This window comes from Bradyrhizobium diazoefficiens (assembly GCF_016616885.1).
GTDB classification, from domain to species: Bacteria; Pseudomonadota; Alphaproteobacteria; order Rhizobiales; family Xanthobacteraceae; genus Bradyrhizobium; species Bradyrhizobium diazoefficiens_F.
This window is the reverse complement of record NZ_CP067102.1, coordinates 5612752-5843437: the sequence shown is the minus strand read 5'-3', so window position 1 is coordinate 5843437 and position 230686 is coordinate 5612752. Positions and strand designations below refer to the sequence as shown.

General features: G+C 63.7%; 193 protein-coding genes and 6 pseudogenes (2 of these 199 running past the window's edge). 100 read left to right on the top strand and 99 right to left on the bottom strand.

All coding sequences use genetic code 11. From position 1 onward, the window contains the following. From JJC00_RS27235 to JJC00_RS27225, 3 genes are all read left to right on the top strand, one after another. Positions 1 to 108, top strand: the final stretch of a protein-coding gene (locus tag JJC00_RS27235) for a CoA transferase (RefSeq protein ID WP_200468932.1). 1293 nt of this gene lie to the left of the window's left edge; the window shows 108 of its 1401 coding nt (coding positions 1294-1401); its start codon lies off the left edge, out of view; its stop codon occupies positions 106 to 108. Positions 109 to 253: 145 nt separating this feature from the next. Further along, entirely contained in the window at positions 254 to 1498 is a 1245-nt protein-coding gene (locus JJC00_RS27230) for an efflux RND transporter periplasmic adaptor subunit (RefSeq protein ID WP_200468931.1), read from the top strand. A 29-nt stretch (positions 1499 to 1527) separates the two neighbouring features. Next, positions 1528 to 4644 carry an efflux RND transporter permease subunit gene (locus JJC00_RS27225; protein WP_200468930.1) on the top strand — a complete coding sequence of 1039 codons (3117 nt, stop codon included), beginning with the start codon at positions 1528 to 1530 and terminating at the stop codon, positions 4642 to 4644. A 15-nt stretch (positions 4645 to 4659) separates the two neighbouring features. Here JJC00_RS27225 and JJC00_RS27220 read toward each other — a convergent pair whose 3' ends face one another. From JJC00_RS27220 to JJC00_RS27210, 3 genes are read right to left on the bottom strand one after another with little or no spacing between them, the layout of a single operon-like run. Then, positions 4660 to 5571: an amidohydrolase family protein gene (locus JJC00_RS27220; protein WP_200468929.1), complete on the bottom strand. Its 912-nt coding sequence runs from the start codon at positions 5569 to 5571 to the stop codon at positions 4660 to 4662. A 40-nt stretch (positions 5572 to 5611) separates the two neighbouring features. Beyond that, complete coding sequence (locus tag JJC00_RS27215) at positions 5612 to 6169, bottom strand: hypothetical protein (RefSeq protein WP_200468928.1); 558 nt, start codon at positions 6167 to 6169, stop codon at positions 5612 to 5614. A 24-nt stretch (positions 6170 to 6193) separates the two neighbouring features. Continuing rightward, the gene (locus JJC00_RS27210) at positions 6194 to 7624 is read right to left on the bottom strand and encodes a TolC family outer membrane protein (protein ID WP_433996464.1); all 1431 of its coding nucleotides are present in this window, start codon (positions 7622 to 7624) and stop codon (positions 6194 to 6196) included. Between the two features lie 218 nt (positions 7625 to 7842). Here JJC00_RS27210 and JJC00_RS27205 point away from each other — a divergent pair, with 218 nt between their 5' ends. Further along, positions 7843 to 9702 (top strand): acetyl-CoA hydrolase/transferase C-terminal domain-containing protein, encoded by a 1860-nt coding sequence (locus tag JJC00_RS27205; protein ID WP_200474257.1) that lies wholly within the window; start codon positions 7843 to 7845, stop codon positions 9700 to 9702. Positions 9703 to 9706: 4 nt separating this feature from the next. Here JJC00_RS27205 and JJC00_RS27200 read toward each other — a convergent pair whose 3' ends face one another. Together JJC00_RS27200 and JJC00_RS27195 are read right to left on the bottom strand one after the other, a co-directional pair. Then, positions 9707 to 10486 (bottom strand): enoyl-CoA hydratase, encoded by a 780-nt coding sequence (locus JJC00_RS27200; RefSeq protein ID WP_200468926.1) that lies wholly within the window; start codon positions 10484 to 10486, stop codon positions 9707 to 9709. Between the two features lie 138 nt (positions 10487 to 10624). Continuing rightward, positions 10625 to 11284 (bottom strand): hypothetical protein, encoded by a 660-nt coding sequence (locus tag JJC00_RS27195; protein ID WP_200468925.1) that lies wholly within the window; start codon positions 11282 to 11284, stop codon positions 10625 to 10627. A gap of 299 nt (positions 11285 to 11583) precedes the next feature. Between JJC00_RS27195 and JJC00_RS27190 the strand changes: the two genes are divergently transcribed. Both JJC00_RS27190 and JJC00_RS27185 read left to right on the top strand, forming a co-directional pair. After that, positions 11584 to 12129 (top strand): sigma-70 family RNA polymerase sigma factor, encoded by a 546-nt coding sequence (locus tag JJC00_RS27190; protein ID WP_200468924.1) that lies wholly within the window; start codon positions 11584 to 11586, stop codon positions 12127 to 12129. Between the two features lie 2 nt (positions 12130 to 12131). Continuing rightward, positions 12132 to 12770: an NrsF family protein gene (locus JJC00_RS27185; RefSeq protein ID WP_200468923.1), complete on the top strand. Its 639-nt coding sequence runs from the start codon at positions 12132 to 12134 to the stop codon at positions 12768 to 12770. On the opposite strand, the gene JJC00_RS27180 is transcribed toward JJC00_RS27185, so the two are convergent. Together JJC00_RS27180 and JJC00_RS27175 are read right to left on the bottom strand one after the other, a co-directional pair. Further along, on the bottom strand, positions 12767 to 13867 hold the full coding sequence (locus tag JJC00_RS27180) for a DUF2336 domain-containing protein (RefSeq protein WP_200468922.1): 1101 nt from the start codon (positions 13865 to 13867) through the stop codon (positions 12767 to 12769). The two genes, JJC00_RS27185 and JJC00_RS27180, sit on opposite strands and share 4 nt — an antisense overlap. 63 nt (positions 13868 to 13930) lie before the next feature. Beyond that, positions 13931 to 15088 carry a GGDEF domain-containing protein gene (locus tag JJC00_RS27175; RefSeq protein WP_200468921.1) on the bottom strand — a complete coding sequence of 386 codons (1158 nt, stop codon included), beginning with the start codon at positions 15086 to 15088 and terminating at the stop codon, positions 13931 to 13933. Positions 15089 to 15518: 430 nt separating this feature from the next. Here JJC00_RS27175 and JJC00_RS27170 point away from each other — a divergent pair, with 430 nt between their 5' ends. The 4 genes from JJC00_RS27170 (at position 15519) to JJC00_RS27155 (ending at position 19580) form a co-directional block, all read left to right on the top strand. Next, positions 15519 to 16088: a sigma-70 family RNA polymerase sigma factor gene (locus tag JJC00_RS27170; RefSeq protein WP_045006487.1), complete on the top strand. Its 570-nt coding sequence runs from the start codon at positions 15519 to 15521 to the stop codon at positions 16086 to 16088. Next, the gene (locus JJC00_RS27165) at positions 16085 to 16777 is read left to right on the top strand and encodes a hypothetical protein (protein ID WP_200468920.1); all 693 of its coding nucleotides are present in this window, start codon (positions 16085 to 16087) and stop codon (positions 16775 to 16777) included. The genes JJC00_RS27170 and JJC00_RS27165 overlap by 4 nt, the downstream gene beginning before the upstream one ends. A 16-nt stretch (positions 16778 to 16793) precedes the next feature. Continuing rightward, complete coding sequence (locus JJC00_RS27160; RefSeq protein ID WP_200468919.1) at positions 16794 to 18482, top strand: S8 family serine peptidase; 1689 nt, start codon at positions 16794 to 16796, stop codon at positions 18480 to 18482. A 480-nt stretch (positions 18483 to 18962) separates the two neighbouring features. Continuing rightward, complete coding sequence (locus JJC00_RS27155) at positions 18963 to 19580, top strand: TIGR03809 family protein (RefSeq protein ID WP_200468918.1); 618 nt, start codon at positions 18963 to 18965, stop codon at positions 19578 to 19580. Between the two features lie 106 nt (positions 19581 to 19686). On the opposite strand, the gene JJC00_RS27150 is transcribed toward JJC00_RS27155, so the two are convergent. From JJC00_RS27150 to JJC00_RS27135, 4 genes are all read right to left on the bottom strand, one after another. After that, entirely contained in the window at positions 19687 to 20010 is a 324-nt protein-coding gene (locus JJC00_RS27150) for a GIY-YIG nuclease family protein (protein ID WP_200474256.1), read from the bottom strand. Positions 20011 to 20207: 197 nt separating this feature from the next. Continuing rightward, complete coding sequence (locus JJC00_RS27145) at positions 20208 to 21578, bottom strand: TIGR03808 family TAT-translocated repetitive protein (protein ID WP_200468917.1); 1371 nt, start codon at positions 21576 to 21578, stop codon at positions 20208 to 20210. A 106-nt stretch (positions 21579 to 21684) separates the two neighbouring features. After that, positions 21685 to 22338 (bottom strand): pyroglutamyl-peptidase I, encoded by a 654-nt coding sequence (locus JJC00_RS27140; RefSeq protein ID WP_200468916.1) that lies wholly within the window; start codon positions 22336 to 22338, stop codon positions 21685 to 21687. Positions 22339 to 22420: 82 nt separating this feature from the next. After that, entirely contained in the window at positions 22421 to 23026 is a 606-nt protein-coding gene (locus tag JJC00_RS27135) for a CGNR zinc finger domain-containing protein (protein ID WP_200468915.1), read from the bottom strand. Between the two features lie 88 nt (positions 23027 to 23114). On the opposite strand from JJC00_RS27135, the gene JJC00_RS27130 reads away from it, so the two are divergent. Beyond that, positions 23115 to 24017 carry a haloalkane dehalogenase gene (locus JJC00_RS27130; protein ID WP_200468914.1) on the top strand — a complete coding sequence of 301 codons (903 nt, stop codon included), beginning with the start codon at positions 23115 to 23117 and terminating at the stop codon, positions 24015 to 24017. 65 nt (positions 24018 to 24082) lie between these two features. Here JJC00_RS27130 and meaB read toward each other — a convergent pair whose 3' ends face one another. The 13 genes from meaB to JJC00_RS27065 form a co-directional block, all read right to left on the bottom strand. Beyond that, positions 24083 to 25069, bottom strand: coding sequence for a methylmalonyl Co-A mutase-associated GTPase MeaB (meaB, locus tag JJC00_RS27125; RefSeq protein WP_200468913.1), 987 nt, complete (start codon positions 25067 to 25069; stop codon positions 24083 to 24085). Positions 25070 to 25090: 21 nt separating this feature from the next. Then, the gene (locus JJC00_RS27120) at positions 25091 to 25435 is read right to left on the bottom strand and encodes a HepT-like ribonuclease domain-containing protein (RefSeq protein ID WP_200468912.1); all 345 of its coding nucleotides are present in this window, start codon (positions 25433 to 25435) and stop codon (positions 25091 to 25093) included. Continuing rightward, on the bottom strand, positions 25436 to 25750 hold the full coding sequence (locus JJC00_RS27115; RefSeq protein WP_200468911.1) for a nucleotidyltransferase family protein: 315 nt from the start codon (positions 25748 to 25750) through the stop codon (positions 25436 to 25438). It abuts the gene before it with no gap. Between the two features lie 85 nt (positions 25751 to 25835). After that, entirely contained in the window at positions 25836 to 26822 is a 987-nt protein-coding gene (locus JJC00_RS27110; protein ID WP_200468910.1) for a tripartite tricarboxylate transporter substrate binding protein, read from the bottom strand. 117 nt (positions 26823 to 26939) lie between these two features. Further along, positions 26940 to 27743 (bottom strand): RsiV family protein, encoded by an 804-nt coding sequence (locus JJC00_RS27105; RefSeq protein ID WP_433996463.1) that lies wholly within the window; start codon positions 27741 to 27743, stop codon positions 26940 to 26942. A 173-nt stretch (positions 27744 to 27916) separates the two neighbouring features. Further along, positions 27917 to 30073: a methylmalonyl-CoA mutase gene (gene scpA, locus JJC00_RS27100; protein WP_200468908.1), complete on the bottom strand. Its 2157-nt coding sequence runs from the start codon at positions 30071 to 30073 to the stop codon at positions 27917 to 27919. Positions 30074 to 30096: 23 nt separating this feature from the next. Then, positions 30097 to 30561 carry a GFA family protein gene (locus tag JJC00_RS27095; RefSeq protein ID WP_200468907.1) on the bottom strand — a complete coding sequence of 155 codons (465 nt, stop codon included), beginning with the start codon at positions 30559 to 30561 and terminating at the stop codon, positions 30097 to 30099. Continuing rightward, on the bottom strand, positions 30558 to 32429 hold the full coding sequence (locus JJC00_RS27090; protein ID WP_200468906.1) for a methylmalonyl-CoA mutase family protein: 1872 nt from the start codon (positions 32427 to 32429) through the stop codon (positions 30558 to 30560). The genes JJC00_RS27095 and JJC00_RS27090 overlap by 4 nt, the downstream gene beginning before the upstream one ends. 81 nt (positions 32430 to 32510) lie before the next feature. After that, positions 32511 to 33002, bottom strand: coding sequence for a 2-amino-4-hydroxy-6-hydroxymethyldihydropteridine diphosphokinase (gene folK, locus JJC00_RS27085; protein ID WP_200468905.1), 492 nt, complete (start codon positions 33000 to 33002; stop codon positions 32511 to 32513). Position 33003: 1 nt separating this feature from the next. Then, positions 33004 to 33372: a dihydroneopterin aldolase gene (folB, locus tag JJC00_RS27080; RefSeq protein ID WP_027533885.1), complete on the bottom strand. Its 369-nt coding sequence runs from the start codon at positions 33370 to 33372 to the stop codon at positions 33004 to 33006. After that, a complete protein-coding gene (gene folP / locus JJC00_RS27075; RefSeq protein ID WP_200468904.1) occupies positions 33369 to 34229 on the bottom strand; it encodes a dihydropteroate synthase in 861 nt (286 codons plus the stop codon). The genes folB and folP overlap by 4 nt, the downstream gene beginning before the upstream one ends. 269 nt (positions 34230 to 34498) lie before the next feature. Next, positions 34499 to 34906 carry a DUF4332 domain-containing protein gene (locus tag JJC00_RS27070; protein WP_200474255.1) on the bottom strand — a complete coding sequence of 136 codons (408 nt, stop codon included), beginning with the start codon at positions 34904 to 34906 and terminating at the stop codon, positions 34499 to 34501. A 24-nt stretch (positions 34907 to 34930) separates the two neighbouring features. Next, on the bottom strand, positions 34931 to 35296 hold the full coding sequence (locus tag JJC00_RS27065; RefSeq protein WP_200468903.1) for a DUF2267 domain-containing protein: 366 nt from the start codon (positions 35294 to 35296) through the stop codon (positions 34931 to 34933). Positions 35297 to 35640: 344 nt separating this feature from the next. On the opposite strand from JJC00_RS27065, the gene JJC00_RS27060 reads away from it, so the two are divergent. From JJC00_RS27060 to JJC00_RS27050, 3 genes are all read left to right on the top strand, one after another. Then, positions 35641 to 37263 carry a helicase HerA-like domain-containing protein gene (locus JJC00_RS27060; RefSeq protein WP_200468902.1) on the top strand — a complete coding sequence of 541 codons (1623 nt, stop codon included), beginning with the start codon at positions 35641 to 35643 and terminating at the stop codon, positions 37261 to 37263. Between the two features lie 144 nt (positions 37264 to 37407). After that, the gene (locus JJC00_RS27055; protein ID WP_200468901.1) at positions 37408 to 38736 is read left to right on the top strand and encodes a glycosyltransferase family 87 protein; all 1329 of its coding nucleotides are present in this window, start codon (positions 37408 to 37410) and stop codon (positions 38734 to 38736) included. A gap of 25 nt (positions 38737 to 38761) precedes the next feature. Then, a complete protein-coding gene (locus JJC00_RS27050; RefSeq protein ID WP_200468900.1) occupies positions 38762 to 40156 on the top strand; it encodes a M20/M25/M40 family metallo-hydrolase in 1395 nt (464 codons plus the stop codon). A 525-nt stretch (positions 40157 to 40681) separates the two neighbouring features. Here JJC00_RS27050 and JJC00_RS27045 read toward each other — a convergent pair. The 3 genes from JJC00_RS27045 to JJC00_RS27035 form a co-directional block, all read right to left on the bottom strand. Further along, positions 40682 to 41848: an IS110 family transposase gene (locus JJC00_RS27045; RefSeq protein ID WP_200467696.1), complete on the bottom strand. Its 1167-nt coding sequence runs from the start codon at positions 41846 to 41848 to the stop codon at positions 40682 to 40684. Positions 41849 to 42083: 235 nt separating this feature from the next. Then, positions 42084 to 42863 carry a class II aldolase/adducin family protein gene (locus JJC00_RS27040; RefSeq protein WP_200468899.1) on the bottom strand — a complete coding sequence of 260 codons (780 nt, stop codon included), beginning with the start codon at positions 42861 to 42863 and terminating at the stop codon, positions 42084 to 42086. A gap of 159 nt (positions 42864 to 43022) precedes the next feature. Beyond that, positions 43023 to 44672, bottom strand: coding sequence for a glycosyltransferase family 39 protein (locus JJC00_RS27035; protein WP_200468898.1), 1650 nt, complete (start codon positions 44670 to 44672; stop codon positions 43023 to 43025). Between the two features lie 315 nt (positions 44673 to 44987). Between JJC00_RS27035 and JJC00_RS27030 the strand changes: the two genes are divergently transcribed. Beyond that, positions 44988 to 45857 carry a DUF308 domain-containing protein gene (locus JJC00_RS27030; RefSeq protein WP_200468897.1) on the top strand — a complete coding sequence of 290 codons (870 nt, stop codon included), beginning with the start codon at positions 44988 to 44990 and terminating at the stop codon, positions 45855 to 45857. Positions 45858 to 46020: 163 nt separating this feature from the next. Further along, the gene (locus tag JJC00_RS27025) at positions 46021 to 46434 is read left to right on the top strand and encodes a MucR family transcriptional regulator (protein ID WP_200468896.1); all 414 of its coding nucleotides are present in this window, start codon (positions 46021 to 46023) and stop codon (positions 46432 to 46434) included. Between the two features lie 75 nt (positions 46435 to 46509). Here the strand turns inward: JJC00_RS27025 and JJC00_RS27020 are convergent, their stop codons facing one another. After that, positions 46510 to 46938 carry a SufE family protein gene (locus JJC00_RS27020; protein WP_200468895.1) on the bottom strand — a complete coding sequence of 143 codons (429 nt, stop codon included), beginning with the start codon at positions 46936 to 46938 and terminating at the stop codon, positions 46510 to 46512. A 67-nt stretch (positions 46939 to 47005) separates the two neighbouring features. Next, a complete protein-coding gene (locus JJC00_RS27015; protein WP_200468894.1) occupies positions 47006 to 47443 on the bottom strand; it encodes a DUF5330 domain-containing protein in 438 nt (145 codons plus the stop codon). 409 nt (positions 47444 to 47852) lie between these two features. Between JJC00_RS27015 and JJC00_RS27010 the strand changes: the two genes are divergently transcribed. The 3 genes from JJC00_RS27010 to JJC00_RS27000 all read left to right on the top strand — a co-directional run bounded on the left by JJC00_RS27010 (position 47853) and on the right by JJC00_RS27000 (position 50832). Continuing rightward, positions 47853 to 49694, top strand: coding sequence for a PAS domain-containing sensor histidine kinase (locus JJC00_RS27010; RefSeq protein WP_200468893.1), 1842 nt, complete (start codon positions 47853 to 47855; stop codon positions 49692 to 49694). Continuing rightward, on the top strand, positions 49687 to 50409 hold the full coding sequence (locus tag JJC00_RS27005) for a peptidoglycan-binding domain-containing protein (RefSeq protein ID WP_200468892.1): 723 nt from the start codon (positions 49687 to 49689) through the stop codon (positions 50407 to 50409). Before JJC00_RS27010 ends, JJC00_RS27005 begins: the two co-directional genes overlap by 8 nt. A gap of 78 nt (positions 50410 to 50487) precedes the next feature. After that, the gene (locus JJC00_RS27000) at positions 50488 to 50832 is read left to right on the top strand and encodes a DUF1491 family protein (protein WP_200474254.1); all 345 of its coding nucleotides are present in this window, start codon (positions 50488 to 50490) and stop codon (positions 50830 to 50832) included. Here JJC00_RS27000 and JJC00_RS26995 read toward each other — a convergent pair. After that, positions 50829 to 51806, bottom strand: a complete 978-nt coding sequence (locus JJC00_RS26995; protein WP_200468891.1) for a DUF2336 domain-containing protein — start codon at positions 51804 to 51806, stop codon at positions 50829 to 50831. The genes JJC00_RS27000 and JJC00_RS26995 overlap by 4 nt on opposite strands. A gap of 253 nt (positions 51807 to 52059) precedes the next feature. On the opposite strand from JJC00_RS26995, the gene JJC00_RS26990 reads away from it, so the two are divergent. The 4 genes from JJC00_RS26990 (at position 52060) to JJC00_RS26975 (ending at position 57176) form a co-directional block, all read left to right on the top strand. Next, positions 52060 to 52248, top strand: a complete 189-nt coding sequence (locus JJC00_RS26990; RefSeq protein ID WP_200468890.1) for a hypothetical protein — start codon at positions 52060 to 52062, stop codon at positions 52246 to 52248. A 15-nt stretch (positions 52249 to 52263) separates the two neighbouring features. Next, the gene (locus JJC00_RS26985) at positions 52264 to 53025 is read left to right on the top strand and encodes a hypothetical protein (RefSeq protein WP_200468889.1); all 762 of its coding nucleotides are present in this window, start codon (positions 52264 to 52266) and stop codon (positions 53023 to 53025) included. 264 nt (positions 53026 to 53289) lie between these two features. Beyond that, complete coding sequence (locus JJC00_RS26980; RefSeq protein WP_200474253.1) at positions 53290 to 56709, top strand: CHAT domain-containing tetratricopeptide repeat protein; 3420 nt, start codon at positions 53290 to 53292, stop codon at positions 56707 to 56709. A gap of 20 nt (positions 56710 to 56729) precedes the next feature. Beyond that, entirely contained in the window at positions 56730 to 57176 is a 447-nt protein-coding gene (locus JJC00_RS26975; RefSeq protein WP_246773943.1) for a hypothetical protein, read from the top strand. Between the two features lie 7 nt (positions 57177 to 57183). On the opposite strand, the gene JJC00_RS38330 is transcribed toward JJC00_RS26975, so the two are convergent. Then, positions 57184 to 57624 (bottom strand): hypothetical protein, encoded by a 441-nt coding sequence (locus JJC00_RS38330; RefSeq protein ID WP_246773942.1) that lies wholly within the window; start codon positions 57622 to 57624, stop codon positions 57184 to 57186. Between JJC00_RS38330 and JJC00_RS26970 the strand changes: the two genes are divergently transcribed. Continuing rightward, positions 57580 to 58137 (top strand): hypothetical protein, encoded by a 558-nt coding sequence (locus tag JJC00_RS26970; RefSeq protein WP_246773941.1) that lies wholly within the window; start codon positions 57580 to 57582, stop codon positions 58135 to 58137. The two genes, JJC00_RS38330 and JJC00_RS26970, sit on opposite strands and share 45 nt — an antisense overlap. A 10-nt stretch (positions 58138 to 58147) precedes the next feature. Here JJC00_RS26970 and JJC00_RS26965 read toward each other — a convergent pair whose 3' ends face one another. Continuing rightward, on the bottom strand, positions 58148 to 59023 hold the full coding sequence (locus JJC00_RS26965) for a LysR family transcriptional regulator (RefSeq protein ID WP_200468887.1): 876 nt from the start codon (positions 59021 to 59023) through the stop codon (positions 58148 to 58150). Positions 59024 to 59117: 94 nt separating this feature from the next. Here JJC00_RS26965 and JJC00_RS26960 point away from each other — a divergent pair, with 94 nt between their 5' ends. Next, a complete protein-coding gene (locus JJC00_RS26960; RefSeq protein WP_200468886.1) occupies positions 59118 to 59945 on the top strand; it encodes an MBL fold metallo-hydrolase in 828 nt (275 codons plus the stop codon). Positions 59946 to 59980: 35 nt separating this feature from the next. On the opposite strand, the gene JJC00_RS26955 is transcribed toward JJC00_RS26960, so the two are convergent. Both JJC00_RS26955 and JJC00_RS26950 read right to left on the bottom strand, forming a co-directional pair. After that, positions 59981 to 60673 (bottom strand): L-2-amino-thiazoline-4-carboxylic acid hydrolase, encoded by a 693-nt coding sequence (locus JJC00_RS26955; RefSeq protein WP_200468885.1) that lies wholly within the window; start codon positions 60671 to 60673, stop codon positions 59981 to 59983. Between the two features lie 45 nt (positions 60674 to 60718). Beyond that, the gene (locus tag JJC00_RS26950) at positions 60719 to 61219 is read right to left on the bottom strand and encodes a RidA family protein (protein WP_246773940.1); all 501 of its coding nucleotides are present in this window, start codon (positions 61217 to 61219) and stop codon (positions 60719 to 60721) included. Between the two features lie 20 nt (positions 61220 to 61239). Here JJC00_RS26950 and JJC00_RS26945 point away from each other — a divergent pair, with 20 nt between their 5' ends. Together JJC00_RS26945 and JJC00_RS26940 are read left to right on the top strand one after the other, a co-directional pair. After that, positions 61240 to 61863, top strand: a complete 624-nt coding sequence (locus tag JJC00_RS26945) for a LysR family transcriptional regulator (protein ID WP_200468884.1) — start codon at positions 61240 to 61242, stop codon at positions 61861 to 61863. A 246-nt stretch (positions 61864 to 62109) separates the two neighbouring features. After that, the gene (locus tag JJC00_RS26940; RefSeq protein ID WP_200468883.1) at positions 62110 to 62364 is read left to right on the top strand and encodes a DUF3551 domain-containing protein; all 255 of its coding nucleotides are present in this window, start codon (positions 62110 to 62112) and stop codon (positions 62362 to 62364) included. Positions 62365 to 62578: 214 nt separating this feature from the next. Here the strand turns inward: JJC00_RS26940 and JJC00_RS26935 are convergent, their stop codons facing one another. Then, a complete protein-coding gene (locus JJC00_RS26935) occupies positions 62579 to 66466 on the bottom strand; it encodes a LuxR C-terminal-related transcriptional regulator (RefSeq protein ID WP_200468882.1) in 3888 nt (1295 codons plus the stop codon). 151 nt (positions 66467 to 66617) lie between these two features. On the opposite strand from JJC00_RS26935, the gene JJC00_RS26930 reads away from it, so the two are divergent. From JJC00_RS26930 to JJC00_RS26905, 6 genes are all read left to right on the top strand, one after another. Further along, positions 66618 to 66953 carry a nuclear transport factor 2 family protein gene (locus JJC00_RS26930; protein WP_200468881.1) on the top strand — a complete coding sequence of 112 codons (336 nt, stop codon included), beginning with the start codon at positions 66618 to 66620 and terminating at the stop codon, positions 66951 to 66953. A 206-nt stretch (positions 66954 to 67159) separates the two neighbouring features. Continuing rightward, positions 67160 to 67612 (top strand): ester cyclase, encoded by a 453-nt coding sequence (locus JJC00_RS26925; protein ID WP_200468880.1) that lies wholly within the window; start codon positions 67160 to 67162, stop codon positions 67610 to 67612. Between the two features lie 138 nt (positions 67613 to 67750). Next, positions 67751 to 68842 (top strand): bifunctional DNA-binding transcriptional regulator/O6-methylguanine-DNA methyltransferase Ada, encoded by a 1092-nt coding sequence (gene ada / locus JJC00_RS26920; RefSeq protein WP_200468879.1) that lies wholly within the window; start codon positions 67751 to 67753, stop codon positions 68840 to 68842. A 954-nt stretch (positions 68843 to 69796) separates the two neighbouring features. Continuing rightward, a complete protein-coding gene (locus JJC00_RS26915) occupies positions 69797 to 71515 on the top strand; it encodes a pyrroloquinoline quinone-dependent dehydrogenase (RefSeq protein WP_200468878.1) in 1719 nt (572 codons plus the stop codon). A 92-nt stretch (positions 71516 to 71607) separates the two neighbouring features. Then, positions 71608 to 71955: a c-type cytochrome gene (locus JJC00_RS26910; protein WP_246773939.1), complete on the top strand. Its 348-nt coding sequence runs from the start codon at positions 71608 to 71610 to the stop codon at positions 71953 to 71955. A 34-nt stretch (positions 71956 to 71989) separates the two neighbouring features. Further along, the gene (locus JJC00_RS26905; protein ID WP_200468876.1) at positions 71990 to 72757 is read left to right on the top strand and encodes a substrate-binding periplasmic protein; all 768 of its coding nucleotides are present in this window, start codon (positions 71990 to 71992) and stop codon (positions 72755 to 72757) included. Between the two features lie 700 nt (positions 72758 to 73457). Here the strand turns inward: JJC00_RS26905 and JJC00_RS26900 are convergent. Continuing rightward, the gene (locus tag JJC00_RS26900; protein WP_200468875.1) at positions 73458 to 73787 is read right to left on the bottom strand and encodes a hypothetical protein; all 330 of its coding nucleotides are present in this window, start codon (positions 73785 to 73787) and stop codon (positions 73458 to 73460) included. A gap of 141 nt (positions 73788 to 73928) precedes the next feature. Between JJC00_RS26900 and JJC00_RS26895 the strand changes: the two genes are divergently transcribed. The 6 genes and pseudogenes from JJC00_RS26895 (at position 73929) to JJC00_RS38790 (ending at position 78217) form a co-directional block, all read left to right on the top strand. Beyond that, positions 73929 to 74192: a hypothetical protein gene (locus JJC00_RS26895; protein ID WP_200468874.1), complete on the top strand. Its 264-nt coding sequence runs from the start codon at positions 73929 to 73931 to the stop codon at positions 74190 to 74192. Between the two features lie 121 nt (positions 74193 to 74313). Next, positions 74314 to 75444 carry an ABC transporter substrate-binding protein gene (locus tag JJC00_RS26890; protein ID WP_246773938.1) on the top strand — a complete coding sequence of 377 codons (1131 nt, stop codon included), beginning with the start codon at positions 74314 to 74316 and terminating at the stop codon, positions 75442 to 75444. 25 nt (positions 75445 to 75469) lie between these two features. Further along, positions 75470 to 76486 carry an ABC transporter permease gene (locus tag JJC00_RS26885; RefSeq protein ID WP_246773937.1) on the top strand — a complete coding sequence of 339 codons (1017 nt, stop codon included), beginning with the start codon at positions 75470 to 75472 and terminating at the stop codon, positions 76484 to 76486. Further along, complete coding sequence (locus JJC00_RS26880; RefSeq protein ID WP_200468873.1) at positions 76480 to 77268, top strand: ABC transporter ATP-binding protein; 789 nt, start codon at positions 76480 to 76482, stop codon at positions 77266 to 77268. Before JJC00_RS26885 ends, JJC00_RS26880 begins: the two co-directional genes overlap by 7 nt. A gap of 204 nt (positions 77269 to 77472) precedes the next feature. Then, positions 77473 to 77700, top strand: a pseudogene (locus tag JJC00_RS38795) (phage integrase N-terminal SAM-like domain-containing protein); the annotation flags it as partial. 124 nt (positions 77701 to 77824) lie between these two features. Continuing rightward, a complete protein-coding gene (locus JJC00_RS38790; RefSeq protein WP_349643516.1) occupies positions 77825 to 78217 on the top strand; it encodes a tyrosine-type recombinase/integrase in 393 nt (130 codons plus the stop codon). 200 nt (positions 78218 to 78417) lie between these two features. On the opposite strand, the gene JJC00_RS26870 is transcribed toward JJC00_RS38790, so the two are convergent. Continuing rightward, positions 78418 to 79461 carry an acyltransferase family protein gene (locus tag JJC00_RS26870; protein ID WP_200468872.1) on the bottom strand — a complete coding sequence of 348 codons (1044 nt, stop codon included), beginning with the start codon at positions 79459 to 79461 and terminating at the stop codon, positions 78418 to 78420. A gap of 418 nt (positions 79462 to 79879) precedes the next feature. Here JJC00_RS26870 and JJC00_RS26865 point away from each other — a divergent pair, with 418 nt between their 5' ends. Further along, complete coding sequence (locus JJC00_RS26865) at positions 79880 to 80347, top strand: phage integrase N-terminal SAM-like domain-containing protein (protein ID WP_246773936.1); 468 nt, start codon at positions 79880 to 79882, stop codon at positions 80345 to 80347. Positions 80348 to 80562: 215 nt separating this feature from the next. Beyond that, positions 80563 to 81615: a phosphatase PAP2 family protein gene (locus JJC00_RS26860; protein ID WP_200468871.1), complete on the top strand. Its 1053-nt coding sequence runs from the start codon at positions 80563 to 80565 to the stop codon at positions 81613 to 81615. A gap of 407 nt (positions 81616 to 82022) precedes the next feature. Here the strand turns inward: JJC00_RS26860 and JJC00_RS39025 are convergent. The 4 genes and pseudogenes from JJC00_RS39025 to JJC00_RS26840 form a co-directional block, all read right to left on the bottom strand. Then, positions 82023 to 82172: pseudogene (locus tag JJC00_RS39025) on the bottom strand (IS91 family transposase); the annotation flags it as partial. A gap of 510 nt (positions 82173 to 82682) precedes the next feature. Next, a complete protein-coding gene (locus JJC00_RS26850) occupies positions 82683 to 83267 on the bottom strand; it encodes a DUF1254 domain-containing protein (protein ID WP_200468869.1) in 585 nt (194 codons plus the stop codon). Beyond that, positions 83264 to 83842: a DUF1214 domain-containing protein gene (locus tag JJC00_RS26845; RefSeq protein ID WP_200468868.1), complete on the bottom strand. Its 579-nt coding sequence runs from the start codon at positions 83840 to 83842 to the stop codon at positions 83264 to 83266. The genes JJC00_RS26850 and JJC00_RS26845 overlap by 4 nt, the downstream gene beginning before the upstream one ends. Before the next feature lie 9 nt (positions 83843 to 83851). Then, entirely contained in the window at positions 83852 to 86146 is a 2295-nt protein-coding gene (locus tag JJC00_RS26840) for a transglycosylase domain-containing protein (protein WP_200468867.1), read from the bottom strand. Positions 86147 to 86438: 292 nt separating this feature from the next. Here JJC00_RS26840 and JJC00_RS26835 point away from each other — a divergent pair, with 292 nt between their 5' ends. Then, positions 86439 to 86954 carry a YcgN family cysteine cluster protein gene (locus JJC00_RS26835; protein WP_200468866.1) on the top strand — a complete coding sequence of 172 codons (516 nt, stop codon included), beginning with the start codon at positions 86439 to 86441 and terminating at the stop codon, positions 86952 to 86954. A gap of 159 nt (positions 86955 to 87113) precedes the next feature. Next, a pseudogene (locus tag JJC00_RS26830) lies at positions 87114 to 88691 on the top strand (MDR family MFS transporter); the annotation flags it as partial. Positions 88692 to 88697: 6 nt separating this feature from the next. On the opposite strand, the gene JJC00_RS26825 reads toward JJC00_RS26830, so the two are convergent. From JJC00_RS26825 to JJC00_RS26790, 8 genes are all read right to left on the bottom strand, one after another. Then, positions 88698 to 90341: an alpha/beta hydrolase gene (locus tag JJC00_RS26825; protein WP_200474248.1), complete on the bottom strand. Its 1644-nt coding sequence runs from the start codon at positions 90339 to 90341 to the stop codon at positions 88698 to 88700. Between the two features lie 78 nt (positions 90342 to 90419). Next, complete coding sequence (locus JJC00_RS26820) at positions 90420 to 92906, bottom strand: GAF domain-containing protein (RefSeq protein WP_200468865.1); 2487 nt, start codon at positions 92904 to 92906, stop codon at positions 90420 to 90422. Positions 92907 to 93002: 96 nt separating this feature from the next. Continuing rightward, positions 93003 to 94637, bottom strand: a complete 1635-nt coding sequence (locus JJC00_RS26815) for a thiamine pyrophosphate-requiring protein (RefSeq protein WP_200468864.1) — start codon at positions 94635 to 94637, stop codon at positions 93003 to 93005. A 511-nt stretch (positions 94638 to 95148) separates the two neighbouring features. After that, positions 95149 to 95580: a hypothetical protein gene (locus tag JJC00_RS26810; RefSeq protein WP_349643515.1), complete on the bottom strand. Its 432-nt coding sequence runs from the start codon at positions 95578 to 95580 to the stop codon at positions 95149 to 95151. Between the two features lie 1062 nt (positions 95581 to 96642). Beyond that, a complete protein-coding gene (locus tag JJC00_RS26805; protein WP_200474247.1) occupies positions 96643 to 96807 on the bottom strand; it encodes a Flp family type IVb pilin in 165 nt (54 codons plus the stop codon). 186 nt (positions 96808 to 96993) lie between these two features. Then, positions 96994 to 97368: a hypothetical protein gene (locus tag JJC00_RS38320; RefSeq protein ID WP_246773935.1), complete on the bottom strand. Its 375-nt coding sequence runs from the start codon at positions 97366 to 97368 to the stop codon at positions 96994 to 96996. Then, positions 97365 to 97601, bottom strand: coding sequence for a hypothetical protein (locus tag JJC00_RS26795; RefSeq protein ID WP_200468862.1), 237 nt, complete (start codon positions 97599 to 97601; stop codon positions 97365 to 97367). Before JJC00_RS26795 ends, JJC00_RS38320 begins: the two co-directional genes overlap by 4 nt. A 58-nt stretch (positions 97602 to 97659) precedes the next feature. Next, positions 97660 to 98658: a Ku protein gene (locus tag JJC00_RS26790; RefSeq protein WP_200468861.1), complete on the bottom strand. Its 999-nt coding sequence runs from the start codon at positions 98656 to 98658 to the stop codon at positions 97660 to 97662. A 235-nt stretch (positions 98659 to 98893) separates the two neighbouring features. Here JJC00_RS26790 and JJC00_RS26785 point away from each other — a divergent pair, with 235 nt between their 5' ends. The 11 genes from JJC00_RS26785 (at position 98894) to JJC00_RS26735 (ending at position 110331) form a co-directional block, all read left to right on the top strand. Next, the gene (locus JJC00_RS26785; protein ID WP_200468860.1) at positions 98894 to 99046 is read left to right on the top strand and encodes a hypothetical protein; all 153 of its coding nucleotides are present in this window, start codon (positions 98894 to 98896) and stop codon (positions 99044 to 99046) included. Between the two features lie 227 nt (positions 99047 to 99273). After that, positions 99274 to 99948 carry a response regulator transcription factor gene (locus tag JJC00_RS26780; RefSeq protein ID WP_011085905.1) on the top strand — a complete coding sequence of 225 codons (675 nt, stop codon included), beginning with the start codon at positions 99274 to 99276 and terminating at the stop codon, positions 99946 to 99948. A 94-nt stretch (positions 99949 to 100042) separates the two neighbouring features. Beyond that, positions 100043 to 101419, top strand: a complete 1377-nt coding sequence (locus JJC00_RS26775) for a sensor histidine kinase (RefSeq protein WP_200468859.1) — start codon at positions 100043 to 100045, stop codon at positions 101417 to 101419. 148 nt (positions 101420 to 101567) lie between these two features. Then, complete coding sequence (locus JJC00_RS26770; RefSeq protein WP_200468858.1) at positions 101568 to 102971, top strand: hypothetical protein; 1404 nt, start codon at positions 101568 to 101570, stop codon at positions 102969 to 102971. Positions 102972 to 103071: 100 nt separating this feature from the next. After that, a complete protein-coding gene (locus tag JJC00_RS26765) occupies positions 103072 to 103341 on the top strand; it encodes a hypothetical protein (RefSeq protein WP_200468857.1) in 270 nt (89 codons plus the stop codon). Between the two features lie 131 nt (positions 103342 to 103472). Beyond that, positions 103473 to 104588, top strand: coding sequence for a c-type cytochrome biogenesis protein CcmI (gene ccmI, locus JJC00_RS26760; protein ID WP_200468856.1), 1116 nt, complete (start codon positions 103473 to 103475; stop codon positions 104586 to 104588). Between the two features lie 37 nt (positions 104589 to 104625). Continuing rightward, positions 104626 to 105117 carry a cytochrome c maturation protein CcmE gene (ccmE, locus tag JJC00_RS26755; RefSeq protein ID WP_200468855.1) on the top strand — a complete coding sequence of 164 codons (492 nt, stop codon included), beginning with the start codon at positions 104626 to 104628 and terminating at the stop codon, positions 105115 to 105117. Then, positions 105114 to 107096, top strand: coding sequence for a heme lyase CcmF/NrfE family subunit (locus tag JJC00_RS26750; protein ID WP_200468854.1), 1983 nt, complete (start codon positions 105114 to 105116; stop codon positions 107094 to 107096). The genes ccmE and JJC00_RS26750 overlap by 4 nt, the downstream gene beginning before the upstream one ends. A 4-nt stretch (positions 107097 to 107100) precedes the next feature. Then, complete coding sequence (locus JJC00_RS26745) at positions 107101 to 107583, top strand: cytochrome c-type biogenesis protein (RefSeq protein ID WP_200468853.1); 483 nt, start codon at positions 107101 to 107103, stop codon at positions 107581 to 107583. A gap of 203 nt (positions 107584 to 107786) precedes the next feature. Further along, positions 107787 to 109367, top strand: a complete 1581-nt coding sequence (locus tag JJC00_RS26740) for a Do family serine endopeptidase (RefSeq protein ID WP_200468852.1) — start codon at positions 107787 to 107789, stop codon at positions 109365 to 109367. A gap of 283 nt (positions 109368 to 109650) precedes the next feature. Next, positions 109651 to 110331, top strand: coding sequence for a response regulator transcription factor (locus JJC00_RS26735; RefSeq protein WP_200468851.1), 681 nt, complete (start codon positions 109651 to 109653; stop codon positions 110329 to 110331). Between the two features lie 30 nt (positions 110332 to 110361). Here the strand turns inward: JJC00_RS26735 and JJC00_RS26730 are convergent, their stop codons facing one another. From JJC00_RS26730 to gspD, 7 genes are all read right to left on the bottom strand, one after another. Beyond that, positions 110362 to 111783, bottom strand: coding sequence for an HlyD family type I secretion periplasmic adaptor subunit (locus JJC00_RS26730; protein ID WP_200468850.1), 1422 nt, complete (start codon positions 111781 to 111783; stop codon positions 110362 to 110364). After that, complete coding sequence (locus tag JJC00_RS26725) at positions 111770 to 113896, bottom strand: type I secretion system permease/ATPase (RefSeq protein ID WP_246774292.1); 2127 nt, start codon at positions 113894 to 113896, stop codon at positions 111770 to 111772. The genes JJC00_RS26730 and JJC00_RS26725 overlap by 14 nt, the downstream gene beginning before the upstream one ends. A gap of 304 nt (positions 113897 to 114200) precedes the next feature. Next, a complete protein-coding gene (locus JJC00_RS26720) occupies positions 114201 to 117362 on the bottom strand; it encodes an AIDA repeat-containing protein (protein WP_200468848.1) in 3162 nt (1053 codons plus the stop codon). A 457-nt stretch (positions 117363 to 117819) separates the two neighbouring features. Further along, positions 117820 to 119199 carry an AIDA repeat-containing protein gene (locus JJC00_RS26715; RefSeq protein WP_200468847.1) on the bottom strand — a complete coding sequence of 460 codons (1380 nt, stop codon included), beginning with the start codon at positions 119197 to 119199 and terminating at the stop codon, positions 117820 to 117822. A gap of 249 nt (positions 119200 to 119448) precedes the next feature. Continuing rightward, on the bottom strand, positions 119449 to 120096 hold the full coding sequence (locus JJC00_RS26710) for a transglutaminase-like cysteine peptidase (protein WP_200468846.1): 648 nt from the start codon (positions 120094 to 120096) through the stop codon (positions 119449 to 119451). A 202-nt stretch (positions 120097 to 120298) separates the two neighbouring features. After that, complete coding sequence (locus tag JJC00_RS26705) at positions 120299 to 120796, bottom strand: tetratricopeptide repeat protein (RefSeq protein ID WP_200468845.1); 498 nt, start codon at positions 120794 to 120796, stop codon at positions 120299 to 120301. Positions 120797 to 120827: 31 nt separating this feature from the next. Next, on the bottom strand, positions 120828 to 123179 hold the full coding sequence (gene gspD, locus JJC00_RS26700) for a type II secretion system secretin GspD (RefSeq protein ID WP_200468844.1): 2352 nt from the start codon (positions 123177 to 123179) through the stop codon (positions 120828 to 120830). Positions 123180 to 123499: 320 nt separating this feature from the next. Here gspD and JJC00_RS26695 point away from each other — a divergent pair, with 320 nt between their 5' ends. From JJC00_RS26695 to gspM, 9 genes are read left to right on the top strand one after another with little or no spacing between them, the layout of a single operon-like run. Beyond that, complete coding sequence (locus JJC00_RS26695) at positions 123500 to 125185, top strand: GspE/PulE family protein (RefSeq protein ID WP_200468843.1); 1686 nt, start codon at positions 123500 to 123502, stop codon at positions 125183 to 125185. A 4-nt stretch (positions 125186 to 125189) separates the two neighbouring features. Further along, a complete protein-coding gene (locus JJC00_RS26690) occupies positions 125190 to 126407 on the top strand; it encodes a type II secretion system F family protein (RefSeq protein WP_200468842.1) in 1218 nt (405 codons plus the stop codon). 17 nt (positions 126408 to 126424) lie between these two features. Then, positions 126425 to 126895: a type II secretion system major pseudopilin GspG gene (gene gspG / locus JJC00_RS26685; RefSeq protein WP_071915602.1), complete on the top strand. Its 471-nt coding sequence runs from the start codon at positions 126425 to 126427 to the stop codon at positions 126893 to 126895. A 31-nt stretch (positions 126896 to 126926) separates the two neighbouring features. Further along, on the top strand, positions 126927 to 127346 hold the full coding sequence (locus tag JJC00_RS26680; RefSeq protein ID WP_246773932.1) for a type II secretion system protein GspH: 420 nt from the start codon (positions 126927 to 126929) through the stop codon (positions 127344 to 127346). Between the two features lie 25 nt (positions 127347 to 127371). Next, positions 127372 to 127728 carry a general secretion pathway protein GspI gene (locus JJC00_RS26675; RefSeq protein ID WP_246774291.1) on the top strand — a complete coding sequence of 119 codons (357 nt, stop codon included), beginning with the start codon at positions 127372 to 127374 and terminating at the stop codon, positions 127726 to 127728. After that, entirely contained in the window at positions 127728 to 128411 is a 684-nt protein-coding gene (locus JJC00_RS26670) for a PulJ/GspJ family protein (RefSeq protein ID WP_200468839.1), read from the top strand. Before JJC00_RS26675 ends, JJC00_RS26670 begins: the two co-directional genes overlap by 1 nt. Beyond that, positions 128408 to 129355 carry a general secretion pathway protein GspK gene (locus tag JJC00_RS26665; RefSeq protein ID WP_200468838.1) on the top strand — a complete coding sequence of 316 codons (948 nt, stop codon included), beginning with the start codon at positions 128408 to 128410 and terminating at the stop codon, positions 129353 to 129355. The genes JJC00_RS26670 and JJC00_RS26665 overlap by 4 nt, the downstream gene beginning before the upstream one ends. Then, entirely contained in the window at positions 129352 to 130422 is a 1071-nt protein-coding gene (locus tag JJC00_RS26660) for a PilN domain-containing protein (protein ID WP_200468837.1), read from the top strand. The genes JJC00_RS26665 and JJC00_RS26660 overlap by 4 nt, the downstream gene beginning before the upstream one ends. After that, complete coding sequence (gene gspM, locus JJC00_RS26655; RefSeq protein ID WP_200468836.1) at positions 130419 to 130976, top strand: type II secretion system protein GspM; 558 nt, start codon at positions 130419 to 130421, stop codon at positions 130974 to 130976. The genes JJC00_RS26660 and gspM overlap by 4 nt, the downstream gene beginning before the upstream one ends. Before the next feature lie 56 nt (positions 130977 to 131032). Here gspM and JJC00_RS26650 read toward each other — a convergent pair whose 3' ends face one another. Both JJC00_RS26650 and JJC00_RS26645 read right to left on the bottom strand, forming a co-directional pair. Beyond that, on the bottom strand, positions 131033 to 132295 hold the full coding sequence (locus JJC00_RS26650) for an O-antigen ligase family protein (RefSeq protein ID WP_200468835.1): 1263 nt from the start codon (positions 132293 to 132295) through the stop codon (positions 131033 to 131035). A 30-nt stretch (positions 132296 to 132325) separates the two neighbouring features. Next, entirely contained in the window at positions 132326 to 134824 is a 2499-nt protein-coding gene (locus JJC00_RS26645) for a tetratricopeptide repeat protein (RefSeq protein ID WP_200468834.1), read from the bottom strand. A gap of 329 nt (positions 134825 to 135153) precedes the next feature. Here JJC00_RS26645 and JJC00_RS26640 point away from each other — a divergent pair, with 329 nt between their 5' ends. Then, entirely contained in the window at positions 135154 to 136419 is a 1266-nt protein-coding gene (locus JJC00_RS26640; RefSeq protein WP_200468833.1) for an oligosaccharide flippase family protein, read from the top strand. Positions 136420 to 136572: 153 nt separating this feature from the next. Here JJC00_RS26640 and JJC00_RS26635 read toward each other — a convergent pair whose 3' ends face one another. The 4 genes from JJC00_RS26635 to asnB all read right to left on the bottom strand — a co-directional run bounded on the left by JJC00_RS26635 (position 136573) and on the right by asnB (position 142717). Beyond that, the gene (locus JJC00_RS26635) at positions 136573 to 137811 is read right to left on the bottom strand and encodes an acyltransferase family protein (protein WP_200468832.1); all 1239 of its coding nucleotides are present in this window, start codon (positions 137809 to 137811) and stop codon (positions 136573 to 136575) included. A gap of 25 nt (positions 137812 to 137836) precedes the next feature. After that, complete coding sequence (locus tag JJC00_RS26630; RefSeq protein ID WP_246773931.1) at positions 137837 to 139387, bottom strand: glycosyltransferase WbuB; 1551 nt, start codon at positions 139385 to 139387, stop codon at positions 137837 to 137839. Positions 139388 to 139755: 368 nt separating this feature from the next. Next, the gene (locus tag JJC00_RS26625; RefSeq protein ID WP_200468831.1) at positions 139756 to 140922 is read right to left on the bottom strand and encodes a glycosyltransferase; all 1167 of its coding nucleotides are present in this window, start codon (positions 140920 to 140922) and stop codon (positions 139756 to 139758) included. Between the two features lie 10 nt (positions 140923 to 140932). Continuing rightward, entirely contained in the window at positions 140933 to 142717 is a 1785-nt protein-coding gene (asnB, locus tag JJC00_RS26620) for an asparagine synthase (glutamine-hydrolyzing) (RefSeq protein WP_200468830.1), read from the bottom strand. A 513-nt stretch (positions 142718 to 143230) separates the two neighbouring features. Between asnB and JJC00_RS26615 the strand changes: the two genes are divergently transcribed. Together JJC00_RS26615 and JJC00_RS26610 are read left to right on the top strand one after the other, a co-directional pair. After that, a complete protein-coding gene (locus JJC00_RS26615; RefSeq protein WP_200468829.1) occupies positions 143231 to 144208 on the top strand; it encodes a hypothetical protein in 978 nt (325 codons plus the stop codon). Then, positions 144208 to 145641: an MBOAT family O-acyltransferase gene (locus JJC00_RS26610; protein WP_200468828.1), complete on the top strand. Its 1434-nt coding sequence runs from the start codon at positions 144208 to 144210 to the stop codon at positions 145639 to 145641. Before JJC00_RS26615 ends, JJC00_RS26610 begins: the two co-directional genes overlap by 1 nt. 100 nt (positions 145642 to 145741) lie before the next feature. Here JJC00_RS26610 and JJC00_RS26605 read toward each other — a convergent pair whose 3' ends face one another. The 4 genes from JJC00_RS26605 to JJC00_RS26590 all read right to left on the bottom strand — a co-directional run bounded on the left by JJC00_RS26605 (position 145742) and on the right by JJC00_RS26590 (position 151799). Then, positions 145742 to 147511: a carbamoyltransferase family protein gene (locus tag JJC00_RS26605; protein ID WP_200468827.1), complete on the bottom strand. Its 1770-nt coding sequence runs from the start codon at positions 147509 to 147511 to the stop codon at positions 145742 to 145744. Positions 147512 to 147671: 160 nt separating this feature from the next. Further along, on the bottom strand, positions 147672 to 149858 hold the full coding sequence (locus tag JJC00_RS26600) for a glycosyl hydrolase family 28-related protein (protein ID WP_200468826.1): 2187 nt from the start codon (positions 149856 to 149858) through the stop codon (positions 147672 to 147674). Between the two features lie 45 nt (positions 149859 to 149903). Continuing rightward, positions 149904 to 150818, bottom strand: coding sequence for a glycosyltransferase family 2 protein (locus JJC00_RS26595; protein ID WP_200468825.1), 915 nt, complete (start codon positions 150816 to 150818; stop codon positions 149904 to 149906). A 51-nt stretch (positions 150819 to 150869) separates the two neighbouring features. Continuing rightward, positions 150870 to 151799: a peptidylprolyl isomerase gene (locus tag JJC00_RS26590; protein WP_200468824.1), complete on the bottom strand. Its 930-nt coding sequence runs from the start codon at positions 151797 to 151799 to the stop codon at positions 150870 to 150872. A gap of 494 nt (positions 151800 to 152293) precedes the next feature. Between JJC00_RS26590 and JJC00_RS26585 the strand changes: the two genes are divergently transcribed. From JJC00_RS26585 to JJC00_RS26550, 9 genes are all read left to right on the top strand, one after another. Further along, a complete protein-coding gene (locus JJC00_RS26585; RefSeq protein ID WP_200468823.1) occupies positions 152294 to 153796 on the top strand; it encodes a substrate-binding domain-containing protein in 1503 nt (500 codons plus the stop codon). A gap of 464 nt (positions 153797 to 154260) precedes the next feature. Continuing rightward, positions 154261 to 155268 (top strand): substrate-binding domain-containing protein, encoded by a 1008-nt coding sequence (locus JJC00_RS38315; RefSeq protein WP_246773930.1) that lies wholly within the window; start codon positions 154261 to 154263, stop codon positions 155266 to 155268. Between the two features lie 85 nt (positions 155269 to 155353). Next, positions 155354 to 155704, top strand: coding sequence for a hypothetical protein (locus JJC00_RS38310; protein WP_349643514.1), 351 nt, complete (start codon positions 155354 to 155356; stop codon positions 155702 to 155704). 357 nt (positions 155705 to 156061) lie between these two features. Then, positions 156062 to 156769, top strand: coding sequence for a hypothetical protein (locus tag JJC00_RS26575; RefSeq protein ID WP_200468822.1), 708 nt, complete (start codon positions 156062 to 156064; stop codon positions 156767 to 156769). Between the two features lie 298 nt (positions 156770 to 157067). Further along, positions 157068 to 170504, top strand: a complete 13437-nt coding sequence (locus tag JJC00_RS26570; protein WP_200468821.1) for a filamentous haemagglutinin family protein — start codon at positions 157068 to 157070, stop codon at positions 170502 to 170504. Between the two features lie 277 nt (positions 170505 to 170781). Continuing rightward, positions 170782 to 170994, top strand: coding sequence for a hypothetical protein (locus JJC00_RS26565; RefSeq protein ID WP_071915580.1), 213 nt, complete (start codon positions 170782 to 170784; stop codon positions 170992 to 170994). A 358-nt stretch (positions 170995 to 171352) separates the two neighbouring features. Beyond that, positions 171353 to 172531, top strand: coding sequence for a polysaccharide biosynthesis/export family protein (locus JJC00_RS26560; RefSeq protein ID WP_246773928.1), 1179 nt, complete (start codon positions 171353 to 171355; stop codon positions 172529 to 172531). A gap of 191 nt (positions 172532 to 172722) precedes the next feature. Then, positions 172723 to 173109, top strand: coding sequence for a hypothetical protein (locus JJC00_RS38305; RefSeq protein ID WP_246773927.1), 387 nt, complete (start codon positions 172723 to 172725; stop codon positions 173107 to 173109). Positions 173110 to 173147: 38 nt separating this feature from the next. Then, positions 173148 to 173963: a lytic transglycosylase domain-containing protein gene (locus JJC00_RS26550; RefSeq protein WP_200468820.1), complete on the top strand. Its 816-nt coding sequence runs from the start codon at positions 173148 to 173150 to the stop codon at positions 173961 to 173963. A gap of 150 nt (positions 173964 to 174113) precedes the next feature. Here JJC00_RS26550 and JJC00_RS26545 read toward each other — a convergent pair whose 3' ends face one another. Then, the gene (locus tag JJC00_RS26545) at positions 174114 to 174347 is read right to left on the bottom strand and encodes a FecR/PupR family sigma factor regulator (RefSeq protein ID WP_200468819.1); all 234 of its coding nucleotides are present in this window, start codon (positions 174345 to 174347) and stop codon (positions 174114 to 174116) included. Continuing rightward, on the bottom strand, positions 174328 to 175116 hold the full coding sequence (locus JJC00_RS26540) for an RNA polymerase sigma factor (RefSeq protein WP_200468818.1): 789 nt from the start codon (positions 175114 to 175116) through the stop codon (positions 174328 to 174330). Before JJC00_RS26540 ends, JJC00_RS26545 begins: the two co-directional genes overlap by 20 nt. Here JJC00_RS26540 and JJC00_RS26535 point away from each other — a divergent pair. From JJC00_RS26535 to JJC00_RS26495, 9 genes are all read left to right on the top strand, one after another. Continuing rightward, positions 175086 to 177089, top strand: a complete 2004-nt coding sequence (locus JJC00_RS26535; protein WP_246773926.1) for a ShlB/FhaC/HecB family hemolysin secretion/activation protein — start codon at positions 175086 to 175088, stop codon at positions 177087 to 177089. The genes JJC00_RS26540 and JJC00_RS26535 overlap by 31 nt on opposite strands. Further along, positions 177090 to 179030 (top strand): DUF2341 domain-containing protein, encoded by a 1941-nt coding sequence (locus JJC00_RS26530; RefSeq protein ID WP_200468817.1) that lies wholly within the window; start codon positions 177090 to 177092, stop codon positions 179028 to 179030. A gap of 4 nt (positions 179031 to 179034) precedes the next feature. After that, positions 179035 to 179439 (top strand): ExbD/TolR family protein, encoded by a 405-nt coding sequence (locus tag JJC00_RS26525; RefSeq protein WP_027534659.1) that lies wholly within the window; start codon positions 179035 to 179037, stop codon positions 179437 to 179439. A gap of 9 nt (positions 179440 to 179448) precedes the next feature. Beyond that, positions 179449 to 180165 carry an energy transducer TonB family protein gene (locus JJC00_RS26520; protein WP_200468816.1) on the top strand — a complete coding sequence of 239 codons (717 nt, stop codon included), beginning with the start codon at positions 179449 to 179451 and terminating at the stop codon, positions 180163 to 180165. Positions 180166 to 180217: 52 nt separating this feature from the next. Beyond that, positions 180218 to 182017 (top strand): putative porin, encoded by a 1800-nt coding sequence (locus JJC00_RS26515; protein ID WP_200468815.1) that lies wholly within the window; start codon positions 180218 to 180220, stop codon positions 182015 to 182017. A gap of 2 nt (positions 182018 to 182019) precedes the next feature. Then, entirely contained in the window at positions 182020 to 182613 is a 594-nt protein-coding gene (locus tag JJC00_RS26510; protein ID WP_200468814.1) for a hypothetical protein, read from the top strand. After that, complete coding sequence (locus JJC00_RS26505) at positions 182610 to 183638, top strand: peptidylprolyl isomerase (protein ID WP_200468813.1); 1029 nt, start codon at positions 182610 to 182612, stop codon at positions 183636 to 183638. Before JJC00_RS26510 ends, JJC00_RS26505 begins: the two co-directional genes overlap by 4 nt. A gap of 208 nt (positions 183639 to 183846) precedes the next feature. Continuing rightward, positions 183847 to 185298: an undecaprenyl-phosphate glucose phosphotransferase gene (locus tag JJC00_RS26500; RefSeq protein ID WP_200468812.1), complete on the top strand. Its 1452-nt coding sequence runs from the start codon at positions 183847 to 183849 to the stop codon at positions 185296 to 185298. A 265-nt stretch (positions 185299 to 185563) separates the two neighbouring features. Then, entirely contained in the window at positions 185564 to 185926 is a 363-nt protein-coding gene (locus JJC00_RS26495; RefSeq protein ID WP_200468811.1) for a helix-turn-helix domain-containing protein, read from the top strand. 42 nt (positions 185927 to 185968) lie between these two features. Here the strand turns inward: JJC00_RS26495 and fcl are convergent, their stop codons facing one another. The 4 genes from fcl to JJC00_RS26475 all read right to left on the bottom strand — a co-directional run bounded on the left by fcl (position 185969) and on the right by JJC00_RS26475 (position 191324). Continuing rightward, positions 185969 to 186946, bottom strand: coding sequence for a GDP-L-fucose synthase (gene fcl / locus JJC00_RS26490; protein ID WP_283816643.1), 978 nt, complete (start codon positions 186944 to 186946; stop codon positions 185969 to 185971). Continuing rightward, positions 186927 to 187997, bottom strand: coding sequence for a GDP-mannose 4,6-dehydratase (gene gmd / locus JJC00_RS26485; protein ID WP_200468810.1), 1071 nt, complete (start codon positions 187995 to 187997; stop codon positions 186927 to 186929). The genes fcl and gmd overlap by 20 nt, the downstream gene beginning before the upstream one ends. A 69-nt stretch (positions 187998 to 188066) precedes the next feature. Continuing rightward, positions 188067 to 190385: an AAA family ATPase gene (locus JJC00_RS26480; RefSeq protein WP_200468809.1), complete on the bottom strand. Its 2319-nt coding sequence runs from the start codon at positions 190383 to 190385 to the stop codon at positions 188067 to 188069. A 438-nt stretch (positions 190386 to 190823) separates the two neighbouring features. Further along, on the bottom strand, positions 190824 to 191324 hold the full coding sequence (locus tag JJC00_RS26475) for a hypothetical protein (RefSeq protein ID WP_200468808.1): 501 nt from the start codon (positions 191322 to 191324) through the stop codon (positions 190824 to 190826). On the opposite strand from JJC00_RS26475, the gene JJC00_RS26470 reads away from it, so the two are divergent. Both JJC00_RS26470 and JJC00_RS26465 read left to right on the top strand, forming a co-directional pair. After that, entirely contained in the window at positions 191278 to 192738 is a 1461-nt protein-coding gene (locus tag JJC00_RS26470; RefSeq protein ID WP_200468807.1) for a sensor histidine kinase, read from the top strand. The genes JJC00_RS26475 and JJC00_RS26470 overlap by 47 nt on opposite strands. Beyond that, positions 192735 to 195713 (top strand): bifunctional [glutamine synthetase] adenylyltransferase/[glutamine synthetase]-adenylyl-L-tyrosine phosphorylase, encoded by a 2979-nt coding sequence (locus JJC00_RS26465; protein ID WP_200468806.1) that lies wholly within the window; start codon positions 192735 to 192737, stop codon positions 195711 to 195713. Before JJC00_RS26470 ends, JJC00_RS26465 begins: the two co-directional genes overlap by 4 nt. Here JJC00_RS26465 and JJC00_RS26460 read toward each other — a convergent pair. From JJC00_RS26460 to JJC00_RS26440, 5 genes are read right to left on the bottom strand one after another with little or no spacing between them, the layout of a single operon-like run. Next, entirely contained in the window at positions 195679 to 195915 is a 237-nt protein-coding gene (locus JJC00_RS26460) for a formate dehydrogenase subunit delta (protein WP_200468805.1), read from the bottom strand. The two genes, JJC00_RS26465 and JJC00_RS26460, sit on opposite strands and share 35 nt — an antisense overlap. Further along, positions 195902 to 196732, bottom strand: coding sequence for a formate dehydrogenase accessory sulfurtransferase FdhD (gene fdhD, locus JJC00_RS26455; protein WP_200468804.1), 831 nt, complete (start codon positions 196730 to 196732; stop codon positions 195902 to 195904). The genes JJC00_RS26460 and fdhD overlap by 14 nt, the downstream gene beginning before the upstream one ends. A gap of 4 nt (positions 196733 to 196736) precedes the next feature. Beyond that, positions 196737 to 199622, bottom strand: coding sequence for a formate dehydrogenase subunit alpha (gene fdhF / locus JJC00_RS26450; protein WP_200468803.1), 2886 nt, complete (start codon positions 199620 to 199622; stop codon positions 196737 to 196739). A 10-nt stretch (positions 199623 to 199632) separates the two neighbouring features. Next, the gene (locus tag JJC00_RS26445; protein WP_200468802.1) at positions 199633 to 201189 is read right to left on the bottom strand and encodes a formate dehydrogenase beta subunit; all 1557 of its coding nucleotides are present in this window, start codon (positions 201187 to 201189) and stop codon (positions 199633 to 199635) included. After that, positions 201186 to 201686 carry a formate dehydrogenase subunit gamma gene (locus JJC00_RS26440; protein WP_200468801.1) on the bottom strand — a complete coding sequence of 167 codons (501 nt, stop codon included), beginning with the start codon at positions 201684 to 201686 and terminating at the stop codon, positions 201186 to 201188. Before JJC00_RS26440 ends, JJC00_RS26445 begins: the two co-directional genes overlap by 4 nt. Before the next feature lie 224 nt (positions 201687 to 201910). Between JJC00_RS26440 and JJC00_RS26435 the strand changes: the two genes are divergently transcribed. Then, positions 201911 to 202804 carry a LysR family transcriptional regulator gene (locus JJC00_RS26435; protein ID WP_200468800.1) on the top strand — a complete coding sequence of 298 codons (894 nt, stop codon included), beginning with the start codon at positions 201911 to 201913 and terminating at the stop codon, positions 202802 to 202804. A 14-nt stretch (positions 202805 to 202818) separates the two neighbouring features. Here the strand turns inward: JJC00_RS26435 and JJC00_RS26430 are convergent. The 10 genes and pseudogenes from JJC00_RS26430 to JJC00_RS26385 form a co-directional block, all read right to left on the bottom strand. Further along, a pseudogene (locus JJC00_RS26430) lies at positions 202819 to 205131 on the bottom strand (PAS domain-containing sensor histidine kinase); the annotation flags it as partial. A gap of 203 nt (positions 205132 to 205334) precedes the next feature. Next, positions 205335 to 206708 carry a cation diffusion facilitator family transporter gene (locus JJC00_RS26425; RefSeq protein ID WP_200468799.1) on the bottom strand — a complete coding sequence of 458 codons (1374 nt, stop codon included), beginning with the start codon at positions 206706 to 206708 and terminating at the stop codon, positions 205335 to 205337. A 191-nt stretch (positions 206709 to 206899) separates the two neighbouring features. Continuing rightward, positions 206900 to 207868 carry a quinone oxidoreductase family protein gene (locus JJC00_RS26420; RefSeq protein WP_200468798.1) on the bottom strand — a complete coding sequence of 323 codons (969 nt, stop codon included), beginning with the start codon at positions 207866 to 207868 and terminating at the stop codon, positions 206900 to 206902. Between the two features lie 25 nt (positions 207869 to 207893). Continuing rightward, positions 207894 to 208889: an NAD(P)H-dependent flavin oxidoreductase gene (locus tag JJC00_RS26415; RefSeq protein ID WP_200468797.1), complete on the bottom strand. Its 996-nt coding sequence runs from the start codon at positions 208887 to 208889 to the stop codon at positions 207894 to 207896. A gap of 313 nt (positions 208890 to 209202) precedes the next feature. Then, a complete protein-coding gene (locus JJC00_RS26410) occupies positions 209203 to 210474 on the bottom strand; it encodes an IS110 family transposase (protein ID WP_200473943.1) in 1272 nt (423 codons plus the stop codon). A gap of 285 nt (positions 210475 to 210759) precedes the next feature. Beyond that, on the bottom strand, positions 210760 to 211416 hold the full coding sequence (locus JJC00_RS26405) for a hypothetical protein (RefSeq protein WP_200468796.1): 657 nt from the start codon (positions 211414 to 211416) through the stop codon (positions 210760 to 210762). 57 nt (positions 211417 to 211473) lie between these two features. Further along, the gene (locus JJC00_RS26400; RefSeq protein WP_092188913.1) at positions 211474 to 211677 is read right to left on the bottom strand and encodes a hypothetical protein; all 204 of its coding nucleotides are present in this window, start codon (positions 211675 to 211677) and stop codon (positions 211474 to 211476) included. A 169-nt stretch (positions 211678 to 211846) separates the two neighbouring features. Continuing rightward, positions 211847 to 212563, bottom strand: coding sequence for a hypothetical protein (locus tag JJC00_RS26395; RefSeq protein ID WP_200468795.1), 717 nt, complete (start codon positions 212561 to 212563; stop codon positions 211847 to 211849). A gap of 56 nt (positions 212564 to 212619) precedes the next feature. Then, positions 212620 to 214026 (bottom strand): hypothetical protein, encoded by a 1407-nt coding sequence (locus JJC00_RS26390; protein WP_200468794.1) that lies wholly within the window; start codon positions 214024 to 214026, stop codon positions 212620 to 212622. A gap of 196 nt (positions 214027 to 214222) precedes the next feature. Further along, a pseudogene (locus JJC00_RS26385) lies at positions 214223 to 214522 on the bottom strand (fumarylacetoacetate hydrolase family protein); the annotation flags it as partial. Between the two features lie 153 nt (positions 214523 to 214675). Between JJC00_RS26385 and JJC00_RS26380 the strand changes: the two are divergent. Genes JJC00_RS26380 through JJC00_RS26370 form a run of 3 tightly spaced genes read left to right on the top strand, consistent with a single transcriptional unit; the run spans position 214676 to position 216443 of the window. Further along, a complete protein-coding gene (locus tag JJC00_RS26380) occupies positions 214676 to 215227 on the top strand; it encodes a hypothetical protein (RefSeq protein ID WP_200468793.1) in 552 nt (183 codons plus the stop codon). Positions 215228 to 215243: 16 nt separating this feature from the next. Further along, on the top strand, positions 215244 to 215690 hold the full coding sequence (locus JJC00_RS26375; RefSeq protein ID WP_200468792.1) for a hypothetical protein: 447 nt from the start codon (positions 215244 to 215246) through the stop codon (positions 215688 to 215690). A gap of 3 nt (positions 215691 to 215693) precedes the next feature. After that, positions 215694 to 216443 carry a hypothetical protein gene (locus tag JJC00_RS26370; RefSeq protein WP_200468791.1) on the top strand — a complete coding sequence of 250 codons (750 nt, stop codon included), beginning with the start codon at positions 215694 to 215696 and terminating at the stop codon, positions 216441 to 216443. A 45-nt stretch (positions 216444 to 216488) separates the two neighbouring features. Here JJC00_RS26370 and JJC00_RS26365 read toward each other — a convergent pair whose 3' ends face one another. From JJC00_RS26365 to JJC00_RS26340, 6 genes are all read right to left on the bottom strand, one after another. Then, positions 216489 to 217274 (bottom strand): fumarylacetoacetate hydrolase family protein, encoded by a 786-nt coding sequence (locus JJC00_RS26365; protein ID WP_200468790.1) that lies wholly within the window; start codon positions 217272 to 217274, stop codon positions 216489 to 216491. After that, positions 217274 to 218293 (bottom strand): 2-dehydropantoate 2-reductase, encoded by a 1020-nt coding sequence (locus JJC00_RS26360; protein WP_200468789.1) that lies wholly within the window; start codon positions 218291 to 218293, stop codon positions 217274 to 217276. The genes JJC00_RS26365 and JJC00_RS26360 overlap by 1 nt, the downstream gene beginning before the upstream one ends. Positions 218294 to 218392: 99 nt before the next feature. Next, positions 218393 to 218821 carry a CBS domain-containing protein gene (locus JJC00_RS26355; RefSeq protein WP_200468788.1) on the bottom strand — a complete coding sequence of 143 codons (429 nt, stop codon included), beginning with the start codon at positions 218819 to 218821 and terminating at the stop codon, positions 218393 to 218395. A gap of 188 nt (positions 218822 to 219009) precedes the next feature. Next, positions 219010 to 220332, bottom strand: coding sequence for an oxalate/formate MFS antiporter (gene oxlT / locus JJC00_RS26350; RefSeq protein WP_200468787.1), 1323 nt, complete (start codon positions 220330 to 220332; stop codon positions 219010 to 219012). Between the two features lie 260 nt (positions 220333 to 220592). Continuing rightward, a complete protein-coding gene (oxlT, locus tag JJC00_RS26345) occupies positions 220593 to 221882 on the bottom strand; it encodes an oxalate/formate MFS antiporter (RefSeq protein ID WP_200468786.1) in 1290 nt (429 codons plus the stop codon). Positions 221883 to 222131: 249 nt separating this feature from the next. Further along, positions 222132 to 222269, bottom strand: coding sequence for a hypothetical protein (locus JJC00_RS26340; RefSeq protein ID WP_164938782.1), 138 nt, complete (start codon positions 222267 to 222269; stop codon positions 222132 to 222134). A 298-nt stretch (positions 222270 to 222567) separates the two neighbouring features. On the opposite strand from JJC00_RS26340, the gene JJC00_RS26335 reads away from it, so the two are divergent. The 3 genes from JJC00_RS26335 (at position 222568) to JJC00_RS26325 (ending at position 224514) form a co-directional block, all read left to right on the top strand. Further along, positions 222568 to 223899 carry an Hsp70 family protein gene (locus tag JJC00_RS26335; RefSeq protein WP_200468785.1) on the top strand — a complete coding sequence of 444 codons (1332 nt, stop codon included), beginning with the start codon at positions 222568 to 222570 and terminating at the stop codon, positions 223897 to 223899. Between the two features lie 193 nt (positions 223900 to 224092). After that, a complete protein-coding gene (locus tag JJC00_RS26330) occupies positions 224093 to 224356 on the top strand; it encodes a DUF3551 domain-containing protein (protein ID WP_200468784.1) in 264 nt (87 codons plus the stop codon). After that, positions 224302 to 224514, top strand: a complete 213-nt coding sequence (locus JJC00_RS26325) for a hypothetical protein (RefSeq protein ID WP_200474374.1) — start codon at positions 224302 to 224304, stop codon at positions 224512 to 224514. Before JJC00_RS26330 ends, JJC00_RS26325 begins: the two co-directional genes overlap by 55 nt. Position 224515: 1 nt before the next feature. On the opposite strand, the gene JJC00_RS26320 is transcribed toward JJC00_RS26325, so the two are convergent. Both JJC00_RS26320 and JJC00_RS26315 read right to left on the bottom strand, forming a co-directional pair. Beyond that, entirely contained in the window at positions 224516 to 224959 is a 444-nt protein-coding gene (locus JJC00_RS26320) for an SRPBCC family protein (RefSeq protein WP_200468783.1), read from the bottom strand. Between the two features lie 156 nt (positions 224960 to 225115). Beyond that, on the bottom strand, positions 225116 to 225553 hold the full coding sequence (locus JJC00_RS26315) for a DUF2147 domain-containing protein (protein ID WP_200468782.1): 438 nt from the start codon (positions 225551 to 225553) through the stop codon (positions 225116 to 225118). Positions 225554 to 225691: 138 nt separating this feature from the next. On the opposite strand from JJC00_RS26315, the gene JJC00_RS26310 reads away from it, so the two are divergent. From JJC00_RS26310 to JJC00_RS38295, 4 genes and pseudogenes are all read left to right on the top strand, one after another. Continuing rightward, positions 225692 to 226258, top strand: a complete 567-nt coding sequence (locus JJC00_RS26310) for a DUF2975 domain-containing protein (RefSeq protein WP_200468781.1) — start codon at positions 225692 to 225694, stop codon at positions 226256 to 226258. Between the two features lie 5 nt (positions 226259 to 226263). Next, positions 226264 to 226509: a helix-turn-helix domain-containing protein gene (locus tag JJC00_RS26305; protein ID WP_200468780.1), complete on the top strand. Its 246-nt coding sequence runs from the start codon at positions 226264 to 226266 to the stop codon at positions 226507 to 226509. Positions 226510 to 226791: 282 nt separating this feature from the next. Further along, positions 226792 to 226923 (top strand): annotated as a pseudogene (locus JJC00_RS38785) (alpha/beta hydrolase family protein); the annotation flags it as partial. Positions 226924 to 227095: 172 nt separating this feature from the next. Next, entirely contained in the window at positions 227096 to 227626 is a 531-nt protein-coding gene (locus JJC00_RS38295; protein ID WP_246773924.1) for an alpha/beta hydrolase family protein, read from the top strand. Positions 227627 to 227630: 4 nt separating this feature from the next. Here the strand turns inward: JJC00_RS38295 and JJC00_RS26295 are convergent, their stop codons facing one another. Together JJC00_RS26295 and JJC00_RS26290 are read right to left on the bottom strand one after the other, a co-directional pair. Beyond that, positions 227631 to 227900, bottom strand: coding sequence for a hypothetical protein (locus JJC00_RS26295; RefSeq protein WP_200474373.1), 270 nt, complete (start codon positions 227898 to 227900; stop codon positions 227631 to 227633). A 212-nt stretch (positions 227901 to 228112) separates the two neighbouring features. Further along, complete coding sequence (locus JJC00_RS26290; RefSeq protein WP_200468779.1) at positions 228113 to 228295, bottom strand: hypothetical protein; 183 nt, start codon at positions 228293 to 228295, stop codon at positions 228113 to 228115. Positions 228296 to 228568: 273 nt separating this feature from the next. Between JJC00_RS26290 and JJC00_RS26285 the strand changes: the two genes are divergently transcribed. From JJC00_RS26285 to JJC00_RS26275, 3 genes are all read left to right on the top strand, one after another. Next, positions 228569 to 228778 carry a cold-shock protein gene (locus tag JJC00_RS26285; RefSeq protein WP_200468778.1) on the top strand — a complete coding sequence of 70 codons (210 nt, stop codon included), beginning with the start codon at positions 228569 to 228571 and terminating at the stop codon, positions 228776 to 228778. A 98-nt stretch (positions 228779 to 228876) separates the two neighbouring features. After that, positions 228877 to 229119: a transcriptional regulator gene (locus JJC00_RS26280; RefSeq protein ID WP_200468777.1), complete on the top strand. Its 243-nt coding sequence runs from the start codon at positions 228877 to 228879 to the stop codon at positions 229117 to 229119. A gap of 55 nt (positions 229120 to 229174) precedes the next feature. Further along, entirely contained in the window at positions 229175 to 229399 is a 225-nt protein-coding gene (locus tag JJC00_RS26275) for a hypothetical protein (RefSeq protein ID WP_200468776.1), read from the top strand. A gap of 95 nt (positions 229400 to 229494) precedes the next feature. On the opposite strand, the gene JJC00_RS26270 is transcribed toward JJC00_RS26275, so the two are convergent. Together JJC00_RS26270 and frc are read right to left on the bottom strand one after the other, a co-directional pair. Further along, positions 229495 to 229677: a hypothetical protein gene (locus JJC00_RS26270; protein WP_200468775.1), complete on the bottom strand. Its 183-nt coding sequence runs from the start codon at positions 229675 to 229677 to the stop codon at positions 229495 to 229497. Positions 229678 to 230097: 420 nt separating this feature from the next. Next, positions 230098 to 230686 carry the final stretch of a formyl-CoA transferase gene (gene frc, locus JJC00_RS26265; RefSeq protein WP_200468774.1) on the bottom strand. Its footprint extends 689 nt past the window's final position, so the window shows 589 of its 1278 coding nt (coding positions 690-1278); its start codon lies off the right edge, out of view — the gene reads right to left on this strand; it ends in the stop codon at positions 230098 to 230100.

Here is a 230686-nt window from a genome sequence, read left to right as displayed (position 1 = left end):
TTGTCGGCGGTGCGCCATTCGGCGGTGCTGTCGAAGACGCCGGCGCAATGGAGCCGTCCGGCGATGCCGCTCGGCAGCCATCCGCCGCAATGGCCAGCGCGAAGCTGACGTGAAGCTGACGCGTCGTAAAATTTTAACGCAAACCGAAAGACAGCCAGCGTTTTTTAGGTTGTTTGAAATCCTAATTCGGCACTATTAGCGCTATCGATGAGGCAGTCGTCTGCCGAGATCGTCGCGGACATGACCGGGCCCCATGGTAGTTGAAAATACCAAGCGATTGCAGGTGCTTACAAAACAGCGGGTGATCACATCCGTAGTTTTACTGGCGCTTGCCGGTGCTGGCGCCTACGGCTTCCTGTTTGCGGGCGCCAAAGAGAAGAACCACTCCGAAGTCTCCAGCCAGTCGCGCAGGAATGCGCAGAATTTTACGCCGACGCCGTCGGAATGGGCGACGCTGACGATCGAGCCGGTCAATGCCAAGAGCTTCCGCGCTGAGTACGTCACCGAAGGCAAGGTCGCGATCGATGAGGACCGCTCGACGCCGGTGTTCTCGCCTTATGCAGGCCGCGTGACCAAGCTGCTTGCCAAGCCGGGCGAGAGCGTGACCCAAGGTCAACCGCTGTTCACGATCGAGGCCGCCGACACTGTGCAGGCCCAGAACGATTACATTGCGGCGATGACGTCGCAGAACAAGGCAAAGTCGGCGCTCGAGCTTGCCGACATCCAGTATCGGCGCGCCAAGGATCTCTACGAAGGTCGCGCCATTCCGCTCAAGGACTATCAGCAGGCGGAAGCAACCCAGGTCCAGGCGCAGAACGACATGCGCTCCTCGGTGACGGCGCTGGAGGCTGCAAACAACAAGCTGCGTATCCTCGGTTTCACCGACGAGACGGTCAAGGCGTTCCAGAGCAAGAGCACCATCAATCCGGAGATCACGATCTATGCGCCGCTCTCGGGCACGGTCGTGCAGCGCAAGATCGGCCCCGGTCAGTACGTCAATTCCGGCGCCAGCGATCCGGTCTTCGTGATCGGCGATCTCTCAACGGTCTGGCTCACCGCCTTCGTGCGCGAAAGCGACGCCGCTCAAGTCTGCGTCGGGCAGGACATCAGCGTCAACGTGATGGCGCTGCCGGGCCGTCCGTTGACCGCCAAGATCAACTACGTCGCCGCCGCGATCGATCCCAATACCCGCCGCCTGCTGGTCCGCGCCACCATCGACAACAAGGACGGCCTGCTCAAGCCGGAAATGTTTGCCAACGTCACGATCTATTCGGCCGGCGACCGCGCGGCACCTGCGGTGCCGAAGCAGGCGCTGATCTACGAAGGCAACCAGGTCCGCATCTGGGTCGCGCGCGAGGACAAGTCGGTCGAGCTGCGCCAGATCAAGATCGGCCTCATCAATGGCAACCTCGCCGAGGTCACCAGCAACCTGAAACCCGGCGAGAAGATCGTCGTCAAGGGCAGCCTGTTCATCGACCGCGCGGCGTCCGGTAGCTGATCGACGACCCCGAGAAACGCGAAGACTGAATGGATCGCCTCGTCGCCCTAGCTGTCAACCGGCGCTTCCTGATGGTCGGCTTGTTCGTCGCCGTGCTCATCGGCGGCCTGATCGCGTTCAACCAGCTCAACATCGAGGCCTATCCCGATCCGACCCCGCCGATGGTCGACATCGTCACGCAGAGCCCGGGCCTGTCGGCGGAAGAGATCGAGCGCTACATCACGATTCCGATCGAGACCCAGGTCGCGGGCCTGAAGAACCTCACGACCATCCGCACCATCTCGCTCTACGGCCTCTCCGATGTCAAACTGCAGTTCTCCTTCGCCTACACCTATGACGAGGCGTTGCAGCAGGTCCTGAACCGCCTGGCGCAGCTCGCACCGCTGCCGGGCAACGTGCAGCCGCAGATCTCGCCGCTGAGCCCGATCGGCGAAATCTTCCGCTATCGGCTGGTCGGCCCGCCGAACTACAGCGTGCTCGACCTCAAGACCATCCAGGACTGGATCCTCCAGCGCCGCTTCCGCGCCGTGCCCGGCGTGATCGACGTCACTGGGTGGGGCGGCAAGAGCAAGACCTACGAGCTCCAGGTCGACAACAACAAGCTGGTCGCCAACGGCTTGACGCTGCCGCAGCTGCTCCAGGCGGTCAGCAATTCCAACGTCAATGTCGGCGGCAACACCGTCAATATCGGCCAGCAATCGGCCGTGGTCCGCGGCGTCGGCCTGATCCGCTCCATCGACGATCTCGCCAACACCATGATCGCCCAGACCAACGGCAATCCGGTGCTGGTGAAGGACGTCGCCACCGTCACGGTTGGCCAGAAGCCGCGTCTCGGCATCGCCGGCATCGACGATTCCGACGATATCGTGCAGGGCATCGTCCTGATGCGCCGCGGCGAGCAGAGCTCGCCAACCATCAAGCGCGTCCACCAGCTCGTTCAAACCATCAACGAGTCCAGCATCCTGCCGCCCGGCGTCCGCATCGAGCGCATCTACGATCGCGGCGACCTGATCGAGCTCACCACTCACACCGTGCTGCACAACATGGTGGTCGGTATCCTCCTGATCGTGCTGTTGCAGTGGATCTTCCTCGGCGATCTCCGCAGCGCGCTGATCGTCGGCGCCACGATTCCGTTCGCGCTGTTCTTCGCCGTGATCATCCTCGTGCTGCGCGGGGAATCGGCCAACCTGCTGTCGGTCGGCGCCATCGATTTCGGCCTGATCGTGGACGCCACCGTCATCATGGTGGAGGCGATCTTCCGCCGCCTGACTCAGACCACGCCGCCGACGGAATCCGAACAGATGTCTCAAGAGACGCTGTTCGGCATGAAGAGCCACGCCATTCTCAGCGCCGCGGCCGACGTCTCGCGCTCGATCTTCTTTGCCGCCGCGATCATCATCGCGGCCTTCCTGCCGTTGTTCACGCTGTCCGGCGTCGAGGGCAACATTTTCGGACCGATGGCGCGCACCTATGCCTACGCGCTCGCCGGCGGCCTGCTGGCGACCTTCACCGTGACGCCTGCGCTGTCCGCGATCATCCTGCCGGCGCATGTCGAGGAAACCGAGACCAGGGTGATGCAGATCCTGCACCGGATCTACATGCCGGTTCTGAATTGGGCCGTCGCCAACCGCAACATCATGCTCGGCGCCTCGGTCGGCCTCGTGCTGATGACGGTGGGGCTCGGCCGGCTTCTCGGCCTCGAATTTCTGCCCAAGCTCGAAGAGGGCAATCTCTGGATCCGTGCCACGTTGCCGCCGACCATCTCGCTTCAGGAGGGCAACTCCTACGTCAACGAGATGCGCAAGCTGATCCGCGCCCGGCCCGAGGTCGAGTCCGTGGTGTCGCAGCACGGCCGTCCCGACGACGGTACCGACGCCGCCGGTTTCTTCAATGCCGAGTTCTTCGCGCCGCTGAAGCCTGCAAGCCAGTGGCCCGGCACGCATGACAAGGAGGAGTTGACCGCGGAGCTGCTCAAGCAGCTCGACGACCGCTTCCCCGGCGTCGAGTTCAACTTCTCGCAATACCTCCAGGACAACGTCTCCGAAGCCGTCTCCGGCGTGAAGGGCGAGAACTCGATCAAGCTGTTCGGCAGCGATCTCCAGGCGCTCACCGACACCGCCAACAAGATCAAGTCGGTGCTCGCGACCGTGCAGGGCGTCACCGACCTCGCGGTCTTCACCTCGCTCGGGCAGCCGACCGTGCAGATCGACATCGACCGCGCCAAGGCCGCGCGCTACGGGCTCGCCCCCGGCGACATCAACGCTACCATCAAGGTCGCGATCGGCGGCGACACCGCGGGCGATATCTATGAGCCGGGCTCCGACCGCCACTTCCCGATCATTGTTCGCCTTGCACCGGAGTACCGCCGGAGCGCCGAGGTGATCCAGAACATAAGGATCGGCGCGCCCGGACCGAACGGCTCCGTGACACAAATCCCTTTGAGCGAGGTCGCCAATATCAGCCTCGTCTCTGGCGCCGCCTATATCTATCGCGAGCAGCAGGAACGGTATTTGCCGATCAAGTTCTCGGTGCGTGAGCGCGATCTCGGCAGCGCGATCCGCGAGGCGCAGCAGAAGATCGCCGACCAGGTTCAGCTGCCACCCGGCTCGCACATGGAATGGGTCGGCGAGTTCGGCAATCTCCAGGATGCGATCCGGCGACTGTCGATCGTGGTGCCGATCTCGCTGGCGTTGATCGGCATCCTGCTCTGGTTCAATTTCGGCTCGATGACTGACACGCTGCTCGCCATGAGCGTGATCCCGATGGCGATCTTCGGCGGCGTGCTCGGCCTGCTGATCACCGGCACCGCCTTCAGCGTCTCAGCAGCGATCGGCTTCATCGCCCTGTTTGGCATCGCCGTGATGGACGGCATCATCATCCTCTCGCAGTTCAACCAGCTGATTGATGAAGGCATGGACCGCGTGAGCGCGGTGATACGTACCGGTGAGTTGCAGCTCCGGCCCGTGTTGATGACCTGCGTGGTCGCCGGTGTCGGCCTGCTGCCGGCGGCGCTGTCGGCGGGTATCGGCTCGCAGGTGCAGAAGCCGCTCGCGGTCGTCGTCGTCACCGGCATGATGCTGGCGCCGATCGTGATCCTGGTGACGCTGCCGGTGCTGATCTCCTTCTTCTCCCGCCGCGCGCGCTGATATCAGCCCGACAAATCAGAATCCGTAGAGTCGCGCCGGGTTGTCGACCAGGATTGTCTTGCGCACCTCCGCATCCGGCGCCCACAGCGGAAGCTGGTTGAGCAGCCGGCCATCGTCGATCGCGTGGAACGGTGCGATGTCGATCGCCTTGCGACCCGGGACCTGCGCCGAATCCGGGTGCGGCCAGTCGGTGCCCCAGATGATCCGATCCGGGTTTGCGGCGATCAATGCGCGCGCGTAAGGCACCATGTCCTGATAATCGGGCGCGAGGTTCGACGAGCGATAGGCGCCCGAAATCTTCACGTAAGCCTTGCCCGATTTGACGAGTGCGACGAGGTCCGCAAATCCGGGCTGCTCCAGTCCGAGCGGGGCCTCGAGCCCACCAAAATGGTCGAACACCGCGGACACCGGTGAGGCCAGCACGAGATCCCTAATGGCCGAGACCATCGCCAGCGTGGTGTAGAGCTGTACGTGCCAGCCGCGCGCCGTCATGCGCTCGATGGCGGCGGTGAAGCGGGCGCGGCCGACATTGGCATCATTGACGCCGTCGGTCGCCAGATTGATGCGGATGCCGCGGAAGCCGTCCGCATGCATCGCGTCGAGCTGAGTTTCCGTGGTCTTGTCGTCGATCACGGCCACTCCGCGCGCGGTGGCGCCGCGGGCCTTCATGCCGAACAGGCTGGAGGAATTGTCGGTGCCGTAGACGCTCGGCGTGACGATCACGACGCGCTCGATATGCAGCGCCTTGTGCAGTGCCGCCATTTCCTCCGGGCTCGCCGATCCCGGCGTATAGACGCGACCCGCGAAGAACGGGAAGTTCTCGACATCGCCGTGGATATGGGTGTGGCAGTCGCAGGCATGCGCCGGCACGTCGAAATTGATCGGCGTCGCGGGTTGCGCTGCGCGCGCGCAAATTTCGTCGGTCATGGCTGCTCCGGCTGCAAGGAAGGCGCCGGACGATATCACATCAGCCGGGCAGTCGAGCCACGTCGGTGCATAGCTGCTCGACCAGCTCCGCAACCGGACGTGCGCCGTCGACGCGGACGATCGGGCAGGGCAGGCCAGCAACCCAGGCTTCATGCTTGGCGAGGTTGCGGCCCTCGCGGTCGCCGGCTTCGTAGTGCGAAGCCCATTCGACGAACAACGCCGTCTCGTCATGATGCCAGCCGCCGGGCACGACAGCATCGGCACCGAAATGCGTGGCCTCGCGGGCCCGCAGCCGCTGCAAGCGAAGCTCGCGCGGCGTGGTCACGAAGATGACGAGATCGAACAACGGGACAAGTTCGTCGCCCCAACCTTCGACGGATCCGCTCAGCACCCAGTCGTGGCGGGGCAGGAACATCTCGCGCATGAGACGCAGCCGATCTGCCGCGGGGCGCGCTGTCTGGTATGGTGGCGCCGTCGGCAGCCAGAAATAATCGTCACTGTCGTGATGCGGCAGCGCCAGCCGGCCCGCAAGCGCGCGCCCGAGCGCCGTCACGCCGGAGCCCGAAGCTCCCATCAGATGGATGCGGCGGCTCTTCATCGGTGTCGACCGGAAGGTTTGAAATTACTGCCCCGACGGCGTGCGCAGGCCGTGCCAGGCGTCGCGCACCTGGTGGTAGTGCACCTCGGGCAGATAGTCGGGCGTGTTCAGGCTCAGCGTCTTGACGTCGAGATGGCCGACGGCGCTGAGCAGGGTGTAGGAGGCGATCACGCGGTCGCGCAGCGCGCCGATCAGGCGGGCCCTGGCCTGGATCAGATCGGCCTGCGAGTTCAGCACATCGACGGTGGTGCGCTGTCCGCCGGCGGCCTCGCGCTGTACGCCCTGGAGCGCGACGGTCGCGGCCTTCACCTCGGACTCCGAGGCCGAGACCGCGATCTTGGCGCCTTCATTGGCGACCCAGGCGCTGACTGCCGCGGTGCGCGCCTGGTTGCGTACCTGGTCGAGCACGAGGCGGCTCTGCGCCGTGACTTCCTTGGCCTGCCGGGTCTGCGATGCGGCCTGGCCGCCGTCATAGATCGGCGCGGTGACGTTGGCGACGATCGAGGCCTGGTCGGTAGCAAAGGTGCCGAGCGTCGGGTCGCTGTCGCGGCTGCGGCTGACGCTGCCCTGGAGGCTGGCGCTCGGCAGCAGCGCGCCCTCGGCGACGCGGATATTGGTCGAGGCGACGTCGACGTCGAAGCCCGCGGCCATCACCGCCGGATGCTCGCGGATCGCCATCGCGATCGAATCCTCGCGGCTCTTCGGCAGATAGCGATCGACCACCTCGGCGGGGCGAAGCGCGGAGGGCGCATTGCCGATCACCTGGGAATAGGTCGCCTGGCTCACCGCGAGGGCGACTTCGGCAGCATTCAGATCGGCAAGGCCGCGGTTGAGGCGCGCCTCGGCCTGGGCACTGTCGGTCGGGGTCACGTCGCCGGCATTGAGGCGGCGCTGGGTGATGGAGAGCGTCTCGCGCAGGAAGGCGACGTTGGAGCGCTGCGCCTCGACCAGCGACTGGTTCGCCAGCACGTTGGTGTAGGCGGTGACGGCGTCGAGCAGCACGCCCTGGCCGACATTGCGCAGCGCCTCGCGGCCGGACTGCACCTGGAGCTCCGCAACCCGCACGCTGTTGGCGGTGCGGAAGCCATTGAACAGGGTCTGCGACACCGTGACCCCGATGGTCCACGGTCTTAGCGTCGCGGTCTGGATGGTGTTGTCCGGAAGCAGGTTACGCACCGCTTGCAGGCCGGCGCTGAGGCTTGCCACGATCTGCGGCCGGTAGCCGGCGAGCGCCTGCGGCACGTTCTCGTCGGTGGCGCGCTGCCTTGCGCGCTCGGCGTTGATCTGCGGATTGGTCTGGTAGGCCTTGACCAGCGCCTCGGGCAGGGCCTCTGCGTAGGCCGCGGCGGGCAGGGCGCAACAGAGCGCCAGCGTGGTCCATGCCGCCAGGACAGGACCCGCGCCTGATCGACGCCGCGTCATCACGCGACCAGCTCTGGCGGCACGCCCAATCATGTAATCCCGCAAAACCCCGGCTGTCCGCCCCCGCCGACGGTGGCCTCTTAACTGTTTAACCAGCGCCGGTCCCGCAGGCAAACTGCCGCGGGGAAAACCCCCATGTATTCCGTGCTTGTTGCAGGTGCGTCACACACCAACCCCGTCCCAAATGCGCTATAGGGTCCCGCAGTCCTATTCTGTCAGGTGCTTGTCATGCGGTCCGGACCCCACGGATGATGCCGAGATTCTTCTCCGACCCCGATGCGCTCGCGGAGGAGATCATTCGCGACGTTGGAACCGATCTGGTGGTCGGTCTGCCGCTCGGCCTCGGCAAGGCCAATCATGTCGTCAACGCGCTGTATGCGCGGGCCTGCGCCGATCCTGACATCAAGCTGACATTGCTGTCGGCGCTGACACTGGAAAAGCCGAAGCCGAAGGCCCTGATCGAACGCCGGTTCATCACGCCCGTGATCGACCGCCTGTTCGGAGGGTACCCCGATCTGGCCTATGCCAATGCGCTGCGCGAAAGTCGGCTGCCGCCCAACGTCAACGTGGTCGAATTCTTCTTTCTTGCCGGACGCTGGCTGCACGTGCCGGCGGCGCAGCAGAATTACATCTCGGCCAACTATACCCACGCCGCAAGCTATCTGCTGGCCCGCGGGATGAACGTGGTGACGCAACTGGTCGCCAAGCGCGTCGTCGACGGCGTGCCGCGCTACAGCCTGTCCTGCAACACGGACACGACGTTGGACGTGCTGCGCGAGCGCCGCGCCGGACGCGCGTCGTTCAAGCTGGTCGCGCAGGTGAATTCCGAGCTGCCGTTCATGCCGGGTCCCGGCGATCTTGCGGCCGACGAATTCAGCGCCGTGCTGGACAGCACGGCGACCGATTTTCCCCTGTTTGCGCCGCCGTCGGAGCCGATCTCCGATACCAAATACGCCATCGGGCTGAACGCGGCATCTCTCGTGCGCGACGGCGGTACGCTTCAGATCGGCATCGGGCAGATCGGCGATGCGCTCGCGCAGGGCCTGGTCCTGCGCCATCGCAACTGCGCAGCCTTTCACGACGTCGTCGCGCGGCTGTCTCCGGCGCGACCGGCCGTTGCGCAGGAAGCCCTTGCCTTCGAGGCCGGCCTCTATGGCGTCAGCGAGATGGTGACCGAGGCGTTCATCGGTTTGATGGACGCCGGCATTCTCAAGCGCGCTGTCGATGGCGTGGTTTTGCACGGCGCGTTCTTTCTCGGTCCAAAATCCTTCTATCGCGCGCTGCGCGAGATGCCGCCGGACCAGATCGCGCGCATCCGGATGATGCCGGTGTCGTTCACCAACGAGCTCTATGGCGAGGAGGATCAGAAGCGCCGCGACCGCGTCGACGCACGCTTCATCAACAACACGATGATGGCGACCCTGCTGGGCGCGGCGGTGTCCGACGGTCTGGACGACGGCCAGGTCGTGAGCGGCGTCGGCGGGCAGTACAATTTCGTGGCGCAGGCCTTCGCGCTTCGCGGCGCGCGATCTGTCCTGACGCTCGAGGCGACGCGGCAGGCCGGCGCTGCGCTGAAATCCAACATTTTCTGGCGCTATGGACACGAGACCATTCCGCGGCATCTGCGCGATGTCTTCGTTTCCGAATATGGCGTTGCCGATCTCCGGGGAAAGTCGGATGCCGACGTGATCGCGGCCATGCTCGAGATCGCTGACTCACGCTTTCAGGATGAGCTGGCACGCGTTGCCAAGGAGGCCGGCAAGCTGCCGCGAGGCTACGAGATCCCCGCGGTCCACCGCGAAAATCATCCCGAGCGGATCGCGGCAGCGCTCAAGCCCGCGCGCGACGCCGGGCTGTTGCCGTCGTTTCCGTTCGGCTGTGATTTCACCGAGGTGGAGCAGCGCCTCATCCCGGCGCTGGAGATCCTGCAAGGTGCGCAACATTCTTCGCGCGCGTTGGCGGGCCTGCTGTGGCAGGGATTGATGCGCAAGCCGGATCCGGCTGACGAGGCGTGTCTCGCGCGCCTCGGCCTTGATCGCCCAAAAACGTGGGCCGAGCGCTTCTATCGCGCGCTGGTCAGCGCGGCCCTCGTGCAGAGCCGCGCCGCATAGAACCTTACCGGTTCTTGTTCACCGGCTTGCGCTTCTCGATGAACGCGGCCATGCCTTCGGAGCGGTCTTCGAGCGCGAAGGTCGAGTGGAATAAATTGCGCTCGACGCTCATGCCTTCCGCGAGCGTGGTCTCGAAGGCGCGGTTCACCGCCTCCTTGGCCATCGCCACCGCGGGGCGAGACATCGCGGCGATCTTCTCCGCGGCCGCCATCGTCTCGTCCATCAGCTTGTCGGCGGGCACGATGCGGCTGACGAGGCCTGAGCGCTCGGCTTCCGCCGCATCCATCATGCGGCCGGTGAGGCAGAGATCCATCGCCTTGGACTTGCCGATCGCACGGGTCAGGCGCTGGGTGCCGCCGATGCCGGGGATGGTGCCGAGCGTGATCTCGGGCTGGCCGAATTTGGCGGTGTCTGCGGCAATGATGAAATCGCACATCATGGCGAGCTCGCAGCCGCCGCCGAGCGCGTAGCCGGCGACAGCGGCAATGGTCGGCTTGCGGCAGCGCGCGACGCGGTCGCCGCCGATCGCGGCGAAATCCTCGGAGAACATGTCGATGAAGGCCTTCGGCTGCATCTCCTTGATGTCGGCGCCGGCGGCAAAGGCCTTCTCGCTGCCGGTCACGACGATGCAGCCGATGGCGTCATCGGCTTCGAGATCGTCGACGGCCGCCGCGATCTCGCGAAAGACGCCGAAGGAGAGCGCGTTGAGCATCTTCGGCCGGTTCAGCTTGATGATGCCGACCGCGCCTTTGCTTTCGACGATGATGTTTTCGAACGTGCTCATGCTCCACCCACGCTTTTGATTGGGCGGGCAATGTGCCTGCTGGAGCGGATGCCTTCAAGGGGCCAAAAGCCGCCGGGACGCGCGCAATGCGGCGCGCGCCCCGAAATGAGCCATTAGGCTGAGCCAATAGGCCAAGACTCAGGCCATGAACATGCGCGCGGCGGAGGCCAGTGTCAGCAGCGTGCCGACGCCGATGAAGATCTTGCCGATCAGGGAGCTCTGGTCCCAGGCCGAGCTCGGCTGGCTGCTCGCCATCACCGGCGCCGGACGCGGCTGTGCGTCGGTTGCGGCAACCACCGCTTTCTGCGCGGGCGGGTTGTCCTGTTGCAGAGCGCGGTCGAGGTCGTTGAGCTGGTCGGGCGGCACGACCTGGTTCTCGGCGCCGGGGGGAGCGCTATTGTCAGCGGCGGCCTGCACATTGTCGTTGGCGCGGCCCGTCATCGCGGAGGCTGCGGCTGCAGGCGGCGTGTCGGCGGCGGCGACCTGCGCGTTGGCATTGGCGACTTCCGGCGGCATCTGGCTCGAGGCCGGGACGCCGGTGTTGGCTTTGGCCTCGTCGGCCCGCGGCGTGGCATCCGTCTTGTCGGTCTTGTCGTCGGATTTCTGCGCCGTCTTGCTGTCGGTGCGGTGGCGCGACGAATGGCGTCGCTGCTTGCCCGGCTTGACCGCTTCGGCCTGTTGGCTTGCGCCGTCCGGCTTCGTGCTCGCAGAGCTCGGTGCGGCCTGCGCTGAAGCTCCAAACAGCAGCAATAGTCCGGTCAGGACGATCAATGCCGCGCGCCCGCTGGCTTTCATCATGTTGACGATCTCCCCAATTTGCCCGTCCCGGGGCGAACAGAGACCCCGGCGCATGACGACAGCGGGGCAAAAAATGGGAATCTTCGGGCCACACCGGGCAAAACCGGGGCAAACCGGACGGGCGCGTCGGGCTGCCGGGTGCAGCGCGGACCGATCGGTGTTATGAGCCTCCCGGGGCTTTTACGGCCGGATCGGATCCTTTGGGCGCCTGCGGTGGTCTTTTGATCACGACTTCGTGATCTCGCGGGTGCCGGCGTAACAAATTGAAAGAGCGGCCGAATTGCCGTGTAGGAGCGCGCGTGCGCGGACGTGAGGACGAGTGGACCGGCCTGATGCGGTCGGCCATGGCAGGCGATGATGCAGCTTATCATCGCTTGTTGAGAGGGGTCACACCGGTGCTGCGCGCCGCCGCGAGGCGCGGCTTGGCGCGTGCCGGGCAGCCTCCCGATCAGGCCGAGGATATCGTGCAGGAGATTTTGTTGGCGGTGCATTTGAAGCGGCACACCTGGGACAGCGAAGCGCCCTTCGCCCCCTGGCTGTTCGCGATTGCGCGCAACAAGCTGATCGATGCGCTGCGGCGGCGCGGCCGGCGCGTCTTCGTCAACATCGACGATTTCGCCGAAACGCTGCCCGGCGAGACGCCCCAGGAGACGGCTTCGGCAGGCGAGGTGGCCAGCCACCTCAGTGCCCTGCCGCAGCGCCAGCGCGACGTGTTGCAGTCGATCGCGGTCGACAGCGCCTCGATCAAGGATACGGCAGCGAAATTCTCGATGAGCGAAGGTGCCGTGCGGGTCGCGCTGCATCGGGGGCTTTCGGCCCTGACTGCTAAACTACGGGACCACTAGTCATGGACACCGATCAACTCATTCGCACGCTCGCGGCCGACAACGCCCACCGCGCCCCCCGCGTCGGCGCCTTGATGACCACGGGGCTGCTGGTGGCGGCGCCGTTCTCGATCCTGATCTTCGCCACCTTCCTGGGCGTGCGGCCCGACGTGATGACGGCGATGCACAACCCGTTCTTCGACACGAAGTTCGCAGTCACGCTGTCGCTCGCGATTCCCGCGATCATCATCAGCCTGCATCTGTCGCGCCCCGAAGCGCTGATGCGCGGCTGGGGCTGGCTCCTGCTGCTGCCTGTCGGTCTGCTTGCGGTCGCGATCGGCAGCGAAGCAATGATGGCGCCGGCCATGCCGATGACGATGCGACTCGTCGGCAAGAACTCGCGATGGTGCATGTCGGCGATCCCCGCGATGTCGCTGCCGCTGCTCGCCGGTGCGCTGTTCGGCCTGCGCCACGGCGCGCCGTCGCGGCCGGCGCTTGCCGGTGCGCTCGCCGGCCTGTTGTCAGCCGGGCTTGCCGCCACGCTCTATGCGTCGCATTGCACGGATGACTCGCCGCTGTTCGTCGCGACCTGGTACACGATCGCGACCGCGATCGTGACTGCGATCGGTGCGGCCGTTGGATCGAGAGTCCTGCGCTACTAGGCCGCCGACGTCGCGCTCTGCATGCGGTGGAAGCGCAGCACCTGCTGCGCGGTGGAGCTGCGCAGGGCCTCGTAGGTATGGCGCAGCGTCAGCATGTCGGTCTGCGAGCCGCCGGAGAGCTTTTCGCGCATGGCGATGATCGCGCGCACGCTCGACCATTGCATGCCGGCAACCTTGGCGAGGATCATCACGCCCTCGCTACGGCTCTCGATCATCATGTTCTCGGCGGTCGCCACCGAAACGCCTGCGAGTGCCGCGAGCCCCGCATTGGTCTCGTCGAACTTGCCCTGCTCGGCGAAGGTCGTGACCTGGAATTCGTTGAGACGGCCGTCGTCGTGGAGTGATTTCACCAACGCGTGGGCCATTTCGGTCTGGCGGGTCATGGTGGCGGCGCGGACCCGCTGCGCCGCTTCCTGGACCGCGCTCGACACCTCGTCGGCGAGCTCGGGATGAGCGGCCTCCAGCTTCCTGCGCACGCTCAGGGAAGCTTTGGCGATCAGTTTCAGATAATGATGGCGCGGCAGGTCGGGCCGCAGGCCGATGCAGGCGGCAAGATCGTCGTCGCGTTCGGCGCGGGTGACGAGATCGGTGAGGCTGCCCTCGGAGAGCTGTGCGCCGTGGTTGTTGACGGTCGACTGCACCACGTCCTCGTTGCCACGCGTCACCAGCACGTCGGTCAGCGCCTCCGACAGCACCCGCCGCAGCGAAATCGCCTTGAGATGGGCCTGGCTCTTGCTGCGGGCGATCTCGAGCAGGGTCGTCTCGTCCAGCCGCTCCGACTTCGTCAGTACGGGGCCGGCGACCTCGATGACGTCATCGAGCGCGAGCGTACGGATGATTTTTGGCGGCGCGGCTTGGACCGGTGCGAGGCGGCCGGCGAGTAGCGCCTTTGCCGAGGTTTCGATCTGCTCGATCAGGCACTGGAACACGTCGTCGAAGACGCGGACATGCTCGTCGGAATAATCCACCGCGTTGTTGATGAAGAGGTCGGTGACGCGGCGCAGGGTCTCGACCCGGCGCGCAACGGTGCCGTGCGCGAGCGCCGACTGCAATTCCTCGAGCAGGTTCTCGGATGATTTAGCGGATTTGGTTCTCATAGCCCTGTCCTGGAGCGTTCGGTCCGGCGGCGTATTCTCACGCGCCGGCAGCAAATGGATCGGTCAGCTCGTAGCAATGCGGTTGCGGCCTTGTGCCTTGGCGGAATAGAGTGCGCTGTCGGCGCGCGCGAGAAACGTGTCGGCAGTATCATTGTCCCGCAGCGTCACGACGCCGGCGGAAATCGTCACGCTCATACCGGGCGAGAATGCGCTCCAGTCGAGCTCGGCGACGATGCTGCGCAGCCGATCGAGCATGCGCGATGCGGCCTCGCTTGCGGTGCCGGGCAGCAGCAGCAGAAATTCCTCGCCGCCATAGCGGCCGAAACGATCGTCTGGCCGGATGTTGGCGAAGATGGCGATGGCAAAGGTCCGCAACACCTCGTCGCCGACGGGATGGCCGTGGCCGTCGTTGATGCGCTTGAACCAATCGAGGTCGATCAGCGCGATGGCGCAAGGAGCGGCCGCCTGCCGCGATTTTTCCATCTCTGCGTCGAGAAGCCGCATGATGCAGCGGCGGTTGTAGGAGCCGGTCAGCTCGTCGAGCTCGGCAAGCTCCTCGATGCGCCGATAGGCGGCCTTTAGCTCGATGCTGCGTCGGTACAGGATCTTGCGCAGCGTGGCGCCGAACAGGCCGAGGAAGGCGCACTGGCCGATCACCAGCACGAAGCACAGCATCGAGGCTGTCCGCTGCAGCCGCGTCGCGACCGGCATGCCGATCGGCAGGTCGGAGCCGAGGAACACGGCCGCGAGCGCGATGGTCGCGATCGCCCAGGTCAGCATCGCCTGGGCCGAGGTCATGCGTAGCGTGCCGAATGCGAAGATCAGGAACAGCACGCTGATGAAGGCGATCCCGATCGTCGGCACGGACACCAGGAACACGAATTGCAGCGCCATGTGCGCCGAGATCTGGAAGACCGTGAGATAGTGGTCGTTGTGCCTGTCGCCGACGCCAGCCTCCGACATCACGACGAAGATGCCGATGATCAGGAGGCCGCCGACCCAGAACAGCGACGGAACGTTCATGTGAACGGCGCCGTCATAGGCGTAGAGCAGCACGACCGAGGCGCCGAGGGAGTAGCTGGCGACCTGGCCGATATACATCTGCCGGCGCTGCCGGATCCGCCGCGCCAGCACCTCGGGCGCGGCCGCCTCGGGCATGAGGACGAGATCCACGACCTCTGCGGCATTCCTCTCCGGAAAGGACGTCGCGGCCGTGCTCATGGTTCCGCCAATGGTGGATGTCAGCCGAAAAAACCTACGTGGCAAGCCTTTAGGTTTGGTATCCTTTTGCACCGAATCCGGGGACAGGGGTGTGGATGCGGGACGTTGTGCAGCGCGGAAATTTTGCGGCCAGTTAGGCATCGCAGGCGATATCGCGGACCAAAGCCGGCCTCGCGCGACATAAGTGCACAGCGCCGTGTTATGCCGCAGGCTTGACCGGGCCGCATGGCTCACGGCAAATCCGAAAGTGTTTCCGTATTATGTTACTGTTTTGGAGAGGCACGGCTGACTGCAACGGGTGGGACAAGGAAATTGCGCGTATATGGGGTAGATCACACAGATCCCCGTGTGAGTGCGGTAAATTGAAGAATTTTACCCCTCCCGTCGAACCGTCCCCCGCATCGACCCGACAAACTTTGCGAGACGGCCTTTGAGCGTGACACAGGCGGCTACGGACGAGGTCCTTATCGCCAGGATCGCCCAAGGCGACCGGCTCGCCATGCAGGTGCTGTACGGGCGGCACCATGTCAGGGTGTATCGGTTCGGGCTTAGGCTCGTGCGGGACGAGCAGACGGCGGAAGACCTCATCAGCGAGGTGTTTCTCGACGTCTGGCGTCAAGCCGGCAAGTTCGAGGGCCGATCCGCCGTTTCCACCTGGCTGCTGGCAATCACCCGATTCAAAGCCCTGTCTGCGCTTCGGCGCCGAAAGGATTTTGAATTGGACGACGAGGCCGCCAATGCGATCGAGGATTCGTCCGACAATCCAGAAACGGCGGTTCAGAAGAAAGATACCAGTGAAGCGTTGCGGGAGTGTCTGACGGGCCTCTCGCCCGACCATCGGGAAATCGTCGATCTCGTCTACTACCACGAGAAGTCCGTGGAAGAAGTGGCCGAAATCGTTGGCATTCCCGAGAACACTGTGAAGACGCGCTTGTTCTATGCGCGCAAGAAATTGGCCGAACTGCTGAAGGCAGCCGGCATTGAGCGAGGCTGGCCATGATGGCATTGAGCAAGAAGATGCTGGAGCGAGAGCCCAGTGAGATCGAACTGCTGCTGCCGTGGCATGCTGCCGGCACGCTGAACGCGCGCGATGCCCGCCGCGTCGAGGAAGCGCTCGCCAGCGATCCGGCGCTCGCGAAGCAATATGCGGCGATCCGCGGCGAATACGAAGAGACCATTCACCTGAACGAAAGCCTGGGCGCTCCGTCGGCGCGCGCGATGCAGAAGCTGTTCGCCGCGATTGACGCTGAGCCGGCGCGGGCGAGCAGTTCGCTGCCGTTGTCGGCGCGCGTTGCCACCTTCTTCGCGAGTCTGTCGCCGCGCACGCTCGCCTGGTCGGCGAGCCTTGGCGCTATCGCGTTGCTGCTCCAGGCCGGCATCATCGGCGCGGTGCTGATGAAGACCCAGACTTCGACCTTCCAGACCGCATCGCTCTCGACCGGTGCGCCGATCACGCGCGAGCTCGGGGCGGCTGCTCCTTCGCGGGCGCTGGTGCGCTTCACCCCCGAGGCGCGCGTCGCCGACATCACGGCGCTGCTCGACAGCTACCAGGCCTCGATCATCGGCGATGCCAAGGGCGGCATGTTCCGCCTGCAGTTCGACAAGGCGATGAGCCAGGACGAACTCACCTCGCTGCTCGGCAGGATGCAGCGCGAGAAGTTCGTCAACCTCGCCGTGGCGGCGCCTTAAGCGCGCCCCTGCACCAATGACGCGCAAGTCCGAGAGGCAGTTGCGAGCCGGGGCCCATGCTTCGTCGGTCGGAGCCGCGCTCCTGCTCGCCGCCTGTCTCGGTATCGAGGTGGCGCACGCCCAGGCGATCATGCGCACGCCGACCATCAGCGTTCCCTCGCGGACGCCGACGATCTCTCCGAGTATCGCGGCCAGGGTGATGAGCGTCGACCACGGCCCTCGGGTCACCCCCGCCATCCCGCATATCTCCACGACGCGGATCGGTTCGACGCCGGTGCTGCCTTATGCGCGCTACTCGCCGAACCTCTATCCGGCCTGCACGGCTGCCTATCGCGACGCCGACGGCGAGTGCCTGGCACAGCCGAACGGAGGCGGCGACGGTTCCGGCAAATCGGCCAAGAAGAGCGCCGGCAAGGGGCGGGGCAACAACACGCCGGTCGCTGTCAATCTGCGAAGCTTCGCCAACGAGTTCGTGGCCGAGATCGACAGTGCGCTGTCGCTGACCGAGGCTGACGAACTCGCGCGGCGCCACGGTTTGGCGCGCGTCTCGTCGGAAAACTTTCCGCTGATCGGGGCCACGGTCGGTTTGTTCCGCATCGCCGACGGTCGGCCGTACGAGACGGTGCGGCGTGAATTTGCCGCCGACGGCAGCGTGCGTTCGCTCCAGCCGAACTTCCGCTACGTGCTTCAGGACCAGAAGCCGACGGCGCCGGCCGAGGGTGATCCGGCGCAATACGCGCTGTCGAAGCTGCGCCTGCCGCAGGCGCACACGCTGGCCCACGGCGCCAATGTCACGGTTGCCGTGATCGATTCCGGCGTCGACGCCAGGCACCCCGAGCTCGCCAACTCGATCGCCGACAATTTCGACGCGCTCGGTAGCAGCGAGGGCCCCCATATCCACGGCACCGGCATTGCGGGGGTCATCGTGGCGCATGCGAAGCTGATGGGCAGCGCGCCGGAAGCGCGCATCATCGCTATCAGGGCCTTCGGCGGCACCACCGGCAGCGCCGAGAGCTCGTCCTACATCATTCTGCGCTCACTCAATTACGCCGCCGAGCACGGCGCCCAGATCGTCAATATGAGCTTTGCCGGTCCAAAGGACGCGGTGATCGAGCGTGCGATCGCGGCAACTGCCGCGCGCGGCCTGGTGCTGATCGCGGCCGCCGGCAATGCCGGTGACAAATCGCCGCCGCTTTATCCCGCCGCCAATCCCAACGTGATCGCGGTCAGTGCGACCGACCAGCAGGACAAGCTGTTCACCGCGTCCAACCGCGGCAACTACATCGCGCTGGCGGCGCCCGGCGTCGACATCTTCCTGCCGGCGCCGGATGGCAAATACCAGATGACGTCGGGCACCTCGTTCTCGGCAGCCTATGTCTCCGGCGTCGCGGCATTGCTGCTCGAGCGCAACTATTCCCTGAAGCCGGAAGCGCTGCGCATGACGCTGTCGAAGACCGCGCGCGATCTCGGTTCACCCGGGCGTGATGATCTGTTCGGCGACGGTGAGCCCGATGCGTTTGCCGCGGTCATGGCCGTTCCGGTCGACAGCACGACGCCGGTCGCAGCTGCGTCCGGTACAACTAAACGTGAAGATGCCGAGAGGCATCGCGACGACCCCAATCTCCGCGCGATCGAACAACCCTCGCTGTCGAGCGCGGGCGATAAATCCACGGTTTCTCAGGCGGATAGGCCGGCGGCGCGCTAGCCCCCGCGACAACTTTACGCGTCGGCCAAAGGTTAAAAAATCGAACCCCGCTTTGAACATTCAGCCAGCTGCCACGACCAAATTATGTGGGAGCGGTTATCCCTCCCCATCAGTCATATCAGGCGCGAGCGCCCATCCACCCCAAGCGCCCATATGGCTCGACCCGTCCGGTTGTCCCCCCGGACGGGTCTTTTCTTTTGGGGCGTCCGATTTCTTGAGGCGTGATGCGAGATCAGCTTGCGGTTGAGCCCATGGGCGCGATCGTCGTGATGACTCGGCAACGGCACGTGGCAAGCCCGCTATGCTTGTGCGGAGCTTGACTCGAAAAGCCCTGAAAGCTCCGCACGAGTACGGTCTTTTGTGACGACAGCGGTGTCGTTGCTGGACAAGTCAAAACTTTTCCACAAAATATTCATGTCGCGCCTAAATTGATTCGTGTGCGTTGCGTCGCGTCCGTATTCTCTCCTGACGGGCTGATTTATGACTCATCGCCATAGCGCGGCTGGAAGCCGCGAGCTTGCAGCACGCTGGTGCGCTCTCGCCGAACAGCGGCTGGAACATCTCTCCGAAATGTTCGAGACCGGACGCTGGCGCCGCTATCACTCCGAGCTCGCATTCCTCGAAAACATTCAGGAAGCCAAGCGCGCGGTCCAGACCTGGCGCGCCCTTGCCAATGGCGGGGACGTCGCCGCGGCTGCCGCGAGCGTAACCTCCGCATTCGGCTGGTCGCCGGCGACGATGCCGCGCGTGTTTCCGCGCGAGCAGGCCCAGACCGTGCAGCCCCAGACGTTGCAGCCCCAGACCTTGCAGTCTCAGACCTTGCAGCCCAAGGCCGTGCAGCCCAAGGCCGTGCACATCGCGCCCGAGACCGCCATTCCGGTCAGGCTCGAGCCCAAGCTGGATGTGCTTGCCGAAATCGTCGAGGCACCGATTGCGCCGGCCGCTCCGACTGCGCCAGTGGCGTCGATCGCCTCGTTTCTGCAGACCTTCTCGCCGCCCGCCGCCGAAATCGTCGCGGCCCCCGAGCGCGTGGTCGAATTCACCTTCAGCCTCGACGGCATCGAGGCGAAGTACCCGCTGCTGCGGAATACGTTCTAGGGCCAACGCTTTAGAGGTTCGCCGGACCTCTCCAACCCGTCATCCTGAGGTGCGAAGCATGGGACGCAACGCGTCCCATGGAGAGCCTCGAAGGATGAACGGCCCATTAGCCCGCCGCACGACACTTCTTGGCCCTCGGCACTCCCGCCCGCCGTTGCGCAAGCTGGCTCACCGATTTCCAATCCGATCGAATGAGCGCTTCCTTCTTTGCGCGGCTCCAGCCCTTCAGCTGTCGCTCGGCCGCGATGCCATCCGTGATCCGGTCGAAATATTCGGACCAAACCAGGACGACTGGACGCCTCGAATAAGTATATCCCGGATAGGCGCCGGCATTGTGCTTATCGACCCGCTTGGACGTGTCCTCGCCGGTGGCACTTCCGATGTAAAAGGAGCCATCTGCGCATCGCAGCATGTAGACATAGACGCCCACAACATCATCCTTCGAGGCTCCCCGGACGGTGCTGCGCACCGCCCGGCTCGCACCTAAGGATGGCGGCGGAGTTCTGGTTGTCAATCTTTGATGCGACAACCTCAGGATCTTCCGTCATCCTGAGGTGCGAGGCATGGGACGCAACGCGTCCCATGGGGAGCCTCGAAGGATGAACGGCCCGTCTGCCAACCGCGCACCTACTGCCGCACCGCATTGCCGCCGACCACGACCTGCGCAAAGCGTTGGGCGCCGTCCGCTGACAGGTCCGCTGTCACGGCCCGCGCGTGATCGAGGCCGACCACGGCGCCGCGAGGAGTTTCCGAGATCATGTTGTTGTTGATGAGTGCGGTGCCCGCGCCCGGCACCACGGAGACGCCGACGCCGGCCAGCGCCTTGCGGATCACATTGCCCGCGATCACGACGTCGCGCAGATATTTGCCCCAGCCGGCGACGATGCCGTAGGATGGCGCGTTCTCGATCACATTGCCGGTTACCGAGGTATCGGCCTCGACATAGATGCCGACGCCGGCATCGTCATCGGGCGCGGTGCCGATCGGCCGCTTCGGGATCAAATTGCGGATGATGTTGCCCTGGACCACCGCGATGCGGCCGCCTTCGTTGAAATTGCAGACGGAGACGCCGACGGCGGCGCCATCCACGGTGTTGTTGACGATCACCGCGGCCTCGAACGCGAACTCGGAATAGAGCGCGACCTCGCGCACGTCGCTGACGCTGTTGCCTGATATGTGGATGTTCGAGGCCGAGTTGCCGCGCACGGCGGAGTAGTCGCAGTTTTTGATGCGATTGCCGCGCACGATCACGTTGCCGGCCCGGAAGGCGTTGATGGCGTTGCCGTACTGGCCGGAGCCGCCGGGGCCGGCCTTGATGTCCTCGATGCGGTTGTCAGCGACCAGCGTGCCGTCGTCGCCGATGGCGGTGCGCAGGATCTCGATGCCGTTGTCGTTGGTGCCGAGAATGGTGTTGCGGGACACGCCGAGGCCCCTGGCGTCGAACGAGACCACCGCTGTCACGGCGATGTTGGTGAAGATATTGCCGGAGATGTCGCCGGACACCTGCTCGAGCCAGATGCCGCTGCCGCCGGAGCCGGTGACCTCGCAATCGGCGATACGGACGTCGCGGCCGCCGAGGACGTGGATCAGTCCGCGCCGCGTCGGCAGCGGAATGCCGCCGCCGTCGAAGGTGAGGCCGGTCAGCCCAATCGAGTCCGATCCGTCGCTCTGGATCGCCGAAGCCCCGCCGGTGAAGACAAGCTTGGTCGCGCCGCGCACGCCGATCAATTGCGCGCCGTTCGGCAGCCGCAGCAGGCCGGTTCGGTAGATTCCGGGCGGAAGCGCAAGCGGCATCTGCGCGCGCGAGGCCTCGTCGATCGCGCGCTGGAGCGCGCGCGTCTGATCCTCGGCTACGCCTGGCCGCACGCCATATTGGGTCGCATCGCGGCCGAGCAGCGACGTCAGCGGCGCCCCGCGAGCGGCGTCGACAGGCATCGCGAGCGCGCCGGCAATGCCGGCGGTCGAAGCTCCGATGAGATGACGGCGATTGAGGTCCATGGCGCGCCCTTCGGCGGACGCGGGAGCTGTCCGCGGAGATTAGGTAGCGCAGAAATGGGGCAGGGCGGGCGGTGGGATGGGGATTGTTGGCGGTAGGGTTAAATGTTTACGCAGCCGGTGTGCGCCCCTTCCTTGCCAAACCCACCATCTCCATCAGCATCGCTTCCCCCGCATCCACCAGCTCCTCCAGCGTGATGCGCGGGGCGCCCTTGCGCCGCACCGCGCCGCTGCGCGCAAGCAGGGGAATGTGGATGAACGCCGCAAGCCGTGGCCCGCCCCCCCTGACGTTCTCGATCGCGCGCCAGCTCAGATAGTTGCAGAGATAGGCGCCGGCATCGCGCGAGGGCCGCGCATCGATGCCGGTGAGCCGCGCGGCGCGCAGCAGTCTTGCCGTGTGCGGGCCGAACGTCATGGCGTCGGCATGACCGGCGATGCCGCGCTTGCTCGAGCGGGTGTTGGCGGCGTCGGGCCAGAGCATGGTGACGGCGTTACGCGCGCGGCTCTCGATGCGCAGGTACGGCGTGCGCGCGGCGAGGCCGAACATCAAAAGCGCATCCGGCTTCACTTTCGCGAGCACCTCCGGCAATTGCCGGTCGACCGCGGCGTAGGTCACCGGAAAGATGTGGCGCGATAGCTCGACATCATCGAGCGCCGGCCGGCGCAGTTGCGTCAATCGCGCGACCAGCGGCTGGGTCGGATTATGCGGAGCCCCGGGAAACGGGCCGAATCCGGTGAGGAGAATGCGGAGCTTATCGGACAATGGATGTGATCCTCTCGATCCTGTCGGGCACGCTGGCATTCAGTAAACACTGGGATCAGCCGCCTTCCAAGCTCGCGGGTCGTCAGACCTCCGATGCGGGATCGTGCCTGTGGCGCTCGCGGTAGGTCCGCGTCTTTTCCCGGTTGCCGCACAAGGTGGATTGGCACCAGCGCCGCGTGCCGGGCTTCGAGCGATCGAAAAACACCCGCTGGCACTCGTCGGCGGCGCACATCTTCAGCCGCCCGAGCGTGCCGGCCGAGGCCGCGTCGTACAATTCGGCGACGATCGCCGACAGGCCCGCTTGCGCATCGCTCGTCACCGGCCTGAGTGCAAAACCATCCTTGCCGATGGTGGCGACACGCAGTGCAAACGCCTCCATCGCGGCGTTGAGGGGGCCGATGACGGCCGGTTTGCGATGGCGCTCCGCCGGCTCGCATTTGAGGTAGTCGCGGACCGCGGCGCGCAGCCGCAAGGCCGCCTCGAAGGTCTTCTGCGATGGCGCAGCGGCACGTTCGATCAGCCCATGCTGGCGCATCCACTCGCCGAGCGCGGCGAGATTGTGCAGCTCGTCCGCCTGCTGATGCTGGATACCGTGATGGGTGAAGTGCCGCAGATCCAGCGTGTTGGCGAAATCGTAGAGATTCGCCAGCGCGTCCGGCACATGGAACTTGCGCGATTCCTTCGACATGGAACACCATTTAATCGCTTTTGCTGGTTGACTCAAGACACCAGCATTCGTATTTTACTGGTGTCCAACGAGAGAGCGGAGTTTCACCATGTTGCACGTCAACCATCCCCCGATCTCGACCGAGGAAGTCTCCTACCGGAAGTACATCGAGGTGCTGGATACCCAGATGGCCTACGTCGATGTCGGCGCGGGAGACCCCATCGTGTTCCTGCACGGCGTTCCGACGCCGTCCTATCTCTGGCGGAACATCATTCCCCATCTCCTGCCCTATGGCCGGTGCCTTGCGCCCGACCTCGTCGGCATGGGCAATTCGGGCGCGGCGCCGAACGGCTCCTATCGCTTCGTCGATCACCGGCGCTATCTCGATGCCTGGTTCGATGCGCTGGGTCTGACTGAGAATGTCATCCTTGTCGTACACGACTGGGGCGCGGCGCTCGGTTTTCACTGGGCCCATCGCCACCCGGAGCGGGTCAAGGCGATCGTCTACATGGAAGGCATCGTCCGGCCGTTCCGCTCCTGGGACGAATGGCCCGACGCGACGCGCGCTTTCTTCCAGGGCCAACGGAGTCCGCAAGGCGAAGACCTGATCTTGCAGAAGAACCTGTTCATCGAATATCTCCTGCCGCTGCGCCACATCGCGCCGGAGGCGCTGGAGGTCTATCGCCGCTATTTCCGCAATCCCGGTCCGAGCCGCCAGCCGATGCTGACCTGGACGCGCGAATTGCCGATTGAGGGCGAGCCTGCCGATGTGGTCGCGATCGTCGAGGCCTATGCGGATTGGATGGCGAAGAACCGGATCCCGAAACTGTTCATCGATGCCGAGCCGGCGGGCTTCCTGATCGGCGCACAGCGCGAGTTCTGCAGGGCCTGGCCCAATCAAGAGACCGTCCTGGTGAAGGGGTCGCACTTCCTGCAGGAGGAGGCGCCTCAGGAGGTCGGCGAGGCGACCGCGCGCTTCGTCTCGAAGGTACTGGCCGGGCAGATCAGTTAGGTCATCGCGAAATTGAGCTGGATCGCGAACTCGGACTTCGCTTCACCTCTCCCCTGCCGGCGGCCTCAATGCAGGAGCTTCATGATCTCCTCAGCGGCAAGCGCCGGCGCGAGGCGGCCGTCGGCAACCTCCGCCTCGATCTTCTTCACCTTGCTTCGCACAGGTGCCTCGCTGCGCAGCCGCGCCAGCATGCGCTGCTCCAGCATCGACCACATCCATTTCACCTGCTGGTCGCGCCGGCGCGCCGCGAACTCGCCGGACGCGTTCATCGCCGTGCGGTGTTCGAGGACCTTCTGCCAGAGCTCGGCGATGCCGGTGCCGGCCAGCGCCGAATAGGTGACGACAGGCGGGTGCCAGTGCTCGGACCTCGGCGCCAGAATATGTAGCGCGCCACGATAGTCGGCGGCGGTGATGTTGGCGCGCTTGAGATTGTCGCCGTCGGCCTTGTTGATCGCGATCATGTCGGCGAGCTCGACCAGGCCTTTCTTGATGCCTTGCAATTCATCGCCGCCGCCCGGCAGCATCAGAGCAAGAAAGAAGTCGGTCATGTCGCAGACCGCGGTCTCGGACTGACCGATGCCGACGGTCTCGACCAGCACGACGTCGAAGCCGGCGGCCTCGCACAGCAACATCGCCTCGCGGGTCTTGGCAGCGACGCCGCCGAGCGTGCCTGACGACGGCGAAGGGCGGATGAAGGCGTCGTCGGACGCCGCGAGCTGTGCCATCCGCGTCTTGTCGCCGAGGATCGAGCCGCCGCTGCGCGCCGAGGACGGATCGACCGCGAGCACCGAGACCTTGTTGCCCTGCTCGATCAGATAGGTCCCGAGCGCATCAATCGTGGTGGATTTGCCGACGCCAGGCGAGCCGGTAATGCCGACGCGAACCGCCTTGCCGGTGTCGGGCAGCAGCATCTGCACCAGCTCACGCGCCAGCGCTTGATGGTCGCTACGCCGGCTCTCGACCAGCGTGATGGCCCGCGCCAGCGCCGCGCGATGGCCTGCGCGCAAGTCGCGGGCGAGGGAGGTGATGTCGATGGACTTGCTATTGGTCATTACGATCTTCGCGTCCAGCCGCTAGCGACCCGACATGCGAATGTGTCTCTCAGCACAAGATTTCAATGGTGGAAGGTGGATTTGAACGATGTCCCAAACGATCTCGGCCTTCGTCATGTGATAGGCATGACGCAGCAGGTTTCCGAAGTCGATCATCTTGCGCCAGTCGATCTCTGGCTCGGCCCGCTTTAGATCATCGGGGATGAATCTCGACGCTTCGCAGATGATCTCGAGAAGACGTTCGATTGCCAGCCGGGTCGTCTTCTCGGCGACAAATTGATCCAACGTGAAATCCCGCACGGCATTTTCGATGTCAGTGATGGCATCCAGAATATCCCGCAGCCGGTCTTCCACGGTCGGCGGCATTCAGAAGACCTCGATCAGGTCATCCGCGATCCGCTCTGCCATGCGCGGTTTCAGCAAATCTCGCATCGATATTTGCACCTGAAGGCCGAGATGGTCTTCAATCAGGTGGAGAGCTTTGAAATAGTCAAACCGCGGTGATTCCTCGCGTGAAGTCGTCTCGACCAAGATGTCCAGATCGCTATCGGGCCGTGCGTCGCCGCGCGCACGGGATCCAAACAGGTACAGGCGCTTGATGCCCGAAGCCCTCAGGGCGGGTGCAAGCTCCCTAAGCTTCCCGACGAGCGTCTGGAGTGAAATGTCTACGACATCAGTCATAGGCAAACATTAGCATAGGGGCGTCAACCAGCCCAGCGCCGTTAGAGCCTGTTGCCGCGGGTTCTGGGTTCAGCACGAAACCTCATCACGCCTTGGCAAAACCGGCCGCCTTCATGGCCTGACCCATCTGGCGATCCGCCTGGTCCATGAAGGTTTCGAACTGCCCGGCATCGCGCCAGACGGTGCCAAAACCGCGTCCGGTCATGAAGTCCTTGAACGCGGAAGAGTCGTACACCTTCTTCAAGGCCACGGTCAGCGTGGCGGCGATCTCCGGAGGCAAGCCTCGCGGCCCGCCGATGCCGCGCCATGAGCTGGTGGAATAATCGACGCCGAGCGCCTCTTTCAGCGTCGGGACGTCGGGGAAGATCGGATTGCGCGCATGCGCCATGATCGCAAGGCTCCGGGCCTGGCCGGCCTCGATGGTGGCGCGCGCCTCCGGCACCGAGCAGGTGGTGAGATCGAGGCTGCCCGCGACCAGGTCGTGCATCGCCGGTGCTGCGCCATTTGACGCTGACCAAGCGACTTGGTTGGCCGGCAATCCCATCGCCTGCATCCAGCCGACGAGGGCGAGATGCCAGATGCCGCCTTGTCCGGTGCCTGAGGCCTGGAATCGTCCCGGCGCCGCCAGCTTGATGGCATCCATGAGCTCCTTCGCCGTCTTGTATGGCGAGGACGTGGACACCTGAATGCCCGGCGGGTCTTCGTTCACTAGCGCCAGTGGCGTGAAATCCGCGGGCGTCAGATGCGTCAGGGCTTGCCAATGCAGCATCGCGATTTCCACGGTCAGCGTGCCGATCGTGTAGCCGTCCGGCGCTGCGGCTGCGATCTCGGCATGGCCGACGGCGCCGGAGCCGCCGGTGCGGTTGACGACATTGAACGGCTGGCCGAGCTCCTTCTCCAGCAGCGTCGCGACGATGCGTGCGGTCGCATCCGTGCCGCCGCCCGCCCCCCAAGGCACGATCAAGGTCACCGGCCGCGCCGGATAGGCTTGCGCGCGTGCAGGTGAAAGGAGGGCGGACGTGGCGGCAGCCACAGAGGAGGCCGCGAAAATGCGGCGCGTGATCCTTGGCATCAATGATTCCGGCGGGGCCCTCGGGAATCGGGCTTGTCAATGCAACATGCTACGCGGCTTTGCATAGATGTCGCAAGCGGCCGCCCAACGGCGCCGTGAGCAACGTTCCGTTGGAACCTATTGCTGCTCGTCAGCGTCGCCCTTTGGCCGCGCGCCGCCGAAGATGCGCGCCCCCTCCGGCGTGAGATAGGGCTTCAACGTCTCCCACGGCACGAATGCGACATATTGGCCCTCGGCGTAGGGGCCGACCGCATAGGGCGGGTAGTGGAAGGTGAGGCCGGAGCTCTTGCCTGTTTCGGTCGACGGCGCGAGCGTCGCGGCGCCGATCTTGAGCAGGCTCGGCTCCACGCCCTTGAACCATTCCTCGGTCGCGGTCTCGCTGCTGTCGCGCTTCTTCTTCTCGATTCTGAGCGAGGCGATCACGGCCTTCACCAGCGCCTTCATGGTCGCGCCATTGTCGGCGGTCTCGGCGAAGAACGGGCGGATCGAGATGCGCTTGCTCTCGGACTTGTCCCACAGGACCGTGTTCACGTCCGAATTGGGATGGGCGCCATGGGTGTCCATGTAGTCGTCGCGCAGGACGCTGACATAGCGGTCGGCAACCACCGAGCGGATCGAATATTTGCGCTCGAAATTCCAGCCGCCGTCCCTGAAGAACTGCGGGTCCTCCTTGCGCGAGGCGGCGGCGTCGGCGGCGTTCTTGTCGAGCCACTTCTTGCCCTCGGCAAGGCAATCGGCCGCGAGTGACGCATCAGCCTTGATTTTGTCGTCGAGGAAGACACGCTCCTCGATGTTCTTGTTCTTGATAGCGGCGTCTGGCTTGGGGTCAGCGGCGAGAGCGGGGGAGGCCAGGACGATCGCCGCGATGGCAGAAAGGCTCGCGAGCAATCCCGCCCGCACATTTGCACGATGATATGTCACTTCAATATCCATCAATTTTGCATCCGACCGCTGTCGTCGTTCGGACATCGGCGTGAGCGTAATGATCGCAAGATGAACCGGCGCAGAACGCGCTCCGCGAACGACCGGTTCGTGAAGATTGGTCGCAGCAGCCCGACCGCCGGTTTGATGCGGAGAGCCCAGGGGCGGCGGACTTACTCCGCCGCCTCGCTATGTCCGAGCCGGGCATTGAGCTTGCGGATCAGCTCTTCTGCTGCGTCCGCGATCACGGTGCCCGGCGGGAAGATCGCTTCCGCGCCGGCCGCATAGAGTGCGTCGTAATCCTGCGGCGGCACGACGCCGCCGACGATGATCATGATGTCCTCGCGGCCCTGCTTTTTCAGCGCAGCCTTCAATTCCGGCACCGCGGTGAGATGGGCGGCGGCGAGCGAGGAGACGCCGAGGATGTGGACGTCGTTCTCGACGGCCTGGCGCGCGGCTTCGTCGGCGGTCGCGAACAGCGGCCCGATGTCGACATCGAAGCCGATATCGGCGAAAGCGGAGGCAATCACCTTCTGGCCGCGATCATGGCCGTCCTGGCCGATCTTGGCGACCAGGATGCGCGGGCGGCGGCCTTCCGCCTCCTCGAAGGCATCGATCAGCGCCTGAACCTTCTCGACCTGGTTGCCCATGCTGGACGCCTCCCGCTTGTAGACGCCGGTGATGGATTTGATCTCGGCGCGGTGCCGGCCGAACACCTTTTCCATCGCGTCCGAAATCTCGCCGACGGTTGCCTTCGCCCGTGCCGCGTCGATCGCGAGCGCGAGCAGATTGCCGTTGCCTTCGCCGGCCGAGCGCGTCAACGCGGCAAGCGCGGCATCGACATCTTTCTGGCTGCGCTCGGATTTCAGCCGCGCCAGCTTGTCGATCTGCAAGCGCCGGACATTGGTGTTGTCGACCTTCAGGATGTCGATCGGAGCCTCATCAGTCGGCTTGTACTTGTTGACGCCGATCACCGCCTGCTTGCCGGCGTCGATGCGTGCCTGGGTCTTGGCCGAGGCCTCTTCGATGCGCAGTTTTGGCACGCCAGCCTCGATCGCCTTGGCCATGCCGCCGAGCTCTTCGACCTCCTGGATGTGGCCCCACGCCTTGGCGGCGAGGTCACGCGTGAGCCGCTCGACATAATACGAGCCGCCCCAGGGATCGATGATGCGGGTGGTGCCGCTCTCCTGCTGCAGGAACAGCTGAGTGTTGCGCGCGATGCGGGCCGAGAAGTCGGTCGGCAAGGCGAGCGCCTCGTCGAGCGCGTTGGTGTGCAGCGACTGGGTGTGGCCTTGTGTCGCCGCCATCGCCTCCACCGTCGTGCGCATGACGTTGTTGAAGACGTCCTGCGCGGTCAGCGACCACCCGGAGGTCTGCGAATGCGTGCGCAGCGACAGCGAGCGCGGGTCCTTCGGATTGAACGGCTTCAAGAGCTTCGCCCAGAGCAGGCGCGCGGCGCGCAGCTTGGCGACTTCCATGAAGAAGTTCATGCCGATCGCCCAGAAGAACGACAGGCGCGGCGCGAAGCGGTCGACGTCGAGACCTGCGGCAAGACCGGCGCGCAGATATTCGACGCCGTCAGCGAGCGTATAAGCGAGCTCGAGATCCTGCGTCGCGCCGGCCTCCTGCATGTGATAGCCGGAGATTGAGATCGAATTGTATTTCGGCATCTTCTGCGACGTATAGGCGAAGATGTCCGAGATGATCCGCATCGAGGGCGCGGGCGGATAGATATACGTGTTGCGCACCATGAACTCTTTCAGAATGTCGTTCTGAATGGTGCCCGATAGCTTCTCCGGTGCGACGCCCTGCTCGCCGGCGGCAGCGACATAGAGCGCGAGGATCGGCAGCACCGCGCCGTTCATGGTCATGGACACGCTCATCTGGTCGAGCGGAATGCCGGCAAACAGCGTGCGCATGTCGTAGATGGAGTCGATCGCCACACCGGCCATGCCGACGTCGCCGCCGACGCGCGGATGATCGCTGTCATAGCCGCGATGGGTGGCGAGATCGAACGCGACCGAGAGGCCCTTCTGACCCGCCGCGAGATTGCGGCGATAGAACGCGTTGGAATCCTCCGCCGTGGAGAAGCCGGCATATTGCCTGACCGTCCAGGGTTGGTTGACATACATGGTCGGGTAGGGGCCGCGCAGGAACGGTGCGATGCCCGGATAGGTATCGAGGAAATCGAGCCCGGCAAGATCGGCCTCGCCATAAGCGGGCTGCACCAGAATGCCCTCGGGCGTCAGCCACGGTTCGGCGCTGACTGATGGTGCGTTGGTTGCGGCCCGCTCGAAGGCAATGTCTGCAAAGTTTGGAATGCGGCTCATGGCTTCAACCATATCATAGGCGCTCAATCATGATCCGGATGCTGATGGCTGACGATGGTCGCCATCTTCTCCGGTCCGTAATTCTGCTGCGTGGTCTGGCTCGGCAGATTGGCGATGCCGACCACCCAGCCGAGGCGGGACTCGGTGCCATATTGCCGTGTCGGCACCACGTGGTCCGGCCGGTCGAAAGCGCCGGTCATGATCTCGATCCGGTCGCCGTCGATGCGGCCGAAGCTGAGCGGCGTGCCGCAGGCGGCGCAATAGCCGCGATCGGCGATCGAGGAGGAGCGGAAGAACGACGGCTCGCCCTTGGTCCAGGCGAAATCGGCGCGGTTGATGTCGGCGAAGGATGCGAATGGCGCGCCGCTCGCCTTCTGGCACATCCGGCAATGGCAGATCGAAATCTTGTTCGGCGCTGCCGAAATCGCAAAGCGCACTGCGCCGCATTGGCAGCCGCCGGTGAGAACGGATTTGCTCGATTCGGTCATGCCTGCTCCATCCGTCGATAGGCTTCTTGCAACGTCGCAAGTGCGTCGCCGCCGGCGAAGACGAAGCCCGTGACGCCGGCCGCACCGAGGGCCGCCTCGGCCTCAGCCGGCCGGCCTGCCAGATAGATATGTCGCGCGCCCGCGGTTTGCAGGGCGTTCGCCGCGGCTTCGCCGTGTTCCGCATAGACCTTGTCGCTGGAACAAAGGCAGGCGAGCGCCGCGCCTGAGGCCTGGAAGGCGACAGCGAGTTGGGTGGGATCGGCAAAACCCTCGCTGTCGATGGCCTGGATGCCGCCGGCCTCGAAGAAGCTTTTTGCGAATGTCGCACGTGCCGTGAAATCGGCGGGCGTGCCGAGATTGGCCAGGAATATGCTGGGCCGCGCGCCGCGCGCCTTCAACGCCTGATCGGATTTATCGCGCAGCGCTTCAAAGGGTTGCGCAAGCCGGATCGGGGTAAGCGCGTCGAACTTGTACTTTGCCTCGCCATAAGGCGCGACCGCTATCGGGGTCGCGTCGAGCACCGCCGTTTCCCTCTCATGCAGGTTCGGAAACTCGCTGGCGCCCGTCAGCACGTCGCGGCGTTTTGCGATGTTGGCGTCGCGCCTCTTTCGCGCCGCAGCGACCTTGCCCTGGAACAGGCCCTGCTGAAGCGCCGCGAAGGCGCCGCCGGCTTTTTCGCTCTCCTGGAACAGTGCCCAGGCGGCCTCGCAGAGCTGCGCCGTCAGCGTCTCGATGCCACCGGAACCGGCCGCGGGATCGCTGACCTTGGCGAGGTTGCTTTCCTCGAGCAGCAGGAGCTGCGTGTTGCGCGCCACGCGCCGCGCGAACGGATCGGGCAGCCCAAGCGCGAGCGTATGCGGCAGCACGGTGATGGCATCGGCGCCGGCAAGTCCGGCCGCGAATGTCGCGATGGTCGCGCGCAGCATGTTCACGTAAGGGTCACGCTGCGTCAGCATGCGCCAGGCCGTATCGGCGGCGATGAACAGCGGTTTTGGTGTCAAGCCGCACGCCGTCTCGACGCGTGCCCAGAGCAGCCGCAGCGCACGGAATTTTGCCATGGTCAGGAATTGGTCGGCATCCGCGGAAAGCCGCGCATAGACCATGTCCTGCGCCTGCTCCAGCGGAACGCCGGCACTTTCGATCGCGCGTAGATAGGCGATGCCGCAGGCGAGCACGAAAGCAAGCTCCTGCGCCTCGGAGCCACCGGCATCGTGGATCACGCGTCCATCGGCGGAAGCAAACGGCCCCTTGAAACCCAGGCCGGCGAGACCCTTGATGCCACCGGTGACGGTGGGAACGATCTCTTCCCAGCTGTAGGGGCTGTTTCCCCATACGGCGCAGGCGGCCAGCGGATCGAGCCCGAAGCGGATGTTGCACGCTGCGGGATCGATGCCGTTGCTCTTCACATATTCGGCGATGTGGATCGCGGCCATCCGCGATTGTGGGCCGACCTGAAGCTCGATTCCGATGCCGGCATCGAGGTGAATATCCTTCAACACTTTCGCGATCGCATCGGCCGTCGGTTCCAGGCCGAAGCCATGGCTGCCATTGCCGCCGGCGAACACCAGCGCGAGGCCCGTCGCTCCGTTCTCAAGGTCCTGCAAGGCCTGCGCGTTCGCAGCACCCGCATCGGGATGATCGATCCGCTGCATGATCTGCCATGGCGCGGCCGCCGGCCGTCCCACCACAGGCGCAACGCCCTTGGCGCGTGGATAGAGCGGCTCGATCTTGAGGCCGTCATAGGTCTTGCCGACCAGCTTCTCGAACGGCGCGCCCTTGAGCACACCGTCGACCAGCTTGCGCCAGTCCGCGTCCGTCGCCTTGGGAAAATCGGCCGCCAGCGGCAGATCGTCAGTCACGGAGGTCATACGGCTCAGGGCTCCCAAACGTCTCGCTATTCGCAGGCGAAATTGCCACGGCCGGCCGTCCCTGCAAACGGTTGTTTTTGGTTAGCCGGTATCCGAAAGCCGCTCAATGCCTTGCGTCGAGACGCTGGTGAGGCCGTCACGCACACGGATGCCCGAGATCACGCGGTCGGGCGCGATTTCGGCCAGCGGCACCAGCACGAAGGCGCGCTCGAACAGCCGCGGATGCGGCAGGGTCAGATCGGGCTTCTGAAACGACACATCGTCATAGGCGATCATGTCGAGATCGAGCGTGCGGGGACCCCAGCGCCGATCCTTGTCGCGCGTGCGGCCGAATTTCTGCTCGACTTTCTGCATGACGAACAAGAGCGCGTGCGGATCGAGATCGGTCTCGATCTCGACGCAGGCATTGATGAAGGGATCCTGGTCCTCGTCGCCCCAGGGCGGCGTGATGTAGTCCGACGAACGCGCGATCAAGGCGGCTTGCGCCATGCCGCAGATATGGGCGATCGCCTTGCGGAATGTCGCGCGGACATCGCCGACATTGCCGCCGAGTGCGATCAGCACGCTCGCCATGTCAGGGATGCCGCGAGCGGGTCAGCATGATGCCGACGTCGTCGAAGATCGCGGCGATCGGCGCATGCGGCTTGTGCACGGTGATCTTCACGGCACGGATGCGCGGAAAGTGCGACAGGATCGCGTCGGCGACTGCACCCGCCGCGCGTTCCAGCAGCTTGTAATTGGTGTTCTTGAACGCGGCCGTCGTGGTCGCCACCACGTCGGCATAGGAGACGGTATCGGCGAGGCGATCGCTGCGCGACGGCTCCGACAAATCGGTGTAGAGCTCGAGGTCGATGACGAAGCGCTGCCCGACTTCGGTTTCGTGATCCATCACGCCATGGCGTGCATGGATCGACAGGCCGGTCACGAAGATCGTATCGGTCATTGCTTGCTCTCGATTGCGTTGGCGACCCGCAGGGCCTGCAAGGTCTCGGCGACGTCATGGGTCCGGATCATTTTCGCGCCCTTCTGCACGGCGATCAGATGCGCGGCGATCGAGCCGGCGAGCCGCTCCTTCGGGTCCGACGGCGAGACCGAGGCGATGAAACGCTTGCGCGAGGCGCCGACCAGCACCGGCAGGCCGAACATGTCGAGCTCGCGCAGCCGCGCCAGCGCGATCATGCTCTGCTCGGCGGTCTTGCCGAAGCCGATGCCGGGATCCAGCACGATCTTGTCGCGTGCGATGCCGGCCTTGGCGGCGATGTCGAGCGAGCGCAGGAAGAATGCTTTCATGTCCGCGACGATGTCGATGGCGGAATCGACGCTGTCGCGGTTGTGCATGACGATGACGGGGACGCCTCTTGCGGCGACCAGCGGCGCCATATCGGCGTCGCGCTGCAATCCCCAGACGTCGTTGGCGATGGCCACCCCCTGGTCGAGCGCGAAGGCCACAACCTCCGCCTTCATGCTGTCGATCGAGACGGGGAGCCCGAGCGCGACGATGCCTGATAGCACCGGCCTCAGCCGGGCCAGCTCGTCCGCCACTGTCACCGGCTGGGCGCCCTTGTAGGGCCGGGTGGATTCGGCGCCGATATCGATGATGTCGACGCCGGCCTCGATCATCGCCCGCGCCCGTGCCAGCGCCTGGTCCGGCGCGATGAAGTCGCCGCCATCGGAAAAGGAGTCGGGCGTCACGTTGAGCACGCCCATCACCGCCGGCAGAGGCCGGCCCACGAGCGTCCGCAGCACATCTAGCCCGGCCGAGCCGGCCGGCGGGACGGATGGGGAGGGCGAGGCATTCATGCGCGTGGCTTTGCGCGGTCGGGGAGGGGGAGTCAAGATGGGATGGAGGCCGTTATTCCGGCGCGTCCGGGCTACGGGTACTCGTGCCCCGGACGCAGCGCAGCGCTTCTTCAGCGGTGCGCTGCTGAGCCGGGGCCCATCTTGCCGAACTGTTTGCATGGAATGGGTCCCGGCTCTGCGCAGCAACGCTAAGGGCGTTGCAGCGCGTCCGGGACACGAGACCTGGCGTTGGGCTCGCAAGACCGCAACAGGCTGCCGAGAGAGCCGCCCTAATACGTAATCTTCGGCGACAGCTTCTTGGCCTTGGCGATGATGTCGCCGACCGACTTCTCGGAAGGAAGGATGCGGACGAGCTTTTTCCGATCGTTCGCCTCGCGCATGCTCTGCGCCAATCTTGCCGGATTCCGATAAGAGAGCTCGCGCACCGTGGTGACGCCGGCGGCGCGGACCAGTCCGACCTTGGCCCGGCCCATGCCGGGAATGCGCATGTAGTCGGAGACGTTGGCCCACTCCAGCAACAGTTGCTCGCTGATGCCGGTCCGGGCCGAGAGCGCCTTGCGGCCCTTGGCGGTGCTCGCGGCTTCCAGCAGCGCGTCGGTGGTGCGGATTCCCTGCGCCTTCAACTTGTTGGCGGCAAAGGCCGGCAGGCCCTCAATCTCGGAGATCGAATATGTCATGATGCTCAATATGAAATGCGTCGCTCAGGCGAACTGGCTGAGGCCCGGCGTGCCTGCGATGATCTTGCCCATCTGATCCGCTCCGATTTTGTCTCGACCGAAGCGAAAAAGTTCACGGGCAATGGTCTGGATATCGGACATGCCAAGCCCCAGGCCCATCAGGCGGGTGCCGACGGCCATCAGGCCGCCGCCCATCAGCCGCGACAGTCCACCGCCGCTCTTGGACGCTTCGATCGCCCCTTCTGCACCAGGGATCTGGTCGATCAGGGCCTGCACGATGTCGGAAGGACCTTCGCTGCGGAGGAAATTCAGGATGATGCCGACGGTCTTTTCAGCCACAGCACTATCTATGCTGGCGTTTGCTGCCAGCCGTCCGATCAGCTCGTCCATATGGGCCTGCCCCTCAGCCGGTTCACATGCCGGAGATTATTTTCGAGGAATGATCTTGATCCGGTGCGATGTGAAATACAAGCGATGAACGCACGCAACGTCCAATTCAGTCTCGATGGTGCGCAAAGTGTTGCAGCGATGCAAGATCAAAGAAGAAATCCGTGAAAAATTGCCGCGGTGCGAATGGTATCGCTCCGACTTTTGGCGCATGCCGCGCGCGTCATTTCCGACAATGTCGCATGTCAATGCCGCCTTGAACGGTTTCAATCGGCTCGCGACATGCGCTAAACTGCGGAACAGGCGGGCTCGAGTTTCAATACGCGAAACTAACGATAGAGAGAGTGATGACGGCGCAGGACAATAAGCTCGGCGATACCGACGACAAGATCTTCGTCGGCAAGGGAGACGAGCAGGCCTGGCTGACGCTGGCGCTCGCCAATCGCCATGGCCTCGTCACCGGCGCGACCGGAACGGGCAAGACGGTCACGCTGCAGGTGATGGCGGAAGGATTTGCGCGCGCCGGTGTTCCGGTGTTCGCCGCCGACATCAAGGGCGACCTCTCCGGTATCTCCGAGGTCGGGGAGGCAAAGGACTTCATCGTCAAGCGCGCCACCGAGATGGGAATGACGTTCCAGCCCGACCAGTTCTCGACGGTGTTCTGGGATGTGTTCGGCGAGCAGGGCCATCCGGTGCGGGCCACCATCACCGAGATGGGGCCGCTGCTGCTGGCGCGCATGCTCGATCTCAACGACGTGCAGGAGGGCGTGCTCAACGTCGCCTTCCGCGTCGCCGACGACAACGGCCTCGTCTTGATCGACATGAAGGATCTGCGGGCGTTGCTGGATGCCATTGTGCCCGACAGCGGCAAGAAGGGGCCGGATGCGGACGAGGATCCGCTCGCGCCGATCCGGAAGGCGGCGCAGGGCTTCGGCAACGTCACCAAAGCCACCATCGGCACCATCCAGCGCCAGCTGCTGGTGCTGGAGAACCAGGGCGCCACAAAATTCTTCGGTGAGCCGGCGCTGACCTTGAAGGACTTCATGAAGACCGATCGCGACGGCCGCGGCATGGTCAACATCCTCGTCGCCGACAAGCTGATGCAGAGCCCGCGGCTTTACGCGACATTCCTGCTGTGGATGCTGTCGGAGCTGTTCGAGGAATTGCCCGAGGCCGGCGACCTTCCCAAGCCCAAGCTGGTGTTCTTCTTCGACGAGGCGCATCTGTTGTTCAACGACGCCCCGAAGGCGCTGATGGACAAGATCGAGCAGGTGGTCCGCCTGATCCGCTCCAAGGGCGTCGGCATCTATTTCGTCACGCAAAACCCCATCGACGTGCCCGACCGCGTGCTCGGGCAAATGGGCAACCGGGTGCAGCATGCATTGCGCGCCTTCACCCCGCGCGACCAGAAGGCGGTCGCCGCCGCGGCCCAGACCTTCCGGCCCAACCCGAAGCTCGACACCGCCAAGGTGATCATGGAGCTCGGCAAGGGCGAGGCGCTGGTGTCGTTCCTCGAAGGCAATGGCACGCCGGCGATGGTCGAGCGGGTGCTGATCCGCCCGCCATCGGCCCGCATCGGGCCGATCAGCCCGGAGGAGCGCAAGGCGATCATGGATGCGAGCCCGGTCAAGGGCAAATACGACACTGCGATCGATTCCGAATCCGCCTATGAAATTCTGCAGAAGCGCATCGCCGGCACCGCGGCGCCGGCCGATGGCCAGGCGGGTGGAGGCGGTGGCGGCATCCTCGGCCAGATCGGCTCGATCGTCGGCACCATCTTCGGCACCAACACCGGACGTAACCGGCTGACGACGGGACAACGCATCGCGCGCGACGTCACGCGCACGGTCACCGGCAAGGTGGTCGGCGGCGTCGTGGCCGATCTCGGCAAATCGATCGGCGGCCAACTCGGCGGCTCGGTCGGCCGCGCGCTCGTCCGCGGCGCGCTCGGCGGATTGCTGCGAAGGTAGGCAGAACGCCCGGTTGCGGGCCGGTGTCCGCAGCGCCGCTCCCTTGGCCGGGAAGCGGCATTTTCAGGTACAAATTCGGGTGAGGGGGGCTCTCCAAGTGCCGGTCCGTCTGCTACCTGCTATGTGTTTCCGGTTGGACATAATGTGACCTCATCGAACTCATCAGACAAACCAGGCGCGCTCAGGACCTTGTCGCTGCGCGCGCCGCTCGATCTGCTCTTCCTGTTCTGCTGCCTTATCCTCACGGCCGATGTCCTCGGGCCGGAGATTTTCGGCCGTGGCAAGACCAAGGATTACGCGCTGTGGTACTGGGCCGGGCAGCAGGTGCTGCATGGCGGCCCGCTCTATCCCAGCGAAATGGATCACCCGTTCGAGTTCATCTATCCGCCGCTGCCGGCAATCCTGCTGGCGATCCCGAGCTGGTTCGGCAAGATCCCGCTCTACATCGTGCTGTCGATCCTGAATGGGGTGGCGTGGTGGTACACGAGCATTCTCTCCAATGCCATGACCGGCTCGGACCGCCAGCCCGGCCCGTGGCTCGAAGCGCTGCCGGCGGTCGCCACCGTGACCTTCGTGTTCGACATGTTCGATCTCGGTCAGCCGAACCTCGTTCTGTTGGCGATGATGCTCTACGGCTTCTGGAGCCTGCAGCATCGGCGGTCCTGGTTCGCAGGCTTCATGTTCGCGCTTGCCACCGCCATCAAGGTGTTTCCGATCGCGGTGCTGCCTTATCTGGTTTGGCGGAGGCAATGGGCGGCAGTCGCCAGCATGATCGCCTTCATCGGCGTCCTGCTCTACATCGTGCCGGCGCCGATCCGTGGCTTCGAGCGTAACGCCGCCGAGCTCAACACCTGGTACCAGGGCATGATCGGCTCAAGCTCGGAAAAGGGTTTTGGCCAGCGCGACGAGCAGAACTGGTCGTGGGTCAACCAGTCCATCATCGCGGTGACGCACCGGCTGGTCCGGCCGATCAACTACAATCTGGAGGATCCCAGCAAGCCGGTGCAGACGATGAATGTCATCGACGTCGACTACAAGACGGCGAACTGGATCGTGATCGCGGTATCGGCGTTGCTCGGGCTCGGCTTCGTCGCGGTCATGCCGTCACAGCGGCGGCGAACGGCGCGCTCGGATGCCGAGGAGCTCGCCATCCTGTTCTGCCTGATGACGGTCGCGTCGCCACTGGCGCGACAATATTACTTCATGTGGCTGTTCCTGCCGATGACGGTGCTGATGCATCGGGCGGCCTTCGATGTGCGGCCGAATGTGCGGCTGGGAACCTGGCTCGCGCTTGGCGCGGCCGGCATCCTCATGCTGCTGTCGCTGCCACTGTTCCCCAAGACCATCCAGGCCTGGGGCAACAACCTCGTCGCCACGGCGCTCCTCGCCGTTACGCTCGCCTGGCACATCCGGCATCCGCCGGTTGTGGCTAGCTCCGACGCCGCGGCGGGGCTAAAACCACAACCATCTTGAGACTTGAAAAGTGGGACATCCGGCCATGGCCAATGCGCAGCTTCAATCCGTGCTCGACCACATCGACAAGGACTTCGATAACAGCCTCGAGCGCCTGTTCTCGCTGTTGCGGATCAAGTCGATTTCCGCAGATCCCGCCTATGCCGCGGATTGTAAGGCGGCGGCCGAGCATCTGGCCAAGGACATCGCGAGCCTCGGCGTCGCCACTGAGGTGCGTCCGACCGCCGGCCATCCCGCCGTCGTCGGCAAGGTGAAAGCGGGCGGACGGCCGCATGTAATCTTCTACGGCCATTACGACGTGCAGCCGGTCGATCCGCTCGAGCTCTGGCACCGTCCGCCGTTCGAGCCCGCCGTCGCCGATCATGCCGACGGCCGCAAGATCATCGTGGCGCGCGGCGCCGAGGACGACAAGGGCCAGGTGATGACCTTCGTCGAGGCCTGCCGCGCCTGGAAGAAAGTCACGGGCTCGCTGCCGATCGACGTCACCTTCCTGATCGAAGGCGAGGAGGAGGTCGGCTCGAAGAATTTCGTGCCGTTCGTCGAGGCCAACAAGGACGAGTTCAAAGCCGACTACGTGCTGGTCTGCGACACCGGCATGTGGGACCCGGAAACGCCGGCGATCACCACCGCGCTGCGCGGCCTGCTCTATGAAGAGGTGAAGATCACCGCCGCCAGCCGCGACTTGCATTCCGGCGTGTTCGGCGGCACGGCGATGAATCCGATCCGGTTGCTGACCAGGATTCTCGGCGGACTGTTCGACGACGACAACCGCATCACCATTCCCGGCTTCTATGACGGCGTGAAGGACACGCCGCCGGAGATCCTGGAGCAGTGGAAGAAGCTCAACTTCACGCCGGAATCGTTTCTCAAGCCGGTCGGTCTGTCGATCCCGGCTGGCGAGAAGGGGCGGTTGATGGTCGAGCAGGCCTCCACGCGTCCGACCTGCGACGTCAACGGCATCTGGGGCGGCTATATCGGCGAGGGCTCCAAGACGGTGATCCCGTCGCATGCCTCGGCCAAAGTCTCGTTCCGGCTGGTCCAGGGGCAGGATCCCCAGAAGATCCGCAAGGCCTTCCGCGACTACGTGACTGCCCGGATTCCCGGCGACTGCAAGGTCGAGTTCGGCGACCATTCCGCCGCACCCGCCGTTGCGCTCGACTGGAACATGAAGCCGCTTGCGGCGGCGAGGCAAGCGCTGACCGAGGAATGGGGCAAGGAGACCGTGCTGATGGGCTCCGGCGCCTCGATCCCGATCGTCGCCGATTTCAAGCGCGCGCTTGGGCTGGATTCGCTGCTCGTCGGCTTTGGCCTGGACGACGACAACATCCACTCGCCGAACGAGAAGTACGATCTGCGCAGCTTCCAGAAGGGCATCCGCTCCTGGGCGCGGATCCTCGCGGCGCTGGCGGAAGTGAAGTAGGGGCACGAAAACTCTATCCTCGTCATTGCGAGCGAAGCGAAGCAATCCAGAATCCCTCAGCGGGCGCAGTCTGGATTGCTCACATGGGGATTTGGTGTGTCAAGGTGGTAGTTCAGCTTTTTGTTCGATTGCAGCCAGCTCTTCGTCCCGACCATGGGGCCCTTCGGATGGCGCGCGCAGATCGAGTCAAGGTCGGCCCGTAGGGCCGCCGCGAAGCGGCTTGACCTTGACTTGAGCGAGCACGCCATCAGGCTTTGGTGGTCGGGCGGATAACTCCTTGTCGTCAGGCGATCTCAGGTTCGAGCCAGTTTTGACAATCTGGTTTTGCTTGCCAGATCAAACTCACATTCGGTCGTCGCGTGATAGCGACAGCACCAACATTCCGCTTGCGGCGGGCAGGCTCGAGAGGACGAGGCCATTCTTCGTTGCGGCGTTTGAAGCCATGCAATCCATCGGTTCGTCCACCCGGATCGGCCGAGGTTCGATCGGACCTCGGCAGATTGGTTTTGAGGTGGTGAAGAGGGCTCAGGCGGCAGGCTTCATCACGGCCCCCTCGATCACGACGCCCTGGGTGACATACTTCCACAAGGCAACCAGCAGCTTGCGCGCCAACGCCACGATCGCGCGCTTGCGGCCGCGCTGGCTGTTGGCCTTGAACCATTGGGTCAGAGCCGATTGGGGCTGGTGGCGTATCCACAACCAGGCGAGCTGGATCATCGTGGTTCTCAGCCGCGGATTGCCGGCCTTCGACACGCCCTGCTCGCGCTCGATACCGCCGCTGCGCCATGGCGTGGCCGCAAGCCCCGCATAGGAGGCGACCTGGCGGCGGTTGGCAAACTGGCGCCAGAAGGCTTCCGTCCAGAGAACGGCAGCGAAGTTCGGGCCCAGGCTCTTCAGGCCGAGCAGCATGGTGACCGGGTCCGATGCAGCCTTCTCGCCGGTTGGCTTGCTCGCCGTCAGTAGCGCCTCTTGCTCGCGCTCCACCGCCGCGATCTGCTCGAGCAGCAGTTCGAGCCGGGCGAGCTCGCGGCCGACCTGCGCCTTCAAATGCTGCGGCAACGGGCGCCCGTCCCCGGTGCGCAAGGCCTCGAGCCGTGCCTTGCGGTCGCGCCGCAGCGGCACATAGCCGGATATCCCTTGTGCAAACAGCAGCCCCTTGATCCGGTTGACGTGCTCGATCCGCTCCGCGATCAATGTCCGCCGCTCGCGGCAAAGTCGGCGGCGATCCTCGTCCTCCGGTGAAGGAGCAACCACCATCGCGCAGACCCGCGGCTCGCCGCGCTTGTAGGCCAGAAGCGACCGCAGCAGCGTCTCGCCATCGAGCCTGTCCGTCTTGGCCCGCCGGCGCCGGCGCGGCGTCGCGATCGAGGCCGGATCGACCACGTGGCTTTCAATGCCCTCCTGCTGCAAAGCGCGGTGAAGCCAGAACCCATCCAGTCCAGCCTCCTGGATGGTGATGATCGGATAGTTCTCCCCCGTTCGGGCCAGGGCCTTCTGCTTCAGCTCTGCAAACAGCTTCAAGAGCGCCGCAATATCACCGGCCTCCACGCTGTGTCTGGACATCTTCTCGCCCTTGCCGGGCGACAGCGAGGTCACCAGCCATGTCGAGCGGCTCAGTTCCAATGACACAAAAATTGCGCCAAACTGCGTGCGGATAGCGGCCGGTCCGTCGGAAGGATGATCGAGCAACATCGTCGTCTCCAGGTTGAATGGATTTAGCAACCTCAGTCTGGCCTCAGATCTGGTCGCTATCCACTCCCCATGGAATCTTCGTCGCGCCAGCGCAAAATTGCTACGCAATTTTGTCGCGGGCTCCTCGCAATGACGGCGGGGCCGAAAATAAAAACGCCGCCCGGAATTGGGCGGCGTTTCATTCCAAAACGTGCAGAGGTCGTTGAGGTCTACCCTACACGAAATCCCGCAAATTTCAAGAGCGGTAGCCCGGGAGCTCGCGGTCGAGCTTGCGCAGCAGCGGCGGCCACACCAGGTTCGTCGCACGCAGCTCGGCGCGGTCGCGGTTGGCGAGCAGCTCGGTGTTCTTCTCGATCGCGATCTCCTCGACCGGATAGACCGGCGTGCCCAGCGCGCGGGTGCGCACCTGCATTGAGCAGGCGCGCTCGAGATGGTACATGCGCTCGAAGGCGGAAGCGACCGAGCGGCCGACGGTCAGCGTGCCGTGGTTGCGCAGCAGCATGTGGTTGTGGTCGCCGAGGTCCTTCTGCAGCCGCGGCCGCTCGTCGTGATCGAGCGCGATGCCTTCATAGTCGTGATAGGCGAGGTCGTGGGTGACGAGCTGGGCGGTCTGGTTCAGCGGCAGCAGGCCTTCGGCGCTGCTCGACACCGCGGTGCCGTCCAGCGTGTGGAGATGCAGCACGCAGATCGCGTCCTCGCGCACCTCGTGGATCGCCGAATGGATAGTGAAGCCGGCCGGGTTGATGCTGTATTCGCTCTCGCTGAGCTGGTTGCCGTGCAAATCCACCTTGACCAGGCTCGAGGCCGTGATCTCGTCGAACATCAGCCCGTAGGGGTTGATCAGGAAGTGATGGTCGGGGCCGGGCACGCGCGCGGAGATGTGGGTGTCGACCAGATCGTCCCAGCCGTACAGCGAGACGAGACGATAGCAGGCGGCGAGATTGACCCGTTGCTGCCACTCCACCTCCGTCATGTTCGACGGCACTTCCTTCAGGCGCGCTTCCGCTGGTGACATGGCAAATCTCTCCGAACCTCGTTGTTGCGGAGAGGGAGCCTAGCCTCGCAAACGGCGGGCAGCAAGGCGCGTCAAGCGCGGCAGTTCAGCGTCGTCCGCATGCTGGTCCGCCGTAGCTCGAAGAGCGAAGGCGGAAGCCGACGGCTCAGGAGAAGAATTTTACGGCGCCGGGATCGACAGCAGGCTGGAAATGCTGCGGCCGCGGATGTCATAGACGCGCGCGAACACCACGTCGTCGCGCTTGATCTCGACCATCACCGGCGCGGTCAGGCCCTTGCAGTAGAATTCGCCGAGCGTCATGGCGAAATCGGCCGCATTGGAATCCCAGCCGATGGTGAAGTCGGGGCCGAGCGCGACCTGGGCCGGGCGCTGCGGACCGCACACCGCGACCTTCCATTTGCGATTGCGCGGCGGCACTTCCTGGCGCTCGACGAGCTGCTCGCGCAGTTCGTCGGAGGCTTGCTTCAGCGCGAGGCCCCAATAGTCCAGCATGAAGCGGTCGTCGGCGGCGCGCACCGTGCCGGCGATGTGGTTGAAGTGGGTGTATTGATAGGGATGCAGCCGGACCATCTCGGCAAGCGGCAGCGCCAGGCCGAAGCAGAACACGGCGAGCACGGGCGGCTGCCAGGCGCGGTGGCTGGCGCGCAGGCGCTCCATGGTCCAGGCGAAGGCAACGCCGCCGAGCACCGCCATCGGTGGGATCACGAAGACGAAGTGGCGGATACCGTTATAGAGCGCAGGACGCTTCACCATCGCGATCGCGAGCGGCAGGGTGGCCGCCAGCGTCAGCATCAGCAGGATGGTCTTGCGGCGCGCCGGAACCTCGCGACGCGGCAGCATCGCGAAGGTGCTGAACACGGCGCCCGCCATCAGCACCAGCATCACTTCGGGCAGCTGCAGCGCGAACAGCGTCGGCAGATACGACCAGGGCATGTCGGGAACGGACACGATCGCGCCGTCGAACATCTCCTTCCAGGGCTTCTCGAAGAAGTGCGAGAAATAGGTCAGAGCCTCGAAAGGATTGCCGGGCTCCATGATCGACCACGGCCAGATCAGGCCCATCACGAGATAGCCGAACGCGAGGCCGGGCAGCAGCACGTAGACGACATGGGCGAAACGGCGGATCGCCTCGCGCGCGCCTTCGGTGCGCAACTCCTCCAGGAACAGCGGAAGGAAGCCGATCATGGCGTAGACCAGCGAAAGGCCGCCGAGAATGCGGGTGCCGAGCGAGAGGCCGGCGCCAAGGCCGACGATCAGGATCGTGCGCGGCGAGAGTTTGGGATATTCCTCGGCAAGCCGCACCAAGCCGAGCATCAGGATGATCATCGCCACCGCGAAAGGCGCATCCTTCGGGTTCATGAACATGTGGCCGTAGAAGATCGGGCAGAGCGCCAGCAGCAGCAGCGCGCCAAGGCCAGCAAGCGGTCCGCCGACGCGCCGGCCGAGCCGCCACGTCACCGCAAGCCCGATCACGCCGACGACCGCGCCGACCAGGCGTCGCGTCTCGAACAGCTCGAGCGGGAGAATCTTGTGCAGGAGGGCTGCGACCATGTCGAAGCCGCCGCCATACATATAGAGGTTGGCGAAGGACAGCGCCGCGGTGTCCCTGAAGCCGGAACCGAACATGCGCAGCAGCAGGTCGGCATATTCGGCGTGGGTGTAGTCGTCCCAGCCGAGCCCGTAGTCGCGGAAGGTCAGGCCTGCGATGACAGCGACGGCAGCCAGCACCAGCATGGCGAGATCGTCGCAAGTCCGTTCAACCGAGCGCCCGAGAGGCGTGTCGATTGCCGAAGTCGTGATGGATGTCATGGCTATTGGTGACCCGGAATCCCCTCTTGGCCCTGCTGGCGCGCGCGGGCCTGTTCCCCGGAATCCCTATAGCGCAGTTCCATTACCAAGTAATTGGGCATTATGGCTAAATTCCTGATGCGACGCAGCAATTTCCAGAAATTCGGAGTACATGAGAGCTAGCGGACCGATGCTGAAGGGAATGTGAATAAGTCCCTGATATCCTTCCCCTTAGGAACAGCGCGGGCAATTGGTCGTTGGCGAGGAACGCAGTATGACGGTATCGTGGCGTAGCAGCGGGTGTCGCGCGCGGATGCGCGACCGGGGGTGTGTTCGATGAGCGTGGCATTGTTGATTGCAGGGATTTTCGCCGTGGTGGCGGGCCTCCTTGCGGTCGCTTTTGGCTATTCGATCAGGGATTTCAGCCTCGGCAGCACGCTCATAACGAGCGGAACGATTGGCGTCTGCTCCGGAATGTTACTGGTCGGCCTCTACGTCGTGCTGCTCGAGTTGCAAGGCATCGCCCGCCGGCTGGCCGGGACGGCCGCAGCGTCGGAGGTTCGCGTGAGGCCGGTGCTGCCCCCGGGCCTCGCTGCGCCTGGCGCGGCTGCGCTGGAGCCGGCTCCGGCGATGCGGGCCGATCCGCAGCCATCGCCGGCCGCGCCGCCATGGCAGGCCGAAGCGCCCGCACGCGAGCGCCCGCGGGCCGAGGCACCGGCCGAGCCGGAACCGCCTCAGCCCCCGGCCGCCGCGCCGGAGGCGCCGCGCCGGCGCAACCTGATGTTCGCCTCGAGCTCGCGCAAGGAGCGCGAGCGCGCCGAGGCGAAGGCTGTGGAGGGCGCGCCGCCGCAAGCACATGCCGAGCCCGAGCATGCCGCGTTTGAAGCTCCGCCGGCGAACTTCGACGATGCCTGGCCGAAGCCGGACCGCGCGCGCCCGCCGGAGCCGCCCGCGGCGCGTCGCCCGCCGCCGCCACGGCCGGCGTCGACCTTCGAGCCTGTTACACCTCAGCCTGCCGCACCTCCACCGGTACCCGAGCCGCCGCCGGCAGAACAATCGCCGGTGACGGTGCTCAAATCCGGCATCGTCGACGGCATGGCCTATTCGCTCTATTCCGACGGCTCGATCGAGGCGCAGATGCCGGAGGGCATGATGCGCTTCGCTTCGATCGACGAACTGCGCGCCCATCTCGACCAGCGCGGCTGAAGCTTCGCTAGGGTCAAGTAAAGCCTCGCAATTGTTGCCGCGAGATCAGTAATCGGTTGATATTTTCCAGTCGTCGTATTTCAGCCAAACGTATTGTTGACAGTGAATACTTCACCGCCGCCAATGCACCGCGACGCAATCGGATAGGAGAGAGGTCGAGCCCATGTCGGATGCCGGGGCGAAGAATTTCATCGAGCTGACGGCGAGCATCGTGTCGGCCTATCTCAGCAACAACCCGACGCCGGCCGCCGAGATTCCGAACCTGATCAGCCAGGTGCACGGCGCGTTGACGCGGGTGTCGTCGGGCCGCGTCGAGGCGCCGCTCGAACCGGCAAAGCCCGCGGTCTCGCTGAAGAAGTCGATCGCGCCGGACTATCTGGTGTGCCTGGAAGACGGCAAGCGCTTCAAGTCGCTGAAGCGCCATCTGCGCACCCAGTACAGCATGACGCCCGAGCAATATCGCGAGAAATGGGGCCTGCCGGCCGACTATCCCATGGTCGCGCCGAACTACGCGGTGGCGCGTTCGCAACTGGCGAAGAAGATGGGCTTGGGACAGCAGCAGCGGAAGCGGAAGTAGAGGCGCGCCCAGTTTCGTAGGATTTCGTAGGTGGGCAAAGGCGCCCTTGCGCCGTGCCCGCCCTACGAGAACATCTCACGACGCTTCCGCGAGCGCCTCTTTCGCGTCGGTCTTGATGCGCTCGACCATCGAGCGCAGGCCGTTGGAGCGCTGCGGCGTCAGATGGTCGCGGAAGCCGAACTCGTTGAACACGGAGATCGCGTCGGTCTCGATGATCTCCTGCGGCGTGCGGCCGGAATAGAGCGCGAGCACGATCGCGACCAGCCCGCGCACGATATGCGCGTCGCTGTCGCCGCGATATTTCAGGATCGGCGCGCCATGGCCGCGATCGACCAGCTTCCGGAGCCAGACCTGGCTGACGCAGCCCTGCACCTTGTTCTCGGCCGAATGTTCTTCCTCGGGCATCGGTTCCAGGGTGCGGCCGAGCTCGATGACGTACCGGTAGCGGTCGTCCCAGTCTTCGAGCAGCTCGAAATTGTCCCTGATGTCGTCGATCGTCGTCATGATGGCCCGTGTTCCCGTTCAGGCTAATATAGGGACGGCGGCTGCCGAAATCGATAGGATTTGGGCCTTAATTCGCCATCTCCAGTCCGCGCCATTCCAGCGCGAGGTCGTCCTGGGTCAGCGTGTCGCGCGGCGCTTCGGTCGCGGCGGCGTCGCCTTCACCGGCGATCGCGATCGAGCCGGTGTGGTCGGGCGCTTTCTTGTCGGTCTTGTCGGTCTTGTCGTTCTTCTCGAGCTGCTCTTTCTTGTCGTTGATGATCTGGTAGATCTTCTTCGCGCCGTCCTGTGCCCGCTGGCCAATGATGGTTGCGGCCTGTCCGCCGACCTCGCAGGCCGCCGGCTGACGCTTGCAGAACTGGCTCATGTCGGAGACGGCCGCGGTCGCAGCCTGTACCGCGTCGGCAGCGCCGATCTGCGGCAGCTTGTCCGATTCGGGCGTCTTGTCCCGCGGCAGGAGCACCAGCACCAGCCCGAGCCAGAATGTGATGCGGAGCAGAAAGCGCATCTTGCGACCTGTATGTTAGATCCCGCCGCGGGCGATCTCCGCGCGACGCCGGACCTAGCAACTCTCGATAAATCGCAAGTGATTGCCTTCCGCTTAATTCGTAGAGAATTTGCGCAAGAATCTTCGCAGATCATGGTGTCGTAAATTTTCGATTGATGCGGGTGCCCGTGGTGCTCCTGGCCCCGCGCGTCCACCAATTCGAAACCATGAACGGCGCGGCGAAACCCTGTGTTCACCATCCCCGATGATGACATCGCCAAATCGCCTAAAAATCTCCGCGATGACGCGGTGGCGCGCCGCGGGCCGGACCGCCTTAGCACTCGTTTAAGGTCGCTCTGACACGTTGGCTCAACGACAAGGAGGCGTTCCGGCACGTCTTCAACGACGATTGAGCCGAAGCGCGAGACCCGTGACAGTTTTGAGTATCATCCGCGATTGTCTCGATGCGCTGCTGCATCCCTCCGCGCGTTACGATGCGCTGATGCGTGCGCGCCATCGGGCTTTCATGGCGCCGCGGCTTCTCGGAAGCCTGGCCGCCTTTGCCGCATTTCCCGTTTATCTCGTCCTGCGTGGCGCGCCGAGCGCGATCGAGGTCGCGGCCTTCGCCTGGCTGATCGCGCCGATCCTGTTGTCCTGGTTCCTGTCGCGCACCGGCCGCTACGAAGGCGCCCATGTGCTGTCGTCGCTGGCACTCGCCGGCCTGATCATGGCGATCGCCGCCACGACCGGCGGTATCGAATCATTCGCCGCGATCTGGCTGGTCGTGATTCCCTTGGAAGCCGCGCTGTCGGCCTCGCGCCGCGTCGCGGCTTTTGCCTCGCTGCTCGCGCTGTCCTGCGCGGGCCTGTTGATCCTGGCCAGCCAGCTTGGCTGGCTGCCGGCCGGTGACCTCAGCGCACCCGAGCGCGGCGCGATGACGGCGTTTGGCGTCGCCTCCGCAACGCTCTATGCCGCGGGCCTCGCCTTCGGCGCCGAGTCGCTCGCGCGCACCAGCGTCGCGTTGCTCTCGCGCGAGGAGGAGCGCTATCGCCTCCTGGCGCGCAACATGAGCGACGTGATCTCGCGGCATCAGCGCAATGGCGCGGTGCAGTTCATCTCGCAGGCCGCGGAAGCCATGCTCGGCATGCCGGTCGCGCAATTGCTTGGCCATGGCCTGTTCGATCGCGTCCATGTCGCCGATCGCCCCGCCTATCTCACCGCGCTCTCCGATGCCGCGCGCGGCGACGTTCGCAGCGTCGAATTCCGATTGCGGCGCGAGCCCACCGGTTCCGAACGGGGCCAGATCGACTTCATCTGGGTCGAGATGCGCTGCCGGCCGTGCGACCAGGATCAGCGCCGCGACGTCACTGCCGAGCTCGAGGTCGTCGCCGTGATGCGCGACGTCACCGATCGCAAGCTGTCCGAGCAGGCGCTCGATCAGGCCCGCAGCGCGGCGGAAGCCGCCGACGCCGCCAAGACGCGTTTCCTCGCCACCATGAGCCATGAGCTGCGCACGCCGCTCAACGCTATCATCGGCTTCTCCGAGATGATCGCGCAGGAGCAGACCCTGATGCTGGCAGCCAGCCAGCGCAAGGAATATGCCGAGCTGATCCACGCGTCCGGCCAGCATCTGCTGTCGGTCGTCAACGGCATCCTCGACATGTCGAAGATGGAATCGGGCAATTTCGAGATTGCGTCGGAGCCGTTCGCGCCGCGCGCCTCGCTGATGCATTGCTGCAATCTGCTCGCGCTCAAGGCGCGCGAGAACGGCATCGATCTCATCACCGATGCGCCGCAGGATCTGCCTGTCATGACCGGCGATCCGCGCGCCTTCAAGCAGATCGTGCTCAATCTCGTCGCCAACGCCGTCAAGTTCACCGAGCGCGGCGGCCAGGTCACGGTGTCCGCGGCGGCATCGGCCTCGCAGCTCACGCTGCGCATCAGTGACACCGGCGTCGGCATTGCGCCTGACGATCTCAAGCGTATCGGTGCGCCGTTCTTCCAATGCGGCAAGACCTATGAGCGCCGTCACGAGGGCACCGGCCTCGGCCTTTCGATCGTGAAGAACCTCGTGGCGTTGCATCTCGGCGAATTGACGGTACAAAGCAAGCTCGGCGAGGGCACCGCCGTCACGGTCAAGCTGCCGCTGGTCTACACGCCGCCGCAAGCGAAGCCGACGGAAAGCAAGATCGCGACGCTGACGCCGGTGCTGCGTCAAGAACTTCAAGACCGACCTCAGGACCAACCTGCTCTGGTGAAGAAAAGTGCCTAGAAAGTCTGCAAAGGACGAAGCTCCTCCGCGCCGCCGTGGCGCCAAGGGTGGTGCTAAGGCCGCGGTCGTCGATGTCGAGACCGAGCGCAATCTGGTGATGCGTGTGCTCTTGCACAGCCCCAAGGACACGCTGGCCGGCCTGGTCGCCGCCGCGGCCATCAGCGCCATCGTTGCAAACGCGCTGTTCCTGCAGACCGGCCGGCACCCGGCGCCGATGTTCGGCACCGTGATCAATCTTCCCGCGCCGTCGTCGGTGTCGCTGTCCAATCCGATGCCGCGTCCGCGTCCCGTCGGCGCCGATACGTCGCCGCTCGAGCCGAAAGCAACCGAGTTTCGCGTCGAGCCGAAGCCGGCCGAGAAGGCGCCGGAGAAGCCCGCCGAGACGACGGCCTCGACGCCGCGCGCCGGCGATCCCATGACCAATCTGGTGATCAAGGCCACGACACCCACGCCGGCACCGTCTGCGGTGGCTGTCGCGCGGCCGCCGGCGCCGATCCCGATGCAGCAGAGCCCGGCGGCGCGCCGCCTTGCCGGCGTGCAGCGCGCGCTGTCCGAATATGGCTATGGGAATTTGAAGATCACGGGCACGATGAGCGGCGAGACCCAGTCCGCAATCCAGACGTTCGAGCGCCAGCACAAGATGCCCGTCACCGGCCAGGTGTCGGACCGCCTGTTGCGCGAACTTGCCGCCGCGATCGGCCATCCCGTCGAATAAGCGTCGTCGTTGCGCCAAGCCTGCAAGCTGAACGCCTGAAGGCTGGTGCTGATTGCAGCACTGGCCTATCGTGCGCTCATGCGTTTGAAATCGAATATCTGGGTCTCTGCCTACTTGCGCCGGTGCCAGACCGAGGGCGTGTTCGGCGCGGTGCGCCGTCGCGGCGCCGAGGAGGCGGGTGCGGTGTTCGTCAAAGTGTCGCTGCTCGACGGCAACGCAATGCTCTACGTGCCGGCGCCGCAGACCTCTTATGACAACGGCCGCCCGGTCGATCGTTTCTTTGTGCCGGCCGCGCCGCAGCCGCTGCCGGAGCCTGCGGTGGAAGATCGCCTGACCAAGGAAGTCCGCTTCGATCCGGATGCCTGGATCGTCGAGACCGAGGACCGCGCGGGGCGGCATTTCCTCGAACTGGCGAAGACTTAACGCTCCGGCGACCCGCCTGAGCCCGTACGCACCGCCGGGCTCGAGCCGGGCTGCACGCTTGGCCGCGTCTGGCTCGCGCCTGCGCGCGCACGCTGGCGGTCGCTGTCGTGCAGCGACGGCTGGTACTTCGCGCGCGTGACGGCAAGCGTCGAGCCGCGCCAGGCGGCGAGCATCACCAGCGCGGAGCGGTCGCTGAGGCGATCATAGAGCCGCGACAGCCGGTAGACCGCATCCACCGAGTTGCCGATCTCCGGCTTGAAGAACAGCAAGATGCGCTGGAAGTTCGGGCTCGGCATGTCGAGCGTGCGGGCGGCAATTGCGAGCGCCTCGCCGCCGGCATCGTCGACGATCTGGGCTGCGACGCGCGAGGGCAGGATCAGGCTGTCGCCGAGCTCGAAGGTGAAGTTCTCGACATCACCCGCGATCGCCGCCATCTCCAGGATCTGGATCGCGCGCTTGGCGCGGACGGTCGGAATCCGCGGCGCGGCCTTCAGCGGCGTCTGCGCCAGATTGTGCAGGATCAGCGCGCGCTGGCTCGCATCGGCGCCGAAGAACATATCGTGGATCTCGGCGGCTTCCTTCGGCTGCATCGCCATGTTGGCGGCCATGCGCTGCTCGGCATCGGTCGGCGTGCGGGAAGGCGAGGGGGCGATTGCTGCACGCGGGATTTCGCGCGCCAGCGGCACCCGGCGGCCTTCTTGCGCCGCGACCAGCCCGAGTTTCTGCAGCACCGGGACCGGCGTTTGCGGATAGATCGCGAGCCGCGCCTTGACGGCAGCGCGCGTTGCATCGTCGACCTGGTCGATCAGCCGCGTGGCGAGCTCGATGAATTGCCGCTGCTCGTCGTCGCTGTGGGTGGGCGCCTGGACATACAGGTCGGTCAGCACCCGCAGCAGCGTCGGACGAACATCGACGCCCTCGCGGCGGGAGAGTGTCATCAGCCCGTCGAATCCGGGAAACAGCGACTTGGTCATGGAGGCGTACGCAACTTGGGAGAAACTGTTGCCTCAGCCTATCAGGGGGCCGTTTAAAGCCTCGTTAAGGAAAACGAGGTGTGAAGCAAACCCGCTCAATTCAGCCCTTCCCGTGCCGCAACGGAACGATTGGGCCGGCCCGTGCGGCTACGGTTCAAAGGCCATGTTTACACCCCGTTAACCATAAACTGATCCTAATGACCCCCAATGTTGCAGGGGCGCATTTTGTCGCGCGGCAATTGAGAGAGCTGACATGGGGACCATCATTGAATTTCCGGCCGGTCGCCGGGTGGGCTCGTCGGGGGACGTCACACCGCGCGCGGACACGGGGACGATTCTGATCCTTCCCGTCATCCGGATCGAGCGCGATGCGGACGAAACCAGCGGCGATCATGGGCCGGAAGCGGGCACAGCGCCGGGGCGCCGTCGTCGCCGCCGCTAAGTTCCGGCTTTTGCAATGCCGGACTCCATCCGCCAGATCCGCACAATCGTATCGGCCATCCTCCTCGTAGCTGTAGGCGCGTCGCTCGCTGCCTGCAGCGGCGGTGATTTCGGCCGCACCCGCGCCGACATGCGCAGCGACGACATGCATCGCTGGCTCGGCGCCGAGGTGACCTCCAGCCTCGGCCTGAAGCCGTCGCAATTCCAGCTCACCGACGAAGAGCGTCAGCTTCGCGATCTCGCCTATCCCATGATCGAGCCGCCGCTGTCGCGGCCGGCCTGGAAGAGTGTGTTCGGCGACTACAAGGCGTTGCCGTCGCCGTGGCGGCAGAAGATCGTGTTCGACCGCACCAGGTATGGCCGCACGCTGATCGACGAGCCGCATCGCTCGCATTCCTCGCGCTATGCGCAGCTGATCGAGGACGTGCGCAACGACATCACCCGCTTCGAGCCGTTCTTCGCCAGCGCCATCCGCGTCATCGATCTCGACAAGAAGCGCGAGGCCAGCATGGCGCGCGTCTCGGCGCTGTCGCCGCAGGAAAAGGCCGACGCCGTCGAACGCATGCAGGAGAACTCGCTGATCGTCCAGTGGGTGCAGCTATCGCTCGAGCAGCGTGTCTCGTCCTATCGCTGGGCGCTGGAGCGGCTGGTGATCCAGGCGCCCGACGGCATGGCTGCGGATGCCGATCGCCTGATCGGCGAGCTCGCCGCCCAGACCACCAATCCGCCGGTTGCCTCGCAGCCCGTCTATGGGCGCGCGGTCGTCTCGAAGGGCTGACGGCGGATCGTGTCCCGAAGACGTGGGGCGCGCGGTCAGTATTCGCGGCCGAGCCTGGGTGCCGCGGCAGTCCTGGCTTGACCCGGTCAGGAGCCGAATAGCCTGCGCGAGCCCATCCGGAATGCGCGCCGCGGGAGCCGCTGTTCGCCGCCGTTAACCCTCTTGGGTATTTCGACACCCACCGATTGGTGATTGTGCTCCCGAGCGAGAGGGATAGAATTGTCCCGTTTTTCAAGTCATTTCACCCCAAGGCCCTTCGAGATGATGAGCTTGAACGCTGCGAGTCCGTTTAAGAGCCGTCTGGACGCCAACCTGCCGCGAAAATTGCTGGCCCTCGCCGTTTTCCTGGGATCGACTGGCTCGGCTGCCGCGCTGACCCAGGAGGCCGCGCTCGAGAACTGCCGGATGACGGTCGGCAAGCCGATCGTACATGCCTGCATGCAGGCCCAGGGCGGCCGCAAGGCCGGTGCCGATATCGAGGGTTGCCGCGCCAAGGCTAAACCGCAGGTCCACGCTTGCGTGCTCGCCGCTCTCAACGCCGCGAACGGCCGCGCCAACGTCGCCGTCGAGCTTCCCAAGGAAGCTGCGCCCAAGCTGGCTCCGGGCACAGCCATGCCGAAGGATTTCGTCGCCCCGCCACGAACCATCTCCGACATCACCGCGATCCTCGATAGCGAAAAGCCGAACGAGAAGCTGATCGCGGAGCTCAAAGCGGACGCGGAGGCGACGCCCACGGGGAAGGAATCGCGCGAGGATCTGGCCCAGTTCTATTTCGACCGCGCCAATGCGCGTTCCCAGCTCGGGCGTCTCACCGAATCCGTCGCCGACGCCAACAAGGCCGTGGAAGTGGGCCGTGGGGCCGTCACCCCCAACATGATGGGGCGATTGTTGCAGCTGCAGTCGGTGCAATACTCCCTCGCAGGCGATCCCAAGCGCGCACTGGAAATCAAGCAACAGCTGTTGCGCCAGTCGGTCAACGTGCCCGGCGCGAAAGGATATCAGTTCAACGCAAACCGCACGGTCGCATCGATTCTCATCCAGATGGGTGACGTCGCGCAGGCGGAAGCCTATTTGCGTCGCAGCCTGACCGCGATTCAGGAGTCGCGCACCAGTGGGCTTCCTGGCTGGCGAGCGTCCTATGCAAAGTTCGGCCAGACCTGGGAGGGGGAAATCGAGATGACCCGCGGCCTCATATTCGAGGCACGGGGACAGTTTGCCGAAGCCGAAGCCGCCTATCGCACGGCGGAGCTGCGTAAAAGCGCTGGTAACAAGGCCGTATTGGAATCGGAGAACCCGCCTGCGGAGACCCTCCTGCTCCAGGTCGTCGACAGCATGGTGTTGAATCAGGCGCGCATGAAGGCGCGGCAGGGCAGGCTCGCCGAAGCCGAGGTCGATGCGCGCCGGGCGCTGTTGTCGCGCCTGAAGGACACCGGCAAGTACAATCCGGTGACGCCGCGTTTCGTGATGGGATTGGCCGGAATCCTGGTCGACCAGGGACGTTACAACGAAGCCGAGCAGCTCGGCCGCGTCTCGCTCGAGATCAACAAGACGGTCGGCGTGCCTGATGACGCGCAGTCGACCGTGCAGCTGCTGTCGCAGCTCGCCGGCATCCTGAATCTGCAGCGCAAGAATGCCGAGGCCAACGACATGTTTGCGCGGATCGACAAGGCGGTCGCCAATTGGGATCCGCAGCGCCGCCAGGTCATCGAGCTCAATCCGGCGCGCATTTTCGCGCTCTACAATTCCGGCCAGCTCGACGCCGGCATCGCCGCCGCCGAACAACTGGTCAAGAAGCAGATCGGGCGGGTCGGCGAGAACCATTTCGATGCGGCGTCGGCGCGCGGCACCCTGGCGATCGGATTGATGCGCGCGCAGCGCGATGCCGACGCGATCCGCGAGTTCAAGGCCGCCATTCCGATCATGATGGCCAACGCAAACGAGAACGCCGACGACGAGAACACGACCGTCGTAGCCGCGCGCAGCCAGCGGCTCCAGACCATCGTCGAGAGCTACCTCCTGCTGCTCGCGCGGGCCGAAGGTACCGGCAGCGGCGTCGGCGAGGAGACGTTCAGTCTGGCCGATGCGGTCCGCGGCCGCTCCGTGCAACAGGCGCTGGCTGCCTCCAGCGCGCGTGCGGCGGCGAAGGATCCCGCGCTGGCCGAGCTCGTGCGCAAGGAGCAGGACCTCACCAAGCAGGTCAACGCCCAGCTCGGCACGCTCACCAACGTCCTCGCCATTCCCTCGGCGGAGCGCGACGAGAAGGGCGTGCAGCAGATCCAGGCGTTGATCGCGTCCATGCGCAACGAACGCGACAAGGCGCGCCAGGAGATCAAACAGAAGTTCCCGACGTATGCCGATCTCGTCTCGCCGAAGCCGCCGAGCGTTGCCGAGATCCGTGCGACGCTTGCCGACAACGAAGCCATGCTGTCGTTCTATTTCGGTCAGTACGGCAGCTTCGTCTGGGCCGTGCCGAAGTCTGGGCCGGTCGCGTTCGCCGCCGTCAAGGCCAATATCGGTAATATCGAGACCAAGATCCGCAAACTGCGGGAAGCGCTCGAGCCGCAGGCGGCGATGATCTCGGACATTCCGCCGTTCGATCTCAAGCTTGGCTACGAGCTCTACGAGCTGTTGCTGAAGCCGGTCGAAGGTGGATGGAAGCCGGCGAAGAATTTGATCGTGGTCACCAACGGCGCGCTCGGCCTGCTGCCGCTGTCGCTGTTGCCGACGGCGCCGGCCGAGGTGGCCGCGGACGAGGATCCGCTCTTCGTCGGCTATCGCAACGTGCCCTGGCTTGCGCGAACCCATGCCGTCTCGACGGTGCCGTCGGCCGCGGCCTTGCGCACGCTGCGACAATTGCCGCCTGGCAAGCCCGGCCGCGGGGATCTCGTGGCATTTGGCGATCCCTATTTCAACAAGGACCAGGAGATCGAGGCGGAAGGCGCCGGCGAAAAGGTGCAGGTCGCCGATGTCGGTGGCAACGTCACGCGCGGCATGCCGCTAAAGCGTCGCAACAGCCCGAAGCTCGACGGCGTCGACAGCGCCGAACTCGGCCTCTTGCCCCGTCTTCCCGACACTGCCGACGAACTCAAGTCGATCGCGCTGGCGCTGCAGGCTGATCCCTCGAAAGTGCTGTTCCTCGGCAAGAGCGCGACCGAGAGCGCGGTCAAGACGATGAACCTCTCCGGCTTCAAGATTCTCGCGTTTGCCACTCACGGCCTTGTCCCGGGCGAGCTCAACGGTCTGACACAGCCGGCACTCGCACTGTCATCACCAACGGTGACGGGCGACGGTGGAGACGGCCTCCTGACCATGGAGGAAATTCTCGGCCTCAAGCTCGACGCCGACTGGGTGATCCTGTCCGCCTGCAACACCGGCGCCGGTGCAGGCGCCGGAGCCGAGGCGGCCTCCGGCCTCGGCCGCGCGTTCTTCTACGCCGGAACGCGTGCCTTGCTCGTGACGAACTGGTCAGTGCATTCGCAATCGGCCCGGCAGCTGGTGACCGATCTGTTCAAGCGGCAGGCGGACGATCCAAAATTGTCGCGGAGCGAAGCGCTGCGGCAGGCGATGATCGCTCTGGTCGACGGTCCCGGTTACCTGAACAGCGAGGGCAAGACCGAGTTTGCCTATGCTCATCCGCTGTTCTGGGCGCCGTATACGATCATCGGCGATGGCGGCGTGCGCTGATTGACGTGGGGGTTGAACGGATGATGACGCGGATTTTGTTGCTGGGGCTCGTTGCGGCAGGTCTCCTGTTTTCGGGAGCGTCGCGGGCAACACAGTTGATCACCGAAGAAGAGGCCAAGCTGCCGCCACCGAAGGGCGCGGTCGCGGCCGACAGGCGCGGTATCCTACGCGGTCCGAAGGTGGAGTTCGTCTCGACCGGTGATTCCGTGTCCTCGCCCATGCGGCTCCAATTGAGGTTCGAGTCGTTCGGGGGCGCCAAGATCGATCCGGATTCGGTCAAGGTGACCTTCCTCCGCACGCCGAACGTCGATCTGACGCCCCGGGTCAAGCCGTTCGTGCGGGCTGACGGGATCAACATGCAGGATGCGGAATTGCCGCCGGGAGATTACACCGTGCGGGTCGACATCAAGGACAGCGATGGGCGGCCGGGCACGGCCATTTTTACCCTCAAGGTCGCACCCAAGTGATGTGTCCTTACTGCCAGGCCGAGAACGCGGATAGCGCGCTGGTTTGCGCATCCTGTGCCCGAGACGTCGCGGTGCCTGCGACGCTGATTGCGGAGCGTGACAATCTCCTGCGCAAACGGGACCAGCTGCGCGATGAGCTGGCGCGGGCCAGAGACGAGGTCGAAGCCATCATGCGGCGCAGGAAGTCGCGCTGACGATGGAGTGCCCGTTCTGTGCCGAGACGATCAAGGACGAAGCCATTGCGTGCAAGCACTGCTCGCGCGATTTGCGCGTCGTGCGGCCGACGCTTCTCGAGATCGAGGATATCGTTGCCGAGTTGGACCGGCTCAGGCGCGATCTCGACCGGGTCAATGTCCGGCTCGAACGGTACAGGAATCCGCTGCGCTATTTCGGGACGCATGCCTTGCTCTACGTCGTCCTTCCGGCCGTCCTGCTGACGATCACGCATAGTCTGATCACCATCACCTTCAACCTCTCTCCAATCCCGCTCCGGATCGCGTCGATCGTCGTCCCCCTGCTGTTCGGGTTCGCAGCCTATCCTCTGCATCGGGTCTCGGCATTGGGGGCGTTCGTGCTGGCGTTGCTGCTCGCCAGCGCCAGCATCCAGGCGATGCTGACGGTGACCGGGCTCCACGATGGTGTTCCGATCTTACCGACGGTGTGGGTCGAATGGCGCGAGGTGTTCGAATACGGCGCGAGCATCCTGCTCGCCTTCGTGTCCGGGAACATCTTGGGAGTCGTCATCTTCCAGGTGCTGCCGCGCGTTCTGGGCCAGGGCGGGAAACCCAATGCGTTCGCCTTCAGGATGGCGCGCCTGCTCGGGCAGCATGTTGGTGAGGAGCAGCTTCGCCGCCGCGCCCGTTTGATCCAGGACTTGATGCAGACCGTCGGCCCGCTGGCCGGCGTCGCCGCGACGGCTATGGGCTCCATCTATGCCGGCCTGAAGGGCTTGCTCGGATAGTGACGGCGCGCTAGCGCCGGCGCTCGGATTTGTTGCGCTTGAGGAGGGGATTTCGCGCGCGCTGCGACTTTGCGCGCCGTCCCTGGAGCTTTCCAACAAAATCCTTCAATGCGTCGACCAGCGGCGCTGACGCGCGATAGGCCAGCCCGACCTCGCGCCTGATCTTCACCTCGATCTCCCGGATCGCGACGTCCGGATGGCCCTTCGCCACGCCCTCCGGCACGATAGCGATGCCGATTCCGGCTGCGACCAGCGCCATTGCCCAATCCTCCGATTGCGCGATCGCGGCGGACGGACGCCGTTGCGCCGCGCGGCCGAAGAATTCGCTCTGCTCGCAATGGCAGCGGTCGATCATCGGGGCGTCGGCGAGGTCGGCGGCGCGCAGCCGCTCCTTCAGCGTCAGCGGATGCGACGGCGGCAGCGCCGCGACATAGCGCTCGCTCCAGAGCGGGACGAAATGCTCGTCATCCCCAAGCATGCTCTTCGAGATGATCCTTGCATCTGCGCGCTCGTCGTGGCCCACGAGCCGCAGCGCGATGTCACTGCGCGCGGTCAGCGGCTTCAGCAGCGCGATGGTTCTGGGCACGTCGAGCGTGCGCATCAGACCGAGCGTCAGATTGGTCCGGGTGCTGGGCTTGCGGAACAGGCTGCGCGCGGCGTCGGCCTCGTCGATGATGCGGCGGGCCAGCGCGTGAAACTGCTCGGCCGAGGCGGTGGGTGCGACGCCCTTCTTGTGCCGGATGAAAAGCGTGGTGCCGAGCTCGGCCTCCAGACTGGTGATCGCAGTCGAGATCGACGGCTGCGACACGAAGCAGGTGCGCGCGGCCGCCGTGAGGTTGCGTTCACGGTAGACGGCAGCGAAGTAGCGGAGCTCGCGGATATCCATAGTCCAGGCCTAGAGATACTATCAGAATTCAATATTTTACCTATGGATCGGAGAATGACAAGAACGCCGTGTTCACAACAGGCGGGCCTCATCCATGAAGATCCATCATCTCAACACCGGCACGATGTGTCCCGTGGGCCGGCGGCTGGTGAACGGCACCGGCGGCCTGTTCCAGCACGCCCGCATGGTCTGCCATTGCCTGCTGATCGAGACCAATGACGGCCTCGCCCTGGTCGACACCGGCATCGGCCTTGGCGATATCGCCACGCCCGACCGGCTCGGGAAACGGTGGCTGCGGCAGACCGCGCCAAAGCTCGATCCGGCGGAGACCGCCGTGCAGCAGGTGAAGGCGCTCGGCTATTCGCCGGCCGACGTGCGCCACGTGCTGCTGACGCATCTTGATCGTGATCACGCCGGCGGCATTCCCGATTTTCCCCATGCCGCGATCCACGTTCATCGCACCGAATACGACATGGCGGTGCTGCGCAAGCCCGCGCCGCCCGAGGGGCGCTATGTCACCGGACAATGGAGCCATGGGCCGAGCTGGAAATTCTACGGCGATGCCGGCGAGGATTGGTTCGGTTTCAAGGGCGTCCGTGCGCTCGGCGACCGGGAAGGGGACATCCTGATGATCCCGCTCGCCGGCCACACGCTCGGCCATTGCGGCATCGCGATCCGCTCCGGCGACAAATGGCTGCTGCACGCCGGCGACAGCTATTTCCATCACGCCCAGCTCGACGCCTCACCGCGCGCGCCGCTGGTGCTCCGCTATTTCCAGCGCCGCGTCGACATGGACCGCGCGGCCCGTGTCGCCAATCAGGCCCGGTTGCGCGAGCTGAAGCTCGGCCACGGCGAGCGCGTGACGATTTTCAACAGCCATGATCCCGTGGATTACGAGAACTGCCGGTGTGGCGGGCGTTAGACCGCCTCGCGAACGCGAGGCCTGATGCCGCGAAGTCAATCGTTACGGTGCAGCCGGGAGAAGCGGAAATTGCAGTGGCTCGCGCCGCCGGCCAGCGTTTGCGTCCGTTCCAGATGAATGCCGCGCGCGGCATAGGCGTCGAAATCGAGCCCGCAAATATTCGGCAAAATGTCCTTGTCGCCATGGCGGCCCGCGAATTTGCAGAAGCCGCATGCGTGGTAGTTGATGCCGAATTCAAAACTGTCACCCGGACCAGGCGCGACGAAATCGTAGACGAAATCCTCCGGAAATTCTGCCTGATGGCTTTCCGTGACGCTCTTTGCAGCCTGCTCACGCAGCAATGTCTGGTTCTCCGGCGACATGAATTGATCTCCCGCGGTGAGACGTTCTGCCTCAGGCGCGGTGAGCAATTGCGCCTTATAGGTCTCCCGCTCGATGTCGCGGATGTCAGGCAGCGGCACGCCGTGCCGCTGGAGCACACGGCTGGTTGCCATGAAACCGGTGAGACGCATGAAGACATCGCTCATGCGGCTCGCGGCACCGCCGACATAGGGCATCTGGGTGAGCACGATGGCGAATTCGTCCATCACCTCCCGCCTGATCCCGTCGATGTCGGTGAGATGCGCGCGCTCGCGTAACATCGCCTCGGCAAGGTCGAGTCGATGACGCATCGCCGCCTCCATGGCACCGCGATGCTGCTCGTAGAAGGGATGGATGGTCTCAGCCATGGGACACCTGAAAGTTGGCTTGTTGCAAAGTCGGCGAAGCCAGTTTCATTCTGCGGCGATCGCCTCGATCTCCAGCAGCCATTTGCTGTCGACCGTCTCGGCGATCATGACCGTCAGTGCCGGCTGATGCTCTCCGAGCATCTTGCGACGAATGGTGCGATTGGTCGCGACTTGAGTCCGGTCAGTCAGGAACGTAGTGACCTTGACCAGATGCGCGACGCCAAGGCCGGCGGCGGTGAGCACTTCCATGACGTTACGCCATGCCTGCTCGCACTGTGCCTCGAAACCTTGGGGCACGCTGCCGTCGGAGGCCTCAGGCACCTGGCCGCTGATGAATAGCAGCCGGCGATGTTGCGTCACTTCGAGTCCCAGGCAGTAGCCGCCGGCGGGAGCGTGAACCGTTGTGGGATTGTGGCTGACGATGTGAGCTGCGGGCATGGCGTGTCTCCGGATTGCGGGCTGACCGTATCCGGCGACATCGCCGCGGCGCAAAGCATCTTTGCTGCGGTTCAGCGCAAGAAAATCTATTGCAAGGCCGCGGTCCATCGGTGTCAAACTGCTGCGCGATGACCTACACCCTTCCGCCGCTCAACGCGCTCCGCGCTTTCGAGGCCGCCGCGCGCCATCTCAGCTTCAAGCTGGCTGCGCACGAGTTGCACGTGACGCCCGCAGCCGTCGGGCAGCAGGTGAAAGCGCTGGAGGCGCGCCTCGGCGTCCAGCTGTTCGAGCGGCTGCACAAGCAGCTGATCCTGACCGCGGCAGGCCAGGCCTATCTGCCCGGGGTCTCCGATGGCTTTCGCCGCCTCGCGGAGGCGACCTCGCAATTGAAGCCGGCCGGTGCAGTGCTGCTGCAACTGGGCGTGCATGCCAGCTTCGATTTGCGTCGCCTCGATCTGGCGGCGTTTCGCAGCGCGCATGCGGAGATCGGCTTGCGCGTGCTGCAGCCCGCCGGCCTGCACGAGCTGGTCGAGGGCAAGGTCGACCTGCTGATCGCCCGCGGTCTCGGCCACCATCCGGGCTATCGCTGCGATCGGGTCAATGAGGGATCCGGCCCGGGCGATTGGCTGATCGCGCCCGAGGGCACGGCGGATTGCCCCGAGATCGTCAGTTTTCGCGCATGGCTGCGCGCCGTGGCGGCCGAGAACCCGCGCGCAAACCGTCCGCGACTGGTCGGCGGCATCGGAAGTTGAAGCGACCTGCGACTGAGGCTCGAAGGAGATCGAGTTTTTCCGTGTAGACATCGACAGACGCCAAGCTCGTCGTGTCGGTCACGCCTTTTCAATTTTGAGGCATCGCCGTTTTCCGCGCGCAGTATCCTCTCCGCATTGCCTTTGCTTCGCGAGCGCGGCCTAGTATTGTTGCGATGCCCGGAATGCCGGAATCTCTATATCCGCAGCGCCCTGGAAGCAGGATCCGCAAATCCTCGGAGTTACACGATGCGCGCGCTTCCTTTTCTGCTGATCGTCTGGATCGCCATGTCTGCGCCCGCTCCTGCCGTAGCTCAGCGGTTCGCCGGCAATTTTCCGGTTTGCCTTCAGAAGTGGGAGTGGGGCGGTTCCAACTCCATTTCGTGCCAATATAGTTCGTGGGAAGAGTGCAAGGCGGCCGCTGCGGGCCTCTCCGCCATGTGCTTGGTGAACCCTTATGCGCAACGGCCGGCTTATCCGGACCGCGGTCCGCGTCCCCGATAGGTGCGATTGCGGCGGCAGCAGGTCAACAGCGCAAGCTTATCGGTCGGGGCTGGACGTAGACGGGATGTCCACTTTGCCCAGAAGCTGAAGTCGCGGTGCTGCGGACGCGGAGAGGTCCTACATGGCGGCTAACGTGCGTGGGCGGCAGCCTGCTCAACATCGGGTCCTCGCTATCGCGCTCCTGCCCATTTTCAGTCAATGACGATGCAACGCTTCAAATCAGAAGATCATGAGGCGCAGGTACAGTGGCGTGATGCGGACCACCATTGCCGTGGTTGGCCGCGTGTTCGTCCAAGGCATCAGGGCCCATTTTGAGGATCATCCCGAGGTCCTCTCCCTGGCCGAGCGCAACGTGCGGAGCGAGCGCATCATTAAGTTCCTTAAGCTCGACAACCGCAACGAGAGGAGAAGGAGTTGTGCCGTTATCGAAGCGGAATACCGGTTCTTGATCTGCGCCGCCGGTCTCGAACGCAGCTTTGGCCGGCTGTGCGTCTTCCGATGCGATTGCTGCAGATTGCGCAGCGTGCTGCGAGTTACCGCGTTCGGCGTTACCGCCGGTTGCGACGCTCGGCTCTATGATCTCGGCTGCTTGCGGTGCGTTTGCTGAGGCTGAGTGTAAATCGTGCCCCGAGTTGCCGTGTTCCACGGCGACCGGTTCTGCCATCTTCACTGCCCCTGCCACCTCCGCAGCATCCGAAGCTGGAGCGTGATGCTCCGCGGTATTGCCGACACTGTTGTCCGGTTTGACGCCAACTTCAGTCGACTCCGTGGCTGCCGCCTTTGCAGACCCTGGCTCCGAAGCGTGCTGCGAGTTGCCGTGGCTCGCGCCGGCGGCCGTTGCGACGCCCGGATCGATCTCGGCTGGGTCCGGTGCGTTTGCGGCGGTTGAATGCCCGGATTTGCCGTGTTCGGCTCCGCCTGGCTCTCCCGTCTTCGATGCCGCCTCCGCAGTGTCCGAAGCCGCAGCGTGATGCTCCGCGGTATTGCCGACACCGTTGCCCGGCTTGACGCCGGCTTCAGTCGACTCCGTGGCTGCAGCCTTTGCAGACCCTGGCTCCGAAATGTGCTGCGAGTTGCCGTGGTCCGCGCTGGCGGCCGTTGCGATCTCGGCCGCGCCCGGTGCGTTTGCGGCGGTTGAATGCCCGGATTTGCCGTGTTCGGCTCCGCCTGGCTCTCCCGTCTTCGCTGCTCCTCGTGCAGTCTCGGAAGCCGCAGCGTGATGCTCGGCGCCATGGCCGATGCCATTGCCCGGTTTGGAGCCAGCTTCAGTCGATTCGGTCGCTGCCGCCTTTGCAGACTTTGGCTCCGAAGCGTGCTGCGAGTTGCCGTGGTTCACGCTGGCGGCCGTTGCGACGCTCGGATCGTTCTCGGCTGCGTCCGGCGCGTTTGCAGAGTTTGAGTGCCCGGATTTGCCGTGTTCCACTCCACTTGATTCTGCCTTCTTCGCTGACCCTCGCGGAGCTTCTGAAGCCGCAGCGTGATGCTCGGCGCCATGGCCGACGCCGTTGCCCGGTTTGGAGTCAGCTTCAGTCGATTCCGTGGCGGCCGCCTTTTCAGACCTTGGTTCCGAAGCGTGCTGCGAGTTGCCGTGGCCCTTGCTGTCGGCCGTTGCGACGCTCGATTCGACGTTCTCGGCTGCGTCCGGCGCGTTTGCAGGGTTTGCGTGCCCCGAGTTGCCGCGTTCGACTCCACTTGAGTCTGCCTTCTTCGCTGACCCGCGCGGGGTTTCCGAAGCCGCAGCGTGATGCTCGGCGCCATTGCCGACGCCATTGCCCGGTTTGGAGTCTGCTTCGGTCGATTCCGTGGCTGCCGCCTTTTCAGATCCTGGCTCCGAAGCGTGCTGCGAGTTGCCGTGGTCCGTGCTGGCGGCCGTTGCGACGCTCGGTTGGACGATTTCCTTCGGCCCAGGCGACGAAACGCCGGTGTCCGCATTGATCGGACCATTCTTCAATGTGCCATTTTCGACTGCCGTCGCCGTTTCGCTACGCGCAGGCTCGATTGATGAGACGTGAGCCGATACGGCAGACGCTCCATCGCTGTCTCCCGTTGCATCCGCCGACTCGCCAGTGGAGGTTGTGAACTTCGTCGACGCTCCCAAGCCGCTCCGAGTCTGCCCGAACTGGAACCTCGAGCCGCCGTCGGCCAGAATGGTCCAAGCTCCAGCCGTCCCGAGCGTGCTCTCGCGCGCCTCGATGCTGGCATGGACATTGTCCTTACTCAGAACAGCCTCATCGATTGCGCTCGCTGAGGTCAGCGCTTGTTCGAGCTTCTCCAAGGTGATGGCGACAGCTGCGCCTTCGCGGTGGTCGACGAACTCCGCCTCCGCGACCGATACATCTCCCTGCAGATGGATTTCCAGCAGACCGTGATCTCCGATATCAAGAACATGATCGGTCGGATTCACATAGACGATCGTTTCATTGCTCGCGGAGTTGTAGATCCAGGCGAGGGTATGTGGCGGTATCGACTTGCTTGCTGCTGTCATATGCAGCCAGGCAAGCGCGCCGAAAGCCGCAAGATTGATCCTGCTCGACCCGGATGCGAAATCGAAGGCAGAGTGGGAAGAGGTATTGGAATCGGTCGGGGAGCGATGAACTACGTTTTTATCATCTTTGCCGCCCAACAACTGATCGCGGCTAGATCCGCCAACACCGGCATCGTGACCGGCGTCCACGAAGCGAACAGGTATTTGGAGTGCGTCACCCTCGGCGCCATGACTCATTTGGCTGCTTTGGCTGCGAGCATCAGCGACGCTTTCGTTTCCGGTGGTCACATCCCCGGAAGGCGGGCGAAAATCGTGCGAAGGGAAACCCGGGGCTGGGTTGTCTACATGGTTGGCGTCGGCATGAGTGATCGCGGCCAGTTTTATGGTCGCATTCTCTCCGGCGACGACGAAGCTGTCGATCGAGGCTTTGTCCGGGTCATGCGACTGCACGGCGAGATGGGGATCGTGCAGCGCGTAGATCAACGCACCGGCGAGAGAGGCGAAGGTGCCATACCCTCCATGAATCGACGGATTGGAAGTAAGCCGCGGGAGTTGATGGTCGACGGTCGGTTCGCCTCCAATCTGTGTGTCACCGGTTGCTCGCAGGAGAGCCGCAGGAAGATTGGGCGTGCTCGATCCAACAGGACCGTGGTTCTTCCAAGATTTTGAGCCTGCAGATTGCTCAGCTGCGCGCAGCGCTTCCAGTGCCGCCGCCGCGGTCGGGATTTGGCTCGCCTTGGCCAGAAAGTCTCTCTGGTCGAGCGGAAGCGTTTCGTCGGATTCCCAGACGATGAGGTGCCGGAGAATGGCTTTTTTCCAGGGCTCATACTCGGCGTGCTCTTCCGCGTGACCGATGCTGATGTCATCCGGAAATATGTCGTTCGCTTCCGACGCCTTGAGTTCGTCCGCAATGGCGATGACCAGAAAGGCGAGCGCGAGTGTGCCGAAGCCGGAGGGATGTCTTAGCAACGCGAGGGTCGCGAGCACAGTCCTGTTGGTGATCTCAAGCTTATGAAATATATTGTACAGGTGTACTTTGACTGTCCCTGGTGAAACGTTCAGCTGGCGCGCGATCTGCTTGTTCGACAATCCTTCTGACACCAGTCGCACGATTTGACGTTCCCGCTCCGTCAATAGCTCCAGCTTCGTTTCAATTGTGCCGGCGCCGTCAGCTTCCTTGCCGGTTGGCGAGAGAGCGAAATGCTCGGGCGACGCATTGCCGTTCGTCAACAGCCGCAGTCGTTGCAGCATGGTGTCGGCGGAGGCGTACTTCGAAATTGCGCTGCAGGCGCCAGCAGCAATCGCTGCGGTTAGATCGGGGTTGGATTCCGACTCGGTAAAGAACACCAGGCGCGTGCGAAGAGTCTCAGCTTTCGCAATCGCCAGGATCTCGGTTACCGTCAGGTCTGGCAGGGTGTCGGCAATAAGCGCGACGTCGGGTGTCAAATTCCGGATGGCTTCGAGGCAGCTTGTTCCATCGCGGCATGATGCGACGATGTCGAAGTCCTGCTGTGCTCCGAGTATCGATTTCAGCCCCTGTAGAACGATCGGTTGTCGATCTACGATCACAAGCTGGTTGCGCTCGAATATCCCATGCTTCGCAGACACGTCTAACATGGACCCTGCCTCGGCCCGGCCACCTATGGACTTTGGCATATGGCCGAGGCCGGGCGAGTTATTAAAATACAATTAATCAAATGAAGAAAGAGGCTTAGCGGAGTTCCCCGATCTGGAACCGCGAGCTTTGAGGGCATTTAGGTGAGAAAATATGTCATTTGACCCGATGGCGGTCGCGATTGACTGGCTCGACGCCTACCGCGCGGGCGATATCGAGGCGATCTTGGAGATGTATGCCGAAGATGCCGTGGTCCACTGTGGCTGCGGCTGCGGCGGCATCAAAACGATTACCAGCCGCGAGGCGCTTCGCGCCTATTGGATCGATCGCCTCCGAGAGCATCCGGCAAGCAAGTTGGACGATCTCAATCCCTCGCACAACGACGGAACCATTATCTCGTACATCACCACGACTGGTGTCATGAGCGCGCGTTTTGCGTTTGACGCCGCCGGGAGGATCAAAGAGCTAAACTGCAATCCCTCACACTAGATCCGCGGCGTGATCCAAGCCCACAGTAGGCGACGTGCTGGACTCGCGGCGCAACGGTGCCAACATGCGCGGAGGTCCTGCGACGGGCTTTCGGGCATTTTCCAGTTTCAGGGCAAGAACCGGAGTTCGATGCGCGGGGACGACGCCTAGACATTGCAGCGATCGCCAGTCGATCCACGATTCCTGCAAATGAAAGGTGTTTTTCGATGAGCAAGCAAGATGAGAACAAGGCCGTCGTTGGTCGTTGGTTCACCGAATTCTGGGGCAAGACCTTCAATCTTGGCGTCATCGACGAGATCGCCGCTCCCGACATGCTGCTCAAATATTCGCTGCATGAACCGCGTCGCGGCCGCGAAGATATCAAGGCATTCATGACCGACTTCCGCGCCGCGTTTCCCGATCTCAACTTCTGGGGCACCGCGGACCTGATCGCCGAGGGCGACTATGTGGTCGGTCAATGGGAAGGCGGCGGCACTCACACCGGCCCGGCGTTCAGCGATTTTCTGATCGGCGGCTTGCCGGCGGCGACCGGCCGCAAGATGCGCTTCACGGGCACCACGGTGCTCAAGGTCATCGACGGCAAGATTGTCGAGGAGATCGGTCTCGATGACGGCGTCACCGCGCTGACCCAGCTCGGGTTGCTCAAGGCGGCGGCCTGATCGCATTCGTGCCATCGGCACATCCGATGCCGTTGAACGAGGCTCGCACTTTGTGCGGGCCTCGTCTGCTTTTGAGGACCAGACTGTGCGGTCGGAAATCGGGTGGCGGCGTCTGCGGGTTCGTGGAGACTTGCGCCTATGACCACAGCGACCCTTCAATTCCCCAAGCAAATGCCCCTGCCAGTCGCGGATGATCCGCGATGGGCCCGCGTCCTCGTGCGCGACAAGGCTGCCGATGGCCTGTTCTGGTATTCGGTATCGACCACGGGCGTCTATTGCCGGCCGTCCTGTCCCTCGCGCGCGGCGAACCCGAAGAACGTCCAGCTTCACGACAGCCTGGCGAGTGCGAGGGCGACCGGATTTCGACCCTGCAGGCGTTGCAATCCGGATGGGCCCTCGGTCGAGGCCGGGAATAACACGCTGGTCGCCAAGGCTTGCCGCATCATCGAGACGAGCGAGGAGGAGCCGTCGCTGGAGGAGCTGGCCGGGGCCGCCGGCTTGAGCCCCGGCTATTTCCATCGAATCTTCAAGGCCGCCACCGGGCTGACGCCGAAGAACTATGCCGCCGAATTCCGTGCCAGAAAAGTTCGCGAAGGTCTGGCGTCCTGCCATTCCGTCACCGAGGCGATGTACGACGCCGGCTTCAATTCGAGCGGGCGCTTCTACGAAAAGTCGACCGGGATGCTCGGCATGACGCCATCGCAATATCGCGCCGGCGGGGCGAACGAGGAGATCAGATTCGCGGTCGGTCAAAGCTATCTCGGCCCGATCCTGGTCGCATCGAGCAGGAAGGGCGTTGTCGCAATTCTTCTCGGGGATGATGCGGAGGAGCTCGTCCACGATCTTCAGGATCGTTTCCCCAAGGCGCGTCTGATCGGCGCCGACCGGGACTACGAGGCGATGGTCGCGCGCGTGGTCGGCTGCGTGGAAGCGCCGGAGATCGGTCTCGACCTGCCGCTCGACATTCGCGGCACTGCGTTTCAGCAGCGGGTCTGGCAGGCGCTTCAGGACATCCCTCTCGGCACGACCGTCGGCTATGCCGAACTCGCGCAGCGGATCGGGGCTCCGAATGCGGTGCGCGCCGTCGCCGGCGCTTGTGCGGCGAACAAGATCGCGGTCGCCATTCCGTGCCACCGCGTGATCCGCAACGACGGATCGACCTCCGGATATGCCTGGGGCGTGGACCGCAAGCGCGTCCTGTTGGATCGGGAAGCCTCGCGAGCGACCTGAACCGGGTGCGGGGCGGCGCCATAGTTGTCATCGATGAGTTCGTGGAGCCGAACGGCATCACCGTCTCGCCCGACGAGAAGAAACTGTATGTCATTGACACCGGCTTCACCGACGGACCGAACGACCCATCGCATATTCAACCCCGAAGGCGCGAGACCTTCCTGGTTTGCACATGGAGGAACGTTGACTAGCGCGTCAGCATTGACAGACGTCGGCATTCAGCCGGCTCTCAAGAAGGAGATCCATTCATGAGAAAGATTTATCTCACAATGGCAATCAGCGGCGCATTGCTGGGCGTCGGTGCATTCGCAAACGCACAAGGAACTTCGACGGGTGGAGCGAGTGGTCATGACATGAAGCAATGTTGGGACGTGAGCAACAAGGTGGTTCGGGACGTCAGTGGCGCCACCGCAACTGGACCATCTGGAAATACGACTGTCGGGTCAACAACATCGCCCGGGCCAAGCTCTGGCACTTCTCCCGCTCCCTCTTCGGGTACCAGTGCCAACGCCAATGCCTCCTCCCGTCCACCAGGCATGCCGGACTGCTAATGCATATGCGGCCGCGCCAGTGAGAAGGTCGCGACAGTGATACTCCCCCGCTTCACGGGGGTTTTCTTGACGGCGACAGTTCAGTTGCAGGCAAATCGTCGATCTTGGTAAGCAGGATTGACGTTCCGAAGTCATATTGCGCGCGCATTCCATCATTGCACTACATGCGATCCCGCGTACTCTACGAGGACGGCCGGAGTGCAGCAGCAGCTAATCCGGTGAACGTAGCTCCTGGGCGATCCGTGCAGCGAGGAAATTTTGACAGGTCATGCGATGGCGAAGAACCGCCGCGTGCTGAACTCTACCAAAGTCCTGGCCGACAGCGTTCGTCTGTATTCAACGAAAATAACGTGCGGCGGCCTCCGCCATCCGACTGAGGCCAATGCAAATCGGGAGGAACTCCATGAAGACGCAGTGGCGCTATTCTTGTTTACCTGTTGCTGTTATGGCTGCGGCGCTCGCAGCGTCGCCGGCGTTTGCGCAAGCCGTGGACACGGCGCGGATCGAAGCCGCTGGTCAGAACGACTGGCTGACCTATCACGGCTCGTACAAATCCTATCACTACAGCCCGCTCGCGCAGATCAACGCGAACAACGTTGCCAATCTGAGCATTGCCTGGATCCACATTCCAGGACGGTCGACCCGTGGCCTGCAATCAATGCCTCTCGTGGCAGACGGTGTGCTCTACTACACCGGTTCTTACAGTCGGGTTTTTGCGCTCAACGGCGCAACAGGCGAGGTGATCTGGTCCTATTTTCCAGAACTCGATGAGGCGCTGATCGCCCGCCAGACTCACTCCCCCTACAATCGCGGCGCAGCGATTGGTGAGGGCAAGGTCTTTGTCGGCACGATGGACGGCCGGCTCATCGGGCTCGATATGAAGACCGGAAAAGTCGCTTGGGACACCAAGCTGATCGACTCGCAGAAACTCACGGTCGGCTTCACCGGAGCTCCGCTGTATGCGAAGGGCACGGTGATCATCGGCGCTCAGGGTGGCGAGTGGCCGGGTCGCGGTCCCATATTTGCTGTCGATGCCGCCACGGGCCAAAAGAAATGGGAATTTTTGACGGTTGCCGGCACTGACGAAGCCATGAAGACCTGGGGAAGTGATTCCTGGCGCACGGGCGGAGGCGGCGGCTGGATGCCCGGCACTTACGACCCTGAGACCAACACGGTTCTTTGGGGGACGGCGAACCCGGCGCCGCTCTACGATTGGTCGGGTAGCGATTACAAAACTCAAGGCGCTCGTCCGGGCGACAACCTCTACACGAGTTCCGTCCTCGGTCTCGATATCGACACGGGCAAGCTGAAATTCTTTCATCAGGAGTTGCCCCACGACGCCTGGGACTTCGACAGTGCGGTCGGGGAATTCGTCATGCTCGATCGCGACGGTCAGAAATTCGTGGTGCATCCGAACAAGAGCGGCTACATCTTCGTCTATGATCGCAGCCTCGGTTTGAAGAATGTCTGGCGAATTACCGAGAACAGCAATTTCGTCAAGAACATCGATCCCAAAACCGGCGAACTGATCGGACGGCGTGACTTCAAGGCCGGAAAGGTAGACGAGGCGCTCTGCCCGCACATCTCGGGCGGCGTCAGCTTCAATTCCGGCTCCTACAATCCGAGGACCGGCCTCTACTACAAGCTCGGCCAGGAATGGTGCATGACCCTCGACGTCATGAAGACCACACCGGTGACCGCCCCGCAAGTACAGCTCAATATTGGAGCCGACTTCAAGATTGCGCCTCCGCCGGGCGGGGAGATTTATGGTCATCTCGACGCGCGCGACCCGGTGACCGGGGCAAAGAAGTGGGAGGTCCGCTTCCCCGAGCCGCCGCTCGCGAGCGTCCTGTCGACCGCTGGCAATCTGGTGTTTGTGCCTGACTCCCGTGGCACCATTCATGCCTACGATGCCGAAACCGGAACCGAGCTGTGGAATCACTCTGACGGAACCGGCCATCAGGGCGGAATCATCAGCTACTCCGCCGGCGGCAAGCAGTATATCGCGGTGACCGCGGGCTTTGGCGGCATGGCGTCGGATGATTATGCGCCGACCTTCGGTGGCGTTTACAAGAGCATGCCGCGTGATGATGGCGCGCTCATTGTCTACAGCCTGAAATAGGGCCGTCGCAAATGATCTGTCGGGGAGCACGCGCAAGCTTGCTCCCCGTGCATTGCAGTGGCCGACCGGATTTCAGCAATGGAGCTGGGCAATTGAAATTGCACGCGAGGAAAATCGCCGCACTGCTTTCGGCGGTGCTGGCCGCTTCGTTTGTCGGTACCGCGCTGGTTCAGGCGCAGCCGGCCACCCCTGCGCCGGACAACGGATTCGATGTCGAGCAGTTGTTCGCAGGGACCTGCGGTTTTTGTCACTCCGATGGCGGTCGCGCAGCCGGTAGGGGGCCGCAGCTGATGAATTCGCCGCGCGACGACGATTTTATTCGCGACCGCATCAAGAATGGCAAGTCTGGCGCAATGCCTGCATTCGGCGCAGCCTTCAGTGATGCGCAGATCGACCAGATTATCAAATACATCAGGGCCCTGAAGCCGCGCGAGGGCTGATCCGCCAGACCCGATCCATCCACACGAGGACGGAATGAAGACAATTCTCCCGCTCATGGTCGGTGCCGTCATTGGATTGTCGGGCCCTGCGCAGGCGCGATCCCTGGACGCCATCCGCTCCGCCGGCGTGCTCGGGCTATGTGCCCATCCCAACTCGCTTCCTTTCGCGAGCAAAGCCGGTGATCCCCCCGGCTTTCAGGTCGAATTGGGTCAGGCGCTGGCAGGTCAGCTTGGCGTCTCCCTGAGACTCGACTGGATCATCACGCAGTATCAGATGCGTAGTGCCGACTGTGACATCGTTTTGGACGTCATTGCCGATCGCGAGGCGCAAGGCGAAACCAGGTTGAGAATTTCAAAACCTTACTATCGGACGGGAGTCGCTCTGGCCGTGCCGTCCTCGAGCACGCTCACGTCCTTCAAAAGTCTCAACGACCACACCAAGGTGGGAGTCCAGGTCGGATCCGTCGCGGCCATGATCATCAGTCAACGGAACGTCCCCACTTCGACTTTTGGCTTCGAGAGCGACAGCCTCGACGCCCTGTCCAACCATGAGATTGATGCTGCTGCCGTCACGCCAACCGCAGCGAGCTATTTCAACCTAACCAATCCGAGCAGGGCAGTCCGCATCCTGGATCGCGACGAGAGCGAGGCGGACCTCAACTGGAATGTTGCCGTCGGCATGGTGCGCCCCGATGACAATCTGCGCGAAGCCATCGATGCAGCTCTGGAGCGGTTGCGAGCCGACGGCACGATAGATCGGACATACAAGCGCTATGGTGTTGTGCTGCAAACACCGAAGTAGTCCCTCGCTCGGCGAGCAACCGAGTGCTGCCTCCCTATTCGGCCCCGAACACCGCGATCATTCGTGATCTACCACACCCGATCGTGAATGTGTGGCCTCGACGGGGAGATTACAATTAGTTTCGCCGGCGATCCCCTTGCCGGTCTATCGAGAGACTAGGCCCCAGTTTCCGCGGTCCGGAACTGGGGCTTTTCCAAATCGGGTTGATCAAGCTGTTCCATGCGCAATCGAACGCGAGGCGGTAGACACAACAAGATGCCTGACCCAACCGTCAGAACCGGCGAATTGGCCGCAGACCAGGGCGGACAATCGCGATCTCGTTGATACAGACAACCAAGTCTCCCACAACACCGGTCTATCTTCTCAAGCTAGCGGGCGAGCAAATACTCCAAAGGCGTCAACTGTGGACCCCACGAAATGCTGAAATTGGATGGAATGACGAGATCTGCATTGGATGGAGTGACGAGCTCTGCAATGGGTCAAACTAGTCCTCGCATTGCCACTTCCGGTGTCCGTCTGACAGCCGACGCCTGAAGCATCAAGACGTGGGACGGCTCGGGGCCAAAGGAAGTGATCGGCGCATTCGGTCACGGCGTAGAGTCGCTGCCTACGACGGCGCGAGGAACACCGCGTGCGATCCTCTAGTGCAACCGCCACCTCTACGCCCCAAGCGCGGCAGATGAGCGAGATCTTCTCAGAGTCATTTGGAGGCAGCGGTCTCCTTGAACAGCTCAACCCTTCCGCACGTGTTGTCGGTCACCGCAAAGACCTCATAGAAATCGATCTGTGGCTTCATGCCGTAGCGCTGGATGATGCCCTCGAGCCACGGCCCGGTGTAGAACGCCTTGGCGTCCTCGATGCGATTCCACTGGTACACGCCGCCCGCCCAGCCGCTTTCGGTCCAGATGAAGTGTTTGCTGATCAGCCCCGTCACCTTGCGAAAGTCGGGTGCGATCTTGTGAAAGTGCTCGCGGCACGCGGCATAGTCGATCTGCGGCGGCAGTTTGTATCGTACAACGGCGGTGATCATGCGACCTCCTTGTAAGGATGGCCCCGGCGCAACATTGAGGGCATTCCCGTGATCAAGCAAGCGAAGCGGGAAGCCGATATGGGCAAAAGCGCAAAGCCAGTAGCTTCCGTTCTACTGCGATAAGCCGATTATCCTGGAGCCATGCTGGACTTAGCGTTAGGGCCACTGCTGAAGTTCAGCCTTGTCCTGCTGATCTGTGGTTTTCGTGCGGTTCGCGGCACGTCGCTCATTTTGGGCAACGCAGGCTCCATGCTGGTGCACGCGCACGACGGAGATATCGATCATCTACCCGCGCCGATCGCGACCAATGCGACAGATGCGGCCGCGATTAGGTCGGCAACGCGATTGACAAGTGCCTTTAATCGGCGCGTACCTACACCCTTCCAGTTTTTTTCGCCAATGTGAACTATTTCACACTTGTGAGGCAGATCGGCTCGGATGATGCCGAAAGAGGGGCGAGCCAAGCCTCCGCGAAAGTGCACCCGGTTCCAATGGATTTGTTCCACCCACGCGAGGGAGCGACATCATGGAAAAGCACAAAATTGGCAACAACTTAACGAAAGGTCTACCCGAAGCGAAGCGGGGCGCCTTCTCCCGCCGCTCGGTGCTCACCTTAGTGGGCACCCTCGGCGCCGCGGCGCCGTTTGGGATGTTCGGAGCGGCTCGTGCATTGACGACATCCGGGCCTGGATCGCTGTCTTATATTTCTGCCGAGCTGCCTATTTGCCGCACCGCGGCGAACACCGAAGAGCTGCTGGGCCCACCCCGGCAGCTTAAACTCGCCTGGAACGCGAACGCGGCCTGCACGGTTGCTGCGCCGGTCGCGAAGGAACGGGGTATCTTCGCCAAGCACAACCTCGATGTCGATTTCGTCAATTTCGGCGGTTCGACCGACCAGTTGTTAGAGGCGATCGCGACTGGCAAGGCGGATGCCGGTTTGGGGTTGGCCCTGCGCTGGCTCAAACCGCTGGAGCAAGGTTTCGACGTTCGGATCACCGCGGGTGTGCACGGCGGCTGCATCCGGCTCCTCGGCTCCAAGGCTGCGAATATTGACAGCCTGGAGTCCCTGCGCGGCAAGGCTATCGGGATCAGCGATCAGGCGAGCCCAGCGAAGAACTTCTTTTTGATCTTCCTCGCCAAAAAGGGCATCGATCCGACCCAAGAGATAGAGTGGCGCCAATACCCAGCCAATCTGCTCGCGCTTGCCGTCGATAAGGGCGAAGTGCAGGCTCTAGCCGAGATCGATCCACTGCCCTATCTCTGGCTCAAGGAAGGCAAGCTCAACGAGATCGCGACGAACTTAACTGATGATTTCGCCGACCGCACCTGCTGCGTTCTCGCGATACGTGGCAGTCTCACCCGAAATGAATTACCGGTGGCGGCCGCTCTGACACAATCGATATTGGAGGCGGCAGACCGAGCTGCCAGCGATCCCGCCGACGCCGCAGCGATCTATTCGGGCTACGGCGGGAGAGGATCCGTAGACGACCTCGCCACCATGTATCGCAGCCATACTCACCACAATCATCCCGTTGGAGCGTCGCTCAAAAAGCAACTTTTACTCTATACCGAGGAACTTAAGGCGGTAAACGTCATCAAGCGAAGCACCGACCCGGCCAAGTTCGCCGAGCGCATTTATCTTGACGTTCTAAGCTAAGCTGAGTTGATCGGAGAGATCTGCAGTGAGCGCGGTCGTCGATGAAGTATCGAGACCACAGAAACCGGGTTTCGGTTTTTTTTCAAGGCCAGCTACTCGATCGTTAGTCGGCGGGCTGGCTGCGGCCACCGCGTGGTTTGTGGCGGCAGCGCTCACCGCGTTCTGGCCGGATAAGATCGAAGGCGATTGGGCCTACACCGGCAGCCTCGCGGGTGCCTGCGGAGCATTGGCCGTTGCTCTTGCCTTGGCGGCCTTTGCCAGCGTTCGTTTTACTGTTTTCCAGCGTCTCCAGCGGCTTTCTCCGTGGCTGTTCGTGCTCGCGCTGTTTTTGGCTACTTGGGAGGTCGTCACCGCAAAGCTCGGATTGCTGCCGTTGCCGTTTTTTCCGCCGCCGCAGGCCATTGTCGAGGTCGTAATCGACGATTGGGGGCGGCTGGCTGCGGGCATCTTCGCCTCTGCTCGCCTACTCGCGACCGGTTATTTTCTCGGTGCGGCGGTCGGGTTCGTGGCTGGCGTGGCGATCGGCTGGTCGCGGCTCGCCGGCTATTGGATCCACCCGGTTTTGCGTTTCATCGGGCCACTGCCGGCGACGGCCTGGCTACCGCTCGCATTTTTCGTATTCCCGTCGAGCTTCAGCGCCAGCATTTTCCTGATTGCGCTCGCCACCGGGTTTCCGGTCACGGTGCTTACCTGGTCGGGTGTCGCCGGCGTGAACAGCGCCTATTACGATATTGCGCGGACCTTAGGGGCAACACAGCGCTTCCTCGTGCTCAAGGTCGCCATTCCGGCGGCAATGCCGCATGTCTTTGTTGGCCTGTTCATGGGTCTTGGCAACTCGTTTGCGGTTCTCGTCGTAGCCGAAATGCTAGGCGTGAAGGCGGGGCTCGGCTGGTATCTGCAATGGGCGCAGGGTTGGGCGGCCTACGCCAATATGTACGCCGCGCTGCTGCTCATGGCGTTCTTGTGCTCCGGACTGATCACGCTGCTGTTCCGCTTGCGCGACCGCCTGCTATCCTGGCAGAAGGGTCTGGTGCGGTGGTAGCGGCGACCGCAAGCGACGACCCGGTTCGCGGATCGACGCTGACGCTGCGGGAAGTGAGCCATCGCTTCGACCTGGAAGGGCAGCCGCTGCCGGTATTGGACCGCATCAGCCTGCAGGTCGGCCGCGGCGAGTTCGTCGCTCTCCTGGGGCCGAGTGGGTGCGGAAAATCGACCTTGCTGCGGCTGGTGGCGGGGCTCGACAGTCCGACCGCCGGCTCCCTGCAAACGGAGGGAACGGAGATCGAATCACCCGATCCGTCGCGCGTCGTCGTTTTTCAAGACCCCACCCTTTATCCATGGCGGACGGTGTGGAGCAACGTTGCGCTCGGTCTGGAAGCACGCGGGTTGCTGCGCGCGCATCGCGGACGTATCGAAGACGCGTTGACGCTGGTCGGGCTCACAGGCTTCGCCAATGCCTACCCGCACCAGCTCTCCGGCGGCATGGCGCAACGCGCGGCTCTGGCGCGCGCGCTGGTCAACGACCCAAAGCTGCTCATTCTCGACGAGCCTTTGGGCCAGCTCGACTCGCTGACGCGGATCACGATGCAGGGCGAACTCGTGTCACTGTGGCAGCGCGCTGGCTTCACCGCGCTGCTCGTGACCCACGATGTGGAAGAGGCGTTGTTCCTTGCCGGCCGGGTTATTGTGTTCAGCCAGCGCCCAGCACACATCAAGGCGGAAATCGTGAACGCCAGGCCGTATCCACGCCACCGGGGAGACCCGCATCTGGCCGACCTTCGCCGTCAAGTGCTCGCGCATCTCGGTCTCGACGCCACCTGGTAAGGATCGGGAAGGTTGGGCCATTGACGGCATTTCATTCGTTCTGCACCTGACACTGACCTAGCCGCCAAACTCGTAGAGACGCTATGGCCGCGGAGTCAAAGGTCAAGTCCGCTTTGGGTCAAAGGACTAAACCGCTCGCGCGGTAGGGCACGACGGCTGGCAGCGGAGCCGAGAGGATAGCGCAACGGGGCGTCCTGTCTTGAGATGAGGGGTTCGCAACCTTCACCCAAGACAGGAGCATCCCCCATGACCGACGAGGCAATGAGCCCGTTGCGCCGGCGCATGATCGAAGACATGACGATCCGCAAGTTCGCGCCGAAGACCCAACATGACTACGTGCAAAGGGTCAAGAACTTCGCGGCGTTTCTCGGGCGATCGCCGGATACGGCTGATTTCGAGGACGTGCGCCGCTACCAGCTTCATCTGGCGGCGAGCGGCGTTGGTGTGCCGACCATCAACCAGACCGTCTCGACGTTGCGGTTCTTTTTAGGTCACGCTCAGGCGCAACGAGATCGTCGAGCACACCCATGTCATCCACGAGCCGCGCAAGCTGCCGGTGGTGCTCAGCCCCGAGGAAGTGGCACGGCTGCTCGATGCCGCGCCGGGGCTCAAGTACAAGGCGGCGCTGAGCGTGGCCTACGGCGCCGGTCTGCGCGCCAACGAGGTGATCTCGCTCAAGGTCGCCGATATCGACAGCAGCCGTATGATCATCCGCGTCGAGCAGGGCAAGGGCGGCAAGGACCGTAACGTGGTGCTTTCACCTGTTCTACTCGACCTGCTGCGGGCCTGGTGCGCTCAGATATCCGCCAGACGTCGCAAATCGTCGGACAACTCATGGAGTTCGACCGCCAACCGCCGCTCATTCGTCAGCCGCTTCGCCGTCGTGCGACTCGTTGCATCGGCTCGATCCAAATCAGACAGCTCGCCCGCGGCACTCAAATCACCATAGCGCCTGCCGCACGGCCTTACGTTCCCTCAAGCGCGGTTTCCTCCCTTGGAGGCTTTCGGACGCCGGCCCCGCCGTGCGCGGCACCACCTTCATGGGCCGGCATCCGAAACCCTTCTCAACTGCGGACATCGCCGATTGCCAAATGGTGCAAAGAACCGTACCGCCGTGCTCGGAACGGTTCGCGTGCTTGATTGACGCTGTTAGAACCTGCGCGGAATGGGTTCATTCGGCTCATGCTGGACAAGCACGGTGCCCTCCGGTCTCGGTACATCCGGCGTTGTCCGGTTGCGGCGCATCAGGCTCAACTTGCGCCCCCAATCGAGGATTGGTGCCTCAATGACGATGTGCAAGGCGGCGGCGAGGCCGATGGAAAGCAGGATGCTGGCGATGATTGTTCCGACCGTCGATAGTTGCCATAGCCCGTCAAAGTTCGCGATCCATTTCACCAGCAGGCAATGGACGATGTATAGCGAGTACGAAATCTTGCCGAGCCATTGCAGGGCCGGCGGGAAGGAGCGCCCTTCAACCTCGGCAGATACCACGGCATAGATGAGCAATCCCGCGCCAAGGCCATAGGTCGGCACGCGCGCGAATTGTGCATCGGTCGTTCCGTGCACGAATATCCAGTACCAACCGGCTACGAACAGGCCCGCGGAAATGGCAAGCATGCCGCTTGAAAATCGCAATCTGCCATTCGTAAGGAGATACGCGATGCTAACGCCAGCGCCGAATTCCAGCACCAGCGCATGGGAGTAGATACCAAGCTGTAGGCGGAAGGCGAGAGCAACGATTACCAATCCGAGGCCCACAAATAGCAGTTCGAACAGCCGGTTCGGTGCAATCGCGAGGATGACGGCGACTGCGGCGTAGAAGTGCAGCTCGAAAGCGAGCGACCATGCGGGCCGGATGTACCAGTTCGGATATATCCAAGCAAAGACAAGGCCGAAGTCGAGCGCGGGAGGCTCCCCCGGCTCCAACGCGATCCAAGATGAGCTGACAAACGCTGCCAGCAAGACGAGCCAATAGACTGGATAGATGCGAATGGCTCGCCTGACAACGAAGTTCAACGGGTCGCCTTGCGCGGACACTGTGGTTGCAATGATGAAGCCAGAGATAACGAAGAAGATGTCGACGCCGCTTGCAAGGATAGTGAGCGCGCCTTCAGATAGGTTCGGTCCGACCATATCGGGGCGCGCGTTGATTGCGTGTCCGCAGACCACCATTAGCGCGGCAACGCCGCGCATTGCCTGTACACCCCCGAAGAATCGCAAAACGCTCACAGCCGTTCATTCCAAATTGCGCGCAATCTTAGCGACAAATATGTTAACAGCTGGTTGTGGGAGCTTGATGATTTCTACGTCAGCGTGCGTCGGAGTGTCTCGGGGATGTGAGGCACTAGTAACAGATCGTCCAGCGATGTGATCTAGATCAGGAAAGTGCTGTTTTGAACTTAGGCCGACGCTCTCGGAAACAGGCCAGTCCCAGAACTGATGATAACTCCCTTGGCCGCGCGGACCTCAACGCCCGCTTTGGGTCAAAGGACTAAACCGCTCGCGCGGTAGGGCACGACGGCTGGCAGCGGAGCCGAGAGGATAGCGCAACGGGGCGTCCTGTCTTGAGATGAGGGGTTCGCAACCTTCACCCAAGACAGGAGCATCCCCCATGACCGACGAGGCAATGAGCCCGTTGCGCCGGCGCATGATCGAAGACATGACGATCCGCAAGTTCGCGCCGAAGACCCAACATGACTACGTGCAAAGGGTCAAGAACTTCGCGGCGTTTCTCGGGCGATCGCCGGATACCGCGAGCTTTGAGGACGTGCGCCGCTACCAGCTGCATCTGGCGGCGAGCGGCGTTGGCGTGCCGACCATCAACCAGACCGTTTCGACATTGCGGTTCTTTTTTAGGGGCACGCTCAGGCGCCACGAGATCGTCGCGCATACCCATGTCATCCACGAGCCGCGCAAGCTGGCCGGCATCCGAAACCCTTCACAGGAGCGGACTTCAACCAATCAACGACCACCGCCGAATCCGTCGAAAATGACGCGAAGCCAGCGCCGCGATCGCACCAGTTACGTTCGATTGAGCTCAAAGATTCCTTCAAAGGACCGTAGGACATCACGGCTCTGATGGGACAACCCCCCGCCGAGATCGCCTCTTCCTGCTTGCTGCGTCAGCGCCGTCAGCAATGTTTGGAAACAAAGTATTCACCAATAGGAGCGATAGTACTAACCGTGAGGTGCAACCTCATGGTGTGGGTGCTAACTTCTAGGAGAAAAGCCAGAGATTGCACGTACGACGGAATGGGAATTGGAATGTTCAGTGCGTCGACTTTTGCGAGAGCTATGGCATCGCTCGACCGCATTGGACTATCGAAAGATCTGCAGATTGCGGTTTCAATCAAGCCCGGGCTGCGCCCGCGCTACCAATGGACCGAAAAGTGCTGCTGGTTGATCGGCATTGCGGCGTGCGGTTTTGCAGCATTCCTGATCTCGACGATGGGCGTCGCTATCGAGGCCCGCAGCCTAGCTCCATCCGCGGGGCTGATGGCGTTTCTTCTCGCCGTTCATGTTTTTTACGGGAGGCGGCGTCCGGCGCCGGTTCTTTCGAATATGTGCGGCGCGGTCGCCGCTCTCTTCCTTTCAATTGGGGCTGCTGGAATCATCAGTCTTGTTGGCTTGAGATACCACTTCCCATTAATCGACAATAAGCTCGCAGAGAGCGACCGCTTTCTGGCGATCGATCTCCCGTCGATCATCGCATGGTTTGCAGAGCACCCTATGCTGTCCTGCCTACTCGGAATTGCTTACGATAGCTCTTTCGCGCAGCTGCTCGGACTCGTTGTACTCCTCTCGATTCTACGCCGCGAGGGCAAGCTCTGGGAACTGGTCTTCGTCTGCAGCCTGACAATCGTTGCTTCGACCACGATTTCAATTTTGTGGCCTGCGATAGGCGCTTTCGCCTATTTCGATTATTCGCCCGCTATCATCGAAGAGCTACCTCTCAACGCGGGCACATATCACCTCGCGAAATTCGAGTACTTCAGGAACGCTCTCTCTCCAGTGATATCGTTCACAAGTCTGCAAGGGGTCGTGACCTTTCCATCGTTTCATTGCTGCCTCGCACTGATGACAATATTCGCAACAATCGGAACCGGCTGGTTGTTCTGGATCGTCGTAAGCTGGAACTCACTCGTGTTGATATCGACGCTTCCGATCGGCGGACATTATGTGGTCGATCTAGCGGGCGGTGGGCTGCTGTGGCTAATCGCCGTCACTTTGGCAATTGCACTCGGCAAATGCGGACGGCCAAGGACGCCGCTTTCTGGTCGACGGACAATCGCGAGCGCATCATTTGCGTCGACTGAGGAGCTCGAAATCTGCACGCAAGGCACGTAGTTCTGTCGCTAATCGCCCGTGAGAGATACAACAAATAGTAATGTCTAAAAAAGGTCGCGACAATGCTTGCCGTCGCTTTGGAGAAGATCAAGGACTTTGCACCGCTGAAGCGGGCAGCCTACGTGCGCGTCATTCTCGCCGGATTTGCCGCAATTGTTCTTTCCAAAGCGTTCCGCTTCTTTGCACACGGATTCTGGGAGGCAGGTCAGACAACAGATTTTGCCGCCTTCTACATTGCCGCACACAGGGTGTGGTTGGGCGATGTCGATCTGACGTATCAGTTTCAATGGTTCATGAAAATGCAGGCCCAGGCATCGGCCGGGCGCGAGGTGATGCCAATGCGGGCGCCGAGGTGCTTCGGATCGGCGGCGATCGTCAGCATGGTCTTGTTGCCGGTGCCGTACTATCACGTGGTGTTCAAGCGCCGCCGTGCGGCAACGCGCTCGATCGCCGATTACCTTCAGTTGGTCGAGGCTGACATGGCCGGCATGGGCGTAACGCCATGCCGGGCCATGGCTGCGGAAGATATCCAAGGCGCGTGCAATTGTTGCCAACAGGTGTGAGTTCTCAGGAACGCGACCGGATGCGGGTTAGTTTGCGCACGCTTGCGGGGTCGACGCGCACTGGCCCGCTCTCTATGCGCGGATGTTCCGGCGCTTTGGTCTCGGGCTGAATTGCAAGCGCGTCGCGCATCCACCTCGGCCAGCGCTCTAAATCCAATCCTGAAGTCGCAGGCAGAGCGGACTTGATCACCGCGACGGGCGGCAGTGATTCCCTGGTCATGGCATTCCTCCTCAGACATGAAAAAACCCGCGCCGGATACTCCGCGCGGGTGTGACGAACTCTCGATGATGCCATAATGCCGGTGTTTTGCCCGACGTGTCAAACTTTCCAGGCGCGTGGTGCTATCGCTTCGCCATGATCAAGCTCACCGCAACGCGGAGCATCACGCGCTACAAATGGGTGCATCCGACCGAGGCGCGATAGCCCAACGAATTCAATGCCCGCGCTACTGTGCATGGGGTTGTTTCGCGCTTTTGCTTTGGGGGCGTCGAAACGCCCGCGCGTCAGCGCCGGCCGCGCGGCGGCTCGGCCTTGGCGGGCGCTTCGGTCTGCGGTGCGCAGGTCGCGGCGGCGAGCGTTGCTTGCGCCTGCGGCATCAGGCCGGGCTCGGCGGCCAGCGCCTTCATCACGATCAGGCCGGTGGTGCTGGGGGAATCGATGATCAGGCGGTCGGCCGCGGTGATCTCTTCGTCCTCGGGCAGGGCGTCGTGCTGTGCCTGCGTCATCAGGTCGAGCTCGATCACCTTCTTGCCGGCCGAGCGGTCGTTGATGGCGTAATAGGCGATCTCGTTGCGGGTGTAGAACGACACCGACGTGTAGGCCTGGCTCACCGGCACGGCGAGCTTGAGCGGCCCGCCGGAGAGATCATAGCGGCAGATCGCCAGCGCAAAGGCCGGATCCATGAACGGCATCGGCGAGGTCTGCGGATCGGCGAGCGGAAGCTGGGTGACGCCGTTGAGCTTGGTCATCGGCGTCAGCCGCGAATAGGCGTCTTGCGTTGCGATCCGCGGCAGCGCCAGCACGCTGACGAGATGGACCACGAGGCCCAGCACCACGCCCGCAACAATGGTGAACGCGAGCCGGATCATGAGCAGCCCACCGTCGAGATCGTCGGCATCGGCGCGTCGCGCTGGGTGCGGGTCGCCACGCCAACCGGCGTGTCGTAGAGGCGGAACATCAGCGCATAGCGCTCGATGCCGCCGGTCGGCAGCCAGTTGCCGGCGCGCGAGCGCGCGGCAATGTGGATCTCGAACGAGCCGTCAGACTGGCGCACGATCTCCTGGCTGGTGAAGCCGTAACGCTGCAGCGAGTTGGCGACGAGATGGCCCTTGCGATCATACAGCGTCAGCGTCCAGAACCGCGCCGCCGGCGTCACGCCGGAGACGACGACGTCGCAGCGGCCGTCGAGCGCCTTCTTCTTGCCGTCGGCGGTCGCGGTGAAGGCGACGCCGTCGCCGGTGCCGATCGGCAGCTCGCCGTTGCGCACGATGGTGGCGCGCGAATAGGGATCGACGTCGGCGGTGCCGGTGCGGGGGCGCGCGGTCCAGGAGCCAATGGTCAGCGCGCCGATCTCAGTGCCGCGCGTCGTCGTCATCCAGGTCGCACCCAGGCCGACCACGGTCGCGAGCAGGAGGGCCGTCAATGTGACCAGGATCAGCCGCACGGGATCAGATCAGTTCTTGCGCGGGGTGGACGCGTTGGCATTTTCTTCCGCCGCATAGTTCTGCGGGAAGGCGAGCGCGCTCGACGACGACGCCGGCTTGGCCTGCTTCGCGCTGTCGTCGGCCGCCGATTTGGTTGCGGTCTTGGCGGCGTCGTCGAGCAGCTTCTCGACGCGCACCAGGATGTCGGCGCCGCGCTTGGTCAGCACCGGCGGCGGACCGGGCTTGGTCTCCAGCACCTTTGGCGCCGCATTGGCCTGTGCGTTGGCGACACGTTCCGGCGGCAGCTTCTGGCCCATGCCGATGCCGGGAATTTCGCGAACCTCGACGCCCTGATGTGCCGCGACCATGATGTCGTGCCAGGTCTGCGCCGGCAGCGAGCCGCCGGTCATGCGGTTGGTCGGCGAGTAGTCGTCATTGCCGTACCAGACCGCGCAGGTGAAATTGCCGGTATAGCCGACGAACCAGGCGTCACGATACGCATTGGTCGTGCCGGTCTTGCCGGCGGTCGGAATGCCGTCGAGCGCGGCGCGGCGCGCGGTGCCTTCGCTGACGACGTGGCTCATCATGCCGGCCATGTCGGCGGCGATGTTCGGCGGAATGGCCTGCTTCGGCTTCGGACCATCGCGGTCCCAGCGCCAGACCAGATCGCCGGCACCGGTGCGCACTTCGAGCACCGCATGCGGTGTCACGGCCTTGCCGCGGTTCGGGAACGTCGCATACGCCACGGCGTGCTCGAGCACCGTGACTTCGTCCGAGCCGATCGGCAGCGACGGCGTGTCGGGCAGGGGCGCCTTCAGGCCGAAGCGGCGCGCGACCTCGACGATCTTGGCGCGGCCGATCTTGGCCGGGTTCGGCGCCTTCGGCTGTTCCTTCTGGCCGATTGCGATCGACAGCTTGACGGGCACGACGTTGATCGAGCGCGTGATCGCCTGCGTCAGCGTCACCGCGCCGGAATAGGAATGGCCATAGTTCTGCGGACACCAATTGCCGATGCAGACCGGGCCGTCGACCACGATCGAGTTCGGCGTGAAGCCGTTCAGGAGCGCCGTGGTGTAGACGTACGGCTTGAACGACGAGCCGGGCTGGCGATAGGCGTCGGTGGCGCGGTTGAACTGGCTCGCGCCGTAATCGCGGCCGCCGACCATGGCGCGGATGCCGCCGTCGAGATCGGAGACGACGGTCGCAGCCTGCGTCGCGTGATAGTCGCGGCCGAACTGGCGCAGCTGGTTCTCGATCGCGTCTTCCGCGGCCTTCTGCACGTTGGCGTCGATCGCGAGGCGCACGACGAAGACGCGCTCGGTGTAGGACTTCGGGAAGGTGTCGACCAGCTTGCGCATCTCGTCGAAGGCGTAGTCGAGATAATAGTTCGGCGACGCCTCGTCGCGGCGGTCGACCGCGAAGGCCGGGTTGCGGCGGGCGCCGAACACCTGGCCCTCGGTCATGAAACCGGCGTCGACGAGGTTGTCGAGCACGACGTTGGCGCGGGCACGCGCGGCGGGCAGGTTGATGTGGGGCGCGTATTTCGTCGGCGCCTTGAACAGGCCGGCGAGCATCGCGGCTTCCGCAAGTGTCACGTCGCGCGCGGACTTGTTGAAGTAGAAATGCGCAGCGCCATCGACGCCGAAGGTGCCGCCGCCCATATAGGCGCGGTCGAGATAAAGCTTGAGGATCTCGTTCTTGGTCAGGCGCCATTCCAGCCAGACCGCGAGGAAGGCCTCGTTGATCTTGCGCTCGATCGTGCGCTCGTTGCTCAGGAACAAATTCTTGGCGAGCTGCTGCGTGATCGAGGAGCCGCCCTGGCGGACGCCGCCGGCCTGGGCGTTGGTGACGAGCGCGCGCGCGGTGCCGGCGATGTCGATGCCGAAGTGCTCGTAGAAGCGGCGGTCTTCGGTCGCGAGCGTCGCCTTGATCAGGACATCCGGAAAATCTTCCAGCGGGATCGAGTCGTTGTGCTTGATGCCGCGGCTGCCGATCGGATTGCCGTAGCGGTCGAGGAACGTCACGGCGAGATCGGACTTCTTCAACCAGTCCTCGTCCGCGGTCTCGCGGAAGGCGGGGATGGCGAGGATCAGCATCAGCACCATGCCGCCGAGGCCAAGCGTTGCGGCCTCCGACAACGGCTCGATGAAGACCCAGCGCCTCCACCGCCCGACATAGAAGCGGTCCATGAAGGTCGAGTAGCGCTCGTAGAGCTCGCGGATACCCTTGGCCGAGGAGAACAGCGAGGAGTCGATGCGCGCATCGAGGTCCAGGAAGAAGTTCCTGATACGACTCTTCCAGTTGGATGGTGTGTTCTGGACCACCTAGAACCCTTGAGGCTCGCTTCGAAAGCGTTCAAGCACCCGGCCGGGGCGGCATCGAGACGTCTTGCGGGATTGTTGCGGCAAACCCAAGGCGCCCGTTTCGCGTCCGTGGGGACTTGCTGTTCTTCTAGCCGAGCGGGGCCTATAAACCAATGGTCAGGCTCGCAATTTTGAACAACAGGCCAAATTGAACCCCGGTTCATTACGGGCCTGAAAGGGGCGTCGCTTGCAGCTTGCGGGCGGCGCGCCCTAGATGGCGCTGGCCTCAGCTCTTTGGAATCGTATCAGGCGCATGACCGCAGCTCGCAAACGACCTTCCGACCAGGATGGATTCTTCTGGAAAACCAAGAAGATGGAGGACATGTCGACGGCCGAATGGGAGAGCCTGTGCGACGGCTGCGGCCGCTGCTGCCTGAGCAAGCTCGAGGACGACGATACCGGCGAGATCTATTTCACCGATGTCAGCTGCAAGATGCTCGATTCTTGCACCGGCGGCTGCAAGGACTACGCGAATCGCTTCGACTTCGTCCCGGACTGTGTCGTCATGACTCCCGAAAAGGTCCGCACCCTGCCTTGGCTGCCGCCGAGCTGTGGCTACAAGCTGGTCGCGGAAGGGCGCGATCTCTATTGGTGGCACCCGCTGATCTCGGGCGATCCCAATACGGTGCACGAGGCCGGCGTCTCCGTGCGCGGCCGGGTTTCGGGCACCGAGGACGAGGTCCCGGACGACGAGCTCGAGAACTACCTCGTGCAGTGGCCGGGGCAGCTGCCGAAACGGGCACGCCTGAAGCGACGCCCCAAGGCCTGATCCGTCCCGAACCTTAGTCACGTGTTCGGGATGACCGCGGTACGGGATGCACCCATGCGCCGCGGTGCCTGCCTGAGAAGAACTTTGCTGTCTACATTGGCTTCGTAGAACGAATCCTTCGCGGCTTTGCGCCGCAACACGACGTCTGACACGCCCGAAATGAACCAGTTCGCACGGCAGAGCAGCCAGTCTGCCGACATCCAGACATTGCCCGACGACATCGCCGAGGAACTGACCCGCCTTCCGGGCGAGGTCATGAGCGTCAGCGACGCACCGACTCTCGCGCCGCTGTCGTCGGATGAGGTGCGAACCATCGTCATCAGCCTGATGCTGACGATGTTTTTGGCCGCCCTCGACCAGACCATCGTCGCCACCGCGCTGCCGACCATCGGACGCCAGTTCCAGGACGTCTCGAACCTGTCCTGGGTCATCACCGCCTATCTGCTTGCCTCGACCGCGGTTGCACCGGTGTTCGGGACGCTGAGCGACATCTACGGCCGCAAGGCCATGCTGATCGTGTCTTTGAGCCTGTTCATTGCCGGCTCGGTGCTATGTGCGATCGCGCCGAGCATGCCGATGCTGATTCTTGCACGCGGTCTCCAGGGACTGGGTGGCGGCGGCATCATGCCTGTGGTGCAGACCGTGATCTCCGACGTCGTCTCCCCGCGTGAGCGCGGCCAGTACCAGGCTTATTTCTCCAGCGTCTGGATGGTCGGCGGCATTCTCGGCCCCGTCATCGGCGGCGTGTTTGCCGAGCATCTGCACTGGTCGATGATCTTCTGGATCAATCTGCCGCTCGCAGCCGCGGCCCTCGCACTGCTGCTGCCGAAGATGAAGAAGATCCCGGTGTTCCACCGCATGCGCAAGGTCGACTGGCTCGGCGGCGTGCTGCTGATGGCTTCCGCCGTCGTCTTCATGCTGGTGCTGACCTGGGGTGGCACGCGCTATCCCTGGCTCTCGCCGACCGTGCTGTCGATGGTGGGCGGCGCCGTCGCGCTCGCGGCGACTTTCGTGTGGCACGCGCGCCGCTCGGACGAGCCGTTCCTGCCGTTGAAGCTGCTGACGGGATCGGTCGCGCCGTTCGCGTTGACCGCGGGCGGCTGCGGGCTTGGCGCCATCACCGGGCTCACCGTGCAGCTGCCGCTCTATTACGAGTCGGTCTACCACCTCAGCGCCAGCGAAGCGGGGCTTGCACTGATTCCGCTCGCGGCGGTCTCGACCGTGGGTGCGGCCGTCGCCGGCCGCACCATGGCGCGCGCTAGGCATTACAAGCGCGTCGCGATTATCGGCACGTCCTGGGCCGCGCTGTGCGCGCTCGGCCTCACGCTGACGACCTTGCCGCTATGGGCTTTGCTGACGCTGATGGCCGCCTTTGCGCTCGGTCTCGGCACGACCTTCCCGGTCTGCGTGGTCTCGCTGCAGAATTCCGTGGCCCGCCCGCAGGTCGGCACCATCACCGGCGCGATGAACTTCTTCCGCTCCCTGATGTCCTCGTTCACGGTGGCAGCGTTTGCGGCCATCCTGCTGATCGCGCTCGGCGCCGACATTCCGCTGGCCGGCGAGCATCACGCCGCAGGCAGCATCCCCGCGATCCCCGCTGAAGACATGCGGCACGCGTTCCGCTACGTCTTTGCGGCTGCGACCGCGCTGATGACCACGGCCGCGCTCTGCCTCATCATGATGGAGGAGCGGCCGCTGGCCGGTCCGACGACGACGCAACCCGTCGAGATGGCGGAGTCGGGGTTAGCCGCCGCGATCGGGATCGTCGTCGGCATGGCCTGTCGTCGTCGTCCGCGCCTTCGCCGCAAGCTGCTGCTTGAGCTGCGCCAGCGCCTCCGCGGACCAGTCCCCGACATCGGTGACCGCGACCCAGGCATCGACGTAATGCTCGGGTGCGTAGACATGGCCAAAGCCCATCGGCGTGTTGGTCGCGACCGCCATGTCGAGGGCGAGCTGCAGCATCGTCACGATCGGATACCATCGCAGCTCCGGCGCCACGTCGGGCCCGCGCGGCGCGCTCATCCAGGCCGGGGGCCGATAGGCGTCGCGGTAGGCGAAGAAGGTGATCGCGTCACTGGCATATTGCAGGTAGACGACGCGCATCGGACCCCAGGGCGCATCGGCCGGCACCGTCGGCCCGTTCTGGTTCATGAAGCGCACGAAGCGGCCGTCGCGGAATTCCGGCAGCCATGCCGGTGATGCCGGATTGCGGTTGTCTTTAATCGAGCGCCAGTTGCGGCTCTCGAACGGTGGTCCGCTCCACAGCGCGCCCGCGATGGGATCGCCGATCATCTCGAACAGCTCGGCGGATTTTTCCGAGTTCAGGGCGCCGAGACTGAGTCCGTGCAGATATAGCTTTGGCCGCTTGTCCTTCGGCAGCGTCGTCCAGTAGCCGTAGATTTCCACAAACAGGGCGCGCGCGGCTTCCGCGCCGTATTCGGGCTGAAACAGCAGCGACAGCGGGCTGTTGAGATAGGAATACTGCATCGCGACGCTGGCGACGTCGCCATGGTGGAGATATTCGACCGTATCCATCGCGGCCGGATCGATCCAGCCGGTGCCGGTTGGCGTAATGACGATCAGGAGTTTGCGTTCAAAACCGTGCTGGCGCTTGAGCTCGTCGAGCGCAAGCCTGGCACGCGCCTGCGCCGTGTCGCGGACAGCGAGCCCCACATAAACGCGCACCGGCTCCTGCGCAGGCCGTCCCGTGATGGCGCTGATCTCGGCGGCTGTCGGGCCTGAGGCGATGAACCGGCGCCCCATGCGCCCGAGCTCTTTCCATTTCACCAGCGACGCCGAGCTGCCTGTCCTGTCGGCGGCGGTCGGCTGCGGGCGTTCGGGCTCGAGCAGGACATCGAGCTCACGGAACGAGGAATCGAGTGCGTTGAAGGCGGTGCGGATCAGGACATTGCTGGCGATCGACCAGAACAGCAGGCCTGCGACGAGCACGCCGATCACATTGGCGACCTTGCGCGGAATGACGCGTCGTATGCGCGCGGCGAGGAAGCGGGCGATCAGCACGAACAACCGCCCCAGCACCAGCAGCACCAGGAACGTGATCAGGGCGATGGCGCAGACCTTGAGCGGATGCGCGGTCTCGACCGGCGCCATCTTCATCACAGTGCGGATCGCGTTCTGCCATTCGGCAGTGCGCCAGAGCGAGAAAATGACGACCAGCAGGCAACCGGTTGCGACCAGCGCATTCGCAACAGATCTCGCGTGCGCCGAAGGTTCGGGCAATTCGAGATAGTGCCACAGCCGGCGCCACAGCACGCCCGCGAAATAGCCGATCGCAAAGCAGCCACCGGCCAGCGCGCCTTGCGTGAGATAGCTGCGCGGGATCAGCGTCGGCGTCAGCGCGGCTGCGAAGAACAGCGCGCCGAGCATGAGGCCGACGCCGGACAGCGAAAGCAATTGCCGCCGAATGAACCGCGCGAGACTGGTCAAGCTACCCCCCGAGTGACGCTATCCCTTGTTGTCCGCAAAACCGCTCTTCCGCGGCAGCAGAATCGTAAACTCCGTGAACTCACCGGGCTCCGTCGCGACGTCGATCGTGCCGCCATGCTGCTTCACGATGATGTCGTGGCTCATCGACAGGCCGAGGCCGGTGCCTTCGCCGGCCGGCTTGGTGGTGAAGAACGGATTGAACATTTTTGCCTTCACGTCGTCGGGAATGCCGGTGCCGTTGTCGCGGATGCGGATCTCGATGGTGTCGCCGCGGTCGCGGGTCGTGGCGGTCACGACCGGCTCGAAAGTGCCGGCGCCGCTCTCCGTCTTCCGCTTGGTCACCGCATAAAACCCGTTGGAGATCAGGTTGAGCAGTACCCGCGAGATCTCCTGCGGAAACAGTTCGGCGGAGCCTGCCGCCGGATCGAGCTCGCGCTTCAGCGTCACGTCGAACTGCGGCTTCTCGGCACGCGCGCCGTGATAGGCGAGGTTGAGGCTCTCCTCGACCAGCGCATTGATGTCGCTCAAGCCGTACTCGCCGCCGCCTTCGCGCGAATGCAGCAGCATGTTCTTGACGATGGAATCGGCGCGCTTGCCGTGCTGCACGACCTTTTGCAGGTTGTGCTTCAGCATCCCGGTCAGCTCGTCGACCTCGCTGCGGACATCGTCGCCGAGTGAAACAGGCGCCAGCACCTCGTTCAGCTCGTCCGTCAGCTCAGTGGAGAGCGCGGCGAAATTGTTGACGAAGTTGAGCGGGTTCTTGATCTCATGGGCGATGCCGGCGGTGAGCTGGCCGAGCGAAGCCAGCTTCTCGGTCTGGATCAGCCGATCCTGCGCAGCGCGCAAATCGTCGAGCGATTTCGCAAGCTCTTGCGTGCGATCCTGCACCTCGTTGAACAGCCGCGTGTTCTCGATCGCGATCACGGCCTGGTCGGCAAAGGTCTTGAGCAGGCTGATCGCCTTGTCGGGGAAAGCACCGGCCTCGGGGCGCGTCACGCCAATGGTGCCGATCGCGACCCCATCGCGCAGCATCGGGATCACGAGGATGCTGCGATAGCCGCGCGTCCGGGCCAGCTCCCGCATCGCCTCTGTCAGGTCTGCCTCGTTCTGCATGTCGCTGCGGAACGCGTACTCGCCACTGGCCGCGACCCGGCTGTGAATGCCCGACGACGCCAGCGGCGCCGGAAACGAGCTGAGCAGTTCCTCATTGCCGGCCTCGTTGTCGGTGGTGAAGGCGGCCAGATGCAGCATGCCGTCGATGACGCGGGTGACGGTGGAGGAATGTCCACCGACCAGCGCCTTGGCGCTGTCGGAGATCGCCTGGAACACCGGCGTGACATCGGCGGGCGAGGCCGCGATCACCTTGAGGATGTCGGCGGTCGCGGTCTGCCGTTCCAGCGCGTCCTTGGTGGCGTTGAACAGGCTGACATTCTTGACCGCGATCACCGCCTGGTCGGCGAAGGTCTGCAGCAGCCGCACGTGATGCTCGGCGAACGCGCCGGTCGTGCGCCGCGTCGCGATGATGACGCCTTTGGCTTCACCCTCGCTCATCAAAGGCGTGAACAGCATGCTGCGAAAGCCACGCGCGCGCGCAATTTCACGCGCCGCGGGCTCGAGCTCGGTATCGGGCAGCTGCGCCGATTGACCATTGGCCGTGAGCTGGTAGGGCGGGAACTGCGCGAACGGCGCCGGAAACGATGCCTGCAGCACGCGATCGCCGGCCGGATCGCCCGGCGTGAAGGCCGCAAGATGCGCCGCGCCGTCGATATAGCGCAGCACCGCGGTGGAGAAGCCGCCGATCAGCCGGTTGGCATTGGCGGCGATGGCGTCGAACACCGGCTGCACGTCGGAGGGCGAAGCCGCCATCACTCTCAAAATGTCGGCCGTGGCGGTCTGCCGCTCCAGCGTCTCGCGCGTCTCGTTGAACAGCCGCGCGTTCTCGATCGCGATCACCCCCTGGTCGGCAAAGGTCTGGAGCAACTGCACGAGGTCGGGTGCAAACGCGCCGGTTTCCTCGCGCGTGACGCTGATCATGCCGACCGCCGTGCCGCGATTCATCAGCGGCATGAACAGCACGCTGCGAAAGCCGCGCAGCCGCGCGAGATCGCGGTTCAGCTCCGGCACGTCACTGGCTTCGCTGTCGGGAAACTGGATCGTCTCGCCGCCGCGAACCAGCGCAAAGGTCGGAAAATCCTCGATCCGCCGCGGGAACGACGCCTTCAGCCCTTCGTCGCCCTTCGGGCTGATCGGCGTGAACGCCACGAGGTGCAGCTCATCGCCGATGAACTGCAGCACGGTCGCCGAGAAGCCGCCGAGCAGGCGTTTTGAGCTGGACGCGATCGCCGCAAAGACCGGCCGGGCATCGGAGGGAGAGGCGGCGATGGTGCGCAATATCTCGGCGCTGGCGTTTTGCCGATCGCGCAGCCGTGCGTTCTCGGCCGCGGTGGACTGCAATTGCCGCTTGAGCTCGTCGATCCCGGCGACATCGTTGGAAGAGGTGGTCATTCGTATTCCGGCTGAATGCCGCGACATGCGCGGCCCCGGGCCGGATTATCACATCTCCTGCGGCCGGAGCCAGCGCCTGCGGCCTTGCGGCTCGACTCACGTCCCCGGCCGGGACACCTCGGTCTCCTTGCTGGTGATGAACTCCAGCAGCACAGGGGTGCCTTCCTGCGTCTTCTGGATGCCGCGCTTGATCGCGGGGATGATGTCCTCGGGCTTGGTGACCCGCTCGCCATAACCGCCGAAGGCGCGCGCCATCGCGGCATAGTCGCCGGAAATGTCGGTCGAGCGATATTTCTCGGTCGAGATCGGCATCACCTTCAACTCGATCGCCATCGAGAAATTGTTGAGCAGAATCGACATGATCGGGATCCGCTCGCGCACTGCGGTCTCGAAATCCATGCCCGTGAAACCGATCGCCGCATCGCCCCAGACATTGATGCAGAGCTTGTCGGGTTTTGCCAGTTTTGCCCCCATCGCGAGACCGAGGCCGTAGCCGAGCTGCGTCGTCTTGCCCCAGCCGAGATAGGAGAGGGGGGTGACCGCTTTCCAGAACGGCGAGAGCTGGTCGCGCGGGCTGCCGGCGTCATGGGTGATGATGGTGTTGTCGATGTCGACGGTGTGCTGGAGATCCCACAGCACGCGGTAGGGGTTGAGCGGCGCGTCACTGCTGGTGAGTTTCGGCATCCATTTTGCCAGCCACTCCTTGTGTGAGGCCGCGATCTCGGCCGCGACCGCCGAGGCGTCGCGATTGGCCGGGACGGTCTTGCCGATCTCCTCCAGCAATGCATCGAGTACGAGCCCGGCATCGCCGACGAGGCCGATCTTCGCCTCCACATCCTTGTTGAGATGGTTCGGATCGAGCGTCGAGTGAATGATGGTTTTTCCCTTCGGCATCGCGATGCCAAAACTGGTCTCGGTGAAGGAGCAGCCGATGCCGAAGATGACATCGGCTTCAGCAAGGAACTTTGGCACCGCGCGCGGCACGGCGAGACCACCGGAGCCGAGCGAGAGCGGATGCGTCTCCGGAAACGAGGATTTGCCGCCGAGGCTGGTGGTGACGGGAATGGCCAGCCGTTCCGCGAGTCGCTTCAGTTGCGGCCACGCCTGCGCGTAATGCACGCCCTGGCCGGCATAGATCACCGGCCGCCTGGCGTTGACGAGCAGGGCGGCGGCCTCCTTCACATGCGCGGGGTCGGCGCCGTAGCGGGTCCGCAGCACGGGCGTGTAGTTCAGCGGCTCCGGCACCTCCTCGTTCCACATGTCGGCGGGAATTTCCACGATGACCGGGCCGCCACGGCCGTTCTTCAATTTGGTGAAGGCGCGTCGAAAGATGTTCGCGACCTCTGCGGCGAGGATGATCGGCTCGCATGATTTCGAGAACGGCTTCATTGCCTCGCTGGAATTGAAGTTGGGCTCGATATGCGCAAGCCTGCGCTGATAGCCCATCGGCAACACCAGCACGGGAACGGATTCGCCAAAGCACTGCGCGACGCCGCCCATCGCGTTCTCCGCGCCGGGCCCGTGCTGCATGCAGAACGCGCCGATCGTGCGCCCCGACGTCACCCGCGAGATCGCATCCGCCATGTGGAGCCCGACGCGTTCCTGCCGCACCATCACGGGGCGGATCTCGGCCTTGGCCGCGTGCTCGATCAGATGATTGACGGGATAGCCGCAGAGGATCTCGATCCCCTCGCGCCGCATGATTTCCGCAATGGCGGTGCCGAGCTTCATGGCGTCTCTCTCCCTGGCGAGGCCGGTTGGTCCGGCCGATTAAGGAGAGAGGATCAGGAAATTGAGGAACGGTAAAGCGCCGCTTCACACGCAGAGAGCAGCCATGCATCGCGAGTGTGCGGCCGGACGGGACCTATCCCACGAAGACCAATGCAAGCAGACCTGACCCCAGTAGCACAACGCCGGCCACGGTGACGGCCAGAAAGGCAGTCGATGTGAATTCTTCGCGCATAATCGTTCAACCCGATTTCACCACGCCCCGACCATCACCAGCGTGGCGATGCTCAAGAGCGAGCAACAGAGAATAATTGTTGGAACGACAAAAGCCTGATGCAACCGCATTGTTGCCTCTCCGAACCAAAGCATCGCTGACCATAGCCCGGCGATGTATTGCCATGACTTCGTGGTCGCCAGAAAGCGGCTTCAATCCGGCGGTCGATTGTTTCGTCCCGCGCGGTTGACGAAGTCTCTTCACGGCTTCGCGAGCGTTGGCCCTGCGGTGACAAATGTTCTATTTGCACTTCTGGCAGATCATCAGCTTTCGCTTCAACGCCTCGTCTTCCTGATCAATCGACGACTGCGCGTCGAGGCCATTTGTATCCCGACTGGAGCCCTTCGCGGCGCGCGACCTCGCGGACGGTGTCACCTGACTCGGTGCGTCATTGTCGTCGTCAGCACCGGCGCTGAAGCCGTCGTAATCGGTGGCAGGATTTGGCGTCGCCGCAGGCCCCCCGATCACTGGTGGTGAGGGCTCTCTGCCGGCCGCCGCCGGCGGGGTTCTATTGTTCGTCACAAGGGCCGGCTCGCCCTTGGGCTTGGCGGTCTTGGCGTTATGCGGCGGAGATGCATGGGGCGGGGCAAGCGAAACCGGCGGCGTGGCCGACGTCTGTCCTCTCGCGCTGTCCAGCGACCAGGCGCAGACAAAGAAGAGGCTGAGAGCCATGAGCGTTGTGCGTCTCATCTGCGTCCTTCAAATGGTTCTGTGTTCAATGATTGACAGCATGGCTCTTCGAGCCACGCAGTGAAGAATATCAGTACTCATTTGGCCGTCAAAGTTGACGGAAATGGGGTGCTAACCTCATTCGGCCACGATCCCTAGCGTTGCCCGCCGGGCAAAACACACCAGCCGCAGGTCAATCGCCGGTCGTCAAAACATTCGTATTTACAGAAATTCTGTTTTGGCGTAGAAACAGAAACATCCCGGCCCGCCACAAGGGGCGTTTCGCGATCGTCACGATACGCAGGCCGGGATGCGGTGGCCGCGACGGCGTCGGCGCGCGAGTTTGGCTGCAGGGCGGGAAACCGTGAGCAGCCGCCCGCGTGGCACGACACGGCGCTGACAGCGTCCTCGCATCGCCTCCATGGTGAGCGCACGCCAGCCGTGGAGGATGCATGGGAGGATGTGCGCGGACGGAGAAGTCGTGTGGTCCTGACGCCCGGGGTCTGTGCGTCAAGTCCTGCGGTGATGTGGCGGCCCGACCGGGCGCGCGCATCAGTCATCCGCATGGCGACGGGGGCAATAGTGCATCGCTCCCCGGGGAGAGCACGAAGGACACCGTGAAAACCATCCGCGCAGGGAGGGCCGGGATGTCCCGGCGTCACCTGTGATCCACCCGTGCGCGTTGAACCCGCACACGGGATTGCGGGTGCCAGCCGGCACCCGGCCTTCCCTGCGCCCTTTGTTCAAAGAGGGCGAGAACGGAAAGCAAAGCTCGGGCGCAGCAGGCCGCGAGAACGCGAAGGTATGTCCTCAAATGGAAATGCAAGTTGTTGGAGCTGCGCCGTCTCCCAACGCTCCGTCATTGCGAGCGGAGCGAAGCAATCCAGAATCTTTCCGCGGAAGGAATCTGGATTGCTTCTTCGCATCAGCGCAAAATTGCTGCGCAATTTTGTCGCGAGCTCGTCGCAATGACGGTGGAGAGAGTCACGCAGATGGCGCGGACTGGGGGTTTGGACGGCATTCACGCCGTCCACCTCGCACTGCGCTCGCAATGACGAGATGGCGTTACTTCGTGGCTGCGCTGATCGAGTTGAACTTGTTGCTGAGGAGGACGCTGCCGGTGTTGGTCACGACGGTGACGATGGCAAGCGCAATGCCGGCGGCGATCAGGGCATACTCGATCGCGGTGGCGCCATTTTCGTCGGCAAGAAAAGACCTGAGCAGAATCATCGCCAACTCCTCATCATCCGGTCCAATGTAGGCGCGCGGCGTTATCAAACTGGTAAGTTGATCGACGGGCATTTGCGCGTGTCAAATATGCAAGGCTCGGCCGAACCTTGCCTGCTGTGTCTTAACGTAACAGCCGTTAAACGAAGGTTTCATTATCCAATTTAAATGAACGGAAGCAAGTGCGCCTCAACTCGTGGTGGTGTGTCCCGGCGCATCCTTGCGAGCGCGTCCCAGCGCGGCGGCGAGACGGCCGACCAGATAGCCTACCACATGGGGCTGCACGTGCGCTGCGCTGTCGGCGACGCGCTCTTCCTCGGTCGTGTCACTCACGATGCCGATGTAGTTCTTTCTGGCGTTCTGCTGCGGCACGAAGGTGCGAACCCTGGCTCGATCGAGGGCCGGATCATGATGCGCATAAGGGGAATCGGAGGTTAATTTTGGCTCCCGTAGGAATACCCGGTGCGACACGATGACAACGTGGCGGCGAAATTGCCTCGGCCGCTTAAGGGATTGTTGAGGCTGTTCGTCAACCGATCGGCAAGCATGTTGATCGCGGCTCATCCCTGCCTGCGGTCGGCGTTCAACGCCCTCAGCATTCCAACGCGGGCGAACATCAGCCAGCCGCCGCCGGTCTCCGCCGCGTTGATGAGCATCTCGATCGCGCTCTGCCAGCGCGGCTCCTGCTGCTCGGCTTCGGGCAGCTTCATGATGAAGTCGGCGGCCTCTTGCAGAGTGCGGAGCTTGGCGCCGCCGCGCAAGCCGATCGGATCGTCGAACGGTGTCGACCAGGGCATGTCAAGCTGCCCGATCGGTGAGGGGAGACGTCACGGCGCGATCGGGGATGCGAGGTCGTCAGCCGGCCTTCTTCGTCCGTGTGGTCGCGCGCGCCGGCTTGTCGGCCTTCTTCGGTGCAGCTTCCTTGGCCGCGGCGTCCTTGCCGCCCTTGCCCGAGATCGGCAGCAGCATCTCGCGCTGGCCCTCGACGCGCTTCTTCGGCTTCTTGGCCTTGGCGGTTTCTTTGGCGGTTTCCTTGACCGTCTCCCTGGCGACCTTCGCTGCGGGCGCGGTGTCCTTCTCGCTGGCAAGGCTCTTCTTCAGCGCGTCCATCAGGTTGATGACGTTGCCGCCGCTCTTCGGCGTCGCCTTGGCTGCGATCGGCGCACCCGAACGCTTCTTGTTGATGAGATCGATCAGCGCAGTCTCGTAATGGTCTTCGAACAGCTCGGGCTCGAACGCCCCGGACTTCTTCTCGACGATATGCTTGGCGAGGTCGAGCATGTCCTTCGTCAGCTTGACGTCCTGGATGTCGTCGAAATATTCGCTCTCGCTGCGCACCTCGTAGGGGTAGCGCAGCAGCGTGCCCATCAGCCCGCTCTCGAGCGGCTCGAGTGCGATGATGTGCTCGCGATTGGTCAGCACCACGCGGCCGATCGCGACCTTGTCCATGCTGCGAATGGTCTCGCGGATCACCGCATAGGCGTCGTGGCCGACCTTGCCGTCCGGCACGAGATAATAGGGGCGGATCAGATAGCGGTTGTCGATGTCGGACTTCGGCACGAACTCGTCGATATCGATCGTGTGGGTCGAGTCCAGCGCGATGTCGTCGAGCTCGTCCTTGGTGACCTCGATGTAGGTGTCGGTGTCGACCTTGTAGCCCTTGACGATGTCCTCGGAGGTCACCTCGTCACCGGTCTCGGCGTCGACCTTGAGATACTTGATCCGGTGGCCGGTCTTGCGGTTGATCTGGTTGAACGAGACCTTCTCGGTATCCGATGTGGCCGGGTACAGCGCGACCGGGCAGGTCACGAGCGAGAGACGCAGAAAACCCTTCCAATTGGCGCGGGGGGCCATGGGCTACTCCAAACGCAACGGGGACAGACTTATGAGGATACCATCGGGGAACTGCGAATCATACACGGCTCAGTGCGGATTCTTGCAACTGCGTTAACCAGTCGCTGACCGTGCGGTTCGGCCCGATCCGGTGGCAAAGCGCCGGAACATCAAATCGGATCGGGCGTTGGCTCCAGACACAGGGCCGTGATGGCGTCGCGGTCATCGGAGGCGACATCCAGAGATTGAGGTCACCATGGCAACGCGCGAGGACCATCAGATCGTCGAAACTGCGACCGAGGCACGCCAGGGCGAACCTGGCCCGTCGGTGGCGGCGCTGCTCGCCATCTCGACCGGGCTTGCGATCCTGATTCTTGCCGTCGTCTGGTTCGTGTTCTTCCGGACCTGACGGCAGGCTGACAGGAAGGGCGGACCTTCCGACTCACCGCATAACGGGGCACATTGCGCCCGCCATGCCACAGGCCTCGTCCAGTGGCCTGGGCGGGCGCAGTCGCGTCAGGCGCGAACACATTATGACCAAAAAGTAACGCGGCCGGTTCCCGGCGTTCATACTCAGTTCACGCCGGAATTGTTCATCTGTTGCGGTGTTCATGCGGCCTATTTCTGGAGAGAAGCGTGCGCCTGCTCGTTGTTGAGGACGACCCCGATCTCAATCGTCAGCTCACCAAGGCGCTGACGGACGCCGGCTATGTCGTCGATCGCGCCTTCGACGGAGAGGAGGGGCACTATCTCGGCGACAACGAGCCGTATGACGCCGTGGTGCTCGATATCGGCCTGCCGAAGAAGGACGGCATCTCGGTGCTGGAGGCCTGGCGCCGCAACGGCCGCACCATGCCGGTCTTGATCCTCACCGCGCGCGACCGCTGGAGCGACAAGGTCCAGGGCTTCGATGCCGGCGCCGACGACTACGTCGCAAAGCCGTTTCATCTGGAGGAGGTGCTGGCGCGGATCCGTGCGCTGCTGCGCCGCTCCACCGGCCATGCCCAGAGCGAACTCAGCTGCGGTCCGGTCACGCTCGACACCCGCACCGGCCGGGTCAGCGTCTCCGGCAATCCGGTCAAGATGACCTCGCACGAATATCGGCTTCTGGCCTACCTGATGCACCATTCGGGGCGCGTCGTGTCGCGTACCGAGCTGGTCGAGCATCTCTACGACCAGGACTTCGACCGCGACTCCAACACGATCGAGGTCTTCGTCGGCCGCATCCGCAAGAAGCTCGACGTCGACATCATCCAGACCGTCCGTGGTCTCGGCTACCTCCTGACCCCGCCGCCGGCACCGGGCGCCTAAGGGGGCGGGGCTTGACGGGCGCGCCGGCACGGGCCTTGGTCCGGTCATGACCGCCGACGCCATGCCGCCATCTCGCGCCTCCGGGATCATTCCGATGCCCGCCAGCTCGCTTGCCAACCGCCTGTTCCTGTCGGCGACCGCCTGGCTCGTGGTGATCCTGGCCATCACCGGCGTCGTGCTGTCGTCGGTCTACAAGAACGCCACCGAGCGTGCCTTCGACCGCCGGCTCAACCTCTATCTCCGTACCCTGATCGCCGAGGTCGCCACCCCGGACGAGCCGCCGGACCGCCAGTTCCAGTCGCTCGGCGAGCCCTTGTTCGAGCTGCCGCTGTCCGGCTGGTACTGGCAGATCACCCGCACCGACACCGAGAAGCCGGAGGTACGGTCCTCGCGCTCGCTCTGGGACAAGAAGCTGCCGAAGCTGGAAGAGCAGGGCACCGAGCTCACCGCGGCCGGCATTCGCCTCGCTTATGTCGACGGGCCGGAAGGGCAGAATTTGCGCATGGTCGAGCGTCCCGTCGATCTCGGCGCCGACGGCAAATATCTGGTCAGCGTCGCCGGCGACGACACCGAGATCTTCGACGAGACGCGGAGCTTCGACTACTATCTCGGCGGCACCTTCACCGCGCTCGGCGTCGTGCTGCTGCTGACGACCGTGTTCCAGGTCCGCTTCGGCCTCGCGCCGCTCAAGCGCATCTCGGAATCCATCGCCGACATCCGCTCCGGGCGGGCGGAGCGGCTTGAGGGCGAATTCCCGGTCGAAATCGCACCGCTCGCGCGCGAGACCAACGCGCTGATCGACGCCAATCGCGAGATCGTCGAGCGCGCGCGAACCCATGTCGGCAATCTCGCCCATGCGATCAAGACGCCGCTATCGGTGATCGTCAACGAGGCCGGTTCGCACGCCGCCGATCCGTTCTCGGCCAAGGTGATGGAGCAGGCGGACGTGATGCGCAACCAGCTCGCCCATCATCTGGAGCGCGCCCGCATCGCGGCCCGCGTCTCGATCGTCGGCACCGTGACGGAGGTTGCCCCCGCCATCGAAGGGTTGCGGCGGACGATGGAGAAGATCCACCGCGGCCGCGGCATTGCCATCGAGGCCAAGGCCGATCCGTCGGCGATATTCCGCGGCGAGCGGCAGGATCTGGAGGAGATGGTCGGCAATCTCGTCGACAATGCCTGCAAATGGGCGGCCTCGCGCGTCTTCATCGAGGTGTTGGTGGAGGCACCGACCCAGGCCGGCTCAGGCCCCAGGTTGCGGCTCATCGTCGATGACGACGGGCGCGGCCTCTCGGAAGCTGAGCGCGCCCAGGTCTCCCGGCGCGGCCAGCGGCTCGACGAGTCCAAGCCGGGCTCCGGGCTCGGGCTGTCGATCGTGACCGATCTCGCCGCGCTCTATGGCGGCAGCCTGTCGCTCGGCAGCGCGCCGATCGGGGGCCTGCGGGCTGAGCTGGTGCTGCCGGGAATATAATCCTCTGATCCCAAACGATTATTTGGGATTTCGGGCCAAACCGGCGGTATTCGGAGCGACTTCCTCAACGGCTTCTTAAGGCGCACCCACCTATGATCGTGCAGGACGCATCCTTTGTCCGCCATTTTACCCTGTATTACCCGGGCGCATGAGCCAGACATCGATCGAGCGGCTGAGGGAATATCTCGCGCAGCTCCCGCCGCAGGCGCAGGCGCTGCTGATGCGGGAGTTCGAGCGTGCGCTCGAGCGCGGCCAGGACACCGCGGTGGCGACTCTCGTGCTCGAGCAGCTGCGCAGGATCGTGCGCAAGACCGAGGCCGAGGAAGTCCCGCCGCCGCGCACCGACGATCTGTCGCGGTTGCTGTTCCAGGTGCTGGAACCGTTTCTTGTGGAGGCCGGCACCCCGACCCGGGTCGGCCAGATCCGCCGTTCCTCGCTACATCCGATCTGGCAATGGCTCGGCCGCGACGGCGCCCCGGACAAGCTGGCGGAATTCGAGGCGGCGCTGGCACGCATGCCGGCGTCAGACAGTGCGGGGCAGGTCGAGGCGCTGGCGCTCAAGCTTCAGGCCGCGGCTGCGGACGCGATCTTCGAGCTGACGGGGCCGGGCGGTGGCGACAAGTCGCGCGCGCTCGCCCGCGTCGGTCCGCCCAGCGTGATCGAGGACCTCTATTCGATCGGCGCGGTGCTCGCCGTTCGCGATGCCATCGGCGCGCTCAATGAGAAGCTGCCGCGCTTCCTGCGCACATTCGGCGATCCCCAGATCGCCTCGGTGACCGCTGCGCTCAACATTCCCGTGCTCCAGACCCCACAAATGCTGCCATTTGCGCTGTCGGTGGTGGCCCAGCGCATGACCGCACCGTGGCAGATCATTCGCCTCGCCATCAAGATCGCCGCGTCCGACGACGAGATCCGCGTCGCGGCAACGCCTTATGGCGTGGCCGTCACGATGGCCCTGCACGATCTGTCCCGCGTTGCCGCCAATTTGCGCATGGACATCAAGCGCGGCCATTTCGAGACCGTCGCCGACAATCTGAAAGCGCTGCATGACGGCGTCCGCGGCCTGCGCACCGAGCTCGACCTGCGCAACGATTCCGCTTGGGGCAAGCAGCTAACCTCGATCCGGGCCGACATCTCCAATGCGCTGCAGTCCGAGATCGACAGCGTTCCCGGCCGCGTCCGCCGCATTCTGCGCCAGCGCCCCGAGAAGGACATTCCGCCGGGCGCGCGGATCGACAGCACCGAGGTCGAGGAAACCGCGGCGCTGATCGATTTCGTCGCAACCTGCCGCAACTACGCTAGCGAGCTTGCGATCAACGAGGTGACGCTGCGCACCTATTCCGACCTGCAGCAATATGTGGAACGGTCGACCGAGCAACTGGTGCAGTCGCTGCGCGCCGCCGATCACAAGGTCCGTACCTACCGGCAGCAGCAGGTGCAGGCCGCGATCCGCTTCTGTCAGGTGCTGTTCGGCGAGGACTACGCCTCGCTGATGAGCCGCGCCGCGGAGAACGCGGCAACGGGCGAGCGCAAATCGACCCGCGCAAGCTGATTCAAGCGCATGTTTTCGTGATCACAATTTGTGGTTGACGGTGCCGGTTGTGGGCCCTACGGTCCCCGTGCAAGCTTCTGGAATTTCTATCTGTGGGCGCATGAAACCCGTTATCAGCTCCATCGAAATTGAAAACCGCGTCATTGTTGCCAAATATCAAAGGCTGATGGTCGGCGCGAAGATGGTGCTGGTCGAGAAGGCAAGCGGTCGGCAACTGCCTGAGACCGTCACCAGGGTTGCATCGCCCGTTCCCGTCGGGGCGTTGCGGATCAGATTGCCTGAGGCAATCAAGCCGGGAACATACTTCCTGAAGGCGTTCAACGGGCACGGCGAGGACGCCGCTCAAAGCACGGACTTCGAGATCAGCTAAGCCGTTGGATTTTCACCATTTCGGGACTATGTGCGCTCGCGCCAAATTGACAATTGTCAATTGCCGCATCGTCCGGCCGTGGTGTAAAGCCACCTACAGGCGCGGCTCGCGCGCTGCCGGAAGCTTGCCAGATGACGCTATGGTTCGTGTTCGCGCTGATGACGGTCGCGGCGATATTCGCCGTGCTCTGGCCGCTCGGCCGTGGCGCGCGTCCTGACAATCAAGGCAGCGAGGTCGCGGTCTACAAGGATCAGCTGGCCGAGATCGAGCGTGATCTCGCGGCAGGACTGATCGCGCTACCTGAAGCCGAGGCGGCGCGTGTCGAGATCAGCCGCAGGCTGCTCGCCGCCGCCGGCAGCGAGTCTGCGCTCGTGCCGACATCCAGTGTGGGATGGCGCCGCGCGGCCGCCGTGCTGGCGCTGGTCGGCCTGCCTCTGATGGCGGCCGCGATCTACGTTCCGCTCGGCTCGCCCGCGCTTCGCGACTTCCCGCTGGCGCAGCGGGAGCGAGGAACCGGGTCCGGCATGGCGCAGTCGCTCGAGAACCTCGTCGTGCAGGTCCAGCAACATCTGGAGAAAAATCCGGCCGACGGCCGCGGCTGGAACGTGCTTGCACCGGTGCTGGAGCGGCTTGGCCGCTTCGACGAGGCCGTGCGCGCTTATCGCAATTCGATCACCTATAACGGCGAGAGCGCGGAGCGCCGCTCCGATCTCGGCGAAGCGATTGCGGCCGCTGCCAGCGGCGTGGTGACGGCGGAAGCCAAGACCGAGTTCGAGCGCGCGCATGCGCTCAACGCCGACGATCCCAAGGCGAACTACTTCCTCGGGCTCGCTGCCGAGCAGGACGGTCGCAAGGATGACGCGGCCAATATCTGGCGCGCGTTGCTGGCGAAAGCACCGGCGGATGCGCCGTGGCGGCCTCTGGTGCAGACCTCGCTCGCGCGGGTCGGCGGTGGCGGCGTGACGATGCCGGCGCTGTCCGACGAGACGATTGCAGCATCCAAGGAGATGAACGACGGCGATCGCAACGCGATGATCCGCAGCATGGTCGAACGTCTCGCCACGCGCCTCAAGCAGAACGGCGACGATGTCGAGGGGTGGCTGCGCCTGGTGCGCGCCTATCTGGTGATGGGCGATCGCGGCAAGGCGCTGGGCGCCTCGGCCGACGCCCGCCAGGCGGTCGCCAAGGATTCCGAGCGGTTGCGCCAGCTCAACGAAGGCCTCAAGACTCTCGGACTCGACGGATGACTGTCGCAGCACGAGACGAGCGGAGAATGGATACGCCATGACGCGCAAGCAGCGACGTATGACCATCATCGGCGGCTCGCTTGCCGTGCTCGCGCTCGCAGCCGCGCTGGTGCTCAACGCCTTGCGCGACTCCATCGTGTTCTTCTCGACGCCGACCATGGTGGCCGAGAAGCATGTCCAGCCCGGCAAGCGTTTTCGCCTTGGCGGCCTGGTGCAGCCGGGCTCGCTCCAGCGCGGCGACAATCTCGCGGTGACGTTTGAAGTGGCCGACGGCGGTGCCAAGCTGCCAGTCGCCTACAAGGGCATCCTGCCCGATCTCTTCCGTGAAGGGCAGGGCGTCGTTGCCGAAGGCGCGCTTGATGCCAACGGCGTGTTCAAAGCCGACACCGTGCTGGCCAAGCATGACGAGACCTACATGCCCAAGGACGTTGCCGATGCCCTGAAGAAGCAGGGGCATTGGAAGGACGATTACAATGCCAAGCCGGCGGCAGCGACCGCGCAGGGCAACTCGCAGGGAGCGGTGCGGTGATCGCGGAAGCCGGACATTACGCACTGGTGCTGGCGCTCGCGCTGGCGCTGATCCAGTCCTTCGTGCCGTTGATCGGCGCACGCTTGCGCGATCCGGCGCTGATGAACGTGGCGCGCTCCACCGCGCTGGCGCAGCTCCTGTTCGTCGGCGCGTCGTTCATCGCGCTCGTGACGTTGCACGTGAACTCGGATTTCTCCGTCGCCAATGTCTACGAGAATTCCCACTCCATGAAGCCGTTGATCTACAAGATCACGGGGGTGTGGGGAAACCATGAAGGCTCGATGCTGCTGTGGGTGTCGATCCTGGCCCTGTTCGGCGGGCTGGTCGCGGCCTTCGGCAACAATCTGCCGCTGTCGCTGCGCGCGCATGTGCTTGCGGTCCAGGCCTGGATCGCCAGCGCCTTCTATCTCTTCATCCTGATCACCTCGAATCCGTTCCTGCGCATCGTCAATCCGCCGATCGAGGGGCGCGATCTCAACCCGGTGCTCCAGGACATCGGTCTCGCCGTGCATCCGCCGATGCTCTATCTCGGCTATGTCGGCTTCTCGATCTCGTTCTCCTTCGCCATCGCGGCGCTGCTGGAGGGGCGGATCGATGCGGCCTGGGCGCGCTGGGTGCGGCCGTGGACGCTGGTCGCCTGGATCTTCCTGACGCTCGGCATCGCGATGGGCTCCTACTGGGCCTATTACGAGCTCGGCTGGGGCGGCTGGTGGTTCTGGGATCCGGTCGAGAACGCCTCGCTGATGCCGTGGCTCGCCGGTACGGCGCTGCTGCACTCGGCGCTGGTGATGGAGAAGCGCAACGCGCTGAAGGTCTGGACCATCCTTCTTTCGATCCTGACCTTCTCGCTGTCGCTGCTCGGTACCTTCCTGGTGCGCTCGGGCGTCATCACCTCCGTGCACGCTTTCGCCAATGATCCGACCCGCGGCGTCTTCATCCTCTTGATCCTCTGCCTGTTCATCGGCGGCAGCCTGTCGCTGTTCGCGGGACGCGCGACCTCGTTGAAGCAGGGTGGCCTGTTCGCGCCGATCTCGCGCGAAGGCGCGCTGGTGCTGAACAATTTGCTGCTGACGGTGGCCTGCGCGGTCGTGCTGTTCGGAACGCTTTATCCGCTGGCGATGGAAGTGCTCGCCGACTTCAAGATGTCGGTGGGCCCGCCGTTCTACAATCTCACCTTCGTGCCGCTGTTCGCGCTGCTGCTGCTCGCGGTGCCGTTCGGGCCGATGCTGGCGTGGAAACGCGGCGATCTGCTCGGCGTCACTCAGCGGCTGCTTGCGGCCGGCGTGGCCGGTCTTGTGGTGATTGCCATTGTCTGGGCCTGGACGCGTGGCGGCAGCGCGCTGGCGCCGTTGGCCATCGGGCTTGGCGTCTTCGTCATCGCCGGTGCCCTGACCGATATGGCCGAACGAACCGGCCTGTTTCGCCTGCCGTTCACGACGACGTTGCACCGCGCCCGGGGCTTGCCGCGCTCGGCCTGGGGTACCGCGTTTGCACATGCCGGTCTCGGCGTCGCGCTGATCGGGATCGTCTGCGAAACCACCTGGAACAGCGAGTATATCGCGACCATGAAGCCGAACGACGTTGCGCAGGTCGCCGGATATGACCTGAAGCTCGACGGTCTGCTCGAGCGGCAGGGGCCGAACTACCGCGAGATGATGGCCCAGTTCAACGTCAGTCGAAACGGCGAAGCGCTCAGCGTCATGACGCCGTCGAAACGCAGTTTTACCACGCGCGGCTCCTCGACCACCGAGGCTGCGCTGCTGACCCGCGGCGCGAGCCAGCTCTACATCTCGCTCGGTGATGTCACCGCCGGGGGCGCGATCGCCGTGCGCATCTATCACAAGCCGTTGGTGCTCATGATCTGGTGGGGGCCCGTGCTGATGGCGTTCGGCGGTGTGCTGTCGCTGTCTGACCGGCGCCTGCGGGTCGGAGCGCCGAAGCCGGCGCGGGCCAAGCAGCGCCTGCAACCGGCGGAGTGATCCGATGCGCCGGATGATGTCCGCGATCGTCGCGCTCATGCTGCTGGCTACGCCCGCGGTGCATGCCGTGCAGCCCGACGAGATCATGTCGGATCCCGCGAAGGAGGCGCGCGCGCGCGACTTGTCGCGCGAGCTGCGCTGCATGGTCTGCCAGAACCAGTCGATCGACGATTCCGATGCGCCGCTGGCGCGCGACCTGAGACTCCTGGTGCGCGAGCGGATCGCGGCCGGCGACAGCAACTCTCAGGTGCTCGACTTCCTGGTCGCCCGTTACGGCGAGTTCGTGCTGCTGAAGCCGCGCTTCGAACGGCAGACCATGCTGTTGTGGCTGCTCGCCCCACTGCTGCTGGCCGGCGGTGGCTTTGCGCTGTGGCGGCAAACGAGGCGTCGCGCGCAGAATGGTACAGACGTCACAGCGCCGCCGCTGACGCCCGAGGAAGAGGCGCGGCTTGCCGCCTTGATGTCAGACGATGCGACATCTCGCTAGCGCCGCGCCTGTCGCCGGAACCCTGTTAAGTTCCTGTAACACCGCGACTTTCGGCCTGCGATAAACTGCCGCATCGCGGACCGTCCTTCATTACAAAAGTTTAACCCCGCATCCAGCGCGCGGTAAGGCGCAAGTCCCCATGTTCAGGTCCGCAAGGTGCCGCCATCTGGCACCAAATGGATTTCAAGGCCCTGGAGACCTGCATGACCGATCGTCCCGACCTCACGAACCTTCCGTCCTACCGGCAGCCCCGCCGTTCCGTATTTTCTGCCCGCAGAGTCGCGCTGATGGCCTCGGTCGTCGCCGGTCTCGGTATCGCTGTCCATGGATTCAGCCCGTCGACGTCGCCCGTCGACCTGTTCTCCAGCCCGGCGCATGCGCAGGTCAACAACGAGGTCAAGAAGGTCGAACGTCCGATCGGCTTCGCCGACATCGTCGAGCGCGTGAAGCCCTCGGTGATCTCGGTGAAGGTCAACATCAAGGAGAAGACCGCGAGCAACGACGATGGCGATGATTCCGCCTCGCCGTTCCAGCCGGGCTCGCCGATGGAGCGCTTCTTCCGCCGTTTCGGCGGTCCGGATGGTATTCCGGGCCTGAAGGGTGGTGGTCGTGGCCGCGTCGTCCAAGGCCAGGGCTCCGGCTTCTTCATCTCGGCTGACGGCTTTGCCGTGACCAACAACCACGTGGTCGACGGCGCCGACAAGGTCGAGGTCACCACCGACGACGGCAAGACCTACACCGCCAAGGTGATCGGCACCGACCAGCGCACCGACCTTGCTCTGATCAAGGTCGAGGGCGGCTCGAACTTCTCGTTCGCCAAGCTTGCCGACGGCAAGCCGCGGATCGGCGACTGGGTGCTGGCGGTCGGCAACCCCTTCGGCCTCGGCGGCACCGTGACCGCGGGCATCGTCTCGGCCAGCGGCCGCGACATCGGCAACGGTCCGTATGACGATTTCATCCAGATCGACGCGCCCGTGAACAAGGGCAATTCCGGCGGTCCGGCCTTCAACACCGACGGCGAGGTGATGGGCGTCAACACCGCGATCTACTCGCCCTCGGGCGGCAGCGTCGGCATCGCGTTCTCGATTCCCGCCAACACCGTGAAGAGTGTGGTCGCCCAGCTCAAGGACAAGGGCTCGGTCAGCCGTGGCTGGATCGGCGTACAGATCCAGCCGGTGACGTCAGACATCGCCGACAGCCTCGGCATGAAGAAGGCTGAAGGCGCGCTGGTGGCGGAGCCGCAGAAGGATGGTCCGGCGGCCAAGGCCGGCATCGAGTCCGGCGACGTCATCACCTCGGTCAACGGCGAATCCGTCAAGGACGCCCGCGAGCTCGCCCGCACCATCGGCGGCATGGCGCCCGGCGCGTCCGTGAAGCTCAACGTGCTGCACAAGGGCCAGGACAAGGTCGTGAACCTGACCCTCGGCCAGCTGCCGAGCACGGTCGAGGCCAAGGCCGACATCGATAACGACAGCGGCAAGAGCGCGAGCAAAGGCACCGACGTGCCGAAGCTCGGCATGACGGTTGCGCCCGCCAACTCCGTGGCCGGTGCCGGCAAGGACGGCGTCGTGGTCACCGAAGTCGATCCGAAGAGCGCAGCCGCCGAGCGCGGCTTCAAGGAAGGCGACGTGATTCTCGAAGTCGGCGGCAAGAGCGTGAGCACCGCCGGCGATGTCCGCGACGCCATCAACACGGCGCGGACCGACAACAAGAACAGCGTCCTGATGCGCGTGAAGAGCGGCGGCCAGTCGCGCTTCGTCGCGGTGCCCATCGCCAAAGGCTAACAAGGGCTAAGCCTCAGGAGGCTTACGAGATGAAGGGTGTCGCCGGCATCAGTCGCCCCCGCCGCCGGCACTCTTCCGGGGAGCAGCCCAAAGCTCGCTCCCCACACCTACCTTCCGGTGGAATTACGCCCCCCTCCGTCGGAAGGCCTAGGGCGGTGAGGTCCCCCCAGCTTCACCGCCCGCCTTTTTGTCTACCCAAGTCTCGTCCGCTTGGCTTGCATGCGATTGCCGCTCGCGCCATGTTTAGAGAAGGTTGACCTCCTTGACCGCCGCCGAACGCACGATGCGCCTCCTCATCATCGAAGACGACCGCGAATCCGCCGACTATCTCGTGAAGGCGTTTCGCGAGGTCGGACACATTGCCGACCTGGCCGGTGACGGCGAGGAGGGCCTCGCCATGGCCGAGAACGGCGATTACGACGTGCTGGTGGTCGACCGCATGCTGCCCAAGCGCGACGGGCTGGCGCTGATCGGCTCGCTGCGCGACAAGGGCGACTCGACGCCGGTGCTGATTCTTTCCGCGCTCGGGCAGGTCGACGATCGCATCAAGGGCCTGCGCGCCGGCGGCGACGACTATCTGCCAAAGCCCTATTCCTTCGCCGAGCTGCTCGCCCGCGTCGAGGTGCTGTCGCGCCGCCGCGGCGGCCCGGCCGAGGATACGCTCTACCGTGTCGGTGATCTCGAGCTCGACCGGCTCTCGCACCGGGTCGCCCGCGGCAAGGACGAGCTGACGCTGCAGCCGCGCGAATTCCGCCTGCTCGAATATCTGATGAAGCATGCCGGCCAGGTCGTGACGCGCACCATGCTGCTGGAGAACGTCTGGGACTACCATTTTGATCCGCAGACCAACGTGATCGACGTGCACATTTCGCGGCTGCGCTCCAAGATCGACAAGGGTTTTGAGCGGCCGCTGCTGCACACGATCCGCGGCGCCGGGTACATGATCCGTGACGGGATCAGATAAACCGTTGAAGTTGGCCTATTCGCGGCCGTCTCACCGCTCCCGCAAGCTCTCCTGCCCATACCGGATCAGCGGCGACACTAGATAGCTGATGATCTTCCTTGTGCCGGTCTTGATCTCGACGGTTACGGCCATGCCGGGCGCGAGGTTGACGGTGCGGCCGTCGATGTCCATCTGGGCGCGGTCCAGCGAGACGCGGGCGGAGTAGACCAGCTCCTCGCCCTTGGGTTCACTGGATGATGTCTCGGTGCCGGCGGGTGTGTCGCCGGGCTTTTCCGGCGGCTTCTGGCGGACGATGGCGTCCTGGGAGACGCTGAGCACCTTGCCCTGGCGCAAGCCGTAGCGGGTGAAGCTGAAGGTGTCGACCTTGATCGCGGCGTCCTCGCCCGGGGTGACGAAGCCGATGTCGCGGTTCGAGATTATCGCCTCGATCTCGAGGCCGCCGCTGGTGGGCACGACGACCATCAGCGTCTGAGCCGGTGTCACCACGCCGCCGACCGAGTGCACGGCGAGCTGCTGGACTATGCCGTCCTCCTGCGCGGCGAGGCGGAGCAGGCTGGTGCGCTGCTCGGCCTTGACGATGTCCTGGCGCAGGCCCGCGGCCTTCTGCTCGGCTTTCGCAAGCTCGTCGAACAGGCCGCGCTGATATTCCGCCTCGGTGCGCCGCAGCGTCTCCTCGATGCCTCCAACGGCGGCATCGGCCTCGACATAGTGGCTCTTCTGGACCAGCAATTCCTGCTGTTGCGCGACCAGGTCCTGCGTTTCCGTGAGGTATTGCAGTTTGGAGCCGAACTCGCGGTCGACGAGATATTTTCGCACATCGACCCGCTGCTGCATGATGGGAATCAGAGCGCTGATCTTGCCGATCGTGGCCTCGGTGGTCGAACGCTCCGCTTTCTTCTGCGTGCCCTGCCATTCGAGCGAGGTGATCTTGGACGCCTGCTCGGCGGCCTGCGAGGCCAGGAAACGCTTTGCGGTGCGGATCTGATCGGGGGTCGCGCGCGCGGGCGCGATGAATTTGGCGGGATCGCCGCCGGCCAGCGCCGCTTGCAGGCGCGCGATGTCGAGCTCGCTGGCGAGCAAATCGCTCTGGAGATGGCCGAGCTCGGCCTGGCTCATGGTGGGATCGAGCTCGATCAGGAGGTCGCCGGCCTTGACGCGCTGACCGTCCTGCACGTGGATGGCGCGCACGACCGCGGTCTCGAACGGCTGGATCACCTTGGTGCGGCCGTCGGGGACGATCTTGCCGGTCGCGGTCGCGATGATGTCGACCGTGCCGATGCTGGCCCACACCAGCGCGATCAGAAACATCGCCGAGATCGACGCCGAGATGGCGCGGCCGATCGGCGAAGGCGGGGTCTCGACGATCTCGATCGCCGCGGGGAGGAACGCCAGTTCGTCACGCGTCCGCGTCGGGCTGCGCAACGAGGCCATGAGCGCACTAGCCGACTTCATGGATGCCTGCCTGGACTCGATGCAGCGTCGCGTAGCGGCCGCCGCTGCGGATCAGCTGGTCGTGCGAACCGTCCTCGACGATACGGCCGCGCTCCACGGTGATGATGCGGTCCGCGGTGCGTACGGTCGACAGGCGGTGGGCGATGATCAGCACGGTACGGCCCGCCGTGATCTCGCTCATGTTGTGCTGGATGATGCGCTCGCTTTCATAGTCGAGCGCGCTCGTTGCTTCGTCGAAGATGAGAACGCGCGGATTGGTCGTCAGCGCGCGTGCGATCGCGATGCGCTGGCGCTGGCCGCCGGACAGCGTGCTGCCGCGCTCGCCGATGACGGTGTCGTAACCGTCCTGGAGTTCGAGGATGAAGTCGTGTGCGCCGGCGAGCTTTGCGGCGGCCACGACGCGCTCCATCGGCAGCGCGGGGTCGGCCAGCGCAATGTTGTCGCGCACCGAGCGGTTGAACAGCATGTTCTCCTGGAGCACGACGCCGACCTGCCGGCGCAGCCAGGTCGGATCGACCGCCGCAAGGTCATTGCCGTCGACCAGCACGCGGCCGCTCTCGGGGAGATAAAGCCGCTGGATCAGCTTTCCGAGCGTGCTCTTGCCGGAGCCGGAGGTGCCGACGATGCCGACGATCTGGCCGGCCGGAATCTTCAGAGTGATGTCGTTCAGGATCTGCGGTCCGTCGACGCGGTAGCGGAAGCCGACATGCTCGAAGGTGATGTCGCCACGGATAGCAGGCAACGCCGCGCGCCCCGGGCGATGGCTCGGCTCGGGCACGGTGTTGAGGATGTCGCCGAGCCGCTCGACCGACAGCCGCGCTTGGTGGAAATCCTGCCAGAGCTGGGCGAGCCGCAGCACCGGCGCAGTGACCCGTCCCGACAGCATGTTGAAGGCGACGAGCTCGCCGACCGTAAGGTTACCGTCGATGACCAGCTTGGCGCCGAAATAGAGCAAGATCGCCATGTTGACCTTGCTGACGAACTGAACGGCCTGGCTTGCAACATTGCCGAGATTGACCACGCGAAAGCTCGAGGCGACGTAGCCGGCAAGCTGCTCTTCCCAACGCTTCTGCATCTGTGGCTCGACCGCCATCGCCTTCAAGGTCTCGACGCCGGTGACGCTCTCGACAAGGAACGACTGGTTCTCCGCACCGCGCTTGAACTTCTCGTCGAGACGGTAGCGGAATAGCGGCGTGGCGCCGGCCGAGATGACGATGTAGAGCGGGAACGACGCCAGCACGATCGCGGTCAGCAGCGGCGAGTAGAACGCCATCAGGCCGAGGAAGACGAAGGTGAAGAACAGATCGATCACCAGCGTCAGCGCCGAGCCGGTGATGAAGTTGCGCAGGTTCTCCAGCTCGCGCACCCGCGCGACCGTGTCGCCGACCCGCCGCGCCTGGAAATAGGACAGCGGCAGCGCCAGCAGATGGTGGAACAGCCGCGCGCCGAGCTCGACATCGATGCGATTGGTCGTGTGCGAGAAGAGGTAGGTGCGGAGCGCGCCGAGCACGACCTCGAAAATCGAGATCGCGACGATGCCGGCGACCAGCACATCCAGCGTGCCGAGGCTGCGATGCACCAGCACCTTGTCGATCACCACCTGGAAGAACAGCGGCGACACCAGCGCGAAGATCTGGAGGAAGAACGAGGCGAGCAGCACTTCGCCGAGCAGGCCGCGATAGCGGTTGACCGCGCCCATGAACCAGGTGATGTCGAAGCGCCGCGACAGATCGGCGAGGCCGGCGCGCTTGGTCATCAGCACGATGCGGCCGTCCCAGAGCACCTCGAACTGCGCCTTGGTCAGCATCTGCGGCCGCGGCGAGCCCGGATATTGCACGATGGCCTTGCCGTCGCCAGCCTTGCCCAGGATCAGGAAGCCGCCGTCGCGCAAGGGCACGATGGCCGGCAGCGGCGTCTTGTCGAGCCGGTCCCAGCTCGTCTTTACCACGCGCGCCTTGATGTTGAACTGCCTGGTACAGCGCAGCATCTCCGTGGTGCCGATCACGGTGACGCCGAGCTGATGGCGGAGCTGCTCCGGCTCGGCGGGCACCCCAAGGAATTGGAGCATCATGACGAGCGCGGTCAGGCCGGGGTCGGCCGGTGGCTTCGGCATGGCCTGCACCGGCGGCTCCTTTGCGGCCGGGGCGCGTGAAATGGTCTCGTTCGGGCTCATTGGATGCAAATATCCGCGGTCATCGGGTCCGGACGATTTCACGGACAGGTGTCCCGCCGGTCGGCAGGGCGGCTGATAGCTAACGCGGCTATGTTACGGTTTGATAACTATGTCAGACGCTCACATAACAGTGGAATTTGGCGTTCTGCAGCTGGATGCGGGGCGGCGGGAGGCAAGTTCACCTCCCGCCGCGATCGCATGACGCACCGGGGCGGGGCCCGGTGCGCAGATCGTATTGGCCGGATCAGCCGTGGCTGGCCAGCGTGGGCTGCTGCTGCGTCGTGTCCGAAGACACGAGGCTGCTCTCCCCGGCGTCCGGAACGATGCTCGCCGACTGCTGCACCAGCAGCGACAGCGAGATCGCGGTGCCGCCGTGGCCGTCGTCGATCACGTTGAGCTGAGTGTCGGACTGCAGGCCTGCGAACTGATAGGTACCAGTGCCCAAGTTCGTGACGAGCGTCAGGGTCGAACCGTCGAAATCGAGTGAGGAGACCGACATATTGAGCAGGTCGATCGTGTCACCGACTTCGAAGTTCGTGACGATGCCGGTGAGGCCGGAAGCGCTTTCGAGCGTCAACGTTGCAGCCGAGCCGGCGAAGTCGACGCCGTTCTGGACGCCTCCGGCGAAGACATGCTCGACCCCGCCCGCAAGGTGGGTATTGTCGGCGGTGCCTGCGACATCGAATTCGCCGCTGTTGAGCGTCGTGTTGGACGCCGTTCCGATCACGAACCCGACTCCGCCGTTGATCGTCGTGGACGCGGCCGAGCCGCCGGCGTCGACATAGAGCAGACCGCCGCCGTTGACCGTCGTCGCCGTCACCGATCCGCCCGCGCCAATGTAAGAATTGCCGCCGTTCTCGATCACGGTGTTCTCGGCGATGCCGCCATCCAGCACCTGCTGATTGCCGCTGAGGTTCGTGCCGGAGACGGTGGCATGGTAGACATCCTGGAAGCCGCCAGCCGCAACGATCGTGCCGGTCGCGCTGCCGCCGTGATAGACGTGCTGCGCGCCGCCGTTCTTGACGGTCACACCGGTCGCGACGCCGCCGCCCAGCGAGTTGCCGCCACCGACCGAGCCGCCGGCCGCCGTGCCGTCGACATACTGGAAGCCGCCGTCGATCACGGTGTCGCTGGCCGACCCACCGGCATCGATGTATTGGAAACCGCCGGTCTTGACCAGCGTGCCGGCGCTGGTGCCGCCATCGCCGACATATTGGTAGCCGCCGCTATGGACCGTGGTGTCGATGGCCGTTCCGCCCGCCAGCACCTGCTGGTTGCCGCTGAGGCTGACGTTTCTGATGGTCGAGTTCGAGTAGACGTCCTGGTAGCCGCCGGCCTCGACCGTCGAACCGTTGGCGCTGCCGCCGAAGTAGACGTGCTGCTGGCCGCCCGCGTGAACGGTGGTGTCGTTCGCGGTGCCGTAGTCGTACTGCACGCCGCCGCTGAGGATGTCGGTATGCTCAGTGGTCGCGCCGTTGAGGACGTCGACGACGCCGCCATTGCCGATCGTGATCTGGCCGGAGACGTTGCCGCCGGTGACGACATCGAGAGTGCCGTCGCCGAGCACGACATAGCCCTGTGAGGTCGTCGATGCGGCTGTGACCGAAACCGCGCCGGTCGAGACCAGCGTCGGCGCCGCGAAGCCAGTCGAGGTGCCGGCGTTGCCGGCTGCATCGGTGGTCTTGGCGGTCAGGTTGTTGGCGCCTTCCACCAGCGTCACGCCGGCGAGACTCCAGGAGCCGTTGGCGCCGGCCGTGGTGGTGCCGACCAGGGTCGCACCGTCATAGACCGAAACCAGCAGGCCGGCTTCGGTGGTGCCGCTCACCGTGAAGGTGGGCAGGTTGGCAGTGTCGAGCGTCACGCCGGTGACGCCGACGGCCGGGGCAACCGTGTCGACGGTCACGTTGATTGCGGAGGCGGCATCGCTCACGGCGCCGGTCGTATCGGTGACCTTCGCTGTGACGGCGTGGGCCGCATTGCCGAGCACGCCGGTCTGGATGTCGATGTAGCCGCGCGCGACGTCGGCGAGCGAGAGCGTGACTGCCGAGCCGATCGCGGTCTGGCCGTCGAACAACTGCACAACGTCGCCGGCGAAGTTACTGCCGGTGGCGATCCGGACCGTCAGGTCGGTATCGTTGGTGCTGGCGCCGTTGGCGAGCGCGCCGCTGTTGGGCGAGACGTCATCGGTGACCGACACGATGGTCGGCGCGGTCGGGGCGTTCAACAGGTTGAAGACCTGCGCGGTGATGCCGTAGGAGGACTTGTCACCAAGCATCTGGCTGAAGTCCTGCCAGCTGATGACGAAGCCGCCATTGGCGAGCGCCGAGACGGTCGGATAGTACTGATAGCTGTTGGTCTGCGAGTTGACGATGTACTCGCCGCCGATCTTGTTGCCGGCGGCATCATAGACCTGCGCCTTGATGCCGGAGCCGCTGCCGTCGGCCGTTCCTTCGTCCGACCAGGTCACGACGAAGCCGCCGCCGGTCAGTGCGGTGATGCTCGAAAAGCCCTGGTTGCCGCCGGTCTGGGTGTTGACTTGGAATTCCGAGCCGACCTTGTTGCCGCCAGCCGTGAAGACCTGCGCGCGAACTTCGCCGCTGGTGTCCTCGAAGCTGATGACGAAATTGCCGTTGGCAAGACCGGTCACGCCGGCAACCATGCGGCTGTTGTAATAGGCGGTGTCGACGGTGAATTCGGAGCCGACCTTGGTCGCGCCGCTCGCACCCGGGTGGAACACCTGGCCGCGGACTTCCCAATTGCCGGTGCGGAAATCGTTCCAGGTGACGACGAAGTCGCCGTTGCTGAGCGTTGCGATCGAGGCGCGCTCCTGATCGAAGTTGGCGCTGGCAGAGTTGACGAGGAATTCGGAGCCGACCTTGGCGCCGTTCGCGTCATAGACCTGGGCCTTGATGTCGGGCGCGACGCTGCCCTGGTTGGTCCAGGCGACGACGAAGCCGCCATTGGGCAGGCCGGTGATGGCCGGGGTATTCTGGTTGTTGGCGGTGACGGAGTTGATCAGGAATTCGCCGCCGACCTTGGCGCCGTTCGCGCCGTAGATCTGGGCCTTGATGTCGCCGCTCGTGGAGTTCTGGTCCTGCCAGGAGACGACGAAGCCGCCGTTGCTGAGGCCGGTCACGACCGGGGAGGCCTGCGAACCGTTGGTCTGGGTGTTGACCAGGAATTCGCCGCCGACCTTGCTGCCGTCCGCCGCATAGAGCTGGGCCTTGACGGCCGAGCCGCTGGCATCGCCGAGCGTGCTGCTGCCGCTGGTGGAGCCGGCGAGGCCGTCCTGCCAGGTGACGACAAAGCCGCCATTGGTCAGGCCGGTAATGGAGGGATACCACTGGCTGCCAGCCGTCTGGCTATTGACCTGAAATTCGGTACCTATTTTTACAACGGTGGTCATAACATACCTCAAGTGATGCTAAAGGAGCGCTGAAGGGCTGGCGCTGCGACCGCCTGTTGCGAGGGCCTGCGCTGAACCTGCACGGGCTCTAAACGATCTATTTATGATATTTTATGATACATTTTTGCGCGGTATGCGGCATTTTGTCCGTAATAACGTTACATCAATGATATGAAGGGGGCGCGTGCAGCCGAGGCGATTGCTCCAAATGGTATGCAATCCTGCGCTGGGCATGCCTCCCGCATAGGCAGGCGTGACTGGAGCCGCAGTCGCAGGGCCCGCATTGCCGATGATGAATGTGTTGGCGCGCTGCACTCGATGGCACGCGACCTGCTGCGTCTGAGACTTGATGAGCGAAGAGTGGCGAGGCTTCCGCCGATGGCCTTGGCCGGAGCAGGGCTCGATAGCCGAGGAAGCTGTACCGGGACTTGTCCCGGTACAGCAATGTCGTCTCAGGTCAGCTCTGGGCGTGAACGAGCGAGGCGCCCTCGGGATCGGAGCCCTGCTGCGTGATCGCGCCTTCGCCTGCATCCGGGACCAGGCTCGCCGAGAACTGCGAGAGCAGCGACAACGACACGGACGTGCCGCCATGGCCGTCCGAGGCGACGTTCAACGCGGTGCCGGCCTCGACGCCTGCGAATTGATAGGCGAGGGAGCCGTTACCGGTGATCAGCGTGAGCGTCGCGCCATCGAATTCGTACGAGCTCACAGCGAGGCTGCGGAAGTCGATGACGTCGCCGACCTCGAAATTCGAGATTGTGCCGGTCAGGCCGGAGGGGTCGTCGAGATAGAGCGTTGAAGCCGAGCCTGCGAAGTCGGCGCCGTTCTGGACGCCGCCGGCGTAAACATGTTCGGCGCCGCCGGCCAGATGCGTGTTGCTGGCGCTGCCAGCCACATCGAACTCGCCGCTGTTGACGGTCGTGCCCGAGGCCGTTCCCGCCACGAAGGCGAAGCCGCCGTTGACCGTCGTGGAGGCCGCCGAACCGCCAGCGTCCACATATTGCAGGCCGCTGGCGTTGACCGTCGTTCCCGTCGCCGATGCGCCGGAGCCGATATATTCGTTGCCGCCGGCCAGGATCACGGTGTCGTTCGACGTTCCCGTGCCCAGAACCTGAAGGCTGCCGCTGACCTGGCTGCCCTGCACGCTGCCGCTGTTGACCTGCTGGAAGCCGCCGGCCAGGACCGTCGTCGTGATCGCGGTGCCGTCTAGCACGATGTGCTGAATGCCGCCGCTGTTGACGGTGGTGTTGTTGGTCGTTCCGGCGACTTCCTGGACGCCGCCGCCGAACACGACGGTGTCGTTGCCGGTGCCGAGCACGTATTGATAGCCGCCGTTGTTGATCGCGGTGCCGTTGGCGGTGCCGTCCTCGCCGACATATTGCAGGCCGCCCGACGAAACGATCGTCCCGTTGGTGGTGCCGCCAGCCGCCACGAACTCGTTACCGCCGTTGACGATGACCGTCGCATAGGTCACGCCGCCGACATGCACCTGCTGGAAGCCGGCGAGCGTCGTTCCGGTGACGGTGGCGTTCATGACGTCCTGGTAGCTGCCGGCGGTAACCGTGACGTTGCTCGCGGTGCCGCCATAGACGTGCTGCGTGCCGCCATTGGAGATCACGACGCCGTTGGCCGTGCCGTAATTGTATTGCGTGCCGCCCACGATGGTCGTGTTGTTGGCGACACCGCCGGTTTCGATCACCATGAAGCTGCCGGAGCCGATGACGACTGCACCGGACACGACACCGCCGCTGGCGATGGTGAGCGTGCCCGGAGTGACGACGACATAAGTCGTGGTGGTGGGAGTGGAGACAGTGCCGGTGTTTACAAAATCAGTCATTGATGCCTCAAATGAGCGCTATTGGGATTGGTCGCGATGTAGATACAATTAAAATAGGAATCATTCCATCGCGAATGATATAATATATATCATAACGCGCGTGCAATATTATAGGATTGTTCGCGACGAGAAGGTGCAGCCAGACGCCGGACGGGCGATGCCGTGCCGACGTTCACGCACGGCCGGCGGGCACGCGGGCAACGGTGTGCCGTGCGCGCAGGGGCATCTATAGGCTGTTCTGCGGGTGAACTAGCGCTCGACGGTTAGGGCCGGCGGCTTCGGTTGCTCGGAGCCGAAGGCCACCCAGACGTTCGGGTCGGTGGCGCTTTGCCGCGACAGGTAGCGGTATTTGGTCTCATACCAGAACAGGATTTCCGGGGTCTGGTTGTCGAGTATCATCTCGCCGCGGTCGGAGCGAACGGTGAGTACGGCGTGACGCCCCTTCGCCGGACCGGGCTCCTCGACCGTGGTGATCAGGAGCGATCCCTGCGGCCAGCCCAGCTTGGCGAGCATCTTGCGCTTGAGCAGGACGATGTCCTCGCAATCGCCGCGATCAAGCGGCAGCGTCCAGCGTTCGGCCTTGCCGTAAAGCGCGTCATCGCTGGTCCAGGCGACGCGATCATTGACGTATTTGTTGATCTCGTAGAGCTGCTGAAGCAGTTCGGGCGTGAGCACGACGTCCCGCGCCTGATCGGCGCCGGGCCGGCACTCCTCGGCATTCTCGGCGCAGAACTGTTGCCAGCCGGACGGTGCCTTGGTCGCGGCGCCGATCGCAGCAAAGAGGGTGGGGCGGGCCAGGAAAGCATGGGCCGGCAGCGCCATCGACAGACAGGCCGCGGCCAAGCCGGCGGCCGCCAGCGTCGTCAGTCTCTGCTTTGCGTTGCGACTTCCCGCCATGTCGTCCCCCGACGCTCCCTGTGCTGGGGAGGTTGGCAGAGACAGCTCGCGATCCGGCTAAGCTATTGCTTCAAATTGTACCGATCCGCGCGATCTCGGCTGGGACGGCGGCGGTGATGGTGTGATTTTCGTTAAGACCGGCGTTACACCGTCACATCTTGATATGACGGCATTCCCCGCAGCTTGCGGCCCTCACGGTCGATCAGAACGGCGACTCCTCGGGCCAGCGCAGCGCGTGCCATTGGCCGGCCGCGATCTGGCCGCGGCTCATCTTCGAGGCGACCGCATTGCGCAACTTTGCAAAATTCTCGCGCGTTTTCCTCGGTGCGTGCGCAGCCGCGAGGTTCAGCCATTTGTAGGCGGCGACGTCGTCCTGCGGCACGCCCTGGCCCTTGTCGTAGGCGAGGCCGAGCAGATATTGCGACGTGGTGTCGCCTTGCTCGGCGGCCAGCCTGTACCAGTAGCCGGCGGCGTCATAGGCCTGCGGCAGGCCTTGTCCGGTCGCGTACATGAAGCCGACCATCCCTTGCGCGCGGGCATTGCCGCGCTCGGCCTGCGGCAACAGCAGACGGGCGGCGGTATTGTAGTCGCCGCGGTTGAACGCGCCGGTTCCGGCGCCGAGGGAATCTGCGTGGGCGATGCTTGTCGAGGCAAGTCCCAGCACGATGGCGGAAATCAAGAGTCTGCTGGACCTGATCATGTTAACCGCTCCTCGGGTAATTTGTACCGGCTCAGCGGTAGGTCGTCGGCGCGGGTTTCGGCCCGATTGCGTTGATCGTGCCGCGCAGCTTGGTGCGCAGCTCCTCGGCGACGAAATGAGCATCGGCGCCGTCGCGGATGATCTGCGGCCGGATGAAGATGATCAGCTCGGTGCGCTTGACCTGCTTGTCCGTCTGCCCGAACACGGCTTCGCCGAGGCCGGGAATCTGGTCGAGGCCCGGAATGCCCGCGCGGGTCTTGGTCTGGGTGTCGCTGATCAGGCCCGCCAGCAGGACCGTTTGTCCGCTCGCGACCGCGACCGAGCTGCGCACCTTGCGGGTCGATACCGTCGGCGTCAGCGAGTTGGTCGACGTCGAGGACGAACCTGACGACGAATTGCTGACAGGATTGGAGATCTCCTGCTCGACATCGAGCCTGACATTGCCGTTGGCATTGATCCGCGGCACCACGCGCAGGATGATGCCGGTGCTGCGATAGTCGGTCGTGTTGGCGATGGTGTTGTTGCCGGTCAGCACGGTTGCGCTTCCGGTCTGGATCGGGATCTCGTCGCCGACCTGGAGCGTCGCGACCTGGTTGTCGATCACGACCAGGGAGGGATTCGACAGCACCTTGACGTCGGTGACCGCATGCAGTGCGTTGAGCACGGCGCGCGGCGTCTGCGCCGAGCCGACCAGGAAGTTGAAGCCGGGGATGGCGCGCTGGAGCACGACATCGGTTGCCGCCGCGACGACCGACGTTGCGCCGTTAAAGCCCGTCGAGCCGGTGTTGGGCTTCAGGCCGACATCGCGGCTCATGATGTAGGACTGGATGCCATATTGGAGATCGTCGGTTAGCGTCACCTCGGCGATGGTGGCGTCAATGGCGACCTGGAGCTGCGGCTGGTCGATCTCCTTGATGGTCTGCTCGATGATCCGGTACTGTTCCTGGCTCGCATAGATCAATAGCGTGTTATTGACGCTGTCGGGAGTGATGCGGACACCGTCGAGAACGTTGCCGGGACCTGTGCCGCCGCGGCCTGAATTCTGTGCTGTGGCGGAGTTGTCGAACAGGCTGCCGCCGCCTTGCGAAGCGGATGATGAACCGTAGGCGGCCTGATTGCCGGTGGACGCGTCGGCCGCACCCGAGCTTGCGACGCGTCCGCCTGAATTCGAGCCAAAACCGCCGCTCGACTGATTGGGCGAGGCCGACAGGCGGCTGAGCGCAGAGCCGCCGCTCGAGCTCGAGGCGAGGCCGGATCCCGGTGCGACCTGTCCGCCCGGGCTGTCGAGCGGAGAGGCGGACGAGCCGGAAGAGCTGCTCGAACCGAAGACGTCGTTGAGCACCCGCGCGATCTGCCGGGCGTCGCCGAACTTCACGCGGTAGACGTGGACCGCGGAGCGGCCTGTATTGGTGGTGTCGAGGCGGCGGATCCAGGTCTCGACACGATTCAACAGCTCCGGCTTCCGCGTCACCGCGAGCACCGCGTTCATCCGGGCGATCGACTGGAATTTGATCACGTTCTGCGTCATGCCGCCTTCGCCGGAATCGACGATCTTTTCGAGCTCGGCGATGATCGGTCCCGGATTGCTGTTCTGCACCGGGAAGATGCCGACCGACTGTCCCTTCAAAAAGTCCGCATCGAAGCTCAGCACGAGATCGACCGCGTTGCGGCGCTCGCTGCCGGAGCCCTGGATCAGGATCAGGTTGCGGCTGGTGTCGGCGCGGATCATGCCCTGCTTGGTGGCAAAACTGTCGACCAGCTTGATGACGGTCTGCGCCGAGACATATTGCAACGGCACGATCGTTATGCCGTAGCCCGGTGTCATGCGATCGGAGGCGTCCGCACCGCCGACGCCGACCGCGTCGCCCTGCGGCATCAGCCGGTAGCCGGTATCGTCGCGCACCAGCGCGACGCCGCCGATCCGCAGCGCGTTTTCGAGCGCGAAGACGACGTCGGATTTGGGGATCGGACGGCCCGAGGAAAGGCTGATATTGCCCTGGACGCGAGGATCGATGACGTAACCGACGCCGAGGATGTCGCCGAGCACGATCTTGGCGACGGATGCGACCGGCGAGTTGTCGAAATTGAGCTCGAACCGGTCGGTGCTGACCGCCGCTTGCTGCGAGGAGGTGGCGGTTGGCGCGTCGTCGCTTGCAACCGCAGCATAGATCGCGGTCTTGGCGCGGGGGCCGGTCGAGAGCTCGCGCTGCGGCAACTGGTTCGGATAGCGCGGCAACAGGTCAACCGAGCGGACCTTGTCGAAGACATCCGGATCCTTGGTGTCGGCATCGGCGATGCCGCTCACCGTGTTGCACGATCCGAGCAATACGCAGATGGCAGCGCATTGGACAACCAAGCCGATCCGGAATGCTGCTCGGCTCACTGGACTGCCTCACTCACGCGCCGCCCACTGTTATTCCCGTCGAGGCGGGGCGGGCCGAATGAGGCTTGCTTAACCCTCTCGTATGACAGTCGTGTGTTATGAATTCTGTTAGCCCTGTGCCCGTCGCGCGCGAGTTTATTATGAGAATGTGATGCGACGGGAAATTGCTCAGAGACATCAAGGGCGTTCTGTTTGATCATGTTGTGACGGGCTGGGGACGATATTGCGATCGACCATGCCGTCACATTTCCAATCGGAGAAGTAAGGTAAACGGCCCGCTCGCCGCTCTGCGGCCGTCAGAGTGACTACGGTACACGTCCATGGCCTCCCCGAATGCGCACGAGTTCGTAGCTCGTTTCAGCCAGAAAGTTGGCCTGAATCCGGACGCGGACAAGCTCGGCAGGCCGAATGGGTCCCGCCCTGCCGAAGGTGGTCTGCGTAAGCTGTGGGAAATGAGTGAATTGTCGGCGAGCGAATTCGCCGACGAGGTGTCGCTGTTCTTCGAGCTTCCGCGAGTGACGCTTCAGGAGATGATGGCGACGGAATCCCGCGCGCAGCAGTTTTCGCGCCGGTTCCTGCGCGAAATGGCGGTATTCCCGTGTCAGCCCGCTGGCGGATCGCCGGTGCTTGTGCTGGCCGACCCCACGGACCGGGCATCCATACAGGCGGCCGCAATCGTGCTTGGCACAGTGCCGACCATCAAGGTTGCCTCGTTCGAGGATATCGCCACCGTGCTCGACCAGCGTCTCGGCGAGGAGGAGAGCGCCAGCGCCGAGACCGCCGTCAGTGCCACAGCGCAGGACGACGACATTGACAATCTGCGCGACCTTGCCAGCGGCGCGCCGGTCGTTCGCGCCGTCAACGACATGTTCGAGACCGCCGTCGAGCTGCGCGCCAGCGATATCCATATCGAGCCCGGCCGCACCTCGCTGGTGATACGGATGCGCGTCGATGGGCTGTTGCGCAATGTCGCGACACCGAACGGCGTACCCCCGGCGGCGGTGATCTCGCGTATCAAGATCCTGGCGGGACTGAACATCGCCGAGCGCCGGTTGCCGCAGGACGGCGGCGCGCGGGTACGGGCGGCGCGCTCGGAGATCGACGTGCGGGTCGCGATCATGCCGACGCAGCATGGCGAGTCCGCCGTCATCCGCCTGCTGCCGCGGGACCGCGCTTTGCTGTCGATCGACAAGCTCGGCTTCCTGCCCGGCGACCAGGGCAAATTGCGACGCATGCTGGCACTGCCGCACGGCATGATCATCGTCACCGGCCCGACCGGCAGCGGCAAGACCACGACGCTCGCGACGGTGCTGTCGCTGCTCAACGAGCCGACCCGAAAGATCCTCACCATTGAGGATCCCGTCGAATACGAGATCCCCGGCATCTCCCAGTCGCAGGCCAAGCCCTCGATCGGTCTGACCTTCGCCACCGCGCTGCGGTCATTCGTGCGCCAGGACCCCGACGTCATCATGGTCGGCGAAGTCCGCGATTCCGAGACCGCTCATGTTGCGATCCACGCAGCGCTCACCGGCCATCTCGTGCTGACCACGCTGCACACCGAGACGGCGGCGGCCGCCGTGCCGCGCCTGCTTGATCTCGGCGTCGAGGCGTTCCTGCTGCGCTCGACCCTGCGCGCGGTGATCGCGCAGCGCCTGGTCCGCCAGCTCTGTGACCGCTGCAAGAGCAGCCGGCCGCTGACCCATGCCGACGTCGAGGCCGATCCGCGCTACACGGCGGTCGGTTTGTCCGTCGGCAATGTCATCTTCGAACCCGTCGGCTGCGAGCGCTGCGGCAATGTCGGCTATCGCGGTCGTATCGGCGTGTTCGAGGTGCTCGAGATGAATGAGGAAGTCCGCGCGCTGGTCGAGGAGCAGTCCGACTGGGAATCCATCGATAAGGTCGCCATCCGCAACGGCATGACGACCATGATCGAGGATGGCCTCGCCAAATGCCTGTCGGGCATGACCTCGGCGGCGGAGATCCTGCGCGTGACCACCGTGCGGTGACGAGATGCCGAACTTTCGCTATCGCGCGCTGACGCAGAAGGGAGAGGTCGTCTCCGGCTCGATCACGGCGGCCAACCTCGCCGAAGTGTCCCAGCGCATCGAATATCTCGGCCTGGTCGCGATCGACGCCGGGCCCGAGGAGGAAGCCAAGGGCTGGTCGCTCTCGCTGGCGTCGTTGACGTTGTCGAAGCCGGGGCCTGCGGATGTCACGATCTTCACGCGCGACCTTGCCCTGCTCTTGAAGGCCGGTGCTCGGCTGAATGATGCGCTCGAACTGCTCGCAGGCGATATGGACGTCAGCCGGCTTCGCCCGGTTGTCAATATTATCAAGACCGCGATCCTGTCCGGCGAGAGCTTTGCCGAAGCGCTCGCGCGCGAGCCGACGCTGTTTCCGCCGATGTATGTCGCCCTGGTCAGAGTCGGCGAGATGTCGGGCACGCTGGACCACATTCTGGAGACGATCGGGACAGAGCGCACGCGCGCGGAAGCTCTGCGCCGCAAGGTGACCGGCGCCCTGCAATATCCTGCCTTCGTGCTGCTCGCGGCCGGCGGCGTGCTGATCTTCTTCGTCACGTTCGTGCTTCCGCAGTTTTCGGCGGTGTTGCGCGACTTCAACGCCAAGACCGATCCCGTCATCGAGGTGTTCCTGACGCTGTCGGACATCCTGCGCGGTCACGGCTTCGAGGTTGGTGCTGTGGTCGCCATTGCCGTCATCGGCGGCTGGCTGGCTTGGCGCAGGCCATCCGTCCGCGCCAGCATCGTGACGCAGATCGCGCGGCTGCCTGTCATCTCGACCGTGGTCGAATTCCATCGCGCCGCGCTGTTCTCGCGCAATCTCGGCATCTTGCTCGGCAGCGGCGTGACGCTCACGGCGACGCTTCGCATCCTGATCGACATCATGACTGCGACCGGCAACGTGCAGGCCTGGGCGGCGATGGCCGACCGCGTGCGCCATGGCGGCAGGCTCGCCGAGGCGCTGGCCGCTTCGGCCGTGCTGCCGCCCGTCGCGGTGCGGATGCTGCGGCTTGGCGAGGAGACCGGACAGTTGCCGACGCTGTCGGGCCGGGTCGCGGAGTTCTACGAGGAAAAGCTGCAGCGGCAGCTCGATCGCGTCGTCGCCATCATCGGGCCTGCCGCGATCATCCTCATCAGCGTCGTGGTCGGGGGCCTGATCGTGTCGGTCATGACGGCGCTATTGTCAGTGACGCAAGTCGTCGGTTGAGAAGGGGAGGGGTTCGCATGATCCGCGTGTCTAGGAAGGCGCTGTTCCCTGCGCCGAGGCGGCGGCGCCGGCGTCGCGGCGAGGAAGGCTTTACGCTGGTGGAGATGCTGGTCGTCATCACCATCATCGGCATGATCATGGCGCTGGTCGGCCCGCGGGTGCTGAACTATCTCAGCGAATCCCGCGTCAAGGCGGCCAAGATACAGATCCAGAGTTTCAGCAGCGCGCTCGACCTGTTCTACCTCGACGCTGGCCGCTTCCCGACCAGCTCGGAAGGACTTGGCGCCCTCGCGCATGCCGTGAGCGGCGTGGCGTCCTGGAATGGTCCTTATTTGAAGGGCGGCAACGTTCCCAACGACCCATGGGGCAATCCTTATGTCTACAAACAGCCGGCGGAACGCGCGCCCTACGAAATTCGCTCGCTCGGCTCCGACGGCCAGGAAGGCGGAACGGGAACCTCGACCGATCTCGTCTCCGGAGCGAACTGATACGGGCGAGGCCGGCTTCACGCTGCTCGAAATGGTCTGCGTGCTGGCCATCGTCGCGATGCTCGCGGCCGTTCTGCTGCCGCGCTTTCCGTCGCAGACCTCGCGGCCGCGGCTCGAGGCTTATGCGATCGAGGTTGCGGCCCTGCTCAAGGCCGACCGCAACGCCGCGCTGTCGCGTTACGGCGCGGTCAGCGCCGTTGTAGACGCGCGGGCACGTACCGTGAGGTCGGGTTCGGGCCCCTGGATCATCCAGGTGCCGCCGGACGTGGTGTTCGACGCGCTGCTGCCACAACGCTGCAACGGCCGGCCGGCGCTCTCGACCATCAGCTTCTTTGCCAGCGGCATGTCGTGCGGCGGCACGATCCGTCTGACACGCCTTGGCAACGCCGTCGAGGTGCGCGTGAACTGGTTGACGGGAGGCGTGGACGTTGTCGCGCAGGAAGTCCTCTAGCCGTCGGCGCGAAGCCGGCTTCACCATGATCGAGGCCGTCGTGGCGCTCGCGCTGGTGACGATCGTGCTCGCTGCGATCGGAACGTTGGTCGCGACCAATTCGCGCGGCGCCTGGAAGCTCGAGCAGCATGCCGCCCTCGTCAATGCGGCGCGCGTGGTGGTGTCCACCTTGCCGCGCGCCGGAGCGCCGATGCTTGATGATCTGCGCGGACGGGTCACCGGCCACCGCTGGCAGATGCGCATGACGCCATTCCTCGACGATGTGCCTGTCGTGCCGGAGTCGCGGTTCGTTCCGCAGCGCGTCGAATTGCGCGTGCAGGCGCCGGGCGGGGCGATCGTGTCGTTCGAAACGATCCGCTTGCAGAGCAGAGGCGGGGGCTGATGACGGACGCCCGGCAATGGCGCGGCGAAGACGGCTTCACGTTGTTCGAAGCCCTGGTTGCGCTGGCACTGATGGGCCTGATCATGGGCGCACTGGCTTCGGTCACCGGGCAATGGCTGCCGAGCTGGAATCGCGGCATCATTCGTGCCCAGCGTAACGAGCAGGTCGCGGTCGCTCTCGACCGGCTCACGGCCGATCTGGCGGCGGCCGACTACGTGACGCGGTCGGACAATCTGCCGTTGTTTCGCGGCGGGGAGCAGGCCGTGATGTTCGTTCGCTCCGTGCTCGGCCCGAATGGTCGGCCGGGGCTGGAGATCGTGCGGATCTCCGAGATCAACGACAGAAACGGTCCGGCACTGGTGCGCATGCGCGCGCCGTTCGTGCTGTTGAAGGCGGGGGATCCCAGGGCAGATCAGATTCCGTTCGTCGATCCCGTCGTGCTGCTGCGACTGCCATATCGCATAAGCTTCGCCTATGCCGGCCTTGACGGCAAATGGGGCAGCCGCTGGCTCAACTCCGGCGAACTGCCGATGTCGGTCCGCGTCGACATCAGGGATGTCGAGCGCGGAACCGTGATTTCGAGCGCCGCGCGGATCCATGTCGAGACAGGCGCGCCGCGGCCGGATCCGTCGACCGAGCAGGAGGCGACGCAGACGCAACCCGGTAACGGGCCGACGCAATGACCAGTCCGGCCGCTCGACTGAGACGCAAGCTTGCAGCGCAGGACGGGTTCATCGTCGTCGCCACCCTGTGGCTGCTTGCCGGACTGGCCGCGCTTGCGACCGTCGCTTCGGTCTACATTGCGCAGTCGGCCAATGCGTTGTCGGCGCTGGACGCGGCGACGCAATGGGAAATGCTGGGTTCGGCCGGTGTCGAGCTCGCAGCCTACCAATTGTCGGCGCCTGCGACGATGCGGCGTCCGACCCATGGCGGCTTTGGCTTTCGCCTGGCGGATGCGTCCGTGCGCGTCGAGTACATGTCGGAATCGGCACGGATCAATCTCAATATGGCGCCGCGCACGATGATAGCGGGCCTGTTCAGGGCGCTCGGCACGCCAGCGGAAGCAGCCGACGAATATGCCGCGCGTGTCATTGCCTGGCGGCGTACGCCGAGACCGGATGGGAAGGACACGGAGCCGGCAGCTTATGCCGCGGCGGACCTCGCTTACGTGCCGCGACAAGCGCCATTCAGCAGCGCCGATGAGCTGTGGCTGGTGCTCGGCCTGCCGGCCGCGCTGGTCGAGCATGCGATGCCTTTCGTCACAGTCTATAGCGGCATGGCTGAAATCAACGTGCTAGATGCCGCGCCGGAAGTGATCGCCGCATTGCCGGACATGACGACGGCCAGGCTCGACGCCTTCCTCAATCAGCGCGCGGACCTGCCGCCCGACAATCCAGAGTTCGTTGTCGGCGCGCTCGGCGGGCGGCAGCCGGGCGCCACGATATCGGCGAGCGACGCCTATCGGGTGCGCATACGGATCACGCTACGGGACGGCCGGCAACGAACGCCCGAGGCGGTCATCCAGATTCCGGGACCGGGCGAGAAAGAAGCCTTCCGCGTACTGGCATGGACCGACGAGGTTGATCCGGATCGAGGAGGGCGGCCGAGGCCGCGGGAGAACAGATGAGTATTCCCGGTCAAATCGCCGCCGCGCTGTCGCTATGGATCGACAGCGTTGCGCGCACGGTGAGCGCGCGGCTCGAACGAACGCGAGGTGCGCGGCAGATCGCGATCAGCGAGGACGAGGAGGGCGCTCTGACGCTACGCCTTGCCTCGAACACGAGCAAGGATGCCGATCTGCCGCCCAGTCGCATCGACATTGTCGACGGCGTGATCAGCGAACCGCTGTCGGACGAATGGTCCGCGGCGATGAAGGGTGCTATGGTCGACCTCGCACTTCAGCCATCGCGCTTCGTATTTCGTCCGCTGGAGTTGCCGGGACGTGCGGTCGAGTTTCTCGACGGCATCATTCGTGCCCAGATCGATCGGCTGACACCCTGGAGCCCGGCGGAAGCGGTGTTTCACTGGACGCCGCCGCAGGCGATCGCCGATGACCATGTCGAGTTGACCGTGGTGGCGACGGCGCGCGCGGCGGTGACGTCGTTGTCGCAAGCTCTCCTCGATGCAGGCGCGGCCGCTGTCGAGGTCTCGACGGCAGCGCCGGGCATGGAGCGGGTCGCTGTCTATCATCAGCGCGTCGGCGGGCAAAACGGCTCGAGCCGGCTCCGCCTTGCGCTGATCGTAGTCCTCGCGACGACCGGCGTGCTGGCGATGCTGTCGGTCGGGCTCGGTGGGATCGCCACCGATTCCTACGATGCCCAGCTGCAGCAGACCCAGCGCCGGATCGCCGAGCGCCGCGCGCTCGCGCGCGGTGGGCAGGGCGGTCAGGGCAGTTCGGCCCTCGAAATTCTGGCGCGCCGCAAGCAGACGATGCCGTCGGCCGTGATGGTGCTGGAAGAGCTGTCCGGCCTCTTGCCCGACCACACCTACGCGACCGAGCTGAGGATCGAGGGCGGCAAGCTCCAGATCACAGGTCTGACCAGCGACGCCCCGTCGCTGATCCAGATCCTGGAGCAGTCGCCACATTTCGCCAGCGCAGGCTTCTTCGCACCGACGACGCGCGCCGCCAACGAGCCGGGGGAGCGCTTCCACATCGAGACCAGGATCAAGCCGCAATTCGGGCCGGGCACATGATCAGTATGCAGAAGTTCGAGGGATATCTCACGCGCTTACCGGTCGCCGCGGTCGCGGCCTATGTGGCGCTGGTGGTGTTGTTCGCGTTCACGACAGTGCAGACCGTGATCGAGGTCTTGGGTAGCCGCGATGCTGCGGCGTCAGCCGCAGAGATCCTTCAGACGCTCGAGGCCCGGCGTGCTACGCCGCCACCCGCCGTCCGTGCGGATATCAGCGTTCCCACGGGCTCGGCGTTCCTCGAAGGACAGACGGCCTCGATCGCAAGCGCCGTGCTGCTCCAGCGGGTGCTCGCGGCGACCAAGCGGGTGAACGGCAACACACTGTCGTCGCAGGTCGATGTCCAGGGACCGCTCGCCAAATCCGGCTTCGTCTCGGCGACGTTCAACATCGAGCTCGCTTCCGCATCTCTTCAGCCGCTCCTCTATGACCTGGAGGCCGGCATGCCCTTTCTGTTCATCGATGGTCTGGTCGTCCAGACCGCCTCGGGCAGCGCCGACAACAGCAAGTTGCGCCTGGTCCTCGGCATCTCGGCGCAGCGACAGAACGCGAAGTGAACGAAGCGACCTCGAGTGGAGGCGAAATCAGCTCTTGATCGTTGCGCGGTGGGCGCTCACGCGATTGCGGCGCGACCGGATGCCGGCTTCATTTCGGGTCTGAACAGCAGCAACAGGAGCGAGACACCGAACGCGTCGCCGAGACTGAACAATTGCGGTTGGAAGAAGGCCCCAAACGCCAGCGCGACCAATCCGCCCAAGCGGGCACAGGCAAAGCGGCGTTGCTGCCGATCCTTCCCCGTTGATCGCACCGCCTCGGCGCCTGCAGCGGCAATGACGCAACCGACAAAGAGGATTATCAATCCGCCCCCGACGATTCCGAATTCCACCAGCGTCTTCAGGTAGCCATTGTGCCCGGACTCGAAAGCTGACGCGCGCTTGAACCCGATGCCGAGCGGATGATCCATGATCGTCGCCAGGGCCGCGTACCAGTATTCGTCCCGTCCTGTGAATCCTGAAGACAGATCTCGACTGGAATCGTCAAGCGCGAGAAGGGTGGCAATCTGCGGCCAAAGGAATATGCACAACAGCAACGCAACGATTGCAGCGGCAACCTTCCACGGGCGTAGGGAATTGAAGGTCAAGTCATGCACGATAAACGCGGAAATGCAGCCGATCAGGGCGTACCGCGAGCTGACGAGAGCGGCCATCGAGATACACAGGATCCTGACGAAGATGCCCGTTTTCCCTGCATGAAACTGCGACAGAATGAAGCCTGCGAGCAACGGTGCGGCAAAAAGATTTGGCTGAATACCCCCGACGTTGCGGCCTTGCGGTAATCCCAGGACGGCCAGCGCGGAGATGCCGAACAGACAAAATATGATGGATGCCACGTTCATGCAGGTTTCCACATCGTCCGGAGGCAGCGTCCATACGACAGACAGCATCAAAGCGGTCAGCATGAGCAGAATGGTGTAGACAACGCCAACGAACGTCGCCGCCTCTTCATCGTGCAGTTGCAGGGCAACGGACAGGTAGATGATGCCAATGATCGCCAGCTGGGCGAGGCTCAATCGCCCCAGGCTGGCGAGCGCGCGCGAAGTGTGCACCAAGCACACCGTCGTGATGAACAGCGCGATTCCGGTAATCTGGCCAATCAGAACCGTGCCGCCTAAGGCGAACGAAGTCGGAGCGTCCGCGAAGTCCGGGTTCAGATCAATCATGGGGAAGCAAAGCAGGCCGCACCACACCCAGAAAGAGCCGATGACTGCAATCGTCGGAGCGCTGCGAGCGCGGAAAATTGCGGCAGCACCAGCGGTCAATCGATGCTGGCCCGGGTTGGTCGTCGATCGATCGACGAAAGATCCTGGTCGGTTCAAGGAAATCGTCCCTCTTGCGGGGTGCTCTTGTCAGACGGCGGTTCCCGGCACCCGGACGTGGTCCGGTGGCAATCCTGCCATGTGCCGCTCCATCATGGCCGCGTATGCCGTCTCCAGATCACGCGTGTACTGCTTCGTGTCGTACAGAGGTGTCGTCAGTCGATCGCGGGCCAGCTTCGCTCTCAGCGTCGCGAGCCTGGCGGGATCGTTCGCCAGCTCGATCGCCAATCGCTCGTACGCCGCTGGCGTCGTCGTGATCAGTTCGGGCTGGCGGATCGCGTTGAGCAGGCTCGCGCCGACACGCGCCGCGAATGAGTCGCCGAGGCAGGTCACGACCGGAAGTCCGGTCCAGAGCGCATCGCTGGCGGTCGTATGAGCGCCGTACGGAAGTGTATCGAGGAAAAGATCCGCGCAACGGTGCCGCGCCAGGTGCGCGGAAGTGGGGAGCCGTCGGGCGAAAACCAGACGACGCGGCGCGACGCCTCTTGCTTGCGCCTCTCGGCGCAAATTGTCCGCGGCCGTCGGATTGTCCTCGAACAGCCACAACACGCTGTTCTCCACCGCGGCGAGGATCCGCATCCAGGATGAGAACACGTCGGGCGTGATCTTGTAGTTGTCGTTGAAGCAGCAAAACACGAAAGCGTCATCCGGAAGGCCGTGCTCGACGCGGACAGGCATCGTATCCGCAATTGCACGGTCGCGATCGTTTGCCTGATAGCTTTCGGGAAGCCAGACGATTTTCTCCGCGTAGCAATCGAAATCGTGCTCGGGAATGACGTTTCGGTCTGCGACGATGTAGTCGATGAAGCCGGCACCGATGGTGCCGGGAAAGCCGAGATAGTTGACCTGGATCGGGGCGGGACGCATGGCGAAGATGCCGGTGCGCGCATCCTGGGTATATCCTTTCAAATCGACGAGGATGTCGACTTCCAGAGCCCTGACAAGCTCGGCGATTTGAGCGTCACTTTGCGGTTTGGCGTCGACAAAGCGCTCGAACGCGGCTTCGATTCGCCGGCGCATGTCCGAGCCGTCGTTTGGGCCGACCGAGATCGCCGTGACTTCAAAGCGCGTCCTGTCGTGATGTTCGAAGACGCCCGCCATCAGTTGCGAGGTCGCGTGCTGATGAAAATCGGCCGAGAGATAGCCGATGCGGATGCGGTCGTGATTGTAGCGCTCGCCGCGCCAGACCGGCGAACTCCGGAGGCGGAAGTTGTTCTCGGCCCATGAGCGCGCGCATTGAAGCTGCTCGGCCGATGTGGACGGAATCGCGACGAACATGAACGGTGAGACGAGCTTCCCGCTTCGGACCGATGACCTTACCGAGGCACAACCACTCTCGAAATCCGTCCAATCGCATTGATGCAACTTGACGCGCAAACAGGCGGCGGCCACGGCGGCCTGACCCGGATTGAGGTCGAGAGCCCTGTTCCAGGCGACCAACGCGTCGTCATAACGTTTCTCAAGGTAGGCGACCTGACCCTTCGCCAGCCAGGCGTTCACCAGGCCGGGATTCAGGACGATGGCGTGGTCGAGAGCCGCCGCCGCATCGCGATGACGGCCAAGGGACAGCAACACGGTCCCGCGGCCGAGCCAGGCCTCGGCGAAAGCGGCATCCGCAGCGATGGCGCGATCGAACGCGACCTCCGCATCCCGCTGACGGCCCGATCGAAGGAGAATATTGCCGTGCCCGGACCAGGCCGACGCGAGGTGCGGCCCGATGGCGAGCGCACGGTCGTAGGCTGCCGCAGCGTCCTCGAGGCGACCGAGATCGAGGAGCGCGTTGCCCCGGCCAACCCATGCTTCGGGGAGGTCGGGTTGCAGCTTCAATGTGTGGTCCGCGGCGGCCAGAGCCTCGTCGTGCCGGCCCAGCTGGATCAGCGTGTAACAGCGGCCGAGCGCCGCTGCCGCAAGATCGGGCCGCAGCGTGAGGGCGTTGTCATAAGCCGAGAGCGCGTCGTCGTAACGGGAGGTCGCGAAATGGATCGTTCCCTTGTCGAGATGAGCCACCGCGAGCCGTGGGTTCAACTGCAATGCCTGGTCATACGAGGCGAGTGCCGGTTCATATTGGCGTGACTTCGCCAGCGCCGAACCCAGCATGAAGTGGGCCGGAAAGTGCCGGGGGTGATGTGCCAACAGGCGTGTCAGTTGCTCGATGGCTTCGGGATGGCGGCTCATTGCCAAAAGCCCGGCCGCGCGTCCATGCAGAAGTCCCAGGCTGGTCGGCGCGAATTGTAGCCCGTGCTGGCACAGCCGGACCAACTCGTCATGCTCGCCGGCCCGGTGGAGCACGGCCGCGTAGTTCTCAATGAACTCCACGTTGACCGGCTTCGACTGCAACGATCGTGTCATCAGCAGTTTTGCGCGGTCAATATTTCCCGCCGCTGCCTCGGCCACGCCAAGGAAGTGCACGGCGTGAAGATTATTGGGGTTGGCATCGATGATGCGTCGATACAGTTTGGCGGCGGCGGCGATCTCCCCTTTGTCATGCAAGGACAGCGCCCGATCCAATATCCGTCGCTCGTCACGCATCGCTCGAACCGCACACTGCCTCAAAGGCCCGATGGCCGGGACGAACTCCCGCTCTGCTTGACCCGACCCCACTCCTTACGTTCCGAATTGCACAAGACTGTGACATCGGCGGCTTCAGCGGCGAGCTATGCGATGATCCGCGAGCTGTCGTCGGACCGGTTATGCGAGGTATCATTTCGTGTAACATTGGTCTACATCGACGCTGCCAGCCGAAGGTTCAGATAACGACGCCCGCCCCGGAAAACATCATGCTTGAAACAAGTGTCGCGAGCTCCAACGCCTCGAATGGAACGCGGAGCCCTGCGGCGTCTCGATACCGGCTTGCACAAATGCGCGCCGCCGGTTGGGTGAGAGCCGTCCATGGCCAATGGAAGCAGATTGCCAACGTCGGGCTGCTGGTCGCCGGGTTCGGCCTCGGTCAAGGGGCGATATTCATTGTCCAGACCGTGCTCGTGGCCGCAGGGGAGTACGAGCTTCTCGCAGCATTCGGCACGCATTACTCTTTTGCCATTCTGTGCATCGTCCTCGTTGACGCCGGTGCGAGTACGACCCTTGCCCGGGCAGTCGCCCGCTTGCCGAGCGGTCGAGAGGCAAGCGGCGAGGTATGGCGGGTATTCTGCGAGACCAGCGCAATAAGGATCGCGGTGGCCTTGATCGTCGGTGCGGCTGCAGCCGTGTATGTCTGGCGGCTCTCGTCTGACGAGTTTTCGCGATGGTACTTCGCCCTTGCGCTGCCCGGATTGCTGCTGTGGGCCGTCAACGGGGTTGGCCTGCTCGACGGCCTGAGACTTAGTGGCATCAGCGGAATCACGGGATCGGCGGCTTACCTGGTCACCGGGGTCGGCCTCGCCCTGGCGGCCCACAGGTCGGCTGCGGCAGCGGGCGCGATCCTGGGCGGCGCCTTTTCCATAGGCTATCTCGCGACGTTGATCGCGCAATGGACAACGCTGGCGCGCAAGGGCTGGTACCCTCGGTTTCACAGGGTGACGCGTGCGGGTTTGACGAGGGCACTGACAGATGGCTGTGCCCTGTCGTTCCAGATCTTGCCGGGGCAGGTCAACATGCGCGTTCAGTTGGTATTGAGCACGGTCTATCTCGGCGCCGAGACGACCGCCCTTTTCGTGTACGCCAAGCAGATCGTGACGGCATCGACCCAGATCGTAGGGTTCGTGTTGAGGGTAGAATTCCCGAGCCTCGTCGAGAAACTGTCGGCAGCCGGAAAGCAGAGCCTCGGCAGTATGCTCGGGGCACAGAGAATGGCGCTCTATTGCGCGGCGATGTTTGCAGTCGGCGTTACCGTCGTCGCCGGCATCGCTGCGCAGGTGCCGGATTCTGGCTTGCACCGGGCTGCGATTGTCATCGCCGGCTTCGCGCCGACGATATTCACGATGTCGCTGTTGCTGATGATGATGCAGGCCCTGGCTGCGACGGGCGAGTATGGCCTCGCCGCCGGAGCTCTGGCGATCGGCTCGGCGGCGGGAATGCTGGTCAGTTACATGCTGGTTTCCATGCTTGGCGTCTATGCTTTCGTGGCGGGAGAGGTCGTGTTGAATCTCGTTGGGCTCTATGTCGGATATCGCTATCTGCACCGCTAAGGGCCGAACCGAAACGAGAGCATCCACCTTGTTGTCCCGAAATGACGCTTTCGGAACGTAAGGAACGTCCGCCAATGCCGATCAAGAAGCGCGGTGTCGTCCAGCGCTGCGTCCCGGTACCGGGGAATTCGAGCGCCGGCGCCGGAGCGTTTGTCAGCTCAAGTCGGCCGGTTTCGGCACCATCGCGATGGGTGGAGCGGGGACCGGCTTGGCTGCGGGCCCCCATGGTAACCGGAATGATATGGGTCTCAGGAAGTTTTCGGCAGCCTCCACGATGATCCTCTTCTTCGCTAGGACCTTTGATTCGACGAGATGCCAGGACAACGCCGCGAGCACCAAGCTGAGGACATAGGCCATGACAAAGCTGAGCAGCCAGTTCTTGTTCTCCGGAAAGAGGTAGACGAGGAGCTGCTGTACCGGCAGTCCATACAGGTACACTCCGTAGGAGTAGTCGCCCGTCCGATTGACGAACGTCTCTCGGAAGTTGGAGAGTCCGACGAAGACGGTGGCGTAGGCGATCGGGATCATCGCCAGATATTGCAGCGCTCCGCCCCAGAGCAGGGCGTAGGAAAGCACGACCGACAGAGCGAACAGGTCAGCTCGCAACGGAACCTTGTCCTTGAGCTCGAACAAGGACACGCCGGTCATGAACGCGAGGACGAGAGTCTCGATCTGCACTCTCCCGTCACCCGCAGACCAATCCGCGGGCGCATGAATGCCCAAGGCCTGCATTCCCAGCAGGCCGATGAACGTCGCCACGGTGATGAGCGGAACGGTCAGGCGCAAGTGCGCCAGCTGCAGGGCGAGCACGGTCGCGAGGATTACGTAGCAGTACATCTCCGCTGGGATGGTCCAGAGCTGCAGATTCACGACCCGCGGCACAGGGTTGCCGAGAAAGACACCGGGCAAATAATATTGGATATCGCCGATGATATTGAGAGGGTATGCGTGAAACAGGGGATCACTGAAATACGCGGCCAAGGTGAAGCTGGTCACGAGCGGACCGAGCACCAGCATTGCGAGAAGCGACTCGACACAAAGTGCCGGGAAAATACGCAGCGCTCTTAGCAACAGAAAGCCGATTGTCGTCTTTGAACGATGCAGACTTCCTGAAACAAGGAATCCACTAAGGGCGAAGAAAGCCGGCACCACGGCCCAGATAATTGGTTGGTAGATGGGGGGCTGCGCCACGGAAAACGTACCGAGGCGAACCGTCGAGTTAACCAGCGACTTGAAGGTCTGGACATCGGCGCCCAGCGTAAACGTCTTGCTATGGATGAAGAGGACGGCCGTAGAGAGAAGTATCCTGAGGTAGTCGAAACCTGTTGAATGGCCCTCAACGGACTCCATCCGAGCGGAGATGCATTCTCCCTTGGGCAGCGCGGAAGTCATCAGTACTGATCCCCGTCCAGTCTTGCTAGTGTTCAGAGCCGACACCCCTGGCTCGCGGACGCAAGGGCTCTCTTGAAGGCGGCCACCCCGACGTCTCTGGCCGGCGGCGGCTGCCCGTCGTGACATGTTCGATCGAGCGAACCGGCGTCGCCAACGGCGCGGTGCGCGGAGCAGGTGTGGCGGCCCGCTGCGGAAGGGACATGAATTCGTGTTCGAGCGAACGGATGATCGAGATGCGATCCCATTTCTGCTCGGCGCGTGCGCGCGCGACGGCGCCGAGGCGATCCCGCAGTGCTCCGTCTTCGGCCAGCATCGTGACGGCCGCAGCAAGCGCGCCGGCGTCGCCCGGAGCGATGATGAGGCCAGCACCTTCGACCTCCGACGCAATGCCCGTACCAGGCTCGGTCATCGCGATGAGCGGTCGGCCGGATGCAAGCATGCCGGCCAGCTTGGACGGCAGCACCAGGTCCGATATCTCGGCCTTTTGCGGCAAGAGCTGAATGTCGGCGGTGCTGAGCAGCTCCGAGACCCGATCGAGTGGCTGGAGATCAAGGAAGCGGACGTTGTGCAGACCGGTAGCCATTTGAACCAATGCCGGTTTGACTGGGCCATTTCCGCAGAGAACGAATTTTACCGAGGGCTGGCTGTCCTTCAATGCTGCGGCGGCTTCGATGATCAGCTCAAGCCCCTGCTTGTTCGACATGGCTCCGGAGTAGAGCGCCACGATATCGGTCGGCGCCAGCTGCAGCTCCGAGCGGAGCTGCGTTTGATTGCTTCCCGGCACGACGATGCTGGTATCGATCCAGTTCCGGAACTCGCGTAATCTGGCAGGCACGATGCCCTTGTGCTCAAGGCGGCGCACCATCTGTATCGAGATGGTCGAAACACGGTCGAACGAACGCAGTATCCACCGTTCGACCGTACGCATCAGCCTGCGCGTGACGCCGCTGCGGAGCAGCCCGACCTCGAAGGCTGCGTCGACTTCGAGGTCCTGAACATGAACCCAGGAGGATGCGCCGGTCATCCTGGCGGCCAATGCCGCCATGGGCGCAGAAAGCAGGGATGGCGCCACCACGAATACGATATCGGGGCGCCACCAGAGCGCGCTAGACAGAACGGGGACGGCTGCCGAAAGCATGAAAGAGGCGTGGTGAAGCAGCCGCTTGAGACCCGAAGGCCGGCTTGGCACGTAGATCGGCGCCCGAATGACGTCCACATGGTTCAGGCGTTGATGGCGATACCATCTCGAACGATACCCCGGTGGGATGCTCCAGTCAGGGTAATAGGGCGGGGCGGCGACGACGCGAACCTCGTGACCCCAACTGGCGAGACTCTCGCAGAATTCGGTGTTGTATTTCGCCACGCCGATCAGATCGGGAGCATAATTTATCCCTATCACCAACACCCGCATGACCGTCCTCATTTTCGGTCGAAGCGAAAGGCTTCGACCGGCCGCGACAAATCCCAGCCCGCCGAGCCGGTTACGGGTTCGGTCGTGCGCCTGCAGGCCGGAGCGTGTCTTGGGGGTGAAGCCGAGTCCGAGATGATCCTGGATAGGATCGACCTCAGCGAGCATCCTCCTGCGTATTGTTATGTCTGATATCATTTCTTGTGTGACGTTATCGTAATAACGATACGACAAGTAACAAGTGGCGGGCGTGGCACGGCGATCCCGGGAATTAGATCGATCGGTGCAACACACGGCGATCGGAAGCCTGACCCCGCGCGGGCGGCATATCGAGATCGGGCTGGGCACGGATCGCGGCGGCGAAGCCGGGCGTTGCAGGCGTTGCGAGGCAGCACCATCACTGCCCGTTACGGCGTCTCGGCGATCTGGATCACGCGTTCCAGATGACGAAAGATCGCGACATCCCAGCGCGGGTCATCGGCAACTTCAGAGGTCGATCCGGTCGCCTGAACCGTAACAAATACCGGTTCCTCAGGTCACGAGCGCTGAGAGGCTTGCACCGCACGCACGACATCGATCAATGCCGTCGCCATCCGGTCAACACTGAACCGATCCGCGAACAGGTCGTGGGTTCGTCGGCCCATGGCTGCCCGGTCTTCCGGAGACATGGCCAGCCATGCGCGCAGGTTCTTGAGTGTGCCTGCCAGCGAATCTTCGGCGACAAGACCAGCGCCGGCCGCTTGAACCTCGCGCCATATATTGACCTTGTCAGAGATCAGCACGGACAGGCCGCAACCCAGGGCCTCGGCGACCGAGATGCCGAAGTTCTCTTGATGGGAGGGCAGCACGAAGGCTTCGCTGCTGTGGAACGCGCCCCATTTGGCGTCGCCCTGCAACATGCCGGGCCATGAGATACGATCGGCCACGCCCAAAGCGCGGGTCCGGGCCTTGAGCTGACTGACCCAGCCGGTCTGGTCCGGCCCGGCCATCAGCAGATGAAGGCAAGGCTCCTCCGCCGCCACGCGGGCGAATGCCTCGACAAGCAGATCGCAGCCCTTCTTGGCGTGCAGCCGCCCGAGAAAGAGCAACACCCGCTTGCCGCGCAACTCGGGATGGGCGCCAAGGAAAGCCTCTCGTAGCGGGGGCGCGTCCTGCGGCGGCAATCGCGTGCCGTAGGACACCACGACCTCCTGCGCCCGGTAGGGCCAAAACGAGCGGCGCGCAAGCAACCGCTCATCCTCGCTCGTGAACAGCACAGCCGCAGCGTCGCGCAGAACCCGGTATTCGGCCCAGGGCCAGTAGAGGCACTTCTTCAGATGCTTGAGCGGATAGTTCCGCTTGAACCACGGATCAAGCATGCCGTGCGTGAACACGACGTAGGGCTGCCTCAGCTCGCGCATGACCTGCCAAACGGCAAAGCTGTGGTACTGCCAGATACCGTTCACAATGACCGCGTCGTAACCGCCGGCGTGGGCGCGCAGCCATGGCCGGAGCGACGTCGAGAAATGATAGCCGCCGCGCGGTGGCCCGAGCGCATGCACGGGTAACGGAAAGGATTCCAGATGAGGCGCCCTGGGATCATCCAGACACGCTACTTCGACCTGGTGGCCCATCTCCAGGAGTCGCAAGCCACGCTGGCGCACGCCCTCGATGGGCCCGCCATTGCTGGGATTGGCGGAGGAAATGACGTGAAGCAGCCTCACTGGTGTCTCCTCAGGCTGCGGCAAAATGTCGATACAGCGTCATCGCCCAGTCGCGATGCCGCGTGACGCCGGTGCTCGCGCCGGGATTGAGCCACTGATGGATTGGCACCGCAAAGCCGGTCTTGGGCCGGTTCAGCACGCCTTCCGGCAATTCGGGCGCGACGCGCCTGACGATGGTGCGCTTTTCGCTGTTCGCGTCGAAATCCGGAAGCTCCACGAAGTGTTGCAGCAGTTGCAGATCGACCAGGGGCACGCGGATCTCGAGCGAATGCGCCATGCCCGCCCAGTCGGCGTCGCGCAGCAGCTGGTTGCGCATGTACCACTGCATCTCGAGAGCGGAGACCGCCAGCCGGTCGCTCTCCAGACCCTCGGTGCTGGCATCGAGGCGGTTCATGGTCGCGAGCTCCCCCAGGCCATCTCTGGCCATGGCCGGGTCCATCAGCTGCGCAAGCTCCCACGGCATGTGGAGGGCCCGCCGCAACAGATATGCCCCCGACAGGCTATGGCCGTATTCTGCGAGTCCCGCATATTTGGGCGACGGCAGTGCCGAGGCGAAAGGTTGAGCCAGATGCCGCAGCAGCAGCCCGGTTCGTTCGCCGACCGGTGCGCGCCGCATCAGGCTCACCAGGCGCGGTACCTGCCGGAAGCTCGGGTAAGATCCGAACAGCTCGTCGCCGCCGAGCCCCGAGATCGCAACTTTCAGGCCTTGCGCGGCCGCGGCCTTGGACACGAACCAGACGTTGATGCCGTCGATCGAGGGCTGATCCATCGCGTCGATCAAGTGCTGCCGGTCGCACTCGAAGTCGCGGGCTGAAATCCGATGCAGCGCATGCTTTGCGTTGAGCAGGCCGGCGACTTCGTCGGCCAGTCCGGCCTCGTCGTTGGGGCCGTCGGCATACTCGTTGAAGCCCAAGGTCAGCGTGCGCAACTCGCCGACGCTTGCCGCACAGGCCGCGAGCATGGTTGAATCCAATCCCGCCGAAAGGAAGACGCCAACAGGCACGTCCGCCACCATGTGCGCGGCGACGCTGTCCCTGACCGCTGCGGCGATCTGATCGAGCGCGTCGTCGGTGCTGGCGCCGGAGGCCGTGGGCAGGCGACCCAGTGCATCCACGATGCTTGCAAACCGGACCGGCCGTCCGGCGCCCGCCGCGCTGAAGCGCTGCCAGTGCCCAGGCGGCAGCGCACGGATGCCGCGGTACAGGGTGTATGGCTCGGGTACTGACCCCCACAGCAGGAAGCCGGCGTGGCCCGCCGGTTCGGGCCTCCGGTCCACCGGGGCTTGCAGCAACGGCTTGACCTGGGACGCGAAGCGAACGGTGGCGCCGTCGTCTGCCACGTACAGAGGCTTGATGCCGAACGGGTCCCGGGCCAGCAGCAACTCGCGCCGACTCGCGTCCCAGAGTGCAAAGGCATACATGCCGCGAAGGTCGGAGAACATCTCTTCGCCGCGCTGCGCGTAGAGCTTGAGCAACACTTCGGTGTCCGATTGAGTCCGCGTCGCGACGCCGTCGTGGTTCAACCGGGCGCGCAACTGCTGGTGATTGTAGATCTCGCCGTTGAAGCAGATCCAGTTGCCGGTTTCGGGGTCAAGCATGGGCTGCGCGCCGCCTTCGCTCAGGTCGATGATGGCCAGGCGGCGATGTCCGAAGCCGACGCGCCCGTCGGCGGCCATCCACAGGCCGGCGCCATCCGGACCGCGCGCGACCATCGCGTCACGCACGCGCAGAAGCTCGGCTTTGTCGATGGGGGGCGCCTCTGCACGGTATGCGAAGGCGCCAGCAATTCCACACATGGTTCAGCTTTCGGTCAGCGAGGGACGTTGTCATGCACGATGATAATAATTGTGCGACGGTGCGTTACGGCGCCTTGAATCGTCCTCCCTGCGCAGGTCCTCGCGCAATGTGACAGGGAAGCCCGGACCAGCGGCCGGTTTATCTACTCAATGTTACCGTCTTCGGCAATGCGCTGCACGTATCGAGTGCTGCGACCTCGATATCGTCAAACTGTAATGTTCGTTTGATAGGACCTCGGCTGAAACATAACAGAATGATAACAGGGCTGCATGTTCTCCGCTCCCGAACGCATCACGCCGGCGCACGCTCGCTTGCAGTTCGGGCACGGCGAACGGCCAGTTACCACCGCCGGCACCCGATCGTCCCAATGCTCTGTCCCGTGAGTTCCGTCGGATATGTACAAGCCTCGCCGGCGTCAACTCTCTGACCGGATTTCACTGGGCTCAGAGATATCGGAACGAGCTACAGCCACGGTCCGCTCGCCTCTGCCATCTCCGGAGGCCGCATCGGCCGTGAATGCAGAAGAGCCGGCCGCGATCGCCGCTCCGTGGCTCAAATCTGTCGTCGTCTTCGGGCTGTTGTTCGGCGCGGTCTGGCTCTCGCTGTACACCGCCTACGGCATGCTGCCCTTTATCAGGCCGGGCTCGGTCGTCATTGCGTACGCAAAATTGGATATTCTCGTGAAGGGCCGGATGTTCGGTCCGCAAGACCGCAATCGGGTGATGGCCTTCGGCAACAGCAAGCTTCTCTCGGCGTTGCGTCCATCCGACCTGGATGCGGCCGTCGGATCCGGCTTCCGATCGTATAACCTCGGGCTGCCCGGCGAAGTTCACTTTCTACCGATTCTGGAAGCCGCGTTGGAAGCCGGCAACGTTCCCACGCACGTGCTGTTGACGATCCCTTGGGACGGCAAGGGCGTATCCGATACGTTTGCTGATACCCTGCGCAACGACAATTTGTTGGCAAACACGCTGTTTCCTTTTCGTAACTTGCCACGTGAAGCAGCGCTGTTCGCTTTTCAGAATCTGGATCGACTGTCCGACGCGCGCCGCGATGTGGAGACCCAGCGCGCTGCAATGCTCCGCGACCGGGGCTGGTACTTCATCAAGTCGCAGAGCCATTACCCGGGCGATCGCCTTCCCGATAACTACGCCCTGCCGACCGATCATCCCACACGTATTGAGCTACGGATGATCCCTGAAAAGTCTCACTCTCGCAGTCACCTCGAACGGCTGGCGAGCCAGTATGGCTTCCAGATCATGATTGTTCCGGGCTTCTTCCGCGCTGGCGAGGCTGCTCCGCTGCCAGCCGCTGACTATGCCAGGTCGATGATGATCTCGGATCGGCCCCTCATTCGGGTGTTGGGGCCGGACTATTTCATGTATCCGCCAGCGCTCTTTGCCGATCCGCAGCACATGAATTCGGCCGGAGCACGCGCCTACACGGCTGATCTGGCCAAATTGCTGAAGGCCACCGGAGCATTCGACTGATGCTCTTCAACTCTTTCGAGTTTCTGACGTTCTTCGTAACGTTCCTGGTGGTGTTCTTCTCGTTGCCGGGGCGAACCCAGCCGCTGGTGCTGCTGATCGCCAGCTATATATTCTACATGAGCTGGCGCCCTTCCTTCGGACTCCTGCTTGGATTGACGACGATCGTGGATTACACGACCGCACTCATGATGACGCGGGCTCGGACCGATGGCGGACGCAAGGCGGCGCTGATCGTCGCGCTGTCGATCAACCTGGGCGTGCTCGGAACGGTCAAGTATCTGGATTTCCTGATTTCGAACGTGCTCGGCGTGATCGGGCTGTTCGGGTATGTGGTGCCGGACTATGCCCTTGGTCTGGTGCTCCCATTGGGCATTTCGTTCTACACGTTTCAGTCGGTCGGCTATACGCTCGACGTATACAATCGAAGGGTTGCTGCTGAGCGCGACTTTATCACCTACGCTCAATATGTGAGCTTCTTTCCGCAACTCATCGCCGGTCCGATCGAGCGTGCGGCACATATGCTGCCGCAGTTCCGGATCACGCATCGGCTTTCCTACAAAAATGTCACCGCCGGCCTGTTGCTCGTCGGCTATGGCCTGTTCAAGAAGATGTGCATCGCCGACGTGGTCGCGTCGGTGGTGAACGGGATCTACGCCAATCCGGCGCAGTATTCCGGCAGTTATCAACTGCTCGCGGCGGTGCTCTTCGCCCTCCAGATCTATTGCGATTTTTCGGGTTACTCGGACATTGCGCGTGGCGTGGCACGCATCATGGGTTTCGATCTCATGATCAATTTCGGCCAACCCTATTTCGCCACCAGCCTGAACGAGTTCTGGCGCCGTTGGCATATCTCCCTGTCAACCTGGTTCCGCGATTACCTGTTCATTCCGCTCGGAGGAAGCCGCGGCAGCGAAGGCTCCACCGCGCGCAATCTCATCATGGTATTCGCGGTCAGCGGTATCTGGCACGGTGCAGCGTGGAACTTCGTCGCCTGGGGCACGCTGCATGGGGTCTGCCTGGTTGTGGAACGAGCCTTTATCAGGCTTGCGAAACCGGAAGCATGGCTCGGCGAGCCCGCTCGTCGGCTGCTCGGTTGGGCCTGGATGCTAGCCGTCGTGCTCGTGGGATGGGTCTTCTTCCGGTCGACGAGCGTCGCCAATGCGATCGTCGCCCTGCGGAGCCTGGGCGACCTCGGTCCCATCTCCTATTTCACCCTGAAGATGCTGGATCTCGCGAGCGGCGAACTGGTGATGCTCGCCGTCTCGCTCGTACTGCTGTTCGTGATCGACTTCCACCTGTCGTTTCGGCCGCAGCGCCTTCGTGAACTGTGGGAGGTGCGCTGGCTGCCAACGGCTGCCGGTGTCGCGCTGGCTTATTACATCGTGCTGTTCGGCATTTTTGGACATGCCGAATTCATCTACTTCCAGTTTTGACCGCGGCCGACGCCCGGCCGCGAAGGTTGGGCGTGAGTATCCTGACCCGAACAACGAAAAGGGGGGCGTCGCAACCGTCCCAATTCACGGCGTCAGCGGCCTACGCGTCCGACAACAGCTTGGCATGCTCGCCTTTCACCACCAGGTACCGGCCAAGGCAGATGGCGTCGAGGCCGGTGCGAAGGAAGCAGCTCATGGCCTGTTCGGGTGTGTCGACGATCGGTTCGTTCTCATTGAAGCTGGTATTGAGCACGATCGGTATCCCGGAAAGTTCGCCGAAGCTGTGGATCAAGTCGTAGTAGAGTGGATTGGTGTCCCGAGCGATGCTTTGCAGCCGTCCGGTGCCGTCGACATGGGTGATGGCGGGAAGTCTTTCCCGCCATTCCGGGCGAAGCTTGACGACATGCATCATGAACGGACTGAACACATCCTGTTCAAAATAGGTCGATACAGCCGGCTGCAAGATGGTCGGAGCAAAGGGGCGGAAGCCCTCCCTTCGCTTGATCTTGGCGTTGATCACATCCTTCATGTTGGCGCGGGTCGGGTCGGCAAGAATGGAGCGATTGCCGAGGGCGCGCGGGCCCCACTCGGATCGCCCCTGGTACCAGCCAACCACCAGCCCGGCGTGCAACAGGGATGCGACCGCCTTCGGAACGTTGCCGGGCGATAGTTCACGCATGGGATTTTTGGCCGATTCTGCTGCGCGCCGCATCGCCTCATCAGAGTGAGCCGGCCCCCAGTAGGAATGCGTCATTTGGAATCGCTCTCGTCCGCCCGCGACATTGTGCCATGTCCACAGGCCCGCACCGAGACACAGACCGTCATCCGATGAGGCCGGCTGCATATATGCCTGCTGGAAAGGCGTGTCACGCAACAGGCGCGCGTTCATGACCCCGTTGAGCGCGCAACCTCCGGCATAAACGACCTGCTTGCTCGGGACCAGATTGTGCAGCTTGTTGAAGCAATGCATCGCTACTTCCTCGAAGCGGACCTGACAGGAGCGGGCGATGTCCTTGTCCCGTTGCGTCAGTTCCTGGCCGCGCTGGCGCGGCGAACCGAATTTCTCGATCCATTTGTCGGTGAACAAGCGCAGCATTTCCACGTGATTTCGCTCGTCCATCTTTCCGCTTTCGCCGCCGCGGTGCATGCCAAAGAAACCCTCGGCGAGCTTGAACCAGCCATCGGGCCGCGTTTGGACGAGTTCTCGCATCGTGTCCGCAAAGCTGTCGACGCCGTACGGCGCGAGCCCCATGACCTTGTACTCTTCGCCATATTCGGCGAAGCCGATGAATTGACAGCAGGCCGTGTAGAAGAAGCCCAGGCTGTTCGGCAGGTTGACGCGGTCGAGCACATCGATCCGTGTCCCCTCGCAGCGCGCCGCCATCGCGCTGGTGAAATCGCCGCTGCCGTCATAGGAGAAGCCGGCCGTCAGCCCGTCGAACGGCGAGCAGTAGTACGAGCTCGCTATGTGAGACAGATGATGTTCCACGTTGACGACTTTGGCTTTGACCATGTCCGGGGCCTGCCCGGACGCCTCGGCGACCTGTTCGCTGATGCTCAGCTCGTGCTTGGCCCGCCGGATATGCTCAAGCGCCGCTTTGCCGCCCGTAAGGGGATGGCCCAAGACATATGAGATCTGGGCCGCGCGATTCTGCGACGGATCGCGCGCGACCGCGATGAAATCCAGGTCCTTTGAGGATATGCCGCCCATGGCAAGAACCGATTGGATCGCCTGCTGCGGGAAGGACGGGTCATGCTTGATGCGTCTGCCGAAGCGCTCCTCAGCCGAAGCTGCGACCACCTTGCCATCGATGATGAGCGCCGCGGAGGCATCGGGATGGTTGAGGTTGAGGCCGAGAATTGCGGTCATCGGTACAGTCTTTCAGGTTGTGAAGCGGCTGCCGGAGAGGAATTCCGTTCGGCCACAGCGGGAGATGGCAGCCAGAGCAGAGGTTTAACTAACAACGGAACTTATCATTACCGTGACTGATCGAGAGGGAGCGCGAGGCAGGGGCGGATGGTTCGTCGCGCTATTTCTGGATACGCCGTTCTTCGACGTTCCTTCGACTGAGCCACCACGCGACGCCGCGATCAATCATCAGACCGACCCGTGATGGCCCCATGGTGTTTCCTTCGACGACCACGTCGCGGACGCCGGGCGAGGTCGCGGCAAAGCCTTTGATTTCGATGTGGGCGTCCTGATCGAGGCGATTACCTCGAACGATCACCGCCTGCACCATTGGCGGTCGACCTTGAGCCTTTGCGGTCTGGTTCGCCTGGACGAGAATTGAAGCCTCATTGGAGAAAATGCTCCGTTCGGGTCCGGCCCGGTAGACGTTTCCCTCGAGTATGTGATTGTCGAGGATCTGAATCCGCCAGCCGGGCTGGAAACTGTCGTAGGACAGTCCGAAGACGGCAAAGCCGCTGGTCCTGTTGGATCGATTGCCGGAGATGACATGCCCAAGCGCCGTCCCGTACGTCTGCGCGGCGACGCCCGTGTCTTCGAAGTCATTATCGATGATCAGATAGTTTTGCTGCGCCTGGGTAATCGTGATCTCCGAATTCGAGTCCAGCGCCACCTCGAGCGGTCGATCGAGCGCCACCGACAAGTCGGACGGCTTTTTCTCGAATGCTTTGACCCTGGCGTATTGGCCGGCACCGCGTCCGTTGACCACCATGACGGCGGCGCCGGTCCAGTCCTTGCCGGCCGGGTACGGATTGGCTGCATCCAGCAGCGACAGCCGATCCGAACCAGCGCTGTTTGCGTGACCGAAATAGAATCCGCCTGGCCCGTCCGACGTCATGGCTTCCCGATCCCAGCCATAAATGGCCTTGAACGTGTTGCCGCCGACGAAAATGTTCTCGGATGCGCTGACCCATTTTGACAGCGTCGATATTCCTCCGCCAGTTCCCTGGAGGTCGGCGGCAGTCACCGTATTGCCTTCAAAGACGACCTGACGCGATCCCACGATCGAGTAGGAGCCATAGCGGCCGTTGGTCAGGATATTGCGGGCCACAATCGCATTGGTTGCCTTGAAGAGGCGAAGCGAATGTCCGGATCCGAGAATGTCGCAATCGGATACTTCGATCCTGTTTCCGCTCAATCGAATGGTGTCGGGAGATCCATCGGGATAGATCCGACGGAAGTCGTTCATTTGCTGCAGGGTGGCTTCAGCCTCCATGAGACCTCGGAAGGCCGAACCGCGAATGCGGACATGTCGGATGGCGATATCGGCCGCGTCAGGAATTGGGGCGTCGCCGAACTGAAAGCCCCCTGTGATGATGTGCGGGTGGTTCGATGCGTAGATTGTGAGGTCTTCGACCGAGAACTGCGTCCTTCCCTGTATCAGTGCGGCCGGAAGTGTTGCCAGACTAGGCCAGACCAAGTTGACCAGATCGATGCGTTCCCCCTGCAATTTGACGCGAGGTGGAATGACGATCATGTCCGAGATCAGATAGCGCCCGCGCGGGAAGTACACGGTCCCGCCTCCGGCCTGGCTCGCAGCGTCGATGGCGGCCTTGACGGCGCGAGTGCAATCAAACTTGCCGTCGCCGTTAGCGCCATACGCCCGGACATCGAAGGATTGCACGGCGTTCGCCTCGGGAGAGCGCACGACGACGCTGCCCACATCGACCCATTCGGCGTCGCCGCCGTCTCCGTTGGAGAGGCGCAGCCTGTAGCGGCCGGGCGAAACCTGTTCAGGGATGCGAAACACACCGCGCCACAGGTCGCCTTTGGTCAGAACGGCTTTCGTCGGCGCATTCCCGGCGTCGGGCAGCATCAACAATTGTGCACGGCTTGCCTGGCGAACGATGTTGCGACCGAACACCTGGAGCCAGCCCGAAGGCGAGACCTCGTCGCCGAGGTTACCCTGCGTCCAATAGATTGTTGGCAGGTTGATGCGGCCGCTGAGAGTGCCCTGGGGGTGGGTCAGGCTGAAGCGGTAGATCCCGGGCGTGAACTGCTCCGGGATCGTGAATTTAAGGGAGAGAGGATTGGCCTGCAGGATCGGAACGGAGGTTTCCTGGCGGGAGGGGCCGTCGCCAATTCGGGCAATCGTCACAGATGTAATCTTGTCGAGCTCGGCGCCGCTGACGAGCACTGTTTCGTCCGGACCGACGGGATCGTTGAACCAGAACATCGCGGGCTGCGCGGTTGCCTCCGCCATCCAAAGCAACTGAAACAGGGCAACGATGGCCGCGACACTACGCGTCATGTACCGTGCCCATTGAAATCATTGTGGCGTTCGAGCGCATGTTGATCAGAGCTCGATGACGAGGCCGGTCAGGCGTCGCAGCTCCGCGCGCATTTCCGCCGGACCTTTCAGATGAGAGATGGCGGCCTCCAGCTCTTCCACCTTTGCGCCGACAAGGAAGCGATACCAGAGACCCTGCAATCCGTGATAGACAAGACCTTCCTTACCGTCGAGAAAACCGAGCTGGAAGATCAGGCGAAACAGGAAATAGGCCGGCGCGCTGACTTGATAAGGGATACGGTTGTACAGCCGTTCCTTGATCCAGCGCTTGATGGCTGCCTGACGCGAGCCTTCCTCCGATATCAAATCAACATCGCGCTCGAACAGATGATGACGCTCGTTGATCACGTCGATTGCCTCGCGCGTGGCGTATTTGTTGTGCTTGTCGGTGAAGAACGTCAGATCGTTGAGATTGTGATCGGCGAACCCGCCATCGAATGTAACGGTCTGGCCGCCCCATAGAATCATGTGCTCATCCATCCAGCGGTCTTCGATGCGACCGTGGCCGCGGCGCCAGATCCGCAAGAGGAGGAGGGGGTAGCGGCCGCCATGGCGAATCCAGCGGCCAAGGAAGATGTGCTTGCGCTTGAGGTTGATCCCGACGACCTCGTTGCTCAGGCGCGGCAGTTCATCGCGAATTCTGGCGCCAAGATCGGCTTCGATAATTTCGTCGGCATCGAGCCGCATGATCCACGAGGCGGTGATCGGGGCGTTCTCGAGCGCCCACTGAAACTGCTTTGCGTAGTTGATGAACCGGTTCTGCAATACGGTCGCGCCTTGAGCGCGGGCCAACTCGACCGTTCGATCGCTTGAGAAGCTGTCGACAACAAAAACCTCGGTTGCAATCTTGGCAACCGAGGCGAGAGCCCGCAAGATGTGGCGCTCTTCGTTGTGCGTCAGGATGATGACGGCAAGGCCCATCGCTTACTCACTGCCGGGATGTCGCGGGATTGGCAGGCAGGGCAGGGGGCGCTACCTGACTTTGGCGCCTTCCTTGTCTGCCTTATGAATCTGGTCCAGGCGCTCGATCTTCGCCTCGGCGCGCACCTTATCCACGAGCTCGATCTGCGCTGCAGAGGCGACCATCGCGGCCAGGCGATCACGGATCTTGTCGTAGTCGGCCGGTTTACGTGGACGCGTATCCTCAAGCTTGAGGATATGCCAGCCAACTGCAGTCTTGAACGGCTGCGACACCTCGCCCTTTTTCAGCTTGATCGCCACGTCGGCGTATTCCTTGCCCATTTCGCCGCGCTGCCGCCAATCGTAGTCGCCGCCCCTTGCTTTGGTGACGGGGTCCTCGGACGCGTCGGCGACGACGGCTGTGAAGTCCTCGCCCTTGTTGATCCGATCCATCGCCGCCTTGGCTTTTTGTTCGGCCGCCTTGATCGCGGCATCGTCCGCGGGCGGAGCGATCATGAAGACAAGGTGGCGCAGATGCATTTCGGGCTCGGTTGTCACCCCATTGAGCACGACCTCCTGATACGCCTTGCGCATGGCCTCCTCGTTCACCGCCTGCTGACCTACGACATTCAGAAGATGGTTGGTGAGGCCCTGATTGCGCGCGAAAGTGGCGCGGCGCTGAAGATCGGCTTGGTCCTCTATGTGTCGATCGGTCGCCACCTTCGCGAGCAGCACGGCGTCGGTCACCATCTTCAGGAGGGTTTCGCGCCTCTCGATGGGGTCCTGAACCAGCAGATTTCGGCCGATGACTTCGTCCGCCAGCTCCAGATCGCTCTCATGGATCGGGCTCCCGTTGACGACGGCGACGACGGGATCGGCCGACGGCGATTGGCCAAATACCGGTGCTCCGGCGCCGAGCATGACGGCCAGCCAGACGGTAGCTAAGCCGGCGCGTGCCGTCATTGCGCGGTAAGGCATGCGGAAACCGGGCAGAGCGTTCATTTCGTAAGTCCTTCTTGCTTGCTGGTCTTATCCGCGCAGCACTCACACGATGGCGAACGATATTGTTTTGATACGAGGCATCATGTGCGGCGCGATCGGATTGCCGGGGTGCTTTTTAACGATGCGACATTGACGGTGATGTGATGTCGACAAGACAGGTCTGTGAAAGCGCGCCGGCTGCGTCACCGCCGGCATTTGTTCACACGCGTCGTAAAGAGAGACGATGCGATCGGACGGCGTCCACATATTTTACGATGCGATTTGATGTGTGGATAACATTTGGCGCGGGCGAGAGTTTCCATGCTTCTGCTCGTGAAATCCTGAGCTTGCTGCCGGATCGGCGCGAAGATCGATCTCATTGTAGATGAGATGAATATCATAATTCACAAAACAACAATCAAAGTCTCACATACCGCCGATAGCGTCCGCCTCGCTCCGGGGCCCGGCTGCTGATCGTAGCAGGCTTGGGGTATCCAAACAGGGAGACTGAGGTTATGCGAAACTTGAAAACTTTACTCTTGGGATCGGTTGCGTTCGCTGCGATGGGCGTTGCTTCCGAGTCTGCTCAGGCGCAGTCGGTTGCGTTTGGTGCGGGCGCGACGTTCCCGCAGATCGTCTATCGGCAGTTGATGGACTGCATCTACACCCAGGCCCAGGGCAGCACCGGCAAGCCGGGTCCGATGGCCAAGGCTATGAGCTGCGGTGGCTTCAACACCAGCGGCATCGGCGGCGCGATTCTTTATGCCGCGACGGGTTCGGGCAACGGCAAGACCGTGCTGCGCACCAACGACAAGACCCAGATCGGAACGCCTTCGTCTTCCGCTCCCGCCTACACCAGCAGCAACTTCGGCATCAACAACATCTCCGACTATGATGGCGTGCAGTTTGTCGGCAGCGACGACGTCGTCAACGCGGCCGACATGACCGCCTGGAACACGGGCGGCGCCTCCAGCCCGCAGTCGAAGTTCGGCAATCTCATCCAGATTCCCGCGGTCGTCGGCGCCGTTGCGTTTGGTCTGAACGGCAAGGATGGTACCGGCGCCGCTCTGAACATTCTGCCGGCGACCCCGGCTGGCGGCAGCAGCGGCCTCAACCTGTCGCGTAACGCGTTCTGCGGCATCGCGTCCGGCCACATCACCAAGTGGAACAACGCGATCCTGACCACGCTCAACGGTGGCACGCTCGGCAACGGCAACATCACCTTCGTGCATCGTCAGGACGGCAGCGGCACCACCTTCCTGCTCTCCAACGCGCTGGTTGAGCAGTGCCGTTACGAGTTCGGGCCGAACAGCGAAAGCGACGCGACCGTCGTGTCGTACGCTTTCCCCTGGACCGATCGTTCGCAGGCCTGCACCACCCCGCTTCTCGCGCGCGGTGCGAACCAGCTGAACTGGCCGGATCAGTTCCCGACCGACCAGTGCGGCAACGCGGTGACCAGCCCCGGCACCTTCGCCAACGCCTCGGGCAGCGGCGCCCTCGTCACCCTCGTCACCTCGACGAACGGTGCGATCGGCTACGCGTCCCAGGACTTCTGGCTGCCCGTCAAGGCCGGTGGCCTGAAGACTGCCAACCTCCAGTCGCAGTGGGACATCACCGGCGCGACCGGCAAGTTCCAGCCGCCGACCTTCCAGGGTGCGCAGAAGGCGATGGCAACCTCCATTCCGCAGTTCGACAGCACCAGCCGTCCGAACCCGCTGACCTGGAGCTTGCAGGGTGTCAATCCGAATCCGGTGGTTGCCGGTTCGTACCCGATCTCCGGCTTCTCCTGGTTCGAAATGTACCAGTGCTACCAGACGCACTCGAATAGCAACAACGCGTTCATCTGGTTCAAGACCTTCCTCGACTACGTCTACGGCAGCGGGTCAGCTTTGATCATGAACGACAACGGCTTCGCTCAGGTTCCGGCGGTCTGGCAGGGTGAAATCTACACCCTCCTCAACGACCCGACCAACGGCATCGGCGGCAGCGGCTGCACCGGCAAGGTCGGCGCTTACTGATCGCTGTCAGGTCTTAACCTGATCGATGATCGACAACACTTTGCACCCGGCTCGCGCCGGGTGCATTTTTCTTGCAGAGCCAGCTTTGTTTGATTTTCTCTCGATGCGACAAACGAGGTCGCCTGCCGGAGAGCTGCGCGCTGCAATGTTTTTATGTCGGGCCTGTTATATACGGACGACATTGACGGCTCGGATCAGACCTCAATGCATGACATTCGCTTCACACGCGCGTCGCGAGCAATTACGGTATCATTCTCCCTGTAATATATATAACATAACATCAGCGTATCATCGCCGACATCTGCTCGCTTCGGCTGCTGCGGTCTATCCGTAAGAACAGGGGAAACTTTGATATGCCAAAAATGAAGGCTCTACTGATGGGCTCGGCTGCGTTTGCGTCGGTGAGCGTCGCTTCTGGAGGCGTGCAGGCGCAGTCGGTTGCGTTTGGTGCCGGCTCGACGTCTGTGCAGATCGTCTATCGGCAGTTGATGGACTGCATCTATACTCAGGCCCAGGGCAGCCCCGGCAAGCCGGGTCCGATGGCCAAGGCCGCGAGCTGCGGTGGCTTCAACACCAGCGGCATCGGCGGCGCGATTCTTTATGCAGCGACGGGTTCGGGCAACGGCAAGACCGTGCTGCGCACCAACGACAAGACTAAGATCGGAACGCCGTCAGCCGGGTTGACTGTCCCGGCCCAGTCCGCTCCCGCCTACACCAGCAGCAACTTCGGCATCAACAACATCTCCGACTATGATGGCGTGCAGTTCATCGGCAGCGACGACGTCGTCAACGCGGCCGACATGACCGCCTGGAACACGGGCGGCGCCTCCAGCCCGCAGTCGAAGTTCGGCAATCTCATTCAGATTCCCGCGGTCATCGGCGCCGTTGCGTTTGGATTGAACGGCAAGGACGGCGCTGGCGCCACTCTGAACGTCCTGCCGGCGACTCCGCCCAGTGGCAGCAGCGGCCTCAACCTGTCGCGTAACGCGATGTGCGGCATCGCCTCGGGCCACATCACCAAGTGGAACAACGCGATCCTGACCACGCTCAACGGTGGCACGCTTGGCACCGGCAACATCACCTTCGTGCATCGTCGGGACGGCAGCGGAACCACCTTCCTGCTCTCCAATGCGCTGGTTGAACAGTGCCGCTACGAGTTCGGGCCGAACAACGAAAGCGATGCGACCGTCGTGTCGTACGCGTTCCCCTGGACCGATCGTTCGCAGGCCTGCACCACCCCGCTTGTCGCGCGCGGTGCGAACGTAGTCAACTGGCCGGATCAGTTCCCGACCGACCAATGCGGCAACACCGTTGCTAACCCGGGAGGGGGCCACTTCGCCGGTAATTCCTTCGCCGTCGATGGCTATGAAGTCGGTACGAGTGGCAGCAGCGCTCTAGTCTCATTCGTCGCCTACACAAACGGTGCGATCGGCTACGCCTCCTTGGACTTCTGGGAGCCGTCACGGCGGTAGTACTGCCAATCTCCAGTCCCAGTGGGATATCATCGCTGCAACCGGCAAGTTCCAGCCGCCGACCTTCCAGGGTGCCCAGAAGGCGATGTCGACGGTCATTCCGCAGTTCGACAGCACCAGCCGTCCGAACCCGCTGACCTGGAGCTTGCACGGTGTCAATCCGAACCCGGTGGTTGCCGGTTCGTACCCGATCTCCGGCTTCTCGTGGATCGAAATGTACCAGTGCTACAAGACGCATGCGAACGGCAACAACGCGTTCATCTGGTTCAAAGGTTTCCTCGACTACGTCTACGGCAGCGGGTCGCAAGCGATCATGAACGACAACGGCTTCGCTCAGGTTCCGGCGGTCTGGCAGGGCGAAATCTACACGCTCCTCAACGACCCGGCCAACGGCCTGAACGGCAGCAGCTGCTCCGGCAAGGTCGGCGCTTACTGATCGCTGTCAGGTCTCAACCTGATCGATGATCGACAACACTTTGCACCCGGCTCGCGCCGGGTGTTTTTTTTGAAGCGCGCCCGGCTTTGATCCAACATCGTGCCGCCAGTAGATGTGATGGCGACGGATGATAGGGCGCGCGCGCATTAATCTCCCATGCCCTGCGATCTGGCGGACCGGCCTGGCGCATCGGTTCCCTGTTCGCAAATTGTCACATGATTGATATTCATGACGGTTATCGCTCGGGTCCGATCAGGGACGGTCAGTGCCATGTCGATGCGCCTATTCATTGCTTTGCTCGCTGGCGTCCTTGCCGGGGGGAGCGTCCGGGCGTTCGCCGTCAGCGCGCCAGGTTCGATGGATTCTCCCGCTGCCGAGTCACGCGATGATCTGTTTGCCACGAAGCCCGCCAGCCCGGCTCCGGATCCCGCCGTCGCACCGGCGCCCGCGACTGTCGAACGGCCGCCAGAACCTCCGACCGCACAACGCGCGCTCAGCGACAACCCGCTGTGGGCTATCCCGCTCGGGCGTTTGACGGCCAGCCGCGAGCGGCCGCTGTTTGCGCCCACGCGACGGCCGCCGGCGCCCGCACCCGTCGTCGTGTCGGCGCCCGTGCAGGCAGCTCCGCCGCCGCCGGCCGAACCCGAGAAGCCGCAGCTCTCTCTGCTCGGCACCATCGTCGGCAGCGAAAAGATCGGCTTGTTCATTGATTCCGCCAGCAAGTCCGTGGTCCGGCTGAAAGCAGGCGAAAACCACAAAGGATGGACCCTTCGGGCGGTCGAGCGGCGCCAGGTGGAGTTCGCAAGAGGGCTCGATATTACCGTGCTGGACATCCCGTCGCCCGACATGAAGGCCGGCGCGACGCCGGGCGGACCGGTGCTTGCAGGGCCGCCGCCCGTTCCGGTCGCCATGCCGGTCCCGCCTCCGCGAGGTGGGCTGACCCCGGCTTCCGACGTCCACCCTGGCGCCAGCAAGAGCCTGACGATCAACAAGAGCGCGCAGCCGGCGAATTTCAAGCTGCCGCCGGGTCTGCTTAGCCCGTTTGCCAACCAGGGCCAGCGCTAGGGCAGCCCAATCTCATCAAGCTTTAGGGCCATTCTGGCCGGCCGCCATAGCTTGCATCGACGCGATATCGCGTTGATAACAAACAATAACATAATTAATCGCGCGCTTTCCTGCTGAAATTGCAGCGATTTTGCCGCGTCTTGGCCGGCGCAACGCGGTGTCGCAGATGCACATAGTGCGTCAATGCTACAAATCTGACATATGAATGTTAGTAAACGAAAAGTAAATGCGAGGCGCGAATGCGCCTGCGTCAGCGGCGCGCGCTCGACTGGAACTTGCAATCAGAAAGTGCCGCAGCGTGCCCCATCGCGATAGCCCTGTTTCTCCCCTCGGGATGCGGCGCGCCTTTGATCGGACGCTGCTTTGCGGCGTCAGCCTGCTGGCGCTGTCGGTCGCGGGTGGCTTCGGCCATGCGCGCAACCTCACGCCCGGCGGCAACGCAGTGGCACCGACGATGGCCGCGCAGCAGGCGGCGATCCTGGCCGCGCAGCAGGCTGCCGGCGCAGCGACCCAGGCTGAGACATCGCTTGCCCGCGCGGCCGCGGCGCTTGCCGCCGCGCGCAAGCTCCAGTCGGATGCTGCCGCCGCCGCCCAGGCCGCGGCGTCGTCCGTCCCGAATGGATTGACCCCGGGCGGGTTGATGCCGTTCGGCGGCACCGCGGGCGATCCCTTGGCGGGCATCAAGGCCGATGCCTCCAAATGGCTTGGCGCGAACTTGCCGAAGCAGACGACGAGCGGCTCGAAGGTCTCGGTCGATATCCAGCAGACCCAGAAGAAGAGCATTCTTTACTGGGACACGTTCAACGTCGGCGCCAACACCACCGTCAATTTCAGGCAGTCCGCATCGGACTGGATCGCGCTGAACCGGGTGCAGGATCCCAGCGCCTCGCCGAGCCGCATTCTTGGCCAGATCAATGCCATGGGCGGCGTCTACCTGATCAACCGCAACGGCATCATCTTCGGCGTCGGCTCGCAGGTCAACGTACACACGCTGATCGCGTCCAGCCTCGACGTCGGCAAGCTCGGCAGCGATCTGGCGGCGCGCGACCAGTTTTTCCTCAATAACGGCATTGCCGATCTCAATTCGTTCTCGATCTACGACAAGGACGGCGGCGCGGCGACCAACCTGATTGCCGGCGACATCAAGGTGGAGCGCGGCGCGTCCATCACCGGCAATATCCTCTCCGACCAGGTTTCGCTTGGCTCGCCCGGCTCGGTCTATCTGTTCGGCGCCAACGTCTACAATTCCGGATCCATCACGGCCCAGGGTGGCGAGGTCGCGATGGTCGCGGCACGAACGATCGATGTCGTTCCGAACGGCTATTCGGCGCTGCCGGACAGCGTGCTGGGCAAGGATGACAAGGGAAATACCATCAAATTCCGCGGCCGCGAATTCAGGCTGTCGCAGTTTGCGTCGGCGTACAACCCGGACGATCCGCAAGCGCCTTTCGGCTATCCAAGCGCGACCGGTGGCACTTATCTGGCCGGCACAGGTGCGGTCAAACATGACGGCCTGATCGACGCCTCTCGCGGCATCGTGGTGATGAACGGCGATACCGTTGCGATCGACAATCCCACGGATGCAAGCGGTCACGCTCTGACCGACAGCGCCGGAAAACTGATCCAGGGCGTGATCTCGTCCGACACCAGCATCGACCGCAACAGCTTCGTGCTGCTCCGCGCGGCGACCAGCGTCACCATGAACGGCGTGATCTCGAGCCTGCCCGTCGACGACGGCGCGGCGGGATTGCCGAGCACGCAGAGCTTCACGCCGGCTTATATCGAGGCGTCGGCGCAAACCAACATCACGGTCGGATCGAGCGGGCTGATCTCGGCGCCATCGGCGCAGGTCTCGCTCAACGCGAAGCTCTTTCCGACAACGGGCGATGTGCCAGGCCTCTTTCAGCAGGGCAGGGTCGGCACGAGCGGAGGCAACGGACCCGGCGTCCTCCCCAACTCGAACGCCGCGCAGTCCGTCCTGCTCGCCCCGGGGGCAACGATCGACGTCGCCGGGCTCCAGAACGTCGAGCTACCGGCGAGCTACAACATCATCTCGTTCCAGCCGCGCGCCGAGTTCGCCGACATGCCCTTGCAGCGCAACGGCGCGCTGTACGGCCAGACGATGTACATCGACATCCGCAACACCGGCACCCGCAGCGACGGCACCACGTGGGTGGGAACGCCGCTCGCGGACGCCAGCGGCTATGTCGCCAAGGTTCCGCGCAGCATCTACCAGCTGATGACCGTCGGCGGCAGCGTGTCGCTGGCCACGGACCTCTCCACCAGCAATGGTGCTGCCAGCGTCAAGACCGACGGCTCGATCATGAATGTCGCCGGCGGCAGCGTGAAGTTCCTGCCCGGCATGGTGAACACGACGCGCCTGCTCGGCAGCGACGGCCGCATCTACAGCATGACCAACGCCGACCCGAACATGACCTATCTCGGGATCGCCGGCCAGTTCACGGTCAAGCATGCGCACTGGCACGTCACGGAAACCTGGTCCACGCCGACCCAGATCTATTCTGCAGGCTTCTCCGAGGGGCACGACGCCGGACGCGTCAGCGTCGTGACCGTCAATCCGGCGCTGCTCGGGACGATGTATTTCGGCTCGACAGCCGGCGAGCGCCAGATCGTCGGCGGGCAGTTGCCGTTGCAGGGCTCGCTCGAGCTGACGACGCCGTCGAGCGTGCAGCTCGGCGCGACGGCATCGGCGAATTACACGACGCAAAGCACCTATACGACGAATTTGTCGGCCGATATCCTGTCGGGTTACGGCCTCAGCTCGCTGAAGGTGACGGCGAACGATTTTGTGTTGTCGGATGGCAGCATGCTCAATCTCGCGGCCGGCGGCAGCCTTTCCGTCACGGCGGGTGGTGCGATTGACATTGCCGGATCGGTATCGGCGGCTGGAGGCAATGTTAGCCTCGTTACCGACCGAGTTTCCATCAACGGCAGTTTTGCCAAGCTTTTCAAGGCGCCCAAGGACCCCAAGGATCCTTCGGGCAACCCGATTGCCGCGAATGTCTTCGTCGAGGGCACGATCGACGTCAGCGGCCGGTTTGTCAATGACACCGGGCGCACGGCTGGTGTTGATGCGGCCGGTCCCGCCTTCATTAACGGCGGCACCATTTCGATCACCACTACCAAGGATAGCGCCAGTGCCACTGGTGGCTATTATCTGGATACGACCGGAAGCATATTGCTGGCGAAAAGCAGCGTGCTCAATGTATCCAGTGGCGGCTACATTTCGCCGCAGGGCAAGGCTAAGACAGTGGCCACTGGTGTCATGGCCGGCAAGGCAGGGAGCATTTCACTCGCTCTGTACAGGGGCAAAGAGTGGGCCGATCAAGAAGGTCCGCATCATCCAACGCCAGGTCTAGCGACGCCCGCTGTCATCGCGCTCGACGGCACCCTGCGCGGCTACGGCTTCGAGACCAACGGGAGCTTGAGGCTCGCCGCAGCCGACACCATCCGCATCGGTGGCGCGCTTCAGGATGGTGAGACGTCGTCGATCCGCATCGGCGGTGAAGCGAGGACGCTGCCTGTCTCGTTGCTGACGGGCGGCGGCTTCGGCTCCTACATCATCGAGACGGTGAGCGACGACTGGTCCGGCGCGGGCGCCCAAATCATCGTCTCGGCCGGGACCAGCCTGACCCTTCAGCAGAAGAACCTGGCGAGCCTCGCCGACTACACCGCGACACCGACCGGGACCAAGCTCGGCCAGCAGGCCGCGCCGCAACTGGCGCTGCTTGCGGACGACCGGCGCAAGCCGGTCGATCTCACGCTCAGGGCCGACAACATCAAGCTCGATACGGGTTCGAAGATCATCACCGATCCCAAGGCGAGCATCACGATGGCTGCGGTCACAAAAGATCGCAGCGGGTCGACATCTACCAGTCCAAAGCCAAGCACTCCGGATTGGATCGTCCCAGCGAAGTCGGTCGAGCTGCGTGGTACGATCATCGACCATGGCGGCTCCGTCTTCATCAACTCACTGGCGACGCATCTTTCGTCAGACGCGAAGATCGACTTGTCCGGGACATTCGTCGCCAAGTCCCTGTTCGGCACGGTCAACGGTCCAAGGACGAGCGGCAGCTACATCGCCGGCGGCACGTTTGCGGTGGAAGGTGGAACGATTACCACGATCTACACCTACAAAGACCCGACAGGTGATTCCAGCAAGGACCAGTTCTATTTCACTTATGGACCCGCCGGCACTCCGCAGCCAAGCTACCTTGTCGCTGATGCCGGTGCGGTGGTCGACGTGTCGGGCGCGGCCGGCAATATCCAGGTGGCAGGCGCGCGCGGCGCGACGACGTCGCAATGGTCCTGGAGCGACGCCGGCACGGTGAGCGCAGACGTCAGCGGATTTTCCTGGGGCGGGAGCTTCGCCGCGGCCGGCGGCCGATATGTCGCCGCCGATGGCTCGTTGCAGGCCGAATCGCGCGCGAATGGCGGGACCATCCTGCTCGGCGGCGGCAACATATTCCTGCAGCAGGGCGCCGCCGGCGTCATCAGCGCGCCGACGACGATCAACGTTTCGGCCGATCAGCTCGCGCCGTTCGACAACGTCTATCTCTACGCGGCTGCGGCCGTGGGCGGCGCCGCGCGCATCTTCACCGACCTGCCCGGCAACACCTACGCTGATAGCGATCCGCAGTGGGGAAATCTCACGATTTCCAGTTCGCTGAACTGGACCGTGACCAACCGTCTGCACATTGCGGCAGGTGTCATCGGCGCGCCGGGATCCGGATCGGTCGATGCACGCATTGCGGCGCCCTATGTCGTGCTCACCGGCTCCGGCAAGGAGCGGGTGGCCGGCACCAGCACGTTGACGGTGAATGCACAGACGATCGATCTGGAGAGTGGAAGACCGTCCAATTTCAAGCCGGGCGACGCCCTGCCGGGTCTCGACTTCTCGGGCTTCAGCCAGGTCAACCTGATCGCGAGCGGCGACCTCCGCCTCGGCACGCTCAAGGTTGTGAACGGTCTCGAGACTGATCCCTCGCAGACCATCCCGACGGAGCAATCGAGTTTCACGGGCAGGCTGATCTCGACCGGAAATCTCCTGCTCTCAGCCCAGCGGATCTATCCGGTATCCGCCGTCAACTTCACGATCGAGACGCCGGGGAACGTAAAGTTCGCCGCGCCCGCGAACAGCTACACCGGGATTCCCCTGTCAGCCGGCGGCGGCATCACCGTGATCGCAAACACCATCGATCAGGCGGGCAATCTGTTCGCGCCGCTCGGCAAGATCGCGCTCGGCAATACCGACAGCGCGGTGTCCTCGATCATCACGCAGTCGGTGGTGCTGGAGGCCGGGAGCCTCACCTCGGTGTCGCTGGCCGACACGACTGTTCCCTACGGTGCGACGTCCGACGGCACCAACTGGTACTACAACGCCAACCTCAATCCGCTGGCGCAACCGCCGTCGAAGGGTTTGATCCTGGCCGGATCGAACGTAACGCGCGCCGACGGCTCGACGATCGACCTGCGTGGCGGCGGCGATATCCAGGCCATGGAGTGGATTGCGGGCAAGGGCGGCTCGCGCGATAGCCTGACCACGACGCCTTCCGGCCAGACCGTCTACGCGCTGCTGCCGTCGCAGATCGATCCGATCGCAGCGTATGACATCCATTTTGCCACCGCGCGCAGTGCCGATGCGGGCAAGACAGTCACCGCCGGCGACACGATCCCGCTGGCCGGCACCCAGATCACGATCGACGGCGGCAACGGCATCCCGGCGGGAACGTATATGCTTTATCCCGCGCACTACGCGACGCTGCCGGGCGCAATGCGTGTCGTGGTCTATTCCAGCGACAACACCGGCAAGAACATTGCCACGGGAACCAAACTGCCGGACGGCACCGTTCTGATGACCGGCCATTACACGCAGTCGACCGCGCCTGGAAAGCAGTCGTGCGGCCAGACGGTGTTCGCGGTGCAGACAAGCTCGGTCTGGCAGCAATACAGCGAGTACAGCTTCAACGGCGCCAACACCTATTATGCCCAACTGGCGGCCAAGAATAATGTCACGGCGCCGCGGCTGCCGATGGATGCGGGACGGCTTTCGGTCTCCGCGCTGCAGTCGATCGTGCTCAACGGCATGGCGCTGACGCAGCCGGGCCGGGACGGCAGCGGCAACACCGGCCGCGGCAGCGAGCTCGATATCAGCGCGCCCAAGCTCGCTGTGCTCGGCCATGCCGAATACGTCAACAACGACATTCCGTCCGGCTATGTCGGCCTCGACGTTGCCCAGCTCAACGGCTTCGAGAGCATTCTCATCGGCGGCAGCCGCAGCGATATCACCTCGGGCACGCTGATCGCGCCGACGGCCAGCAATGTCGTCGTGGACACGCGCGGCGAGACGTTCAGCGCGCCGGAGATCCTGCTCGTCGCCCAGCAGGTCGGCCAGTGGCAGGAAGTCAAGCAAACGGTGACGGTCGGTTCGCAGTCCGTCCTGCTGGATCTTCCGGTCTATGTCCCGGAGGCGGGCAGCGGTACGGTGACCATCAATTCCGGCAGTATCATCAAGACCACGGGCGTCGTTCACGCCAAGCTCGGGCGCCATTACGTGGTCGCGTCGGACGGGCAGGCGCCCGTTACGGCGCAAAGCCTTGCCGCGGCCCTCGGCGGGACGCTCTCCGGAACGGAGATCGTGGATGCCGTCCTCGCAAAACTCCTCGACCCCAACAGCCCCGCCCGGCTGGCTCTCAGTTATTACGCCAATGGCGGTGCGCAGCAGCCGGGGCGTGGCGCCTTGTTCGTGGCGAGTAACGACCCGACGCTGCAAGTGACAGGGCCGACCGCGACCGGCGTTTCGGCGCCGACGCTCACGATCAAATTCAAGGATGTCGCGACCGCATCGGCCACGCTGCCGGCCGGGCCGGTGACCGGAAGCCTGACATTGGCGGGCGGTGACACCAGCAACAGCGGCAAAGTGGCGATCGCTGACGGCGTCAAGATCTCGACGAATACGCTGACGCTCCAAGCGACCGCATCCAACAACGCGATCGCTCTCAATACGACGGACTTGCACGCCAATCTGGTCAACCTGATCGCGCCGAGCATCGGCGTCGGAGCCGCCACGGCGGTTGCCGGCAAGAGCCTGGTGCTGCCGGCCAACAGCACCCAGTTCGCCGACGTGCAGACACTGGCCCTGCGCGTGCTGTCCGGTCCGGTTACGGTGTATGGCGATTTCAATTCCGGCGCACGCAGCCTGTCGCTGGATGCCACCGGCATCGCGCTCGGCAGCGAGGTGCTCAATCCCGGCACGAGCCTGAATCTGCGCGCGGGAACGGTGCTGGCGTTTTCATCCTCCGCGACGGTCCAGTTCAGCGTCGGCGTCACCGTCACGTCCGCTGCCGGCGTCGCCACGAGCTACGCCGCCAACACCCAGATCACACTCGATCCCAACAGCAAGGTCAGCGTTGCGTCCGCCGGGACGATGACCGTGGCGGGTTCGGGTGGCGCCACCCTGACACGGGATGGCCTGATCTCGGCGAGCAACAACATCACGCTCAAGAACACCGGGGCCAGCCCGTCCTTCAGCGCTCCAGCGGCAAACGGCAACAGCCTCGAACTGGCCGCAAAGGAAATCGATCTGGGCAGCGGCCGGGTCAATGGGAATGTCGTCAACGGCAACTTCACCATTGCCGGTTTCTCCAGGGTCAAATGGTCGGCCGACGACAGCGTGGTCGTCAAAGGCCCCGGGACGATGACGCTTGGCGCGAACGGCGACAAGACCGACCTCACTGTCAGCACGCCGCGCATTCTTGTCGCCGGCGCAACCGCGGGGACTCCTCAGGGTTTTGCCCTGACGGCGTCGGGCGATATCTCCATCGTCGATCCGGTGACGCGCGGCTCGGCCGCAGCCGGCCCGATCGATAGCGACGAGACCGGCGGCATTCTCACGGTCACGGCGTCGAACATTGCCGTCGGCAGCACCATTCAGGCGCAGGCCGGCACCATTACGCTCGGTGCGATCGCGGGGAACGTCACCCTCAATTCCGGTGCGTATCTCTCGGCGCGCGGCTACAAGAAGACGCTGGTGGACGTCGACACCTATCTGTCAGGCGGCAAGGTCGTGCTTTATGCCGACATCGGGGTGAATGCCACGGGCGGTGGCCAGGTCATCACCGATGCCAGCAGCACCGTCGACGTCGCGACGACGAGCGGTGGTCAAGGCTACGGCGGGACGATCGAGGTGGACGCGCTCCGCGGCGGCGCGACGCTCGCCGGCCGGCTGCTCGGCACCGGCGGTCCCGGCCTCGGCGGCCGGTTCAAGCTCGATACCAACGGTGCGGCCGACCTGACGGCGCTTGCAGATATTCTGCTCGCCGGCGGTCTCACCGGCGCGATCGACATCCACACCCGCACCGGCAATCTCGAACTGGCGGCAGGGCACACGCTGAAGGCCAATGCCATTTCGCTCACGGCGGACGATCCGACTTGGGTCCACATCTTCGCCGAGAAGCAACTGGGCCAGGTCAAGATTCGCGGTCGCATCGATGCTACTGGCTATAGCGGCAGCACGCTCGACGGTACCGGGCAGGCCGGCGGAAAGGTCGCGCTCTACGGCGCCAATTCGGTGTTCCTCGCAAGCAGCGGCATGATCGACGCCTCGACCACGCACACCGACGAGCGCGGCGGCGACGTCACCATCGGCATCGGCTGGGACGCCAAATCAAAAATCTGGCTGCAACAGGGTACGCAGATCAACGTCTCCGGCGGCACCAAGGGCGGCCTGAGCGGCGGCACCGTGACGTTCCGCGCCCCACTGGATGGCAACAACGACGTCAAGATTGCCATGGTCAGCAATGTCGCCAATCCGTCCGGCACGCACGGCAGCAAGTTCTACGCCGATGGTGACAAGACCTTCGACGAACTTCCCGTGATCGACGCCACGAACAACGTCAACGGTCGCTCGAAGCTCAGCATCGTCGGCGCGCGTTCGGTCGCCGTGAACGGCTTCATCGCGTTCGACACTACCGCCGGCAATCACGGCATCGACGGGTCGAGCCTCGGCTGGTTCGGGACGATCGACCCGGCCGGCTGGTACAAGGGAGTGGACACGAACGGGAATCTGATACCTGCCACGGACGGGACCTGGACCAACGTTACGGGATTTCAGCTTGATAAGACGATCAGCGGTGGAACGGCGCTTCCGAGCGTGCCGACGTCCGTCGCGGTCAAAAACAGCGCAGGAATTCAAATTGCGACTATCAATGTGTCCGGCGGGATAGATACTTTTCTGCCGAACACGACGACGCTGTCCCAATACTTCGGTCAGAGCGATATTCCCATCACATTCCCGCCGCCAGCTACGCCTGGAGGCAGGACTGCCCAGGGCCGCGTGTCGTTCAGTGCAAGCGGAGACGCTACGGTCACCATCACGGATGCTGGTACCGGTTACCTTACGCGAGTCACGAGCGTTCAAATCGGCAATGTCGCGGACGTGCCGGCTGCGACCGGATTGTTCGGTCGTGTGCTGTCAACCGTCAAGATCGTTTCAGCATCCTTGTCGCTCGTGCCTGGTTCCACCGGCTATGATGGCACCTCGCTATCCGTTTCCCTCGGCGTCAGCGGTAACAACGGCCAAGCGACGGCGACATTTACAAAAGTATCGAACCTGTCGGGCTCGACCACCCTGGTCAACGGCAGCCTGCAGTTCGTGCCGACCACCAACGACTACATTCCGCTGACGTCGAGCGGCGTTTACGCGACGTTTGATCCGGCTAACCAGGGCAAGCCGGGCGTTGCCTCCTTTACCGGCGGCGCCGGCACGGGCAATGCCTTCTTCGGCGACACGGTCTCCCAGATCACCAAGGGGACGTGGAGCCATAACGGGCAAAGCTACGGCTTCACCAACCTGTTCACGCGCCTTGCTCCATTGGTCAACAGCCTCGGCGCGGACGTCGTGCACGTGCAGCCGGGCGTCGACCTGGTGAACTCCAGGGGCGACATCACCGTCAGCAGCAACTGGAATCTGGCGGCGGGCGTGGTCGATCGCGGCAAACCATCGCCGACCATCTTCAATCCCGCTTCGGACTATATAGATTTTACCTACCGTCTCGCAACGCCCTGGGGCGGTCTCGACGCCGGCGTGCTTTCGCTGCGCGCTGCCGGAAACATCAACGTCAACGCCTCTATTTCCGACGGCTTCTTCCAGTTCGCGAACTATCTCGACCCGATCTACGCGGGCAAGGTCAACGACTATTTCGCGTCCAATAGCAGTTTACGCGCGATCGATTTCAATTCGATCTATTTGAACGACCCTACCAGCGATACGCTTCTGATCGCGCCCTACAAGGCCGGAGACAGCGGCAACGGGATCAGTCCGACTTCGCAGGATCTTGCGAGTGCTGACCTGTTCCCGCACAAACTGCTGGTTTGCACGATCGACTGCAGCCAGGCGAACATCAAGGCGGTGACGGCGCCATCGTCATGGTCCTACAGCCTGACCGCGGGCGCCGACGTGTCGAGCGCCAATCCGACTGCCAGAGTTCCGCTTGCGAACGACAAGGGCGACGTCATTGTCGACAAGCACGCAACCTACGACCAAAAGGTGGTGGGAAGCACCACCCCTGTCCCTGTCAATATTCCGACCATGATCCGGACAGGCACCGGCAGCATCACCGTCGCGGCCGCTCGAGATGTGGTCTTGAAGGACACCGCCGCGCCCGGCGTGATCTATGCCGCCGGCGTCAATACGGAAACCTACGCCAATCCGTACAGCCCGAGCCTCGCCGTCAACGATGCAATCGGCTTCTTCGAGCCCCGCCTCATGGCATACGGCAACGCGGCTGCCACCGCCGCCGCGTCTGAGCTCTATTACGGACCGCCAACCGCGGCGGCCTTCCCCGAAAAGGGTGGGGACGTCGTCATCGACGCGCAGCGCGATGTCGTGGGCAGCACCAAGGTGATCGCAATAAAGGATGAGAACGGCAACACGGTCCTCAAGAAAGTGCCTCAGTACTATCAGCCCTGGCTGCTATCCAATTCCGGTGTGACGCCCAGCGCTGGCGCGTCGATCCTCGGAGCCGGTGTTTTCGCGCCGGTTGGAACGCAGATCGCCTCGCAAACCGCGTGGTGGATGCAATACGGCAGCTTCCAGCAGGGCTTCCTGAGCGCAGGCGGAAATGTGAGCGTTCTTGCCGGGCACAATATGATCGATGTGTCGGTTTCGGCTCCGACGACTGGGCGCGTCACCGGCGGCCTGTCGGCGAACAGCACGCCCGTGACGCATCTCTACGGCAGCGGCAACATGGTCGTGCGCGCCGGCGGCGACATCCGGGGCGGCTCGTTCTACGAGGGATCCGGCCACGCCAGCATCGTCGCGGGCGGCGACATCGGCCAGAACGAGTATGTCTACAGGTACGCGAAAAGCACGCTCAAGCTTCCGAACCTTCCGCTGCTTGCTGTCGATACCGGCCAGATCACGATGACGGCAAACGGCTCGATCGCGATGGCGGGTGTCGTCAACCCGGCTGCGCTGCACGCACAGCAACCGAGCAAAGCGAATCCTCTGGAGCCGAAGCCCGAGCCGAAGACACCGCTGTATTTTGATGCCTACGGCCCAGATAGCAAGGTTCGGTTGGTGGCGCAGTCGGGCGACGTGACGATCAATATCGCGCCCACCGCGATCGCCATCATTCCCACCAACGCCCTGGCTGTTCAGGCGGCGCCGGCAACTTATCCTGCGAGCTTCGAGGCGGTCGCGTTGCAGGGCAATCTGATAACGACCGGGATCAGCAACATCCTGAATCAGAATCTGAATCAACATGCTTCGGGTACGGTTCCAGCGCCGGGCATCGTGCTCAGCCCGTCCGAGCACGGCACTTTCAATTTGTTGGCGCAGGGCAGTATCGACCTCACGTTCGGTTACCCGCAGACATCGACGCCGCAATTGATCTCACGCCCGCTTATCTCCGCCGGGCCGTCTCTGATCGACGCTGCGTTCGATCCATTCCGACCCAATAGCGGCAATGACGAGGCGTCGAGCCGTGCGATCCTTGCGCATGAGAACGATGTGGCCGACGGTCTCGACACGACCGCTCGTATTTACGCCGCGACCGGCGACATCAAGGCAACGGGAAGCTACGGCAAGAGGACCCCCAGTTCGTCTGAAAATGTCTATCAGCGCATCGAGATCAATCGCCCGACCAGCATCTATGCGGGGCGCGACATCGTCGATCTCAACGTCATCGTGCAGAACATCCATACCAGCGACGTCAGCACCATCGTGGCCGGCCGGAACATCACTTACACCGGCTTTAGCAATGGCGGCGGCTTGCAGGTGGCCGGACCCGGCTTCCTCGTGGTCCAGGCCGGCGGCGATATCGGCCCGTTCCTCCCGGCGGCGTTTGACAATGCGACCCAGGCTCCGGTTCAGGAGGGCATCGTGTCGGTCGGCAATTCCAGCCCGACCCCGGTTGGGAACATCTACATTTCGGAAAGCACGGGAGGCGGTTCGGTCGGCATCTACAACCAGTCGCTGCTCGGGCCGGCGAACAATCCCCGGCGCAATGCGGCGCTGACGGACGCTGCCGGCACCAAGCAGGGGGCCGACATCATCACGATGTTCGGCGTCAAGTTCGGTGTCGATTACGCCGCCGTGGCGGCTTCCTATATCGATCCGGCGAATGCCAGCAGCGTCAAACATAACTATGTGTCCGACCTGCGCTCCTTCTTGAGCCGGATTGGCAAGCCGGCAAGCGACAGTGACTCCGACGCCAGCGTGTTCGCGGCCCTCCAGGCCTTGCCCACTGACCTTCAGCACGTCTTTATCGACCAAGTATTCTTCGCCGAGCTTAAAGCGGTCGGCATCGACCAGAAGGGCGGCACGTCGTCAGACACCCAGCGCGGCTACCGCATGATCGAGACGATGTTCCCGGCGAGCCTGGGCTACACGGCAAACGTGCTCGGCAGCGGGAGCAACGGCGCTAGCCAGCTGGTCAAGACTGGCGACATGAACCTGCTGCATGCCACGGTTCAGACCCAGCTAGGCGGCGATATCTCGATGTTCGGCCCGGGCGGCAACATCATCGTCGGCTCGCTTGCGGCCGAACCCAACTCGGCCCTGAAGTTGCGGGATATCGGCATCCTCACCCTGGGTGGCGGCGCCATCAACACCTTCACGGATGAAAGTGTGCTGGTGAATTCGAGCCGCGTGCTCACGACCCAGGGCGGCGACATCCTGATGTGGAGCTCCAACGGCAATCTCGACGCCGGCCGCGGCTCCAAGACGACCTTGTCGGCACCGGCGCTGCAAGTGCTGTATGATCAGGACGATTACCAGTCGATCGATCTTGGCGGCTTTGTCACCGGTGCGGGTATCGGCACGCTGCAGGCGTCGTCCAAAGCTGCCGCATCCCAGCTTTATCTTCTCGCGCCACGCGGCACGATCGATTTCGGTACCGCCGGCGTGCGCGCCTCGGGCAGCGCAGTCTTCGTCGCACCCGTCATCGCCAATGCCAGCAATTTCCAGGTGCAGGGGAGCACGACCGGAATTCCGACCGTATCCGTTCCCAATATCGGCGCGCTCACGGCAGGCTCGAATACGGCCGGCGCGGCCGCCAAGACGGCGGAAACGCCAACCGCAACCGGCGCCCGCAGACAGGGTTCGATCTGGATCGTCGAGGTGATCGGTTATGGCGGCGGCGACGGCCAGGATGACCAGGCCGACGACAAGAAGGAGTCCGATACAACGTCATCGGGGAACGGCAAGCAATGATGGTCTGCGAGATTGATCGGCTTGCGGTCGCGGTCGGCAGCAGCGTGCCGCCGTGTCAACCCTCATGATTGAGCGAGATACGCGACAAGCTGAGCGCACCCGCCACGGAATGAACGCTTTCCATCCAGAAATCTGACTTTTTGTTTAGGATCGGTCACAGCAACGATAAGAAACAGACCTACAAGGTCGGCAACAGGCTTTTGTGGGACGGGCAGTGGGCTGCTGTCCGTCCCATTTTTGAGACGGCCTGTCTGTAAATTTGTTTTGGGGGGTTGAAATGCGCGCGACGAATCCGACCGAACCGGTCTGCTCCGAGTCCGCGCTGCCTAGATTGAAGGCCAACGTCTACGATCTTGGTCTGAAACAGGACGAGGACGGCCGGCTTCGCCGCATCAGAGATCTCGAGCACGAGAATGCATTGTTGATGCGTATGGTCTCCGAAACTCAGATCGAGCTCGCGCGCCTGCGCGAGCTGTTGTCCTCGAACTGATGTGATCCGGGGCCTTTTCGGCCGCCGGGCGCCGCGTCTTCGCTGATTTGAGCAATCGATGCACCCGAGCGACAGCTGCGGGGGCGTTGACACGTTCGGTTGACCGATTTCGTCGAGTTCATTGGCCACGCGCGAAGCGCGCGGCGGCGTCCGCGGGATTTGTGGCCCGGAAGTCTCGTCGGCTGCCGAGCGCGTTTTCGCAGATGCGTTGCGCCGAGCGTCTACTCAGCAGGAACCGCACATCACCTGCGCCGGCGGCGCGGGAAGCATGCATCGCCGCGAGGCGTCTCGCAAGCCGGTCCGGGTGTGCGTCAGCTTGAGTGTGAAACGAACGGTCATGCGATTTTGGAAGTTTTTGTTGATCGCATGCTGCCTGATCTCGTCGGCCGTGCTCGGCGGTTGTGGGTTCATTCCGATGTCAGGCCCGGCAAGTCTCGACATCAGGAACGAGAATACGACGGCGCTGCCGTTTGCCGTCGTCAAGCTCAATCCCGAGGTGCTGCAGGTGCTCGAGAAATTCGAGCCCAACGGACTGTCCGGAAATCTCGCGGATACGCGTCCGCCCTCGAGTATCAAGTTCGGCATCGGCGACGTCATCAGCGTCACGATCTTCGAGGCCGCAGCGGGCGGACTCTACGTGCCGCTGGAAGCCGGCGTACGCCCGGGTAATTTCGTGAACCTGCCCGATCAGGCCGTCGACAACGACGGGAACATCACGGTGCCCTATGCCGGCCGCATTCGCGCCGCCGGCCGCACCAATGTGCAGGTTCAGGAAGACATCCTCGCGCAGATCAAGAAACGTGCGATCGATCCGCAGGTCGTGGTGACATCCAGCCAGCAGCGCTCGTCGCTCGTCAGCGTGTTCGGCGAGGTCAGGACACCGGTGCGATTCCCCATGCCGTCGGCCGGCGCGCAGGACCGCATCACCGACGCGATCACGCGCGCGGGCGGCATCAGCGGCGCCGGCTGGGAGACATGGGTCGTCCTGGAGCGCAGCGGAAAGCGCGCCACGGTACCGTTCGGCAATCTCGTCTATTTCCCGGCGAGCAACGTCTTCGTGCAACCTGGAGACCGCCTTTATCTCTACCGTGAGCCGATGAAGTTCATCGCATTCGGCGCCACCGGCCAGCAGGGCGAGTTCAATTTCGATGCCTGGCGTATCAACCTGACGCAAGCGGTCGCGAAGGCGCGCGGCCTGCTCGATCTCCAGGCCGATCCGGCATCCGTCTTCCTCTATCGCCGAGAGCCGCGCGAGGTGGCGCAGCGCCTCGGCGTCGACTGCTCCAGGTTCGACGGCGATTCCGTGCCGATCGTCTTCAATGTCAACTTCCAGGATCCGGCCGGATATTTCATCGCCACCAAGCTATCGATGCGTCCGTTCGACGTGCTCTACGCCGCCAACGCGGCGCAGGTGGATGTCACGAAGGTTCTGACCTTCATCAACACGGCGCTCGTGACTGCAGAGAACGGAGTGAGCCTCGTCAACAACATCCGCTTCCCGGGGCCGACCTCCTCGACGACCACCGTCGTGCAGTGAAGCCGGTCGGACATTCTGATGATGGAGGCGGAGGAGGCGTCTTGACGACGGGTTCGAAAATGTTACTCATCGTGCAGGATACGGTCCGACGATATCGAATTATGTTAATGCTCGCCCGCGGCCCGGCCAACGAACCTGCCGGCTGGTGGAGGAACAGGGCTATGAGCCGGGTCTTGTGTTGGTCCGGGTGGATGGGGGGACGCGCTGTCGCGGCCGGTCTCGTCGCGCTCGCGGCGGCGGGAGGTGCGGGGGCCCAGTCAGCCAATCCGGGCAATCCGCCGGTAGAGCGGCAGGGCACAATCATCGGCGGGCAGGCGACGAAGCCCACGTACGAACGCTGCGTCGATGTGCAGATCGGAAACGAGAGCGCGTTCGGTTGCATCAATCAGCAGCTCAAACGCGAGGTCACCAAGGTCAATCCTTCGCTCAACCTGCCACCGGTCGACGCGCGCTCGTCCGACGTGCGTGTCGGCAACCCGAACGAGGCGGCTGTTCGCCAGCAATATGGCTCAAATTACGGTCGTTCGGCCGTTCCCTTTCGGCCATCCGCTCCCACCATCGTGCCGCCGCACCGCTGATGCCGAGATCTCCCTCACATCTGCAAGCCAGTCGAAGCATGCGCCGGTCGTGGAGGGTCGCAGCGCTGTGCCTGCTGATCGCCGCGAGCGGCGAGGGGCGCGCCCAGGAGCACAACGACGGTAGTCAGTCCGAAATCGGCCGCGTCGCGGCTTCTGTCGACGACGCGGATGATGGCGCGCTGGAACCTTTGGCGCTGGAGCCGTTTGCACCGCGCCCGCTTACCGCCGCCGACTTTCCCCCCGCAAATCCGCTGCTTGCCAATTCCCCGTACCGCACGAGCGCCATGTTCGGCCGCGACTGGCGCGCCGGCCGTGCCGAGTACCGGCAACTGGTCGAGCGCGAAGCGCTGGCTTTCGGCCTGCCGCCTGCGCTGGTCGATGCGGTGATGGCGGTCGAGAGCCGATACAATCCCGCCGTGGTCGGCATGGACGGCGAAGTCGGGTTGATGCAGGTGATGCTGCCGACTGCACGGATGATGGGTTTTGCCGGGACGCCGGCGGAACTGGCTTCGCCCGAGGTCAACGTGCATTACGGCGTCCGTTATCTCGCCGGTGCCTGGCGACGGGCCAACAGCGATCTCTGCACCGCGACGATGAAATATCGCGCCGGCCATGGCGAGACGCGATTCTCGTATCTGTCGGTCGAGTATTGCACACGCGTCCGCGCGCATCTGGCGGCCAACGGCGTCGTCGTCACCGGCTCCGTTCCACAACCGACGTTCGGGCGGACGTCGGCGGGCGGCGCGCCCGCACGTGGTCGCGTCCTGACGGGAGGGAGCACGATCAATTTCGCTGCTCTGAACACGCGCCTGCGCAGCGTAGCCGACCGCAAGACGCCGTCTGATTTGCATTGACGGGCTGCAGGAACAGGGCCCTGCGGCTCGCAGGTCGGTCCTGATGCATTAGAGCGTTTTCAAGCGAAGTGGATGCCGGTTCGCGTCAAGAAAACGCGTCAATACAAGAATCTAGAGCCCCGTTCCGATTCCATCGGAACGGAAATGGCTCTAGGTGCGCGCTTTGCCCTTCGATGCGCGCCGCCGCCGGCTCGCCGGCGCGGGACGGCCGGTTGCAAGCGCCTGGCCGATGGCACGCCAGCACTTTACCGCATCGCGGAAGGCATTTTCATGCGCGGCACTGCGCCCGCGCCAGTCCATGAGCTGTTCGGCATCTGCAAGCGTCGCCTCGCCCGACTTGAGGCGTGTGATCCATGAAAGGGCTTCACGGATTAACGGATCCAAATGATCGACCTGATGGCTTCGCTTCGTCACGATCCAGCGCTTTCCCGCACACGCCGGCCGTGAGCGGATGCTCGCGATCGGCATATCTATGTACGTAAGACGAAGCGGGACGCTGAAAACCGAATTTGGTCCGCACGGGACGTTTGAGACGATCAGCGCAATGCTCGACTGCCTGCTTGAGGTCGGTCTCGACAGTGCGGACGGTAACGCCGAGAAGTGCCGCGATCTCTCGGTTCGGCATGCCGTCGATGCGCGAGAGCATCAACACGCGTCGGCGGCGCTCGGGAAGCTCGGCGATTGCGTTCCTGAGCAGATTGACCTCGGAGCGATCCTCGGTCACGCGCGCGGCGTTGGGCCGGTCGTCGGGAATTTCGAGCAGGGCATCGACCTCGTCGACGGTGAGGCGGCGCTTTTCGGCGCGGCGACGGTCGGCTGCGATATTGAGCGCGATGCGGAATAAATAGGCCTTCGGGCTGCGCACCGGCCCAAGCTCGCGCATGCCTTCGAGACGGAGGTAGGTTTCGTTGAGCGCTTCGGAAGCAAGGTCCGAGGAGCCCAGTCGGCGTGTCAACCTGCGATCGAAGTCGACATATTCTGCGAGCAGAAGCGTCCGCAAGCTGCTGATGCTGTCAATGGTCATGCTACGCCCCACTTCACTCAGTCCCCAATTTGTGGCGGGACGGTAGTAAGGCCGCACAACGGTAATGTGACGAACTGTTATCGAGTAACAGGCAACGAGTGATAGTGACGTTATGTTGCGCGAAATCATCACACGAACGATCGAGCGGCGTCGCGAACTTAGTAAAAAAGTTTTCGCTGCGCCCACGCGCACAACGTCTATCGGATAAGGCCCTCGCAGACCGGCGCGTCTCGGTCGGTTTCGGGCTGTCCGAAGGACGCTGCGGTCGCCGAAAGCGTCAGCAATGCGAGCATGATATCGAGGCTGAGGTGAAATCGCGTCGTCTGTATCATAATGGCGCGCGCCGTCATGCGCTGTCACCGCTGCGCGCTGTGCGGAGTGACCGGTCTGATGCGGCATGTGCCTCGCGTCTCGCCATCTGCGGCCTGATCATCTGCGCGATCTGCACGAAGCCGGCCGCGGCGAAATCCGAGGCCGACGCGAGCAGGCCGGCGGCGGCGAAGCCTGCTGCCGCCGCGCCCGCAAGCGCCAATCCGGCCAAGAGTGGGGCGGAGGCCGTCAAGCCGCCAGCACCTGAAACCCGTTTCGACATCGACGAGTATCGTGTCGAGGGTGCGGACAATCTGCCGCAGATCGAGATCGAGGCTGCGGTCTATCCCTTCCTCGGCCCGGACAAGAGCTCGCAGGATGTCGAGAAGGCCCGCGCCGCGGTGGAGAAGGCCTATCACGACAAGGGCCTTCAGACCGTCAGCGTGGCCGTGCCGCAGCAGGATGCGCAGCGCGGCTTCGTCGTGCTCAAGGTTACCGAGAACCGGGTCGGACGCCTCCGCGTCAAGGGCTCGCGTTATTTCGACCTCGACAACGTCAAGAGCGCCGCGCCGTCGCTCAAGGAAGGAACGCTACCGAATTTTCGGGACGTGACGAAAGACATCGTCGCGCTGAACCGCTGGCCCGACCGGCGTGTCACGCCGGCGCTGCGAGCAGGCGTCGCGCCCGGCACCGTCGACGTCGATCTCAACATCGAGGACACGCTTCCGCTCCACGGCAGCATCGAGCTGAACAACAAGCAGAGCCCGAGCACCACGCCGCTGCGCACCAGCATATCGATGCGCTACGATAATCTCTGGCAGCTCGGTCACTCCATGACCTGGACATATCAGGTCTCGCCGATGAACCCGAAGGACGCCATGGTCGTGTCGGGTTCGTACCTGGCGCGAACCGAAATCGACTGGCTCAGTGTCCTCGTCTACGGCCTGACCTCGGACAGCTCGGTCGCGACCGTCGGCGGCTCGAACGTTGTCGGTCCCGGTCAGGTGGTCGGTGGGCGTGCGGTGCTGACGCTGCCGTCCAGGGGCGAACTGTTCCATACGCTATCGCTCGGGATCGACTACAAGGATTTCAAGCAGTCGCTCAAGCTCGGCTCCGATGCCTTCGACTCGCCCGTGACCTATGTGCCGCTCGTCGGCACCTATGGTGCAACTTGGCAGGGCGAGGGGCGGCTCACGCAGCTCAACGCAACGATCACGGCAGGCTTGCGCGGCATCGGCTCCAGCCGCGACGAGTTCGACGCCAAGCGTTTCGACGCGACCGCGAGCTTTATCACGCTGCATGCCGACATCTCGCACACTCAGGATTTCGCCGGCGGGTTCCAGCTTTACGCGAAACTGCAGGGACAGGCGGCGGATCAGCCGCTGGTGTCCAGCGAGCAATTCAGCCTCGGCGGACAGGACACGGTGCGCGGCTATCTCGAATCCGAGGTGATCGGCGACTACGGCGTCGCCGGCACGCTGGAGCTGCGCACGCCTAATCTCGCACAATATGTCGAGCAGAAGCTGCCCAATCCGCTCGGCGAGTCCATCAAGTACAACGCCTTCGACGACATGCGCTTCTTCGCCTTCGTCGACGGCGGAAATACCAGAATCCACAAACCGCTCATCGATCAGGAATCGCATTTCGACCTCGCAAGCTACGGAGTCGGCATGCGCATGAAGACCCTTCGCTACCTCAACAGCATTGTTTTCGTCGGTGTGCCGCTGACCAGCCAGCAGGTCACCGTCGCCAATCATCCACGGTTCAGCTTTCGGGTCTGGGGAGAATTCTAGATGTCGCTCCTTCGCTTTGGATCACGTCCCGGACTTCGCCTGAGCGCGCCGGTGATGCTTGCGTTCGTCTTCCTCGCTGCGCTGTGGCCGTCGCCCGCGGCGGCGTGGTGGAACGATCAGTGGACGCTGCGCAAGAAGATCACGATCGACACCGGTCCGTCCGGCGCGGGGATCAGCGATGCCATCGGCACCACGCCAATTCTCGTGCGTCTGCATGTCGGCAATTTTCGCTTCGGTGGGGCGAAGGAGGACGGCGGCGACCTTCGCTTCGTTGCCGGCGACGACAAGACGCCGCTCAAGCACCATGTCGAGAAATACGACTCGCTGCTCGGCGAAGCGCTGGTGTGGGTCGGCGTTCCCGACCTGAAGCCGGGTACCAAGAACGACATCTGGCTCTACTACGGAAACCAGAAGGCGCCGACCGCGGTCGACGCGAAGGGCACCTACGATCCCGACACCCTGCTGGTCTATCATTTCAACGATCGCTCGACGCCGGCGCAGGACATCACTGCCTGGGCGAACACCGCCCAGAACGCGGTCCCGGCTGCCGACGGCGCCATCATCGGGCAGGGCGCGCGCCTCGACGGGCAGACTGCGCTTACGCTTCCCGGCTCGCCCTCGCTCGTGACCGCGGAAGGCGGCGAACTGAGCTGGTCGCTTTGGATCAAGATGACTGCGCCACAGCCGGGGGCAGTGCTGTTTTCTCGTAACGAGGGAGCAAACGGGCTGACGGTTGGGTTGGACAACGGTGTGGCGTTCGTGGAGGTCACGAGCGGCGGCAACACGCAGCGTGCCGCCGGCGGGACGGCGATCGCGGCCGGGACCTGGCACCAGGTCGCGTTCACGGCGAAGGGCGCCCAGATCATCCTTTACGTTGACGGCGATCAGGTCGCGACGCTTGCTGCGGCCCTGCCCACCATGACCGGCGTGGCGCAACTCGGTCGTGCCGCTACCGCGGCAGCTCCCGCCGCGGATGCAGCCGCGCCCGCAGCCGACGCGGCTCAGGCGACGCCGCCAGCGGCCGCGCCTTCTGGCTCTGCCGCCGGCTTTGCCGGTGACGTCGACGAGCTTGCGATCGCGAAGGTCGCGCGTTCGGCCGGTTTCATCAAGCTGTCGGCGGTCGGGCAGGGGCCCGCCCAGGCCAAGCTGATCTCGTTCAGCGTCGACGAGGAGAACGCGGGCTGGTTCAGCGGCGGCTATTTCGGCGTGATCCTGCGCTCGGTGACGCTGGACGGCTGGGTGGTCATCGGCCTGCTCGGGATCATGGCGTTGATCAGCTGGTACGTCATGGTCGATCGTGTCTCGTATCTGAACCGGGTCTCGGCCGGCAACACGATCTTCCTCAAGCATTTTCGCGAGACCTCGACCGACATCGGAGGGCTGCTCCAGCTCGACAGCCAGGAGAATGATCCCAGTTTCGGGGGCGAGCTTGGCAAGAAGCAGCGCAAGGTGGTCCATGCCGCCCCGCTCTACCACCTGTTCGCAGCCGGTGCGCAGGAGATCCGGCGCCGCTTTGCGGGTGGCGGTTACCGCCGGCTGTCGCCGCAGGCAATCCAGTCGATCCGCGCCGTGCTCGACAGCGGCTACGTGCGGGAGAGCCAGCGCCTCAATCGCCTGATGGTGATGCTGACGATCGCGATCTCGGGCGGTCCGTTCCTCGGCCTGCTCGGCACAGTGGTCGGCGTCATGATCACCTTCGCGGCGATCGCGGCCAGCGGCGACGTCAACGTCAATGCGATTGCGCCGGGTATCGCGGCCGCGCTGGTCGCCACCGTCGCAGGCCTCGGCGTCGCGATCCCCTCACTGTTTGCCTACAACTACCTGACGATCCGCATCAAGGATGTCAGCAGCGAGATGCAGGTCTTCGTCGATGAGTTCATCACGCGGATCGCTGAGTCCTACGAATTGCCGGAAGAGCCGGTGAAGCAGGCGGCGGAGTGAACCCATGCAAGTCCAGTCCGAAAGCAAGCCGTACGACGACATCAACATCACGCCGATGCTCGATCTCGCCTACGTGCTCCTGGTGATCTTCATCATCATGACCACGGCGACCGTGCAGGGCATGAAGGTGAACCTGCCGAAGGCGAGCGCGGCGCCGAGCCTAGCGCAACAGACCACCAAGGCCATCACGGTCGCCAATGACGGTAAGCTGTTTCTGGACACCATTCCCGTGACGCTGCCCGAGCTCGAGCAGCGACTGGTGCAGCAGCGTGCGCTGACGCCTGAATTTCCGATCGTCGTGCGCGGCGACAGCCAGACCCAGTACCAGAACGTCGTCGACGTGCTGGATCTGCTGGGCCGCCTCAACTTCACCCAGGTCGGCATGGCGACCAAGCCGTCGGCGAGATGAGACGGGACGATGGCGTGGGACGACGACAGCAACGACGACGACGGCCCGCCGGCATGGCGGCGCTATCTGCTGCTCGGCGGTTCGGCGCTGGTCGTCATCGCGTCGGTGATCGGCGTCGTCATCATGGTGATGAGTGGCGACAAGGATCCGCCGCGCAAGGTGAACGAGCTTCAGGTGACGATGGTGCTTCCACCGCCGCCGCCTCCGCCACCACCGCCCCCGCCCGAGCAGCAGCCGGAACAGCAGCCCGAGCAAAAGGTGATGGAGCAGACGCCGGTCAAGGATGTGGTCGAGGAGAAGCCGGTCGACATTCCAAAGGATGCGCCGCCCGATGCCGGACCGGATCCGACGCCGGGGCCGCCGGATCTCGGTCTCGGCACCGGGCCGGGCAGCGGCGGTTTTGCGCAGGGCAAGGGGCGCGGGGGCGGCGGAGGCGGCGGCAACGGCCGCTTCGGCTGGTACGCGAGCATCCTTCAGACGCAGATTGCGGCAGCGCTGGAGACAAATGAAAAAACTCGCGACGCGACGGCGCAAACCGTCATCAGAGTGTGGCTCGACAAGTCAGGGCAGGTCACCCGTGTGACGTTGTCGCCGTCGACGGGAGATAGCGCGCTCGATGCCGCCATTCGCGAGAAGGTCGTGAGCGGCATGCGCGTGCGCGAACCGCCGCCGAAGGACATGCCGATGCCGATCGAAACGCGGCTCACCGGTCGAAATCCGACCTGAGTGCGGTGAGACGAGTGACTGTGAGTGAGTTGAGAGCAGAAGAGGTGATGTCATGTGGCGTGAAATGAAGACGCGAGAACTGGCAGCGACGGCAGCGGTGCTGCTTGCGCTCGCGGTCCCCGCCGCGGCGCAGGACGACGGGATGCCGCAGGGCAAGCGTCCGACCGTCTCGCGCGACGCGGCGCCTTCATCGAACGCGACGGTCAACCTGATCAATCTGCTCGTGAAGCAGGGAACGCTGAGCGAGGAGCAGGCCGCAGTCCTGGTCAAGCAGGCCGACGACGAAGCCTATGTCGCCCGGCAGGCGACGCGCGATGCCGCGGCCAAGGCGGAAGGCGCGGAGAAAAAGGCGACGAGCGCTGCCGACGCAACGTCGCCGCCCGGCACCAAGCGCGTCACCTACGTGCCCGAGATCGTCAAGAAGCAGCTGCGCGAGGAGATCAGGGCCGAGGTGATGGACCGCGCCCACAAGGAGGGCTGGGCCTCGCCGGGCATGTATCCGGAATGGGCGCAGCGGATCAAGTTCTACGGCGACATCCGCGCGCGGTATGAAGGTGATCACTTCCCGGCCGGGAATAATGGCTTTCTCGAGAACTTCAACGCGATCAATACAGGTTCGCCTTCCAATGAGGATGACGCGACGAATCCCTACTTCCCACCGACCTACAACGCGACACAGGATCGCAACCGCTTTCGTTTTCGTGCGCGGCTGGGGGCCGACGTCGATCTTTTCGAGGGGTTCACCGCGGGCCTGAGACTCGCGACGGGCGAGAATAGTTCGCCAGTGTCGACCAATCAAACGTTCGGCGCGAACGGCGGCAATTTTTCGAAGTACGCACTGTGGCTTGACCGCGCCTTCGTCAAATATGAACCAGTGCGGGACTTCGTCGGCTCTGTCGGCCGCTTCGACAATCCATTCTGGTCGCCGACGGATCTGGTCTGGTACAAGGATCTCGGTTTCGATGGTTTCGCAATTCAGGCCAAGCAGGAAGTCGCAGAGGGATTCACGCCCTTCTTCGTCGGCGGCGCTTTCCCGGTCTTCAACACCGATCTGAACGCGGGGCTCAATACTGCCGACCTATCGGGACCAACGAAGATGCCGAGCCGTGACAAGTGGCTGTTCGGTGCCCAGGGTGGTTTTGGCGCAAGACTAGATTCTGAAACCAATCTCACCTTGGCGTTCGCCTACTATGATTTTACCAATGTGAAGGGCAGACTTTCCAGCGAGTGCTTGGTCATCACCGCGAGCGATATCTGCGACACGGATGTGTTGAGACCTTCCTTCGCGCAAAAGGGCAACACCTATATGCGCTTGCGTAACCTTGCGTTCACGCCCGTGACCACGGCGCAATATCAATACTACGGCCTTGCCAGCGACTTCCGGCCGGTGGTCGCGAGCGCGCAACTCGATCTGGCACAGTTCAATCCGATTCACGTCATTCTCGACGCCGAATACGTCTGGAACACGGCATTCGACCGAAGCGCCGTTGCCGCTGTCGCCGTGTTTCCGAACAACTTCGCCGGTACCACGGACGGCAGCCCGGGTCCGTACAATGGCGGCAACCAGGGCTGGCTTGCGCGCATGACCGTCGGCAACAAGGAGATCAAGCATCTCTGGGACTGGAACGCGCATGTCGGTTACAAATACCTGGAGTCCGACGCGATGGTGGACGCGTTCGTCGATTCCGACTTCGGGCTCGGCGGCACCAATCTGAAGGGCTATTTCATCGGCGGCAATGTCGGCCTCGGCGAGAACATCTGGGCTTCTGTGCGCTGGATGAGCGCGAACAATATTGCCGGCCTGCCTTATGCCGTCGACATCGTCCAGCTCGATCTCAACGCGAGGTTCTGACCATGAGGCTGTTACGTCTCACATCCGTCGCCGCATTGGCGCTGATCGTCTCGCCGGTGGCGCATGCCGACCAGGAAAGCGATCGCCTGCGTGAGGCGCTGCGCAGCGCCACCACGCAGGCGCGGGCCGCCGAGGATCAACGGGCCGCGGTCCAGGCCAAGCTGACCGCGGCCGAACAGGAGCGCGACCGCTTGCGTAAGCAGATCGAGGGCTATCGCGCCCAGGTCAAGGAGGCCGAGCAGGCCCATCGCCAGGCGGTGAAGGACTTTAACGAGCGGATCGCCGAGCGCGACGATTCACTGGAAAAGTGGAAGGCCGCCTATGGTGAGGCGGCGAGCGTGGCGCGGACCAAGGACGCGGAGCGCTCCAAGTTCGAGGGCGAGGCGACGACGTGGAAGGCGAGCGCCAAGGCCTGCGAGGCCAAGAATGTCCGTCTCGTCAGGATCGCCGACGATACCGTCAAGCAATACGAGAAGATGGATCCGCTGGAGAAGGTGATCCACCACGATCCTGTGATCGGGTTCAAGCGGGTCGAGCATCAGAACGCCGCCCAGGATCTTCGCGACCAGATCATCGAACAGAAGGCCAAGCCATGACCCGCAACGTTTTCAAGCTCGTGCTGCTAGCCGGTGCGCTCCACGCTGCGGCGTCATCGCCGGTATTGGCCCAAACGCGTAATCCGCCCCAGCCCGCGGCTCCGCGCGCAACTCCTGCGCCGGCCACTCCGGCGGCGGTCCAGCCAGCTCCTGCGGCGCAGGACAATGCGGCCGTGAAGGGCAGCGAGATCATTGCCCGCGTCGGCGACAGCGACGTCACCGCGGAAGAAGTGCGCGCGACCATCCAGCTTCTCGATGCCCGCCAGCAGGCTGCGATGGCGCGTGATCCGGCGCTGCTGAGCCAGACGGTGCGCGCGATCCTCGCCAACCGCCTGGTGCTCAAGGAGGCCGCGGCCAAGAAGTGGGACCAGCAGCCGGCCGTCCTGACGCAGCTTGCACGTGCACGCGACAGTTTGATCATCGAGAGCTACCTGCAATCGGTCACGGCGCTCGGCGACAGCTATCCGGGCGAGGCCGACATCAAGAGCGTCTACGAGGCGAACGCCAGTGCGTTCCTCGTTCCCCGCCGCTTCCGTCTCGCCCAGATCGTGGTCAACCTCGCCAAGGACGCCGACAGGGCGGCCGAGGACACCGCGCGCAAGAAGCTCGATGACATCGTGCGGAAGATCAAGCAGCCCGGCGCGGAGTTCGGTCCGATCGCGAAGGCGTCGTCCGACAATGCGGCAACCGCGGGACGGGAAGGGGAGATCGGCTGGGTCGCCGAGCCCGATATGCGCAACGAGATCCGTGGGCAGGTCACCGGCCTGCCGAAGTCGGGCATCACCGATCCGATCCGGCTCGAGGACGGCTGGCACGTCCTGAAGCTGCTCGATACCGAGGCGTCGCATACGCGGCCGCTGGCGGACGTGCGAGAGGCCGTCGTGCAGCGGATGCGGGCCGAGCGCATCGAGGCCAACCGCCGCGCCTATGTGGCGGAACTGCTGAAGCAGACCCCGCCCGTGGTCAACGAGATCGCGCTGTCCAGGCTGATCGAGCCCAAACCCGACGCTGCGCCGTCGCGGTAGTCGAACAATAACCTGAAGCGCGATGACGATTCGGCCTGATTGCGTCGCGCTTGAGCGCTCGGCGGATAGCAGATTCATGTCAATCGGATGATGGGGCGAAGGCGCCGTCATCCACGGATGATGCATTGGTTAATCAATAGTAAAAGTATCATAATTATGGTACAATGCTCGTGGTATCCGGATCGCGGACCGATCCCGGGGGCGATTTGTGACCGATCTGACCAATGCGGGTGAGCCGATATCGGCGGTCGAAGGCCGATCGCGGGTCCGTCTGGCGATCCCGTTCGGCTTCATCGAGCCCTTGTTCGCGGCCGTCGACTTCTCGATCATCGTCGCAGCGGGCGCCATCGGCGGCATTGCCTATCAGCGTGCGCTTGGAGGCGCCGCCGACGGCTCCTTCTATGCCGGGCTCGGTTTGGTGGCGAGTTTCGCCTATGTCCTGGTCGCGCATTTCCTCGGTCTCTACCGGTTGAACCAGCTGCTGGACGACGAACTCAACGGCGGGCGGGTCTTGGCCGGCTGGTGCCTCGCTGCTCTCGTCCTCGCGGTCATGCTGTTTCTGTTCAAATCCGGCGGTGACGCATCGCGTGGCTCGGTCGTCTGCCTCTTCGCGATCGGAGGCGCCGGCCTTCTCGTCGCGCGCTGGTTGGGGAAACGACGTCTTCGCTCGGCGCTTGTCGCCGGCACGATCCGCGGGCGGCGTGTGGTGGTGATCGGAACGCAAGGCGAGCTGGCGCAGTTCGGAAGGAGCGATCTGCTTGCCAGATTTGGCCTGCACGAGGTCGAGCGCATCATTTTGCCGAGGGAAGAGGCGCCAAAACTCTCTGCTTCGGGGAGGCACGAAGACGAGCTGATGAAGCGCATACGGGAGGCGTCTGCCGAGGAGATCGTGCTGGCGCTGTCCTGGTCCGGCCCCCGGGACATCGAGGCCTTGCTCGACCGGTTGCGCGTCATTCCGCTTCCGGTGCGCCTATTGCCCGATCGTGCGGTGTCGACCGTGCTGCGCCACCAAACCTCGATGCCTCAACGGCTCTACATGGTGGAGGTGCAGTCCGCGCCGCTGTCGGTACTCGATCGCCTGACCAAGCGGCTGCTCGACATCATCGTGGCGGCGACGTCGCTGGTCGTGCTGTCCCCCCCACTGATCTTGGTCGCAGTCGCGATCAAGCTGGAGTCGAAGGGACCGGTGATCTTCCGGCAGCGCCGCCATGGCTTCAACGGCAAGCCGTTCGTGATCTACAAGCTGCGCAGCATGAGCGTCCAGGAGGACGGCGGCACGGTTGTGCAGGCGACGAAGCAGGATCCGCGCGTGACCCGGGTGGGACGCCTGATCCGCCAGACCAGCATCGACGAACTGCCGCAACTGTTCAACGTGATACAGGGGCATATGTCGATCGTCGGGCCGCGCCCGCACGCGCTGGTGCACGACTACGAGTACGGCAGCATGATCGCGAACTACGCGTTCCGCCATCACGTCAAGCCGGGAATTACCGGCTGGGCGCAGGTTCAAGGCTATCGCGGGGGCACGCCGCGGCTCGAGCTCATGGAACGGAGAGTTGCACTCGACTTATGGTATATTGATAATTGGAGCCTGATATTGGATATCCATATCATGCTGAGGACGGCATTCGAATTGATCCGGCCGCGCAACGCATATTGACCAGAGCTTCCCGGCCGCAATCGGTCTCAAGGCAGCGTCGTCGCAAAAGTTAACATTGGTACATTTGGGAATGATCTGTTCGGCGGCGCGACCGGTTGGAGCATGGGACCGCCCTTTATGATGTCCTGTCGCATCGGCGGACGCGTGCGCTGACGGGTCGGCCGGTCGATAGCCGGTCCAGGATTTCTCGCCGGCCTATTGAAAACGTTCACGATTCGCGCTTACTACGTCCGGACTGGCAAGATTCTGGCCGGAGAGGACCACTATGGTTGGCAAGAGGCATGCCTCGGAGGAGATTTCGGCCAAGCTGGCGCAAGCCAACGAACTTGCGGCCAAGGGCAAGACCCAGCGGGAAATATCGAAGGCGCTTGGCGTCAGCATCATGACCTACCACCGCTGGAAGAAGATGCCCGATTCGTCCGAGCCGGTTGGTGGTCGGCGCGGCGAAGCCGATGGCCGGCCGCTCGATTCGTCGGACGCCAGCAGTGTGGACACAATCAAGCGGCTAGAGCTCGAGAACGCGCAATTGCGACGGCTTGTGACCGACATGCTGCTGGAAAAGCTGAAATACGAAGAGGAACTTCGGGCGCGCCAGGGAACGCGCTTGCGGCGCCCCGACAGCGGCTAGTGCCAGAACCAGCCTTCGGGCCGCCCTATAATCCCTACTCGCCTAGCGCAAGACCTCCGACAGCTGGCGTACCGCGGCTGGATGGCTCGATAGGAACGCCTCGTAAGTGCGTTTCAAGCCGTCATCGAGCGATGTCGTCGCGCGCCAGCCGAGCTGTTCGAGGCGGCCGATATCGAGCAGTTTGCGCGGGGTGCCGTCGGGGCGCGAGGTGTCGAAACTGATCTCGCCGCGATAGCCGACGATCTCGGCGACGACACGGGCGAACTCGGCGATGGCAATGTCCTCGCCGGTGCCAATGTTGATCAGCTCCGCGCTCGAATAAGTCTTCATCAGGTGCACGCAGGCATCCGCCATGTCGTCGACATAGAGGAACTCGCGCCGCGGCGTGCCGGTGCCCCAGACCACGACGCTCTTCGCGCCCGAGACCTTTGCCTCGTGAAAGCGCCGGATCAGCGCGGCAACGACGTGGCTCAATTCCGGATGATAATTGTCGCCGGGGCCGTAGAGGTTGGTCGGCATCACGCTGATGAAGTCAGAGCCATACTGGCTGCGATAGGCCTCCGCCATCTTGATGCCCGCGATCTTGGCAATGGCGTAAGGCTCGTTGGTCGGCTCCAGCGGGCCGGTCAGAACGGTGTCCTCGCGCAAGGGCTGCGGTGCGAGCTTCGGATAGATGCAGGACGAGCCGAGGAACATCAGCTTCTCGGCGCGGTTCACATGCGCGGCGTGGATCACGTTCGCCGCGATCGCGATGTTGTCGTAGATGAACTCGGCGCGTAGCGTGTTGTTGGCGACGATGCCGCCGACTTTTGCCGCAGCGAGGAAGATCACCTGTGGCCGCACCTTCGCGAACCAGTCGAACACGGCGGCCTGGTTGCAGAGATCGACCTCGCGCCGGTCCACCGTGACAAGCTTCACGTCCTCGCGCGCCAGCCGGCGCAGCAGTGCCGTACCGACCATGCCGCGATGGCCGGCGACGTAGACGCTCTTGCCCTTCAGCTCAAACGGTGCGCTTGCCATTTGCGATGTCCCGTTTGGCCTCGGCCAGATCGCTCGCCATCATCTCCTCGACGAGCTGCGCAAAGGTCCGCTTCGGCTTCCAGCCGAGCACCTCGCGCGCCTTGCTGGCGTCGCCGATGAGGAGATCGACCTCGGTCGGGCGGAAATAGGTCGGATCGATCTTCACCACCGTCTTGCCGCTCTTGGCATCGACGCCGGTCTCCTCGACGCCCTTGCCGCGCCATGCGAGGCGACGGCCGACCTGCGCAAAGGACAGCTCGACCATCTCGCGCACCGAATGCGTCTCGCCGGTGGCGAGCACGAAATCGTCGGGCTTGTCGGCCTGCAGGATCATGTGCATGCCCTCGATGTAATCCCTGGCGTGGCCCCAGTCGCGCTTGGCCTCGAGATTGCCGAGATAGAGCGTCTCCTCGAGCCCGACTTCGATGCGCGCCACGCCGCGCGTGATCTTGCGGGTGACGAAGGTCTCGCCGCGGATCGGGCTCTCATGATTGAACAGGATGCCGTTCGAGGCAAACATGCCGTAGGCTTCGCGGTAGTTCACCGTAATCCAGTAACCGTAGAGCTTTGCGACGCCGTAAGGCGAGCGCGGATAGAATGGTGTGGTCTCCTTCTGCGGGATCTCCTGCACGAGGCCGTAGAGCTCGGAGGTCGAGGCCTGGTAGAACCGCGTCTCCTTCTCCATGCCGAGGATGCGGATCGCTTCCAGCAGCCGCAGCACGCCGATACCATCGGCATTGGCGGTGTATTCCGGACTCTCGAAACTGACGGCGACGTGGCTCTGCGCGGCGAGATTGTAGATCTCGGTCGGCCGGATCTGCTGCACCAGGCGGATCAGATTGGTCGAATCCGTCATGTCGCCGTAATGCATCAGGAACGGCACGTCGCCGACATGCGGGTCCTGGTAGAGATGGTCGACGCGCGCGGTATTGAACGAGGACGAGCGCCGCTTGATGCCGTGCACGACATAGCCGAGCGACAGCAGATGTTCGGCGAGATAGGCGCCGTCCTGGCCGGTCACACCGGTGATGAGAGCGATCCGCTGGCTCATCCGAGGGCTCGCCTCCGCCGAAGCGTGGATCCGGCGCGGCGCCCTCTCAGCATCAATTCGACGGCACTTCTAGCTGCCACTTCTGTAGTATCCATTTTGATAAACACCCGGCTGCTCAAATTTTTCGAGAGCCCTCAGATCGGCCTTGTTTAGCACCACGCCAAGCAGGCGATCGTGAAGGTCCGGCTCGGCCAGCAGATGGCGCCGCACCGCCTTGATCCTGGTGCTTCCCCATTCTACCACGAACACGAAGGAGTCGATCACCGGGACGATCGCACGCACGTCGACGACAGGTGCGATCGGCGGAAGGTCGATGATAACATAATCATAGCTTTCGCGCAGTCGATCAAGGAGGGTTCGAAATCCCTGCGAGGCCAGCACCTCGTCGGAATGGACCGGAGCTTCGGTCAGCAGCAGAGGGAGCAGCGCCAGTCCCGTGGCGGCGTCTCGGCCCGTGGCCCGTGCGAGATCGATCTTGCCGCTCAGCACCTCCAGCCATCCAACTGACGGCCGTGGCGTGAGCGAGCGGGCAAGCGTAGGATTGCGCAGGTCCGCGTCGATCAGGATCACCCGTCGACCGGCATCGGCCAACAGCGACGCAAGGTTCGAGGCAACAGTGGACTTGCCTTCGCCCGCGACGGTCGAGGTGATGCCGATCAGCCTGTTCTCGCGGATGGTGGATTCCAGCCACGCTCTCATCTTGATTGCGCGAAACGCTTCGGTGAAGACCGAGATCGGATCGTCGACTGCGCGTCGCTTCAACGGATCGATGAATGCGTAATGGGGTGTATCCGCCGCCACGTTCTCCACGGTTTGCAGCGGCGGACCCAGTCGACCGGCCTCTGCATCGAATCCGGTCGCGATCGATCGCGGAGGCGATGGTGCACGAGGTGCCTGTCCGGCCGCGAGCGGAATCACCGAAAGACAACGGACGCCCAATTCCTGTTCGGCCTGAGATCCCGTGCGGAAGACACCGTCGATCGCCTCGCGCCAAGCTGCAATTCCAAAACTCGCCATCAGCCCCATCGTGAGCGCGATGGCAAGGACGAATGACGCCACCGGCTTGCTCTTCTTCTTCGGCGCGGCGGCCGGACTGATCACGCGTGCATCGGTGATTGGAAACGACTGCTGCTGTATCGCCTCCATATAACGCTGCAGGAAGGTGTCGTAGAGCGTGTGATATACCTTGGCGGAGCTTTCGAGCTCGGCCAATCCAAGCCGATCGCGGTTGGTGAGTTGGCCCTCGGATACCAGGCTGGCCAGCGACCGCTCCAAACTCTCTTCGCGCGTCTTGGCGATCTCGTAATCGCTCTTGTAGCTGCCAGCGATCCGTCCGAGCTCCCCGCGGATGTTTCGGCGCGTTTCCTCCATCTGGTCGCGCAGGTTGATCGCGGCCGTATGGTCCGCACCATATCTCGTCGAGATGTTGGCCTCGCGCGCAGACAGGTCGACATACTGATTGCGAAGCCGCGTAATGACCTCGTTTTTCAGGATATCTGCGACGGCGCCCTCGCTGACGTCCATTTTCCGGACTTGCTCGATCCGGTCGAGCCGGGCCTTGGCCTCGCTGGTGGCGCCGCGCGCGGCGGCGAGCTGGCTGTTCAGTTCGAACAGCTGTTGTTCGCCGATGAGCCGGCTCGCGCTGCCGGCCGATACGTTCGGTCCGCCGAGGTCGACAATGTTGTTCTTTTCCTTGAACTCCAGGACGGCGCGATCGGCTGTCGCCGCCTTCGACTTCAGCTCGTTGATCCGGTCCTGCAGCCAGGCGCCTGCGCGGGTGACTGTCTGGTATTTTGCGCCGAGCTGGTCGTCGATATAGGCTTCCGCGATCGCGTTGGCGACCTTGGCCGCGGTCTCGGGGCTACGCGACGTGTATGAGATGTTCAGCGCATAAGTCTTATCGCCGCGTGTGATGAAGCGGTGGGCCAGAAACTCATCGAGCGCCCTCTGCTCACGTTCTTCCACCGTGTCGGAGGAGGTGACGTTCGGACGCGAGAACAGGCTCCAGCCGCCGGCGAATTCCGGATCGTCGGCGAGCTTGAGGCTCCTTACAACGTCGAGTCCCAGCTTGCGCGACGCGAGAATTTCGACCTGGGAGCCCACCTGAAGCGTGTCGAGCGGAATATCCCCCTGCGGCTGCAATTGGTTCTGCAGGACCCGCAGCGTGCTGCTGTCGATCAAAAGCGTAGCGGTCGCGGTGTATTGCGAGGGAGTGACCAGTAGATAGAGCAGGCCGATGGCTATTGCCACGGCAGGCACGACGAGAATGACCCGATATTGCCGCCGGGCCAGTCCAGACAGTTGGTCGATCAAGGCCGACATCGAGGACGAAGCTTCTTCCCGCCCACCGCTATAGTTGACGCGGGTTCTGTGCAACGGCATGTCCATCGTCGATCACATCCTCGGCGGGCGGGCGGTTGCTCGGAGCAAAAAGGTGCGACCACGACCGCAGGGAAATTCCACCTGACCGGGGCATCTCACCCTGTCTGGTCCCAAGGGCAGCGGGAGAGGCATTGATCGTCGCATAACTCTACCAGCTAGGAGTATCTCGGCTCATGGTCTTGCCATGACCGAGCCCCGGCCCGCCGAGTCGTGACGCCAGCCCTCGGTAACGTTGATGGCTTTCTCTAGCGAACAAATAATACACATTTGCAACAGTTTGATATGAACTGATGTAGGTGCGTCGTTCGATGTGTTATGTGTTATCGCAGCGGGCAACGCCGGATGTCACGCGCCTTCGCGTCGGCGTGTCGAGGAAATGACGCGTCGGCGGCGTCGGGTGCCATTCCGTGATCTCGCAAGATTCAGTGGCTTGCAATCCAAGCCTCACGTCTTGCCGGGCCACTTCTCGACGCACGGAACGACACCATCGCACTTCAGGGTGACCTTGTAGTCGCGGGCCTGGTTGGGTGCGCTCGCGGCTGTGCTGTCGCGTTCGCCGGCCCCGGCGAGCGCCATTTGCGCCCGGACGCCGTCAAGGTCAGTGAAGCGGAAGGCCGCACCCGATCGCCGCTCCCGGCCATGATCGGATACCCCTGCCGTCCGCATGAACGCCAGCTTGCAGGGATTTAACTTGGTTCGAATTGAGTGCCACTTTAACGTTCCCGTTCCGCTGACCAGATGTTTGGGAAGAGAATAGCCCCAACTTGCTGCTTTTTCGCCAGGGCGGCCGGGAATCAGACGGCAGAAGAGGCGATAAGTATTTGAAATATAAGGAAAATATGAGAAGTGGCGATGGCCAACGATAGCACGCGTAACGCTCTGATTGGATACATGATCAGTGACGGCATTCGGTAAACTCGTCCGCACCACGGCATTCCGGCTCACGCTGGTCTACCTGTTCCTGTTTGCGATCTTCGCGGCCTCGCTGCTCGGCTATTTCGCCTGGAACACGCGGCGCTTGATCACCGAAGAGATCACGCAGACGGTGAATGCCGAGACCTCGGAGATCAACGAGATCTACGGTCGCCGCGGCCTGTTCGGCCTCGTGCGTTCGATCGAGTATCGGGCGCTGCGGCCGGGCGCCAATCTCTACCTCGTGACCACGCCGACCGGGCAGGCGGTCGCCGGCAATGTCGGCTCGCTGGCGCCGGGCGTGATGGCGACGCGCGGCTGGTCGGAGACCGCCTACCGGCGCATCGAGGACGCGGATGACCGCGACCATCGCGCGCTGGTGCGCGTCACCGAACTTGAGAACGGTTTCCGCCTCCTGATCGGCCGCGACCTCGCCGAGCGGCGGCGCTTGTTCAGCATCGTCGCCAAGGCCGCGCAATGGTCGATCCTGATCGTGGTGGTGCTCGGCCTCGGTGGCGGCGTCTTCGTCGCGCGCAGGGTGCTGACGCGCATCGATGCCATGACCGGCACGGCCCAGCGCATCATGACCGGCGACCTCAGCGGGCGCCTGCCGGTGGGCCGCAGCGGCGACGAGCTCGACCGCCTCGCCGAAAACCTCAACGCCATGCTGGAGCGGATCGAGGCGCTGATGGTGGGGCTCAAGGAAGTCTCGGACAATATCGCCCACGATCTCAAGACGCCGCTGACGCGTTTGCGCAACCGCGCCGAGGAGGCGCTGGCGAAGTCGGGTTGCGAGGCCGATTATCGTGCCGCGCTGGAACGGACCATCGAGGAATCCGACGGGCTGATCCGCACCTTCAACGCGCTGCTGATGATCGCGCGCGCGGAGTCCGGCCAGGCGCGCGGCAATATGGACGATTTCGACGCGGCCGATGTCGCCAACGGCATTCACGAGCTCTATGAGCCGCTGGCGGAGGACGACGGCATGTCCTTGAAGGTGAAGACGCAAGCCGCGCCCATTCACGGCAATCGCGAATTGATCAGCCAGGCGCTCGCCAATCTCGTCGAGAACGCGATCAAATACGGCAAGCCGGCCGCGCAGTCGGCCGGAACCGTGGTCAGCATGGACGCCCGTCAGATCACGATCGAGGCGAAGCGCGAGGGCAACCAGGTGCAGCTCAGCGTCACCGACCGCGGCCCCGGAATCCCCGAAGCCGATCGCAAGCACGCCGTGGAACGATTCGTCAGGCTGGAGGCGAGCCGCACCATGCCGGGCTCCGGTCTCGGCCTCAGCCTCGCGTCCGCCGTCGCCACGTTGCATGGCGGCGAATTGCGGCTGGGCGATGCCCAGCCCGGTCTCGTCGCCACGCTGCTGCTGCCGGCGCGCGCGGGAGCCGGCGACAGGGTTGCTCCTCCAATACCGGATGTGCCACAGAAGGTGGCATGAACCACTCCGCGCCGGGAAACGCGGACAAGCATGGTGAGAGCCTGGCCGCGCGCTTTGCGGAGGCTCCCCATATTGCCGCTTCCACAACCGACGAACGACGTTTTGAAAGCTGGCTAGCCGAGCTTGACCCTGCACAGTCGGCTCGTCTGCAAGCCTTGCTCGTCCATCCTTTTGCCCGGATTATTCTCGCCGGGATTGCGGAATTCTCGCCTTATTTGTTCGATCTGGTGCGCGCCGATCCGCTGCGCCTGATCCGGCTGCTCGAATGCGAGCCGGATGCTCATCTCGCCGCGCTGATCGCAGAAGCGAGGGACGCGGTGCTCGCGGCAGGCGACGAGGCCGAGGTGATGCGGCTGCTTCGCCGCATGAAGGCGGAGGCGGCGCTCTTGATCGCGCTCTGCGACATCGGCGGAGTCTGGCCGGTGATGCGGGTGACCGCCGCGCTGACCGATCTCGCAGTATCCTCGGTGCAGGCGGCGCTGCAGTACCTGCTGCGACAGGAAGCCGCACGCGGCAAGCTCGTGCCGCCCGATCCCGAGGCGCCGGAGGTCGGCTGCGGCCTGATCGTGCTTGCGATGGGCAAGATGGGCGCGGGCGAGCTGAACTATTCCAGCGACATCGATCTCATCGTGTTCTTCGACCCCGATGCCACGACACTTGCGACTGATATCGAGCCGCAACCGTTCTTCGTCCGGGTGACGCAGGGCATGGCGCGCGTCCTCCAGCAGCGCACCCATGACGGCTATGTCTTCCGTGTCGATCTGCGGCTGCGTCCTGACCCGTCCTCGACGCAGGTCGCGATTTCGCGAGATGCCGCGCTGAACTATTACGAGCGGGAGGGACGCACATGGGAGCGCGCCGCGATGATCAAGGCGCGTGCCTGCGCCGGCGACGCCAGAGCAGGCGAGGCGCTGCTTGTCGAAATCGCGCCCTTCGTCTGGCGGAAGCATCTCGACTTCGCGGCACTTGCCGACGTGCACGACATGAAGCGGCAAATGCAGACCTATCGCGGCCAGAGCGAGATCTCGGTCGAGGGCCACAACGTCAAGGTGGGCCGTGGCGGTATCCGCGAGATCGAATTCTTCGCCCAGACGCAGCAACTGATCGCGGGCGGCCGGCATCCGGAATTGCGGGCGCGGCCGACGCTCGCCGCGCTCAACATCCTTGCTTCCAGCAACTGGATCACCTCCGCTGCGCGCGACGAGCTGACCACGGCGTATGAATTCCTGCGCCGGGTCGAGCACCGTCTCCAGATGATCGCCGACGAGCAGACCCATGCGCTGCCGGAGGACAAGGAGGCGGTCGAACGCTTCGCCTGGTTCTTTGGCTATGACAGCCGCGAGACCTTCGCGCACGACCTGCTGCGCCAGCTCGAGATCGTCCAGGGACACTACGAAAAACTGTTCGAAGGCGACGACCGGACCGGCACGGCAAGCCTGCCTGCGATTGACTATCGCGCCGGTCCCGACGATCGGCGCCTGCTTCAGCACCTGACGACGCTCGGATTCAAGAAGCCCGCTGCCGTGGCGCAGATCATCTGCGACTGGCTCACCGGAGACTACCGCGTCTTCCGCAACGAGCAGACGCGAAACGCCTTCGTCGAATTCGTGCCGGCCCTCATCGACGGCCTGGCGCATGCCGAGGGGCCGGACCGTGCCGTCGTCGCGTTCGACCAATTCCTCCAGGCGCTCCAGCGTGGCGGCCGGCTGATCACGCTGCTCGGCCAGAACCGCGATCTCGTTGCGCTCGTTGCGCTCGTGCTTGGCGCGGCGCCCAGGCTGGGCGAGATGCTGGCTCGGCAGCCGCAGCTGATGGACGGCCTGATCGATCCGCGCTTCTTCGGCGCAATGCCGGACAAGCAGGAATTGTCGGCGCGGCTTGCGACCACGGTGCAGGATGCGGACTCCTACGAGGAGTTTCTGGACCGCCTGCGCCTGTTCGGTCAGGAGAGCCTGTTCCTGATCGGCACCCGCATCCTCTCCGGCACCGTCTCGGCGCAGCAGGCGAGCACGGCCTTTGCCGATGTCGCCGAAGGCATCGTCCACACCGTTCACGGCCTCGTCGCCGATCGCTTCGCCGACCAGCACGGACGGATCAAGGGGCAGGAGACCGCCATCATCGCGATGGGCCGGCTCGGCAGCCGCGAGATGACGGCGTCCTCGGATCTCGATCTGATCCTGCTCTATGATTTCGACAGTGACAATCCGGACTCCGACGGCCAGAAATCACTTCAGGGCGCGCATTACTTTGCCCGCTTCACCCAGCGCCTGATCAGCGCCTTCACGACTCGCACCAATTACGGCGTGCTCTACGAGATCGACATGCGGCTGCGTCCTTCGGGACGGGCCGGTCCGGTGGCATCGAGCTTGGTCTCCTTCGCGGACTATCAGGCCAACGAGGCCTGGACCTGGGAGCACATGGCGTTGACGCGCGCGCGCGTGGTGTCGGCATCGCCCGAATTCACTGCGCGGATCGAGCAGATCATCCGCGGGGTCCTGACCCGCCGCCGCGACCCCTCGATCACCGCCAACGACGTCGCCGACATGCGCCGCGCGATCGCGCAGGAGAAGGGCGAGACCGACTATTGGGACCTGAAATACGCCTCCGGCGGCATGGTCGATATCGACTTCATCGCGCAATATCTCCAGCTCGTGCATGCCCATGACAAGCCGGATATTCTCGATGTCAGCACGGTACAGGTGCTGGAGAATGCCGCAAGACTCGGCGTGCTGCCGCACTCGGAGGCGGAGATCCTGCGCGCCGCGGCGCGGCTCTATCACGATCTGACGCAGATCCTGCGGCTCTGCGTCAGCGACCGCTTCAAGCCGGAGACGGCGGGCACTGATCTTCAACGCGTAATGGCGCGCGCCGGCGACGCGCCGGATTTCTCGTCGCTGGAGGCGCGCGTGAAGGAGACGCAGGGCGAGGTGCGGCGCGTGTTCAGTGCGCTTCTGGAAGGGAAGTCGTCTGCTTGAGCGAGGCGAGGGCTTCGTGAACGTTCGGCGCAAGGCCGGCGCCGCCGGCATCGAGATGGGCGAAGATCGCGCGCTTCATGCGCGGGTCCCAGAACTTCTTGATGTGGTCGGCAATTCCCGGCACGGCCTTTTCGTGGCCCTGGCTCTCGAAAAACTTGCCGATCTGGTTGGCCATGTAAACGAGGCGATCAGGCGACGACATTGACAATCTCCGAAGCACGATGGGCCGTGACGCGGCCATGGTGCGTGAACGTTTCAAACCCGTCGCTGCGGGCAATTGCAATCAGCGTGATGCCAGCGGCCTCCGCTGTACGCACCGCGAGCGCGGTGGGCGCGGAGACCGCAACCAGCACAGGCACGCCGATTGCGGCGGTCTTCTGCACCATCTCGACCGAGACCCGGCTTGTCAGCAGCACCATGCCGGCGCTTGCGTCCGTGCGGCTGCGCGCCAACGAACCGGCGAGCTTGTCGAGCGCGTTGTGCCGGCCCACGTCCTCGCGCAGGGCCACGATGCCATTCGATCGCGACCAGAAGGCCGCGGCATGCACCGCGCGGGTCTGCATGTTGATCGATTGCAGGGGGGCGATCGCCTGCATCGCCGTCATGATCTGCTGCGGCGTGAAGGTCTGCCCTTGCGGCACCACAGCCGCGGGCCGCACGGCTTCGGCGATTGAATCGATGCCGCAGATGCCGCAGCCAGTGGGACCCGCGATGTGGCGGCGGCGCTCGCTGATGCGTGCGGCGTCTTCCGACTCCAGCCACATCCGCAGCTCGATGCCGTCGTCGAGGCGGACCACCTCGAGCGACTTGATGTCGTCGACCGATTTGATGATGCCTTCGTCCAGGCTGAAGCCGACGGCAAAATCCTCGAGGTTCTGCGGCGTCCCCATCATGACGGCATAGGTGCCGCCATTGTAGGTCAGCGCCAGCGGCGTCTCCTCGGGGATCAGCCGGGTGCCTTCGGACGCGATGCCATCGCGCCAGATTTCGCGGTCGATGGCCTGGACTGGCACGTGCATGCGGCTACTCCGCAGCCTCGGCCGGCGCGATGCGGCGGGAGTGTCGCGCCTGCTCGTCGTAGCTCTTCTGCCAGTCGGACGGGCCGTTCGACGGCGAGATCTGCACCGCCGTGACCTTGTATTCGGGGCAGTTGGTCGCCCAGTCCGAATAGTCGGTCGTGATGACGTTGGCCTGCGTGTCCGGGTGGTGGAACGTGGTATAGACGACGCCGGGCGCGACACGGTCGGTGAGCTCCGCGCGCAGCGTAGTCTCGCCGGCGCGGCTCTGCAGCCGCACCCAGTCGCCGTCGCGCACGCCGCGCTGCTCGGCGTCGTGCGGATGGATCTCCAGCCGGTCTTCGGCGTGCCAGACCACGTTCTCGGTGCGCCTTGTCTGCGCGCCGACATTGTACTGGCTCAGGATGCGGCCCGTCGTGAGCAGCAGCGGGAAGCGGGGACCGGTGCGCTCGTCGGTCGCGACATACTCGGTGACGACGAACTTGCCCTTGCCACGGACGAAGCCGCCGATATGCATCACCGGCGTGCCCTCTGGCGCCTTCTCGTTGCAGGGCCACTGCACCGAGCCGAGCTCTTCCAGCTTGGCGTACGAGACGCCGGCAAAGGTCGGTGTCAGCGCGGCGATCTCGTCCATGATCTCCGAGGGATGGCTGTAGTTCATCTCGAATCCCATCGCCTTGGCGAGCGCGATGGTGACTTCCCAGTCGGCCATGCCGTTCTTTGGCGACATCACCTTGCGAACGCGCTGGATGCGGCGTTCGGCATTGGTGAAAGTGCCGTCCTTCTCGAGGAAGCTCGAGCCGGGGAGGAAAACGTGGGCGTAGTTCGCGGTCTCGTTGAGGAAGAGGTCGTGGACGATGACGCATTCCATCGCCGACAGCGCCGCCACCACATGCTTGGTGTTGGGATCGGATTGCAGGATGTCTTCGCCCTGCACATAGAGCCCCATGAACGTGCCTTCGATGGCGGCATCGAACATGTTGGGAATGCGCAGACCCGGCTCCGGGTTGAGCTTGACGTCCCACATCGCCTCGAACTGCTCGCGCACGGCATCGCCCGCGATGTGGCGGTAGCCGGGAAGCTCGTGCGGGAAGGAGCCCATGTCGCAGGAGCCCTGCACGTTGTTCTGGCCGCGCAGCGGGTTCACGCCGACGCCGGGACGGCCGATATTGCCGGTCGCCATCGCCAAATTGGCGATCGCGATCACCGTGGTCGAACCCTGGCTGTGCTCGGTGACGCCGAGGCCGTAATAGATCGCGCCATTGCCGCCGGTGGCGTAAATGCGGGCCGCTTCACGCAACGTCTGCGGATCGACGCCGGTGAGGATGGCGGTCGCTTCCGGGCTGTGCTTGGGCTGGGCGACGAAGGCGGCCCATTCCTCGAACTCGGTCCAGTCGCAGCGCTCGCGCACGAAGGCTTCGTTGACGAGACCTTCGGTGACGATGACATGCGCCAGCGCCGTCACGACAGCGACGTTGGTGCCGGGCATCAGCGGCAGATGCAGCGCCTTCACATGCGGCGATTCCACCATCTCGGTGCGGCGCGGATCGATCACGATCAGCTTGGCGCCCTGGCGCAGCCGCTTCTTCAGGCGGGAGGCGAAGACGGGGTGAGCCGAGGCCGGGTTGGCGCCGATGATCATGGCGACGTCGGTATTCTCGACCGAGTCGAAATCCTGCGTGCCGGCGGAGGTGCCGAAGGTGACCGAAAGGCCATAGCCCGTCGGGGAGTGGCAGACGCGCGCGCAGGTGTCGACATTGTTGTTGCCGAAGCCGGCGCGGATCAGCTTCTGCACCAGATAGGTCTCTTCGTTGGTGCAGCGGGACGAGGTGATGCCGCCGATGGCGTCACGGCCGTATTTCTTCTGGATGCCGCGCATCCTGGCCGCGGCAAACGAGAACGCTTCATCCCAGGAGACTTCGCGCCAGGGATCCTCGATCCGCTCGCGGATCATCGGATTGAGGATACGTTCCTTGTGATTGGTATAGCCCCAGGCGAAGCGGCCCTTGACGCAGGAATGGCCGCGATTGGCCTTGCCGTCCTTGTACGGCACCATGCGGACGACTTCCTCGCCGCGCATCTCGGCCTTGAAGGTGCAGCCGACGCCGCAATAGGCGCAGGTGGTGACGACGGAGTGCTCGGGCTGGCCGATCTCGGTCACGGACTTTTCCGTGAGCGTCGCGGTCGGGCAGGCCTGCACGCAGGCGCCGCAGGAGACGCATTCGGAGCCGAGAAAACTCTCGCTCATGCCGGGCGAGACGCGGCTGTCGAAGCCACGGCCGGAGATGGTCAGCGCGAAGGTGCCTTGCACCTCCTCGCAGGCGCGGACGCAGCGCGAGCAGACGATGCACTTGGAGGGATCGTAGGTGAAGTAGGGGTTGGACTCGTCTTTCGGCATCCAGGCGGCGTTGATCTCGCCGTTGGACTTGCCAGGTGTCTTGGCGAAGACGTGGTTCTCGCCTTCATAACCGTAGCGCACGTCACGAAGGCCCACCGCACCGGCCATATCCTGCAATTCGCAATCGCCATTGGCACCGCAGGTGAGGCAGTCGAGCGGATGGTCGGAGATGTAGAGCTCCATCACGCCCTTGCGCAGCTTCTTCAGCCGCTCGCTCTGGGTGTGGACAACAAGGCCGTTCATGACGGGCGTGGTGCAGGAGGCCGGCGTTCCGGCGCGGCCCTCGATCTCGACGACGCAGAGACGGCAGGAACCGAATGCATCGACCATGTCTGTCGCGCAGAGCTTTGGGATCTGGTGGCCGGCGTCCATCGCGGCGCGCATGATCGAGGTGCCCTCGGGCACCGTGACCTCATTGCCGTCGATGGTGAGCGTCACCATCGTTTCCGATTTGGAGCGCGGCGTGCCGTAGTCGATTTCTTCGATCAGAGACATCGTTGTTCTCCTATTCCGCGGCCTGAAGCGTGGTCGGGGCCGGGACGAAATCCTCCCGGAAATGCTTCAATGCGCTGAGCACGGGGTAGGGCGTGAAGCCGCCGAGTGCGCAGAGCGAGCCGAATTTCATGGTGTTGCAGAGGTCTTCGACGAGCGCGAGGTTCTCGGCTACCCGCTCGCCGCGGATGATTTTCTCGATGGTCTCGACGCCGCGGGTCGAGCCGATGCGGCAGGGCGTGCACTTGCCGCAGGATTCGACGGCGCAGAACTCCATGGCGAAACGCGCCTGCTTGCGCATGTCGACGCTGTCGTCGAACACGACGATGCCGCCATGGCCGATCAGGCCGTCGCGCGCGGCAAAGGCTTCGTAATCGAACGGCGTGTCGAACAGGGCGCGCGGGAAATAGGCCCCGAGTGGACCGCCGACCTGCACGGCGCGCACCGGACGGCCGGTGAACGTGCCGCCGCCGATGTCGTCGACGAGCTCGCCGAGCGTGACGCCGAACGCCGTTTCGAACAAGCCGCCCTGGCGGATGTTGCCGGCGAGCTGGATCGGCATGGTGCCGCGCGAGCGCCCCATGCCGAAATCGGCATAGGCCTTGGCGCCTTCGGCGAGGATGAAGGGGATGGCCGCGAACGACAGCACGTTGTTGATGACGGTCGGCTTGCCGAACAGGCCGTGATGGGCCGGCAGCGGCGGCTTTGCGCGCACCAGGCCGCGGCGGCCTTCGAGGCTCTCGAGCAGCGAAGTCTCCTCGCCGCAAACGTAAGCGCCGGCGCCGACGCGCACGTCCATGTCGAAGCTGGTGGTCGAGCCGCCGATCTTGTCGCCGAGATAGCCGCCGCGCCGCGCGGCTGATATCGCGGCATTCATCGCCTCGACCGCATGCGGATATTCACTGCGGATGTAGATATAGCCCTTGGTCGCACCGACGGTGATGCCGGCGGTCGTCATGCCCTCGATAACCAGGAAGGGATCGCCTTCCATGATCATGCGGTCGGCGAAGGTGCCGCTGTCGCCTTCGTCGGCATTGCAGACGATGAATTTGCGGTCGGCCTTGGCTTGCGCGACCGTCTTCCACTTGATGCCGGTCGGGAAGCCGGCGCCGCCGCGGCCGCGCAGGCCGGAGGCGGTGACTTCGGCCAGGATCGCGTCCGAGCCGAGCGACAGTGCGCGCTCCAGGCCCTTGTAGCCGCCATGAGCGCGATAATCCTCGAGCGAGCGCGGATCGATCACGCCGCAGCGGGCGAAGGTGAGGCGGGTCTGGCGCTTGAGCCAGGGGATCTCGTCTGCGACGCCGAGCCGCAGGGCGTGCGGTCCGTTGCTCGCCATTGACTCGAGCACGGAGGCGACATCTTCGGAGCTCACCGGGCCGTAAGCGACGCGCCCCTTTGGGGTCGCCACCTCGACCATCGGCTCCAGCCAATGCAATCCGCGCGAGCCGGTCCTGACGATCTCGATCGGCAGGCCGCGCTTCCCTGTGATCTGCTCGAATGCTGCGACAACCTCATCGGCGCCGACGGCGATAGCGGTCGCATCGCGAGGGATAAAAATTTTCAGCTTCATCGTTGCGCCTCCGCAACCAGCGCATCGAGGCGCTTCTCGTCGAGCCGGCCGACGAGGCGGCCGTCGAGCATCGCCGACGGCGCGGTCGAGCACAGCCCGAGGCAGTAGATCGGCTCCAGCGTGACGCGATCATCCGCAGTGGTATTTCCAAGCGAAACGCCGAGCTTCGATTCAGCGCGCGCAGCCAGTGCATCACCGCCTGCGGCCTGGCAGGCCTCGGCGCGGCATAGCTTCAGCACGTGGCGGCCGGCCGGCTTGTGACGGAAATCATGGTAGAAGGTGAAGACGCCATGGACCTCGGCGCGCGACAGATTCAGCGCCTGGGCCACCATGGGGATCGCCGCCTCCGGCACATAGCCGAACGCCTCCTGGAGCGCGTGCAGAATGACGAGAGTCGCGCCTTCCTGCTTGGCATGTTCGGCGATGATCTCGGCGCCGTGCGTCTCGTCCCAAGGCTGGTAAGAAGGCTCGTAAGAAGGTTCGTAAACCGCTGTCATTCTTCGTTCTCAAATTGAGCGTCCCTTCCGCGCAAACTATTTGGAATCGTTCGAAGATCAATAAAGCTGTCTCATGCTGCGATTGCGGATTCAGATCGATTTGGATGCGCAATCGGTCGATACGAAATGGTAATGAAACTTGTATCGGTTGCCGGTTTTTGCGTGTTGGTGCAGGCCGGGCGTGATAGCTTGTATGCCACGACGGACACGCAGGGGACGGACGGTTGATCGACAAGCTTGAACTGCTGCTGGCGCTGGCCAAGGAGCGGCATTTTGGACGGGCGGCAGAGGCCTGCGGCGTCACCCAGCCGACCATGTCGACCGGGCTGAAGCAGCTCGAGGAGATCCTTGGCGTGATGCTGGTCCAGCGCGGGTCCCGGTTTCAGGGATTTACTCCCGAGGGCGAGCGAGCGCTGGACTGGGCGCGGCGGATCGTGGGCGATGCCCGCGCGATGCGCCAGGAGATCAACTCGCTGAAGGACAAGCTTTCCGGCGAGATTCGTATTGCGGCAATCCCGACCGTGCTCGGCATGGTGGCCTCATTGACCACGCCGTTCCGCGCCAAGCATCCCGAGGTCCGCTTCAGCATCCGGTCCACGACCTCGTCGGAGGTGCTGGGGTTGCTCGAAAATCTCGAGGTGGATGCCGGGCTGACCTATATCGAGAACGAGCCGATCGGGAAGGTGCGCACCATTCCGCTCTTCAACGAGAGCTACCGCCTCCTGACCGCGCCGGATGCGATGTTCGGCGATCGGGAGGCCGTGACCTGGGCCGAAGTCGGCCAGGTGCCGCTGTGCCTGCTGACACCCGACATGCAGAACCGCCGCATCATCGACCGCGCGCTGCGCTCGGTCGGCGCGGAGGCGACGCCGACACTGACCTCAAACTCGCTGCTGGTGCTGTACACGCATGTGAAGACGGGGCGGTGGGCGAGCGTGATGCCGGCCAAGCTCGCCGAGACGCTCGGCCTCTCCGACAAGGTTCGCTCGATCCCGATCACCGACCCCGAAGTCAATTACAGCATCGGTCTGGTGATCCCGCAGCGTGATCCGATGACGCCGCTGATCGCGGCGCTGGTCAATGTCGCGCGCGAAGTGGCGCCGAGCCTGCAATCATAAGCGTTAGGCCGCGTCCCGGCCGCCGCCTTGATGGCGTCGCGCGGCAGCGTCACGCGGACGACGGTGCCGACTTCGAGCCTGGAGCGCAGCCGCATCGAGCCGCCGTGGAGCTGCGCCAGCGAGCGCGCGATCGCAAGCCCGAGGCCGGAGCCGTGATAGGTCTTGGTGAGCTGGCTCTCGACCTGCTCGAACGGGCGTCCGAGCCGCGCCAGCGAGTGCGGCGCGATGCCGATGCCGGTGTCGGCGATCATCAGCACGATCCTGTCGTCGAGCTGCCGGCTGCGCACCACGATGCGTCCGCCGTCGGGCGTGAACTTCACGGCGTTGGACAGCAGGTTGACAATGATCTGCTTGGTGGCGCGGCGGTCGGCGACGACGGAGATCGATTTCTCGATCTCGGCATCGAGCGTCAGGTGCTTGTCCTGGGCCCGGCCGGAGACGACGCGCAGGGACTCCGCGAGCGTCTGTCCGAGGTCGAGCTCTTCCATGTCGAGCTTCATTCGGCCGGCCTCGATCTTGGACATGTCGAGAATGTCGTTGATGACCTCGAGCAGATAATGGCCGCTGGTCAGGATGTCGTGGCAGTATTCCTGGTACTTTTCGCTGCCGAGCTCACCGAACATGCCCGAGCCCATGATCTCGGAGAAGCCGATGATGGCGTTGAGCGGCGTGCGCAGCTCGTGGCTCATATTGGCGAGGAATTTCGACTTGGTCTGGTTGGCTTCCTCGGCCCGGGTCTTCTCGCGCTGGTATTTCTCGGCGAGGTCGGCGAGCTCGATGGTCTGGCGTTCCAGCGCCGCCTGCGAGCGCTTGAGGTCGATGACGGTGGCACGCAGGCGCAGATCGTTGTCGACGAGCTTCTGCTCGTGCTCCTTGATGCGGGTGATGTCGGTGCCGACCGAAACGTAGCCGCCGTCCTTGGTGCGGCGCTCGCTGATGTGCAGCCAGCTGCCGTCGTCGAGCTGGGCCTCGAAGGTGCGCGCGCCCGGGCCCTGGCTGACGGTCTCGTTGTGGCGGGTCCGGACCTCCGGCATGCGGCCGACTTCCAGCACGGTCTCGTAGGAGGTGCCGGGGATCACGGCGGTGTCGGGCAGCTTGTGCAGGCGCTGGAAGTGCGAGTTGCAGAGCACCAGGCGGTCGCTCGCGTCCCACAGCACGAAGGCTTCCGGAATGGTCTCGATCGCATCGCGCAGGCGAAGGTCGGCTTCCACGGTGCGCTCGGCGAGGCTCTTCTGCTCGGTGATGTCGACCGCGATCCCGATCAGGTGCATGCCGGAATCGCTGGCACCGTGGGTCCGCTCGCAGCGGACGCGCAGCCAGATCCAGTGGCCGTCGACATGCTGCATGCGGAAGGTCTGGTCGATGTGGTCGATCTTCTCGGAGATGAGCTGGTCGGCGATTGCGAACAGGTCGATGTCGTCCGACTTCACCAGCGCGTTGACCTCGCCGAAGGTGAGGAGTTCGTTGCGGCCGTCGAGGCCAAGCATCGAGAACATCGATTGCGACCAGAAGATCCGGCCGCGCGACAGGTCCCAGTCCCACAGCCCGCAGCGGCCGCGGTTGAGCGCGGTGTCGATCCGGCCGCGCACGGCGTCGTTGATGAGGTCGCCTTCGCGGGCGCGGGTCGACTGCCAGTGGAAGGCGAAGCCGAGGATCAGGACGACGAAGCCGGTGGTCGCCGACAGCGTCACCGACAGCGCGGCGTCCGAGCCCCAGATCGGCTCGTTGCGCTCCTGGATCACGGTGACGAGGCCCGGCAGCGACTTGATCGGCCGCGAGGTCGCCATTGCGGCGTTGCCGTTCGGCAGCGGCATGCTGGAGACGTCGTTGTCGCGCGGTGGTGCTGCGAGCAACTGCGCTGTGGTGATCGCATCAAGCAGGCGGTCGTTGCCCGAGGGATCGCTGTCGATCGGAATGCGGGCGAGGATGCGGCGGTCGATTCCGGCCGAGGTGACGACGACGTGGCGGCCGGAGACTCTGGCCCGGGACGGGATCATGTCGGGCACCAGCGTCGGCAGGTTCTCGATGTTCTTGAGCCGCTCCGCGCGCACGGAGGTGACGCGGTCGATGCGCTCGGCGAGCAGTTCGGCGAGGAATGAGATGTCGTTCTGGATCACCAGGCGCTTCTGGCGCGTCTGGTCGACGACCTGGACGAACGCGCCGAGGCAGATCGTGATGAGGAAGGCAATGATAAGCGTCGGCACGGCGCGACGCAGCGCCGGCTCCGCGATCAGGAGCCGATGATAGGCAGGTTTCGCGATCGATTGCGCCAATCCTTTGATCGAATCGGATTGGACGCACGCGTTCGCGGCGTCTGCGCGCGCCATGCCTTCTGCCCCCTGAAAACCTGCTTGCAACACTGGTCGAAAGCAGCCCCACGTCGCTTTCGAATCACAGCGATTTGAATCCAGTTTGCGCAGGCTGTCGAGAGTCAACGAAACGTTAACGCGAAATAATTCTTATCCAATGCAGAGTTTGCGCGCTTCGAGTCCGGTGCGTCATGAGTCCGAAACGAGAACGTGAGACTCCATCACGCGCGTGGCGGTTCGGCGTGACTGATGACGCGCTTCACGCTCGGGAACGCGCGGCGCAGCCTGCGCTCGATCGCATCGACTTGTTCGTGCACCTTGATCACGCTCATCGACGGCGTGGCGCGGCAATGGAAGTTGACGATCTCGCCGCCCTCGGTGTCGCGGACGCGCACACTATGGATGTCGTGGATCTCGCCGCCGGCGGCATATTCGGTGAGCGCGGCGGCGATGGTCTGGACCCGTTCCGGCGCGGCATCGACGCCAAACGGCAGTTCCGGTTCCAGTGGCTCGATATGGACGTCGACCTCGACATCCGCGCCGAACTCCTCCTGGATGTTCTGCTCCAGCATGTTGGCGACCTCATGGGCGGCCTCGAGCTGCATGTCGGCATCGACCTCGAGGTCGATGCCGACGATCAGCTTGGCAACGAGGTCGTGCACCGTGACGTGGTGGATGGCGAGGCCAGAATTACGTGCGATCACCGTGATGCGGTCGCGCACGGTCTCGTTGTCGCGGGCGACCGGCACTGCGGTGAAGGTGAGATCGGCATCGCCGAAGGCCTTGGTGACTGCGGCTTGCGCGTTACGCTTGATCTCCTCGACGCGGTCAATCGGATAGGTCCTGGGCACGTTGACGATGCTGTCGATGAAGGTGGTCGCCCCGACCATGCGCACGCGCAGGCGCTCGACGTCGATCACGCCGGGGACGCCTCGGATCGCGGCGGTGGCTTTCTCCAGTGCGCCCTCAGGCGCGCGGTCGACCAGCGTCTGCACCGTGGAGCTTGCCATCCGCAGGCCAAGAGCCGCGATCATGACCGCCACGACTGCGGCTGCGGCCGCGTCTCCCCACCAGAAGCCGAAGGCTGCGAGAATCAGGCCCACGATCACGGCACATGAGCCCATCACGTCTGATGCAAAGTGCAGTGCGTCGGCGGCGAGCGCCTCGCTTCGGGTCTCCCTGGCGGCACGGTGCAGGGCGCGAGCGCGCCAGAGATTGACGACGATATCGATCACCAGCACCACGAACGGCACGGCCGAAATGGTCGGTGGCGGGGTTCCCTCGCGAAGATGGCTATAGGACTGGACCAGGATGCCGCCGGCGAGCACGTAGAGCAGGGCGGTCACGCCGAGCGCAGAGATGCTCTCGAGCTTGCCGTGGCCATAATGGTGCTCGTCGTCGGCCGGCTTGTCGGAGATCCGCACCACCGCCCAGGTGATGATGGTTGCGACCAAATCGATCGAGGAGTGCAGGGCTTCGGAGATCAGCGCCAGCGACCCGATCGCGATGCCGACCACGAATTTGGCCGCCGCCATGCCGCCGCTGGCCAGGATCGAGATTGCCGCGACCGATGTCTTGTCGTGTTGTCCGCTCATGGCCGGGATGTAGCAGGGCGCTCGCGAACATCAAGCGACGATCGACAGGGCTAGTCGCTAGTGAGTTGCAGGAGCGGGCGGGATGTCATTCCGGGGCGCCCGAAGGGCGAACTATGGTGCGCACTTGCGCACCTGAGAATCTCGAGATTCCGGGTTCGATGCTGCCCATCGCCCCGGAATGACAGCGGCACCTAGAGCGTCACCACGATCTTCCCGAGGTGCTTGTTCGCCTCCATGTGCTCGAACGCCTTGTCGATGTCGTCGAACCCGTAGACCTTGTCGATCGGCAACTGGAGCTTTCGCGACTCGACCGCGGCCCAAATGTCCTTCCTGACTTCGTCGAAGATCGCGCGGACCTCCTCGATGGTGCGGGTGCGGAAGGTGACGCCGATATAGGAGATGCGGCGGGCGGCATGCAGGTCGAAGTTGAAGTCGGCATGGGTGCCGCCGAGCCGGCCGACATTGACGATGCGGCCCAGGATCCTGGTCGCGGCGAGGTTCTGGTTGGCGACCTTGCCCGAGACCTGATCGACGATGAGGTCGACCCCTTCGCCGCCGGTGGCGTCAAGCACCTCATCGACCCATTTGGGATCGGAGGAATCGACGGCGAGGTCGGCGCCATATTCCTTCAGCCGGCCGCGGCGATAGGCATCGGTCGAGGAGCCGATCACCATCTTGGCGCCCTTGAGCTTGGCGATCTGCATCGCCATCAGGCCGACGCCGGAGCTCGCGCCCTGGATCAGCACGGCTTGCCCGGGCTGCACGCCGCCGACGGTGACGACGGCGTTGTGCATGGTCGCGAGTGCGACGGGGAGGGTGGCGGCCTCCTCGAAATTCATGTTCGAGGGGGCGCGGAACAGCCGGCCGTGGTCGGCAAGCGTGTACTCCGCGAACGCTGCGCCACCCGAGCCCATGATGCGGTCGCCGACCTTGACGCCCTTCGCATCCGGTCCGAGCTCGGCGACTTCGCCGGCCCATTCCATGCCGAGCACGGTCCCGGCGCCGCCGGCGGCGCCATGGGCGTGACCCCTGCGCATGCCGGTGTCGGCGCGGTTGAGACCACAGGCGCGCACGCGAACCAGCACTTGCGTGCCCTCAGGCTTTGGTTGAGCGACGTCGGAAATCCGAGCGCCGTCAGGATCATAGACATAAGCCTTCATGAATGACTCTCGCTTCTTGCAGTGATTATTCCGCCGCTTGCGCGTTTGGTTGAGCGATCATGCCTTCGAGCCGGCTGCGAATGATCGCCTCAGCTTCGCGCACGATGCGGGAGATCAGCTCGCCGCAGCTCGGGATGTCCTGGATCAGGCCCTGCACCTGGCCCGCCGACCAGATGCCTTCGTCCGAATTGCCTGTCGCATAGACCATCTTGCCGCGGGCGCCGGCGACGAGCTCGCGGATGTCCTCGAACCTGGCGCCTTCCTTCTCCATCGCGACGACCTTGGTCGAGATCTCGTTCCGGGCGACGCGCGAGGTGTTGCGCATGGTGCGGAAGATCAGCTCGGTCTCGTGCTCGTCATTGGCGACGATCTTCTCCTTGATGAGCTGATGGATCGGGCTCTCCCTGGTCGCCATGAAGCGGGTGCCCATGTTGATGCCCTCGGCACCGAGTGCAAGGGCGGCGACGAGGCCACGAGCGTCGGCAAAGCCGCCGGAGGCGATCATCGGGATCTTGACCTTGTTGGCGGCGGCCGGGATCAGGATCAGGCCGGGGGTGTCGTCCTCGCCGGGGTGGCCGGCGCATTCGAACCCGTCGATCGAGATGGCGTCGACGCCCATCCGCTCGGCCGACAGCGCGTGGCGGACGCTGGTGCATTTGTGCACGACCTTGACGCCGTGCTTTTTGAACTCGTCGACATGCTCTTGCGGCTTGTTGCCGGCGGTCTCGACCACGGTGATGCCGGCTTCGATGATGGCAGCGCGGTATTCGGCGTAAGGCGGCGGCTTGATCGCGGGCAAGATGGTGAGGTTGACGCCAAACGGCTTGTCGGTGAGGTCGCGGCAGCGCGCGATCTCCTTGGTCAGGTCCTCCGGCGTCGGCTGGGTCAGCGCCGTGATGAAGCCGAGCGCGCCGGCATTGGCAACGGCCGCGACCAGCTCGGCGCGTCCGACCCATTGCATGCCGCCCTGGACGATCGGGTGCTCGACGCCGACGAGCCTGGTGAACCGTGTCTGCAACATCTCTGTTTCCCCCGCCTGCGTGACAGGCCCTGTTACCGGTTGATGGCGGGAGGATGCCGCCGGGGTCTGGAAAAGTCTATTAGCGGGGCGTGCAGTGAGGGCGGGGTGCCATGCGGGCGGTGAGGGTGATTCCGCGGGGCGGATAATTGGGCGCGGGTCCCCACGAGAGCGACCGCCGGGCTGCTGAAACAACGTTCGAGCCCGGCTGCATCAACACCGTCATTGCGAGCGCGGCGAAGCAATCCAGATCTTCTCCGCGGAAACAGGCTGGATTGCTTCGCTCCGCTAGGAAGAAACGGCTGATGGTTTAGCGTCAGGCGGCCTCCGCGATGGGCTGGAGTTGGACGGTGAAGCCCAGCTTTTTGAGGCGCGCGACGAGGCGGCTTGCTTGGACCTCCGTGGGCCGGCGGTCGAAGTAAGCAGCGCCGAGGTCGCGGTGCTCCGTGCCGTCTTTGAGGATGTGGTAGATTGCGGTGAGGATCGAGGCAGCGACGGCGCAGATAGCCTTTTGCGGCCCGCGCTTGGCCTGCAAGCGGAAGAACTGCGCCCGGTAGTAGCTGTTCTTTGTGCGCTTGGCAGCCCAGGCACATTGAATGAGCATCGTCTTGAGCCACGGCGCGCCCTTGCGCAGGCGCGAGGACTTGCGCTTGCCGGCGCTCTCGTTCTGTCCGGGACACAGTCCGGTCCAGGCGACGAGATGGCCAGCGGTCTGGAAGCGGCTCATGTCGGCGCCGATCTCGGACAGAATGGCCGGCGCCGCCACCGCGCTGACCCCGGGAATGGTGGTCAACAATCCGATCAAGTGGCGAAAGGGGATCTTGCCACCGTTGACCTCCGCTTCCATGCACTCGATCCGCTGAGCGATTTCGACATCAAGCTTGCGAATCGTCTCATCCAGGCCATCCCGCTGCTGCAGATGAAGCGCGAGCAGAAAGCGGTGGTGATCCGTCAGCCGCCCGTGCAACGCGTCGTAGAGCTCCTTCGGCGAGGCCTTGATCTGCTTGCCGGCTAGCTCGGCCAGCTTGTTGGGCTGCCGCACGCCCTCAATCATCGCCTGGATGATCCGCCGGCCGCTCGCGCCCATGATGTCGGAGATCACTGAGCCAAGCTTGATGTTGGCTTCTGCCAGCGTCTTCTCGATCCGCTGCACGTGCCGCGTCTGCTCGCGAACCAGCTGCTTGCGCGTCCGCGTCAGCGCGCGCAACTCCTGAACCTCCTCCTCCGGAATGAAGCTGCCCTTGATCAGCCCGCAGGCCAACAGATCGGCGATCCACATCGCATCGTTCATGTCGGTCTTGCGTCCCGGCACATTCTTGATGTGCGCGGCATTGGCGACGATCAGTTCAAAGGCGCCTTCGCCCAGGATTCGGAACACTGGCATCCAGTAGACGCCCGTCGCCTCCATCGCCACATGCGTGCACCGGCTTTCTTCCAGCCACCTTCGCAGCTCCCCAAGCTGTTCAGTCGCGGCTGCAAAGGTCCGGCACTCCCGCTGCGCCTTGCCGTCGACCATGATCCGCACACAGGCCACGACCGTGTCCTTGTGCACATCCAGGCCAGCCACCCGCTCGTACAGAATATCCATGCTGCTCTCCTCAACAGTTCGCGCCGGCGGCATAGGCGCCTGTCAGAAAAGAATGCTAGGAAGCGTGCTCCAGGGCCATGTTGCCCCTCCGCGCCAGTGTGGGTCATCCAGGCAACCCGGGTCCAACTCGCAACCGGGCTCTCACGCACCAGAGAGTAATCGACCTCTTTGCCGACGGCGCCCCAATCTACCGCCTCTCTCCACCCCCGAAAAGTTTCATCCAGCGCGCGTCAGCCCCTCAATGCTGGTCCCAACTCGCAATGACGGCGTGGTTGGGGCGAGCAGCTACTCCGCCGACAGCCGCACCATCTGGCGGCCGCCGTTCAAATCTTTCAGGCTGTTGACGAAGTTTTCCGGGCGCTGCCAGCGATAGGGGACCTTCAGTCCCATGTACTCGGCGATGTCGCCGATGAAGCCGGTGCAGTTGGTGGTCTCGGCATTCCAGACCGGCGAGCTTTCCTGCAGCTTCCTGATGTAGGCGAACACGCGCTTGGCGTCGGCCTCGTTCAGATAGACGCGATAGCTCGCGGTCAAATAGTCCGGATCGAGATCGCCATAGCTCGCGCCGGTCTCTGATGGCACCCAGGTGAGGTGACCGAGCACGTAACTCCAGGTGTCGCCCTTGGGCGTGAGGCCCGCGACGTCGACGGCGCGTTCGCTGGTCTTGCCGTACCAGACGAACGCGTGGCCCCAGCTCGCCGCCGTCCGCGCGCGGAAGTCCACGTAGTACGGACCTTTCTCCGCCTCCGCTCGCGCGACGGGGCGCCGCGTTGATTGCGGCGCCTGTCGCGATGAGGAGTCGGTCGTAGCAAGCGCATTTGCATCGGCCATGCGCTTGTTCGCTTCGTGGGCCGAGGCCGAGGACATCATGCATGCGATCATGGTCGCAAGCGCGAGCCCTGCAAGGATGCAGGATCCCGATCGATCAGGTCTATTCGTCACGCTTTGCCCCTCGACTGTCGGCGCTTACGCAAATTCCGTGTGTCGTCCGCTAACGCCTCAGTAGCGCGCCGCGACCGGGCCGGGCGCCTTGCCGATCGGGGCCTTGCCAATCGGGCTCTTGCCAATCGGCATCTTGCCGATCGGGGCCTGCTCGGCCGGATAGACCGGCACGGGCTGGCGGCGCGGCAAATCCGCAGCGTTCGCAGCCGTTACCAGAGCAAGCGTCGCACCCAGAACAATTACAATCTTCTTCACAGTCACACCCCTAGCAGGTTTGGTCCAAACACGGCGTCGCCGTGCCCCCAGACACGCCTCACAGAAGGGCGGCGGAATGCGACCACAGTGCGGCATCCCTGCGACATGTTGGCGGCATTGATCGGGCGCGCGGAGATGTGAGATGTGTCGAAATGTTTCGGTGTGATGCGTGCCCTCAACGGTCGGCGCTGAGGCGGAAATGCATCTCGATTTTCGCTGGCGAGGGTTCGCTCGCAACGCGCCAGGGCGAAAAGCCGGGCGTGGGATCCGGATCGGACGGAAGATCGATCGACCAGCGCTGCGTGGGCACGTCCGGGAGTGTCAGTCTGACGGCGCGGTGGCGCGTCTTGTACATCAGCAAGGTCCAAGCAATGATCGCGCGGCGATCGCCATCATGGGCGCGCCAGTTGGCGGGTAACATCGGATCCGCATACCCTCTCGCTTCCTCGATTTCGATGTGAACGTCCTCCGGGTTGTCCGGCAGGCTCATGCCGGGGGGAAGCCGAAACTCGATTGCGAGCGTCATGAAGCCGTGACTGAGATTGGGCGAGCGGATCAATTCGTACCATCCCCAATAGCCAAGGATTGCCACGATGAGCACAACGGTGGCGGCAAAGGGGAAGGAGAGTGGCGTCGCGCGGTGAGGTGCGGCATCGGAGGTTTCCGCAGGCGCTTGTGGCGCTGCGCTCCGGACGAGGCCGAAGCGCACGAACAGCAAGATGCCCGCGATCAGGCCGACCACGCCGCCGATCGGGCCGATGTCGAAGAAGGCCCCCATGGCGATGCCGCCATCGCGATCCGGTCCCGCCAACACGACGACCAGCGCGGCAAGGCCGGACCAGCCGGCGAGTGCGCCGAGGAGACCGGACAGAAAGCCGAGGACGAAGCGCATGAGCAATTGGTCGCGCGGAGATCAATCGCGGTTCGAACCGATCCGCCGTTCGGCCTTCACCCGATCCGGTTCAGGCTGTTGCGGATGGTCGAGAAGATGCCGCCGATGTCTTTGCGCAAGCCATCGAGCGCGTTGAAATTCTCGAAGATCCGGGCGAGGCGGTCTTCGACCTCGCGCTTGCTCTTCGTCAGCCCGTCGACGCGCGAGGTGAGCGTGACATCGCCATTGGCCTCGATCTCGCCAACGGTTTTGGCCAGGAGATCGCGGGTGGAGCTGACGTCGGTGATCATGGCCTCGATGCCGAACGCCGGCGCCTTCAACGGCACGAGATCGGCCTGGGATTTCGACAGCTCCGCCTTGAAGGCGTTGAGCGTGGCCAGCGTCTCCTGCAAGGCGCCGAGGCGCTGGCGCGACTGGAGGACAAAATCGTTCAGCGCGTTCTGGCGGTCGACGAGCGTCTTGCCGTCGGGATCGGTCTCGACGTCGGCGAGCGAGCGGTCGAGCTGGGCCTGGCGCTGGCCGAGCTCCTCGAAATCGAGCCGGATCGCTTTGAGGATGTTGGCGCTGTCGTCGATACGCGCCAGGCGCTGCTCGATCTCGATCTTGTTCTTCGACAGTGTCTCGACGCGTGCGCTGAGCGGCGCCTCGCCGCCGATCTCGATCTCGTCGAGGGTCTTGGCAAGACGGTCATGGCTGAGGCTGAGCTCGCTGATCAGGGCGTTGATGCCGGCGTCGGATGAGCGCAGCGGCGCCAGCTCGGCGTGGGATTTCGCCAGATCTTCCTTGTACTGGTTGAGCGTCGAAAAGGTGTTCTGCACCGCGTTGACCCGGCCCAGCAGCGTCGATACGTCGCCGGCGATGTCCTTCAGCCGGTCGGCGAGATTGTTCTTGCGATCGTCGGTCTCGAGGTCGAGCAGCGAGCGTTCAAGCTGGTTCTGGCGGTCGCGGATCTCGGTGAAAACGGGTTCGACCGCGCGGCGCTGATCAGCGACCTTGCCGACCATCTCGCGCAGCAGCTGCTGGCCGCGGCGGATCTCGGCGAGCTGGTCGTGCATGTCGGTGGACTGGTTGCGGCCCTGCTGGAGCAGCGCGCGCTGCTCGGTCTCGCCCAGCTTGTCATGCAGTGCGGAGACGGCCTCCCTGGGATCGCTCTCGATCAGGTGCTGGACGGTGGTATCGAGATGATTTTGCAGGGCGTGGGCGACGACGACGTCTTCCCGGGTCTTCTTGAGGCGGTCGCGCAGCTTGTCGAGGCGCCGATCCTGGCGCGAGAGCCGCCAGGCCGAGGCGCCGATCAGCACCAGCCCGACGAGCAGAATCGCGCCGATAGCGATGCGCTGCGGCATCGGCTGGCCCGCAAACAGGGCGGGCAAATGGGTGATATCGTAACCAAACGCCTGCGGGGCGAGAAACGCGATGGCGGCGAGCAGGACAACCCAGGCAACCAGGAAAAACAGCCACATCGTGACGTCCCCACGCCGACACACATTTTCGCCATGATTGCTATTGGAGAGCGGAACCGAGATCAAGGGCAGGGCGGGTTGCCGGACGCGTTTGGGGGCGCAATCCACGGCTGGTTGCGTCAGCCGCTCGGTGAAGGGCGGCGCGAGGAATGTCGGGTTCTCCCGACATTGGGGGGCTACGGTCCTGCGGTTGCGGCTACAGCCGAAACTCGTTCGTCAACTCCCCGATGCCGTCGATCGCCACCGTCACCGTGTTCACCGGCTCTTTCATGACGCCCACGCCGACCGAGGTGCCGACGGCAATGAGATCGCCGGGGAACAGGGTCATGTCGTGGGAGATCTTGCTGACGAGCTGCTGCGCGCTGAAGATCATGTCCACGATCGGATAGTTCTGCCGCTCCGCGCCATTGAGGATGGTGCGAACGGTGAGTTTTGCGGGATCGAGGCCGGTCGCGATGACCGGGCCGAACGGGCCGTAATCATCGATGCATTTGGCAGGCCACAATTCTTGTAAACATATCAAGAACATATGCAAGGGCGCGCGATACTTGCGTTATTGAGGGCAAAAAGCTGTGGAAGGCCCTATTGCGACCGTCATATGGCGTCCTCATATGATATTCGTATGAATTAATTAGGAGCTCTTGTCCCGATGCCCGATCTGCCAGCTCTTACGACTGAGCTTTATAGACTTTTGGAGCCGCACGAGCCTGATGTGCGCGACCGCGCGATCAGGGCGGTGATGGTGATGTTGGGGGCAGTACCCCAGGTCGCCGTTTCGCCTTCGCCCGAATTGCCAGACGACGATCATGATGGACCTCCGCTTGCGCCGAAGGTGAAATCGTGGATGCGCGCCAACGGCATTACTCGCGAACAGATTAGTCGTGTCTTTCACATTGAAGGCGGTGCTCCAGAAGTATTGCCGCCTGAAGCGCCCGGCAAGAACGGCAAGGAAAAGACGATCAATGCCTATGTGCTTGCCGGCATCGCCGCATTTCTACAGACGGCCGAGACGAGATTCGATGACAGGACCGCGCGTGACGTTTGCCGCGCTATGGGCTGCTTCAACGAGGGCAACCATGCCTACTATCTGAAGGGAAAGGGCAACGTGCTCGGCGGTACCAAGGATTCCGGCTGGATGCTGACCGGTCCAGGGCTGAAGCTCGGCGCGGAGCTCATCAAGAAGTTGGCGGGTGAAGAATGAGCGGGGGGATCAAGCTATGACAGCGAGCACCGACGAGAAACTCGATGCGATATTGGAGGCGATCAAGGGACTCGACGCGCGAGTGACACGGATTGAAGCGGGCAGCAGCGCTGCTAGCGTCAGCCGCAATGCTGCGGCGGGTGGATCGAAGAAGCGGTCGGTCAAGGAATTCCTGCTTGAGAATCCGCCGGCGACGGACATTCAGCGCACTTTGGGAATTGGCTATTTCCTGGAAATGCACCTCGGGATGTCGTCCTTCACTAGGGCCGAGCTTGAAAAAGGCTACAGCGACGCCAAAGAACCAATGCCCTCGAACATCGGCGTGAACATCAGGCACTGCATCAAACAGGGCCACCTGATGGAGCCTGACGAAAAGAAAAACAACAAGACGGCCTACGTTGTCACTCGCAGCGGCGAGCAATTCGTCGCGGGTGGATACAAGAAGCCCACCGGCGGCAAGTAATCGATGACCCTGTCAATTGGCCGAATTCCTCCTGACCTCAGCGCCAAGCTGATTGAGGAATACCTTGAAATCAAGAAGCGGTTCGCCATGAATGACTGGGGGCCGGGACAGTTGAAAGGCGGCCGGTTTGCGGAGGTGGTGCTGCGGATACATCAGCATCTCTTGAGTGACTCAGTGACCCCGTTTGGAGTTGACATTCCCGCTGCTGAGAAGACACGGATCCTGAATAGGGTGACAAGCGAAGGAACGATAGACGATCACATACGTCAAAAGACGGTTCCGTTGGTTCGCTTGTTGCTCGACTTCCGGAACAATCGAGATGCTGCGCACCTTGGTGGATTCGATGCGAATAGCATGGATACGCATTTCGTTTTGACAACCACCACTTGGATACTGTGTGAGTTTGTCAGGGTCTATGGTGGTTACGCGATGTCCCAGGCCCAGGAGATCGTCGATGGGCTCTCGGCGAAGGAGTACCCGGTAATCATCGAGCGTCAAGGTGAGCTGTTTATTGCTCGCCACGATCTCACTGCAAAGCAAGAGGTGCTGGTTTTGCTATCGAGGAGTGCAAACGCTAGCGCCGCATTCTTGGAATCAAAAGTTGGCGACAGCAATAAGTCTCGATTTCGACGTAACCTCCGAGAAATGGTGGATGAGAAGCTGATCGGCCAAGCGGCCAACGGCGACTACTTCGTATTGCCGAGAGGGCAAGCGTTGGTGACCAAGAATTCGCTACTTACGTACAGACCGTGATATCGTGCTTCGAGCTGTCGTTCCGACAATGCGATGAGTTCGCTGCTACAGCCGAAACTCGTTCGTCAACTCCCCGATGCCGTCGATCGCCACCGTCACCGTGTTCACCGGCTCCTTCATGACGCCGACGCCGACCGAGGTGCCGACCGCAATGAGATCGCCGGGGAGCAGGGTCATGTCGTGGGAGATCTTGCTGACGAGCGCTTGCGCGCTGAAGATCATGTCCGCGATCGGATAGTTCTGCCGCTCCGCGCCATTGAGGATGGTGCGAACGGTGAGTTTTGCGGGATCGAGGCCGGTCGCGATGACCGGGCCGAACGGGCCGTAATCGTCGATGCCCTTGGCGCGGGCCCACTGGGGAAAGGTGGGATCGCTGGTCAGGATGTCGTTGGCGGTGATGTCGTTGACGCAGGTGTAGCCGAAGATGAAGCTATCCGCTTCGGCTGGCGAGACGCGCGCGCAGGTCTTGCCGATGACGATGCCGAGCTCACCCTCATAGGTCGTCTTGCCGTCGTAGTAGGACGGACGGCGGATCACGGCGCCTGGCGTCGTGATGGTGGTGGTGGCCTTCAGCAGATAGAGCGGCTCCGGCGGCTCGGGCTGATTGAGTTTCGCCGCGAGCGCGTGAAAATTGTTCCAGAGCGCGACGATCTTGCTGGGCGCGCAAGGCGCGAGCAGTTCGACCTCCGCCAGCGCCAGCGTCTTGCCGGTGGCTGCATGGCGGCCGAACATCTCGCCTTCATGGACGCTGATGTCCGATGCGGTCAGCGTGCCGAAGCCGGTGGTGCCGGCGTGGCGGAAGCGGAGCCACTGTTTGATCTCGCCCGTCATCACGCCACCGCCAGTGCACGAGGATCTGATGGCGCGGAGACGCCGTCATAGAGACCGGCGACGCGGGCGCGCTGGGTCACCATTGCCAGCACAGAGTCGAGTGCCGGCGTGGGGATCTTGGTCAGGCGGCCCATCTCCTGCACCACGGTGACGAGCGGGTCGATCTCCATCGGGCGGCCGCGCTCGAGATCCTGCAGCATCGAGGTCTTGTGCGCGCCGACCTTGCGGGCGCCCTCGATGCGGCGCTCGACGTCGACGCGGAATTTGACGCCGAAGGTTTCGGCGATCGCTTGCGTCTCCATCATGATCGCGCGCGACAGCGCCCGCGTGGACGGATCGGTGCAGATCACGTCGAGCGTGGCATGCGTCAGTGCGCTGATCGGGTTGAAGCAGACATTGCCCCAGAGCTTGAGCCAGATCTCGTCGCGGATGCGGTCGAGCACCGGCGCCTTCAGGCCGGCCGCGACGAAGAGATCGGCGAGGCGCTGCACGTCGCTGGTGATCTCGCCGGAGGGCTCGCCGAGCGGAAAATTGTTGCCGTAGACGTGGCGAATCACGCCGGGCGCCTCGATCTCGGTGGCGGGATAGACGATGCAGCCGATCGCGCGTTCGGCGCCCAGCTCGCGCCATTGCCGCCCGCCGGGATCGATGCTCTCCAGCGTCGAGTTCTCGTAATTGCCGCCGTGCTTGTGGAAGTACCAATAGGGGATGCCATTGACCGCGGTGACGATGCGGGTGTGCGGCCCGAGCAGCGGCTGCATCTTCTCGATCACGCCGGTGATCGAATGCGCCTTCAGCGTGACGATGACGTAGTCCTGCACGCCGAGCTCGGCCGCGTTGTCGGTGCAGCGGGGACGGACGGTGTGCTTTTCCTCGCCGGCGAGCAGCGTCAGGCCGTGCTCGCGCATCGCGGCCAGGTGTGCGCCACGTGCGACCAGGCTGACATCGGCGCCTGCGCGCGCCAGCTGCACGCCGAGATATCCGCCGATCGCGCCGGCGCCGTAGATGCAGATCTTCATGAAATCCTCGCGGGAGTACCGGAATTTTGGGACGAAAGATCCGGTCCGGCTCGGATGTCTCCGAGCCGGGGCCGGTAGTCGCAGGGGAAGAGTGCCGCTTCAGGCGGCTGCTTGCGGCGTGCCGTTGAGCGCTTCGTCAATCGCAGTCGCGATGTCGCGCATGCTGATGACGGAGACGAGGCTGTAATCGTCGATCACGGGCAGGTGCCGGATGTGATTCCGGTTCATCAGATGCCTGACGTGCTCGATCGTGTCCGAGGAGGTGCAGGAGACCAGCTGCTGCACCGAGACCAGCTGCGAGACCTTGACGTTGACGGCGTTGGCGCCGTGCTCGGCGACCGCGCGCACCACGTCGCGCTCGGTGAACATGCCGACCGCGGTATTTCCTTCCGAGCGGACCACGTCCTTCACCACCAGCGCGCTGATGTTGTTGGCCCGCATCAGCTTGGCGGCGATACCCACCGTTTCGTTCATTCGCACCGTGACAACGCGCGGCGTCTTCTTGCGCAGAATGTCTCCGACCAGCATTGCAACCTCCCTGGGTGAATGACGGACCGAGTTTGGTATACATAATGCCAATCGTCAAGCGCTCGATTTGGCTGATCCGAAAATTCTTGCGGCAGGAATGCTGACGTTTGTCGTCGCGGCACAAAGGAGACAAAGAAAAAGGGGCGCATCGCTGCGCCCCTTTTGACCGATCTAAAAGCGTGTGGTCGCTACGCTGCTTCGGTCTTGGTGGTGGTGGCCGCGGTGTCGATGCTCTCGGCTTCCTTGCCCAGGATGAAGGAGCGGCGCAGCGGCTTGATCACGAACAGCGCCATCAGCGCGGCCGTCGCGTTCAGCGCCACTGCCACCACGAACACGGCCTTCCAGCCATAGGCGGTCGAGATCACGCTTGCGAGCGGGACGAGCAGGGAGGCGGTGCCCTTCGCTGTGTAGAGCATGCCGTTGTTGGTGGTCGCGAACTTCGAGCCGAAGGTGTCGCCGCAGGTCGCGGGGAACAGCGAGTAGATCTCGCCGAACACACCGAAATAAACCGCGGTGGCCAGCACGAACACGAGCGGAACATGGCCATAGGCCGACAGCGTGAGCAGCATCAGCGCGGCGGTGCCGAACGCGATGAACATGGTGTTCTCGCGGCCGATCGTGTCGGAGACGAAGCCGAAGAACGGGCGGCCAAAACCATCGAAGATGCGGTCGAGCGAAATGGCGAACGTCAGTGCCGCCATCTGGAAGCCGGCGAGCGTGACCGGCGTGTCGGCGATCTTGAAGTCGTGCGCGATCGGCGCGATCTGCGCCGCGGTCATCAGGCCGCCGGAGGCGACCATCACGAAGACGAGGTACATCACCCAGAAAATAGGGGCGCGCAGCACCTGCGGCGGCGTGAAGTCGATCTTGGTCTGCGGCAAATTGAGCTGCTTCTTCTTCGGCGGGATCGAGATCCGCGGCGGCTGGATGAAGAAAGCGAGCACGAACACGATCACGCCCTGGCCGATGCCGAAGGTGAGGAACGCGTGCTGATAGCCGCTCGCGACGATCATGGCCGCGATCGGCACTACGGTGAGCGCGGCGCCCGCGCCGAAGCCGGCGGCCGTTGCACCCGCGGCGAGGCCGCGGCGATCGGGAAACCATTTCAGCGCGTTGCCGACGCAGGTGCCGTACACCGCGCCCGCGCCCATGCCGCCGATGACGGCTGCGGTATAGAGCAGGGGAAGCGAATCTGCGTAGGAGTTGAGCACCCAGGACAGCGCGATCATCACGCCGCCGAACATGATGACGATGCGCGGGCCGTATTTGTCGACGAACCACGCCTCGACCGGAACCAGCCAAGTCTCGGTGACGACGAAGATGGTGAAGGCGAGCTGGATCGCGGCGCGACCCCAATGGTGTTCGTGATCGATCGGATCGACGAACAGCGTCCAGCCATATTGCAGGTTCGCGATCATCGCCATGCAGACGATGCCCATGGCGAGCTGGAGCCAACGGAAACCGGTTCGTAGGGGCGCAGCGGTCACCGCGCCGTCCATGCTGGACATCATCAACAACCTCCCAAGCGCCTGTCTGGTCGCGACACTGCTGCCCATATGACGGAGTGTCGCAAATATTGTGGCTTATCGTCGCAAGCGCGGCCGGCAGCTTGGTATACCATATCCCAGAAAGCAAGTCCTATCTTGGCGGGCCGCTGACAAAAAGTGCAGGATTCCTTCGGGTTTCCGGTATTGTGGTATATTCGGCCAAAACGAAAACGCCCGGCCGTGAGGCCGGGCGTCGTTCGCGAGAGGGCGTTGTGCGAGCGGGCTCAGACGCTCGATTGCGCGACCACGACCTTGCGCCAGGGCTTCAGCACCACGATCGCAAGCAGGGAGGCCAGGATGTTGGCGCCGGCCGCGAGGATGAACACGTTGTCCCAGTGGCCGGAGGTCTGCTGCACGTAGTTCGCGAGCGGCACCAGCAATGCGGCGGTGCCCTTGGCGGTGTAGAGCAGGCCGGCATTGGTGGTCGCGAACTTCGCGCCGAACGTGTCGGTGCAGGTCGAGGGGAACAGCGAGTAGATCTCGCCCCAGGCAAAGAACACGAAACCCGACAGGATCACGAACCAGATCGGATCCTGGCCCCAGAGATAGAGCATCCAGATGCCGATGCCTTCCATGCCGAAGGCGATGAACATCGTGTTCTCGCGGCCGATCATGTCGGAGATCCAGCCGAAGAACGGACGCGTCAGGCCGTTGAGCACGCGGTCGATGGTTGCCGCGAACGTCACCGCGGTCATGGTCATGCCGATCAGCGTGACCGGCACGGCGTCGACCTTCCAGTCGACCGCGATCGGCTTCAAATTCGCCGTCACCATCAAGCCGCCGGCGCCGACGATCACGAACATGAAGTACATCAACCAGAAGATCGGCTGACGCAAAACTTCGGTCGGCTGGTAGTTGCGCCGCGTCTGCGCGAGCGTCGCATTCTGAACCGCAGCAGGCACTTGTCCCGCCTTCGGCGCAATCAGGAAGAAGGCAAGAATGGCGACAATGATGCCTTGTCCGAGGCCGAAATAGAGGAAGGTGGTCTGGAAGCCACTGTCCTTGATCATGGCCTGGATCGGCGCGACGGTGAGCGCGGAGCCTGCACCAAAGCCGGCGGCCGTGATGCCCGCGGCAAGACCGCGCTTGTCGGGAAACCATTTCAGCGCATTGCCGACGCAGGTGCCGTAGACGCCGCCCGCGCCGATGCCCGCGATGATCATGCCGAGATAGTAGCCGTTGAGCGTGGTGGCCTCCGCGTTGATTGCCCAGCCGATCGCGCAGAGCACGCCGCCGACGAGCACGACGATGCGCGGACCGTATTTATCGACAAACCATCCTTCGACCGGCACGAGCCAGGTCTCGAACAAAACAAACAGAGTAAAGGCCCACTGGATCGAAGCGCGATCCCAGCCGAATTTCTTCTGGATGTCGGGGACGAAGAACGTCCAGCCATATTGGTAATTGGCGATCATCACCATGGCCGCTACGCCGATCGCCAGTTGCGCCCAGCGATATGTGTCGCTGACGCGCGCGGCTGCAGGAGCCGTTGTTGTTTGCACCATGTCCGTCATGAATCCTCCAATGAGCGCTTCTGTTTTTTGGAGCGAGCGTTGGCGGCATTCTTGTATTCATTATGCCAAGCATCAAGCGCGCGTCGGCCCATTGTGCGCTTATGACGCAACCTCGTTTGCGAGGCTGCGCAAATGTGCCGATTCCCAAATAGAAATGGCCCCGCAGAGCAGGGCCATTCTTCAAAAGTAGGAGTTCGCTGGTATTACAACCGCCGCGACAATTCGACGCGCCGGCTCTCGCCCTGGCCCTTACAGGCCGAAACGGGGCAGATCGCCGTTGTGGTTGGAGATCTCGGCGCTCGCCATCAGGAAGCGGTCGACGGCGGCCATGAAGCGGGCGAACAGCGAGGCGGAGGGCGCGAGCGCGACGGAAGCGGTCTTGGACATCGGAATTTCCTTTCTCGAGACGGTCAATAATGCTGTCTCATTTCGGAAGGCAATCTATGTATACCAGATGCCACTGTCCACGCACGCCATTGCATGGCAGCATTCGATCTGCCGCATTGCAGCATAATGCTTCGTCAAAGCGGGGCCGCTGAGGTCAAAAACCTGCCGTTTTGGGGCTCAAAGGCGCGGGAAACAGGCTCCGGGCCGCTACAGATCGGCTCTTGACCCGGCTCTTGGCACCGCAGTGCAAAACAGCTAGTGGTTCGCCCCCTTTTCCAAGCATCTTGCAGAGTGGTTCATGTCGAGCGCCTCGCCCGCCGTCTCGATCGGCATCGATTTTGGGACCAGCAACACCGTCGTCGCACTTGCGGTGGACGATCGCCGGGTCGAGGCGATCCGCTTCGACCATGGCGGACAACGCCACAGCACCTTCGTCTCGGCCCTGTGCTTCTGGGAAGACCGGCCGGGCGCCGGCGCCCAGGCCGAAGGCGGCCCGTGGGCGATCGAGCAGTTTCTCGAGGGACGCCATGTCTACCGCTTCCTGCAGTCGTTCAAGACCTTCGCGGCAAGCTCGAACTTCAACACCACCCAAGTGTTCCGGCAGCGCTTCAAGTTCGAGGATATTCTGGCGGCGTTCCTGCGGACGCTGGCGCGCCATGGCGGCGACAAGTTCGGCTTCGAGGCGGCCAACATCACGGTCGGCCGGCCCGTGCGCTTTGCCGGCGGCAATCCCGACGACGATCTGGCCATGCAGCGCTATCGCGCGGCGTTCGAGCGCCTCGGCGCCGGCCACGCGCGCTATGTCTATGAGCCCGTGGGCGCGGCGTTCTCCTTCGCCCGCCGGCTGGAGCGTGATGCCACAGTGCTGGTTGCGGATTTCGGCGGCGGCACCAGCGACTTCTCGGTGATGCGCTTCTCACGCGCGGGCGGCGTGTTGCGCGCCGAGCCGCTCGGACATGCCGGCATCGGCATTGCGGGGGATACGTTCGATTATCGCATCGTCGATCACGTCATCTCGCCGCGGCTCGGCAAAGGATCGAGCTTCCGCTCGTTCGACAAGCTGCTGCCGATCCCGAACAGTCACTATACCAACCTCGCGCGCTGGCATCAGCTCGCGCTGATGAAGAGCAACGGCGATCTCCGCGAGCTGCGGGAGCTTGCGCGCACTGCATTGGAGCCGGCGCTGCTCGAGGATTTCATCACCATCGTCGATTTTGATCTCGGCTTCTCGCTGTACCGCGCGGTGTCGGACGCCAAGGTCGCGCTGTCGGCCAAGGACGAGGTCGACTTCCGCTTCAGGGGAGGCGGTGTCGAGATCGGCTCGACCATCACACGGAAAAACTTCGACGCCTGGATTGCCGACGACATCGCCCGGCTAGGCGCCACGGTCGACAAGGTGCTGGGGGAAGCCGGCATCACCGCGCGCGAGGTGGAGAAGGTGTTCTTGACTGGCGGCACCTCATTCGTGCCGGCGGTGCGAAAACTGTTCGCAGACCGGTTCGGCAACGAGCGGCTGATGTCGGGCGACCAGTTCGAGTCGATCGCCTATGGCCTCGCGCTGATCGGACACAGTCCCGAGCCGGGCCGCTGGACCGCGGACGGTGGGCTCAAGTCGGGGGCAGGCGTATAGGGGCCGCAATGTTTCCACGTTGCGAAGCTTTGGCTTAAATCAATGGCGGTTGGCGTCCCTCGACCGTAAACCCTCTGAATCAATCGTCAGGGGAGATCAGTCATGTGGCGGTTCTCCAGCAAGATCCAATAGCGTGGCGGGCAAATCCATGCTGTCGTGCTCGCCGGTCTGAAATCCAAAGAGAGTTTACGAGATGCGCATGCCTTGTTGGATCATCCTGGCGGGCGCGACGATTCTCGGAGTCGTCCCGGCCTCGGCTCAACGCTACGATCCACGTTATCCGGTCTGTCTTCAATCGTGGCACCAGCGGGGCCTCATCGTCGTCGACTGCAGCTACACTTCGATGGATCAGTGCCGGGCGACGGCTTCGGGACTCTCGGCCATGTGCCTGGAGAACCCATATTGGCGGGGATCGCCTGGCCACAATACCCGACGACAGCAAGGCGGCGTCTATTAAAGCGCGATGACAACGAGCAGCTGATGTCGGGCGACCAGTTCGAGTCGATCGCCTGCGGCCTGGCGCTGATCGGACACAGTCCCGAGCTGAACCGCGGATGGCGGGCTCAAGCGGAAGGCGGGCGCGTGACCGCCCGCCTTCGCTTGCTCGACCTATGAGCTATTGCTTGATCTCCGGCTCCACGAGCCGCGCGAGGTTGCGCAGTGATTCCTGCCAGCCGAGATAGCAGGCTTCCGGCGGGATTGCGTCGGGAATGCCGGCCTGGGTGATATCGACCTCGGTGCCGACAAGGACTTTCTTCAGCGTCACCGTCACCTGGATTTCGCCCGGCAGATTGGGATCGTCGAACCTGTCGGTGTATCGGAGACGTTCGCCGGGGACGAGCTCGAGATATTCGCCGCCGAACGAATGGCCGTTGCCCGTCGTGAAGTTGCGGAACGACATCTTGAACGTGCCGTCGACCTTGGGCTCGAAGTGGTGCACGGTGCAGGTGAAGCCGTTCGGCGGCAGCCACTTTGCCAGCGCATCCGCCTCCAGGAAGGCGCGATAGACTTTCTCCGGGCTGGTGGCCAAAACGCGGTGCAGGCGTACGGTGCTAGGCATGGTCGTTATTCCCTTCGAACTGATGGGCTCGACGTTATCGTCTGTTGCCCATTCATGCACCGAGGACGAACGAGATGCCGCCGATCCGACACGGCATCGCAGATTTTAGAGCCGCCGGAACCGGCGGCTTCGCTTATTGCCTGGCCGATCCGCGGCTCATCGCGTCCAGTCTTCACCTGCACACAACGTTCCCATGCAACCCTGGACGTTGAGATTGCCTGACGGCAGCAAGGTCACCGTGCTCGCGTAGGTCTTGCCGTCGTCGGCATTGTAGATCCGGCCCGACCATTTATTGGCGCCGGCCGTCTGCATGTTGATGAAGAGGGAGATGCCGACGATCTTTCGGCCGCGCAGCGCCGGATCGGAATTGTGATCGTCGAGCTGCGGCTTTCCCGTCTTCTTATCCAGCGGATCTTTCAGCCAGACGACCCGGCCGCACAGTGCATTGCCGCAACGGCTCACCTTGATCTTCGCATCGCCAGACTGTGTCAGCCAGACGCCGGCGGGCTCGCTGGCCGTTGCGGCTTTGGCATCTCCAAGCGGCGAGATGGACAACAGGGCTGCGAGCACGTGCCGGACGAGGGTGGAACGCATGGGGGCTCCATATTGGATCAATTATCATGAATTATTTCATGATAAACGATCAATATATCGCGCTTAAGGTTGAGTCAAGCTGAGGGAACAGGCATACTGGCCCCCGTAGATGACCCTTGCATTGCGGAGTAGCTGGAGATGGTTGTGGTGGGGACGTCGGTGCGCGAGGCCCGGCAGCGCTGGTTTCGACGCCTCGATCTTGCGTTCTGGATGATCTGGGCGGCATTCCCGGTGGTGATATGGCTTGCCTATCGCCACAACACGACCGCCTCCGCGTCGATTGCGGCCAGCCTCAGTCCCGAGCAGGCGAAATGCGCGGGCATCGTCACCAACCCGCTCGACATGTCGCCCCAGGGGCAGATGCTGTTCTGGACGTTATTCTTGTTTCAGCTGTCGTTCTTTGCCGTGTTCACCGGCATCCTCCACCGCATGGTGCATCGTTTCGCGCGCGGCCGGATCTTCGTGGCGGAGACGCTTCAGGGCATGTGGTGGATGGGGATCATTCTGGTGATCTGGCCGTTCATTGACCTGATCACCAGCAACGCGGTGGCCTATGCCTTGCACGAGATCGGCGACATCAAGTTCTTCCTGCCGTCCTATAACGTGGACATCGGCACGATCGCAGGCGGCGTGTTTCTGATGGCGCTCAAATTCGTCATCGAGCACGCCATCCTGCTGCAGTCGGAAAACGAACTGACGATCTGAGGTGAATGCTGGTGCCGATCGTCGTGAACCTCGATGTCATGCTTGCGAAGCGGAAGCGCCGCCTCGGTGACCTCGCCGACGCAATTGGCATTTCCATCCAGAACCTGTCGATCCTGAAGACCGGCAAGGCGAGAGCGATGCGCTTCTCGACCCTGGCCGCGATCTGCCGCGAACTTGACTGCCAGCCCGGAGACATCCTCGAGTATGTCGCGGGCGAGGAGAGCGATCGGGATGCAGCCGAGGGGAGCTGAGCTCTCTCCGGCCAGGCGGCAGCAGCAAACTCGAGGCCTCCCCGGCCGGACGCGCCCGGATCGTGCACGGTTCTAGCACGATCGAAGCCACAATTCCGCTATCGTTCCTCGCTCAACTTCCGCGCGAAATCAGGGGCTCCATTGCGCAAGATACTTTGGGCATTCGCCATCGCGATTCTTTGTCTTGGCTCAGCCGCCAGGGCCGCGGGCATTCAGCTTCTCCAATCGGACCCGGCGCTGTCAGGCGCGATCTGGTACCCTTGCGCCGCGGAGCCGACGCATGTGGCGCTTGGCAATCTTTCGGTCGGCGCCGATTTCGACCTGAAGGGCGTGAAGGATTGTCCGGTCACGGGCGCAAAACTTCCCCTCATCATCTTCTCGCACGGCCGCGGCGGATTTTTCGGCCAGCAGCACGATACGGCGGAGGCGCTGGCCGACGCCGGCTTCGTCGTCGCGGCGATCAATCATCCGGGCGATACGTTTAGCGACTCCTCGCGGCGCGACACGCTGTCCGTCTGGGGATCGCGCCCGGCGGACATCGTGCGCCTGCTCGATTTTATGCTGAAGGGACTGGAAGGACAGGGCGGTGATCGATCCCGTCAAGGTCGGCTTCTTTGGTTTCTCGCTCGGAAGTGCAACCGGCTTTGTGCTGATGGGCGTCAAGCCGGACTTCGCGCGGATCGCCAGCTTCTGCAAGGAGACGACCGGGGCGTGCGCAGAGCTGCACAATGGCGATACGCCGCCTGCGCCCATTCAGGATGCGCGCATCCGCACCGCTGTGATCGTCGATCCTGCACCGGGCGTCCTGACGCGGGAGAACCTCGCTGTCGTCAAGGTGCCGTTCCAGTTCTGGCGGTCGCAATTCGGGGGCCCCGGCGTCGGCGACGGCTCAGGGACCGCGCGGGTCGCGGAGGGGCTACCCGGCAAGCCCGAGATTCATGTCGTGCCGGCCGGTCATTTCGCCTTCCTCGCACCTTGCTCGGCCGAGCTCGCGGCCGCCATCCCGCGCATCTGCACCGATACGCCGGCGGGATTCGACAGGGTAGGCTTTCACCGCGAGTTCAACGCGGCGGTGGTGAAGTACTTTCATGAGCAGCTCGCGGGTGGAGAACGCTGAGCGCTCAGCTGAGATTGATGCGGCGCGAGGCGCGGTCAATGGAGATCTTGCCCGCGCCTTCGACAAGTGGCGCCTTCAGCAGCGCAATCTTCCGGTCAAGGTGCCACACCTCGACATTGCCGCGCAACGCGAACCGCTCCGCATGGACGAGTGCGGCGGCATCGGAGGTCGCCTCGAAGGCCTCGGCCGATTGGAACACGCCGTTCGCTCCGACGAGATAAGCGCGATACTGCAGCGTCATGTCGGCGCCCTCAGACCCGGAGAGCTGAGCCATGCGTCGATCTGGATGGCCGTCTCGTCCTGCTGTGCCCTGCGCAGCAAATTCTCGCGGCGCTGACTGGGAGGAAGTGTGCGGGCCTCCTCCCGCAGGTGTCCGATGTCGTCGGTCAGCCGCTGCCTGAGAGTTTGGGTTGGCTTGCCAATGTGACGCCGTTCCATGAGGCCGCTCCCTTCCTGGAATGGGCGGGAGCGCAATCGGCGTTCTCATCACCGGTAGATGCCACGAGCCGGCCGGTGATGACGGACCCTAGCATGAATCTGCGCGATGTATGTCCAGAAGGATACGCTGATTGCCGGGAACTCCTGATGACGCTGGCGCTGCTGCAGCAGTTCCTTGCGCAGAGCGCTTCGCATCGTCGCGCGGGTGCGTTTGTCGATGTGACGCGACAACAGAGGCTCGCGAAGGCTCGTCCGCCTTGCGCTGGCCGACCTCAAGGGTTGAGTCCTCAAACCCGCGAAGGTTCCGAGGATGCCCCGGGCGCCATTAAATCCGGCTGAAGCCTTGCTAATGTCGATGGTGAGGTATACCTTGGAGCTGTTCGTTCAGCCGCTGTGCCTTGTTGAATGTGCCCGCGGGCTCCTTTTCCATAGACATCGACGAATTGAATCGGTCCTGCGTGAGCGTCACGCGGAATGCGCGTTTGTGCGCTTTGGAGAAGAGAAATGGCAACAGGTACAGTAAAGTGGTTTAATGGCCAGAAAGGCTTTGGATTCATTCAGCCCGACGACGGCGGCAACGATGTGTTCGTTCACATCAGCGCGGTCGAGCGGGCAGGTCTTGCAGGTCTCGCCGAGGGCCAGAAGGTGAACTTCGAGGCCAAGACCGACAAGATGCGGGGCAAGGTCAGCGCTGAGAATCTCTCGCTGGCTTGACCTCTATAGTGCCGTTTCACGGATGTACTGAAACGGCCATGCGACCCGCTCGATCCCTGGATTGAGCGGGTTTTGTCCGTTCCAGAACAGGGTGAGGGATGAGCGCCAAGAAATCGGCAGAACCGACACCCGAAGGCATCGCGCGTTTGGGCCGTCAGCGCCTCGCCGCTGAAGAAGGCGCGCGGGCGATGGCGGATGCCGAAAAGCAGTCCATCGACATTCGCAAGAACATGGTGAGACTTCGCGAGCTGCGCGAGGCCAAGGAAGCGGCTGACGCCACGCTTCGCGCGGCGCTGCCGGCCCCCGCGCCGAAGAAGCGCGCGAGGAAGCTGCCGCAATAGGCGACTTCGACGCTGCCGACGAAAATCTGGAGAGGGGCCGGTCACATGCCTGAGAGTGCGGATCGTGCCGAGAGTTAAGCCGGACGGCGGCGGCACAATCACCTTTTTTCTCGCGCTCGGCGCCGGCCGACAGATGTGCCGGCTTGCGACCAATTTTCAGACCCAGAAACAGGCTTTCAGCTATCTCCAGAAGTACCGGACCGAGTTCGAGCGCATTGCGCGGGAGCGTCTGGCATCAGGGGAGCTTGAGGACGGGATCGTCGTACTGTCGATGCTTTAGAGGCTCTCTGGTTCGCCAGGGTCCGGCCCTCTTCATCGACGGGGAGTGCTTGTCCGTCCCTGATGTCGAAATAATAATGCGGCATCAGCATTGCCTCATTCGCGGTGAGTTCGCTCTCTGGCCTCTCGGGCCAGTCGCTCTGCCTTCAGGCGCTCGCGATTTTCGTGAAGGGATTGTTGCGTCTTCGCGTAGTCGCTTATCTCCTTCTTGATTTCGACCGGCTTGAATGCCCTGTTGGCGTCGCGCAGGGCCCTGGACGCGGGGGGATCTTTCATCATTTTTGACCTCGATGTGGCTGGCTGGACGGGTGCGATCTCGAAAGGCGCCGGATCAGGCGTTTCCCGCTCACGGTCGGTGGTGATCGACCCTGTCGTCGGCGGTGCGCGATTGCGCAGACCCACCGGTGCGGGAACAACTTGGCGCTATTCTGTCTGTTCCTGCCGGGTCTAGTTAATTCGGCACCATCGCGTGAGGGCGAGGGGGCAACACCATCTCGGATGATCAGACTTTGCCCCTGTTTTGCCCGACGTGTCAAATATTTTTCTAAAAATACGAAATTGCTTGTTGGCCAAGGGGTTGGCTACTGTGCATGGGGTTGTTTTTCAGTTTTGGTTTTGGTCTGCGACCGCACGGCCTCTCTAACGCAAAAAGGGCCGCCTCGATGGGCGGCCCTTTCGTCTCACGCGTTGTGCTTTCGCTTATTCAGCGGCCTGCTTCTGCGGCGGGTCGAGCGCGCCGGACTTGTGGATCTCGGCGACCTGGTGATCGCTGAAGCCGAGCACCGAGCGCAGGATCTCGTCGGTGTGCTCGCCGAGCAGCGGGGAGCGCTCCACGTCGCTCGGGGAGTCCGACAGCTTGATCGGGTTGCCGACTGAAATGTACTTGCCGCGGGTGGGGTGATCGACCTCGACCACCGTGCCGGTGGCGCGCAGCGACTGGTCTTCCGCGATCTCCTTCATCGACAGGATCGGGCCGCAGGGGATGTCGTCCTTGTTGAGGATTTCCATCGCCTCGAACTTGGTCTTCGTCATCGTCCACCGCTCGATGCGGGCGAAGATCTCGTTCAGCCGCGGCAGGCGGGCCGCCGGTTTGGCGTAGTTCGGATCGGTCTTCCAGGTGGGCTCGCCGATCACGTCGCAGATCTTCTCCCAGACCGGGGCCTGGGTGATGAAGTAGATGTAGGCGTTGGGATCGGTCTCAAAACCCTTGCACTTCAGGATGCGGCCGGGCTGGCCACCGCCGGAATCGTTGCCGGCACGCGGCACCGCATCGCCGAACGGAATGCCT

Excerpts from the sequence above, each read along its gene's own strand:
- JJC00_RS27230 (WP_200468931.1), top strand. The coding sequence starts at position 254 with ATGGTAGTTGAAAATACCAAGCGATTGCAGGTGCTTACAAAACAGCGG.
- JJC00_RS27225 (WP_200468930.1), top strand. The coding sequence starts at position 1,528 with ATGGATCGCCTCGTCGCCCTAGCTGTCAACCGGCGCTTCCTGATGGTC.
- JJC00_RS27220 (WP_200468929.1), bottom strand. The coding sequence starts at position 5,571 with ATGACCGACGAAATTTGCGCGCGCGCAGCGCAACCCGCGACGCCGATC.
- JJC00_RS27215 (WP_200468928.1), bottom strand. The coding sequence starts at position 6,169 with ATGAAGAGCCGCCGCATCCATCTGATGGGAGCTTCGGGCTCCGGCGTG.
- JJC00_RS27210 (WP_433996464.1), bottom strand. The coding sequence starts at position 7,624 with ATGATTGGGCGTGCCGCCAGAGCTGGTCGCGTGATGACGCGGCGTCGA.
- JJC00_RS27205 (WP_200474257.1), top strand. The coding sequence starts at position 7,843 with ATGCCGAGATTCTTCTCCGACCCCGATGCGCTCGCGGAGGAGATCATT.
- JJC00_RS27200 (WP_200468926.1), bottom strand. The coding sequence starts at position 10,486 with ATGAGCACGTTCGAAAACATCATCGTCGAAAGCAAAGGCGCGGTCGGC.
- JJC00_RS27195 (WP_200468925.1), bottom strand. The coding sequence starts at position 11,284 with ATGATGAAAGCCAGCGGGCGCGCGGCATTGATCGTCCTGACCGGACTA.
- JJC00_RS27185 (WP_200468923.1), top strand. The coding sequence starts at position 12,132 with ATGGACACCGATCAACTCATTCGCACGCTCGCGGCCGACAACGCCCAC.
- JJC00_RS27180 (WP_200468922.1), bottom strand. The coding sequence starts at position 13,867 with ATGAGAACCAAATCCGCTAAATCATCCGAGAACCTGCTCGAGGAATTG.
- JJC00_RS27175 (WP_200468921.1), bottom strand. The coding sequence starts at position 15,088 with ATGAGCACGGCCGCGACGTCCTTTCCGGAGAGGAATGCCGCAGAGGTC.
- JJC00_RS27165 (WP_200468920.1), top strand. The coding sequence starts at position 16,085 with ATGATGGCATTGAGCAAGAAGATGCTGGAGCGAGAGCCCAGTGAGATC.
- JJC00_RS27160 (WP_200468919.1), top strand. The coding sequence starts at position 16,794 with ATGACGCGCAAGTCCGAGAGGCAGTTGCGAGCCGGGGCCCATGCTTCG.
- JJC00_RS27155 (WP_200468918.1), top strand. The coding sequence starts at position 18,963 with ATGACTCATCGCCATAGCGCGGCTGGAAGCCGCGAGCTTGCAGCACGC.
- JJC00_RS27145 (WP_200468917.1), bottom strand. The coding sequence starts at position 21,578 with ATGGACCTCAATCGCCGTCATCTCATCGGAGCTTCGACCGCCGGCATT.
- JJC00_RS27135 (WP_200468915.1), bottom strand. The coding sequence starts at position 23,026 with ATGTCGAAGGAATCGCGCAAGTTCCATGTGCCGGACGCGCTGGCGAAT.
- JJC00_RS27130 (WP_200468914.1), top strand. The coding sequence starts at position 23,115 with ATGTTGCACGTCAACCATCCCCCGATCTCGACCGAGGAAGTCTCCTAC.
- meaB (WP_200468913.1), bottom strand. The coding sequence starts at position 25,069 with ATGACCAATAGCAAGTCCATCGACATCACCTCCCTCGCCCGCGACTTG.
- JJC00_RS27120 (WP_200468912.1), bottom strand. The coding sequence starts at position 25,435 with ATGCCGCCGACCGTGGAAGACCGGCTGCGGGATATTCTGGATGCCATC.
- JJC00_RS27115 (WP_200468911.1), bottom strand. The coding sequence starts at position 25,750 with ATGACTGATGTCGTAGACATTTCACTCCAGACGCTCGTCGGGAAGCTT.
- JJC00_RS27110 (WP_200468910.1), bottom strand. The coding sequence starts at position 26,822 with ATGCCAAGGATCACGCGCCGCATTTTCGCGGCCTCCTCTGTGGCTGCC.
- scpA (WP_200468908.1), bottom strand. The coding sequence starts at position 30,073 with ATGAGCCGCATTCCAAACTTTGCAGACATTGCCTTCGAGCGGGCCGCA.
- JJC00_RS27095 (WP_200468907.1), bottom strand. The coding sequence starts at position 30,561 with ATGACCGAATCGAGCAAATCCGTTCTCACCGGCGGCTGCCAATGCGGC.
- JJC00_RS27090 (WP_200468906.1), bottom strand. The coding sequence starts at position 32,429 with ATGACCTCCGTGACTGACGATCTGCCGCTGGCGGCCGATTTTCCCAAG.
- folK (WP_200468905.1), bottom strand. The coding sequence starts at position 33,002 with ATGGCGAGCGTGCTGATCGCACTCGGCGGCAATGTCGGCGATGTCCGC.
- folB (WP_027533885.1), bottom strand. The coding sequence starts at position 33,372 with ATGACCGATACGATCTTCGTGACCGGCCTGTCGATCCATGCACGCCAT.
- folP (WP_200468904.1), bottom strand. The coding sequence starts at position 34,229 with ATGAATGCCTCGCCCTCCCCATCCGTCCCGCCGGCCGGCTCGGCCGGG.
- JJC00_RS27070 (WP_200474255.1), bottom strand. The coding sequence starts at position 34,906 with ATGACATATTCGATCTCCGAGATTGAGGGCCTGCCGGCCTTTGCCGCC.
- JJC00_RS27065 (WP_200468903.1), bottom strand. The coding sequence starts at position 35,296 with ATGGACGAGCTGATCGGACGGCTGGCAGCAAACGCCAGCATAGATAGT.
- JJC00_RS27060 (WP_200468902.1), top strand. The coding sequence starts at position 35,641 with ATGACGGCGCAGGACAATAAGCTCGGCGATACCGACGACAAGATCTTC.
- JJC00_RS27050 (WP_200468900.1), top strand. The coding sequence starts at position 38,762 with ATGGCCAATGCGCAGCTTCAATCCGTGCTCGACCACATCGACAAGGAC.
- JJC00_RS27045 (WP_200467696.1), bottom strand. The coding sequence starts at position 41,848 with ATGTTGCTCGATCATCCTTCCGACGGACCGGCCGCTATCCGCACGCAG.
- JJC00_RS27040 (WP_200468899.1), bottom strand. The coding sequence starts at position 42,863 with ATGTCACCAGCGGAAGCGCGCCTGAAGGAAGTGCCGTCGAACATGACG.
- JJC00_RS27035 (WP_200468898.1), bottom strand. The coding sequence starts at position 44,672 with ATGACATCCATCACGACTTCGGCAATCGACACGCCTCTCGGGCGCTCG.
- JJC00_RS27030 (WP_200468897.1), top strand. The coding sequence starts at position 44,988 with ATGAGCGTGGCATTGTTGATTGCAGGGATTTTCGCCGTGGTGGCGGGC.
- JJC00_RS27025 (WP_200468896.1), top strand. The coding sequence starts at position 46,021 with ATGTCGGATGCCGGGGCGAAGAATTTCATCGAGCTGACGGCGAGCATC.
- JJC00_RS27020 (WP_200468895.1), bottom strand. The coding sequence starts at position 46,938 with ATGACGACGATCGACGACATCAGGGACAATTTCGAGCTGCTCGAAGAC.
- JJC00_RS27015 (WP_200468894.1), bottom strand. The coding sequence starts at position 47,443 with ATGCGCTTTCTGCTCCGCATCACATTCTGGCTCGGGCTGGTGCTGGTG.
- JJC00_RS27000 (WP_200474254.1), top strand. The coding sequence starts at position 50,488 with ATGCGTTTGAAATCGAATATCTGGGTCTCTGCCTACTTGCGCCGGTGC.
- JJC00_RS26995 (WP_200468891.1), bottom strand. The coding sequence starts at position 51,806 with ATGACCAAGTCGCTGTTTCCCGGATTCGACGGGCTGATGACACTCTCC.
- JJC00_RS26990 (WP_200468890.1), top strand. The coding sequence starts at position 52,060 with ATGGGGACCATCATTGAATTTCCGGCCGGTCGCCGGGTGGGCTCGTCG.
- JJC00_RS26985 (WP_200468889.1), top strand. The coding sequence starts at position 52,264 with ATGCCGGACTCCATCCGCCAGATCCGCACAATCGTATCGGCCATCCTC.
- JJC00_RS26980 (WP_200474253.1), top strand. The coding sequence starts at position 53,290 with ATGAGCTTGAACGCTGCGAGTCCGTTTAAGAGCCGTCTGGACGCCAAC.
- JJC00_RS26975 (WP_246773943.1), top strand. The coding sequence starts at position 56,730 with ATGATGACGCGGATTTTGTTGCTGGGGCTCGTTGCGGCAGGTCTCCTG.
- JJC00_RS38330 (WP_246773942.1), bottom strand. The coding sequence starts at position 57,624 with ATGCGTGATCGTCAGCAGGACGGCCGGAAGGACGACGTAGAGCAAGGC.
- JJC00_RS26965 (WP_200468887.1), bottom strand. The coding sequence starts at position 59,023 with ATGGATATCCGCGAGCTCCGCTACTTCGCTGCCGTCTACCGTGAACGC.
- JJC00_RS26960 (WP_200468886.1), top strand. The coding sequence starts at position 59,118 with ATGAAGATCCATCATCTCAACACCGGCACGATGTGTCCCGTGGGCCGG.
- JJC00_RS26955 (WP_200468885.1), bottom strand. The coding sequence starts at position 60,673 with ATGGCTGAGACCATCCATCCCTTCTACGAGCAGCATCGCGGTGCCATG.
- JJC00_RS26950 (WP_246773940.1), bottom strand. The coding sequence starts at position 61,219 with ATGGACCGCGGCCTTGCAATAGATTTTCTTGCGCTGAACCGCAGCAAA.
- JJC00_RS26945 (WP_200468884.1), top strand. The coding sequence starts at position 61,240 with ATGACCTACACCCTTCCGCCGCTCAACGCGCTCCGCGCTTTCGAGGCC.
- JJC00_RS26940 (WP_200468883.1), top strand. The coding sequence starts at position 62,110 with ATGCGCGCGCTTCCTTTTCTGCTGATCGTCTGGATCGCCATGTCTGCG.
- JJC00_RS26935 (WP_200468882.1), bottom strand. The coding sequence starts at position 66,466 with ATGTTAGACGTGTCTGCGAAGCATGGGATATTCGAGCGCAACCAGCTT.
- JJC00_RS26930 (WP_200468881.1), top strand. The coding sequence starts at position 66,618 with ATGTCATTTGACCCGATGGCGGTCGCGATTGACTGGCTCGACGCCTAC.
- JJC00_RS26925 (WP_200468880.1), top strand. The coding sequence starts at position 67,160 with ATGAGCAAGCAAGATGAGAACAAGGCCGTCGTTGGTCGTTGGTTCACC.
- ada (WP_200468879.1), top strand. The coding sequence starts at position 67,751 with ATGACCACAGCGACCCTTCAATTCCCCAAGCAAATGCCCCTGCCAGTC.
- JJC00_RS26915 (WP_200468878.1), top strand. The coding sequence starts at position 69,797 with ATGAAGACGCAGTGGCGCTATTCTTGTTTACCTGTTGCTGTTATGGCT.
- JJC00_RS26905 (WP_200468876.1), top strand. The coding sequence starts at position 71,990 with ATGAAGACAATTCTCCCGCTCATGGTCGGTGCCGTCATTGGATTGTCG.
- JJC00_RS26900 (WP_200468875.1), bottom strand. The coding sequence starts at position 73,787 with ATGATCACCGCCGTTGTACGATACAAACTGCCGCCGCAGATCGACTAT.
- JJC00_RS26895 (WP_200468874.1), top strand. The coding sequence starts at position 73,929 with ATGCTGGACTTAGCGTTAGGGCCACTGCTGAAGTTCAGCCTTGTCCTG.
- JJC00_RS26890 (WP_246773938.1), top strand. The coding sequence starts at position 74,314 with ATGGAAAAGCACAAAATTGGCAACAACTTAACGAAAGGTCTACCCGAA.
- JJC00_RS26870 (WP_200468872.1), bottom strand. The coding sequence starts at position 79,461 with ATGCGCGGCGTTGCCGCGCTAATGGTGGTCTGCGGACACGCAATCAAC.
- JJC00_RS26865 (WP_246773936.1), top strand. The coding sequence starts at position 79,880 with ATGACCGACGAGGCAATGAGCCCGTTGCGCCGGCGCATGATCGAAGAC.
- JJC00_RS26860 (WP_200468871.1), top strand. The coding sequence starts at position 80,563 with ATGGCATCGCTCGACCGCATTGGACTATCGAAAGATCTGCAGATTGCG.
- JJC00_RS26850 (WP_200468869.1), bottom strand. The coding sequence starts at position 83,267 with ATGATCCGGCTCGCGTTCACCATTGTTGCGGGCGTGGTGCTGGGCCTC.
- JJC00_RS26835 (WP_200468866.1), top strand. The coding sequence starts at position 86,439 with ATGACCGCAGCTCGCAAACGACCTTCCGACCAGGATGGATTCTTCTGG.
- JJC00_RS26825 (WP_200474248.1), bottom strand. The coding sequence starts at position 90,341 with ATGCTCGGCGCGCTGTTCTTCGCAGCCGCGCTGACGCCGACGCTGATC.
- JJC00_RS26820 (WP_200468865.1), bottom strand. The coding sequence starts at position 92,906 with ATGACCACCTCTTCCAACGATGTCGCCGGGATCGACGAGCTCAAGCGG.
- JJC00_RS26815 (WP_200468864.1), bottom strand. The coding sequence starts at position 94,637 with ATGAAGCTCGGCACCGCCATTGCGGAAATCATGCGGCGCGAGGGGATC.
- JJC00_RS26810 (WP_349643515.1), bottom strand. The coding sequence starts at position 95,580 with ATGGCTCTCAGCCTCTTCTTTGTCTGCGCCTGGTCGCTGGACAGCGCG.
- JJC00_RS26805 (WP_200474247.1), bottom strand. The coding sequence starts at position 96,807 with ATGATTCTGCTCAGGTCTTTTCTTGCCGACGAAAATGGCGCCACCGCG.
- JJC00_RS38320 (WP_246773935.1), bottom strand. The coding sequence starts at position 97,368 with ATGAGCCGCGATCAACATGCTTGCCGATCGGTTGACGAACAGCCTCAA.
- JJC00_RS26795 (WP_200468862.1), bottom strand. The coding sequence starts at position 97,601 with ATGCCCTGGTCGACACCGTTCGACGATCCGATCGGCTTGCGCGGCGGC.
- JJC00_RS26790 (WP_200468861.1), bottom strand. The coding sequence starts at position 98,658 with ATGGCCCCCCGCGCCAATTGGAAGGGTTTTCTGCGTCTCTCGCTCGTG.
- JJC00_RS26785 (WP_200468860.1), top strand. The coding sequence starts at position 98,894 with ATGGCAACGCGCGAGGACCATCAGATCGTCGAAACTGCGACCGAGGCA.
- JJC00_RS26775 (WP_200468859.1), top strand. The coding sequence starts at position 100,043 with ATGCCCGCCAGCTCGCTTGCCAACCGCCTGTTCCTGTCGGCGACCGCC.
- JJC00_RS26770 (WP_200468858.1), top strand. The coding sequence starts at position 101,568 with ATGAGCCAGACATCGATCGAGCGGCTGAGGGAATATCTCGCGCAGCTC.
- JJC00_RS26765 (WP_200468857.1), top strand. The coding sequence starts at position 103,072 with ATGAAACCCGTTATCAGCTCCATCGAAATTGAAAACCGCGTCATTGTT.
- ccmI (WP_200468856.1), top strand. The coding sequence starts at position 103,473 with ATGACGCTATGGTTCGTGTTCGCGCTGATGACGGTCGCGGCGATATTC.
- ccmE (WP_200468855.1), top strand. The coding sequence starts at position 104,626 with ATGACGCGCAAGCAGCGACGTATGACCATCATCGGCGGCTCGCTTGCC.
- JJC00_RS26745 (WP_200468853.1), top strand. The coding sequence starts at position 107,101 with ATGCGCCGGATGATGTCCGCGATCGTCGCGCTCATGCTGCTGGCTACG.
- JJC00_RS26740 (WP_200468852.1), top strand. The coding sequence starts at position 107,787 with ATGACCGATCGTCCCGACCTCACGAACCTTCCGTCCTACCGGCAGCCC.
- JJC00_RS26735 (WP_200468851.1), top strand. The coding sequence starts at position 109,651 with ATGCGCCTCCTCATCATCGAAGACGACCGCGAATCCGCCGACTATCTC.
- JJC00_RS26730 (WP_200468850.1), bottom strand. The coding sequence starts at position 111,783 with ATGAAGTCGGCTAGTGCGCTCATGGCCTCGTTGCGCAGCCCGACGCGG.
- JJC00_RS26725 (WP_246774292.1), bottom strand. The coding sequence starts at position 113,896 with ATGCCGAAGCCACCGGCCGACCCCGGCCTGACCGCGCTCGTCATGATG.
- JJC00_RS26720 (WP_200468848.1), bottom strand. The coding sequence starts at position 117,362 with ATGACCACCGTTGTAAAAATAGGTACCGAATTTCAGGTCAATAGCCAG.
- JJC00_RS26715 (WP_200468847.1), bottom strand. The coding sequence starts at position 119,199 with ATGACTGATTTTGTAAACACCGGCACTGTCTCCACTCCCACCACCACG.
- JJC00_RS26710 (WP_200468846.1), bottom strand. The coding sequence starts at position 120,096 with ATGGCGGGAAGTCGCAACGCAAAGCAGAGACTGACGACGCTGGCGGCC.
- JJC00_RS26705 (WP_200468845.1), bottom strand. The coding sequence starts at position 120,796 with ATGATCAGGTCCAGCAGACTCTTGATTTCCGCCATCGTGCTGGGACTT.
- JJC00_RS26695 (WP_200468843.1), top strand. The coding sequence starts at position 123,500 with ATGGCCTCCCCGAATGCGCACGAGTTCGTAGCTCGTTTCAGCCAGAAA.
- JJC00_RS26690 (WP_200468842.1), top strand. The coding sequence starts at position 125,190 with ATGCCGAACTTTCGCTATCGCGCGCTGACGCAGAAGGGAGAGGTCGTC.
- gspG (WP_071915602.1), top strand. The coding sequence starts at position 126,425 with ATGATCCGCGTGTCTAGGAAGGCGCTGTTCCCTGCGCCGAGGCGGCGG.
- JJC00_RS26680 (WP_246773932.1), top strand. The coding sequence starts at position 126,927 with ATGGTCTGCGTGCTGGCCATCGTCGCGATGCTCGCGGCCGTTCTGCTG.
- JJC00_RS26675 (WP_246774291.1), top strand. The coding sequence starts at position 127,372 with ATGATCGAGGCCGTCGTGGCGCTCGCGCTGGTGACGATCGTGCTCGCT.
- JJC00_RS26670 (WP_200468839.1), top strand. The coding sequence starts at position 127,728 with ATGACGGACGCCCGGCAATGGCGCGGCGAAGACGGCTTCACGTTGTTC.
- JJC00_RS26665 (WP_200468838.1), top strand. The coding sequence starts at position 128,408 with ATGACCAGTCCGGCCGCTCGACTGAGACGCAAGCTTGCAGCGCAGGAC.
- JJC00_RS26660 (WP_200468837.1), top strand. The coding sequence starts at position 129,352 with ATGAGTATTCCCGGTCAAATCGCCGCCGCGCTGTCGCTATGGATCGAC.
- gspM (WP_200468836.1), top strand. The coding sequence starts at position 130,419 with ATGATCAGTATGCAGAAGTTCGAGGGATATCTCACGCGCTTACCGGTC.
- JJC00_RS26645 (WP_200468834.1), bottom strand. The coding sequence starts at position 134,824 with ATGCGTGACGAGCGACGGATATTGGATCGGGCGCTGTCCTTGCATGAC.
- JJC00_RS26640 (WP_200468833.1), top strand. The coding sequence starts at position 135,154 with ATGCGCGCCGCCGGTTGGGTGAGAGCCGTCCATGGCCAATGGAAGCAG.
- JJC00_RS26635 (WP_200468832.1), bottom strand. The coding sequence starts at position 137,811 with ATGACTTCCGCGCTGCCCAAGGGAGAATGCATCTCCGCTCGGATGGAG.
- JJC00_RS26630 (WP_246773931.1), bottom strand. The coding sequence starts at position 139,387 with ATGCTCGCTGAGGTCGATCCTATCCAGGATCATCTCGGACTCGGCTTC.
- asnB (WP_200468830.1), bottom strand. The coding sequence starts at position 142,717 with ATGTGTGGAATTGCTGGCGCCTTCGCATACCGTGCAGAGGCGCCCCCC.
- JJC00_RS26610 (WP_200468828.1), top strand. The coding sequence starts at position 144,208 with ATGCTCTTCAACTCTTTCGAGTTTCTGACGTTCTTCGTAACGTTCCTG.
- JJC00_RS26605 (WP_200468827.1), bottom strand. The coding sequence starts at position 147,511 with ATGACCGCAATTCTCGGCCTCAACCTCAACCATCCCGATGCCTCCGCG.
- JJC00_RS26600 (WP_200468826.1), bottom strand. The coding sequence starts at position 149,858 with ATGACGCGTAGTGTCGCGGCCATCGTTGCCCTGTTTCAGTTGCTTTGG.
- JJC00_RS26595 (WP_200468825.1), bottom strand. The coding sequence starts at position 150,818 with ATGGGCCTTGCCGTCATCATCCTGACGCACAACGAAGAGCGCCACATC.
- JJC00_RS26590 (WP_200468824.1), bottom strand. The coding sequence starts at position 151,799 with ATGAACGCTCTGCCCGGTTTCCGCATGCCTTACCGCGCAATGACGGCA.
- JJC00_RS26585 (WP_200468823.1), top strand. The coding sequence starts at position 152,294 with ATGCGAAACTTGAAAACTTTACTCTTGGGATCGGTTGCGTTCGCTGCG.
- JJC00_RS38310 (WP_349643514.1), top strand. The coding sequence starts at position 155,354 with ATGTCGACGGTCATTCCGCAGTTCGACAGCACCAGCCGTCCGAACCCG.
- JJC00_RS26575 (WP_200468822.1), top strand. The coding sequence starts at position 156,062 with ATGGATTCTCCCGCTGCCGAGTCACGCGATGATCTGTTTGCCACGAAG.
- JJC00_RS26565 (WP_071915580.1), top strand. The coding sequence starts at position 170,782 with ATGCGCGCGACGAATCCGACCGAACCGGTCTGCTCCGAGTCCGCGCTG.
- JJC00_RS38305 (WP_246773927.1), top strand. The coding sequence starts at position 172,723 with ATGGGGGGACGCGCTGTCGCGGCCGGTCTCGTCGCGCTCGCGGCGGCG.
- JJC00_RS26550 (WP_200468820.1), top strand. The coding sequence starts at position 173,148 with ATGCGCCGGTCGTGGAGGGTCGCAGCGCTGTGCCTGCTGATCGCCGCG.
- JJC00_RS26540 (WP_200468818.1), bottom strand. The coding sequence starts at position 175,116 with ATGATTTCGCGCAACATAACGTCACTATCACTCGTTGCCTGTTACTCG.
- JJC00_RS26530 (WP_200468817.1), top strand. The coding sequence starts at position 177,090 with ATGTCGCTCCTTCGCTTTGGATCACGTCCCGGACTTCGCCTGAGCGCG.
- JJC00_RS26525 (WP_027534659.1), top strand. The coding sequence starts at position 179,035 with ATGCAAGTCCAGTCCGAAAGCAAGCCGTACGACGACATCAACATCACG.
- JJC00_RS26520 (WP_200468816.1), top strand. The coding sequence starts at position 179,449 with ATGGCGTGGGACGACGACAGCAACGACGACGACGGCCCGCCGGCATGG.
- JJC00_RS26515 (WP_200468815.1), top strand. The coding sequence starts at position 180,218 with ATGTGGCGTGAAATGAAGACGCGAGAACTGGCAGCGACGGCAGCGGTG.
- JJC00_RS26510 (WP_200468814.1), top strand. The coding sequence starts at position 182,020 with ATGAGGCTGTTACGTCTCACATCCGTCGCCGCATTGGCGCTGATCGTC.
- JJC00_RS26505 (WP_200468813.1), top strand. The coding sequence starts at position 182,610 with ATGACCCGCAACGTTTTCAAGCTCGTGCTGCTAGCCGGTGCGCTCCAC.
- JJC00_RS26495 (WP_200468811.1), top strand. The coding sequence starts at position 185,564 with ATGGTTGGCAAGAGGCATGCCTCGGAGGAGATTTCGGCCAAGCTGGCG.
- fcl (WP_283816643.1), bottom strand. The coding sequence starts at position 186,946 with ATGGCAAGCGCACCGTTTGAGCTGAAGGGCAAGAGCGTCTACGTCGCC.
- gmd (WP_200468810.1), bottom strand. The coding sequence starts at position 187,997 with ATGAGCCAGCGGATCGCTCTCATCACCGGTGTGACCGGCCAGGACGGC.
- JJC00_RS26480 (WP_200468809.1), bottom strand. The coding sequence starts at position 190,385 with ATGGACATGCCGTTGCACAGAACCCGCGTCAACTATAGCGGTGGGCGG.
- JJC00_RS26465 (WP_200468806.1), top strand. The coding sequence starts at position 192,735 with ATGAACCACTCCGCGCCGGGAAACGCGGACAAGCATGGTGAGAGCCTG.
- JJC00_RS26460 (WP_200468805.1), bottom strand. The coding sequence starts at position 195,915 with ATGTCGTCGCCTGATCGCCTCGTTTACATGGCCAACCAGATCGGCAAG.
- fdhD (WP_200468804.1), bottom strand. The coding sequence starts at position 196,732 with ATGCACGTGCCAGTCCAGGCCATCGACCGCGAAATCTGGCGCGATGGC.
- fdhF (WP_200468803.1), bottom strand. The coding sequence starts at position 199,622 with ATGTCTCTGATCGAAGAAATCGACTACGGCACGCCGCGCTCCAAATCG.
- JJC00_RS26445 (WP_200468802.1), bottom strand. The coding sequence starts at position 201,189 with ATGAAGCTGAAAATTTTTATCCCTCGCGATGCGACCGCTATCGCCGTC.
- JJC00_RS26440 (WP_200468801.1), bottom strand. The coding sequence starts at position 201,686 with ATGACAGCGGTTTACGAACCTTCTTACGAGCCTTCTTACCAGCCTTGG.
- JJC00_RS26425 (WP_200468799.1), bottom strand. The coding sequence starts at position 206,708 with ATGAGCGGACAACACGACAAGACATCGGTCGCGGCAATCTCGATCCTG.
- JJC00_RS26420 (WP_200468798.1), bottom strand. The coding sequence starts at position 207,868 with ATGAAGGCTTATGTCTATGATCCTGACGGCGCTCGGATTTCCGACGTC.
- JJC00_RS26415 (WP_200468797.1), bottom strand. The coding sequence starts at position 208,889 with ATGTTGCAGACACGGTTCACCAGGCTCGTCGGCGTCGAGCACCCGATC.
- JJC00_RS26410 (WP_200473943.1), bottom strand. The coding sequence starts at position 210,474 with ATGGATATTCTGTACGAGCGGGTGGCTGGCCTGGATGTGCACAAGGAC.
- JJC00_RS26395 (WP_200468795.1), bottom strand. The coding sequence starts at position 212,563 with ATGCGCTTCGTCCTCGGCTTTCTGTCCGGTCTCCTCGGCGCACTCGCC.
- JJC00_RS26390 (WP_200468794.1), bottom strand. The coding sequence starts at position 214,026 with ATGTGGCTGTTTTTCCTGGTTGCCTGGGTTGTCCTGCTCGCCGCCATC.
- JJC00_RS26380 (WP_200468793.1), top strand. The coding sequence starts at position 214,676 with ATGCCCGATCTGCCAGCTCTTACGACTGAGCTTTATAGACTTTTGGAG.
- JJC00_RS26375 (WP_200468792.1), top strand. The coding sequence starts at position 215,244 with ATGACAGCGAGCACCGACGAGAAACTCGATGCGATATTGGAGGCGATC.
- JJC00_RS26370 (WP_200468791.1), top strand. The coding sequence starts at position 215,694 with ATGACCCTGTCAATTGGCCGAATTCCTCCTGACCTCAGCGCCAAGCTG.
- JJC00_RS26365 (WP_200468790.1), bottom strand. The coding sequence starts at position 217,274 with ATGACGGGCGAGATCAAACAGTGGCTCCGCTTCCGCCACGCCGGCACC.
- JJC00_RS26360 (WP_200468789.1), bottom strand. The coding sequence starts at position 218,293 with ATGAAGATCTGCATCTACGGCGCCGGCGCGATCGGCGGATATCTCGGC.
- JJC00_RS26355 (WP_200468788.1), bottom strand. The coding sequence starts at position 218,821 with ATGCTGGTCGGAGACATTCTGCGCAAGAAGACGCCGCGCGTTGTCACG.
- oxlT (WP_200468787.1), bottom strand. The coding sequence starts at position 220,332 with ATGATGTCCAGCATGGACGGCGCGGTGACCGCTGCGCCCCTACGAACC.
- oxlT (WP_200468786.1), bottom strand. The coding sequence starts at position 221,882 with ATGACGGACATGGTGCAAACAACAACGGCTCCTGCAGCCGCGCGCGTC.
- JJC00_RS26340 (WP_164938782.1), bottom strand. The coding sequence starts at position 222,269 with ATGTCCAAGACCGCTTCCGTCGCGCTCGCGCCCTCCGCCTCGCTGTTC.
- JJC00_RS26335 (WP_200468785.1), top strand. The coding sequence starts at position 222,568 with ATGTCGAGCGCCTCGCCCGCCGTCTCGATCGGCATCGATTTTGGGACC.
- JJC00_RS26330 (WP_200468784.1), top strand. The coding sequence starts at position 224,093 with ATGCGCATGCCTTGTTGGATCATCCTGGCGGGCGCGACGATTCTCGGA.
- JJC00_RS26320 (WP_200468783.1), bottom strand. The coding sequence starts at position 224,959 with ATGCCTAGCACCGTACGCCTGCACCGCGTTTTGGCCACCAGCCCGGAG.
- JJC00_RS26315 (WP_200468782.1), bottom strand. The coding sequence starts at position 225,553 with ATGCGTTCCACCCTCGTCCGGCACGTGCTCGCAGCCCTGTTGTCCATC.
- JJC00_RS26310 (WP_200468781.1), top strand. The coding sequence starts at position 225,692 with ATGGTTGTGGTGGGGACGTCGGTGCGCGAGGCCCGGCAGCGCTGGTTT.
- JJC00_RS26305 (WP_200468780.1), top strand. The coding sequence starts at position 226,264 with ATGCTGGTGCCGATCGTCGTGAACCTCGATGTCATGCTTGCGAAGCGG.
- JJC00_RS26295 (WP_200474373.1), bottom strand. The coding sequence starts at position 227,900 with ATGGCTCAGCTCTCCGGGTCTGAGGGCGCCGACATGACGCTGCAGTAT.
- JJC00_RS26285 (WP_200468778.1), top strand. The coding sequence starts at position 228,569 with ATGGCAACAGGTACAGTAAAGTGGTTTAATGGCCAGAAAGGCTTTGGA.
- JJC00_RS26280 (WP_200468777.1), top strand. The coding sequence starts at position 228,877 with ATGAGCGCCAAGAAATCGGCAGAACCGACACCCGAAGGCATCGCGCGT.
- JJC00_RS26270 (WP_200468775.1), bottom strand. The coding sequence starts at position 229,677 with ATGATGAAAGATCCCCCCGCGTCCAGGGCCCTGCGCGACGCCAACAGG.